Below are 227977 nucleotides of genomic sequence, written 5' to 3'. Positions count from 1 at the left end.
TGAAGCACCGCATCGGCATCGACAAGGACGAGAGCTACGGATTCGTGCGTGACTTCGTGGGCACGGTGGCCGATGCGGGATGCCGCGTGTTCATCGTTCACGCACGCAATGCCTGGCTCAAAGGCTTGTCTCCCAAGGAAAACCGCGAGATCCCGCCGCTGCGCTACGAGATCGTGGCCCGGCTCAAGCAGGATTTTCCGCAGCTGACCATTGCCATCAATGGCGGCATCAAGTCCGACGCCACCGTGCAGGAGCTGCTGCAGCAGGTCGATGGCGTGATGGTGGGGCGTGAGGCCTATCACAACCCCTGGTGGCTGGCCTCGTGGGATGCGCTGTACTACGGCGATGCTGGCGTGGAGCACACGCGCGAGTCCATCGAGGAGCAGATGGTGGCCTACATGGAGCGAGAGGCGCGCACGCACGGCACGCACTGGTATTCGATAGCCCGCCATATGTTGGGGTTGCGCAACGGGCTGGCAGGTGCGCGGCGCTGGCGCCAGGTGTGGAGCAACCACCAGTTCAAGCAATTGCCGCCTTCAGAGGTGATGCGGCTTGCGCGCACCAAACCGGCCGAAGCGGCGCTTGCCGCCTAGCGCGCCGCACTGCATTGCAGGAATGCCGGGGGCTGGGCGGCCGCCAGCTTACAACCATCAGTCAAGCTATCACTTAAGCGACAGCATTAGAGGGGTTTTACTACCAATTTTCTTAGCGTGCTGCTGATATATTGCACTGCAACAAATCCAAACAACCCCTTGTATCCATGCTCTATCAGCTCTACGAAATCCAGCGCGCCATGGTCGAGCCCTTTGCCGATTTCGCGCAGGCTGCAGCCAAGCTCTACAGCAACCCCCACTCGCTGCTGAGCCAGGGTCCGATGTCCCAGCGCATGGCCGCCGGGTTCGACCTGTTCTACCGCCTGGGCAAGGATTACGAAAAGCCCGAGTTCAACCTGCGCAGCGTCGATGTCGGCGGCGTGGACGTGACGATCCGCGAGCGGGTCGAAGTGGACAAGCCGTTTTGCGAGCTGCGCCGCTTCAAGCGCTTCTCCGACGACACCGAGACACTGCAGACCATGCTGAGCCAGCCCGTGGTGCTGATCGTGGCGCCGCTGTCGGGCCACTACGCCACGCTGCTGCGCGATACGGTGCAAAGCATGCTGGGCGACCACAAGGTCTACATCACCGACTGGAAGAACGCCCGCCTGGTGCCGCTGGCCGATGGCGAGTTCCACCTCGACGACTACGTGAACTATGTGCAGGAGTTCATCCGCTACCTGCAGGGCAAGTACGGCCAGTGCCATGTGGTCAGCGTCTGCCAGCCAACGGTGCCGGTGCTGGCGGCCGTGTCGCTGATGGCCAGCCGTGGCGAGACGCCTCCGCTGTCCATGACCATGATGGGCGGCCCCATCGATGCGCGCCGCTCGCCGACCTCGGTGAACAACCTGGCGCAGAACCGCAGCTTCGAGTGGTTCGAGAACAATGTGATCTACCGCGTGCCCGAAGGCTATCCGGGCGTGGGTCGCCGCGTCTACCCCGGCTTCCTGCAGTACTCGGGCTTCGTGGCCATGAACCCGGATCGCCACGCCAAGAGCCACTACGACTACTTCAAGGACCTGATCAAGGGTGACGACGCCAGCGCCGAGCACCACCGCAAGTTCTATGACGAGTACAACGCCGTGCTCGACATGGATGCCGACTACTACCTCGAGACCATCGCCACGGTGTTCCAGGACTACAAGCTGGTCCATGGCACCTGGGAGGTGCGTTCGCCCGAGGACAAGGTTGAACTGGTGCGCCCGCAGGACATCAAGGGCAGCGCCCTGCTGACCATCGAGGGCGAGCTGGACGACATCTCCGGTTCCGGCCAGACGCGGGCTGCGCACGATCTGTGCACGGGCATTGCCGCGGATCAGCGCAGGCACCTTGAAGTGCCGGGCGCGGGACACTACGGGATTTTCAGCGGCCGCCGCTGGCGAGAGATCGTCTATCCGCAGGTGCGCGAATTCATCAGCACTCACCAGCCCGAGAGCGCCACCGCCGCCAGCGCTGCAGGCCATGCCAGCAGCCTGAGCGATGACGCACCGACGGCCGCCGAGCAGCCACGCAAGCGTGGCGCCAAGGTGCAGGCAGGCTGATTACCGAGCAAGCCCGCCACGCCATGTCCTCCACCGCCATGCTCGCCCGCGACGATCTGGCAGCGCGCATAGACGCCGCGCTGCCGCAGACGCAGTGCACGCGTTGCGGCTACCCTGACTGCGCCAGCTACGCCCAGGCCGTGGCCTCGGGCGAGGCTGGCATCAACCAGTGCCCACCGGGCGGCGCTGCGGGCGTGGAGCGGCTGGCCGCATTGACGGGCCGGCCCGTTGTTGCGCTGAGCGCCGAGCACGGCATGGAAGCCCCGCGCACCGTGGCCGTGATCGACGAGGCCTGGTGCATCGGTTGCACCCTGTGCATCAAGGCCTGCCCCACGGATGCCATCCTGGGGGCCAACAAGTTCATGCACACGGTGATCGCAGCCCACTGCACGGGATGCGAACTGTGCATTCCCGTGTGTCCGGTCGATTGCATCGAACTGCACAATGCCAGCGGCCCGGCCACAGGCTGGTCTGCCTGGAGCCCCCAGCAGGCCGAGCATGCGCGCCAGCGCTATGTGCTGCGCCGAGAGCGTGAACAGGAGCGCGAGCGTTTGAGTGCAAGCCGGGCACCGACGCCTCGTGCGCAGGCAGAGCAGGCAGCCGACGACGACGCCAGCCCTCACGCACCCTGCCCCGCACCTCCCGTGGCCGAGAGCAAGCAGGCCACCATCGCCGCCATCCTGGCCCGCGCTCGTGCCCAGCGCGCGGGCGGCGGTTCATCGCCGAACGCGTGCCAGTGAAGCCCGCCAGGCGGCAGTCTGCCTTCCAGGCCAAGGCTATGCCGCCAGCGCCAGACTCTTGTAGACGCCGCATCCCCAGTACAGCCCGCCATGCTTGCAGACGAAGGACATCTTGGTCTGTACCTGTTGCGTGGCCGGGTTTCTGAAGTCGTACTCCACCCAGCCTGGGCCGCGCTCGGCCTGGGCAATGATGTCGGCCAGCAGCTGCTCACCCCGCACGCCTGGCAGCTCCTGCACGCGCACGCCCACACGCGCAGGGTTGCCGCCAAAGGCGCGGTAGCTGCCGTCGGCGGCCAGGGCGAAAACGTACATATCGCGGTCATGGAAGGGCTGGCCGGGGTCGTTCACGGCGGCCAGCAGTGCCTCGGTGGCCACTCCGCGCCGCGCCAGGCCCAGGGCCGACTCGACCAGGGCCACGGCCTCCTCCGCCGTGCCCTGCTGCAGCCGAAAGCGCGACACCGCCCCTGACAGCATCTGCGCGCGCTGCTGCAGCGCGCGTGCCTGGTCCAGCGCGTGGCCCACCATCTGCGCGTTGTGCTGGGTGATCTCGTCGATCTGGTGCACGGCGCGGCTGATCTCGGCCAGGCCCGTGCTCTGGCTGCCGGTGGACTGCGACAGCTCTCCCATGTGCTCGGCCACCTGCCGAATGCCTTCGGTCACGCGCTCCATGCCACGTCCGGCCGTGCGGATCAGTTCGGTGCTGTGCTCCACCTGGGCCAGCGCATCGCCGATCAGGTGGCGGATCTCGCGCGCCGCCTCAGCCGAGCGGCCGGCCAGGGAGCGCACCTCGCTGGCCACCACGGCAAAGCCGCGGCCCTGCTCGCCCGCACGCGCCGCCTCCACGGCAGCGTTCAGCGCCAGGATGTTGGTCTGAAACGCAATGCCGTCGATCACACCGATGATCTCGCGCATGCGGCCGGCGCTGCTTTCAATGGTCTCCACCGACTCCACGGCGCGGCCCATGGCCACCACGCCTTCATCGGCGGCGCCGCGCACGGCGCTGGCCTGGTGATGGACCACGCCCACCACGTCGGCGTTGTGCTGCACGGCGCTGCTGAGCTGCTCCACGCTGACCACGGTCTGGGCCAGGTTGGTGGCCTGCAGTTCGGTGCGATCGGACAGTGCCTGGTGCTCGTTCACCAGTTGTTGCCCGGCCTGCGCCACCAGGGCCGCATTGCTGCGCACATCGGCCACCATGCCCGACAGCGAGGTCACCATGCCGCCCAGCAAGGCCTTGGGCGTCTGGACGTCGCCTGCGCACTCCTGGGAGGCCGCAGCCTCCACGGCCACGCGCTGGCTCAGGTCTCCCTGGGCGATGCCCTGCATGGCCTGCTGCAGCAATTCGCGCTCGCCGATCACCCGCGACCAGAGCCTGTGCATGCCGCCCAGCAGCAACCCGGCCCACAGCAGCAAGGCTGCCCAAACCCAGGGCCCCAGGCCCAGCGAATCGGCCACCAACGCCAGCGCCGGTCCCGCCAATGCCCACACCGTGCATACGAGGAAGCCGGCACCTGGGCCGGATGTATGCTTACGATGCCTGCTTCCATCTTTTTCCATGCCAGCGCCTGCCTGCATAGCTGTCTGCCTCTCTTGTCATTGGTATCTGGAACTCACCGTTTGCGAGGCCCCGCCACACGAGTTGGCATGGCCCCAGTCGAGACCATGCCAGAATAGGTAACAGAATGCAAAAAAGCCAGCGTGCAGACCCGCAGTCCCCTGTGACAACGGCATGCCGAAAGCGCATCAATCCATAATGCGAGCCCATGAATCCCCTGCTCTCCCGACTCCAGCCCTACCCGTTTGAGCGTCTTCGCAAACTGTTCGCCGGGGTCCAGCCACCGGCGGGCGTGCGCCCCATCAGCCTTGGCATCGGAGAGCCCCGCCATGCCACGCCGTCCTTCATCGAACAGGCGCTGAGCGCCGACCTGGGCGGCCTGGCCAAGTACCCGGCCACCGCCGGCGAGCCCGCGCTGCGCGAAGCCTGCGCCCAGTGGGCGCGCCAGCGCTACGGCATTGCGCTGGACGCCGCCGCCCAGGTGCTGCCGGTCAACGGCTCGCGCGAGGCCCTGTTCTCCTTCACCCAGGTCGTGGTGGACGCCAGCCAGGACGGCGCGCGCGTGATCTGCCCCAACCCGTTCTATCAAATCTACGAAGGCGCCACCCTGCTGGCCGGCGCCCAGCCGTACTACGCCCCCAGCGATGCTGCGCGCAATTTCGCGGTGGACTGGGACAGCGTTCCCGCCGACGTGTGGGAAAAGACCCAGCTGATCTTCGTGTGCTCTCCCGGCAACCCCACAGGCGCGGTGATGCCGCTGGCCGAATGGGAAAAGCTGTTTGCGCTGTCCGACCGCCATGGCTTCGTGATTGCCAGCGACGAGTGCTATAGCGAGATCTACTTCGACGGCACGCCTCCGCTGGGCGGACTGGAAGCCGCGCAGCGCCTGGGCCGCACGGACTACAAGAACCTGCTGATGTTCACCAGCCTGTCCAAGCGCAGCAACGTGCCTGGCCTGCGCAGCGGTTTCGTGGCGGGCGATGCGGCCCTGATCAAGGCCTTTTTGCTGTACCGCACCTACCACGGCGGCGCCATGAGCCCCGTGGTGCAGACGGCCAGCATCGCGGCCTGGGCCGACGAGGCCCATGTCGAGGAGAACCGCCGCCTGTACCGCGAAAAGTTCAACCAGGTCACCCCCGTGCTGGCGCGCGTGATGGATGTGCGCCTGCCCGATGCCAGCTTCTACCTGTGGGCCGGCATTCCCGAATCGCTGGGCCTGGACGACGCCGACTTTGCACGCGAGCTGTATGCCGCCACCGGCGTGACCGTGCTGCCCGGCAGCTACCTGGCGCGCGAGGCCAATGGCCGCAACCCCGGCGCCGGGCGCGTGCGCATGGCCCTGGTGGCCGAGACCGCCGAATGCCTGGAGGCGGCCCAGCGCATTGCACAATTCATAGAATCACGCCAGCGCTGAGCCACGCCTGGCCACCCCTTTCCTCACAAACCCTTTGATCACCAAAGCCATATGACGCAACAGCTGCAATCCATCATCGACACCGCCTGGGACAACCGTGCCAGCCTCTCCCCCGCTGCCGCGCCCAAGGAAGTGACCGAGGCCGTGGACCACGTGATCGAAGCCCTGAACAACGGCCAGCTGCGCGTGGCCACGCGCGAAGGCGTGGGCCAGTGGACCGTGCACCAGTGGATCAAGAAGGCCGTGCTGATGTCCTTCCGCCTCAAGGACAACGTGCTGATGCAGTCCGGCGACCTGAACTTCTTCGACAAGGTGCCCACCAAGTTCGCCGGCATGACCGAAGCCGAGATCGCCGCCACCGGGGTGCGCGTCGTGCCTCCGGCCGTGGCCCGCCGTGGCAGCTTCGTGGCCAAGGGCGCGATCCTGATGCCTTCCTACGTGAACATCGGCGCCTATGTGGACGAAGGCACCATGGTTGACACCTGGGCCACCGTGGGCTCCTGCGCCCAGGTCGGCAAGAACGTGCACCTGTCCGGCGGCGTGGGCCTGGGCGGCGTGCTGGAGCCGCTGCAGGCCAACCCGACCATCATCGAGGACAACTGCTTCATCGGCGCGCGTTCCGAAATCGTCGAAGGCGTGATCGTGGAAGAGAACTCGGTGATCTCCATGGGCGTGTACATCGGCCAGTCCACCCCCATCTATGACCGTGCGACCGGCGAGACCAGCTACGGCCGCGTGCCCGCCGGCTCGGTGGTGGTGTCGGGGAACCTGCCCAAGGACAACGGCCGCTACAGCATGTACGCCGCCATCATCGTCAAGAAGGTCGATGCCAAGACACGCTCCACCACGAGCCTGAACGACCTGCTGCGCGATTGACCTGCATCCGGACCGCGCCAAAGGCGTGGTTGCGGCGCCAAAACATCCCCTGTTCAGGGGATGGACCAAGGCATACTCTCGAGGGCGTCCCCGGCCACCAGGCAGCGGACGCCCGTTTCACGTCAAAAGCGCGTGACAACGATCCAAGAACAGCGACAGCACACGAATTTGGGGGAACACATGGGCACGATGGAGAGGATTTTGCGCCTGATGGGCGAGAAGCAGGCGTCCGACGTCTACCTGGCGGTCAACGCGCCGGCGCTGATCAAGATCAACGGCGAATGCGTCCCCATCAACAACCAGCTGCTGCCGCCCGATGCGCCGCGCAGCCTGCTGGCCGAGATCGTGCCGGCCGAGCGCCTGCAGGAGCTGGACGAGACGGGCGAGCTCAACATGGGCGTGCCGCTGCGCGGCGTGGGGCGTTTCCGCGTCAGCGCCATGCACCAGCGCGGCAGCTGCGCCGTGGTGATCCGCTTCATCGCCCAGCACATCCCGCCCATGGACACGCTGAACCTGCCGCCCGTGCTGGGCGAGCTGATCATGCAAAAGCGCGGCCTGCTGCTGGTCGTGGGCTCCACGGGCTCGGGCAAGAGCACGACGCTGGCCTCGATGATCGACGCGCGCAATGAAAAGCTCACGGGCCACATCCTCACCATCGAGGACCCCATCGAATACCAGTTCCGCAACAAGCGCTCCATCGTCAACCAGCGCGAAGTGGGATCCGACACGGCATCGCTGCAGGTTGCGCTCAAGAATGCGCTGCGCCAGGCGCCCGACGTGATCCTGATCGGCGAGATCCGCGACCGCGAGACCATGTCCTCGGCCATGGGCTTTGCGCAGTCGGGCCATTTGTGCCTTGCCACGCTGCACGCCAACAACAGCTACCACGCGCTCAACCGCATCCTGTCCTTCTTCCCCGAGGAAATCCGGCCGACCATGCTGGGCGAGCTGTCGGCAGCGCTCAAGGGCGTGATCTCCCAGCGCCTGGTGCGCACCGTGGATGGCGGCCGCATGCCGGCCGTCGAGGTGATGCTCAACACCAAGCTGATCGCCGACCTCATCGAGCGCGGCAACTTCTCGGGCGTCAAGGAGGCCATGGAGAAATCCATGGCCGAAGGCTCGCAGACCTTTGAAGAGGCGCTGGCCCAGCTGATCCGCTCGGGCCGCATCGACCGCGCCGAGGGACTGGCCTTTGCCGACTCGCCCACCAACCTGATGTGGCGCCTGGAAAACGACGTGGTCAAGGCCGGCCATGCCGCGCCGTCCAGCCAGTTCGCCGAACTGGCCACGCCCGGCGAGGACGACATGCCCTCGTTCACCGAAATCATGCTGGAAGTCAAGCCGAACTGAACAGCCGGGCCTGCAGCGTTCACAATGTCGGAGCACGCTGGCGCCAGCCAGCCCTCCGACTTTTTTGTTTTTTGACCTTCCCACCATGTCCCGCACCTTGCAACTGACCGAGCAGCTGATCAGCCTGCCATCCGTGACCCCGGAAGACGCCGGCTGCCTTGAACTCCTGGCCGATGCCCTGCTGCCCATGGGCTTTGCCTGCGAGCGCATCGATAGCGGCCCAGACAGCTTTCGCGTGCGCAATCTCTGGGCCAGGCGCTCCGGCGCAGGCACCGACCGGCCCGTGCTGGTCTTTGCCGGCCATACCGACGTGGTGCCCACCGGCCCCCTGGAGCAGTGGAGCAGCCCGCCCTTCGTGCCCACGCACCGCGACGGCAAGCTGTACGGCCGCGGCGCCAGCGACATGAAGACCTCCATCGCCGCCTTTGTCGTGGCACTGGAGGAGTTCCTGGCCGAGACGCCAACTCCCTCCTTCGACATTGCCCTGCTGCTGACCAGCGACGAGGAAGGCCCTTCGGTGGACGGCACCAAGGTCGTGGTCGAGCTGCTGCGCGAGCGCGGCGAGCGCCTGGACTGGTGCATCGTGGGCGAGCCCACCTCCGTGGACCGCACGGGCGACATGATCAAGAACGGCCGCCGGGGCACCATGAGCGGACGCCTCACCGTCAAGGGCATCCAGGGCCACATCGCCTACCCGCAGCTGGCGCGCAACCCCATCCACCAGGCCCTGCCGGCCCTGGCCGAACTGGCCGCCACGCGATGGGACGAGGGCAACGCCTTCTTCCCGCCCACCAGCTGGCAGATCAGCAACATGCATGGCGGCACGGGCGCATCCAACGTCATCCCCGGCCATGTGACCATCGACTTCAACTTCCGCTTCTGCACCGAGTCCACGGCCGAATCGCTGCAGCAGCGCGTGCACGCCGTGCTGGACCGCCACGGGCTGGAGTACGAGCTGGCCTGGACCATTGGCGGCCAGCCCTTCCTGACCACGCCAGGCACGCTGGTGAACGCCGTGCAGGCGGCCATCCGCGCCGAGACCGGCCTGGAGACCGAGCTGTCCACCACGGGCGGCACCAGCGACGGCCGCTTCATCGCCCAGATCTGCAGCCAGGTCGTGGAAGTGGGCCCGCCCAACGCCAGCATCCACAAGATCGACGAGCACATCGTGGTGGCCGACATCGAGCCCCTCAAGAACATTTACCGCCGCACGCTCCAGGAGCTGCAGCGCCAGCAGGCCGCCTGAACGCGCGCCCAAGGAGCCGACGATGACATCCGCCCCCACCCCTGCCAATATTCCCGCCATCTCGGGCAGCACCATCGCCGACCTCGTGGCCTCGGGCGCCGCGGCGCTCACGGCGGCCGGCGTGGCCTTTGGCCACGGCACGGCCACGGCCGAAGACGAATCGGCGTGGCTCACGCTCTGGAAGCTGGGCCTGCCACTGGACAGCGAACTGGCGCCGGGCGCGCCCGAGTCCCTGGCCAGCCAGCCGGTGAGCGCCGAGCAGCAGGCCGAAGTGGCCGAGCTGTTCGCAGAGCGTATCCGCACACGCAAGCCCGCCGCCTACCTCACGCGCGAGGCCTGGCTGCAGGGCGTGCCCTTCTACGTGGACGAGCGCGCCATCGTGCCGCGCAGCTTCATTGCCGAACTGCTGGCCGACGGCAGCATCGACGGCTGGCTGTCCGACCGCACGCGCCGCGTGCTGGACCTGTGCACCGGCAACGGCAGCCTGGCCTGCCTGGCGGCCATGGCCTGGCCCGAGGTCGAGGTCACGGGCGCCGACATCTCGGCCGACGCGCTGGCCGTGGCCCGCATCAACGTGGACCGCCATGAGCTCGCCGAGCGCGTGCAACTGCTGGAGAGCGACGGCCTGGCCGCCCTGCCCGGCCCCTGGGACCTGGTGCTGTGCAACCCGCCCTATGTGAATGCCGACAGCATGTCGCGTCTGCCTGCCGAATACCAGGCCGAGCCCGAGCTGGCGCTGGCCGGTGGTGCCGACGGCATGGACTTCATCCGCCGCCTGCTGCAGGACCTGCCCTCGCGCCTGGCCAAGGAAGGCGTGGTCGTGCTGGAAATCGGCAATGAAAAGGACTTCTTCGAAGCCGCCTTCCCCGACCTGCCCGTGTTCTGGCTGGACACCAGCTCGGGCGACGAGCAGGTGCTGCTGATCACCCAGGAGGCACTGCGCGCCTGGACCGAAGGCGATATCGAGGCCCTGCGCCCCACCTACCGCCCCCTGGGCTGAGATGGACCTGCGGGCGCTGCGCTACTTCATCGCCGTGCTGGAGGCTGGTAGCCTCTCGCGCGCCGCGCACTCGCTGTACGTGGCCCAGCCCGCGCTCACGGCGCAGATCAAGAAGCTGGAAGGCGAGCTGGGTGCGCAACTGCTGGAGCGCAGCCACGCCGGCGTGACGCCCACCCCGGCCGGCGCGCAGCTGTACGAGGATGCCCGCCGCCTGCTGTCAGACGCCGATGCCATGCGCGAGCGCATACAGCGCCTGCCCCAGGGCCCCGAAGGCTCGGTCACCATCGCCCTGCCTTTTTTGCTGACCAGCCTGCTGGCAGGCCCCCTGATTGCCAGCCTGCGCCACAGCCACCCGCGCATACGCATCTTCGTGCTCGACGACCTCAGCCTTATGGTGCAAAAGGCCATGCTGGACCGGCGCGCCGACCTGGCCATTCTTGTGGACACGGCCAGCCTGCATGACCTGCAGGTGCAGCCCATGGCAGAGGAATCCATCTACGTCTGCGGCCAGGATGTCGATGGCAGCGTGGCCCCGCTGCTGCGCCCGGCGCCGGACGGCGGCCTGCCGCACATGGACTTTGCCCATGCCTGCCAGCTGCCGCTGGTGCTGCAATCGCGCCGCTTTTCCATCCGCCAGACCGTGGAGGCCGCCGCCGATGCGCGGGAGCTGCGGTTGAACATCGTCCACGAACACGATTCCGCGCGCGTCATCCGCTCGCTCTACCACTGCGGCGCGGGCTTCACCTTCACGCCCGCCTGCTCGCTGAGCGATGCGCCCGCCTGGCTGCGCGAGGGCGCCAAGGCGGCGCCCACGGGCCTCCAGCCCGGCTGGATCGTGGCCCGGGTCGCGGCGCCCGCGCTGCTGCGCCGCTACTTCCTGGCCGTGCAGGCCAACCGCGGCGGTGACCCGGCACTGCAGGTGGTCCGGCAGGCACTGCTGGACCAGGCCCGGCAACTGATCACGGCGGGCCTCTGGCAGGCGCGCTGGCAGCATCCGCAGCAGATGTGATGCAGCAGCCCAGCGTAGTGCAGCAGCCCGATGGTCATCAGCAAAAACGGCAAGGGTTGGTCTGGACATCAATTTTTCTGATGCAACTGAATCACTAATCGGTATTTCCCCGGCCCGGTCCTCTTCTGCAACAGTGCATGGCACGCCGCGCAAAACGCGCGGCTTCAGCCAAGGAATGCCATGCACGAGACATCCCGGCCCACCGCAGGCCACCCCCATTCCCTCCCCATACCCAATGTCGGCGAACTCGTCGCACGCAGCTGCAGGGCCCATGCCGCGCAGCCTGCGGTGACCAGCGCCGCGCGCAGCATCAGCTACGCAGAGCTTGAGCAGCGCTCCAACCGCCTGGCGAACGCCCTGCTTGCCCAGGGGCTGGCCCGCGGCGACCGCGTGGGCATCTACCTGCCCAATTGCGTGGAAATCGTGGAGATCGAGATCGCCTGCTACAAGGCCGGGCTCATCAAGGCGCCCTTCAACGCACGCCTGTCTCCACGCGAAGTAGGCGATATCGCGGCCAACAGCGATGCTTCCATCATCGTGACCACGGCCGCGCGCGCCGAGGCCTTCAAGCCGCACCTGCAGTCTGCCGACGTGCGCCTGCTGCTGCTGGACGGCCCTGCCGACAGCAACTACGAAGCGCTGCTCGCCCGCGCCAGCGACCGCTTCCAGCCCGTGGCCGTGCACGAGCACGAGGTGGCCGTGCTGCACTACACCTCGGGCTCGTCGGGCGTGCTCAAGGCCGCCATGCAGACCTTCGGCAACCGCTTGGCCCAGCTGCGCAAGTTCCTGATGCGCGGCGAGGGCATGCAGGCCGGCCATGTGCTGGGACTGGTGGGGCCGGTCACCCACGCCTCGGGCATGCAAATGGTGCCGGCGCTGTGCACGGGCGCCACCATCCACCTGTTCTCGGGCTTCGAGCCTGGCGCCTTCATGGCCGAGATGCAGGCGCGGCGCGTCACCCATACCTTCATGGTGCCCACCATGATCAACATGCTGCTGGCCGAGATCGGCGGCCGCTACCGCCCGCTGCCCGACCTGCAACGCCTGGGCTACGGCGCAGCGCCCATGGCGCCCGCGCGCATCCTGCAGGCCATGGACGTGTTCGGCCCCATCCTGTCCCAGGGCTACGGCGCGGGCGAGACCACCTCCGGCGTCTGCGGCCTGACGGTGCAGGACCACCTGCAGGCACGCGCGTCGCGGCCCGAGCGGCTGGCATCATGCGGCCGGCCCTTTCTGGAATCCCTGGTGGAGGTGGTGGACGACGAAGGCCGCCGCGTGCCCGAGGGCGAGATCGGCGAGATCGTGGTCAGCGGCGCCGATGTCTTCGCAGGCTACTGGCGCGCGCCCGAGCTGACGGCCGAGGTGCTCAGGAACGGCCGCTACCACACGGGCGACCTGGCCCGCATGGACGAGCAGGGCTTTGTCTACATCGTGGACCGCAAGAAGGACATGGTCATCAGCGGCGGCTTCAACGTCTATCCGTCCGAGGTGGAGTCCGTGCTCTACGAACATGCCTCGGTGGCCGATGCCTGCGTGTTCGCCATCCCCGACGACAAATGGGGCGAGGCCGTGGCCGCCCACATCGTGCTCAAGCCCGGCCTGGCCGGCGACAGTGCCGCGCTGGACAGCTTTTGCGCCGAGCGCCTGGGCGGCTTCAAGCGCCCGCGCCACATCGAATTCGTGCAGCAGCTGCCCAAGAACCCCAACGGCAAGGTCATGCGCCGCGCCGTGCAGGCGCCCTACTGGGCCAACCACGCCCGCAAGGTGAACTGAGATGAACGCCAAAGACACACTCCCCACCGCCAACGCTGCCCTGCTGGAAATGCCCTTTGAAGGCTCCGAGCGCGCAGCCGGCCTGATCGACGCGCTCAACGCCTTCATCCACGGCGAACTGGCCGACCTCGCCCGCGCGCATGGTGTGGACCATGAAAACAGCGCCTCCACCGATTTGCTGCGCCAGGTCTGGAAGCTGTCGCATGCGCGCGGCTTCTACGGCATGACCCTGCCCGAGGCCATGGGCGGCGCCGGCCTGTCCGTGCTCGACCAGGTGCTGGTCAAGGAGGCCATCTACGCCACGGGATCGCCCTTCGCGCCCCATGTGCTGGGCGAACTCAGCGGCCCGCCGCGCATAGGCGCGCTGATCCGCAAGGCCACGCCCTTGCAGATGGAGCAGTTCATCCTGCCCGTGGCACGCGCCGAAAAGTCCATCTGCTTTGCGCTGACCGAGGCGGCGGCCGGCTCGGACGCGGGCGCGCTGGAGACGCGCGCCGTGCTGGAAGGCGACCATTACGTGCTCCACGGCCGCAAGCGCTTCATCTCGGGCTCGCCGTTTGCCGACTTCGCCGTGCTCATGGCCTCGACCGCGCCCGAGGGCAGCCCGCAGCGCGAGATCAGCGCCTTCTTCGTGGACCTGCATGCACCGGGCGTGCAGGTGGTCAGCGGCTACAAGACCATGGCCGGTCAATCGAGCACGGGCGACATCGTGCTCGACGGCTGCCGCGTGCCCGCGGCCCAGTTGATCGGCGAGCCGGGCCGGGGCCTGGCCCTGGCGCTGGGCCGCATCACCGTCAACCGCCTGCTGCACTGCCCGGCCATGCTGGGGCTGGCGCAGGTGGCGCTGCGCGATGCGCGTGACTATGCGCTGGGGCGCCAGCAATTCGGCCGCAGCATTGCCCAGTTCCAGTCCATACAGCACATGCTGGCCGACATGGCCACCGAATGGATGGCCGCGCGCGCGCTGATGGTGCAGACGGCCCGCGCCATCGACGCCGGCATCGACGCGCGCGCCCAGGCCTCGATGAGCAAGCTGTTCTGCTCGGAGACGGCGTTCCGCATTGCCGACCGCGCCGTGCAGATCCATGGCGGCGAAGGCATCGTCCAGGGCAGGCGCGTGGAATTCCTGTTCCGCATGCTGCGCATGTACCGCGTGCTCACGGGCACCAGCGAGATACAGCGCAACACCATCGCCAAGGAGCTGCTGGAGCGGGCCGGCGCCTGAGGCTGGCCGGCAGCCCCAGCACTCCCCCAGCAAACAGAAAAGACAAAAGACCAGGAGACAAAGCCATGCCACACATCACCAGCAGCGGCCAGGACCGCCGCCAATTCCTGCGGGCTGCAGGCGCCGCATCGCTTGCGGCAGGCCTGCCCTGGGCCGCCACAGCCTCAGCGCACGACAGCGCCTGGCCCACGCGCCCCATCAAATGGGTGGTGCCCTACCTAGCCGGCACCAGCCCCGACACGGCCGCGCGCATCGTGGCCGAGGCGCTGTCGGCCCAGCTGGGCCAGCCCGTGGTGATAGACAACCGCGCCGGCGCGGGCGGCAACATCGGCGCCCGCCAGGTGGCCAAGGCGCCGGCGGACGGCTACACCCTGCTGTACTCGGGCTCGCCCATGGCCGCCGCCATGCGCATGTACAAAAGCCCGGGCTACGACGTGTTCAAGGACTTCCGCCATGTGCTGGGCATGTCGCGCTCGGACATCCTGGTCGTCGTGCATGCCGACTCGGGCATGCGCACGCTGGATGACCTGGCCGCCCGCGCCAAGGCCAGGCCGGGCGCGCTGGACTATGCCTCGGGCGGCGTGGGCACGCCATCGCACCTGGGCGTGGAGATGCTGGCCTCCAGCATGGGCCTGCAGGTCAACCATGTGCCCTACAAGGGCGCGTCCGAGCTGGTCAATGCCGTGCTGGGCCAGCAGGTGGCCTTCGGTGCCCCGCTGTTTTCCGTGGCCTATCCCCAGGTGCTGGCGGGCAGGCTGGTGCCGCTGGCCATTGCCGGCCCCCAGCGCAACGCCAAGCTGCCCCAGGTGCAGACCCTGGCCGAGCTGGGCGTGCCCGACGTCAACCTCACGTCCTGGGGCGGTGTGTCCGTGCCGGCCGCCACGCCCGAGGCCATCGTCCAGCGGCTGCGCACGGCGCTGGAGGAGGTACTCAGGCAGCCCAAGGTCATCGCCTTGCTGGAGCAGGAAGGCGGCAAGGTCGCCATCACCAGCGCCGAAGCCTATGCCAAGGGCTTCGAGCGCGAGATCCAGTTCACCCAGTCCATGATGCAGCGCGTGGGCATACAGCCGATCTAGGGCCTGGTACCAGGGCTTTGCACCGTGGCCGGGCACGGGCATGGCGGGCGGCAATCCTGCCCTGGCGCAATCGCTGGGATAATCCTGCCCATTCATGATCAGCCTTCGCAACATTACCCTGCGCCGCGGCACCCGCGTGCTGCTGGACAGCACCTCCGTCTCCATCAACCCCGGTGAAAAAGTCGGCCTTGTCGGACGCAATGGCGCCGGCAAGTCCAGCCTGTTCGCCCTGCTCAACGGCAGCCTGGCCGAGGACGGCGGAGAGTTCTCCATCCCCTCGCAATGGCGCCTGGGCCAGGTCGCGCAGAACATGCCCGAGACCTCGGAGACGGCCACCCAGTTCGTGCTGGACGGCGACACCCGCTTGAGCGAGCTCAACGCCCAGCTCGCGGCCGCCGAGGCCAGCGAGGACGGCATGGCCATTGCCCACGCCCACGTGGACCTGGCCGATGCCGGCGCGCACGACGCCGTGCCGCGCGCACAGGCCCTGATCCTGGGCCTGGGCTTCAAGGTCTCCGAGCTGGAGCACCCCGTCAACAGCTTCTCCGGCGGCTGGCGCATGCGCCTGCAGCTGGCGCGCGCGCTGATGTGCCCCTCCGACCTGCTGCTGCTGGACGAGCCCACCAACCACTTGGACCTGGACGCCCTGGTCTGGCTGGAAGCCTGGCTCAAGCGCTACCCCGGCACCCTGGTCGTGATCAGCCATGACCGCGAATTCCTGGACGCCATCACCAACACCACGCTGCACATCGAAAACGCGCAGGTCACGCGCTATGGCGGCAACTACAGCAAGTTCGAGGAACTGCGCGCCCAGCAGATGCTGCTGCAGCAGGCTTCGTTCGAGCGCCAGCAGGAAAAGATCGCCCACCTGCAAAAATTCATCGACCGCTTCAAGGCCAAGGCCTCCAAGGCCAAGCAGGCGCAAAGCCGCGTCAAGCAGATCGAGCGCATGGAAAAGGTCGCGCCCATGCTGGCCAGCGCCGATTTCACCTTCGAGTTCAAGCCGCCCGCCAACCTGCCCAACCCCATGCTGGCGATCACGGACGCCGCATTCGGCTACCTGGACGACGAAGGCCAGGCGACCACCATCCTGCGCGGCGTCAACCGCTCGGTGCTGGCGGGCCAGCGCATCGGCATCCTGGGCGCCAACGGCCAGGGCAAGTCCACCCTGGTCAAGACCATCGCGCGCGAGATGAAGGCCCTGGCCGGCACCGTGACCGAAGGCAAGGGCCTGAACATCGGCTACTTCGCCCAGCAGGAACTGGACGTGCTGCGCCCCGGCGAAAACCCGATGGAGCACATGATCCGCCTGGCACGGGACACCGGCGCCACCGGCCCGCAGGCGCGCGAGCAGGACCTGCGCAGCTACCTGGGTACGTTCAACTTCAGCGGCGACATGGTCAAGCAGGCCGTGGGCAGCATGAGCGGCGGCGAGAAGGCGCGCCTGGTGCTGGCCATGATCGTCTGGCAGCGCCCCAACCTGCTGCTGCTGGACGAGCCCACCAACCACCTGGACCTGGCCACGCGCGAGGCCCTGGCCATGGCCATCAACGACTTCGACGGCACCGTCATGCTGGTCAGCCACGACCGCGCCCTGCTGCGCTCGGTCTGCGAGGACTTCTGGCTGGTCGGCCGTGGCGTGGTCGGCCCCTTCGACGGCGACCTGGACGACTACCAGCGCTACCTGCTGGAAGAATCCCGCCGCCTGCGCGAGGAAGCCCGCAAGGCCGAACAGGCGGCTGCGGCCACCAGCAAGGCGGCAGCGCAGGTGGAGCCCGCAGCAGGTGCAGCAGCTGCAGCACCTGCAGTGCAGGCCCCCGTGGCTGCTGCGCTGGCCCCGGCCCCCGCTGCCCCATCCACGCCGCCGGCCGCCAGCGCCGGAGACCAGCGCGAGCAACGGCGCCTGGCCGCCCTGGCCCGCCAGCAGATGGCCGAGAAGACCCGGCCGTTCAAGAAGGAACTGGAACAGCTGGACAAGCGCCTGCCCCAGCTGCAGGCCGAACGCACGCGGCTGGAGGGCCTGCTGAGCCAGCCCATCTCGCCCGCCGAGATGGCCGAAGCAGGCCGCAGCCTCAAGGCCTGCAACGACGAGATCGACAGCCTGGAGGAACGCTGGCTGGAACTGAGCGAGCAGATCGAGCAGCTGTCGGCCGCGATGTCCGACTGATTCCAGTCGTTCTCGAAAACCAGGCGGTCCCATTGGCCCGCCTGCCACAAGCGTCGTCCCGCGTGAAGACGGCGCTCCACTTCGGCCCAGCCGAAGTGCGCCCCTGAGGCCCCTCCCTCTCCCAACGCCCCCGCACTCCCCCGCAGCCAGCGGAACGCATGGATCGTTCGGTTCAGGGTTTCCCCTGAATGAAAGATTTCATTCCTAAAAAATAATTGATGAAAGAGACCATTCAATTTCATTCATTCATGGAACTCCACCCCCACCCCGCCGTACAGGAACTGCTGCGCGCCAGCGTCGATGGCTCGCCCGCCGTCGCCCGGGTCGGCCGCTGGATGGCCGCGCATCCGGTCCTGGCCGTCACGCTGAGCGCCGAGGAAGTGGCCAATGCCTGTGGCGGCTCCCTGGCTGCCGTCAACCGCTTCGCCAAGCACGCCGGCTACGAAGGCTTTGCCGATCTGCGCCTGCACCTGGGCCGCCAGCTGCAACAGGCCCTGGAGCCCGTGAACAAGCTGCGCGCGGCGCACGAGCCTGCCGCAAGCGCCGTGGGAGCGCAGGCCTTCGAGCACACGCAGCGCAATCTGCAGGCGGCCGCACAGGCCTGCGACCCCGGCCTGCTCGATCAACTGGCCCAGCGCATCTGCCGCGCGCGCCGCGTCCTGTTCATGGGCTTTGGCAGCTCCCACCATGTGGCAGCCTTTGGCGCCGACGCGCTGCAGCCCTATCTGCCCCAGGTGCTGGAAGTGGCCTGCGCAGGCGGCACGGAGCAAGCCGTCCGGCGCATGACAGGGCTGACGGAGCAGGATGTGCTGATCGCGATCTCGCTGCCGCGCTACTCACGCGAAGCGGTGGAGCTGACGGCGCATGCGCGCCAGCGGGGCGCCCTGACCATCGCCATCACCGACGAGGCCACCAGCCCGCTGGCCGGCCGGGCCGACTACGTGCTGCTGGCCCCTGCCGCCCACCCTCTGCTCCCATCGTCGGTGCTGGCGGCCATGGCCATGGTCGAAGCGCTGGCCACCCAGGTCATCCGCGCCACGCCCCAGGCCGTGCGCAGCCTGGTCGAACTGTCCGAGTCGGTGCTTCCCTACCTGACACCGGACAGCAGCCCCGCTTCACCTGCGGCGAGCAAGCCGCAACCCCAGGCCCCCCATCCCGCCGCAAAGGACTCCGCATGAATGCCCCTGCCCGTTTCCGCTTTCTTTTCGCCTCGATGGCCGCCGCGGCCACGCTCGCTGCCGCGCCGGCCTACGCAGGCAAGACGCTGGATGGCATCAAGCAGCGCGGCGCCGTGGCCTGCGGTGTGCACACGGGGCGCGCAGGCTTTGCGCTGGCCGACGGCAGCGGCAACTGGTCCGGGCTGGACGTGGATTTCTGCCGCGCCGTGGCGGCCGCCACCCTGGGCGACGCCGGCAAGGTCAAGTTCATTCCCACCAGCGGCCAGACACGCATCACGGCGCTGCAGTCCGGCGAGATCGATCTGCTGGCACGCAACACCACCTGGACCTTCACGCGCGACAACGGCCTGGGCCTGATGTGGGCGGGCATCAATTTCCACGACGGCCAGGGCTTCATGGCCAGGAAGAAACCCGGCCTGAACAGCGTCAAGCAGCTCTCTGGCGCCACCATCTGCGTGATCAGCGGATCCACCACGGAAAAGACCCTGTCGGAGTACTTTCGCGCCCACAAGCTCAACTACAAGGCGGTGGTGTTCGACAACCCCGAAGCCGCCCTGCAGGCCTTCAGCAGCGGGCGCTGCCAGGCCTATACCGGCGACCTCGGCGCCCTGGCCGTGCTGCGCGGCAAGGAACTGGCCAACCCCGACGACTACGTGATCCTGCCCGAAGTCATCTCCAAGGAGCCGGCCGGCCCGGCCGTGCGCCGCGGTGACGACGAATGGTTCGCTGTCGTGCGCTGGACACTCAACGCCATGATCGAGGCCGAGGAACTGGGCATCACCCAGGCCAATGCCGACGAGCTCAAGACCCGCTCCGACAGCATCCAGGTCAAGCGTTTCCTGGGCCAGAGCGACGACCTGGGCAAGCAGCTGGGGCTGGACAAGGAATGGGCGCTGCGCATCGTCAAGGCCGTGGGCAACTATGGCGAGAGCTATGAGCGCAACCTGGGCGCCAGGTCGGGCCTGAACGTGCCGCGCGGCAAGAACGCGCTGTTCACCAAGGGCGGCCTGATGATGTCGCCGCCGATGAACTGACGCGCCGAGGGCACCCTGCCATGAATGCCGCGAACGCTGTAGATGCTGTGAAAGCCGTGAATGCCATCGACGCCGGGGCACGGAAGCCACCGGCCCCCACCCGGCCACGCTGGGGCCAGCTGGCCTTGCAGCTCGCCATCGGCTGGCTGCTGATATTGCTGCTGGGCTGGCTGGCGCACAACGCCAGCCGCAACATCGCCGCGCGCGGCATTGCCGGGGGCTTCGGCTTTCTGGAGCAGACGGCCGGCTTTTCCATCTCCGAAGGGCTGCTGCCCTACGAGCCCGGCGACAGCTACCTGCGTGCGGTCGCAGCCGGCGTAGCCAACACGGTTCGCGCCGCCGTGCCCGCGCTCGTGCTGGCCACCGTGCTGGGCCTGCTGCTGGGCGTGGCCGCAGTGGCAAGGCATCCGCTGCTGCGCGGCGCCGTGCGCCTCTATGTCGATGTGGCGCGCAACATCCCGCTGCTGGTGCAGGTGCTGCTGTGGTATTTCGCGCTGACTTCGCTGCTGCCCGATGTGGACCGCCCTCTGGCCATCGGCCCCCTGGGCTTTCTGAGCAAGGCGGGGCTGGCCCTGCCCGGCCCGGTGTACGACAGCGCGGCGGGCTGGCACTGGAGTTCCCCGCAACCGGGCATGTTCGGCATCGACGGAGGACTGGCGCTGACGCCTGAATTCCTGGCCCTGGTGGGCGCCCTGGGCCTGTATGCCGCCGCCTATTGCGCGGAGATCGTGCGCGCCGGTCTGCAGGCCGTGCCGCGCGGGCAATGGAATGCTGCCTCGGCCCTGGGCATGCGCCGCGGCCAGCAGCTGCGCCTGGTCGTGCTGCCGCAGGCCCTGCGGGTGATCATTCCCCCCTATACCAACCTGGCGCTCAGCACCATCAAGAACTCCTCGCTGGCCGTGGCCATCGGCTACCCCGACGTGGTGATGGTCGCCAACACCGCCATGAGCCAGACCGGCCAGGCCATCGAATGCGTGACCATCATCGCGGTGGTCTACCTGGCCATCAACCTGCTGACCTCGCTGGCATTGAATGCCTTCAACCAGCGCAGTGCCTTCATCACACGCTAGCCGGGAAAGACCTGCCCATGAGTGCCGTACTCCGCGCACCGGCCCTGCCGGTGGCCCCGCCCCGGGTTCCGCTGGCGCAGCGCCTGCGCGCCAGCCTGTTTCCGGATGCGCTCTCCGGGCTTATCACCGCCACGCTGCTGCTGGCCGCGCTGTGGGCAGGCTGGAAGCTGCTGGCCTGGGGCCTGCTCGACGCCGAAACCGCAGCCAACCCCGACACATGCCGCGCTGCGGCCGGCGCCTGCTGGGGCGTGGTGCGCGAGAAATACCGCCTGGTATTCCTGGGCCGCTATCCCGTGGCAGAGCAATGGCGCCCCGTCGCCGCCAGCCTTTGGCTGCTGGGCAGCGTGGGCGTGGCGGCGCTACCGCGCTTCTTCGGCCGCGCCGGCATGGCGATGCTGCTGGCCGGGTTGACCGGCTTCGGCGTGCTGATGGCCGGCGGTGTGGCCGGCCTGGCACCCGTGCCCAGCGATCTGTGGGGCGGCCTGCCGCTGACCCTGTTCCTTGCCGTGATCGCCTGCCTGGCCGGCGTTCCGCTGGGCATCCTGCTGGCGCTGGGCCGGCGCTCCAGCCTGCCCTTGATCCGCATCCTGTGCACGGGCTTCATCGAGGCCGTGCGCGGCGTGCCCCTGATCACACTGCTGTTCTTCGGGGCCTTCGTGCTGCCCATGCTGGTGCCCGCGCAATGGAGGGTAGACCCCATGGTCCGCATCGCCGTCTGCCTGGCGGCCTTCAGCGCGGCCTATCTTGCCGAGGTGTTTCGCGGCGGGCTGCAGGCCGTGCCCCAAGGCCAGGTCATGGCGGCCCAGGCCATGGGCTTCACCAGGGTGCAGGTGCTGCGCCACGTGGTCCTGCCGCAGGCGCTGCGCGTGACCATAGCGCCCACGGTGAGCAACTTCATCGGCGCGGTGAAGGACACCTCCCTGGTGGCGATCGTGAACATCTACGACATCACTGGCTCCCTGAAGATGGCCATGAGCGACCCCCACTGGATTGCGTACTTCGTGGAGATGTACATGGTGGTCTGTGCCGTCTACCTGCTCATCGGCCTGGGCATCGCCCGCTATGGCCGCTTCCTGGAATCGCGCTACGCACTCCAATGAACATGCCCCAGAACTCCCGAAAATTTTCCATTGCCGTGCACGGCGGCGCAGGCACCGTCATCCAGGGCCAGGCCGACGAGGCCCCTTACCACGCCGCGCTGGCCCAGGCGCTGGAGGCGGGCGCCGCCCTGCTGCGGCGCGGCGCCAGCGCGCTGGACGCCGTCCAGGCCGCGTGCCAGTCCCTGGAAGACTGCCCGCTGTTCAATGCCGGGCGCGGCTCCGTCTACACACGCGACGCGCGCCACGAGATGGACGCCGGCCTGATGGACGGCAGCAACCTGCGGGCCGGCGCAGTCGCTTCCGTCAGCCAGGTGCGCAATCCGATTGCGCTGGCACGGCATGTTCTTGACGATGGCCAGTGCGTGCTCCTGGTCGGCGAAGGGGCGCAGCGGTTTGCCGATGAGCGCGGGCTGGCGCGGATGGATGCAGGCTACTTCGAATCTGCCGAGCGCCTGGCACAGCTGCGCCGGGTGCAGGCGCAATCCGGCCAGACCGCGCTGCTGGACCACGACGCCAGCGGACTGGCGGCGCACCCTGCTCCGCTGAACGAGAACGGCAAGATGGGCACGGTCGGCGCCGTGGCGCGCGATGTGCATGGCAACCTGGCCGCGGCGGCATCCACCGGCGGGCTGACCAACAAGCGCCCCGGGCGCGTGGGCGACACGCCTGTGGTGGGCGCAGGTTTCTACGCCGACAGCACCACCTGCGCCGTGGCGGCCACCGGAACCGGCGAGCATTTCCTGCGCGCAGCCATCGCGCACGACATCCATGCGCGCATGCGCTACCTGGGGCAAAGCCTGGAACTCGCAGCCGACGCCGCAGTGCGGGGCACGCTGACACACATCGGTGGCCAGGGCGGCGTGGTGGCCGTGGACAGCGACGGACGCGTGCACTGCCCCTTCAACAGCGCCGGCATGTACCGCGGCTACATCGTGGACGACGCGCCTGCCGTGACCCTGATTTTTGCCTGATGGACGTTTTCACCCCGGGTTGACCTGTGCCCACGCATTGCGGGCAACGAGGCGTAACAGCATCGGCATTAGCCCGCCACGCCCGTAAGCCTCTGTCAGAAAACGGATTTTTTCTCACCGCGCCAGAAATCTGTCTTCAAACTGACAGATCACCACCTCCGGGCTTGCAATTGCTTGCGTCCTGGGGCAATCCCTGAGTCAACCTGCCGCCACTGCCCCGCGTTGAACACGCAAAGGAGTGACTGCAATGACCGACATCTTTTCCCACACCGCCCTGCAGACCCGCTTTGCAGCCGCTGCGCTGGCCCAAGCTGTCTGGCCATGGGATGACCGTGACCGCAAGCGCGGCCCCCGCAGCGCTTGAAAACCGGGTCACGAAAAAGTTTCGACTTCCTTCGAAAATTTTTTAAAAACCTGTCAACCAGCTGAATCCAGCCCGCGTTAAGAGAGCAATACAGGAGAAGTTTCCATGCAAACGAACGCCATCATGTCCATCTGGCCCGAAGACGAACGCGATCGCAAGCGCTGAGGCGCTGGCTGGCGCACTCGGTGCCCCAGTCTCTGACACCACCGGTCTGACGGCCTTCCGTGCAGACCCCCTCTTCCACAGAACCCGCTTCAGCGGGTTTTGTCATTTCTGGGCCATTTGCCGCGGGGCTGCCCTACAAAAAAGGAGCCCGGAGGCTCCTTTGCAGTGCGAACCCTTGCAGGTTCAATGCATGTGCAGGCCACCGTTGACCGAAAAATCGGCGCCGGTGGAATAGCCGCCTTCCTCCGAAGCCAGCCAAGCGATGATCGATGCGATCTCGCTGGGCTCGCCCAGGCGCTTGACGGGGATGGTGCCCACGATCTTCTCCAGCACGTCGGGACGGATGGCCTTGACCATGTCGGTGCCGATGTAGCCGGGGCTCACGGTGTTCACGGTCACGCCCTTGGTGGCCATCTCCTGCGCCAGCGCCATGGTGAAGCCGTGCATGCCCGCCTTGGCGGCCGAGTAATTGGTCTGCCCGGCCTGGCCCTTGGCGCCATTGACCGAGCTGATGTTGATGATGCGGCCCCAGCCCTTTTCCACCATGTCGCCCACGACCTGCTTGGTCACGTTGAACATGGAGTTGAGGTTGGTCTCGATGACGGCCTGCCAGTCTTCGGGCGTCATCTTGATGAACATGCGGTCACGCGTGATGCCGGCATTGTTGACCAGCACATCGATGCTGCCGTGCTCGGCCTTGGTCTTGCTGAAGGCTTCGACGGTGGAAGCCCAGTCGCCCACATTGCCCACCGATGCATGGAAGGTGAAACCCAGCGCCTTTTGCTCGTCAAGCCACTTCTGGAAGTCGCGCGACGGACCACAACCTGCGATGACCTTGAAGCCTTCCTTGTGCAGACGCTGGCAGATGGCCGTTCCGATGCCTCCCATTCCCCCTGTGACATACGCTACTTTTTGAGCCATTCTTCTCTCCTGTCAATCAATGGTTGCTTCAGATCAATCTATCCATGACAACCGGAACATTGACGCCGGTTATCGCCAAGGGTGCCTGAGCCTCTGGGCCCGGCCCCCTCGCATGGCTAGTATGCAGCGCGTGCGCTGCGCCCCTCTTCGGGCAGGCCCTAGTCAAGCCTAGGATCTACCCTGAAAGCTTGCTAACGTTTTCCCGGAGCCTTTCAGACGCGCTCCACGGTCATGGCCACGCCCATGCCGCCGCCGATGCACAGGCCGGCCAGACCCTTCCTGGCGCCGCTGCGCTGCATCTCGTGCAGCAGGGTCACCAGGATGCGGGCGCCCGATGCGCCGATGGGGTGGCCGATGGCAATGGCGCCGCCGTTGACGTTGACCTTGGCCGGGTCGATGCCCAGCTCCTGGTTCACCGCACAGGCCTGTGCCGCGAAGGCTTCGTTCAGCTCGAACAGGTCCACGTCCTGCGCAGACCAGCCGGCGCGCTGCAGCGCCTTGCGCGAGGCGAACACCGGGCCCAGGCCCATGGTGGCGGGGTCCAGACCGCTGGTGGCATAGGAGACGATGCGCGCCAGCGGCGTCAGGCCCAGGGCCTTGGCCTTGGAGGCGCTCATCACCACCACGGCGGCGGCGCCGTCGTTCAGGCCCGAAGCATTGCCGGCCGTCACCGAGCCGGCCTTGTCGAAGGCCGGACGCAGGCCTGCCAGCGCCTCGGCGTTGGTCTTGCGGTTGATGTACTCGTCGGCCGCAAAGACCACGGGATCGCCCTTGCGCTGGGGAATGCTGACGGGAACGATCTCATCCACGAACTTGCCGGCGTCCTGCGCGGCCGTGGCCTTTTGCTGGCTGGCCAGGGCCAGGGCGTCCTGCTGTTCGCGGCTGACGCTCTTTTCCTTGGCCACGTTCTCGGCCGTGATGCCCATGTGGTACTGGTTGTAGACGTCCCACAGGCCGTCCACGATCATGGTGTCGGCCATCTTCCACTCGCCCATGCGCTGGCCGTCGCGCGAGCCCGGCAGCACGTGGGGGGACAGGCTCATGTTCTCCTGGCCGCCGGCCACGACGATCTCGCTGTCGCCCGTGGCCACGGCCTGGGCCGCCAGCATCACGGCCTTCAGGCCCGAGCCGCAGACCGCATTGATGGTCAGGGCCGGGGTTTCCTTGGCGATGCCGGCCTTCATCATGGCCTGGCGTGCAGGGTTCTGGCCTGCGCCAGCGGCCAGCACCTGGCCCATGATGACTTCACCGACCTGGTCGGTGCCGACCTTGGCGCGGCTCAGAGCCTCGCGGATCACGATGGAGCCCAGTTCGGTGGCGGGGATCTTGGCAAGGGTGCCGCCGAACTTGCCAACGGCAGTGCGGACAGCGGAAACGATGACGATGTCTTCCATGATGACGGACCTTTCTTTGGACTCTTGAAGGGATGCCCGGGCGCGCACTGCCGAAGCTGCGGCAGCGGCACCCTGCATTCAAGCCGCAGCGTTATTGCGCTGCAGCATCGAAACGATTGTGCCTCAGGCCTTGACCAGCACGTAGCGGCCCGGGGCCGGCTCGATGGCCGTGTATTCCCTGCCCTTGCCGTACTGCTTTGGCGCCGCGACCAGCTTGCCGCCGTGCTCGGCCAGCCAGGGGCTCCAGTCGGCCCACCAGCTGCCCGGGTACTCGTCGGCGCCGGCCTGCCACTCCTTGAGCGTGGGCGGCAGCTGGCCGTCCTCGCGCAGCCAGTAGCTGCGCTTTTTCTTGGCCGGCGGATTGATCACGCCCGCGATGTGGCCGGATGCGCCCATGACGAAACGCTTGTCGCCACCCAGCACCTGGGTCGATGCATAGGAGCCGCCCACGGGCACGATGTGGTCCTCGCGCGAGCCGTAGATATAGGCCGGCAGGCGCAGCTGGTGCATGTCGATGCGCTCGCCGCAGACGGTCAGCGCACCGGGCTGGACCAGCTTGTTTTCCAGGTAGAGGTTGCGCAGGTACCAGGCGTAGTACGGGCCGGGCAGGTTGGTGCAGTCGCTGTTCCAGTACAGCAGGTCGAACGGCGGCGGTGTTTCGCCCTTGAGGTAGTTGCCCACCACGTAGTTCCAGACCAGATCGTTGGGACGCAGAAAGCTGAAGGTCGATGCCAGGTCCTGGCCCTTCATGAGGCCGCCCTCGCCCATCTGCATTTCGCGGAAGCGCACCACGGACTCATCGATGAAGACATCGAGGATGCCGGTGTCGCTGAAGTCGATGAAAGTGGTCAGCAGCGTGACGCTGGCCACGGGAAACGGCACGCCGGCCGGCGCCGTGGCGCGGGCTGTGGATGTGCGGGCGGCGCTGCGGCTGCCAGCCGCGCGCTTGGCCGCAGGCGCCTTGGCCGCCGGAGCAGCAGCTGCACCATGCTCGCGGTCGTGGCGTGCCTGCAGCACGGCCAGCGCGGTGGACAGCATGGTGCCGCCCACGCAAAAGCCCAGCACGTTGATCTGCTCGGCCCCCGCGATCTCGCGTGCCACGCGGATGCCGGTGAGCACGCCGTCTTCGATGTAGTTGTCCCAGGTCTTGTGCGCCAGGCTGTCGTCGGGATTGCGCCAGCTCATCACGAAGGTGCGGTGGCCCTGGCTGACGGCATAGCGGATCAGCGAGTTGTCGGGCTGCAGGTCCAGGATGTAGAACTTGTTGATGCACGGCGGCACCATGAGGAAGGGACGCTCGTGCACCTTGTCCGTCAGCGGCTTGTACTCGATGAGCTGGAACAGCTCGTTCTCGAACACCACGGCGCCTTCGGTGGTGGCAACGTTCTTGCCCACGGTGAACAGGCTCTCGTCGGTCATGGAGACATGGCCCTGGCGCATGTCGGCCAGCAGGTTGGCCACGCCCTGGGCCAGGCTCTCGCCCTGGGTTTCGATGGCCTTCTTCTGCGCCTCTGCATTGAGTGCCAGGAAGTTGCTGGGCGACATGGCCGCCAGCCACTGTTCGACAGCGAAGCGCACGCGGTTGCGGGTCTTCTCGTCGGCCTGCACGGCCTCGGCCAGGCCCATGAGCATGCGGCTGTTGAGCAGATAGGTGGCTGCGGTGGCCGCCGTCAGCGGGTTGTCGGCCCAGGATTGGGTGTTGAAGCGCTTGTCCTTGGCCAGCAGCGCCTGGGCGCCGCCCTGCTCGCACATGGCCTTGGCGCCGTCCAGGTACTGGCGCTGCAGCTCCAGCAGCTTTTCGGGGTCCAGCGACAGCGCGTTCTCGGGCAAGGCGCCGGGTTCGGGGACTGCAGCCTTCCAGGCCTGGGCCATGTCCGGCATGCCCGCGCCCTGTGCTCCCGGCATTCCCGGTGATCCCATCTGCTGCAGTATCTGCAGCGTCCGGCTCCATTGCTCGTTCCAGAATTGCTGGATGGGTTGGCCTGGCAGGCCTGCGAGTGGGTCAAAATTCATGCTGCATCCTTGTTCGCGGATGCCGTTCGCAATAGCCTGGGGCTTGCGGGGCATCCGTTTTGATTGTGACCCAGGCGAGCCCCCCGTTGCCCGGCACAGCCCTCCACAAAAACCCGTGCCCGGTGCGCCTTTTTCGAATCGACCATGTATCTCGTTGTTATCGCCTGGTTGTATGTCACGCTGATGATGGCCGTGGCCGAAGCCGCCAGCCCCACGGGCAGCATACTCGGCGCCCTGGTCACTTTCGCACTGTATGGACTGCTGCCGCTGTCCATCGTGATCTACATCATGGGTACGCCCGCGCGCAACCGAAAGCGCCATGCGCGCGAACTGGCCGAGCGCCAGGCCTGGCTGGCGCAGCAGCAGGCCTCGCAGGGCACGGCGGACGCACCGGACGCGCCCGCGCCCTCAGTCCTTCCAGATGCAGGCGGCGAATCGGCCGCTGCTGCCCAGGCGGGCAGCGTCGCGCCGGTGCGAAAAGAACCGTGAGTCGTTGAGCACCGTGCACCATGCGTCGCTGCCGTCATTGCCATGGATGGCCGTGATGCCCAGCGCCGCCAGGCGCTGTCGCGCAAGCCCGGCCAGGCTGGCCAGGTACTTGGGGGTGCCCTCGCCCGCCTGAGGTATGGCGGTGAAATGCGCGGCGGCGGCGGCGTCATGCGCGATGAAGGCAGCACGCACCTCGGCACCGACCTCAAAGGAACGCGGACCGATGCAAGGGCCCAGCCATGCCAGGGTCTGCGGCGCCACCTGCTCGGGCGCGGTCCGGAGCTGATCGGCAAAGCGCTTGAACAGAGACTCCAGCACACCGCCTGCCAACGGCTGACCCGCATGGCCAGGCGGCATTCCGGCCAGACCGCGCCAGCCCGCATGGGCCGCGCCCACCACGGCGCCGCTGCGATGGGCCAGCAACACGGGCAGGCAGTCGGCCACCATGATGGTGCAGACCACGCCCGAGGCGCTGGTCACGCAGGCATCGAAGGCCTGGCCCTGCGCGCTGCCTGCATCCAGTGCGATGACATCCACGCCATGCACCTGCTGCAGGAACACCGCGCAGGCATCCGGCGTATCCGCACGCACGATCTCCTGCAGGCGCTGGCGGTTGGCGCGCACGGCCTGCGGGTCGTCTCCCACATGGTCGCCCAGGTTCAGGCTGCCCCAGGGCGCCGTGCTGACGCCGCCTTCGCGCGAGGTGCACAGCGCGTGCACGCCGGGCGGCGCGGGCCAGTCGGGCACCAGCCAGGATACGGGGATGGTGCCGGGGATGGAGTCAGGCCGGGCCGCGCTCATTCCGCGTCGGGGCAGGCCGAGGGATGGGCCTTCTGGAAGGCCGGCAGCGCCTCGCAGCGATCGACGATGGCCGCCAGGCGCGGCAGGCCGTCCAGGCTCACGTTGAAGCGGCGGCCGTTGAAGATCTGCGGCACCAGGCAGCAATCGGCCAGCGTGGGCGTGTCGCCCCAGCAAAACAGCGAAGGCGGCAGGCCGGCCGCCTCGCGCTCGGCGGCCAGCAGGTCCAGCTGGCGCTCGAAGGCCTCCAGGCCCGATCGCACCCAATGCACGTACCAGCCGCTCTTGGCCTCGTCGGAGACACCCAGGTTGCGCACCAGGTACTTGAGCACGCGCAGGTTGTTGAGCGGATGGATCTCGCAGGCCACCATCTGGGCCAGTGCGCGCACATGGGCACGGCCCAGGGCGTCACGCGGCAGCAGCGGTATTTCGGCATGGGTCTCATCGAGATATTCGATGATGGCCATGGACTGGGTCAGCCAGTGGCCGTCCTCGGTCTCCAGCGCCGGCACCAGCGCATCGCCGACATGCTGGGCATAGGCCGGCGCCTTGTGGTCGCCGCGCAGCAGGTGCACGGGTACGGATTCATAGTCCAGGCCCTTGATCTGCAGCGCAATGCGCACGCGGTAGGAGGCCGACGAGCGGAAGTAGGTGTGGAGCTTCATAGACTGCAAAGCATACCGTGCAGCCGCGCCGATGCATGGCACACTTGCGGCGGCGCCCAAGAGACAAGGCGCCAGAGGAACACCGACATGAGCTACGTTTTCAACCCGCCCGCCGTGGCCAGCGTACCCGTCCTGGGCCGCCCCGAGCGCTTCCCCGTGCACCGCATCTACTGCGTGGGCCGCAACTACGAAGAACACGCCAAGGAGATGGGCTTCACCGGCCGCGAGCCGCCCTTCTTCTTCCTCAAGCCTGCCGACGCCATCGTGCCCGTCGAGGCCGGCACCACGGGCACCATGCCCTACCCCACGCTGACCTCCAACCTGCACCACGAGATCGAGCTCGTCGTGGCCATCGGCAAGGCGGGCAAGAACATCCTGGCAGCCGATGCGCTGGACTACATCTGGGGCTACGCCGTGGGCCTGGACATGACGCGCCGCGACCTGCAAAACGACATGAAGAAGCAGGGCCGACCCTGGTGCATCGGCAAGGCCTTCGAGCATGCCGCACCCATCGGCCCCATCACCCCGGCAGCCGAGGCCGGCGACATCGCCAAGGCCGCGATCTCGCTGCAGGTCAATGGCGCCGACCGCCAGCGCAGCGACATCGGCAAGCTGATCTGGAACATTGCCGAGACCATCGAGCACCTGTCGGCGGCCTGGGAACTGCAGCCCGGCGACCTGATCATGACGGGCACGCCCGAAGGCGTGGCCGCCGTGGTGCGCGGTGACCTGCTGGAAGGCCGCATCGACGGGCTGAGCCCCTTGAGCGTCAAGATCGCCTGAGTTTTCCCTGAGCCTGGCGACAGGCCGGCAAGGCAGCAGGGAGCACGCTCCCCGGCCTGCCGGCCTTTGTGTTTGAACCCACGGTCCGCCGCACGGAATGCCTTACTGCCTTCCGTCTGGCGGCGCTTTCACTTTCATGGTGTCGGCATGATTTTTCGCAGCCCCATCAAGTTCTGCCGAGCCTGCGGCACGGCGGTGGTCTACCGCCTTCCTGACGATGGCGACACGCGCGAGCGCGCCGTGTGCCCGCACTGCCACACCATCCACTACGAGAACCCGCTGAACGTGGTGGGCACCATCCCCGTGACCGACGACGGCCGCGTGCTGCTGTGCAAGCGCAACATCGAGCCACGCCGGGGCCTGTGGACCCTGCCCGCAGGCTTCATGGAACTGGCCGAGACCACGGCACGCGGCGCCCAGCGCGAGACCGACGAGGAAGCCGGCGCCGACATCGAGATGGGGCCGCTGTTTTCCATCGTGGACGTGCCCAAGGTCAGCCAGGTCCATCTGTTCTACCGCGCCCGTCTGCGCAGCGAGCAGTTCTACCCCGGCCCCGAGACCATGGAGGCCCGCCTGTTTGCGCAGGCCGATGTTCCCTGGGAAGAACTGGCCTTCCGCACCGTGCGCGTGACGCTGGAGCGCTACTTCGCCGACCGGGCTGCCGGCCTGCTGGACGCGCACCGGGTGCATTCCATCGACCTGAGCCTGTAGGCCTGCACGGCCGCCAGGCACCACAGTGCTGCACGGCGCCGGCGTACGCACTGCGGTGATGCCGGGCCATGCCCCGGTGTGGCACCGGACGGGCTGCGGGCGTGGACCAGGCGGCGGTCCGTCACCCCTATGTCACCTTGCAGACACATTTAGTCACAAACTGGCCTCCTTCTTGCTCTTTGCATAGGGCTTTTCCCTGAGCGGAAAAGTTGGTTTACCAAACCTGAACCTGACTGCGGAGCGCCCCATGGCCACATCCCTGCCCACCGACCTGATTCTTCCCCACCTGCGGGAACTCAACCGCAACGCCGCCGACCTGCGCGAGATCCGGCTCATGTGGCGTCTCATCGAGGCTTCGGCCCGCATGCAGGCCTCGCAGCAGGGACAGGCCCTGGTGTCCATGCTGACCGACACGCGCCAGGGGTTGGAGCAGCTGGAGCAAGGCCTGCTGCAGTCGCAGCTGGCCCAGTCCGCGCAGGAAGCCATGGCCCAGTTGGGCATGCAGTCCAGCCATGCCATCGACCTGCTGGTGCGCAGCCTCTACGAGCGCACGGCCGATGTCGGCTTCCTGGCCGCCGATTCCGTGCTGTGCGAGGCCATGGCCCAGCTCGGCGATGGCGACATCCTGCTGGACATGGCCGCGGGCGGCCTGCACGCCTGGCAGGCTCCGCTGCAGCTGCACCTGCAGGCCTACCGTGCCAAGTACACGGTCTACGACGACATCCTGCTGCTGGACACCCAGGGCCAGGTCTGCGCACGCGCCCAGGCAGGCGACAAGCCGCTGCCGCCCTGCGCCGAGGGCTGGTTCCAGCAGTGCCTGCAGCAGGCCGGCCATGTCAGCCATTTCGGCGCCAGCTGCGTGCTGCCCGGCGCAGACCGCCTGATCTACGCGCAGCGCCTGCTGCATCCACGCACCATGGCGGTGCTCGGCGTGCTGTGCCTGAGCTTCGACTTCGCGGCCGAGATGCAGGCCATCTTTGCCTCGGGCGGGCCGCGCGCCCAGGTGGGACTGCTGCTGGATGCGGCTGGAGTGGTCATTGCCAGCAGCGATGACCACTGGATCGCCCCCGGCAGCCGCGTGCCCATGCACCACGGCGATGCCGTGCAGCCGCTGATCCACGCCGGCCGCACCTATCTGGTGCGTACGGCCCGCGCCCTGCCCTACCAGGGCTATGCGGGCCCCGAGGGCTGGCAGACCCAGGTCATGGCGCCGCTGGACCTGGCCTTCGCTACCCAGCAAAGGCCGCAGGTCCTGCAGGCACTGGAGCCTGCCATCGCCGAAGGACTGATGGCCCAGTCCCGGGGCTTTTGCCCGCCCCTGCACGCCATGGCACGCGCGGCCGACGACATACGCCGCGTGGTCTGGAACGGCCAGGTGCTGGCTGCCAGCCAGGCACCGGAGTCCCCCGTGCAGGGCACGGCCCACCCGGACCCGCTGCAGGCCGTGCTGGAGCAGATGAGCGAGACCGGCGACCTGACCCATGCCGTGTTCACGCGCGCCATCCACGGCCTGCACGAAACGGCGCTGTCCACGCGGCTGCAGGAGCACACCACGCTGAACCGGCTGCTGATGGACCTGCTGGAGCGCAATCTCTACGAACGCGCCAACGATTGCCGCTGGTGGGCCCTGACGCCAGGCCTGCAGAAAGTGCTGCAAGACAACAGCGGCTGCCTGGCCCTGTCGGTACAGGCACACGACGCCGCGCAGCGTCTGCTGGAGCAGCTCAATGCGCTGTACACCGTCTATGCGCGCATTGCGCTGTATGACGCCCAGGGCCTGGTGCTGGCCTGCAGCCATGAGGACGAACCCGGTCTGCCGCTGTCACCCGGCGTGCGCGTGCAGGCCTCGGCACTGCAGGCCACCATGGCGCTGCGCGATGCCCAGGCCTATCACGTGCAGGAGCTGGACGATGGGGGCCTGCCCGTCCACGTCTACCACGCCGCATTGCGCGCCCCCTCAACCACCAATGGACATGGGCATGGGCAGGGCGCAGATCAGGGCCCCGCCATCGGCGGCATTGCCCTGCTGTTCCACACGCGCCGAGAACTGCAGGCCATGCTGCAGGCCGCTGCACCGGAGCAGTCCGAAGACGCCGGCCCCGAAGACCACGGCCTGCCCCGTTTGCCGATGGAGGCTTTCTACGTGGCACGCGACGGCCGCATCATCGCCGCCAGCCACGGCGGTCGGCCGCTGGGCAGTTGCATAGAAGGCGTGGCCGGGCTGGCAACGCTGGCCGATGGAGAGGTACGCAGCAGCATCGAGGAAATCGAAGGCCACTACTGCATCGTCGGCATGGCTACCGGGCGCGGCTACCGCGAGTTCCGGCTGGACCAGGGCGCGGCACGCGATGCAAAGGAAAGCGCAACGGAGGACACACTGGCCGGCCTCGTCAGCCTGAGCCTTCAGCGGCTGGGCCCTGTGCATGCCGATGCGCGCAACCGCGCCCTGCGCCTGGCGCCGGCCACGCGGCTGGATGGCTCGCGTCCTGTCGCGCGTGCGCTCGCCGCGCACGGCGGTGGCGATGCGCCGGTGGAACTGGCCAGCTTCTACGTGGGCGCCAGCCTGCTGGCCCTGCGCGCGGGCGATGTCTGCGAGGCCCTGCCCGCCAGCGCCATCTCGCCCGTGGCGGCAGGGCGGCTGCCGTTTTGCGTGGGTGCGCTGGCGCGGCGCAGCCAGGGCAGCGTCAGCGGCTATGTCTGGGTGTTCGACCTGGCCGCGCTGCTGCAGGGCCGGCCCGGCGTGGTCACCGAGCAGTCGCAGGTCATCGTGGTCCAGCACGGCGGCCTGCGCGTGGGGCTGCTGGTCAGCGCGCTGCAAGGCGTGCACCGGCTGCCGGCCAGCGCGCTGGTGGAATCGCCCATGCTCAGCGTGGCCTCCACGACGCCGGCCCTGGTGCGGGAGCTGGTGCATGCCGGCGCGGGCCTGCCGCTGATCCAGTGCCTGGATCCGGCCGCATTGATGCAACGGCTGCAGCCTTCGCGCGGCGCGGCGGCCAACGCAGACCGCAGCGCGGCAGCAGTGGAGCGCGATGCGGCCTGGGATGCCCAGGCGGCATAGGGCGCGTTCCCCCGGGGCCTCACAGACCCCAGTGGCGCAGGCCCGGAAGCGCGGCCTGCGCCGCCTCGTAGCCTTCGTCGATGGCCTCGCGGGCGCGGTGGAAGTCCAGCAGGCCCAGGTGGGACAGGCGCGGGGCGATCACCAGCTCGGGCGGGTCACCCGCCATGCGGCTGCGCGTGATGCGCATCTGCATGATGTTGACGCTGGTCATCACCACGTCCAGCAGCGAGGGCGGCCGGGGCGGGGGCTCGGTCTCGCGGCCTGCCTCGTCGCGGTGGTGGCCGGGCATCCACCCCATCACGCCGCGCTGCAGCCGGCGCATCCAGGCCGAGCCGGCCACGGCGCTGGCCTGGCCCGACAGGTCCTCGGGCGCCACGCCCTGCTCCACGGCGGGCGGGGCCTCCTCCAGCGACGGCGCAGCGGCCATGGCGGCAGCGGGCGCCAGCGGCCGCATGTGGCGCCGCATGATGTCGGCATTGAGATCGACCGCGATCACGATGTCCGCGCCCATGGCGCGCGCCAGCGAGGCGGGCACGGGGTTGACGATGCCGCCATCGACCAGCAGCCGCCCTTCGCGCTGCACGGGCGTGAACAGGCCGGGCAGCGCGATGGAGGCGCGCACGGCATCGGCGATGGAGCCCTTGCGCAGCCAGACCTCGGCACCCGAATGCAGGTCGGTGGCCACGGCGCCGAAGGGAATCTTCAGATCCTCGATGGCCGAGTCCACGAAATGCTCGCGCCAGAACGAGATCAGCTTCTCGCCCTTGAGCATGCCGCCCGCGATGTTGAAGTCCATGAAGCCGAAGACCTTGCGCATGCCCAGGCCCAGCACCCATTCCTCGAAGCGCTGCATTTCACCGGCCGCATAGGAGGCGCCCACCAGGGCGCCGATGGACGAGCCGCAGATGATGTCGGGCCGCAGGCCCGCATCCTCGAGCGCGCGCAGCACGCCGAAATGCGCCCAGCCGCGCGCCGACCCGCTGCCCAGCGCCAGGCCGACCACGGGTTTGCGCGGACTCAGCGCCATCAGCCCTGCTCCGCTGCGGCTGCAGCAGGGGGGTCACCCGCCAGCAGGGCCAGCATGCCGGCCTCGTCCAGCACGGGCACACCCAGTTCCTCGGCCTTGGCCAGCTTGCTGCCGGCCTCGGCGCCCGCGACCACGTAGCTGGTCTTTTTGCTGACCGATCCGGAGACCTTGGCGCCAGCGGCCTCCAGCATCTCCTTGGCCTGGTCGCGGCCCAGCGTGGGCAGCGTGCCGGTGAGCACCACGGTCATGCCGGCCAGGGGCTGGGCGGTCTGCTCGCGCGCCGCGCCCTCTTCCCAGTGCACGCCGCAGGCACGCAACTGCTCGACCACCTCGCGGTTGTGGGGCTGCGCGAAGAAGGTGTGGATGCTCTCGGCCACGATGGGCCCGACGTCGCGCACCTGCAGCAGTTGCTCGACGCTGGCGTCCATGATGGCGTCCAGCTGGCCGAAATGGCGGGCCAGGTCCTTGGCCGTGGACTCGCCGACCTGGCGGATGCCCAGGCCGAAGAGGAATCGCGACAGCGTGGTCTTCTTGGATTTCTCCAGCGCATCCAGCACGTTCTGGGCCGACTTCTCGGCCATGCGGTCCAGCGATGCCAGGGCCACCAGGCCCAGGCGGTAGAGGTCGGGCAGCGTGCGCACCACATGGCCGTCCACCAACTGGTCCACCAGCTTGTCGCCCAGGCCCTCGATGTCCATGGCGCGCCGCGCGGCGAAGTGCAGGATGGCCTCCTTGCGCTGCGCCGGGCAGAACAGGCCGCCCGTGCAGCGGTGGTTGGCCTCGCCCTTGGGGCGCGACACCGCGCTGCCGCAGATGGGGCATGCAGCGGGCATGCGGAAGTTGGGCACATAGGCCGGCCGGTCGCCGGGCACGCGGCCCACGACTTCGGGAATCACATCGCCGGCGCGGCGCACGACCACGGTGTCGCCGGTGCGCACGCGCTTCTTGCGGATCTCGAACAGGTTGTGCAGCGTGGCATTGGTGACGATGACGCCGCCCACGGCCACGGGCGCCAGGCGCGCCACGGGGGTGAGCTTGCCCGTGCGGCCGACCTGTATGTCGATGCCTTCCATGCGCGTGGGCATTTCCTCGGCCGGGTACTTGTGGGCCACGGCCCAGCGCGGCTCGCGCGAGACAAAGCCCAGCTGGCGCTGCTGGGACAGGCTGTTGACCTTGTAGACCACGCCGTCGATCTCGTAGGGCAGCGTGGCGCGCTCGGCGCCCATGCGCTGGTGGAAGGCCACCAGCTCGGCCGCGCCCTTGGCAATGCAGACCTGGGGCGCCACCGGGAAGCCCCAGTCGCGCAGCGTCTGCAGCATGGCGTAGTGGGTGCCGAAGTCGGGGCCGCCCTGCGCGGCCGGCGTGATCTCGCCCAGGCCATAGGCGAAGAAGGACAGCGGGCGCTGGGCCGCAATGCCCGAGTCCAGCTGGCGCACCGAGCCTGCCGCCGCATTGCGCGGATTGGCAAAGCTCTTGCCGCCGGCGGCCTGCTGGCGTTCGTTGAGCCGGACGAAGTCGGCGCGGCCCATGTAGACCTCGCCGCGCACCTCGACCACGGGCGGCACGCCCTTGCCTTCGGGCAGGGACAGCGGAATTTTGCGGATGGTGCGGATGTTGTGTGTGACGTCCTCGCCCACCTCGCCGTCGCCGCGCGTGGTGGCCTGCACCAGGCGGCCGTTCTCGTAGCGCAGGTTCATGGCCAGGCCATCGAACTTGGGCTCGGCCACGTATTCCACGGGCGGTGCGCCTTCGGCCAGTTCCAGCTCCTTGCGGATGCGTGCGTCGAAGGCCTCGGCACCCGTGGCCTCGTTGTCGGTCTCGGTGCGGATGCTGAGCATGGGCACGGCATGGCGCACAGGCATCAGGCCGTCGAGCACGGCGCCGATCACGCGCTGCGTGGGCGAGTCCGGGGTGACCAGTTCGGGGTAGGCACCTTCCAAGGCCTGCAATTGCTGGAAGACGCGGTCGTACTCGCCGTCGGGCACGGTGGGCGTGTCCAGCACGTAGTACTCATGTGCCCATTGGTTGAGCTGGGCGCGCAGCGCCTGCACCTTGGCCAGCACCTTGTCGGGGGCGGCCCCGGACTCCGGCGCCGCGGGGGCTGCGCCGGAGAAGAGATCCAGATTGTCGTTCATGGGGTTGAGGCCAGGAGCCTGTTGTGCACCAGGGGCACCGCGCCGCGTCAGCTGAACAGTCGCCGCGCCAGCATGGAGCCCGCCGACAGCTCGCGGCTGTCGAGCTTGTCATAGAGTTGTTCCAGGTCGTGCTGGATGGGGTCCAGCGCCATGGCCGGCAGCAGGTAGCCGTTCTGGTCGCAGAGCACTCCATCCATGGTCTGGCACAGGCGCTCGGCCACCTGGCGCAGCTGCACGAAGGCCTGCTCGCCGCGCGGCACCTGGGGCACGTCCAGGCTCAGCAGGAACTCGCGCACCACCGAGGTGTCCAGGTCGTCGGCCATGGCCGCCTGCGGGTCGTAGTTGAGCACCAGCACCGGCGGCATGCCGGGCGTGGGCGAAGGCAGGGCCATGCGCCCGGGCATGGAGCCCGGCAGAAAGCCCTGGCGCGATGCGTTCTGCTGCACATAGCCCGCGCTCCAGGAGGCCTGGCGTGCGCGCAGCATGAAGGTGAGCTGGGCATCGTGCTCGCTGGCGAACTGGTCGAGCTCGCGCGCACGCGCCACTTCCTGCAGCATGTCGGGCACGTCGGGCGTGGCGCCCAGCGCGTCGGCAAAGCGCTGCACCTTAGCAACGAACTCGGAGAACTCGATCTCGTTGAGCGCACCCGTGCGGTTGGCCAGCTGCACGCCGGCCTGGAAACCCAGGTAGCGCTGGCCGGGCTGCAGCGGCTCCCACTGGTGGGTGGACTGGTTCATGCCTTCGATGGCAAACGGCTTGTTGCCCGCGCGCCGCGTGGCCGGCTGGGCCTGCAGCGCCAGTTCGCCAGGCACGGCCTGGCCGACCTGCACGGGGGCAATGGCATCGATCAGCGCATCCAGGCCCGGCCGGCTGGCCGCAGCGCTGGTCAGGGCCGCGTCGTTGAGGGAAGGCTCGATGGACTGCGGTGCCAACGGGGATGGCGCAGGCACTGACGCAGATGCGGGTGCCGATGCGCTGGCGTCTTCAGCCGCCTGCAGGGCATGGGCAGCCTGCGCGGTCTGCACCGCCTGGGCTGCCTTGGCCGCCAAAGCGGCCTGGGCCTCGGCCTGGCGCTGCTGCTCTTCGAGCTGGACCAGATGGGCCAGTTCGGCATCGGTTTCGGCAAAGCGGTCCACGGCGGCAGGGCTCTGGCCCGGGGCTGCGGTGCCGAAGTCGCCCAGCACGGGCTCGCGCAGGCTGTGCGTCAGGTCTGGGCCGTGGCCCACGGTGTCCATGCCGGGTTCATGGCGCGAGGGATCGCGCTGCGCCTCTTCGACGGGGTCGGCGCGCTTGGGTGCGTTGCGGCGTGCGGACCAGCTGTTGTAGGCAATGATCAGGGCCAGCACCACAAAGCCCAGGACGGCCAGACTGATTTGCAGGTTACTCATGGAATGAAGGAATGAAACGTCGTTCCAGCAAATGGGTTCGGAAGGTTGCGGACATGCTCAGGATAGCTCAGCCATGGACAGCGCGGACTCCATGTCCACGGCCACGATGCGGGACACGCCCTGCTCCTGCATGGTCACGCCGATGAGCTGCTGCGCCATTTCCATGGCGATCTTGTTGTGGCTGATGAACAGGAACTGCGTGCCCTTGCTCATGCTGGCCACCAGCTTGGCATAGCGCTCGGTGTTGGCGTCGTCCAGCGGCGCGTCCACCTCATCCAGCAGACAGAACGGCGCCGGGTTGAGCTGGAAGATGGCGAAGACCAGGGCAATCGCCGTCAGCGCCTTCTCGCCACCGGACAGCAGGTGGATGGTCTGGTTCTTCTTGCCGGGCGGCTGCGCGATCACCTGCACGCCCGAGTCCAGGATTTCATCGCCGGTGATCACCAGCTTGGCCTGGCCACCGCCGAACAGCTCGGGGAACATGCGCCCGAAATGCCCGTTCACGGTCTCGAAGGTGCCCGACAGCAGCTCGCGCGTCTCGGCGTCGATCTTGCGGATGGCATCTTCCAGCGTGTTCATGGCCTGGGTCAGGTCCTCGGTCTGCGCGTCAAGGAAGGTCTTGCGCTCACGCGCCAGCTTCAGCTCGTCCAGCGCCGCCAGGTTGACGGCGCCCAGGGCGGCGATCTCGCGGTGCAGCCGGTCGATTTCGCCCTGCAGGCCGTGCATGCGCACATTGGCCTCGGCAATGGACTGGGAGACGGCGGCCAGGTCGGCACCGGCCTCCTCCAGCAGGGTGGAGTACTGCTCCAGGCCCAGGCGCGCGGCCTGCTCCTTGAGCTGGAATTCGGTGATGCGCTGGCGCAGCGGGTCCAGCGCCTTCTCCAGCTGCTGGCGGCGTTCGTCGCTGGCGCGCAGCTTGTTGGTCAGGTCGTCATATTCGCTGCGGCGCGCGGCCACGGCCTGCTCGCGCTGCATCTTCAGATCCAGCGCGTCCTGCAGGCCGCCCTGGGCGGCGGCATCGGTCAGGCGCGTGAGTTCGTCCTGCGCGCGCTGCTGCTCGTCGGCCAGCGAGCGGGCCTGCTGGCTGGCCGTCTCTATGGTGCGGCTGAGTTCGCCCCGGCGCGCCTCCAGGCTGCGCCGCGAGAAGGTGGCCTCCTGGGCCTGGCGCTCCAGCGTGCGCAGCTGCTCGCGCGATTCGTTCAGGCGCCGCTCGGACTCCAGCACCTTGTCGCCCAGCAGGGCATGGCGCTCCTGGCTGTCGGCCAGCTGCATGTCCAGTTCCTCGAAGCGGGCTTCGGCCGCCACGCGGCGCTCCTCGATGTCGGACAGCTGGGCCTCGACCTCGGCCAGGTCGGCGCTGATCTGGGCATTGCGCGCACGGGCCTGCTCGGCCAGCTGCGACAGGCGCAGGGTCTCGACCTGCAGCTCATGGGCGCGGCCTTGCGATTCGCTGGCCTCGCGCCGGGCGCTGACCAGGCGCTGCGAGGCCTCGGCATAGGCGCTTTCGGCACGCACCAGGGCCGTGCGCGATTCGTCGGAGATCAGCGCCTGGGCGCGCACTTCCTTTTCGAGGTGCTCGATTTCCTGGGCGCGTGCCAGCAGGCCGGATTGCTCCGAGTCCTGCGCATAGAAGCTCACGCTGTGGCTGCTGACGGCATGGCCCGTGGGCACATAGACCGTCTCGCCGGGCCGCAGCTCGCCGCGGCGCGACAGCGCCTCTTCCAGCGTGGGCGCCGTGTAGCAGTCCTGCAACCAGTCGCCGAGCACGGCGCGCAGGCCGGCATCGTTCACGCGCAGCAGATCGGACAGGTGCTGCCAGCGCCCCGGCGCGGGCGCGGGGGCGCCCTGCGGCGGGCTGAAGAAGGCCAGGCGCGCGGGGGGCGCATCGTGCCCGCCTGCGCCCAGGAAGCCGCGCACCATGTCGAGCCGGCCCACTTCCAGCGCGCCCAGGCGTTCGCGCAGCGCGGCCTCCAGCGCGTTTTCCCAGCCGGGCTCGATGGCAATGCGGCTCCACAGGCCCTGCATGCCGTCCAGGCCGTGCTTGGCCAGCCAGGGCTGGAGCTTGCCGTCGGTCTTGACCTTTTCCTGCAGGGCCTTGAGGGCTTCCAGCCGCGCCGACAGGTCGGCATGGCGCGCGGCCTCGGCATTGACGGCCTGCTGGCGCGTGCGACGGTCCTCATCGAGCTGGGGCACGGAGTCCTGCAGCTCGTTGAGCACGGCATCGGCCATTTCAGCCAGTTCGCGGGCCTCGTCCAGCTGGGACTGCAGATTGTGGAGGCGGGCCTCGTCGGGTGTCTCCAGCGCATTGCGGTCGGCGCGCAGTCGCTCGAAGCGGGTCTCGAACTGGCGGCGCTGCTCGTCCAGGCTGCGCTGCTCAGCGGCCAGCACCTGGATCTGCTGCTGCACCTGCACCACGCTGGCGCGCTGGTCGGCATCGGCCTTCTGGGCATTGCGCAGCGCCTCTTCCAGGTCGGGCAGGCGCATGCTCTGCTCCTCGACCTGGGCGGCCAGCATCTCGGCCTGTTCCTCGGCGTCCATACCGGCGCCGTCGAGATTTTCGATTTCGGCTTCGGCCTCCTCGCGGCGGCTGTTCCACAGCAGCACCTGCTCGGACAGCTGCTGCAGCCGCTGCTGCACGCGCTGGCGGCCTTCGAGCACGTAGCGGATCTCGGCCTCCAGCTTGCCGACCTCGGCCGTGGATTCGTAGAGCTTGGCCTGGGCCTGGTTGACCTGGTCGCTGGCGTCGTAGTGGGCCTGGCGCAGGGTTTCGAGTCCGCTTTCGTTGTTGCGGATGTCGGCCATGCGCTCTTCCAGCTCGTTGACGGCCTTCAGGCCCTCCACGCGCACGCGGTCCTGCTCGGCCTCGGCCTCGGCGCGCTTGAGAAACCACAGCTGCTGCTGCTTGAGCGTGACCTGGGACTGCAGCGCGTTGTACTGCGCCGCCACCTCGGCCTGCTTCTCCAGCCGGTCGAGGTTGTTGTTGAGCTCGCGCAGGATGTCCTCCACGCGCGTGAGGTTCTCGGTGGTGGCCGAGAGTCGGTTCTCGGTCTCGCGCCGGCGCTCCTTGTACTTGGACACGCCTGCGGCCTCTTCCAGGAACAGGCGCAGCTCCTCGGGGCGCGACTCGATGATGCGGCTGATCGTGCCCTGGCCGATGATGGCGTAGGCGCGCGGGCCCAGGCCCGTGCCCAGGAACACGTCCTGCACGTCACGGCGGCGCACGGCCTGGTTGTTGATGAAGTAGCTGCTGTTGCCCTCGCGCGTGAGCACGCGCTTGACGGCGATCTCACCGAACTGGCCCCACTGGCCGCCCGCACGGTGGTCGCTGTTGTCGAACACCAGCTCCACGCTGGAGCGGCTGGCCGGCTTGCGGTGCGTGGTGCCGTTGAAGATCACGTCCTGCATGGACTCGCCGCGCAGCTCGCTGGCCTTGCTCTCGCCCAGCACCCAGCGCACCGCATCCATGATGTTGGACTTGCCGCAGCCGTTGGGGCCCACCACGCCCACCAGTTGACCCGGCAGCATGAAGTTGGTGGGCTCGGCGAAGGACTTGAAGCCGGACAGCTTGATGGAATTCAGGCGCACGATGCAGGCACAAAGCGGTCCGCGGCGAACGGACAAACAAGGAGGTGGGGAAAGAACAAGGCAGCTCGGGATGATACCGCGCGCCACCCCCTCTCAAGAATGGAAAGCGGCCCGGGCGGGGCCGCTCCGAATGTCAAGAATGGTTTGAAGGGACCTCTGGCCCCGTGCTGGCGTCCGTGCATTCCACCACTTCGGGCCGGTGTTGCGCCGGCTGGGTCAGGCATGCGGGGCTCAAGGCCGGGGGGCGCTGCAAGGGGGCGGCCTCGCGCACCAGGGCCTCGAAGCTGCGCACGGGCACGGGCGGGCTGAGCAGGTAGCCCTGCCAGACGTGGCAGCTCTGGTCTTCGAGGAATTGGCGCTGCGCCTCGGTTTCCACGCCTTCGGCGATGACCTGCAGCCCCAGGCTGGTGCCCAGGGCGACGATGGTGCGCGCAATGGCCGCGTCGTTGGGGTCGCTGAGCACGTCGCGCACGAAGCTGCGGTCGATCTTGAGCTGGTCCAGCGGCAGTCGCTTGAGATAGGCCAGCGAGGAATAGCCTGTGCCGAAGTCATCCAGCGAGAAGCCGACACCGTGGGCCTTGAGCGTGGCCATCTTGGCGGCCGTGTCGTCCACGTCGGCCAGCAGCAGGCTTTCGGTCAGCTCCAGCTTGAGCAGGCGCGGGTTGGCGCCGTGCTCCTTGAGCGCCTGCAGCACCTGCTCCACGAAGCGCGCCTGGTGGAACTGGCGCGGGCTGACGTTGACGGCCAGCACCATGCAGGCCATTTCGGGGTCCGCCGCCCATTGCGCCAGCTGCCTGCAGGCCTCGCCCAGCACCCATTCGCCCAGTTGCTGGATCAGGCCGGTCTCCTCGGCCAGCGAGACGAAGAGCGAGGGCGGCACCAGCCCTTCGCGCGGGTGGTTCCAGCGCAGCAGGCCTTCGGCGCCCACGATGCGTCCGTGCGCCATCTGCGGCTGGTAGTACAGGACGAACTGGCTGCGCACCAGGCCCTCGCGCATTTCCTGCTCCATGGCCGTGCGCGAGCGCAGCACGGCCTGCAACTGCGGATCGAAGAATTGCAGCGTGTTGCGCCCCATGCCCTTGGCCTGGTACATGGCCATTTCGGCGCGGCGCAGCACCTCGTCGGCGCTCAGTTCCTGCTCGCCGAACAGGCTGGCGCCAATGCTCATCGTGATGTGGCAGGACTGGCCTGCCAACTGCAGCGGCTGCTGCAGCAGCGAACGCATGCGCTGGACCTCGCCTTCCAGTTGCGAGGCCGCATGCATGGAGTCCTTGCCCAGGTCCTCCAGCAGCACGACGAAGTCATCGCCGCTGTGGCGGGCCAGCGTGGCCTCGGGCCCCAGGGACTGCGCCAGGCGCTCGGCAATCATGCGCAGCAGCACATCGCCAAGCTCCAGCCCCAGGCTGTCGTTGAAGGCCTTGAAGTTGTCCACGTCCAGCAGCATGACGGCGCCGCAGCGCCCGCGCCGGCGGCTGGAGGCCAGCGCCTGCTGCAACCGGTCCACCAGCAGGCGGCGGTTGGGCAGGCCGGTGAGCGCGTCGTGGAAGGCCAGGCGGCGGATTTCCTCTTCGGCGGTCTTGCGCTGGCTCTGGTCCTGCAGGATCAGCAGGCAGCCTTCGTCCAGCAGCATGCCGCCTATCGATACGGAACGCGTGCGGCCATCGCTGCCCATGAGCTGGTATTCCTCGCAGTTGAGGGTGCCGCAGCTGTCGGACTCGCCGCTGTGCAGGCTCTGTGCCACGCGCGCCCTCGCCTGCGCGGCCTCGAAGCGGCGCTGCATGCGCAGGCGGCGGGCTTCATCGGGACACATGTTGCACCACCAGCCATCACCATCCATGCCGGCCGTGGCACCGTGGCCCGCCAGGCGCATGAATTCCTCGTTCCAGTAGGCGAAGCGGCCGTCGTCCTGAAGCATGGCCAGGCCCAGAGGCAGGCGCTGGATGACCATGCGCAGATGGCGCGATCCATCGCGCTGCATCTGCTGCAGGTGGCGCCGCGCGCTGATGTCCTGCACCAGCGCCATCAGCCGCCGGGACGGGCCATGGCCCAGCGCGGAGATATGCAGCTCCACCCAGACCAGGGTGCCGTCGCGGCGCCGCAGCTGCCGCTCGATCTGCAGGGCCCCGCGCTGGCCCGCCGTCAGTTCCTGCAGCAGCACCCGGTCGCCCTCCAGGGTTTCGGCCGCCAACAGGGCCAGCAGGGGCCGCTGGCACAGCTGCTGCGCCTCATGGCCGGTAATGTCGCAGTACCTGCGGTTCACATGCAGGACGTTGCCGCTGGCCGCATCGACCTGCACCACGCCCACGGCAGCCTGCTCGAACAGGGCCTGAAAGCGGGCATCGCTCTCACGCATGCTGCGGGAGGAGGCGCGCAGCTGGGCCCAGCTGGAAGGATGGCGCCGCCACCAGGCCGCCGCCAGCGACGCCAGCAGGGCCGACACGAGCATGCCCAGCGCGAAAAGAACCAGGGGCTGGACACGCTCGGTCCAGGACAGGGCCGTCCCCATGGGAATGAAGTTCAACCGCCACAGCCGGTCCTGGGCCTGCAGCGTCTGCTCCAGCACCACCTGGCCGGTGTCGCCCATGCCGGCCGCCTCCTGCCCGCGCTCCGGCCAGGCCGCGCCCAGGTACAGCGGCAGCGGCGATATGCCGGCCGGCGGCAGGGGCGAGGTCGGGCCTGCGTCATGCATGGCCAGCGCAAGCCGGCGCAGAAAGCCGCGTTCATGCAGGTCCTGCACCAGGTCGTGCACGCGCACGCTGACGTCGGCAGTCCCCAGAAACAGCGGCTGCGCGGCCTCCCCGTCCGGGGACTGGTGGTCCACAAGCGCAAAGACAGGCGCGCGCACCAGCACGGCGGTGGCATGCTCGCCGGGCTGCTTCAGCGCAAACGGTGCCGAGACCACGGCGGCCGCGCTGTCGCGGCTGCGCACCATGCTGGCCATGAGGCTGGGGCGGTCGTGCATGTCCAGGCCGGCAATGGACTCGTTGCCCTCCAGCGGCCAGAGATAGTCGATGAAGAAATAGTGGGGCCCGGGCCGGGCGGTGAAGGCCTGATCCTGGCCGGGCAGACCGCGCTGCGTTGCGGCCCGTGTAAAGGACAGCGCCTGCATGCCCGGCTGCGCCTGTATGCGCAGCGCCTGCGCCATGCGCGCGAAGGCCGATTGCCCCATCTCGGGAGAGGCGGCCAGCTGGTTGGCCACATGCTGGACCATGACCGCGTAGGCATCCAGGCGCATCTCCAGCGCCTGGCGGGCCGACTGGGCCTGCTGGGTATGGCGCTGCAGGTCGATACGCTCCAGCGCCCGCTGCTGCTGCAAGGCAAGCACAGCGCTCAGGCACATGCCCACCGCCATGACGGTTGCGGCTGGCCAGGCGGCCCGGATGGCTACAAGCGTGCGCTGGGCAAAAACTGACATGGAGCGGCTAAGGCGGAATAGGCGGTCACGGGAAATCGGTCCAGGAGCACGGAACCGCTCGTTGCCAGCCCCATGGCAGGTTCACCGGAAAGGGCAGTACAGGCCATGTGGAGCAGAGCGCGAGGATAAATGGATTTCGGCACGCGGCAGGCGAACCATGGATAAGACAAATCCTACAAACACCTTTCCTCTATCGTCTGCAAGCACACTTGCTGAAGGCTGGTCCGGGCAAACCCTAGAGATCTCCGCAGGCCGGCGTGGGACTGGGGGACCGAACCGTTGCACGCTCCCTCATCCATGAAATCAAAAGCAGCAATTTTGAAACGACAGTGAAACGAATGTTGCGGCGGCAGCCAGCACCGCAGTGCACACGCCCTGTGCTGGCGCGCTGCAAGGCTTGCACGGGTTTTCCCTTGATGCGGATGGCATGGCGCTTGCAACAAACCTGGCCTACTGCCATCGCCTGACACCGCAGGGGACACCGTCCATGGGCATCAACCGCCGCCAGAGGCTGCGCGCTCCGGCGATCGGCAGACCGCAAGAACAGACACAGATACGAACAACAGCACAGGAGGCCTGAGATGGGCGCGATCCCCGAAACCTTTCTTCCCCAGTTGCGCATCCCTGCCACCTACCTGCGCGGCGGCACCAGCAAGGGCGTGTTCTTTCGCCTGCAGGATCTGCCCGAGGCGGCCCAGCGCCCCGGACCCGTGCGCGACGCCATCCTGTTGCGCGCCCTGGGCAGCCCCGACCCGTACGGCAAGCAGATCGACGGCATGGGCAATGCATCGTCCAGCACCAGCAAGGCCGTGATCCTGGCTCCCAGTACGCGGGAAGGCCATGACGTGGACTATCTGTTTGGCCAGGTCGCCATCGACCAGCCGTTTGTGGACTGGAGCGGCAACTGCGGCAACCTCTCGGCCGCCGTGGGGCCCTGCGCCATCCACATGGGACTGATAGATCCCGCGCGCATTCCTCGCAACGGCACGGTCACCATTCGCATCTGGCAGGCCAACATCGCCAAGACCATCGTGGCCCATGTGCCCATCACGCAAGGCCAGGTCCAGGAGACCGGCTCCTTCGAGCTCGATGGCGTGACCTTCCCGGCCGCCGAAGTGGCGCTGGAGTTCCTGGATCCCGCCGATGAAGGAGACGATGGCGGAGCCATGTTCCCTACAGGCCACCTCGTGGACCGGCTGGACGTGCCCGGCGTGGGCAGCCTGGCGGCCACGCTGATCAATGCGGGCATTCCGACCATCTTCCTGAACGCCCAGGACCTGGGCTACACGGGCTGCGAGCTGCAGGACGCCGTCAACACGGACGACGAGGCCCTGGCCCGCTTCGAGGCCATACGCGCCCACGGCGCGCTGCAGATGGGGCTGATCAAGGACCTGGCCGAGGCCGCCAGACGGCAGCACACGCCAAAGATCGCCTTTGTGGCGCCACCGGCCGCCTACACGGCATCCAGCGGCAAGCGCATTGAATCGGGTGACGTGGACCTGCTGGTGCGCGCCCTGTCCATGGGCAAGCTGCACCACGCCATGATGGGCACGGCTGCCGTGGCCATCGGCACCGCAGCGGCCGTGCCGGGCACGCTGGTGAATCTGGCGGCAGGCGGCGGCGAGCGCAGCGCCGTGCGCTTTGGCCACCCCTCCGGAACGCTGCGCGTGGGCGCCGAGGCCCGTTTGGTGAACGGCCAGTGGCAGGTGACCAAGGCCCTGATGAGCCGCAGCGCACGCATCCTGATGGAAGGCTGGATCAGGGTCCCCGGCGAGGTGTTGAGCGCCGCATGAATGCGCGGGCCGGGACTTCAGGCCGCAGCCGTGCTCACGCCTCGGCTGCCAGCGCCGCCCCACGCCACGCCTGGAGCTGCTCCAGCGTGTTCGTCGTGCCGCCGCAGGCCACCACCAGCACGCGCTGGAAGCCTTGCAACGCAGGAGCGCGCCCGTAGGCCAGGGCCAGCGCGGCGCCACAGGCCGGCTCCACATGCAGGCGATGGTCGTCAATGAAGCGCAGGCAGGCCTGCAGCGCCTGCGCATCCGTCACCACGGCGCTGCGCACGGGGTGCACCTGCGCCAGATCGAAGGCCCGCTGGCAGACCTGGCGCGCGCCCAGCGAAGTAGCCACGCTGGTGATGCGGTCCAGCAGTACGCGGCGGCCCTGGGCCAGGGACTGCGCCAGGGAATCGGCGCCGGCCGTCTCCGCCGCGATCACGGGCACATCGGTCCAGCCATGGCGCTCCAGGCCCTGCACCACGCCGGCCAGCAGGCCGCCGCCGCCCACGGCCAGCACCACGGCGTCGGGCTTGAAGCCGGCAGTGGCCAGTTCGTCGACGAGGGTGGAATGCCCGGCCCACAGCAGCGGATCGTCAAACGGGTGGACAAAGGCATCGTCGGCACCCAGCAGGGACTGGGCCAGCGCATTGGCCTCGTCCCAGACGGAGCCATGCACGATCAGCTCGGCGCCCTGGGCGCGGATCAATGCCCGTGCATGCTCGGTCGTGGTCTGGGGAACGACCACGGTGACGGGCATCGACAGCTGCCGTCCCGCATAGGCCACGGCAATGCCGGCATTGCCGCCCGACGAGGCCACAAAGCGCTTCTTGCCCTGGCCCGCCAGGGTCTCGCAGGCATGGCCTATGCCGCGCAGCTTGAATGATCCGCAAGGCTGCAGCGCGTCCAGCTTGAGCCAGATGTTCTGGCCGCTGGCCTGGCCCAGGGCATTGGATTCGATGAGGGGAGTGGAGGTGTGCAAAGGCATGGAGCGGCAGTGTAGAACCGGGCTGCCATCGCGATAATCCCCCGGTATTCCAAATATTCTTTGCGCCATGAGCACAAATCAAGCCCTGCCCCTGTTCGGGGAAATGGCCATCTTCGTCAAGGTGGTGGACACGGGCAGCTTCTCCGAGGCCGCGCGCCAGTTGGGCAGCACGCCATCGGCCACCAGCCGGGGCGTGGCGCGGCTGGAAAAGGCGCTGGGCCTGCGCCTGCTGGAACGCACCACGCGCAAGCTGCGCCTGAGCGAGGCCGGCCGCGAAGTGCATGCGCGCTGCCTGGACATGGTGGGCGCCGCGCAGGCCGTCATGGCTGCATCCCTGCTTCAGGACGCGCAGCCGCGCGGCCTGGTGCGCATCAGCGTGCCCAAGGCCGTGGGCCGTACCGTGGTCCATCCCCACATGCCCGACTTCCTGGCCCTGTATCCCGAGGTCGACGTGCAAATGCGGCTGGAAGACCGCTACATGGACCTGATCGATGACCCCGTGGACCTGGCCATACGCATCACCAACCACCCGCCGCCAGGGCTCATGGGCCGCCACCTGATGGACATCGACCATCTGCTGTGCGCCTCGCCCCAGTACCTGGCCCGGCACGGCACGCCCGCGCATCCGCTGGACCTCAAGGCCCACAGCTGCATCTACCTGGGAGAGGAGCCCGGCGACGCGCACTGGAAGCTGCGCGGCCACGGCAAGACCGTCACCGTGGCCGTGCGCGGGCGCTATGCGGCCAACCACACCGGTGTGCGGCTGGACGCCGTGCTGCAGCACATCGGCATCGCCAGCCTGCCCCGCTTCACGGCACGGCAGGCCCTGGCGGACGGGCGCATCGTGCAGGTGCTGCCGGACTGGAGCTTCCTGCCCAACTACAGCGGCCAGCTGTGGATTCTTCACCCGCCCACCAGACATCTGCCACTGAAGCTGCGCGTGCTGATGGATTTCCTGGCCGAGCGGCTGGGTGGCCATGCACCCTGATCAGTCCGGCGCCCTGAGCCTGCGCCACAGCGTGGCCCGGCTGATGCCCAGGATCTCGCAGGCGCGGCGCTGGTCGCCCTGTACCTGCTCCAGCACTTCGCGCATGCGCTGGCGCTCGGCATCGCGCCGGGCCTCGCGCAGTTGCAGTTGCCGCTGCTGCGCTGGCAGGGCCTGAACGGTACCCTGCCCAGCCCCGTCGCATTCAGGAAACAGCTCCCGCAAGCGGCCCATGTCCACGCGGCCCGCGCTGTCGCGCAGGTCGTGGCGGCAGGCCAGCAGGCGTTCCACCCAGTTGTCCAGCTCTCGCGCATTGCCGGGCCAGCGGTGGCCGGATGCCAGCTCCAGCAAGGCCGCCAGCAAGGGCTCCAGCGATGGCCCTTCCGCCTGCAGCGACTGCGTGGGCAGGCGCCGCGCCAGCATGGCGCGGGCCAAGGCCTGGACATCGGCCGGGCCGCGTTCGTGCAGTCCGGGCATGGCCAGGCGCAGCACGGCCAGGCGGTAGAACAGGTCACGCCGGAATTCACCGCGCTCGACCAGGGCCGCCAGATCGGCGTGCGTGGCGGCGATGACGCGCAGGTCCACCGGCACGGGCGTGGTGGAGCCCACGCGCAGCACTTCGCGCTCCTGCAGCACGCGCAGCAGGCGGGACTGCAGGGCCAGCGGCATGTCGCCGATCTCGTCCAGGAACAAGGTGCCCGTATGGGCCGCCTCGATCAGCCCGGTCTTGCCGCCGCGCCGCGCGCCGGTGAAAGCGCCTTCGTCGTAGCCGAAGAGTTCGCTCTCCAGCAGGCTTTCCCCCAGGGCCGCGCAGTTCACCGCCAGAAAGGGCTGGGCGGCGCGCCGGCTGGCGCGGTGCATGCCCTGGGCCAGCAACTCCTTGCCCGTGCCGCTGTCGCCCTGGATGAGCACGGTGGCATCGCTGGCCGCGAACTGGCGCGCCAGGCGGCGCACGCGCTGGGCGGGCTCGCTGTCGCCCGCGTAGTCTTCGATGCGCCAGCGCACGCCCGCTCCGCGCAGGCTGCGGTTGGCGCGCAGGTGGCGGTCGGCGCGCTGGATGGTGGCGGGATCGCGGCAGACCAGCAAGGCGCCCGTGAGCTGGCCGTTTTCCACGATGGGCGCGCGCCGTACCACCAGGGTGCGCATGGCCAGCTGGACCACGTCTTCACTGCCTTCGGGCTCCAGGGACTGCGACTGCAGCGCCTGTGCCAGCGCCAGCGCGGGCGCCACCTCGTCCAGCAGCCGGCCATGCAGCGCCCTGGCGGGCGCTCCCAGCAGGGCTGCCATGGTGGGGTTCAGTGCCTGGATGCAGCCTTGCGTGTCCACGGCAACCACGCCGTCCTGCAACTGGCCGAGCACGGTTTCCAGCCGCTGGTGGCGGGCGCGCTCGGCATGGCGGTGGCGGGCCAGCAGCACGGCGTCGCGCAGGGCCTGCAGCACGGCACCGTCGGAGTACAGCAGCACGCTGGGAATGCCAGCCTGCTCGGCCAGGTCGGCCACCAGACCGGGCGCGACGACGGCGCCCACGCCGGCGGCCTGCAGCGCACGCACGCAGGCCTGGGCATCGTAGGGCCCGTGATAGCTGAACTGGGCAATGCCGGCGCCGAACAGCGCGTCGAACTGGGCCAGGTGCGGCGAGGGATGGTCGAACGACACCAGCCCGATGCGCGGCGTGCCGCCCGCCTGCGCCAATTCCCGCGCGCTGGCCAGCGCCTGCAGCAGATCGAAGCCGCGCACCTCGATCATGACCACGGGAATGTCGACATGCTCGCGCACCCAGGCACCACTGGCGCCGGCGGCCACCAGGGCGTCTATGGGCTCGACCGCCTGCAGCGCGCGCACGGCCTGCACAGCGTCGTCAAAGGCCGCGCTGACATGCTCCACACGCACCTGGTCGCCCACCGCCAGGGACATGCGCTCCAGCACGCGGCCGATGCGATGGCGGCCCACGGTGACGACGCGCGGCCAGGCTGCGCGGGGGCCGGCAGGGGTTGCATGCATGGAAGGCACAACTGATTCATTCATGCAACCGATTATTTCATTCATGCAACACCGCACCGGGCGAATCGGTGAATACCTGCAGAGCAGACTTTTCAAGAATCACAAAACCCATTCACATCAACAACTTGCGATATCAAGGGTTTACCCTTTGATCCGGTGGCATGCCACTTGCAAACAGGGCAGGCGTTTCAATCATTTCAAGCATTTCCAGGAGACCCCATGAACCAGCCATCCCGCCTGCCCCGCCGCACCGCCCTGGCCACCCTGCTTGCCGCCGCGCTGCCGCTGGCCGGCGTGACCTGCTCCGTCGCTGCACGGGCTGCCGGCGCCGCCGATGCCTGGCCCACCCGCCCCATTCGCCTGGTGGTGCCGTTCTCGGCAGGCGGCGCCAATGACCTGATGGCACGATCGGCTGCCGAAGGCGCGTCCAGGATCCTGGGCCAGCCCGTGGTGGTCGACAACCGCGCGGGTGCGGGAGGCACGGTGGGCGCCGACATCGTGGCCAAGGCCCAGCCCGACGGCTACACCCTGCTGGTGAGCGCGGCTGGCGTGATCTCCAACAGCATGATCAAGAAGACCATGCCGTTCAAGGACGATGCGCTGGTTCCGGTGGCCATGATCGGCCTGGCGCCGTCCGTGATCGTGGTTCCCAAGAACGCGCCCTACCAGAACCTGCGCGATTTCGTCGAGGCATCGAAGAAGGGCCAGGGCTTCAATTTCGCCACGGCCGGCACGGGCAGCACGCCGCATTTCGTGGCCGAGATGCTGAACGTGAAGTACGGCGCACAGCTGCAGCCCGTGCCCTACAAGAGCGGATCGGAAAGCACGACGGCCGTGCTGGGCGGGCAGGTGGAGGGCACGTCGGAGGCCAGCATCATCGCCCTGCCCCACATCCTCAACGAAGGCAAGTTCAAGGCCCTGGCCACGACCTGGACGCAGCGCATCTCGGCCTATCCGCAGCTGTCCACCGCCGTGGAGCAGGGCTTTGCCGAGCTGCAGATCGCGCACTGGGCCGGCATCCATGCGCCCAAGGGAACGCCGCCCGCCATCCTGGACAAGCTGGCCGCCGCCGTGGACAAGGCCATGAAGGAGCCGGCCACGGTGGAAAAGCTCAAGGGCCTGGGCATCGAGCCCATCGGTGGCACGCGCGCCGAGTTCGTGAAGTTCACAGACGCCGAACGCAAGCGCCTGGGCGAGATCGTCAAGGCCGCGAACATGCAGGAAAAGTGAACCGCTTGCGCCATCACCATCGATCCCAACCGAGACAAGACACCATGAATACCCGCCGCAACACCCTCCGCCTGGGCATGGGCCTGGCCCTCAGCGCCATCGCCACCGCTGCCGCCCTGCTCGCCGCCCCCACCACCGCCGTGGCCCAGGGCGCAGATGCCTGGCCCTCGCGCCCCATCAAGCTCATCGTGCCCTATGCGGCCGGCGGCTTTGCCGATACGCGGGCCCGCAAGATCGCCGACAAGATAGGCCAGAGCCTGGGCCAGCCCATCGTGATCGACAACCGCGGCGGCGCGGGCGGCGTGACGGGCACGGATGCCATCGCCAAGGCCACGGACGGCCATACCTTCGGTTTCGGCTCGCCGGGTCCGCTGGTGACCAATCCCATGCTGATGAAAAAGCTGCCCTACAACGCCGCACGCGACCTGCAGCCCATCATCCTGATCGAAGAGGCGCCGCTGATCCTGACCACGGCGCCCAACCAGCCGTTCAAGACCGTGGCCGAACTGGTCGCGGCAGCCAAGGCCAAGCCCGGCACGCTGACCTATGGATCGTCGGGCGTGGGCGGTGCCCACCACCTGTCGGGCGAGCTGCTGGCCTTCCAGACGCGCACGGAACTGGTCCATGTGCCCTACAAGGGCGGCGCGCTGGCGGCCACCGACCTGATGGGCGGCCACCTGGCCTTCATGTTCGAGATGGGCTATGCGGCCCTGCCCGCCATCCAGGGCGACAAGGTCAAGGCGCTGGCCGTGTCCAGCAAGCAGCGACTGAAGGTGCTGCCCGGCGTGCCCACGTTGGATGAGGCGGGCATCAAGGGCTTCGAGTCATACAACTGGCTGGGCATGATCGCGCCGGCCAGCACGCCGCCGGCCGTGATCGAGCGCCTGAACAAGGCCGTGAACGAGGCCCTCAAGGACGCGGAGGTGCGCGCCATGATCGAGAACACGGGCGGCATGGTCATGGGCGGCACGCCCCAGGCCTACGGAAAGTTCATCGAGGCCGAGCGCGCCAAGTGGGGCCCGGTGATCAAGAACGCCAACATCACGCTGGACTGAGCGCCCACCCGCGCAGCACTTTTCCTCATCCGACAGAACCCTCCATGAACACCAAGCAACAACTCAAGGCCCTGGCCGAAGCGCGCCGCGGCGTGCTCGTGCCCGGCGCATTCAACGCACTGTCCGCGCGCGTCGTGGCCGATCTCGGCTTCGAGGCCATCTATGTGACCGGCGCCGGCGTGACCAATATGTGGTTCGGCCTGCCCGACCAGGCCTTCATGGGCCTGACCGACATCGCCGACCACACGGCCCGCATCCGCGACGCCGTGGATCTGCCGCTGATCGTCGATGCCGACACCGGCTTCGGCAACGCGCTCAACACCTACCATGCGGTGCGCACGCTGGAGCGCGCGGGCGCCGACTGCATCCAGATCGAGGACCAGATCAGCCCCAAGCGCTGCGGCCATTTCAATGGCAAGGAAGTGATTTCCACCGAGGAAATGCTGGGCAAGATCAAGGCCGCCGTGGACGCGCGCCGCGACCAGGGCACGCTGATCATGGCGCGCACCGATGCCTGCGCCACGCAGGGCTTCGAGGCTGCCGTCGAGCGCGCCCAGCGCTTTGCCGAGGCGGGAGCCGACATCCTCTTCGTGGAGGCCGTGACCCAGGCCGAAGAAATCCGCGCCCTGCCCCAGCGCCTGTCCACGCCGCAGCTGATGAACATGGTGATCGGAGGCAAGACGCCCATCACCGACGCGGGCGAGCTGGCAGACCTGGGCTATGGCCTGGTGCTGTATGCCAATGCTGCGCTGCAAGGCGCCGTGGCCGGCATGCAAAAGGCGCTGGGCCAGCTGCGCAACGAGCGCAGGGTGGACGAGAACCCCGCTGTGGTCGCCCCCTTTGCCGAGCGCCAGCGCCTGGTCAACAAGCCGTTCTGGGACGCGCTGGAAAAGAAGTACGAGTGAAGCACGAGCGAGGGCGGGCTGGCGCAGCACCGCTCAGCCGCTCAGCCCCTCGCCGACGCCTTCCACCCCTTGAGCGTCAACTCCAGCGCCTGCAGCGCCTGCTGCAGGCGTTCGGGGGGTGCCCCTTCCTCGGCAATCCAGAATGCCGACTCCACCAGGCAGCCATTGAGCAGGCGCGACATGGCCAGCGGATTGGCACGCACGATCACGCCGCGCTCCATGAGCTGCTCCAGGTAGCCGGCCACGAAGGCGATGCAGGCACGGTGCTGCTCGCCCTGGTCCGTGCCCGTCAGCACGGCGCGCGCATCCTGCAGCACGATGCGGCGTATCTCGCCCTCCTGCGCCATGGCCAGGTAGGCACGGCAGTAGGCCAGGAACCCCTCCCATGGATCTGCATGGTCGGCCAGCACCTGCTCAAGGCGCGCGTCCATTTCGGCATCCATCTGCGCCACCACGGCGGCCAGCAGGCCCGGCTTGCCGCCGAAATGGTGGTACAGCGCGCCGCGCGTCAGGCCGGCCTTGGCCGTCAGTTCGTCCATGGAGGCCTGGGCATAGCCCTGGCTGCCAAAGGCCTCGCGCGCAGCCTCGATGAGCTTGGCGCGTGTCTCCTCGATCATGCTGGCCCGGCTTTTGCGCATGGCGCACTCCATTCACATACAAAACGTATGCCAATGATACGGCGCGTCACGGGCAGCCCGTAGAATCGCTGACATACGCCGCGTATGTGATTGCAGCGGCCTGTCCGTTTTTCCGAGGTTTCCATGCTCCACGCCTACCGCCAGCTGTTCACCCGGCCCGGCACGGCCGCCTTTGTGCTGGCCGGTCTCCTGGCCCGCCTGCCCCTTTCCATGACGGGCATCGGCCTGATCACCATGCTGTCCCAGCAGCGCGGCGCCTACACGCTGGCCGGCGCGGTCGCTGCCTGCTTTGCGCTGTCCATCGCGGTGCTGGCGCCCCGCATCTCGGCCCTGGTGGACCGCCATGGCCAGCGCAAGGTCCTGCCCTGGGCAGCGGCCGTGAGTGCTGCCGCCATGTTTGCGCTGCTGGCCTGCGCGCATTGGCAGGGACCGGAGTGGCTGCTGCTGGTGCTGGCAGCGCTGGTGGGTGCCCTGCCCAGCATGCCGGCCATGGTGCGTGCGCGCTGGACCGTGCTGCTGCGCGGCACGCCACAACTGCAGACGGCCTATGCGCTGGAGGCCGTGCTGGACGATGTCTGCTTCATCGTCGGCCCGCCCCTGTCGGTCGGCCTGAGCATGGTGCTCTTCCCCGAGGCCGGGCCGCTGGCCGCCTCCTTGCTGCTGCTGGTGGGCGTGGCGCTGTTCGTGGCCCAGCGCCGTACAGAGCCACCCGTGGACACATCGCAGCGGCGCACGCGCCAGCAATCGCTGGCCCGCCATCCCGTGGTGCGCACGCTGGCGCTGTTCATGCTGGCCCAGGGCATCATCGTGGGCACCATCGACGTGGCCAGCGTGGCCTTTGCCACGCAGCAGGGCCAGCCGGCGGCGGCCAGCATCGTGCTCTCGTTCTATGCGCTGGGCTCCTGCGTGATGGGACTGGTGTTCGGCACGCTGCGCCTGAAGGCGCCGCTGCACCGCCAGATCGCCTGGGTGGGCGCCTCGGTCTGCATCACGGCCGTGCCCCTGCTGCTGGCCACCAATGTGTTCACGCTGACCCTGGCCGTGCTGCTGGCCGGCATTACCTTCGGCCCGACCATCACCGTGGCCATGGGCCTGGTGGAGCAGCAGGTGCCGACCCAGCGCCTGACCGAAGGCATGACCTGGCTGCTGACCGGCATTGCCATGGGCGTGGCCCTGGGCGCGGCCGCCGCCGGCTGGGCCACCGACCTGTGGGGCGCGCGCATCTCCTTCGTGGTGGCGCTGCTGGCCGGTGCTGTCATGTGGACCCTGGGCGTGCTGGCCGCACGCCAGGCACGAGCGAAAGAGAGCCCGCCTGCCGAAGACGCAGCCGCTGCCTGCACCTGAACACGGCCCCAACGCCCGCGCCAGCCCAGACCGCTCAGGCCGTGGCCATCAAGGCCAGCAGCTCGGCCAGGCGCTGGCGCATCCACAGCGCTTCGACCCCGGGCGCCAGCCCTTCCAGCCAGAGCATGCGCACGGTCAGCGGCGGCAGCGCCAGCCCCTCGCAGGCGCGTTGCCGCAGATGCGGGCGCAGATCGCCGAACTCGGCAATATTGACTGGCAGGATGGCCCAGCCCAGGCCGTCGGCCACCATGTCGGCAATCACATAGAAGCTGTTGGAGCGCCAGACGGCGGGACTGAGCACGGTGTCCTCCACGCCCTCGATGTGCATCAGCAACTGGCGGTGCGCGGCCAGCTGCCTGCGCGTCAAGGGCTCTGCGCCATCGAGCACATGGCCCTTGGCCACGCAAATGGTCTGCGGCACGCTGCCGATATGGCGCTGGGCACAGGTGGCCGGCGCAGGCGCTCGGTCGAACTGGAAGGCGACCTGGGCGCGCTGCGCCGCCACATGCTCGGCCACTTCGGAGGCCGTGCCGTTCAGCACGGTCAGCTCCATGGCCGGAAAGCGTGCCGCCAGCTCCTTGAACAGCTGGGCCAGCGGCACATAGGGCAATGCCTCGTCCAGCGCAACGGCCAGGCGCGCCTGCCCGCCTGCGGCCAGGGCGCGTGCGCGGTGGTCCATGGCCTGGGCCTGGTGCAGCAGGGACCGGGCCTCCAGCAGCATGACCTCGCCTGCGGCCGTGAGCCGCACATGGCGTCCCACACGGTCGAACAGCTCCAGCCCCAGATCGGCCTCCAGCAGGCCGATGGCCGTGCTCACGGCCGATTGCGCACGGCCCAGGCGGCGCGCAGCCTCGGTCATGGTGCCGGCCTCGGCCACCGCCACGAAATGCCTCAGTCTGTCCAGTGTCCATTCCATCTATCAATTTTATGGATTGAATCAAACTTTGATAAAGCATTTTATTGATGGAAACTGCCGCTTTCATCCAAAGGAAGCTCCGGCCCACAAGGCCAGGGGCAAACAGGTGCTTTATGGCGTTCACGACGCAAACCCGGGTCCCCGCTGCGGGGCATCCCTCCAAATCTCTGGCGGCCGACCCGCGCCGCTGGCTGGTGCTGGCCATCGTCTCGGTGGCGCTGCTGCTCATCGTCATCGACATGACGGTGCTCTACACGGCACTGCCGCGCCTCACGCATGACCTGGCGGCCACGGCCTCCGCCAAGCTGTGGATCGTCAATATCTATGCCCTGGTGGTTTCCGGCCTGCTGCTGGGCATGGGCACGCTGGGCGACAGGCTCGGCCACAAGCGGCTGTTCATGGCCGGGCTGTGCGTGTTCGGCCTGGCATCGCTGTGCGCGGCCTTTGCGCCCTCGCCCGCCCTGCTGATTGCGGCGCGCGCGCTGCTGGGCGTGGGCGCGGCCATGATGATGCCGGCCACGCTGTCCCTGATCCGCCTGAGCTTTGCCGATGAGCGCGAGCGCGCGCTGGCCATCGGCATCTGGGCCTCGGTGGCATCGGGCGGTGCGGCCTTCGGCCCCGTGGTAGGCGGGCTGCTGCTGGAGTATTTCTGGTGGGGCTCGGTGTTCCTGATCAACGTGCCCATCGTGCTGCTGGCCCTGCCCCTGGCCTGGTGGCTGATTCCCGCAGGCGGCGCCACCTCGCAGCGGCCCTGGGACTTTGTGGGCTCGCTGCAGGTCATGGCAGGCCTGGTGGCAAGCACCTACGCGATCAAGGAGGCTGGCAAGCAATCGCCCGACTGGGCCCTGGCCGCCGTGGTCCTGGTGCTGGGCCTGGGCTTTCTTGCCCTGTTCGTGCGGCGCCAGCGGCGCAGCAGCGACCCGCTGCTGGACTTCGCCCTGTTCCGCAACCCGGCCTTTGCCACGGCCGTGGCCTCGGCCCTGGTGGCAGCGGCAGCGCTGATCGGCATGGAACTGGTCTTCAGCCAGCGCCTGCAACTGGTGCAGGGCCTGTCTCCGCTGCAGGCGGGCCTGGCCGTGCTGCCGCTGCCGCTGGCCGCCTTTGTTGCCGGCCCCGTCGCAGGCCACTGGCTGCCGCGAGTGGGTGGGGCCCGCATGCTGCCGGCCTCCCTGTTGCTGTCGGGCCTGGGCATGGGCGGCTACCTGCTGGTCCATGACATGGGCTGGTGGCCGCAGGCGGCAGCGCTGGCCCTGCTGGGCCTGGGCATAGGCGCGGCCATGACCACGGCGTCGAGCACCATCATGCAAAGCGCTCCCGCAGACCGTGCAGGCATGGCGGCTTCGGTCGAGGAGGTGTCATACGAGCTGGGCGGCGCCCTGGGCGTGACGCTGATGGGCAGCCTGCTGTCGGCCGTGTACGCAGGCTCTTTGCGCCTGCCTGAGGGGCTGGGCCTGGCCCTGCCCGATTCCGTGCGCGACAGCCTGGACGAAGCCCTGCTGGCCGCCGAACAGCTGAGGCCTCAGGCCGCGCACCAGTTGACCGAACTGGCACGCACGGCCTTCGGCCAGGGTTTCAGCGCCGTGATCGCCGGCGCCACGCTGCTGCTGGTGTGCACGGCGCTGTGGACGGGGTGGCGGCTGCGCGGTCAGCGCCGCTGAACGGCGGCACCCCGGCCTCAGCCAGAAAGCCAAAAAGCCCCTTTCGGGGCTTTTTGGGCGCTGCGTGCACGTTGCGCGTGCACATTGCTGGCAGCTGCTTCGATCAGGCGAAGTTCTGCTCGGCAAACTTCCAGTTCACCAGCTTGTCGAGGAAGGTCTCGACGAACTTGGGACGCAGGTTGCGGTAGTCGATGTAGTAGGCGTGTTCCCAGACGTCCACGGTCAGCAGGGCCTTGTCTTGCGTGGTCAGGGGCGTGCCGGCGGCGCCGGTGTTGACGATGTCCACCGAACCGTCGGCCTTCTTCACCAGCCAGGTCCAGCCGGAGCCGAAGTTGCCCACGGCCGACTTCACGAAGGCTTCCTTGAAGGCGGCATAGCTGCCCCACTTCTTGTTGATGGCGTCAGCCAGGGCGCCGGTGGGCTCGCCGCCACCGTTGGGGGCCATGCAGTTCCAGAAGAAGGTGTGGTTCCAGATCTGGGCTGCGTTGTTGTAGATGCCGCCGGAAGACTTCTTGACGATCTCTTCCAGGGTCATGCTTTCGAATTCGGTGCCCTTTTGCAGATTGTTCAGGTTCACCACATAGGCGTTGTGGTGCTTGCCATGGTGGTACTCCAGCGTTTCCTGGCTGTAGTGGGGCGCCAGCGCGTCAATCGCATAGGGCAGAGGGGGCAAGGTATGTTCCATGGTGTTTCCTTCGTGGTTGAAATCTTTTAGGACGGGCCAGCACCTGTTGCGCAGAGCGCATGCAGCGCCTGCCGTGACCGTCGCGCGGGGCCTGCATTGCGCGCATTGCTGCGAGCCCTGGCCCTCACGCACCCGAACGGGCATTGTAGGAACAAGTTCGTGACCCTGCGGCGAAAGCGCGCTCCAAATCGGCCATCTTGGCCCGCTGCCGCGAGGGTGGATGTGAATTGACCGCAATCCGGCCAATCGGCCTACACGGATACCGCCTGCCGCCCGCCACTCCCTGCACGCCGAACGCTGCACACAGCGGGCCGCAGTTCAGAGCAGGCGCGGCTGCGTCACCACCAGGTCCAGGCTGCCGTCCGCCAGTTGCGCCTGCAGCGCCGTGCCCGGTAGCGCACGGCGCGCCTCGGTCACGGGATGGCCCTCGGTATCGGTGAGCAGGGCATAGCCGCGCTGCAGCACCAGGCGCGGGTCCAGCAGTTGCAGGCGAAGCTCCATGCGCGCCAGGTGGTCCGCGCGCCTGTCCAGGCCGCGGCGCATGCCCGCAGGCAGCTGCGCCTGCAGGCCCTGCCCCGCGTGGTCCATGCGCTGCAGCCTCAACTGCATGGCATGGCGCAGGCGCTGCGCCTGGCGGCTGAGCTGCAGCCGGCTGCGCGCCAGCTGTTCGCTGGGCCGGCCCAGGCGCTGCGACGCCAGGTCAAGGCGCTGCTGCTGGCGGTCCAGCAGCCGTTGCACCCCGTCCTCCAGCCGGCCCTGCATGAGCTGCAGCGCACCCAGCCAGACTTCGCGCGGTTGGCTCACCAACTCTGCCGCCGCCGTGGGCGTGGGCGCGCGCAGGTCGGCGCAGAAGTCGGCAATGGTGAAGTCGGTCTCGTGCCCCACGCCGCTGATCAGCGGCACCGGGCTTTGCACGATGGTGCGGGCCAGGCGCTCGTCATTGAAGGCCCAGAGGTCTTCGATGGAGCCGCCGCCGCGCACCAGCAAGATGGTGTCGATGTGCGGCGCGCCGGCCACCGATCCCGCGCCTTCCTGCGCCAGCCCATAAAGCCTTTGCAGCGCGTCGATCAGCGAGGCCGGTGCCTGCGCGCCCTGCACCAGGGCCGGCACCAGCACCACGGGGATGTGGGGCACGCGGCGGCGCAGCGCGGTGATCACGTCGTGCAGCGCGGCAGCCCCCGGCGAAGTCACCACGCCAATGCCGCGCGGCAGCGGCGGCAGGCTGCGCTTGCGCGCCGCATCGAAGAGGCCTTCGGCCTCCAGCTGCGCCTTCAGCCGCAGGAACTGCTCGAACAGTGCGCCCTGGCCTGCACGCTGCATGCTTTCGACGACCAGTTGCAGATCACCGCGCTGCTCGTAGACACCCAGCCGGCCCCGCAACTCGACCAGCTCGCCATCGCGCGGCGAAAAGTCCATGAGCTGGGCCGCGCGCCGGAACATGGCGCAGCGGATCTGCCCGCCGGCGTCCTTGATGCTGAAGTAGCAATGGCCGCTGGCCGCGCGCGAGAAGCCGCTGATCTCGCCGCGCACCGCCACCGGATTGAAGCGCGCCTGCAAGGCATCGCTCACGGCGCGGCACAGCGCGCCGACTTCCCAGACCAGCGGCGCCGCTGCTGGATTCATTGCGCCAAATGCACCGCTCATGCGGGCTCCCGGTCAGCATGCAGTGCAACATTCTCCACAGGCCGGCAGATGCAGCCTTGAAGAGGCACTTTGGCGATGATTTGCACAAGCAATCTCAAGAATACCTCGCAAGCATTTGATTAATAAGAGATTTTTTACTGAAACAAAGAATTCACATTTGTCACAGTGGTCATTCGCCGTCGCCGCCGCATCTGCGCAGGCAGCTTGATAACAAAGTTATCCACAGAAAATTGTGCTATATGAGCAAGCCCGAGGCCAGAAACCGGGACACCGCCCGTTGCCTGGATGCTGCGCCCGGTCACAGTTTTAGGCCGATCGCGCAGCCGGGACGCCTGGACCGGCCACATGGCTGGGCCATAATCGTCGGCTGCAGTTAAACGCGGGGGGAAAACAACTTGCTGTCGATCATACAAGCCGCAGGCTGGCCGATCTGGCCACTGATTGCCTGCTCCATCCTGGCTCTGGCCCTGGTCTTTGAACGCTTCGTGGCGCTGAAAACAGCCCGTGTTGCGCCGCCTGCCCTGTTGGGCGAGGCGATTTCCGTGTCCTCGCGCGGCCTGCCCAGTCAGGAAGTCGTGCAGCAACTGGCACAGAACTCCACGCTGGGCGAGGTCCTGGCCAGCGGGCTGCGCGCACTGCAGGCCCATCCGGACAGCAGCGAGGAAGAGCTGCGCGCGTCCATGGAAGGCGCCGGCCGCGCCGCCGCCCACACGCTGGAAAAGCACCTGAGCGCGCTGGCCACCATCGCCTCTGCCGCCCCTTTGCTGGGCCTGCTGGGCACGGTGATCGGCATGATCGAGATCTTCGGCTCGCAAGGCGGCGCATCGGCCACCGGCGGCAGCAACCCCGCCCAGCTGGCGGCCGGCATCTCCATCGCCCTGTACAACACGGCCTTCGGCCTGATCGTCGCCATTCCGGCCCTGATCTTCTGGCGCTACTTCCGCGCCCGCGTCGACGGCTATCTGCTGGGCATGGAGCTGGCTTCCGAACAGTTCGTGCGCCACCTCACCCGCGTCGGCGGCAAGTGAACCAGCACGCGAGAGACCTGACATGAACTTCCGTCCCCGCCGCCGTGACGAGCCCGAGATCAACCTGATCCCGTTCATCGACGTGCTGCTGGTGGTGCTGATCTTTCTGATGCTGTCCACCACCTACAGCAAGTTCACCGAGCTGCAGCTGACCCTTCCGGTGGCCGACGTCGAGCAGCAGCGCGACCGGCCCCGCGAAATCATCGTCGCCATCGCAGCCGATGGCCGCTATGCCATCAACAAGACCGCCGTGGAAGACCGCAGCGTCACCGGCCTGACCCAGGCGCTGGCCGCAGCGGCCGTCGCCGGCAAGGACAGCGTGGTCATCATCAGCGCCGATGCCACTGCGCCGCACCAGTCCGTGGTATCGGTGATGGAAGCCTCGCGCCGCGCCGGACTGTCCCAGATCACCTTCGCCACGCAGACCTCGGCCAGCGCCGGGCGCTGAAGTCAAGGCCGCCATGCCCCGGACTGGTCCTGCGCCCTCAGCCCGGGGGCTTCGCGCGGCCTGGCGCCGCCGCGGTCCGCTGGCCTGCGCGCTCCTTCCCCTGTCCCTGCTGTACCGTGCCCTGCTGGGCCTGCATCGGCTGCCATATGCACTGGGCTTCAGGCGTGGGGGCCAGGCCGGCATTCCGGTCATCGTCGTCGGCAACGTGATTGCGGGCGGCGCCGGAAAGACCCCCGTCACGCTCGCCCTGGCCCGCCATCTGCGCGATGGCGGCTGGAGTCCCGGCATCGTCTCGCGCGGCTATGGTCGCAGCACGGACGACTGCCGCGAAGCCCGTCCTGACAGCGCCCCCGCCGACGTGGGTGACGAGCCCGCGCTGCTGGCGCGTGCCAGCGGCGTGCCGGTCTTCGTGGCCCGCAAGCGCATCGAGGCCGTCCAGGCCCTGCGCGCCCGCCACCCGCAGGTGGATGTGGTCATCAGCGACGACGGCCTGCAGCACCTGGCCCTGGCCCGCGACATCGAGCTGTGCGTCTTCAATGACGACGGCATCGGCAACGGCTGGCTGCTGCCGGCCGGCCCGCTGCGCGAGCCCTGGCCGCGCCCCGTCACCGCCGTGCTGCATGCAGGCGCAGCCCCCGACACCGATGCCCCCGCGTTTGCCATGCAGCGCCAGCTGTCCAGCGAAGCCGTCAATGCCCAAGGCGAGCGCATCGCACTGTCCGCCCTGCGTGCGCAGCCCGTGGAGGCCGTGGCGGCAGTGGCCCGGCCCGAAGGCTTTTTCTCCATGCTGACCCGCGAGCAAGGCCTGACGCTGGAGCATGTCCAGGCGCTGCCGGATCACTATAATTTTGAGAGCTTCCAGCGCCTGGGGCGCAACGAAGACCCGCTGGTCTGCACCGAAAAAGATGCCGTCAAGCTGTGGCGCACCCATCCCCAGGCCTGGGCGGTTGCGCTGCAATTGCAGCTGCCGGCGGATTTCTGGGCGCTGCTGGATGAGCGGCTGCAGGCACTGCGCCCCTGCCCCGCCTGACTATCATCTCCGTCTCGGCTGGCTGCCACGGCCCGCCCTTTCCCTTCAAAACACAGGATCCGCCATGGACGCCAAACTTCTCGAACTGCTGGTCTGCCCCGTCACCAAAGGCCCGCTGCGCTTTGACCGCGAGCACCAGGAACTGGTCTCGCGCAGCGCGCGCCTGGCCTACCCGGTGCGCGACGGCATTCCCGTGCTGCTGGAAACCGAGGCCCGCACGCTGGACGACGACGAGATCGAGGACTGATTTTTCCCATCACCTGCGCCGCCCCACGCCTTCGCCTCACTCCTGCACGCACCATGTCCTCCGCGCCCTTCACGGTTCTGATTCCCGCCCGCCTGTCTTCCAGCCGCCTGCCGGGCAAGCCCCTGGCCGACATTGCAGGGCTTCCCATGGTCGTGCGCGTGGCACAGCGCGCCAGCCGCAGCGGCGCCGCACGGTGCGTGGTCGCAGCCGATGACGAAAGCATCCTCGCCGCCTGTGCCGCGCATGGCGTGGCGGCCGTGCTCACGTGCAACGACCATGCCAGCGGCAGCGACCGACTGGCCGAGGCCTGCGCGCTGCTGGGTCTCGATGGCGATGACATCGTGGTCAATGTCCAGGGCGACGAGCCGCTGATCGCCCCCGAACTCATCGACGCCGTGGCCGCCCTGCTGCCCCGGCAACCTTCGGCCAGCATGGGAACAGCGGCGCATGCCATTGACAGCCTTGCCGACTTCGTCAACCCGAACGTGGTCAAGGTCGTCTGCGATGCCCAGGGCATGGCCCACTATTTCAGCCGTGCGCCCATTCCCTTCGCACGCGAGCATGCGGACCAGGCATGGTGGGAGACGGCATCGGCAGCGTTGGGCCACCCCGGCTTCGCACCGCTGCGCCACATCGGCATCTACAGCTATCGCGCCGGCTTCCTGCGCAGCTTCCCCCAGCTTTCCCAGGCACCCACCGAGGCACTGGAGGCCCTGGAGCAGTTGCGTGCGCTGTGGCACGGCCACCGCATCGCCGTCCATGTCACACCCCATGCACCCGGCCCTGGCGTGGACACGCGCGAGGATCTGGAGCGGGTGCGCGCCCAGCTGTCCAACCCGCCGGCCTGAATCGGCCGGCCGCTGAAAACGCACAAATGGCGATGCCGGGCATCGCCATTTGCAGCAACACCGCCCATGCGGTTTTGTCGGACAGCAAAACGCAGGTTTTGGCGATTGCACAGGCGACAGTTTTGCCCCGTGCGTGTAAGCCAGTGTTGGCCCTGTGCGTGCTATCCTTGCCCGCGACAAAAATATGACGCATGGACTGTCCGCCCCGGTGGGCCGATCCGGCAGACAAGAATTTCTACTCTCCTCAAGGACTTCCATGAAACTGATTTTGTTGGGCGCACCCGGCGCCGGCAAAGGCACGCAAGCCGCTTTCATCTGCCAGAAGTACGGCATTCCCCAGATCTCCACCGGTGACATGCTGCGTGCCGCCGTCAAGGCCGGCACGCCCCTGGGCCAGCAGGCCAAGGCCGTGATGGACGCCGGCCAACTGGTCAGCGACGACCTGATCATCAATCTGGTCAAGGAGCGCATTGCCCAGCCCGATTGCGCCAACGGCTTCCTGTTCGACGGATTTCCCCGCACCATTCCCCAGGCCGACGCCATGAAGGCCGCCGGCGTGAAGCTGGACTACGTGCTCGAGATCGATGTGCCCTTCGATGCCATCATCGAGCGCATGAGCGGCCGCCGCTCCCACCCCGCTTCGGGCCGCACCTACCACGTCACGTTCAACCCGCCCAAGGTCGAAGGCCTGGACGACGTGACCGGCGAGCCGCTGGTGCAGCGCGAGGACGACAAGGAAGAAACGGTCAAGAAGCGCCTGGACGTCTACAGCAGCCAGACCCGCCCACTGGTGGACTACTACCGCGCCTGGGCCGAGAAGGAAGCCGCAGCAGCCCCCAAGTACCGCGCCATCAGCGGCCTGGGCTCGGTGGAAGACATCACCCAGCGCGCCCTGGCAGCACTGGCTGAATGACGCAGGCCATGCGCCAGACCCCAGAAAAGCACCCGCCGGGTGCTTTTTTGTTGCCCGCCTGCATCTGAAGCGCCGGCGACGCCCGGAGGATCAGTCGCGCGGCTGCGCGGCCAGCGCCAGCATCATGGCAATCCGCGCCTTGGCCACGGGCAGTTGGACCAGATCGGCCTCTGCGGGGTCCGTGCCAAGCCCCGAGGCAACGGGCAGGCCTTCGGCGCAGCGCGTGCCCCGCCAGATCCAGACGCCTTTGTCGCGCGCACGCAGCAAGGCCGCTTCCATGCTTTCGTGAACGGTCGCATTGCCCGTGCCGGCCACCACGATGCCGCGCACGCCTGCGGCCACCAGCGCATCCACGCCGCAGGCTCGCGCCAGGGCACTGCTGAACACCACCTCGACCCAGGGCAGCTCATCCAGCGCCAGCAGGTCAGACAGCGCGGGAGCGGAAATCACCATCCGCGCAACGGGGGCGACCGGCGTGACCGGCGCATCAGGCACCAGCCAGCGCACGCGTCCTTCCTCCACCACGGCCTGCGGGCCACCTTCCATGGAGCGCATGGCCTGCAGTCGGTAAGGGTGGACTTTTTGCACCTGGGCCGCCGCATGCACTTCGCCGCCGGCCACCACCCACACACCGCTGCGCCCGCCGCTGGCGGCCACGGTCACGGCATCGCGCAGATTCTGCGGTCCGTCGGCCAGCAGGGCCGTGGCCGGGCGCATGGCGCAAGTGAGCACGATGGGCTTGGTGGCAGGCAGCAGGCTGTGCAGCAGCCAGGCCGTCTCTTCCAGCGTGTCCGTTCCATGCGTGATCACCACGGCGCGTGTGTCCGCATCCTCCAGCGCCTGCGTGCAGGCACGCAGCAACGCGCGCCACACGGGCCAGTCCATATCCTTGCTGTCCACCTGCGCGATCTGCTGCGTCTGCACAGGCCCCAGCGCCTGCTGCTCCAGATCCGGCACGGCATCGAGCAGCGACTGCACCGTGATCTGTCCGGCCTTGTATCCCACTGCCTGCGACTGCGAATCCGCCCGGCCGGCGATGGTGCCGCCCGTGCCAAGAATCACCAACTTTGACTGCCCCACTTGCACCTCTTGGAAAACTGGTTAAAAATACAGATACTGTATAAATCATCAGATGACTTCTCTGCCTGTCATCTGAATTCAAGGACCGGACGCACGCCATGCTCGACCATCCCAAGCTCACCGCCCGCCAGCAACAGATCCTGGACCTGATCCAGGCCGCCATCTCCCGCACGGGCGCGCCCCCCACCCGCGCGGAAATCGCCAACACGCTGGGCTTCAAGTCCGCCAACGCAGCAGAGGAACATCTGCAGGCCCTGGCCCGCAAAGGCGTGATCGAACTGGTCAGCGGCACCTCCCGCGGCATTCGCCTGCGTACCGACACCGTGCGCAACATCAATGCCGCACGCGGCACCAGCTTCGGGCTGCCGCTGTCGGCCCTGGCGCCGCTGATGCTGCCGCTGGTGGGCCGCGTTGCGGCGGGCTCGCCCATTCTCGCCCAGGAACATATCGACCAGACCTATTCCGTCGAACCCAGCCTGTTCCAGGTCCGCCCGGACTATCTGCTGCGCGTGCGCGGCATGTCCATGCGCGACGCGGGCATCATGGACGGCGATCTGCTGGCCGTGCAGTCCGCGCATGAAGCCCGCAACGGGCAGATCGTCGTGGCACGCCTGGGAGATGAAGTCACCGTCAAGCGCCTGCGCCGCACCACGCAGGGCGTGGAGCTCCTGCCGGAAAACCCCGATTACCCGGTGATCCGCGTCGCTCCCGAAGAGGCCTTTGCCATTGAAGGCCTGGCCGTGGGGCTGATCCGCAACAGCATGTCCATGTAAGCCGGACGGGCAGCCCTGCACGGGTTGCCACCCCCTATTTCATGCACCGCCCAGGTGGTAGGCGCGAAGCCTTGCAGCTTCGCCCTTGGCGGAGCTTTGCCCGCAAACCGCAATCCTGCCTGTGTCCATGCCTCTTTGAAATACGCCAACAGGAGTCGTCACATGGGATTCGCTCTGCCAACACTGTCTTCTCTGTCCTTCCTGCGCCTGGCACAGGGCATTCGCCTGCCCGCCGCCGCCATGGAGCCCGCCATGCGCACCATCCAGCCCGAATCGCCTGTGCAATCCGAGCAGGCGACCATCCTGTCCTTCAGCAAGGCACGCCGCCGCAGCCAGCAGCGGCGCAGCAAGTCAGCACGGCTGCCAGAACACAGGGATGCGCAGCTGCTGCTGCCCCTGCAACCCGAACTGCCCTCCCTTCCGGCAGATCAGGCCCTGCCTTCGGGTCTGCGCATCATCCAGCGCTCGCCGCAGGAGCAGCCCGAATGCCTGTTCATCTCGGGCCGCATGGCCGATGTCTGTGCCGCCCTGGAACGCATGGAAGCGCACGGCGCGCAGACACCGGCCTGAGGTCGCCCTGAGACCAACCCGTCCACCCGGTCTGCGAGAGCCCGGGCCTGTCTCTTGCCTTGCCCAGCGGCAGGGGCTGCGCATCAGGCCCTGACAGCCGCCGGTGCAGCACTTCCCTCGCTGCGCCGATTGCGCATGCACCACGCCTGCGCCGCGGCAACGCACAGAATGCACAGCACGACGCTCAACGAAAAACGCAGTCCGCGCGCATCGGACAGCATGCCGAACAACGGCGCCACCATGCCACCCATCGACATGGCCAGCCCCAGGGTCAGCCCGCTGGCCGTGGCCTGGTTGCGCGGCAGATAGTCCTGGGCCAGCGTGACCTGGGCGGCAAACGGAAGAAACATGCACACGCCCAGGGCCATGGTGCAGGCCAGCGCCATCCATGGCGTGGAGGCCAGGGCCAGGGCCGCCAGAGCAGGCAATGCCAGCAGGTAGCCGGCGCGGATGGCCTGCATGCGCCCCCGGCGATCTGCAAGCGTGCCCCCCAGCAAAGTACCCACCGCCGCAGCGGCTGTGAATGAGGTCAGCGTGGCCGCTCCCATGAAGTCCGAGCCGCCCAGCTCGCGCGTCACGAACATGGGCAGGGTGGACAGCACCGTCACATAGGGAATCGACCAGCAGACGATGACCCCGCACAGCAGGAAGAAGGCGCGCCAGTGGTTGGCGGGCAATTCGCCCTGCGCCACGGCCGGGCGCCGGGTGGCGCAATGGTCCTTGGCTCCATCCCGCCAAGTACAGGCATACCAGAGCACCAGCATGGCCGCTGCAGGCAGGGCCAGCATCCAGCTGCGGTGCAAGGCGCCTGCGCCCACCACGGCCGCAGCCAGCATGGGAGCGAACGATGCTCCCGCCGTTCCGCCCACCGAAAACACGCTCATCGCCTTCTGCGAGCTGCCGCCCGCCATGCGGGCCGCCACCGTTGCGGACGGATGGTAGGCCGCGATCCCCAGGCCGCACAGCACGGCAGCCAACCAGCTGACCCAGTAGTCCGGGCTCATGCCCACCAGGGCCAGGCCCAGGGCGGCCACCACAAAGCCGGCCGGCACCATCCAGGGCCGTGGCGACCGGTCGGCATACAGGCCGAACAGCGGCTGGACCATGCTCGACAGGCCCGTGGCCGCCAGCATCAGGCCGCTGGCTTCCGTATAGCTGTAGCCGCGCTCCAGCACCATGAAGGGCAACAGCGCAGGAACCAGTCCCTGGTAGAGGTCGTTGATGGCATGCGTGCCCGTAAGCAGCCCCAGACGTGCGCGGTTCATGCCCTGCCTCCTGTCACGTCCGTCATTCTCGAAAGGGAAATCATCTCCATACCTGCCACTTTCCTGCGGATTGAAAGTGGGTCATCGTAGGAAGTGCATGATCTGCATTCCTGCTACGAAGCAACAACAATCGTCGAGAAAATGACAACCCGGCAAAGTGGCCCACTTTCCCATGCCCGCACCCGCGCCTGCCTGGATGACGTGCCTGCGGCCGCTCCATTGCCCCCGCACGGCGAGCACACGGCCCGCCCGGTCGTGGCCTTTGCCACAGACATGGCGGCCGGCGCTGCCATCGCACCGCATGCCCACCGCCGCGGCCAGCTGCTGCATGCCACCGAGGGAGTGATGCTGATCCGCGCGGATTCGGGCAGTTGGGTCGTCCCCCCGGGATGCGCCGTCTGGGTTCCACCACAGGCCCTGCACGCCATCCACATGGCCGCCGGCCCCGTGGCCATGCGCACCGTGTTCGTGGAGCCGGGGCTGCGGCCCGGCCTGTGGCAAGACTGCCGAGTGATGCAGGTCACGCCCCTGCTGCGCGAACTCGTGCTGGAGGCCATCGAGCTGCCCATGGACTACCCGCTGGGCGGCAGGGAGGAGCGTGTCATGCAGTTGATCCTCGACGAAATGGAGCGCGCCCGCGCCCTGTCCTTGCACGTGCCCATGCCCCGGCATGGCGCCCTGGCCGCCTGCTGCCGCAGCTTTGTGGACGACCCATCGCAGGACGCCGGCCTGGCCAGTTGGGCACAGCGGCTGCACATGCATCCCCGCACGCTGGCACGCCTGTTCCTGCGCGAGACCGGCATGAACTTCGGCGCATGGTGCCGCCAGGCCCGTCTTCTGCTCAGCCTGCCCCGGCTGGCCGCTGGCGCCTCGGTCCTGGAAGTGGCGCTCTCCCATGGATACGACAGTCCCAGCGCCTTCACCGCCGTCTTCCGGCGCAGCTTTGGCGCTCCGCCCAGCGCCTACCAGCGCAATCGCCCGGCGCAGGGCCGGCGTGGAAGTTCCGCCAGCATCTCCCTGTAGCGCACATGCAACAGAAAGATACCCAGTCCTCAGGAGTAAAGCCTGCGTGAAAGATAATTGATAAGCATTCTTATTATCTTTTGCAACCGAGACCGCCACGTTGCCCATCTCGGCTTCTACGCCCGGCCTCCCCGCTTCTTTCGCACAAGCCCTCTCCGTGCACAGCCTCTACCAGAATCACCATCCCTGGCTGGAAAGCCTGCTGCGCAAGCGCCTGGGCAACCGTGACGATGCGGCCGACCTGGCCCAGGACACCTTCGTGCGCCTGCTGCGCTCGCCAGTGCCGCAGCAGGACATCCGCGAGCCCAGGCGCTACCTGGCCACCATCGCCCGCGGCCTGGTCACCGACCTGTTTCGCCGCCGCACGCTGGAGCAGTCCTATCTGAACTATCTTGCACAGCTGCCGCAGTCGCTGGCGCCTTCGCCCGAGGAGCAGGCCATCGTCCAGCAGACCCTGCTCGACGTGGACCGCATGCTCCAGGGCCTTGCACCCAAGGTGCGCGAAGCCTTCGTCCTGTCCCATTTCGAGGAACTGAGCTACCCCGAGATCGCCGAGCGCCTGGGCGTGTCGCTGCGCACCGTCAGCAACTACCTGACCCGGGCGATGGAGCATTGCTGCCTGGTCCTGGCATAGCCACATGGGCGAGGGATCTTTGGAAAGCAACGACCGACGGGCCTTGCATGAGGCCGCTGCCTGGCACGTGAAACTGCGCGGCACCGCGGTGACGCCAAGCCTGCAGCAGGCATGGACGGACTGGCACGAGGCCGACCCCGCCCACCAGCGCGCCTGGCTGCGCGTGCAATCCGTCACCGCACAGCTGTCGCATCTGCCCGCACCCTTGGCGCGCCAGGCGCTGGGCCGCCGCTCCGACCCCAATCGCCGTTCTGCGGTGCGTGCTGTGGCCCTTGGTCTGGGCAGTGGTGCCACGGCCTGGCTCGCCTGGAAAGGCGCGCCGCTCGAGCACTGGCAGGCAGCTCATCGCACCGCCACTGGCGAGCGCCGCGACCTGACGCTGCCCGACGGCTCCCTGGTGGCCCTGGATACAGCCACCTCCGTGGACGTGGCTTTCGACGACCGCCAGCGCCTGCTGCGCCTTTACCGCGGCCGCATCCTCGTCGCCACCGGGCCAGACGCACTGGGCCGCCCCTTCAGTGTGCAAACCCCGCAAGGCCATGTACTGGCCCTGGGAACGCGCTTCACGGTCCATGTCGCGGACGACGGCCTGTGCCATGTCAACGTGCAGGAAAAGACCGTGCGCCTGCAGCCCCTGGACAGCGAAGCCACCCCCACCGAGCTGCAGGCCGGGCAACACGCCGCCTTCTCGGCCAGCGCCGCCCAGCCACCCGCGTCTGCCGATCCCTTTGCCGCCAGCTGGCACGAAGGCGGACTGATCGCGCTGGACATGCCGCTGGGCCAGCTGATCGACGCCCTCGCCCGCTACCGGCCCGGCTACCTGGGCTGCACGCCCGAGGTGGCAGGCCTGCGTGTCTCGGGCGCCTTTCCCGTGGACGACACCGATCGCGCCCTGGCCGCGCTCGTCAGCCGCTTCCCCTTGCAGTTGAGCACCCGTACACGCTATTGGGTGCAAGTGCAGGCACGGTCTGGCGGGGATTGAGTAGGCGATCTAGGAGGCGTTCCAGTGGGCGAGCCGGCGGCCGCACGGCCTTTGCGGTCAGGCCCGCACATACGGGTGATGCACCACGTCGAAGCCCTCCTGTGCGCAAGGCGCGACAAAGTAGCTGGTGATCAGGTCGAACTGCTCATCGCTGGCCTGAAAGGGATGATCCCCCGCCGCATTGCGCGCACGCAGGCGCTGCTTGCAGACCTCATCGGGCACATCCAGGAAATGCAGGCGGTGGGAGGCACCCACCCTCTCGAACACGCTGCGCGCCCAACCTCTGCCTTCCAGCGTGTTGGCAGGAAAGTCCAGCACCACTGAAACGCCGGCATCCAGCAGCGCCTGCACATGCGCCCCCATCAATCCCTTGAGCCGCGCGCTGCAGCGCACATAGTCGGCCACCGACTGCATCTCGCCAGGATACAAACCGGCCAGCCAGGAATCCTCGCTGACCAGCACCGTGCCGGGCTGCGCCGCCAGTTGCCGTGCCAGCGTCGACTTGCCCGAGCCGATCTTGCCGCAGACCATGTGCAGCGTGGCCGGCCGCGCAGCGCGGGAATCGGCCTGGGCGTCGTCCGCATGGCGGGACGGTTCGAAAACCTGCATATCCATCTCCTGAAAGGCTTGTGAAAACCCTGGAGGCGGAATGAAAAAACCCGCCTCCTCTGGGCGGGTTGCATGGCGCCGAAGGCCGCTGGCTAACCCACCATCCAATGGATGGTGCGAATAATCTGCGTTGCGTTCAGGCGGGCCATGGCGCACAGCATAGCGCAATCAGGGCGCCTCAATGGGCCACCATCCGCACCAGCCCCAGCCCCGCAAACAGCGCGGCAACGCCCAGCACCAGCGAACCCAGCGCATACAGCACGGAAGCGAGCCAGTCGCCGCGCTCGTACAGCATGCCGATCTCCAGTGCGTAGGTCGAAAACGTGGTGAAGCCGCCCAGAATGCCCGTGGTGATGAACAGCCTCGCACTCTGCGGCAGCGAAGTCTTGAGCGCAAACCACTCCACCACCACCCCCATCACGAAAGCGCCCAGCACATTGATCGCCAAGGTGCCCAGCGGATAGGCACTGCCCACCAGCCGCAGTGCAAGCAGGTTCGAGCCATGCCGTAGCGCGGAGCCGAGGCCGCCGCCCACGAACACCAAAATGAAACCGTAGATACCCATGACCGTCCTTTCATCAAACAACCGGGACGGGCGCGCCGGGCAGGATCAAGACACGGCCCTACCACCGGCAGGACACGCCCCACCAAGGCAGGAGCCATCAGCCCCTTGCAGGGCGGTTTCGGGAAGCTCCATTCCCATCGTGCAGCCAGTGCTGCGGTGGTCGAGTTTACTCCGGGCAAGCGAACACAGGCAGCCATCCCCTGGCGGCAATACCGACCCTGCATCCCTTGCAGCGGCCTATTGGAATAACTTAACCTCAACCGATTCACCGTACCGGGATACCATCACTCCCATTCATTCACCGAGATGCATATGCGCCTATTGACTCTGACAATCGTTGCGACATTTCTGGCTTTACCTGCCGCCGCCCAGGTCTATCAATGCAAGGATGTTTCTGGAAAACTGATTTTTTCAGACAGCCCCTGCAGCAGCGACCAATCCGGCGCACTGATACAGCGCAAAAAATCGGACGATGAAATCTACCGCGAACGGGCCGAGGCCGCGGAGGCCAATGAGCGAAAGCAGCAGCGCCAGATGAACGAAATGCAGCAGCGCCAGATCGAGAGCCAGCAGCGCGTCATCGAACAGCAGGCCCGCAAGGCGAATGCTCCTGCGCCGGAGCAGCTCGGCGCATCCTCCCAGTGCAAGGAGGCGCGCAAGGAGCTGGAATTCGTATCCAGCATTCGCACCCTTTCCCTGGATGAAAAACGGATACGCACCAATGCAGCAATCACCAGCGTCAATGCTGCATGCGGCTCCAATACGCCGCTGATGCAGGAACCACCGAAGCCGGTTTTCACACCGCGGGCGGCCCAGCCTGTTCCTCTATCCAGTTGCAATGGTGCACTTTGCTACGACAGCAATGGCGGAATCTACAACCGCAACGGCCAATTCATCAGTGACAGTCAAGGGCGGAGCTGCCGAATACTGGGTGGAACCATGATTGAGTGCGACTGAGCGCGGTCCATCACACTCTCGGCCTTCACCGGCTTCGCCGGCAGGTGGCAACCCCCAAGTCCCGTCCGACCAGGGGTCCGCAAGGCGTTGCAGGGTGTAATTCGCTGATACAGCTGCGCGGGCGACAGAGCGTGCCAGTGAGCGGCTTCACCTGCCAGGGCTTGCTGGCATCTGCGCGGCTTGTGTAACCATGGCTGCGCGATCTGGCGCGGGCCGAAGCCTTCAGCCTCAAGCCCGGGGCTGCTTGAACGACAATGTGACCGTCGGGCCTCGGGGCCCTGGCTGCGCAAGCGTCACACAATAGTCAGGCAGGCCGGTTCAGGTAGGCGTTGATGATGCCCAGGGCAAAGCGCAAAAGCGGATCAGAACATTTGCCGACAACCTCTTGCGCGGCAACCCGGAGATAAATCAAAGGCTTATGAGAGATTCACAGGCAATGAACATCATCATTCTTGACGACTACCAGGACGCCGTACGCAAGTTGGACTGTGCGCGGCTGCTGGAGCCGTTCAACGCCAAGGTCTTCACCAATACCGTCAAGGGTGTGGGCCAGCTGTCGGTGCGGTTGCGCGATGCGGACATCATCGTGCTGATCCGCGAACGCACGCAGATCAGCCGGCAGTTGCTGGAAAAACTCCCGCGCCTGAAGCTGATCGCGCAGACCGGCAAGGCCGGCGCCCATATCGACGTGCAGGCCTGCACCGACCAGGGCGTTGCGATTGCCGAGGGCGTGGGCTCGCCCATCGCACCGGCCGAGCTGACCTGGTCGCTGATCATGGCGGCCACGCGGCGGCTGCCGCAGTACATCGCCAACCTCAAGCACGGCGCATGGCAGCAATCGGGGTTCAAGGCGGCATCCATGCCCGCCAATTTCGGGCTGGGCAGCGTGCTGCACGGGCGCACGCTGGGCATCTGGGGGTATGGCCGCATTGGCAGGCTGGTGGCCCACTATGGCCATGCCTTCGGCATGAAGGTTCTGGTCTGGGGCAGTGAGTCCTCGCGCCAGAAGGCCCAGGCCGACGGCTTTTCGGCCGCTGCTTCGCGCGAGGATTTCTTTGCCGAATCCGATGTGCTGTCCATGCATCTTCGCCTGCATGAGGCCACACGCGGCATCGTCACCGCCCAGGATCTGGCGCGCATGAGACCCACAGCCCTGTTCGTGAACACCTCGCGCGCCGAACTGGTGGAGGCCGATGCGCTGCTGGGCGCGCTCAACCGTGGCCGCCCCGGCCTGGCGGCCGTGGATGTCTTCGAGAGCGAGCCCATTCTCCAGGGCCACGCACTGCTGCGGCTGGAGAACTGCATCTGCACGCCGCACATCGGCTATGTGGAGCAAGACAGCTATGAGCTGTATTTCCGCGCCGCCTTCGACAATGTGGTGAACTTCGCTGCAGGCCAGCCCAGCAACATCCTCAATCCCGAGGTGTTCTCAGGCCCGGCACGCGCAGGCTGAAGGCCGGGTCAGGCGGGCACCTCTCACCCTTCACCCGCCTACCCGATCACGGATCAACGCCCCCCGCCCTGTACAGCATCGCCGCGTGCGGCACTCGCCCGGTGGGCCAGTTCGTCGGCCACGGCCTCGTAGACGGCTTGGCGCACCACCGACTCCACCTCTTCGCGCAGGCGCACGACGATGGATCGCGTCTGCTGCTGCACCACCGTGGCGATGGCATCGCGCAGGCGCTGGTCCAGCACCAGGTCCACGCGCTGCATGAGGCGATGGACCAGATACTCCTCGGTGACCTGCTGCGCGTGGCTGTCCCAGATGGACTCCATGGTGGGCAATGCACAGGCGGGTGATGCCCCAGGTGCTCCAGGTGCCGCAGATGCCGGATCCGGCTCGACCCCTTGCGTGGCAGCGTCGGCCTGCACCACCGGCGCGGCAGGAATAACGTCCTCGATCGGTGCGGCCGGGGCCACCTCTGGCACATCGGCCGGTTCGGCAACTTCGGCCACTTCGAGCAGACGGCTCTCCTGGGCCAGCTGCATTTCCACGGACGGCGCACTGGGCGGCAGATAGTCGGAATGCACGGGCTGCACTGCAGGCCGCGGGCCCTGTCCAGGCGGCGCAGGCTCGGCGACCATGGACCGCTGGGGTTGCAGATCCAGGGGCAGCGGCGGCAGGGACGCGGGCATGGAAACCAGGCCGCGGCGTGGCGCAAGCATGCCTTCGCTCGCCCAGGAATCGGTCTCGCCGCTGTGCGGCAGTTCGGAAGCAGCGACAGCGGGCGGTTCTGCCACCGGCGACTGCACTGCATCGACCGGCACGACATCGGTGAGCGTGGGAACAAAGCGTGGCGGGGTTTTGGAGGGAGCACTCATGGCTTACTCCTTGAGGACCAGGTCATGGCGCTTGATGGAAATCCCCTGCGCCACGTAATGCTTCCAGCGCTGCCGGGCCAGATGCCGGTCTTCCTCATCGGTGGCAGACACCACTTCAACGACACGCGCAAAGCGCTCGAATCCTTCTGGCACATCGCCGCCCAGATTCACCAGCATGTCGTGGTGCGGCGCGCTGTCCAGCCGCTCCAGCAGCACGATGGGCGAGAAGGCCACAATGCCGGCCCCATCGCCTTCGACGGCGTGGGCAAGAAAATCGGTGGGCGAGACACTCCAGAGCCTGGGCGACAAGGCCTTGAGCGACGCGGAAGATCCCAGCACCACCAGTTGCGTGCGATGCCGCAGTGCCTTGCGCGCAAGACGGCACACATAGGCCAGCTTGTCAGGCGCGTTGAAATGGAACGCCACTTCAGTCAAGCGACGCTCCTTTCGCGCAGGCCCGTGCGGATGGGGACGATGCCATCAGGCCTGCTCCGGCTGGACTGCAGCGGCTGCCTTGCGGCGGCTGGCAGAGCCGGCCTTGGGCGCCGCAACCGACTTGGGCGCGCCGGCCCTGGATGGCGCCTTGCCGGCATCGACGCAGGCCAGCAGGTAGTGCAGCAGCAGGCCCACGGGGCGGCCCGTGCCGCCCTTGGCGGCGCCGCTCTTCCAGGCCGTGCCGGCGATGTCCAGATGAGCCCAGGGAATGTCTCCCACGAAGCGCTGCAGGAACTTGGCCGCCGTGACCGCACCACCTGCGCGGCCTGCCACATTGCCCATGTCGGCGAAATTGCTCTTGAGGCCTTCGCCATACTCCTCGTCCAGCGGCATGCGCCAGCACGGGTCGAGCGCGGCATCGCCCGCCTGCTCCAGCGCACGGGCCAGCTCGTCGCTGGGCGAGAACATGCCGCTGCGCAGCCCGCCCAGGGCGATGACGCAGGCACCGGTCAGCGTGGCGATGTCCACCATGGCGCGGGGCTTGAAGCGGGCGGCGTAGGTCAGCGCATCGCAGAGCACGAGGCGGCCTTCGGCATCGGTGTTGAGGATTTCTATGGTCTGGCCACTCATGCTGGTGACCACGTCGCCCGGCTTGACGGCTGCGCCTCCGGGCATGTTCTCGGAGGCCGGAATGAGCCCGACCACGTTGATGGCCGGCTGCAGCTGGGCCAGCGCCTGGAACACGCCCAGCACGCTGGCGGCACCGCCCATGTCGAACTTCATCTCGTCCATTTCGGCGGCAGGCTTGAGCGAGATGCCGCCGGTATCGAAGGTAATGCCCTTGCCCACCAGCACCACGGGCGCGGCGCCCTTGGCGCCGCCGTTGTAGTGCAGCTCGATGAAGCGCAGCGGCTGCTCCGACCCCTGGGCCACGGCCATGAAGGCGCCCATGCCGAGCTTGGCGACTTCGGCGGGGCCGTGGATCTTGCAGCTGATGCCGGGCAGCTTGGCCAGGGCACGGGCTGCGTCGGCCAGCAGCATGGGAGTGGCGTGGTTGGCCGGGCGATTGGCCCATTCGCGCGCCAGGGCCATGCCTTCGGCCTGGGCCACGGCGATCTTGAAAGCGGCGGCGATGCCGCCCTTGTCCCCGCTCTTGTCGCCGGACTTGCCGGACGCGGCACTGGCGCCCGTCGCCGCGATCACCAGCTTCTTGAGCGCCACAGGCTTGGCCTGGGGCTTGGTGTGGGTATAGCTGTAGCAGGCATCGGCCGCTGCCACCACCGCTGCTGCAACAGCGCCACCCGTGGCCTCGAAGCCGAAGCACAGCACGGCCTTGCCAACGCCGCTTGCCTTGAGGGCCGAGCCTGCGCCTGCCACGGCCTGGCGCACGTCGCGGGCCGAGCCGCTGCCCGCGCCCAGCAGCACGACGCGGCGGGCGGCCACGGCCGGCAGGCCGTACAGTGCCAACTGCTTGCCGGCTGCCGTTTCGAAATCTCCGGCCTTGACCGCGTGAGCGACCAGGGTGGACAGCGCGTCGCTGCCCGTGGCCGTGGCTTCGGTCACCAGCACCAACAACAGGTCACACTTTTCACGTACTGCAGCGGCAGTCGTCAACGGCTTCAGTTCAAAGTTCATAATCGGCGTTTTCCTTTCAGCCAATGTTATTCGATTCATCCATACGCAAAGAGCTGGCCCGCAGCTTCGGTGCCACGGTCGTGGTGCTGATCACGGTCGTCATGACCATGATGCTGATCCGCACGCTGGGTCAGGCTTACAAGGGCAATGTCAGCCCTTCCGACGTTCTGCTGGTCATGGGGTATACGGTGCTTGGCCAGTTGCCCACCATCCTGGGCCTGGGACTTTTCGTGGCCGTGGTCGGTTCGCTGTCGCGCATGTACCGCGACAGCGAGATGGTGATCTGGTTCGCCGCAGGCCAGGGGCTGGCCAGCCTGCTGCGCCCGCTGCTGCGCTTTGCCTGGCCGGTGCTGGCCGTGATCGCCGTGCTGGGCCTGGGCATCCTGCCCTGGGCCAATCAGCAGATCGAGCAGATCAAGACCCAGTTCGAGCAGCGCAGCGACATCGACCGCATCGCTCCCGGTGAGTTCCAGGAGTCTGCCGGCGGCTCGCGCGTGTTCTTCATCGACAAGGACGTGCCCAGCGCCACCGCTGCCAACAATGTGTTCATCGTGGCCAATGAGCGCGGGCGCGAGTCCGTGACCTCGGCGCGCGGGGCGCGGCTGGAAGTGGTCAAGGGCGAACGCATGGCCGTGCTGACCGACGGCCAGCGCATGGAGACGCAGACCAGCGACGGCTCGGTGAAGATCAGCGAGTTCAAGGAATACGGCACGCAGCTCGGCAGCGGCAACAATCTGGCCGCCGCCGAGGAAATGGCCGCGCGCAGCACGTACACGCATGAGCTGCTGCCGCGCACCGAACCCATCTACCGCGCCGAACTGGGCTGGCGCATAGGCCTGCCTCTGGCGGCGCTGAACTTCGTGATCCTGGGCCTGGCCGTGGCCAGCGTGAACCCGCGTGCCGGTGGCAGCGGCAGCCTCATGCTCGCGCTGTTCGCCTTCATCGTGTACTACAACCTCATGACGCTGGGCGAGAACTGGGTGGCCTCGGGCAAGCTGAGCATGCCCGCCATGACGGCCCTGCTGCACGGCGGCACGTTGCTGCTGGCGCTGCTGGTGCTGCTGGTGCGGCACAGGCGCTGGTCGCCGCGCGATCTGTGGCGCAGGCCTTGCAAGCCGACTGCCCTGGACGACGCGAAGGCGGTGCCATGATGAGAGTTCTGAGAAACCTGCTGTACCGCGACATCATCGCGGCCGTCGGCTATGTGACGCTGGCCTTCCTGGCGCTGTTCTTCTTCTTCGATCTGGTCGATGAGCTGCGATGGGTCGGGCGCGGCGGCGACAACGGCTACAAGATCACGCACGCGCTGCTTTTCGTGGTGCTGCGCATTCCCAGCCACCTGTACGAGCTGATGCCCATCACCGTGCTGATCGGCACCATCTACGTGATGGCGCGCTTTGCCCAGAGTTCGGAATTCACCATCATGCGCACCAGCGGCATGGGCCCCTGGCTGGCGCTGCGCACGCTGATGGTGCTGGGCCTGGGCTTTGTGCTGGTCACCTTCGGCACCGGCGACTACCTGGCACCTGCGGCCGAGAACGCGGGCCAGAACATCCGCGCCATCCACCTGGCCCAGCTGTCACGCGGGGCCACGGGTGCCTGGCTCAAGGAGCGCCAGGGCGATCATTCCATTGCCATCAACGTGCGTGCCATTCGCGGGCCGGGCGATTTCTCGAATGTGCGCATCTTCGACTTTGACGGCCAGGGCCGCATCTCTGCCCAGATCCATGCGGAATCGGCGCAGGTGAGCGAGGACGGCGAATCCTGGATGCTCCAGGGCGTGCAGGCCAGCCGCCTGACGGCCAAGCCCGACGGCGGCATGGTGCTGCAGCGCGAGAAAGAAGACAGCATGAACTGGAAGACGGGCATCAGCGCCGAGATGGTCTCGGCCGCTTTGCTCAAGCCCGATCGGATGTCCACCATCTCGCTGTTCCAGTATGTGCGCCACCTGGAAGCCAACGGCCAGGCTGCGCAGAAGTACGAGATCGAGTTCTGGCGCAAGGTCTTCTACCCGATGAGCTGCCTGGTGATGGTGGTGCTGGCCCTGCCTTTCGCCTACCTGCATTTCCGCTCGGGCGGCATCGCGGCCTATGTGTTCGGCGGCGTCATGGCCGGCATCAGCTTCTTCCTGCTGAACAACGTGTTCGGCTACATCGGCACGCTGCAGACCTGGTCGCCCTGGCTGACCGCTGCGGCGCCGGGCCTGCTCTACAGCCTTCTTTCATTGACGGCCTTCACCTGGCTGGTGCTGCGCCGCTAGGACCGTTGCCATGCAAAACGAGACAACATCTGCCGGCAGGACTGGACTGATCCTGCTGGCACACGGCTCGCGCGACGCCTTGTGGCGCCAACCCATCGAGGCCGTGCTGAAGGCCGTTCAGCAGACGCATCCCCAATCCCTGGCCGCCTGCGCCTACCTGGAGGCCTGCGCGCCCGACCTGCCCACTGCCGCGCGCGGGCTGGTCGAGGCCGGCGCCACGCACATCACCGTGCTGCCCCTGTTCCTTGGCACGGGCAAGCATGCGCGCGAGGACATCCCGAAGCTGGTGCAGGAGATAAGCGATACCCATCCGCAGGTGGCCGTGGACCTGCAGCCGGCCGTGGGCGAGCATCCGCGTGTCACGGCCCTGCTGGCAGAACTGGCACTGGTGGCCACGGAGCCCCGTGGCGCACCGGCAAGCTGAAATAACGAATCGCTTCTTTATATAAATGCAGCATAATGGCGCGCAGCACCCTGCTGTCACCGCCATGAACCTGCACCAATTCCGATTCGTCCAAGAAGCGGCGCGCCGCAACCTCAACCTCACCGAGGCGGCCAAGGCCCTGCACACCTCGCAGCCCGGCGTCTCCAAGGCCATCATCGAGCTGGAGGAGGAGCTGGGCATCGACATCTTTGCGCGCCACGGCAAGCGCCTCAAGCGCATCACCGAACCCGGGCTGGAGGTGCTCAAGAGCATCGAGCTCATCATGCGCGAGATCGGAAATCTCAAGCGCATCGGCGAGCAGTACAGCGCCCAGGACAGCGGCACGCTGTCGATTGCCACCACCCACACACAGGCCCGTTACGTGCTTCCGCCTGCCGTGGCACGGCTGCGCGACCTGTATCCCAAGGTCACGATCAGCCTGCACCAGGCCACTCCGGCAGAGGTGGCGCGCATGGTCATCGACGAGGTGGCCGACATCGGCATGGCCACCGAATCCCTGGCCGACTACCCCGATCTCGTCACCCTGCCCTGCTACGAATGGCAGCACGTGCTGGTCATGCCCACAGGCCACCCGCTGGCGCAGAAAGAGCGCATCACGCTGGACGACATCGCCCACGAATCGCTGATCACCTACCACCCTTCGTTCACGGGTCGCGGCAAGATCGACCAGGCCTTTGCCACGCGCCGCCTGCGTCCGCGCATCGTGCTGGAGGCCATTGACTCCGACGTGATCAAGACCTATGTGCGCCTGGGCCTGGGCATCGGCATCGTGGCCGAAATGGCCATGCGCGACGACCCGGTCAATGACCTGGTCGTGCGCCCCATGGGCCACCTGTTCGGCCAGAGCGTGGCACGCGTGGCCATCAAGCGAGGTGCCTACCTGCGCAATTTCGTCTACCGATTCGCCGAACTGCTCAGCGACCGCCTGACGCGCGATCTCATCATGCGCGCCATGAACGGCCACGTGCACGACTACGAACTCTGATCCTCCGCCCCACCGGACCTGCAGTGCGGGTCCGCTCCCGCTGTCCGCTGTTTCCGCCATGACTTCTGCCACGCCCCGCACGCCCGCCTTCCCCAGCCGCCTGCCCCATGTGGGCACGACCATCTTCACCACCATGTCGGCCCTGGCCGCCGAGCACCAGGCGGTGAACCTGGGCCAGGGCTTTCCCGATTTCGGCTGCGACCCCAGGCTGGTCGATGCCGTCACGGCCGCCATGCAGGCCGGCCACAACCAGTACCCGCCCATGCCCGGCCTGCCCCAGCTGCGCCAGGCCATGGCCGACAAGATGCAGGCGCTGTACGGCCGCAGCTACGATGCGGGCACCGAGATCACGGTCACGGCCGGCGCCACGCAGGCCATCCTCACCGCCATCCTGGCCACCGTGCATGCTGGCGACGAGGTCATCGTGCTCGACCCCTGCTACGACAGCTACGTGCCCAACATCGAGCTGGCCGGCGGCGTGCCCGTGCGCGTACCGTTGACGCCGGGCAGCTTCAAGCCCGACTTCGCCAAAATTGCCGCCGCCATCACGCCGCGCACCCGGCTTTTGATCATCAACAGCCCGCACAACCCCAGCGCCACCATCTGGAGCGATGCCGAGATGCTGCAGCTGCAGGAGCTGCTGGCGCCCACCGACGTGCTGCTGATCAGCGACGAGGTCTACGAGCACATGGTCTACGACGGCCGCCAGCACCAGAGCGCCGCGCGCTTTGCCGGCCTGGCGGCGCGCGCCTTCATCGTCTCCAGCTTCGGCAAGACCTACCATGTCACGGGCTGGAAGGTGGGCACCGTCGCCGCGCCGGCCGCACTCACGGCCGAGTTCCGCAAGGTCCACCAGTTCAACGTCTTCACCGTCAACACGCCCATGCAGGCGGGCCTGGCCAGCTACATGGCCGACCCCGCGCCCTATCTTCAGCTGCCCGCCTTCTACCAGGCCAAGCGCGACCTGTTCCGCCAGGGCCTGGAAGGCTCGCGCCTGCGCCTGCTGCCCACGGCGGGAACCTACTTCGTCTGCGCCGACATCTCGGCCGTGTCGGACCTGGACGAAGCCGCGTTCTGCCAGTGGCTGGTCAAGGAACACGGCGTGGCCGCCATCCCGCTGTCGGCCTTCTATGGCGACGGCTTCGACCAGCGCGTGGTGCGCTTTTGCTTTGCCAAGCAGGACAGCACGCTGCGCGCGGCACTGGATCGGCTGCGCAAACTCTGAGGTTTGTGGGCGAGCGGGCCTGCAGCCCCGGATAATGAGAAGCATTCTCGAATCCAGCTGCGGGCCATTTGTTCCGCTCACCCATGCCCTCCTCCTCCCAGCGCTACACCACGGCGCAGCTCGACGCCATGCGCCAGCGCCACGGTTTCAGCGTGCGCTTTCTCTCTGCCGTCTCCGAAAACGATTGCATCTTCGAGGGACAGGTGCAGGAGCACCAGCTGCCCTCGGGCCTGCAAATGGTCAGCTCCGACATCCGCATCGACCACGGCTATGAATCCACATCCGAGCACCCGCGGCGCTTCACCGCCGTGGTCCTGCTGGACGGCCAGGCCGAGCTGCAGTTGCCGGGCGCCCGCCGTGCACTGAGCGTGACGCGCCATGCGGCGGCGGCATTCTCGTGCGGCGACACCGAGATTCTCAAGGCCACCCATGCCGCAGGCCAGACGGTGCGCGGCTTCAACCTGTCCATCGAGGCGCCCGAGGCCTGCGCCGATGCCGAACTGGCCGAGCTGCTGCACCAGGCCCTGCGGCAACCCGGCCCGCCGCTGCATGCCTGGTCGCTGCCCGAGCATCTGGCGGTGTCGCTGCGCCAGTTGCTCGATGGCGTCTGGAGCGGCAGCCTGGCCCGGCTGCACCGCGAAGGCATTGCGCTGCAGCTGCTGGCCTGCGCACTGCAGGCACATGCGCAACCGCGGCCTGCGCCCTTGCCGCGCATCCATCCCCGGGACAGGCGCGGCCTGGAGCGCGTGCGCGAGTGCATGGATGCAGCGCCGGGCCAGGCGTACAGCCTGGACGACCTGGCGCGCCTGGCCTGCATGAGCCCGACCACGCTGCGCGAGAAATTCCAGGCCGCCTACGGCCAGACCGTGTTCGGCTGGCTGCGCGAGCGCCGAATGCAGCTGGCGCGCGAGCGGCTGGCACAGGGCTGGAGCGTGCAGGAAGCGGCCGACTGCGTGGGCTTTCAGCACGCCAGCAATTTCGCCACGGCCTTTCGCCAGCGCTTCGGCCACGCGCCCAGCCAAGGCAGCCTGCGTCGCAAGCCATAGGACTGGCGTCGCCGGGAACAGGCGGCGGCGGCGCACATTTCCCACAATCCGGGCTCACGCCCAGGACCATGGAAATGATGAGCATTCGCATCCAAAACCCCGCCCCGCGACACCCACAAGGCGCGCGGCCCCCCCTGTCCCTGCTGATCTGTGCCCTGTGTGCCGCCCCTGCGTCAGCAGTCTGGGCCGCCGACGAGGACAGGCCCCCTGCCAGGAAAGGCGACACCGAACTGGGCACCGTCACCGTGCGCGCCGCCGCCGATGCCGGCACCACCGAAGGCACGGCCCGCTATACCAGCGGCTCCACAGGCACGGCCACGGGCCTGCAACTGTCGGCACGCGAAACTCCGCAGTCGGTCAGCGTGATCACGCGCCAGCTCATGGACGATGCAGGCCAGCTCACGGTCTCGCAGACGCTGGAGGCCTCCGCGCCCGGCCTGTCGGTCAGCCGCAGCGACAGCAACCGCTACCAGTTTTCCTCGCGCGGCTTCGGCGTCAGCAACTTCCAGTTCGACGGGCTGGCCTCGCCCATCAACAGCCTGTGGAACTTCGGCGCCACCGACATGGACACGGCCTTCTACGACCGCGTGGAAATCGTGCGCGGCGCCACGGGCCTGCTCAATGGCTCGGGCGATCCGTCGGCCACGGTGAACTTCGTGCGCAAGCAGCCGCGCGAGACGGCGGGCGGCCATGCATCGCTGACGCTGGGCCGCTGGAACCTGCGCCGCGCCGAGGCCGATCTGTCCCTGCCGCTGGACCGCGAAGGCCGCGTGCATGGCCGCGTCGTGGCCGTGCAATCGGACAGCGACAGCTACGTCAGCCACTTCGGCCAGCGCAGGCAGGGCCTGTACGCCGTGGTCAGCGCGGCCCTGACGCCCGCCACCCGGCTCGTCACCAGCCTCGAATACCAGAAGAACACCAGTCCCGGCATGGGCGCCGGCTTTCCGCTGTTCTATGCGGACGGCAGCCGCACGGCCTTCGACCGCTCGGTGTCCAACAACACGCGCTGGTCGCATTTCGGCACGGAGAACACCACGGCCACGCTGGACCTGACGCACCGGCTGGACAACCGCTGGCTGCTGCGCGCCGCCTACAGCCGCAACGACGGCAACTACGACATGCGCTACGTCTACCGGGGCGGCGCGCCGGACGCCAGCACCGGCCTGGGCATGGCCAACTCCTTCATCAAGTACCGGGGCGACCGCTCGCGCGACAGCCTGCACCTCACGGCCAGCGGCCCGGTCGCGCTGTTCGGGCGCCAGCACGAGATTGCCGTGGGCTGGAACCATGTGCGCGACGACATCGACATCCGCCGCTACGCACCGCTGGGCACGCCGCCTGCCACGGACAACTTCCTCGACTGGCGCAACGGCAGCCTGGCCGAGCCCGGCTGGTCCGACGTCTCCAACGGCGGCGACGACAGCCGCATGCGCCAAAGCGGCGGCTATGCCGTGGGGCGCCTGTCGCTGGCCGATGGCTGGACGGCCGTGGCCGGTGCCCGGCTGAGCCGCTGGTCCACGCGCCAGAACTACTTCGGCAGCCTGCGCGACTACCGCTACAGCAACGAAATCACGCCCTACGCCGGCCTGCTGTGGGACATCGATGCCCGGCACACGGCCTACCTGAGCTACACGGAAATCTTCACGCCCCAGAACTACCGCGACAAGCAAGGCAGCATCCTGGACCCCATCACCGGCCAGGCCTTCGAGCTGGGCCTCAAGGGCTCCTGGCTGCAGGACCGGCTGCAGGGTTCTGCCGCGCTGTTCCAGACCCGCCAGGACAACCTGGCGCAGGACACGGGCGAATTCATCGACGGCACCACGGACCAGAAGACCTACCGGGGAGTCAAGGGCGCGCAGGTGCGCGGCATCGACCTGGAACTCAGCGGCGAGCCGGCCCGAGGCTGGCGCCTGGGCGCCAGCTACACGCACTACACGGCGCGCAGCGCCAGCGGCGCCGCCTTCAACACAACGCACCCGCGCAGCCTGGTCAAGCTCACGGCCATGCGCAGCTTCGAGGGTGCGCTGCAAGGCCTGAGCCTGGGCGGCAACCTGCGCTGGCAAAGCCGCATCTGGCAGAACGTGACCAACCCGCTGCGCCAGAGCGTGCAGGTAGGCCAGGGCAGCTACCTGGTGGTCAACCTCTCGGCCCACTACCGCCTCGACCCCACCTGGTCGGCCAGCGTGCAGCTCAACAACCTGCTGGACCGCCAGTACTACAGCCAGATCGGCTTCTACAACCAGGGCTGGTGGGGCGAGCCGCGCAACATGACGGTGAGCCTGAGGGCGGATTTCTGAGCTGCATCGGCATTGGCGTCGGCATGGACATCGGCAATGCCCGCCCCAACCCCGGCGCCGTAACGGGCGCCGGCCCATGCCATGGGGCGCATCGTGCACGTCCACGCAGGCGCCGCAAAGCCGCATGTTCGCGGGCAGTTGCACGGCAGCGCCGGAGGCGGATTCAGCAGCGGTGCGGTCCTTGCCACAGGCGAGTCCAGGAGCCTTGCGCCGTGATGGCAGGCGCAATGACGGGCGCATGTCAACGCAATCCTTCTCATTTGCCGAGCAAGGCCGGACAGGTCATTCGCCCGCCGCATGACGTCCTGCCAAAACATTGATTGACGTCAAGACAGCCACCGCCCAGCATTGGCCCGCCTGAAAAATCCGCCGCTGGCCCCAGCCGCTGCGCCACCAGAACATCGACAAGGAGACATCCCCCATGCCCCGTACCCTTTCACGCAAGCAATTCCTGCGCGCTGCCGCGCTGCTTGGCGCCACTACGCTGCTGCCCCTGCCCCAGGCCTGGGCGGATGCCTACCCGGCCCGGCCCGTCAAGCTGGTCGTGCCCTTCGCCCCTGGCGGCAATACCGATGTGCTGGCGCGCATGGTGGCACAGGGCCTGTCCGAGTCGCTGGGCCAGCCCGTGATCGTGGAAAACATCTCCGGCGCCAACGGCTCCATCGGCGCCAGCCGCGTGGCTTCGGCGGCCAATGATGGCTACACGCTGCTGTTCGGCACGGCCGGCACCCAGGCCATCAACCAGAGCCTGTACAAGAACCTGAGCGAGAAGAACCTGGGCGATTTCGAATACGTGGCCCTGGTCACCACCATCCCCAACGTGCTGGTGGTCAACGAGGCGCGCACGCCCGCCAGGACGGTGAAGGACCTGGTGGCACGCGCCGCCGCGCAAAAGACCGGCATGAGCTACGGCTCGCCGGGCAGCGGCTCCACGGTCCACCTGTCGGGCGAGCTGTTCAAGAGCGCCACCCAGCTGGACATGGTGCATGTGCCCTACAAGGGTAGCGCGCCGGCCCTGACCGACCTGCTGGGCGGCCAGATCGATTTCATCTTCGAGAACGTGACGCCCGCCCTGCCCTTTGTGCAGTCGGGCAAGCTCAAGGCCCTGGCCGTGACCTCGGAGCAGCGCCTGCCCGCCCTGCCCGATGTGCCGACCATGAAGGAAAGCGGCTACCCCGCCTTCGTGACCGGCACCTGGAACGGCGTGCTGGCGCCCAAGGGCACGCCGGCAGCCATCGTCAAGCGGCTGGAGGATGCCACGCTCAAGGTGGCGGGCCATGCCGACTTCAAGTCCAAGGTGACGGCGCTGGGCGGCGAAGTGCGCCTGCTGGACTCCAAGGCCTTCCGCGAATTCACGCGGGCCGAGTACCAGCGCTGGAATGCCATCGTTCAGACGGCGAAGCTGGAGCGGCAATAACGCCGGCTCCGTTCCCCGCCTCCGGCGCCCGCTGGCGGCGGGCCCAGAACGTCTCGTTCGCCCAGCGCGGCTCCAGCGCATAGTAGTGCTCGTGATGGCTGCGGTACGCGGCGCGTATCGACCGGATCCACGCATCCCAGGCAGGCAACGCACCGGCGTCGCCCGCCAGGCTGCGGCGCACGGCCAGGGCGGCCTCGCTGCCGGTGACCAGGCTGTTGAGCAGGCCCTGCGATGCCAGCGGATCGAAGGACAGGCAGGCATCGCCCACGGCCAGCCAATCCGGCCCGCTGGCTGCATCCAGCCATTGCTCGTGGGCGGCGGCCACCCGCAACGGCTCCAGCACCTGGCTGCCCACGCTGCGCGCGCCCACCAGGGCCGTGCGATCGGCCATGTCCAGCAGATCCGCCGTGCTGCGCAGGCGGCGGGCTTCGGGCAGGTCGATATCGGTCTGCCAGGCAATCACGCAACTGCCATCAGGCAGATCGGCGCTGTACCACCAGCCTTCGGCATCCGACTCGATCATGGTGGTGCCTGCATGCTCATGCGATGGCGGCTCCACCCAGGCGTGAAAACAGACCAGGCGGCCGTCGCGGCGGACCTCGGCACCCGCCTGCCGGGCCACCCGGGCCGCGCGGCCCGTGGCATCGACCACGATGCGGCAGGACAGCTCCAACGGGCCGTGCGCCGGGTCGCCCTGCGCCCTATCGATCAGGCAGCGCCAGCGCATGGGCGCGCCCGGTGGCTGGCGCTGCAGGCTGCGCAGCGTGGCGGGCACCAGGCAGGGCACGCCACGGCTGCGCGCAGCCTCCAGCAGCATGGCGTCGAAGCGCTTGCGGTCCAGGTGCCAGCCCGCGCCATGCGGGTCGAACAGTGCGTCCTGAAAGATGACCTCGGAGCTTCCCCACAGTGACCGCCGCGACCAGGCAGGACGGTGGCCCTGTGCCGCGAACGCATCCCACACGCCCAGGTCGGACAGAATCACCCGGGCCGCAGCGGGCAGGGTTTCGCCAATGGCCCGCCCAGCCTGCACGGCGCGTCCTACCAGCGCCACGCGGCAATGCCCTGCCAGCTGCGCGGCAACGGCCGCGCCCGCCGGTCCCGCGCCCACGACGAGCACATCCAGTTCATCCGGCAGCGGCGCGGTGGCCATGGCATGCGCAGACATAGACATGGCCGCCATTCAGCGCGGCAGCACCGGGCCGCGCTGCGTCAGGGCGCGCAGCTGCTCTTCGTTGTCTGCGTCGAAGGGCTCGATGCGGGGAGGCGCTTCCTGCCCGGCCGGTTGCACGGCAGTCTTGAGCATGTGCGACGGCGCCGGGGCGATGCGGTTTTCCACCTGCATCACCGGCGGGAAGTCCTTGTCGCCACGCGGGCCCGGCCGATTCTCGATGACGCCCATGTCACCGAAGTGGCTGATCATGCGGTTGATCTCGCTCTCATAGCCTCCCTCGCCCAGGGTGCGGAACCACGACTCGCGCCGGTTGAAGGCGGCGACACGCTGCTCGCGCGGCAGTTCGGTATCGATGACCTTTTCATAGGCCTCCTGCGTCAGCACCTGGTTGGGCACGCGGGCCGGCCAGAACGTGGGCAGGTAGGGGTCGTAGCGCGGGCCGTAGCCGGCGTAGTAGCCGCTGCGGCAGCTGGCGGTGTCGGTCTGCCAGGGAACGGCCATCCAGCGCGTGAGGTCGCCGGCCACCTGCGCATACAGCGGCCCGCTCTCGGACAGCGCCGCGGCGGGGGTGAGCCGCGAGCCGTAGAGCTGCAGCTCGGGCGGGTTCTCGGCCGCCTCGCGGATGCGAAATGGCGCCCGGTACATGCTGGCGTGGCGCATGGGCCAGGTGATCTCGCAACCCGGGTGAAAGGCATCGGCCAGGCAGTCGTCCATGGCGGCATGGTCGAGCATGGTGGGCTGCTCCTGCAGCGGCACATCGGACAGCTGGGCCGGGTACTTCTGGCCGGGCGTCCAGTCGGAGAGAAAGTGGCCTGCGGCCCACAGGTCCAGCATCCTCAGCTGCGTGGCCGTCAGCGCCGCATGCTGGCGCGGCGTGTCGGCCGGCGGCACGGCCATGGCGTCGCCATACAGCCAGGGCCAGGGCTGGGGGGATGCGCCGTCCCGGTCAAAGCGCCGGAAGGCATTGGCCACCTGCTGGCGCAGCTCGGCCCAGGTCGTGCCCGGGCTGTTGAGCCTGGCGATCCACGCCTCGTCATCCGCACTGGCGGCGGCACCCCAGCCGAACTGGGCGGCAAAGCCCTTGTTCGCCCACTGCAGGCTGCTCTGGCGCTGGAGTATGGGCAGAATGTGCCGGCTGAAGGAGACCTGCAGCGGAAACACAGCCATGCCCGAGCGGATGAAAACATCCTCCATCAGGTCCTTCATGGTGCGCACCGACTTCATCTGCGGGCCGTAGTTGGGCGGCGCAACCGTGACCCATGCCGCATCCACCGGCACGGAAACGCCGTCCACGACGACCTTCGCGCGCACCGGGCCGTCGGCCACATCGTCATGCCAGCCCTCGTTGTTCGCGAACGTGGTGGCCTTGCTGCCATCCACGGAGGCAGAGACGCCACGGCCTCCCAGCACGAGAAGCTGGCCCGTCTTTTCAATGCGCAATTCGCCCAGATAAACCGGCTTGCCGCAGAAACTGCCGCTATCGAATACCACCGGGGCCGAGCCTTTGGCAATTCGGCGGGCTCCCGGTCGAATGGCCAGGCTTTTCCGGTCCTTCACCGTGACATTGCGCAAAATCGTGGGATCGGCCGTTGCGGCTTCAGGCACGTCCAGCGCCAATTGGAATTGATACCAGGCGGCTTTGGTATTGGCCAGTTCGACTTCCCATTCGATTTCGTCCTGGTCGGCCGTGAGTTCACGCACCACTTCGCCTGCGGCGTTGTAGCCGTAGATGCGAAAGCGCGCAGCCTGGCGCTTGAGCGCGCCCTGCGCATCACGCAGGCTGCCCGGCGCCATGGGCGGCACATGCATCAGCTCGGGGCCGACATAGTACTCATCCGGGCTATTGCCAATACGCGCCACACCAATTCCCGGGTGTATGGCAGCACGCACAATGGTTGAGTCGATTCCCATTTGTCGCCCTTTCAGTTGCTGAGGCACTGATTGCAACAAACGGTATCAAAAATGCCGAGACAAAGTTAATTATCGGGAATCGACAATCCATAGCAACGCGCAAATCGATTCATATGAATCCATTGGCGCGAAAGATGCCGAATCGCTATTGATAATGAATTGGCAAGATAAATACCGGTTCACAGCAGCACGATGTCGTACTGCTCCTGTGCCATGGCGGTCTCGGCCTGCAGCGAGATGGGTTTCTTGATGAAGTCGGACAGGCCGGCCAGGTGCTGGCTTTCCTCGTCCAGGAACATCTCGACCACCTTGGGCGAGGCCACGATGCGGAACTCGCGCGGGTTGAACTGGCGCGCCTCGCGCAGGATTTCTCGCAGCACCTCGTAGCAGACGCTGCGCACGGTCTTCACATGGCCCTTGCCCTGGCAGACCGGGCAGGATTCGCACAGCATGTGGGCCAGCGATTCGCGCGTGCGCTTGCGCGTCATCTCCACCAGGCCCAGCTGCGAGAAGCCACCTGCCATGGTCTTGACCCGGTCGCGCCCGAGCTGGCGCTTGAATTCGGACAGCACCTCGGCCTGGTGGTCGTCGCGCACCATGTCGATGAAATCCACGATGATGATGCCGCCCAGGTTGCGCAGGCGCAGCTGGCGCGCGATCTGGTGGGCGGCTTCCAGGTTGGTCTTGAAGATGGTGTCGTCGAAGTTGCGCGCGCCCACGTAGCCGCCGGTATTGACGTCCACCGTGGTCAGCGCCTCTGTCTGGTCCACGATCAGGTAGCCGCCCGACTTGAGGTCCACCCGCCGGCCCAGCGCGCGGGCGATTTCCTCGTCGATGGCGAACAGATCGAAGATGGGCCGCTCGCCGCGGTAATGCTGCAGCTTGGGCACGGCCGCCGGCATGTACTCCTGCCCGAAGGTCATGAGCAGGGCGAACTGCTCCTTGGAGTCGATGCGGATGCTCTGGGTGCCTTCGCCCACCAGATCGCGCAGCACGCGCTGCAGCAGGTTCAGGTCCTGGTGCAGCAGCGACATGGGCGGCAGGCGCACCGAGGCCTCCTTGATGCGGCTCCAGGTCTTGCGCAGGTAGCGGATGTCGTCGGCCAGCTCGGCGTCGCTGGAGTCCTCGCCATTGGTGCGCAGGATGAAGCCGCCGCCCCCGCCGGTTTCCTTGGTGCCGACCAGGCCCTGCAGCCGGGCGCGCAGGGCATCGCGCTCGCCCTGCGGGATTTTCTGCGAGATGCCGATGTGGTCGTCCTGCGGCAGCAGCACCAGCAGGCGTCCCGCAATGCTGATCTGCGTGGACAGGCGCGCGCCCTTGGTGCCGATCGGATCCTTGATGACCTGCACCATGATGGTCTGGCCCTCGAAAACCTGCTTTTCGATGGGCACGACAGGCATGTCCTTGCGCGCGAACATGGGGGCCTCGCCCCCTTCCTGCCGCTGCCAGACATCGGCCACGTGCAGGAAGGCCGCGCGCTCCAGGCCGATGTCGATGAAGGCCGACTGCATGCCCGGCAGCACACGCGAGACCTTGCCCAGGTACACGTTGCCGACCAGGCCGCGCTCCAGCGGGCGCTCCATGTGCAGTTCCTGGACGGCGCCGTTCTCGATGATGGCCACGCGCGTTTCCTGTGGCGACCAATTGATCAGAATGTCTTGCTGCATGCTGTGCCTGTGGTGTGCTTTGTCGTTTGTATTTCTCGGCCGGAGCGGCCCGGCAGACATCTTGCCGTGCCGCGCGCTGCCATCGGCCTTGCGCGCCTGCCTGCACGCCCCTCGGGGCCCAGGTCGGGGAGCTGGCCTACAGCGCCCAGCCCAGCTCGCGCAACAGCGCCGCCGTCTCGAACAGCGGCAGGCCCATGATGCCCGAGTAGCTGCCTTGCAGCCACTGCACATGGGCCGCCGCACGGCCCTGTATGCCATAGGCACCGGCCTTGCCCATGGGCTCGCCCGAGGCCACGTAGGCATCGATCTGCTGAGCGCTCATGGCCGCAAAGCGAACCCGGGAGACCGACAGCGCAGCCAGGCGCCGCGCGCCATGCTGTATGGCCACCGCCGTCAGCACCTCATGCTCTCGGCCGGCAAGCCCCGTCAGCATGCGGCGTGCATCGTCGGCATCGGCGGGCTTGCCCAGAATGCGGCCGTCGAGCGCCACCGTGGTGTCCGAGCAGAGCACGGGAGCGGCAGCCAGCGCACGGCGCGCGTGGCGGGCCACGGCAGCGTCGAGCTTGAGTGCGGTCACGCGCTGCACGTAGTCGCGCGCTGCCTCGCCGGCCAGCTCGGCTTCCATGGCCTCGGCATCTTCGGCGATGTCGCCATCCGCATTGGGCAGCAAAAGCTCATGGGCCACGCCCAGCTGCTCCAGCAGTTGGCGGCGGCGGGGGCTTTGGGAGGCTAGGTAGATGAAGGGCGGCATGATGAAAATGAGAAATGCCTTCAGCCCTTTGTATCAAAGCGCCGAAGGCTATCAAAATCATAGTATCACGAGATCTTCCAATCCGCATGACACCGCCGCTGCCGCTATTCCCGGTGGTAGGGATGGCCGGCGTTGACCGACCAGGCACGGTACAGCTGCTCGATAAGGAGCACCCGCACCATGGCATGCGGCAGGGTCAGGTCCGACAGGCGGATGCGCTCGTGTGCGGCCTGCCTGAAGGCGGGGTCCAGACCGTCCGGGCCTCCGATGATGAGGGCCACGTCATCGCCCTCCAGCTGCCAGCCCTGCAGGCGCTGGGCCAGGGCCTTGGTGGTCAGATTGGTGCCGCGCTCATCGAGCACCACGATGCGCGTGCCGCGCGGAATGGCGGCCTCGATGCGCTTGCGCTCGGCCGCGTACAGGGTCTCGACCGTCTTGGAGCCGCGTGGCTCCGTCTTGACGGCCTTGAGCTCCACCTTGAGTTCCGGAGGAAAACGCTTGGCGTAGTCGTCGTAGGCTGTCTGCGCCCAGTCGGGCACATGCTGGCCCACGGCCACGATCAACAGCTTCATGCAGCGTCAGCCCTGAACCGCTCAGGCCTTGGCGCGGGGAGCGCGCTTGGCTGCCGGCTTGGCGGCAGGCTTGGCAGCGGCGCCGGCCTTGGCCTTGGCCTTGGCGGGGGCGCGGTTGACCACCACAGTCTTGATGGCCTTGGGCGCCGCCGTCTTGCCGGCCGGCGACTTGGCTGCGGCCGACTTCACAGCAGCCGACTTTGCGGCGGCCGGCTTTGCCGCTGCGGAACGGGGTGCAGCGGCCTTGGCAGGGGCCGCCTTCTTGGCAGCGGGCTTCTTGGCGGCGGCGGAGGCTGCGCCAGAAGCGGCCTTCTTGGCTGCAGGCTTGGCAGCGGTTGCCGCCGCCTTCTTGGTTGCAGCCTTCTTGGCCTTTTCTTCCGCCTTGTCGGTGGCAGCCGAGCGCGTGGGCTTGGGAGCGCCCAGCTTCAGGCGCACAGGCGTCTCGCCCCAAATCTCTTCCAGGCGGTAGTACTGGCGGATGGCCGGCTGCATGACATGGACCACGGCCTGGCCGCAGTCCACGATGATCCACTCGCCGTTTTCTTCGCCTTCCTGGCGCGGCACGGGGAAACCGGCCTGCTTGACGGCGTCGCGCACGCTGGAGGCCAGCGCCTTGGTCTGGCGATTGGAGGTGCCCGCAGCCACGATCACGCGCTCGAACAGCGGCGAGAGCTTTTCGGTATTGAAGACCTGGATGTCTTGGGCCTTGACGTTTTCGAGGCCGTCAACAATGGCGCGTTGCAGCTTGGTCACGTCGCGCTTGGCTGCGGAATCCGATTTGGTGGAAGTGGTCATCAGGCGGTGATCAATGGAATAGGAATGGGATCAATATAGCGCGAGCGCCGTGCGGCCCGTAGAGGGCTGGGCTGTAGCGGCGCTCCAAAATGCATGGAGTTCGCCCACAGATCGCCGGAAGATTTCGCGCCGAAGAAAGTGGAGAACGCAGCCAACGCTGCGCCTCAAGCTATTGAAATTATAGTTTTGCCGCCTATTCCCTTGCACGCGCGGATTTCGCCACGCCGCTCGGGGGGGCGGCTCTCGGGCTCAAAGCCAGTCGCGGGGCACCAGGAATTGCTCCAGCAAAGCGCGCTCGGGGGTGCCGGGCGCGTCCTCGCGCTGGTAGCTCCAGCTCGCATGCGGTGGCATGGACAGCAAGATGGACTCCGTACGCCCGCCGGACTGCAGGCCGAAGTGCGTGCCCCGGTCCCAGACAAGGTTGAACTCCACATAGCGGCCGCGGCGGTAGCGCTGGAAATCGACCTGCTGCTGCCCGTAGTCCATGGCCTGGCGGCGCTCGACGATGGGAAGGTAGGACTCCAGAAAGGCATCGCCCACCGAGCGCAGCATGTCGAAACTGCGCGCCTGGCCCAGTTCCGAGAAGTCGTCGAAGAAGATGCCGCCGATGCCGCGCTGCTCGTTGCGGTGCTTTAGGCGGAAGTACTCGTCGCACCAGGTCTTGAAGCGCGGGTAGAGCGTGTCGCCAAAAGGCGCCAGCGCATCGCGGCAGACGCGGTGAAAGTGCTGTGCATCTTCCTCGAAGCCGTAGACCGGCGTCAGGTCCATGCCGCCGCCGAACCAGCAGGTGGGTTGGTTGCCCGGCTGCCCTGCCGCACCTGAGCCGGCCGCACCTGAGCCGGCTGCAATCATTCGCACATTCATGTGCACCGTAGGCACAAAAGGATTGCGCGGATGGAAGACCAGGGACACGCCCATGGCCTCGAACGGCGCACCGGCCAGCTCAGGCCGGTGCTGCGTGGCCGAGGGCGGCAGCTGCGGCCCGCGCACATGCGAGAAGCCACAGCCCGCGCGCTCGAACACGCGGCCGCCTTCCATGATGCGGGTGATGCCATCGCCCTGCAGGCGCTCGCCGGGGCCCTTGCTCCAGGCGTCGGACAGAAAGCGTGCACCGCCCTCGCCTTCCACCTGTTCCAGCGCCTGCGTGATGCGGGCCTGCAGGCCCGTCAGGTACTCGCGCACCTGGGCCACGGGCAGCGCCTGCCCGGTCGATTGCTCTGCCATGGACTCAGTTCTTCACGGCACGGAAGCCGATGTCGCGGCGGTACTGGGCACCATCGAAATGGATGCCACGCGCCACGTCATAGACCTTTTGCTGGGCCTGCTTGACGCTGTCGGCCAGCACGGTGACGCACAGTACGCGGCCACCGCTGGTGACGGGCACACCGTCCTTGAGCTGGGTGCCGGCATGGAAGACCATGGCATCGGCGGCGTCCTGCGGCAGCCCGCTGATGGCATCGCCCTTGCGCGGGTCCTCGGGGTAGCCTGCTGCGGCCATGACCACGCCCAGCGCCGTGCGGCGGTCCCATTGCAGCTCGACCTGGTCGAGCTTGGCATCGGTGGCCGCCAGCATGACGTCCACCAGATCGCTCTTGAGGCGCATCATGATGGGCTGGGTCTCGGGGTCGCCCATGCGGCAGTTGAACTCCAGCGTCTTGGGATGGCCGGATGCATCGATCATCAGGCCCGCATACAGGAAGCCGGTGTAGGGAATGCCGTCCTTTTCCATGCCGCGGATGGTCGGCAGGATGATCTCGCGCATGGCGCGGGCATGCACGTCGGCCGTGACCACGGGCGCGGGCGAGTAGGCGCCCATGCCGCCCGTGTTCGGGCCCTGGTCGCCGTCCTTCAGGCGCTTGTGGTCCTGGCTGGTCGCTAGGGCCAGGACGTTCTTGCCGTCGCACAGCACGATGAAGCTGGCTTCCTCGCCGGCGAGGAATTCCTCGATCACCACGCGGGCACCGCCGTCGTTGTGGGCCACGCCGTACTTGTTGTCCACGAGCATGAAGTCCACGGCGTCGTGGGCTTCCTGCAGCGTTGTCGCAACGACCACGCCCTTGCCTGCGGCCAGGCCATCGGCCTTGACCACGATAGGCGCACCCAGGCGATCCACATAGGCGTGGGCAGCAACCGGGTCGGTGAAAGTCTCGTAGAGCGCCGTGGGGATGCCGTGGCGCGCCATGAAGTCCTTGGAAAACGCCTTGGAGCTTTCCAGCTGGGCGGCCGCCTTGGAGGGGCCGAAGATGCGCAGGCCATGGGCACGGAACTCATCGACCACGCCGGCCGCCAAAGGCGCCTCGGGGCCGACGACGGTCAGCGCGACCTTCTCGGCCTGCGCCCACTCGCGCAGCGCCTGCGGGTCGGTGATGTTGAGGTTCTCCACCTTGCCGCCGGCCAGGCCCGTGCCACCGTTGCCGGGGGCCACATAGACCTTGGTCGATTTCGGCGATTCAGCCAGTTTCCACGCCAGGGCGTGCTCGCGGCCTCCGCCACCAATCACAAGAATTTTCATAGTTCAGCGTTGTGGTAGACGTCCTGTACGTCATCCAGGTCTTCGATCATGTCCAGCAGCTTTTGCATGCGGGCTGCGTCATCACCTTGCAGGACGATGGTGTTTTCCGGGCGCATGGTGACTTCAGCCACCTCCGGCGTCAGGCCCTTGGCCTGCAGCGCGTCGCGCACGGTTTCGAACTCGGCGGGTGCGGTCAGCACCTCGATGGCCCCCTCATCATCGGTGATCACGTCCTCGGCACCGGCCTCCAGCGCCACTTCCATGATCTGGTCCTCGTCGCTTCCGGGAGCGAAGATCAGTTGTCCGACATGCTTGAACTGGAAGGACACGGAACCCTCCGTGCCCATGTTGCCACCGTACTTGCTGAAGGCATGACGCACATCCGCCACAGTGCGCACGCGATTGTCGGTCATGGTGTCCACGATGATGGCCGCGCCGCCAATGCCGTAGCCTTCGTAGCGGATTTCCTCGTAGGTCACGCCTTCGAGATTGCCCGTGGCCTTGTCGATGTTGCGCTTGATGTTGTCGGCCGGCATGTTGGCCGCCTTGGCCTTTTCCACCGCCAGGCGCAGGCGCGGGTTGGCGCTGAGATCGCCCCCTCCCGTGCGTGCCGCCACCATGATTTCACGGATGATGCGAGTCCAGACCTTGCCGCGCTTTTCGTCCTGGCGGCCTTTGCGGTGCTGGATATTGGCCCATTTACTGTGTCCTGCCACAGGCTGTCCTTTGATATTGATTTAACCTTGCGGCTGGGATTTTACTTTTGACCGCATGCTCCCCCGAGGAAACCCGAAATGGCCGCTCCACTTCTGATCGCCCGCCACTCTGCCACAGAATGCCTGCTGCTGCCCGCACTGGCCAATCGACATGGCCTGATCACCGGCGCCACGGGCACCGGCAAGACCGTGACGCTGCAGAAAATGGCGGAAGGCTTCTCCGAAATCGGCGTGCCGGTGTTCATGGCCGACATCAAGGGCGACCTGTCGGGCATCAGCCAAAGCGGCAGCACCGGCGCCAAGATGGCGGCTTCGCTGCAGGAGCGCGGCATCGAGATTCCTCAGCCCCTGGCCTGCCCCACCACGCTGTGGGACGTGTTCGGCGAGCTGGGCCATCCGGTGCGCGCCACGGTTTCGGACATGGGGCCGCTGCTGATCGGGCGCATGCTGGCCCTGAACGACACGCAGATGGGCGTGCTCAACCTGGTCTTCAAGATTGCCGACGACAACGGACTGCTGCTGCTGGACCTCAAGGACCTGCGGTCCATGCTCCAGCACGTGGGCGACAACGCCAAGCAGTTCACCACCGAGTACGGCAACATCAGTGCCGCCAGCGTGGGGGCCATACAGCGCGGGCTGGTGGCCATCGAGTCGCAGGGCGGCGACAAATTCTTTGGCGAGCCCATGCTCGACATCAACGACCTGATGCAGACCGATGCGGGCGGCAAGGGCGTGGTCAACATCCTGGCGGCCGAGAAGCTGATGAATTCGCCGCGCCTGTACTCCACCTTCCTGCTGTGGATGCTGTCCGAGCTGTTCGAGCGCCTGCCCGAGATCGGCGACCCCGACAAGCCCAAGCTGGTCTTCTTCTTCGACGAGGCCCACCTGCTGTTCAACGATGCGCCCAAGGTGCTGCTCGAACGCATCGAGCTGGTGGTGCGCCTGGTGCGCTCCAAGGGCGTGGGCGTGTATTTCGTCACGCAAAACCCGATGGACGTGCCCGACACCGTGCTGGCCCAGCTGGGCAATCGCGTGCAGCATGCGCTGCGCGCATTCACGCCGCGCGACCAGAAGGCCGTCAAGGCCACGGCCACCACGATGCGGCCCAAGCCGGGGCTGGACATCGAGGCCGCCATCACGGAGCTGGCCGTGGGCGAGGCCCTGGTGAGCTTCCTCGATGAAAAGGGCCGCCCCGGCATCACCGAACGCGCCTATGTCATTCCACCGGGCAGCCAGATCGGTCCGATCAGCGAGGAGCAGCGCAAGGTCTTGCTGGCGCAATCGCTGGTGGCAGGTGTCTATGAAAAGGCGGTGGACCGCGAATCGGCCTACGAAGTGCTGCGCGGACGCACGGCAGCATCCGGCGACGGGGCCTCGCCGGCAGGCCCTGCCGGAGCCGCACCCGCCGCCAGCGAAGGCGGCGGCGCCATGATGGACGGGCTCAAGGACCTTCTGTTCGGCACCACAGGCCCGCGCGGAGGCAAGCACGACGGCCTGGTTCAGACCATGGCCAAGTCCACCATGCGCACCATGGGCAATTCGCTGGGCAAGGAAATCCTGCGCGGCGTGCTCGGCGGCATCCTGGGCAACAAGAAGCGCTGAAGCGCTGGCGCACCGGCACTGCGCCGCATCAAACACCATAGCACCCAGCCGTTGCCATGCAACGGCTGGCGCATTTCAGGGCGCTGAAAGCCTGCGCATGCGGCTATGATCGAAACCGCCTCCATCCACTTTGCGGAACCGCACGCCATGACGACGAACAGCCCTCCCTCGCTGCCCACCTATGACGACGTTGCCGCCGCAGCCGGCCGGCTGGAGGGCGTGGCCCACCGCACCCCCATACTGCGCAGCCGCACCGCCGACGAGCTGCTGGGCGCCCAGCTGTTCTTCAAGTGCGAGAACCTGCAGCGCACGGGTGCCTTCAAGATACGCGGCGCCTACAACGCGCTGTCGCAGTTCACCCCCGAGCAGCGCAAGCGCGGCGCCCTGGCCTTCTCTTCGGGCAACCATGCGCAGGCCGTGGCCCTGGCCGCGCAGATGCTGGACATGCCCGCGCTCATCGTCATGCCCGAGGATGCGCCCGCCTCCAAGATGGCGGCCACGCGTTCCTACGGCGCCCAGGTCGTGACCTATGACCGCTTCACCGAGGACCGCGAAGCCATCTCCCGGCGCCTGGCCGACGAGCGCGGCATGACGCTGATCCCGCCGTTCAACCACCGCGACGTGATTGCCGGCCAGGGCACGGCGGCCAAGGAATTGTTCGAGGAGGTGCCCGATCTGGACTACCTGTTCGTCTGCCTGGGCGGCGGCGGCCTGCTGTCGGGCAGCCTGCTGGCAGCCGGACAGCTCGCCCCGCGCTGCAAGGTCTACGGCGTCGAGCCCCAGGCCGGCGACGATGCCCGCCAGTCGCTGCGCGCAGGCCGGATCGTGCAGATCCCCACGCCCCACACCATTGCCGACGGCGCGCAGACCCAGTCCATCGGCGATATCACATTCGCCATCATCCGCGAGCATGTCGAAGATATCCTGGCCGTGGCGGACGAGCATCTGGTGCAGGCCATGCGCTTTTACGCGGAACGCAAGAAAATCGTGGTCGAACCCACGGGTGCGCTCTCGCTGGCGGGCGCCCTGCATGGCGGGGTTGCGCTGTCGGGCGCACGCGTGGGCATTCTCATCAGCGGCGGCAATGTGGACCTGGCGCGCTACGCGCGCTTTCTGCACGACTGAACCGACCCCTGGCGCCGGCCCCAAAATACCGGCGCCCTTTTTTCCAGAAGAAAACCATGAGTACTCTGCACCTGATCGACCACCCGCTGGTCCAACACAAGCTCACGCTGATGCGCCGCAAGGAAGCCAGCACCAACAGCTTCCGCCGCATGCTGGGCGAGCTGTCCACGCTGATGGCCTACGAGATCACGCGTGACATGCCGCTGCAGGACATCGAGATCGAGACCCCGCTGGAGACCATGACCGGCAAGGTCATCGACGGCAAGAAGCTGGTGCTGGTGTCCATCCTGCGCGCCGGCAACGGTTTCCTCGACGGCATGCTCAACGTCGTGCCCGGCGCGCGCATCGGCCACATCGGCCTGTACCGCGACCCCGAGACGCTGCAGCCCGTCGAGTACTACTTCAAGATGCCCTCCGAGATGGAAGAGCGCGACGTGCTGGTCGTCGATCCCATGCTGGCCACAGGCAACTCGGCCGCCGCCGCCGTGGCGCGCCTGAAGCAGCTGAACCCGAAGTCCATCAAGTTCATGTGCCTGCTGGCCGCGCCCGAAGGCGTGGCCACCATGCAGAAGGCCCATCCCGACGTGGACATCTACACGGCCGCCGTGGACCGCCAGCTGGACGCCCACGGCTACATCCTGCCGGGCCTGGGCGACGCGGGCGACCGAATCTTCGGCACCAAGTGAGCCGCCGGGCGCTGGGCGCCTGCACCCACAAAAAAGCCGCACGATGTGCGGCTTTTTTGCTTGGCAGCGGGGACAGCGTCATCAATCCACCAGGCCCGCGTAGACGTTCTGCACGTCATCGTCGTTCTCGATGCCGGCCAGGAAGTCCTGCACTTCCTCCTGCTGCTCAGCCGACAGGCTGGCCATGCTGACCGGCGTCTTGGCCTTGTAGCCCAGCTTGGCCGACAGCACCTTGAAGCCCTGGGCCGGCAGCGCCTTGCTCACGGTATCGAGGTCGGTGGGGTCGGTGATGAACAGCGTCGTGCCCTCTTCCTCGCCGGGCTCGAAATCCTGTGCACCGGCCTCGATGGCGGCCAGTTCGGCATCGGCGCCGCCTTCGGGCTCGCCTTCGATCATGCCCACATGGTCGAAGTCCCAGGCCACGGCCGTCATCTGGCCCTTGCGGAAACACACGCGCATGTTGGGCGCCGTGCGGTTCACGTTGTCGGTCAGGCACTCGATCATCACCGGCACGCGGTTGGGGCCGTAGCCTTCATAGACCACGCGCTCGTAGTTGACGGCATCGGCACCCACGCCCGAGCCCTTCTTGATGGCACGCTCGAGCGTGTCCTTGGGCATGGAGGCCTTGCGTGCGGCTTCCACCGCCATGCGCAGGCGCGAGTTGCCTGCCGGATCGGCGCCGGCGCGCGCCGCGACGATGATTTCCTTGACAAGCTTGCCAAACAGCTTTCCCTTGGCGTCGGCGACCAGCGCCTTGCCCTTTGCTTTCCATTGCGCGCCCATGGCTGCTTTTCCCTTGCGGATTCTCTGGTGGGTAGGAGGCGCCGCCGCCCGCCCCCGCAGGGACCCGGCCCGGCGCCGAAAGAGCGCTGTTTATACACCCGCGCAAGTGGCTGCGCGGGCTTTTTGCACAGTGGTTGACAGGTCGCCGCAGGCTCTGGTGGCGTCGTGCATGATGCTGGCTTGTGCGAAGCCCCCTGCCTGCGCTGCACCGCCGCCGACGTCAACGGCGGTGCATCCGGCTTCCCGTCTTGTCCCCTCATCACAGGAGCATCGGCATGCCGCCATCCCTATCCGCCGCCCTCGCCATCAGCACCCTGGGCCTGTCCGGCGCACTGTGGGCCGCCAGCCCCAACCTCTCCACAGAAATCGTCGCCGAAGGCCTGGAGCACCCCTGGGCCATGGCTTTCCTGCCGGATGGGCGCTACCTGGTGACCGAGCGGCCGGGCCGCATGCGCATCGTGCAGGGCGACGGAAGGCTGGGCGCTCCCCTGGCGGGCCTTCCGGCCGTGGAGGCCGCAGGCCAGGGCGGCCTGCTGGACGTGGTGCTGGACAGCGACTTCGCGCGCAACCGCCAGCTGTACTTCTGCTACTCCGAGCCCGGCAGCGGCGCCGACAGCGGCAAGAACAGCACGGCGCTGGCCAGCGCCCGGCTGTCCGACGATGCCAGCCGGCTGGAGCAGGTGAAAGTGCTGTTCTCGCAGCGCCCCAGGTACGCGAGCGCATTGCATTTCGGCTGCCGCATCGTGGAGCGCAGGGTGGAGGGCAAGAGCGATGGCACGCTGTTCCTGGCGCTGGGCGAGCGCTCGCGCTACAAGGAAGAGGCCCAGAACCTGCAAAGCCACCTGGGCAAGATCGTGCGCATTGCCAAGGACGGCAGCGTGCCCAGGGACAACCCCTTTGTTGGCCGCGCGGATGCCTGGCCCGAGATCTGGAGCTACGGCCACCGCAACGCCCAGGGCGCGGCGCTGGCGCCCGATGGCAGCCTGTGGATGCATGAGCACGGCCCGCAGGGCGGCGACGAGGTCAACCGGCCCGAGCCCGGCAAGAACTACGGCTGGCCCGTGATCACCTACGGCGAGAACTATGGCGGCGGCAAGATCGGCGCCGGCATCACGCGCAAGGAGGGCATGGAGCAGCCGCTGCACTACTGGGTGCCGTCGATCGCCCCCTCAGGCATGGCCTTTGTGACCAGTGACCGGTATGGGGCGCAATGGAAGGGATCGCTGGTCGTGGGCTCGCTCAAGTTCCAGCGGCTGGAGCGCCTGACGATCAGGTCCGGGAAGGTGACGGCCAGCGAGCAGGTGCTGCCGCGCCTGGGCCAGCGCGTGCGCGATGTGCGCCAGGGACCGGACGGCTGGCTTTACCTGCTGACGGACGCCCAGGGCGGGCAGTTGCTGCGCGTCACCGCCACGCCCTGAGTCCCGTCACGCGCGGCGGCTCACTGCACGGTGATGCCGTTGGCCTTGACCACGGCATCCCAGCGCTTGCGCTCGGCGGCCACGAAGCCCGTGAAGGCTGCGGAGGAGCTGCCCACGGGCGTCAGGCCCAGTTTCTCCAGGCTGGCGCGCGTGGCCGGCAGGGCCAGGGCCTTTTGCACCAGGTCCTGCAGCTTCTGCACGGTCTCGGGCGCGGTGCCTGCGGGCAGGAAGAAGCCGTTCCACTCCGTCACCTCGAAGCCCTTGATGCCGCTTTCCGCCACCGTGGGCACGTCGGGCAGGTCCGGCATGCGCTTGGCCGAGGACACGGCCAGCGCCTTGAGCTTGCCGCCCTTGACATAGTTGATGCTGGAGGCCGCGTTGGCAAAGTACACATCGACCTGGCCGCCCATGACATCGACGATGGCGGGCGCCCCGCCCTTGTAGGGAACGTGGACGGCATCGAACTTGGCGTCTGCCTTGAGCAGTTCCGTCGCCATCTGGGCCAGGCTGCCCGGGCCGTAGGAGGCATAGGTGAGCCTGCCGGGCTTTTGCCGCGCGGCATTCATGAAGTCGGCCAGGCTGTTGTAGGGCGAGGATGGCGCGGCCACGAGAATGTTGGGCACGCTGATGGCCTGGGACACGGCAATGAAGTCCTTGGCCGGGTCATAGGGCAGCTTGCGCAACGCGGGGTTGATGGCGAAGGACGATGCGTCATACAGCACCGTATAGCCATCGGCCTTGGCACGCGCCACGAGGGCTGCACCAATGGCGCCGCTGGCGCCGGCCTTGTTGTCCACCACCACGGTCTGACCCGAGACCTCGCCCAGCGCCTTGGCGATGATGCGCGCCGCATTGTCCGCACCGCCGCCGGCCGAGAACGGCACGACGACCGTGATGGCCTGCGCGGCCGGATAGTCGGCCGCATGCAGCGTGCCCTGGAAAAGTCCCAGTCCCAGGCCCAGCCCCAAGGCCAGCACCGTCATGGCGGGCCGCAATGTCTTGATCTTCTTCACGTTTCTGTCTCCTGTTGCTCCATGGTGAAAACCTGGGCTGCGAGGCTTGCGTGCCCCGCGCCCTCAATCGAATCCGTACAGCTCGGCGGCGTTGTCCACCAGCACGCGGGCGCGCAGCGCCGCATCGGAAATCCAGCGTGACAACAAGGCCAGCAGCATCGGGGTCTGCGGCGGATGGGCAGCTTCGGTGACATGGGGCCAGTCGCTGCCCCAGACCAGGCGCTGCGGGGCCTCGGCCACCCAGGCCTGCGCCAGCGCGTCGCAGTCGGCATAGCCTGCGGCCAGGCCCGCCCGGCTGTTCAGATACGGGCCCGAGAGCTTGACCCATGCCCTGCCCTGCTGCACCAGCCCACGGACCACGCCGAAGGCGGGCTCGTGCACGCCAGCGCCGTCAGCACTGTCAGCGAGCCGCGCCATGTGGTCGAACACCAGGGTGCATGGCAGCCGCTGCAGCAGCGCCGCATGGGCCTCGATCTGGCTGGCCAGCCAGTGCAGCTGCACATGCCAGCCCAGCGCGGCAATGCGCTCGGCCAACGGCTCCAGCATGTCCAGCCGCACGGCTGCATCGTGCTCGGTGTGCAGCGAAAAGCGGATGCCGCGAATGCCGCCGTCATGCAGCGCCCGCAACTGTGCGTCGGTGATATCGGGGTGCACCACGGCAATGCCGCGCGTGCTTGCTGCGCCCAGCGACTGGATGGCGTGCAGCGTGGCCCGGTTGTCCGTGCCATGCGCACGCGGCTGGACGATGACGGCCCGCTCAAGCCCCATGGCGCCGCGCAGCTGCGCATAGTCGGCAGCCGTGGCATGGGCGCGCATGGCCTGCGGAGCCTCGGCCCAAAAACGCGTATCAAAACGCGGATCGAAGACGTGCAGATGGGCGTCGCAGGCGCCTGCGGGCAGTGCCTGCATCAGCGGCTCTCTTGCGCGGCGGCCTTCAGGGCCTCGGTATGCTGGCCCAGCGTGGGCGCGGCAAAGGCCGGCGGGCCGGGCGTGCGGTCGAACTCCACGGCGCCGGCAAAGCCCCGGTAGCTGCCCAGGGTCGGGTGCTCGAAACGGGTGACCATGCCCTCGGCCTGCACCTGCGGGTCGTCGAACATGTCTTCCACCGTGCGGGCCGCCGCGCAGGGCACTTCCTCACCGAACAAGGCCTCCCATTCCAGCGCGCTGCGCCCTGCCAATGCCTGGCGCAGCAGGGGCACCAGCACGTCGCGGTGCTGGGCGCGCTTGCGCACGGAGTCGTAGCGCTCGTCACCGGCCAGCTCGGGCAGCCCCAGCTTGCGGCACAGCGCCTCCCAGAAATGCGCGGTATTGGCCGAGATGTAGAGATAACCTTCGCGCGTCGGGTGGATGCCCGTGATGCCGCCGGAGCGCATGTCGCGCCCCACCTCGCGCGGCTCGCCCTCGGCCCAGACCATGCGTGCGGACTGCATGGTCAGTGCCGCGCGCAGCAGCGACACGCCCACATGCTGGCCCAGCCCGCTTTTCTCGCGCTCGTACAGCGCCGACGACACGCCGCCCGCCACCAGGGCCGAGGCGTAGTAGTCCACCACGGAGCCGTAGAGAATCTCGGGCGGCCCGCCTGCCTTGCCCTGCATGGCGCACATGCCGGTCATGGTCTGCAGCACCTGGTCGTAGCCCGCCTTGGCCTTGAGCGGACCCCGGCTGCCGTAGCCGGTGACGCTGCAATAGACGAGGCGTGGGTTGATGGCGGCCAGTTGCGCAAAACCGATGCCCAGCCGCTCGGGCACGCCGGGCCGGAAGTTGTGGACCAGCACATCGGCCTCGCGCACCAGGCGCAGCAGCACGGCGTGGTCGGCCTCGTCCTTCAGGTCCAGCACCATGCCCCACTTGCTGCGGTTCACGCCCAGGAAGGCGCGGCTTTCAGCCTCCAGCGTGGACGGGTACTTGCGCAGGTTGTCGCCCACGGGCGGCTCGACCTTGATCACCTCGGCGCCCTGGTCCGCCAGCAGCGAGCAGCCATAAGGCCCCGCGATATAGGCGCTCAGGTCCAGCACGCGCACGCCGCTGAGCGGGCCTTTCGGCCCCTGGCGTTCACCGGGCACAAAACTCATTCGTTTCTCCTGATAGGGAAGCGGGAAGGCCTGGGGCACCTCCCGCCAAAGGCCGGGTTCAATCGGCCTGGATATTGCGGTCCTTGGCGAGCTGCTTCCAGCGCGCCACGTCGCTGCGGATCACCTGTGCGAACTGCTGCGGCGTCACGGGGTTGGCAATGGCGCCTTCGCGCAGGAAGCTGGCCTGGATGGTCGGCTTGGCCAGCACCTGGTTCACGGCCTGGTTGAGGCGGTCCACGATGTCGGCGGGCGTGCCCGCAGGCGCCAGCAGCCCCCACCACAGATCGAACTCGTAGCCCGGGATGGCTGTTGCCATGGGCGTCAGGTCCGGCGCAATGGGGCTGGGCTTGAGGCTGGTGATGCCGATGGCGCGCAGCTTGCCGTTGCGCACCATGGGCAGGATGGACGGGCCGCTGGAGACCAGCATCTGCACCTGGTTGCCGATCACGTCGGTCACGGCCGGGCCCTGGCCCTTGTAGGGCACATGCATGATGTCCATGCCCGGCACCATGGAGCGCATCATCTCGGTCGCGAAGTGGTTGATGCTGCCGGTGCCCGAGGTGGCGTAGTTGAACTGGCCCGGGCTGGCCTTGATGGCGCGCACCAGATCCTGCGGCGTCCTGGCCGGGAATTCGTTGTTCACGGCCACCACCAGCGGGCCCTTGGCAAACATGGCCACGGGCGCCAGGTCCTTGACGGGATCGAAGGGCATCTTGGCCTGTACCGCAGCATTCGTGGTCATGCTGGACGAGACCGCCACCAGCGTGTAGCCGTCTGCCGTCGCCTTGGCCACCGAGGCCGTGCCGGTGTTGCCGCTGGCGCCGGGCCGGTTGTCCACGATCACGGTCTGCTTGAGCAGATCGCCCATTTCCTTGGCCACCTGGCGTGCGAACACGTCGTTGGAGCCACCCGGCGGATAGGGAACCACCATGGTGATGGCCTTGGACGGGAATGCGCCCTGCGCCATCAATCCCGGCGAAGCCAGCCCGGCCAGCGTGGCCACCGTTGTGGTGGCCGCCAGCGCCACCAGCCTGCGCCGCGTGCGGCAATGCGAAATGCTCATGTCTTTGTCTCCTGTCCTGTTTCTTGTCGTTGTGGTGCCCGGCATGCAGGACGCCGGTACACCGGAATGCCAGAACCCTATTCAGGCCACCAGCAGCCCCTGTGCATGCGCCGCAGCCACGATGGCCTGGGCACGCAGCACAAAGGGCTTGTCCACCATCTTTCCGTCCACCACATAGGCGCCCAGCGCATTGGCGTCAGCCTCGCGGGCCGCCTGGACCACCTTCAGCGAGTGGGAAATCTCCTGCTCGGTCGGCTGGTAGACCGCATTGGCCAGCGCAACCTGGCTGGGGTGTATGCACGTCTTGCCCAGAAAGCCCAGGCCGCGCGACAGCCGCGCCTCGGCGCTGAAGCCGTCGCTGTCGCGGATGTCGGCAAAGGCGCCGTCATAGGCATAGATGCCTGCCTCGGCAGCGGCCATGCGCACGGCAAGCAGTACCTGGGCAATGGCGGCGGGCTCGCGCCGGTTCACGCCAAAGGGCTCGAACAGGTCGCCCAGCCCCATCTGCAGGCCGGCCACGCTGGCGTGGGCGCCGGCCAGTTCGGCAGCGCAGCGCAGGGCGCGGGGTGTTTCGATGTTGAGCAGCAGGCCAGGCGCCTGGGGCACGCCGTTGGCATCTGCCGCATCGGCAATGCGCTGTGCGGCCTCACACACCTGCTGCACGGTCTCGGGCTTGGGCAGGTTGATGAGGTGCACGCCGTCGCGCACCATCTCGGCGATGTCGGCTCCGAAATGCGGCGTGTCCATGGCGTTGACGCGCACGATCAGCGTCTTGCCGTGGCCCCGGCTTTCAGGGCTGAGCAGGAAGCTGCGCAGCAGGCCGCGCGCCTCGTCCTTGCGGGCTTCGGCCACCGCGTCCTCCAGGTCGAAGGACAGCGCGTCGGCCTCGCCGGCCAGTGCCTTGGCGAACAGCTCGGGACGCGATGCGGGAACAAACAGTTTGCTTCTCATGGCCCGCATTGTGGGCGGCAGAAAGCCAAGAGAAACACAGGTAATATTTGTTCAAACCACACAAATTCTTTGTTTATGGAAACCAGCTACCTGCACAGCTTCCTGCTTGTGGTGGAGACCGGCTCCATGGCCGAGGCCGCGCGGCGCCTGGACATCACGGCCGCCGCCGTGGCCCAGCAGATCCGCATCCTGGAGCGCGAGTTCGACGCCCCCCTGCTGGCCCGCGCAGGCCGCACCGTGCTGCCCACCCCGGCCGGCCACCGCCTGGCCCAATCCGCGCCGCAGTTGCTGCGCGAACTGGCCAATGCTAAGACCCATGTCAGCCAGGAAGGCACGGCCGGGGAACTGGTCATAGGCACCATCAACACGGCGCTGCACAGCCTGCTGCCCGACATCCTGGCCGGCTTCGTGAAGAAGTGCCCTGACGCCAAGGTGTTCCTGCGGTCGGCCACCACGCGCGAGCTGTACGAGGCCGTGCGGCAGGGCGAGCTGGATGCGGCGGTCTGCCTGCACCCCTCGTTCGCCCTGGCCAAGACCTTCGACTGGACACTGCTGCGCGAGGAGCCGCTGGTGCTGCTGGTGCCGCGCCAGCTGGCGCACCTGGACCCGCACACGCTGCTGCGCACCCAGCCGCTGATCCGCTATGACCGCAGCCTGGGCGGCGGCCAGATGGTGGAGCGCTACCTGCGCGCCGCGCAGATCGCTCCCCAGGAGCGCTTTGAACTGAGCTCGCTGGTGGCGATTGCCATGATGGTGGACAGGGGCCTGGGCGTCTCCCTGGTGCCCGACACAGCCCTGAACCTGCCCGATGGCCAGGGCGTGGTGCGGCTGGCCCTGCCCGAGGAATCGCAGTCGCGGCGCTTCGGTGTGATGTGGCTGCGCTCTTCGGCACGCCTGCCGCTGATCCACAAGCTGGTGGAATGCGCGCGCACCGTGGTCAGGCAGCGCGGCGGTCCTCGCGCTGCCGCACGCGCAGCAACCAGGTCACCATAGTCCGCACCTTCAGGACTCCGCCACGGCCGCCGTGGCAACCAGGTCCTGGAACCTGCGCAGCACCGCAGACGCATCGCCCACGCGCGTGGCCAGATGCAGCGGAGCGGCCAGCCCCGGGCATTGCGACAGCGTGCGGTAGGCAATGCCGTCGCTGCGCAGGCGCTGCATGGAGGCCGGCACGATGGACAGCCCCAGCCCTGCCGAGACCAGGCTCAGCGTCGCCGTCATGCGCGGCGCCTCCTGCACCACGCGCGGGCTGAAACCCGCCTCCAGGCAGGCCTTGAGAATGGCGTCGTACAGGCCCTGCCCCACCCTGCGCCGGTACAGCACGAAATCCTCCGAGGCGAGCTGCGGCAAAGGCACGGGCCGGCGCAATGGGCGTGCCAGCGCATGCCCTGCCGGCAGGGCCAGCAGCATGGGCTCCTCCAGAATCGGCACGGCCTGCAGCCCCTGGCTGCCATGCAGGGGCGAGCGCACAAAGGCCGCGTCCAGCCGCTCTTGCAGCAATGCATCCATGAGCTCGCCCGTGCCCGCCTCCTCCAGCGCCACCGCGACGCCGGGCACCTGCTGGCGGAACATGCGCAGCACGCCGGGCACGAAGGGATGCAGTGCGGCAGAGCTGGTGAAACCCACGGCCAGCCGGCCCGTATCGCCGCGGGCGGCACGGCCCACCACTTCGGCCAGCCCATCGGAGCGGGCCAGCAGCGCCCTGGCCTCTTCCAGCAGCGCCAGCCCCGCCGCCGTGGGCCGCACGCCGCGCGGCAGGCGCTGCACCAACTCCACGCCCAATTCGTGCTCAAGGCCCTGCAGCAATCGCGTCAGCGGCGGCTGCTGCATGCCCAGGCGCTCGGCCGCGCGGGTGATGTGGCCTTCCTCGGCGATGGCGACAAAGGCGCGCAGTTGGCGAAGCTCGGGCACATCAATACTTTCAAGGTATGGGAAGGCTTCGATTGTGGCATTTGCAATCATGAATGGACGGATTTACGCTCGCGCCCCACAAGCACACCTACCTGAAAGGCAACACGATGACCTGGTCCGCAAAGCAGTACACAACGTTCGAGCAGGAACGCACCCGCCCCGTGCGCGACCTGGTGGCCGCCATTCCCGATCTGCCTGGCCGCGCCGTGCGGCTGGCCGTGGACCTGGGCTGCGGCCCCGGCAACTCCACCGAGGTCCTGGCCCAGCGCTTCCCCGGGGCCACCATGACGGGACTGGACAATTCCGAGGACATGCTGGATGCCGCACGCAAGCGGCTGCCGGGCACGGCCTTCTGCCTGGCCGACATCGCCACCTGGCAGCCCGACCAGCCGCAGGACGTGATCCTGGCCAATGCCTCGCTGCAGTGGCTGCCCGACCACCAGCAGCTTTACCCGCGCCTTGTCAGCCACCTGGCCCCCGGTGGCAGCCTGGCCGTGCAGACGCCGGACAACCTGGAAGAACCGGCCCACCGGCTGGCGCGCGAAGTGGCCGCCAGCGGCCCATGGGCTGCCACGATTGGCGATGTGCGCCACCCCGCACGTCACAGCGCGGACTTCTACTACGCACTGCTTCGCCCGCACTGCAGCAACGTCGATGTCTGGCGCACCACCTACTTCCACCCGCTGGCGGGCGGCCATGCCGCGGTGGTTGAGTGGTTCAAGGGTTCGGCGCTGCGTCCCTTCGTCGCGCCGCTGGACGAGGAGCAAAAGGCCGGCTTCTACGCAGCGTATCTGCAGGCCATCTCCCAGGCCTACCCCGCGCTGGACGATGGCACGGTGCTGCTGCCCTTCCCCAGGCTGTTCATCGTGGCCAGCCGCTGAAGCAGCGCGCCTTCGGCCCTCAGCGCGCCGGATGCAACTCGATGAGATCCCACAGATTGCCGTAGAGGTCTTCGAACACGGCCACGGTGCCGTGGGGCTTGCGCTGGGGATCCTGCACAAAGCGCACGCCGCGCGAGCGGTAGGCTTCGAAGTCGCGCAGGCAGTCGTCGGTCTGCAGGAACAGGAACACGCGCCCGCCGGTCTGGTTACCCACGCGCGCGGCCTGTTCCTCATTCGTGGCACGAGCCAGCAGCAGGCGCACACCGCCGCCACCGGGGGCCACGGTAACCCAGCGCTTGCCCTCGGACAGGGCGGTGTCCTCGATCAGCACGAAGCCCAGCGCGCCCACATAAAAGCGCAGCGCCTCGTCATAGTCGCGCACGGCGACGCTCACCTGTCCTATCACCTGGGGCATGGAATCCTTTGCAGCAATGGTGCGGTCCTCGGACCACGGGGCCGCGAGGATAACGGAGCCCTGTCAATGCCCTGCCGCCCTGGCCCGTAAGCCCTGCGGCTGGCCCCACAATGGCGGCTTGCAATTGCCTCGTGAGGGACGGGAATCCATGCTGAATGCCTTGTGGCTGGGCTTTTTTCTGGTGGCGGCCGTGGCTGCGCTGGCGCAATGGCTGGTCGGCGGCCAGGCCGGGATTTTCTCGGCCATGGTGCAGGCGCTGTTTGCCATGGCCAGGCTGTCGGTCGAGGTCATGGTGCTGCTGTTCGGCACGCTGACGCTGTGGCTGGGCTTTCTGCGCATCGCAGAGAAGGCCGGCGTGGTGGAGTGGCTGGCGCGCGTGCTGGGCCCGTTGTTCGCCAGGCTCATGCCCGAGGTGCCGCGCGGCCATCCGGCCCTGGGCCTGATCACGCTGAACTTCGCGGCCAACGGGCTGGGACTGGACAACGCGGCCACGCCCATGGGCCTGAAGGCCATGCGCTCGCTGCAGGAGCTCAATCCCCGGCCCGACACCGCCACCAATGCGCAGATCCTGTTCCTGGTGCTCAATGCGTCGTCGCTGACCTTGCTGCCCGTGACCATCTTCATGTACCGCATGCAGCAGGGTGCGCCCGATCCCACCCTGGTCTTTCTACCGATCTTGCTGGCAACCTCGGCCTCGACCCTGGTCGGCCTGCTGGCCGTGGCCGTCGTGCAGAGGCTGCCGCTGTGGAGCCCCGTGGTGCTGGGCTACCTGCTGCCGCTGGGCCTGGCGCTGGCGAGCTTCATGGCCTTTCTGGCCACGCTGTCGGCGGCCGCGCTGGCGCAGCTGTCATCGCTGCTGGGCAACCTGACGCTGTTTGCCCTGATCGTGCTGTTCGTCACCCTGGGCGCCTGGCGCAAGGTCGCGGTCTACGACAGCTTCATCGAGGGCGCCAAGGAAGGCTTTGACGTGGCCAAGGGCCTGCTGCCCTATCTGGTGGCCATGCTCTGCGCCGTGGGCGTGTTCCGCGCATCGGGCGCGCTGGAGTATGCGCTGTCGGGCATACGCTGGGTGGTCGATGCCATGGGCATGGACGCCCGCTTCGTGGACGCCCTGCCCACGGCCCTGGTCAAACCCTTCTCGGGCAGCGCGGCGCGCGCCATGCTGATCGAGACCATGCAGACCCAGGGCGTGGACAGCTTCGCCGCCCTGGTGGCCGCCACCATCCAGGGCAGCACCGAAACCACTTTCTACGTCCTGGCCGTCTACTTCGGCGCCGTAGGCATACAGCGCGCCCGTCACGCCGTGCCCTGCGCCCTCATCGCCGAACTGGCCGGCGTGGTGGCGGCCATCGTGGTCTGCTACAAGTTCTTTGGCTGAAGGCACAAATGGGCGCTGCGCCTGAAGCCGACGCGGCCCAAGGCGAGGAACGCCGAGCAAGGGCCTACGCCACCCGCCCCGCCTCGCCCCGCCGCGAGAGTGTCGCACCTCTCGGGAGAAGCCGCGCAGCGGCTCAGGGGGAACTAAAGTTCCGGCATGATCGCCTCGGCATAGTCATACAGCGCCCCCAGGATCTCCTCGCCGCGCTCGTCGGCAGTTTCCGATAGCTGATCGACCATGGCAAACATCTGCTCGGCCGTGCGAGCGCCGCCCTTGCCTTCGATCAGGCAGGCCGCGCAGTGCTGCAGCCAGCGCTGGCGCTCGGCCGGGTTCAGGCTGGCGGGGAAGTTGCGGGCGCGGTAGCGGAACAGCAGCTCGGTCAGGCGTGCATCGTCGAAGCCCGTGCGGTCCAGCACCAGCTCCTGCGCGGACAGGCTGCGCAGGTGGTTCAGGCGGCGCCGGTCCTCATTGCCCACGAAACCGCCGTACAGGTCCTGGTCGGCATCCAGCCCTTCCTGCGCAGGGCGCTGGTGAACGGCACGCCACAGCGCGCTCATGTCGGGCAGGTCCCGTGCAATGGCCGCATGGCCCATGCACTGCTCCACATCGATGCCCCATTGCGCGGCCATGGCCGGGCTCAGCGTCTTGAGGCTGCCGACCACCATGGGCGACTTGTTGACGTGGATGCTCTTGATGGGCAGGCGCTGCATGCCTTCGGGCAGGTCGGCCGCGCGCGAGAACAGGCGCAGGCGCAGCGTGTCCACGTCGATGGAGGCCAGCTCGGACGGGTCCTGCGCCAGATCCCAGCAGATGATCTCGTTCTTGTTGGTGGGGTGCGTGGCCAGCGGCCACATGACGGCGATGCAGCCGCGCTCGGGCCGGATCATGCCGCTGACGTGCAGGAAGGGCCTGGCATGCGTCGGCTCGGCCGGCAGGCCCATTTCCTGCAGCACACGGTCCTTCTTGTGCAGCGAGAAGGCGAAGTCGAACAATCTGGGCTGGACCTTGCGGATCAGCCGGGCCAGCCCGATGGTGGCACGCACGTCGGACAGGGCATCGTGCGCCTTCTCGTGCAGCAGGCCGTTGGCGCGGGCCAGGTCCTCGAGCTTGAAGCTTGGAGATCCATCCTCCTTTTTCGGCCAGACAATGCCTTCGGGGCGCAGCGCATAGACCATGCGCACCACGTCGAGCAGGTCCCAGCGCCCGCAGCCGTTTTGCCATTCGCGCGCATAGGGGTCGATGAGGTTGCGCCAGAACATGAAGCGCGTGATCTCGTCGTCAAAACGGATGGTGTTGTAGCCCACGCCCACGGTGCCGGCCTGGGCCAGTTCCGCCTCGATGCGGGCGGCGAACTGGGCCTCGGGCATGCCCTGCTCCAGGCATTGCTGGGGCGTGATGCCGGTGATCAGGCAGGACTGCGGATCGGGCAGGTAGTCGCCTGCCGGCTGGCAATACCACATGACGGGCTCGCCGATTTCATTGAGTTCCGCATCCGTGCGGATGCCCGCGAATTGCGCGGGCCGGTCATAGCGCGGCTGGGCGCCGAAGGTCTCGTAGTCGTGCCAGAAGAAGGTATGGGCCATCGGGCGAGTATGCCTGCGAAAAAAGTGCGTCCGGACATCACAGCAAGGGTGAGCAAAGGCGCGCGCCGGAGTCGAACAGGCGCAGTGCGAAGCCCAGGTCGCGCTTGAAATGCACGCGCTGCGCCTGCTCCAGGTCCAGCTCGAACTGGCGCGCCAGGTCGCCATTGAGCTGGGGCCCGTAGGCGATGGCGCAGACTTCGTAGTTCAGGAAGAAGCTGCGGTAGTCGAAGTTGGCCGTGCCGATGATGGAGATGCTGCCGTCCACCACCAGCGTCTTGGAGTGCAGCATGCGCGCCTTGTATTCGTAGACGCGCACGCCGCAGCGGATCAGTTCGTCGTAGTAGGAGCGCGCGGCCGCCGTGACCAGGGCCGAATCGGAGCGGCGCGGCACCAGCAGCTGCACATCCACGCCGCGCAGCGAGGCATTGGTGAGCGCGGCCAGCGCGGCCTCCGTGGGAACGAAGTACGGCGTGGTCAGCCAGACACGCTCCTCGGCCGCATTGATGGCCGCAAGATGGGCGCGGTAGATGGCCTGCAGGCCGTTGTCGGGGCCGGAGGTGATGATCTGCACGGGCAGCGGGCCCTCGGGCGCGTCCGGCAGCAGCAGGTCGATGTCGGCGGGCTCGCTCTTGGGGTCCTTTTCGAGGGCGTAGGCCCAGTCCTCGAGGAACACGGTCTGCAGCCAGTTGACGATGGCGCCCTCCAGGCGCAGGTGCACGTCGTGGTAGGCATCGGGCATGACACGCGCGTTCTCTTCGTCGGTCACGTTGACGCCGCCCGTGAAGCCCACCTTGCCGTCGCACACCAGGATCTTGCGGTGGGTGCGGAAGTTGATGACCGGGCGCAGCCGCCGGCCGATCTTGGTGCCATGGAACAGCGCGACCTCGGCGCCCGCATCCTCCAGCGGCTGCAGAAAGCGCCGCCCCAGCTTCTTGGAGCCCAGGGCATCCACCAGCAGGCGCACCTGTATGCCTGCGCGGGCCCGCTGTATCAGCAGGTCGCGCAGGGCCGTGCCGGTCTGGTCGGGCTCGAAGATGTAGTACTCGAGGTGGATGTGGTGGCGCGCGGCATTCACCGCGTCGATGATGGCGTCGAAGGTGGCCGCGCCACCGACCAGCAGCCGCAGGTCGGTGGCCGTGCTCACCGGAAAGTCGCTGGTGGCGGCCACCAGTCGCGCGACCTGGTGCAGGCGCTCGGGACTGCCGGGCATGCGCTCGCGCAGCCGCTGCACGCCCGAGCGCACGCGCGATGTCTTGCGCGCGCGCAGCCGCTTGATGCGCTGGCGCTTGAGCCGTTGCGGGCCGAAGAAATAGTAGATGGCCAGCCCGCCCACGGGAATCGCCGCCATGGACAGCAGCCAGCTCAGTGTGGCCACGGGTGCGCTGCGCTGCAAAAGGATCCACACCGCGACGATCACCACATAGACCGACCAGGTCACCGACAGCAGCAGCAGCGCATTCTCATGGGTCAGGTACTGACGAAGCCACTCCACAAAGACTCCTTCGGGCGGATCAAAGAAAAAGCCGGCAGCCCGGGGGGCTGTCGGCTTGCGCGATGGGCATCAGGCGATGCACATCAGTCGGCGGTGGCCTCTTTGGGCTCGGCCGGCTCGGAAGCCGGGTCCTGCCTGGGCTGGGGCGTGATGTCGAGCCTGACCTCGCCCTTGTCGGCATCGTCGGCGTCGGCCACCCAGTCCACTTCCAGGCGGCCACCGTCGACCAGCTGCCCGAACAGCAGCTCGTCGGCCAGCGAGCGCCGGATGGTGTCCTGGATCAGGCGCTGCATGGGACGGGCGCCCATGAGCGGATCGAAGCCCTTCCTGGCCAGGTGCTTGCGCAGCGCGTCGGTAAAGGTGACCTCCACGCGCTTTTCGGCAAGCTGCTGCTCCAGTTGCAGCAGGAACTTGTCGACCACGCGCAGGATGACCTGCTCGTCCAGCGGCTTGAAGCTGACGATGGCGTCCAGACGGTTGCGGAACTCCGGCGTGAACAGGCGCTTGATGTCGCCCATTTCGTCGCCGGCCTGGCGCGGGTTGGTGAAGCCGATCGAGGCCTTGTTGATGGTCTCTGCACCCGCGTTCGTGGTCATGATGAGGATCACGTTGCGGAAGTCGGCCTTGCGCCCGTTGTTGTCCGTCAGCGTGCCGTGGTCCATGACCTGCAGCAGCACGTTGAAGATGTCCGGATGCGCCTTCTCGATTTCGTCGAGCAGCAGCACCGAATGCGGCTTCTTGGTCACGGCCTCGGTCAGCAGGCCGCCCTGGTCAAAGCCCACATAGCCCGGAGGCGCGCCGATCAGGCGGCTGACGGCATGGCGCTCCATGTACTCCGACATGTCGAAGCGGATCAGGTCCACGCCCAAAATGTAGGCCAGCTGCTTGGCCGCTTCCGTCTTGCCCACGCCGGTGGGGCCCGAGAACAGGAAGGAGCCGATCGGCTTGTCCGGCTTGCCCAGGCCCGAGCGCGCCATCTTGACCGAGGAGGCCAGCGCTTCAAGCGCCTTGTCCTGGCCGAAGACCACGCTCTTGAGGTCGCGCTCCAGCGTCTGCAGCTTGCTGCGGTCGTCGTTGGACACGTTGGCAGGCGGAATGCGCGCGATCTTGGCCACGATGGCCTCGATCTCGGCCTTGTCGATGGTCTGCTTGCGCTGCTCCACCGGAATGATGCGCTGCGCGGCGCCGGCCTCGTCGATCACGTCGATGGCCTTGTCGGGCAGGTGGCGGTCATTGATGTACTTGGCCGACAGCTCGGCCGCAGCCTGCAGGGCGGCGGCGGCGTACTGCACGCTGTGGTGCTCCTCGAAGCGCGACTTCAGGCCCTTGAGGATGTCAACGGTCTCGGCCACCGTGGGCTCGACCACATCCACCTTCTGGAAGCGCCGCGACAGGGCCGCGTCCTTCTCGAAGATGCCGCGGTACTCGGTGAACGTGGTGGCGCCGATGCACTTGAGCTGGCCGCTGGACAGCGCCGGCTTGAGCAGGTTGGACGCGTCCAGCGTGCCGCCCGAAGCGGCGCCCGCGCCGATCAGCGTGTGGATCTCGTCGATGAACAGGATGGCGTTGGGCTTGTCCTTCAGCGACTTGAGCACGCCCTTGAGGCGCTGCTCGAAATCGCCACGGTACTTGGTGCCTGCCAGCAGCGCGCCCATGTCCAGCGAATAGACCACGGCCTCGGTCAGCACCTCGGGCACCTTGCCTTCGGTGATGCGCCAGGCCAGGCCTTCGGCGATCGCGGTCTTGCCCACGCCGGCCTCGCCGACCAGCAGCGGGTTGTTCTTGCGGCGGCGGCACAGGATCTGGATGGTGCGCTCGACCTCGTAGTCGCGCCCGATCAGCGGATCGATCTTGCCGTCCTTGGCCGCCTGGTTGAGGTTCAGCGTGAACTGCTCCAGGGGCGAGGCCTTTTCGTTGCGTTCGCCACCGGCACCCTCTTCGGATTCCGCAGGGTTCTCCGCCTTCGCAGGCTCGGGCGGCTCGCCCTTCTTGATGCCGTGGGCGATGAAATTGACCACGTCCAGGCGCGTCACGCCCTGCTGGTGCAGGTAGTAGACGGCATGCGAGTCCTTTTCACCGAAGATGGCCACGAGCACGTTGGCGCCCGTGACTTCCTTCTTGCCGTTGCCGGTCGATTGCACATGCATGATGGCGCGCTGAATCACACGCTGGAAACCCAGCGTGGGCTGCGTGTCCACTTCGTCGGTGCCCGCGACCTGGGGCGTGTTGTCCTTGATGAAGTTGGACAGGGCCGAGCGCAGGTCATCGATGTTGGCTGAGCAGGCGCGCAGCACTTCCGCTGCACTGGGGTTGTCCAGCAGGGCCAGCAGCAGGTGTTCCACGGTGATGAACTCGTGGCGCTGCTGGCGTGCTTCGACAAAGGCCATGTGCAAGCTGACTTCCAGTTCCTGGGCGATCATTGATGACTCCTTTTCGCTTGCTGGGGATTATTGACTGCAACCATAAATCAGGGCGGCCCGGGTTTATTCAACAGGCTCGAACATGGCCTGCAACGGATGGCCCGCTTTCTGGGCGGCCTGCAGCACCTGCTCGACCTTGGTGGCCGCCACATCGCGCGAGTACACGCCGCAGACGCCGCGGCCGTCGAGATGGATCTTGAGCATGATCTGGGTGGCCGTTTCGCGGTCCTTGCCGAAGAGTTCCTGCAGGACGATGATGACGAATTCCATGGGCGTGAAGTCATCGTTGAGCATCACGACCTGGTACATCTGCGGCGGCTGCACGCGCTGGCGCCGCCGCTCCAGCACCACGGCGCCGTCGTCATCGGACACGGGCCGCACTGTGGGAATGGCAGGAGGGGTCGAAGGGGGTTGGGTTGCCATGAAAATCATTCTAGCCATCGGAGCCACTGTTTTCCGGAAGGGATATGCGAGGCGTGCCTGAAGAATTCAAGCGCGGCGCCTGCCCGGGCTGGCCAGCACGCACCAAAGCAGTGCCTGCTTGCCGCCACCGGGCGCTGCGCCACCTTGCGCGTCATTCGTAGACCACCTTGACCTGGGCGCTGCCCGCCTGGGCATACCAGGCGGCCAGGGCCGCGTCGCTGGGATAGAAGCGGCTGCCGTCGCCCAGGGCCAGCTCGCAGCTGGCCGAGCCGCGCTCGTCCTCGCAGACCAGTCCCAGGCGCACTTTCATGCCGCGCTGCAGCTCGCCATGCTCGCCCTGCTCCACCACGGCGGGAAACTGGCGCAGCAGGCCGACCACGTCGGGCATCTTCTCGCCCACGCTGACCTGCAGGTAGCGCGCGAAGCGGCAGCGCGCATCGGCCAGGTTGAACAGCTGCTGTGCCTTCATGCGCAGGCCACCGCTGAAGTGGTCCAGCTGCAGGCGCCCGGTGATGACGACGAATTCGTCGTCCTTGAGCAGATCGCGATAGGTATTGAGCGTGTTCTCGTCCACCGAGGCCTCGATCACGCCCGAGCCGTCATCGATCTTGAACAGGCCCAGCCGCCCGCGCTGGCCATTGATGGCGCGGAAGTCGCTGATGATGCCGGCCAGGGTCTGGGGCTCGCGGCTGTCGCGCAGCTCGGCCAGCGGCGTGCGCACGAAGCGGCGCACCTCCTTTTCGACCTCGTCGAACAGATGGCCCGACAGGTAAAAGCCCACGGCGGTCTTTTCCTGGGTCAGCCTCTCCTTCACGCCCCAGGGCAAGGCATCGGCCAGGGGCGGCTCCTGGGTGCTGGAGCCCACGGCGTCCTCGCCCATCATGTCGAACAGCCCGCCCTGGTTGGCATTGGCCAGCGTCTTGTTGGCGAACTCGAAGGCATGGTCGATGGAGGCCACCAGGGCCGCGCGGTTCAGTTCGATGGCATCGAAGGCACCGCCCTTGATCAGGGCTTCCAGCGTGCGCTTGTTCAGGCGCGTGCGGTCCACGCGCACGCAGAAGTCGGCCAGGCTCTTGAACGGCCCCTTGTCGGCGCCGCGCGGGCCCACGCCGCGGCCTTCACGGGCCGCGATGATGGCCTCGATGGCCTGCTGGCCCGTGCCCTTGATGGCACCCAGGCCATAGCGTATGACCTTGTCGGTGACGGGCTCGAAGCGGTACATGCCGCGGTTGACATCCGGCGGCTCGAAGCTGATGCCCATCTTGAGCGCGTCTTCGTACAGCACCTTGAGCTTGTCGGTGTTGTCCATTTCCACGGTCATGTTCCCGCAGTAGAACTCGGCCGTGTAGTGCACCTTCAGCCAGGCCGTGTGATAGGCCAGCAGCGAGTAGGCGGCGGCGTGCGACTTGTTGAAGCCGTAGCCCGCGAACTTCTCCATCAGGTCGAAGACCTCGTCGGCCTTTTCCTCGCTGATGCCCTGCTTGGCCGCGCCCTCGCGGAAGATCCCGCGGTGCATGACCATTTCCTCGACCTTCTTTTTGCCCATGGCACGGCGCAAGAGGTCGGCGCCGCCCAGCGAGTAGCCGCCCAGCACCTGGGCCGTCTGCATCACCTGCTCCTGGTAGACCATGATCCCGTAGGTTTCGGCCAGCACCTTTTCGACCAGCGGATGCGGATACTCCACCACTTCCTTGCCGTGCTTGCGCGCCACGAAGCTGGGAATCAGGTCCATGGGTCCCGGGCGGTACAGGGCGTTCAGGGCGATCAGGTCTTCCAGCCGGCTGGGCTTGGCGTCGCGCAACATGCCCTGCATGCCGCGCGATTCAAACTGGAACACGGCCTCGGTCTTGCCCTCGGAAAACAGCTGGTAGGTGCGCGCATCGTCCAGCGGGATGTTCTCGAATGCGAAGTTCTCCTGGCCCTTGTGGCGCTTGATGATGAACTCGCGCGCAATCTCCAGGATGGTCAGCGTGGCCAGGCCCAGAAAGTCGAACTTCACCAGGCCCACGGCCTCCACATCGTCCTTGTCGTACATGGCCACGGCCGAGTCGCTGCCCGGCTGCTGGTACAGCGGGCAGAAATCGGCCAGCTTGCCCGGGGCAATCACCACGCCGCCCGCGTGCATGCCAATGTTGCGTGTCATGCCTTCGAGCTTCTGGGCCATTTCAATCAGTGTCTTGACGTCTTCTTCTTTGTCGATGCGCTCGGCCAACATGGGCTCGGCCTCGATGGCGTAGGTGTACTTGTCGCCCTCCTTCTTGGGGTTGGGCGGGTACTTGAGCGTGACGTGCAGGCCAGGCTTGTTGGGAATGAGCTTGGAGATGCCATCGCAGAAGGTGTAGCTCATGTCCAGCACGCGGCCCACGTCGCGGATGGCCGCGCGCGCGGCCATGGTGCCGAAGGTGGCGATCTGGCTGACGGCGTCGCGGCCGTACAGCTGCTTCACATAGTCGATGACGCGGTCGCGGTTGGCCTGGCAGAAGTCCACGTCGAAGTCGGGCATGGACACACGCTCGGGATTGAGGAAACGCTCGAACAGCAGGTTGTATTCCAGCGGGTCCAGGTCCGTGATCTTGAGCACGTAGGCCACCAGCGAGCCGGCGCCCGATCCGCGGCCCGGACCCACGGGACAGCCGTTGAGCTTGGCCCACTTGATGAAGTCACCCACGATGAGGAAGTAGCCCGGAAAGCCCATCTTGAGGATGGTGCCGATCTCGAACTCCAGTCGCTCGACATAGCGTTCGCGCTGGGCCTCGCGCTTGGCGGGGTCGGGATAGAGATGGACCAGGCGCTCCTCCAGTCCCGCAAAGGACTCCTGGCGGAAGAACTCGTCCATGGTCATGCCTTCGGGCACGGGGAAGTTGGGCAGCTGCGGCTTGCCCAGCACCAGCGTCAGGCTGCAGCGACGCGCGATTTCCACGGTGTTGGCGATGGCGCTGGGAATGTCGGCGAACAGCGCCTGCATCTGCGCGACGGTCTTGAAATGCTGGTCGCGCGTGAAGCGGCGCACACGCTTGGGGTTGGCCAGGATCTCGCCCTCGGCGATGCACACGCGCGCCTCGTGCGCTTCGTAGTCGTCGGGGCCGAAGAACTGTATGGGGTGCGTGGCGACCACGGGCAGGTTCAGGCGATCGGCCAGTTGCACGGCGGCCAGCACATGGGCTTCGTCGTCAGGCCGGCCTGCGCGCTGCAGCTCGATGAAGAAGCGGTGCGGGAACATGCTCGCCAGCCGCTGGGCGACGGCTGCTGCGCCGGCCTCGTCACCGCGCATCAGTGCCTGGCCCACCGGGCCGGCCTGGGCGCCGGCCAGCACGATCAGACCTTCGCCCAGCTCCTGCAGCCAGGCCCATGTGTGCACGGCCTGGCCCTTGACCACATTGCGGGTCCAGCCCCGGGCCAGCAGCTCGGACAGGTTGTGGTAGCCCAGCGGGCTTTGCACCAGCACGATGATGCGCGAGATCGCGGCGCCGTTTTCGCCCTCGATCTGGATTTCCGCGCCCAGCACGGGCTTGACGCCCTTGGCCCGGCCTTCGCGATAGAACTTGACGCCGCCAAACAGGTTGTTGAAGTCTGTGACGGCCAGTGCGACCTGCCCATCCTCGGCGGCGGCCTTGACGATGGCGTTGATGCGGTTGGTTCCGTCCACGACGGAAAATTCGGTGTGCAGGCGCAAATGGACAAACATATGGGCGCCATTGTAGAAAGCTCCGCAATGCCGGGACCCGTTCGCGGCCATGCCTTTGCCGCCGCCCCCGCCTGCGGGGCGGGCATCGCAGGCCGTTACAATGCCTCGGCCCGGTTGCGGGAAAATCAGGCTTCATGCGGCCCCTCAGCGCGGCCCGCGTCCCTGCCCGCCAACCCTCTCACCGCCCTTCGATTGCCCGAGAAACGTCCACCATGCAGCGTATTCCCCTGTCCATCGTTCCCGCCGTGCTGGTCGCAGGCGTCCTGACAGCCTGCTCCAGTACGCAACAAGACCCTACTGCCAAGTGGACCCCGGACCGCATCTATACCGAGGCGCGCGACGAAGCCGCGTCCGGTGCGTTCGACAAGGCCGTTCCGCTGTTCGAGAAGCTCGAAGGCCGTGCCGCCGGCACGCCCCTGGCCCAGCAGGCCCAGCTCGACAAGGCCTATGCCCAGTACAAGAGCGGCGACAAGGTCCAGGCCACGGCCACGCTGGACCGCTTCCTGAAGCTGCACCCGGCCAGCCCCGCCACCGACTACGCCCTGTACCTCAAGGGCCTGGTCAACTTCAATGACAACCTGGGCATGTTCTCCTGGCTGTCGCGCCAGGATCTGTCCGAGCGCGACCAGAAGGCCGCCAAGGACTCCTTCGAGTCATTCCGCGAGCTGGTGACGCGCTTCCCCGAGTCGCGCTACGCCGAAGACTCGCGGCTGCGCATGCAGTACATCGTCAACTCGCTGGCGCAGTACGAAGTCCATGTGGCCCGCTACTACTACGGACGCGGCGCCTACGTGGCCGCCATCGCACGTGCGCAGACCGCCGTCAAGGACTACCAGGGCGTGCCCGCCGTGCGCGAGGCCATGCAGATCCTGGTGAACTCATACGATGCACTGGGCATGACCCAGCTGCGTGACGATGCGCAGCGCGTGCTGACCGCCTCGTACGGCCAGGACGCCGACAAGGACGTCACGGCAAAGCAGAAGTCGTGGTGGAAACTGTGGTGACCTGCGGCGCAGGCTGCGCCAGCGCCTGCAGGGCCTGAACAAAGGCCGCCTCGTCCTCCAGGGTCCGCATGGGCGGCAGCGCAGCGCGCAGCCGCCGCCCATAACCCTTGGCGGTCAATCTGGGATCGCAGACCACAAGCACGCCGCGATCCGTCTCGCGCCGGATGAGGCGCCCGGCGCCCTGCTTGAGCGCCATCGCGGCCTCGGGCAGCATGTAGTCGGCAAAGGCCTGCCGGCCCACGGATTCCAGACTGCGCGAACGCGCCTCGACCAGCGGATCGTCGGGCGGCGGAAACGGCAGCTTGTCGATGACCACCAGCTGCAGCGCATCGCCAGGCAGATCCACCCCTTCCCAGAAAGTGGCCGATGCCACGAGAATGCAGCCGCGCCCCGCGCTGGCGCCCTTGCCTTCGCCTGCCGCAACAAAGCGCTCGATCAAGGTCAGCTTGGGCGCCTGCCCCTGGACCAGCACATCGAGTTCACCGAACAGCCCCAGCGACTGCTGCAGCGTGTCGCCTATGGCGTGCAGGGCACGCAGCGTGGTGGTCAGCACCAGGGTGCGGCCGCCCAGGCGCTGGGCCGCATCCAGCGCCAGGCGTGCCACCTCGGCGCTGTGGGCCGGGCTTCCTGCCTCGGCAAAAGGCCGCGGCACATAAAGCGCCGCCTGCCGCGCATAGTCGAAGGGGCTGTCCACGCGCAGCACCTGGGCCTCTCGCAGTCCGCAGGGCTCGGTGAACCAGCTCAGCCGCTCGTCGTCGCCCAGCGTGGCAGAGGTGAAGATCCAGGCGGTGCCCGCTGGCGGCTCGTACGGGGCGGTGGGTGCGTTTTCCTGCGGCTCGGCGTCTTGCCCGCTTCCTTCCTGATGCTCTTGCTCTTGCTCTTGCTCTTGCTCTTGCGCTTGCGTCGGACCCAGCAGCCGCGTGCGCATGATGTGTGCAATGGTCAGCGGAGACTCCAGCATGCGCATCTGCTGGCTGCCCAATTCCAGCCAGCGCACCGTGTCTTGCACGGCCGCCGCCGCGAAGGTGGCCAGGCGCCGCAGCAGTTCGCTGCCGCGCTCGAGCAGCCTGCGCAGTTCGGGATCGCTGACCTGCAATTGCACCAGCGGCTCCACCAGCGCCCGCAGGCTGCGCCCCAGCGTGACCAGGGCCGTGCGCCAGCTCTGGGCGTCCAGTCCCTGCGGCGTCACGCCCTGCCAGGACAGACGTCCGCCCACAGGGGGCTTGCCTGCGGCCAGGCGCAGCTCGCGCAGTGCCTGCTCCACACGCGCCGAGAGCATCATCCAGTCGGCCATGCCGCGTGCCAGTTCCTGGCCGGCGCGCAGCACATCGCGGGCATAGCCCGTCAATTGCTGGCCCGACAGGCTCAGGCCAGCGAACTGCACGCCGGTGTCGTTGAGCTGGTGGGCCTCGTCCACCACCACCACGCCCGCGCTGGGCAGCAGTTGGGCCACACCCGAATCGCGCACGTCGAGGTCGGCAAACATCAGATGGTGGTTGATGACCACCACGTCGGCGTCCAGCGCGGTGCGGCGGGCCACGTTGACATGGCAGTCCTGCCAATGCGGGCAGTCCGAGCCCAGGCAGTTGTCGCGCGTGGAGGTGACCAGGGGCAGCGCGGGCGAGCGCTCGTCCAGCGCGGGCAGCTCGCCCAGGTCACCTGTGCGCGTGGTGCGCGCCCAGCGCTCGACCAGGGCCACGCTGCGCAGCACCTGCGGGTCCTGCGGCGCCGTGCGGCCCTGGCGCACGCGCTCCAGCCGCTCCAGGCACAGGTAGGCGCTGCGCCCCTTGAGGCGCGCCATGCGCAGCGGCATGCCCAGGGCGGCCACCAGACGCGGCAGATCCCGTGCGAACAATTGGTCCTGCAGCGCACGCGTGGCCGTGGACACCAGCACGCGCTGGCCGCTGAGCAGGGCCGGCACCAGATAGGCATAGGTCTTGCCCACGCCCGTGCCGGCCTCCACGACCAGGGTCTGGCGCTCTTCGATGGCCTGGGCCACGGCCAGGGCCATGCGGGTCTGGCCTTCACGCGGCAGGAACTGCGCCTCGGCGCGCGACAGCAGGCCTTGCGGGGCGAAGGCCGCCTGCACGGCGGCGGTCAGGGAATGCACAGGACAGGTCCGGTTGTTGAAAAAGACAGCGCCACGGGAGCCGGGCGAGCCGGCACCGGGGGCAGCGCTCCGATAATATGCGCCATGCCACTGGTGTGCCCATCCACCGCCCCAAGAGCCCACCAAACCAGAGACCATGCAGCCAGCGTACCGACTCCAAGCCGCCACAGGCATCCATCGCGGTGACAGGCAATACCAGCAAGACCAGGTGATGCTCATGGCCCACCCGTATGTCCACGGCTGCCTGCTGGGCGTTCTGGCCGACGGCATGGGCGGGCGCAGCGGCGGGCGCAAGGCCTCCGACCAGGTCATGCTCACGGCGCGCCAGCTGTTCGAGCGCTTCGAGCCGGGCAAGGAGGACTGCACAGCGCTGCTGGAGAGCATCGTGCGCGAGTCGCACACGGTGATCCGTCTGACCGCCATTTCGGCCGAGCAGGAGCCGCACAGCACCATCGCTGCCTTCGTCCTGCTGCCCCAGGGCCGCTGCCACTGGGTGCATTCGGGCGATTCGCGCATCTACCACTACCAGGACGCGACCATGGTCCACCGCACCAAGGACCATTCCTATGTGCAGTCGCTGGTGGACCGGGGAGAGCTCACCGAATTCGAGGCCCATGTGCACCCCAAGTCCAACATCCTGCTGGGCTGCCTGGGCACCGAGGCCGAACCGCCCATGAGCCACCACGTGATCGAGCGCGTGTATCCGGGCACCACCCTCATGGCCTGCAGCGATGGCGTCTGGCACTACTACACGGCCGAGGAACTGGGCACCGTGCTCAACGCGCTCACCCCGCGCGAGGCCACGGAGTTCCTCATCGACAAGGCCCGCGTGCGCGCCCAGGGCGGGGGCGACAACCTGTCCTTGGTGGTGCTCAAGCTCGAGGCGCTGGAGTCGGCCCAGACGGCTTGAACCGGGGTTGGAGCATCCAGGCCCTCACGCCAGCCCCCACCCGGTTGGCCTGTTGGCGCGTGGCAGAGAAAAAAAGGATCAGGGAGCAGGCGGCGCCGGCAGCGGCGCAGCCTGGGGACCGCGCTCGCGGGCCGCTTCGGCGGCACGGGCTTTGCGCTCGGCCGCTTCCTTCTGCTTGGCTTCGAACTGCGCACGCGATGCCGCGCGCCGCTCCTGCTCCTGGGCGGACTGGCGCTGCTCCATCTGGGCCTGCCGTTCGCGCTGGTGGCTGGCCTGCTGGGCGGCGCGCTGCTGCGCCTCCTGGGCGCGCTGCGCGCGCAGGGCCTGGGTATCGCGTTGCACGGCCGGCGGCCGTTCCTTGGCCTCCATGGTGGAGGCTGCCTTCTGCGCCTTCTTGGCCTCGATGTCTTCCAGGCGCTGGACGGCGCGCTCCTTGCGCTCCTCGTCGTTGATCTGAAGCTCGCGTTCGCGCAGCGGACGATCCTGCTCACGGGCCTCTTCGCGCGCCTGCTTGAGGCAGTCTTCCACGGCAAAGCGCTGGTAGCACTCGGACTCCAGGGCCGTGCGCCGGCGCTCGATGACGGCGCGCTGGGCTGCGATGTCGGCACGCGCGGCCTTGCGTTCGGCCTGGGCCTGCCTGGCCGCCTGGCCAGGCTCCCGCGCGGCATCGGCCGCCACGGCCGGGCCCGCCAAGGCCAGGCAGGCCAGCGCGGCGCCCAAAGGAACGGGCAGTTTCTTCACAAGGGCAAAAGCAGAGGTGGGCAGTTTCAGCATGTACAGGTCCGGCAAACGACGCCAGGCGCGGCCACCTGCCTCAGGTCAGGCTGGTATCCACCACGCGGCGCTCCAGCGCCAGGAATTCCTTGGACTGCATCTCGTTCAGGCGCGAGACGGTGCGGGGGAACTCATGGGCCAGCGGGCCCTCAGTGTAAAGCTGCTCGGGCGGCACGGCGGCCGAGATGACCAGCTTGACCCTGCGGTCGTACAGCACGTCCACCAGCCAGGTGAAGCGCCGCGCGGGCGACGCCATGTTGACCGGCATATAGGGCACGTCGGACAGCAGCACGGTGTGGAACTGGCTTGCGATCTCCAGGTAGTCGTTCTGCGAGCGCGGGCCGCCGCACAGCTCGCGGAAGTCGAACCAGACCACGCCACCGGCGCGGCGGCGCGCACGGATCTCGCGCGCCTCGATGTGCAGCACCGGGTCCTCGTCCTTGACCTCGGCCAGCTTGTCGAAGGTCTCGGTCATGGCCGCATCGGCCTCGGCGCCCAGCGGCGTGTGGTAGAGCCTGGCGTTTTCCAGCGTGCGGCGGCGGTAGTCCGTGCCGTTGTCCACGTTGACGACTTCCATGCGCTCGTTGAGCAGGTCGATGGCCGGCAGGATGCGGTCGCGGTGCAGGCCGCCCGGGTACAGCTCGTCGGGCTTGAAGTTGGAGGTGGTGACAAAGCCCACGCCGTTGGCGAACAGCGACACCAGCAGCCGGTGCAGGATCATCGCGTCCGTGATGTCGGCCACGTGGAATTCATCGAAGCAGATCAGCTTGTACTTCTTGGAGATGCGCGCACCCAGCACGTCCAGCGGGTTCTGGGTGCCCTGCAGCACGGCGAGTTCACGGTGGACCTCGCGCATGAATTCATGGAAATGCAGGCGCACCTTGCGCCTGAGCGGCACGGCATTGAAGAAGCAATCCATGAGAAAGCTCTTGCCGCGCCCCACCCCGCCGTACATGTAGACGCCACGGGGAATCTCGGGATGGTTGATGAGCTTCTTGAAGGCATTGGAGCGGCGCTGGCGGTAGACCGTCCAGTCGTCGGCACAGCGCTGCAGCGCCTCGACGGCGCGCAGTTGCGCAGGATCACTGTGAAAGCCCTTGGCTACCAGTTCGGCCTCGTAGGCCTCTCGCACTGAAACGCTCATGCAGCATCAACCATTTGCTATGTATTCAGAAGCTGAAAGCGCTTGCAGAGCAAGCGCTTTCAGGTCTCGGATTGGCTAGATGGCTAGCCTGGCACTCAGAAGTTCAGAGTACGCTTGTCGACTGCCAGGGCAGCCTCCTTGGTGGCTTCGGACAGCGAGGGGTGGGCATGGCAGATGCGGGCGATGTCTTCGCTCGATGCCTTGAACTCCATGGCAACCACGGCTTCGGAGATCAGCTCCGAGACCATGGGGCCGACCATGTGCACGCCCAGGATCTCGTCGGTTTCGGCATCGGCCAGGAACTTGACCATGCCGGTGGTGTCGCCCAGGGCGCGCGCACGGCCGTTGGCCAGGAAGGGGAAGCTGCCGGCCTTGTACTTGACGCCCTGCTCCTTCAGTTGCTGCTCGGTGCGGCCCACCCAGGCGATTTCGGGGCTGGTGTAGATCACCCAGGGGATGGTGCCGAAGTTCACATGGCCATGCTGGCCGGCGATGCGCTCGGCCACGGCCACGGCCTCTTCCTCGGCCTTGTGCGCCAGCATCGGGCCGCGCACCACGTCGCCCACGGCCCAGACGCCGGGCAGGCTGGTCTTGCAGTCGTCATCGACCACGATGCAGCCGCGCTCGTCCAGGGCCAGGCCCACCGCCTCGGCATTGAGGCCGGCGGTGTTGGCCGTACGGCCAATGGAGATGATGAGCTTGTCAGCCTCCAGCGCCTGGGCTTCACCCTTGGCGTTGGTGTAGGCGATGGACACGCCCTTCTTGCCGGACTTGACTTCGCCGATCTTCACGCCCAGCTCGATCTTCAGGCCCTGCTTGTCGAAGGCCTTCTTGGCTTCCTTGGCGATCTGCTCGTCCACGGCGGGCAGGAACTTGTCCATGCCTTCGAGCACGATGACTTCGGTGCCAAGACGGCGCCAGACCGAGCCCATTTCCAGGCCGATCACGCCGGCGCCGATCAGGGCCAGCTTCTTGGGGGCCTTGCCCAGGCGCAGGGCGCCGTCGTTGGACAGGATGTTCTCTTCATCGAAGGGCACGCCGGGCAGAGCGCGGGCGTTGGAGCCGGTGGCCACCACGATCTGCTTGCCCGTCAGCACTTCCTCTTCCTTGCCGGCGACCTTGATCTCGTAGCCGCCTTCGACGGCCTTGACGAAGGAACCACGGCCGTGGAAGAACGTGACCTTGTTCTTCTTGAACAGGTACAGGATGCCGTCGTTGTTCTGCTTCACGACCGCATCCTTGCGGGCGATCATCTTGGCCACGTCCATCTCGACCTTGCCGGTGGAGATGCCATGGTCGGCAAAGTGCAGGTTGGCATGCTCGAAGTGCTCGGACGACTGCAGCAGGGCCTTGGAGGGAATGCAGCCCACGTTGGTGCAGGTGCCGCCCGGAGCGGCGCCGCCGGCGGCGTTCTTCCACTCGTCGATACAGGCCACATTGAAGCCCAGTTGTGCGGCACGGATGGCGGCGATGTAGCCGCCAGGGCCCGCGCCGATGACGATGACGTCGAATTGCTTGCTCATTTCAGGAATCTCTTGTCTGTGATGCATGAAAAAACCCACCGCAGGGCGCGCGGCCAAGGGTGGGTTTTCGTCGTGTCGAACCCTGTGGAATTACAGGTCGAACAGCAGGCGCGAAGGATCTTCCAGCGCGTCCTTCATGGCCACCAGGCCCAGCACGGCTTCGCGGCCGTCGATGATGCGGTGGTCATAGGACATGGCCAGATAGTTCATCGGGCGCACCACGACCTGGCCGTTCTCGACCATGGCACGGTCCTTGGTGGCGTGCACGCCCAGGATGGCCGACTGGGGCGGGTTGATGATGGGGGTGGACATCATCGAGCCGAAGGTGCCGCCATTGGAGATGGAGAAGGTGCCGCCGGTCATTTCTTCAATGCCCAGCTTGCCTTCGGCAGCCTTCTTGCCGAATTCGGCAATCTTCTTTTCGATGTCGGCGAAGCTCATCTGGTCTGCATTGCGCAGGATGGGCACCACCAGGCCACGGGGCGAACCCACGGCGATACCGATGTCGAAGTAGCCGTGGTAGACGATGTCGTTGCCGTCCACGGATGCGTTGAGCACCGGGTACTTCTTCAGGGCGTGCACGGCCGCCTTGACGAAGAAGGACATGAAGCCCAGCTTGGTGCCGTGTTCCTTGGTGAAGGCGTCCTGGAACTTCTTGCGCAGATCCATCACCGGGGCCATGTTCACTTCATTGAACGTGGTCAGGATGGCGTTGGTGGACTGCGACTGCAGCAGACGCTCGGCCACGCGGGCACGCAGGCGGCTCATGGGCACGCGCTGCTCGGGACGGCCGCTGAGGTCTTCCTTGGCGGACGGAGCCGACACCTGGGGCAGCGCCTTGGTGGGCACGCCGGTGGGAATGACGGCAGCGGTGGACTGCACGCCGCCCTTAATGGCGGCCAGCGCGTCACCCTTGGTCACGCGGCCATCCTTGCCGGAGCCAGCCACGCCGGCGGCCGACAGGTTGTTTTCGGCCAGCAGCTTGGCAGCGGCGGGCATGGCGACATCACCCTTGCTGCCACCGGTGGCGGCCGCGGCTGCGGGCGCTGCAGCGGGAGCGGCTGCAGCGGCGGGGGCGGCTGCAGGAGCGGCAGCGGCCACACCGGCCACGCCTTCGGTGTCGATCTTGGCGATCAGTTGCTCGGCCACCACGGTGGCGCCGTCACCTTGCACGATCTCGGCCAGCACGCCAGCGGCGGGCGCGGGCACTTCGAGCACGACCTTGTCGGTTTCGATCTCGATGAGGATCTCATCGACTGCAACCGCCTCGCCGGCCTTCTTCTTCCAGGTCAGCATGGTGGCCTCAGCGATGGACTCGGACAGCTGGGGAACTTTGACTTCAACGATAGCCATTTGTGATTCTTTCCAAAAGTGTTCTGTACTGATACGTAGCGGGTGGGGGCTGCCTTACTTGTTCAGGACAAAACCCTTGAGCTTGGAGAACGCGCCTTCCACCAGGGCCTTTTGCTGCTCCTGGTGCAGGTGGGCGTAACCCACGGCGGGCGATGCCGAGGCAGCGCGGCCGGAGTAGCCCAGCTTCTGGCCATCGAGCATGTTCTCGTGGATGTAGTGCTGCACGAAGAACCAGGCGCCCTGGTTCTGCGGCTCGTCCTGGCACCAGACGATGTCGGTGGCGTTGCCGAACTTCTTCAGTTCAGCGGCGAAAGCCTTGTGCGGGAAGGGGTACAGCTGCTCGACGCGGATGATGGCGACGTCCTTGCTTTCCTTCTCGGTGCGCTTCTTGACCAGGTCGTAGTACACCTTGCCGGAGCATGCGATCACGCGCTTGACCTTGGCCGCGTTCTTCACGACGGCTTCGTCCTGCTCGGGGATCACGGTCTGGAAACCGCCGCTGGTGAACTCGGACAGCGGCGAGGTGGCGTCCTTGTTGCGCAGCAGCGACTTGGGGGTCATGATGACCAGCGGCTTGCGCAGCGGGCGCACCATCTGGCGGCGCAGCACGTGGAAGATCTGGCTGGCCGTGGTCGGCTGCACGATCTGCATGTTGGCGTCGGCGGCCAGTTGCATGAAGCGCTCCAGGCGGGCCGAGCTGTGCTCGGGGCCCTGGCCTTCGTAGCCGTGCGGCAGCATCAGCGTCAGGCCGTTGATGCGGCCCCACTTGACTTCACCGGAGGCGATGAACTGGTCGATCACGACCTGGGCGCCGTTGGCGAAATCGCCGAACTGGGCTTCCCAGATCACCAGGGTGTTGGGGTCGTTCGACGCATAGCCGTACTCGAAGCCCAGCACGGCTTCTTCGGACAGGATGGAGTCGATGACGGTGAACGGAGCCTGGCTGTCGGCCACGTTCTGCAGCGGGATGTAGGTGCCTTCGCTCCACTTCTCGCGCTTTTGGTCATGGATGACCGAGTGGCGGTGCGTGAAGGTGCCGCGGCCGCAGTCCTCGCCCGACAGGCGCACGGGGTAGCCCGATGCGACCAGCGATGCGAAGGCCATGTGCTCGCCCATGCCCCAGTCCACGTTGACTTCGCCGCGGCCCATGGCTGCGCGGTCGTCATAGACCTTCTTGACCAGCGCGTGCGGCGTCACGGTCTCGGGGATGGTGGTGATGCGTTCGGCCAGGCGCTTCCATTCCGTCAGCGGGATGGCGGTGTCGCCGGCGTCCGTCCAGGTCTTGCCCAGGAACGGGCTCCAGTCCACGGCGTACTTGCTCTTGAAGTTGGTCAGCACCGGGTCCACGGTGTGGCGGCCTTCGTCCATGGCGGCGCGGTAGGCCTTGGCCATGTCGTCGCCCAGCGATTCGCCCAGGCCCTGTGCGGCCAGCTTGTCGGCGTACAGCTTGCGCGTGCCAGGGTGGGCGCCGATCTTCTTGTACATCAGCGGCTGGGTCAGCGCGGGGGTGTCCTGCTCGTTGTGGCCCAGCTTGCGGAAGCAGACGATGTCCACGACCACGTCCTTGGAGAATTCCATGCGGAACTCCAGGGCCAGCTGCACGGCCAGCGCCACGGCTTCCGGATCATCGCCGTTGACGTGCAGCACGGGCGACTCGATCATCTTGACGATGTCGGTGCAGTACAGCGTGGAGCGGGTGTCGCGCGGATCGGAGGTGGTGAAGCCGATCTGGTTGTTGATGATGATGTGCACCGTGCCGCCCGTGGTGTAGCCACGGGTCTGGGCCAGCGCCAGGGTTTCCTGGTTCACGCCCTGGCCGGCGAAGGCTGCATCGCCGTGCACCAGCACGGGCAGCACCTGCTTGCCGTGCGGGTCGTCGCGGCGGTCCATGCGCGAGCGCACCGAACCTTCGACCACGGGGTTGACGATTTCCAGGTGCGAGGGGTTGAAGGCCAGCGACAGGTGGACGGGGCCGCCTGCGGTGGAGACGTCGGAGCTGAAGCCCTGGTGGTACTTCACGTCACCGGCGGGCAGGTCCTCGGGGGCGGTGTGGTCGAACTCGGCGAACAGGTCCTTGGGCATCTTGCCCAGGGTGTTGACCAGCACGTTCAGGCGGCCGCGGTGGGCCATGCCGATCACGACTTCCTGCACGCCCTTCTGGCCGGCAGCGTTGATCAGCTCGTCCATGGCGACGATGAAGCTCTCGCCACCTTCCAGCGAGAAGCGCTTTTGGCCGACGTACTTGGTGTGCAGGTAGCGTTCCAGGCCTTCGGCAGCCGTCAGGCGGTCGAGGATGCGCTTTTTCCGGCTGGCATCAAAGCTGGGCTTGGTACGGCTGGTTTCCAGCTTTTGCTGCCACCAGCGCTTTTGCGTCTGGTCCGTGGCATACATGTACTCGGAGCCGATGGTGCCGCAGTAGGTTTCGCGCAGAGCGTTCATCAGCTCGCGCAGGGACATGCTTTCCTTGCCGAAGAAGGTGTTGCTCGTGTTGAACACCGTTTCCTGGTCGGCATCGGTGAAGCCGTAGAACGACGGCTCCAGCTCGGGAATTTCGGGGCGCTCGGTGCGCTTGAGGGGGTCCAGATCGGCCCAGCGTGCGCCGACATTGCGGTAGGCGGCGATCAGTTGCTGGACGGCGGTGCGCTTGCGGCCCAGCTCGGAGTCGGCGCCGGAAGCCACGACCACCTTGGTGCCGCCTTGCTTGGCGCGCTCGGCGAAAGCGTTGATGACGGGCTGGTGCGGAACGTCCTTGGCGTCGGTGCCATCGACTGCGGGCACATGTTGCAGTGCATCAAAGTACTCGCGCCAGGAATCCGGCACGCTACCGGGATTGGCCAGGTAGTTTTCGTACATTTCTTCGACGTAGGGGGCATTGCCGCCGAAGAGGTAGGTATTGCCTTGGTAGGCTTGGTAGACCGACGTCTGATCGCTCATATTGCGCTGACCTCAGCCTCCCTGAGGGAGGCATTAGCTGGTTTGTGGAACCTTCCGCGACACGGCTGTACCGATTGGCGGATGCGACTGTGGCTGGGGAAGGGCCTGGTTGCGACCGCCATTGTGCCACCGTTCAAACATCGCAGCAGGGCAGTTACCAAGTGATTACCTGAACTCTCCGGGAGTTCCCGCAGTCGCGTACATTGGCGCATCTTCCGAACGGACCGCCAGATGAACCTGCTGCCCCTACACAAACGCACTTTCATGCTGCTGCTGATTGCGGCAACCATAGGCTTCGGTGCCGTGCTCTGGGAGTTCATGGGGGCCATCTTCTGGGGCGTCGCCCTCGCCATCCTGTTTTCGCCGCTGCACCGGCGCCTGCTGGCGCGCATGCCACGGCGCACCAATCTCGCCGCCCTGTCCACCCTGCTGCTGTGCCTGGTGGTGGCCATCCTGCCGCTGGCGCTGATCGGCGCCTCGCTGGTGCGCGAGGCCTCGTTGATCTATGAGCGCGTCAACAGCGGCAACCTGGATGCAGGCACCTATGTGCAACAGATCATGGACGCCCTGCCCTCCTGGGTCACACCCTGGCTGGAGCGGTTGCACCTGGGTTCGCTGGCCGAGCTGCAGGACAAGCTGTCCAGCATCGCCATGCAGGCCTCCAAGCTGGCCGCCACCAAGGCGCTGGGCATAGGCCAGAACACCTTCGGGTTTCTGGTCGGCTTCTGCGTGATGCTGTACCTGCTGTTCTTCCTGCTGCGTGACGGCCGCGACCTGACACAGCGCATCCGCATGGCCATCCCGCTGCAGTCCGACCACAAGGCCGAGCTGTCGAGCAAGTTCACCACCGTGATCCGCGCCACCGTCAAAGGCAACCTGGCCGTGGCGGCCGCCCAGGGCGCGCTGGGCGGGCTGATCTTCTGGATTCTGGGCATCCAGGGACCCGTGCTGTGGGGCGTGGTGATGGCCTTCCTGTCGCTGCTGCCCGCTGTGGGCGCCGGCCTGATCTGGGCGCCGGTGGCCATCTACTTCCTGGCCACCGGTGACATGGGCAAGGGCCTGATCCTGATCGCCTACGGCGTGCTGGTGATCGGACTGGTGGACAACGTGCTGCGCCCGCTGCTGGTGGGCAAGGACACCAAGATGCCCGACTACATCGTGCTGATCTCGACACTGGGCGGCATGGCTCTCTTCGGACTGACGGGTTTTGTGATAGGACCCGTGATCGCGGCGCTGTTCATGGCAATCTGGGACATGTTCACGCGCATGCAGCTGCAGGATGAGGAAAGGCGCCGCCAAATGGCCCAAACGGTGAACCCATCGGTGAACAAGACGGGTTTGGCGCATGCTGAATATCAGACGTCGGATGATCTGGGCCTCAAGCATGCCCCGCGCGATCCAGGCCCGCCGGCACGCTGATCCACCCCGGCCTCCGCTCCCGGGGGAGGCCAAAAACCCCATTCGGCAATTCAATCGACGCAAATGGTTCGCATTCACCCAATAGACTGGATTGATCGACGCCATTCAGCCAGCCAATGAATACCGGATTGATATAAAACAAAATATCCGAAGCCTTCAAACCAGATAATCAATTCAACTGATGAATCAGCCGGACACCGGGCCGGCAAGCCCCGCGCAGCAAGGCGCAGCGGGGAGGCCGCGCATGAATGCCGCACAGGCCGACTCGGGATTAAGGGTTATTTCCCGGATTGTTTTCGGGGTGCACTCGTAGAATTTGCTTACAAGCGTCAATTTCTATTAGAAGGTACCCCACATGGTCCAATTCTCCAGACGCCAGTTCATGAAAGTGACTGGTTCGACTCTGGCCGGATCCAGCCTGGCGTTGATGGGCTTCTCGCCCACGGCCGCCCTGGCTGAAGTGCGCCAGTTCAAGCTGGCCGCCACCACGGTCACCCGCCAGACCTGCACCTACTGTTCGGTAGGCTGCGGTATCCTGATGTATTCGCTGAGCGATGGCGTCAAGAACGCCAAGCTGTCGGTGATCCACGTCGAGGGAGATCCCGACCACCCCGTCAACCGCGGAACGCTGTGCCCCAAGGGCGCATCGCTGCTGGACTTCGTCCACAGCCCGCACCGCCTGAAGTATCCCGAGTACCGCGCGCCCGGCTCCACCGAGTGGAAGCGCATGTCCTGGGATGAGGCGCTGACCCGCATCACCAAGCTGCTCAAGGACGACCGCGACGCGAACTTCGTCGAGCAAAACGACAAGGGCCAGACGGTGAACCGCTGGCTGACCACCGGCATGCTGGCCGCCTCGGCCTCCAGCAACGAAGCCGGCTACGTCACACACAAGGTGGCCCGCTCCTGGGGCCTGCTCGCACTCGATAACCAAGCACGTGTCTGACACGGCCCGACGGTGGCAGGTCTTGCCCCGACGTTTGGCCGTGGAGCGATGACGAACCATTGGGTCGACATCAAGAACGCGGACGTTATCCTGATCATGGGCGGCAATGCCGCTGAAGCACATCCCTGCGGTTTCAAGTGGGTGACCGAAGCGAAGGAGCACAACGGTGCGCACTTCATGGTGGTCGATCCGCGCTTCAACCGCTCCGCCTCCGTGGCCGATTTCTACGCCCCCATCCGGTCGGGCTCGGACATCGTGTTCCTGGGTGGCGTGATCAACTATCTGCTGACGAATGACAAGATCCATCACGAGTACGTGAGGAACTACACCGACTTCTCGTACATCGTGAAGGAGGAGTTTGCGTTCGACGAGGGCATCTTCTCGGGCTACGACCCGCAGACCCGCAAGTACGACAAGTCCAGCTGGGACTATGAACTCGACGCCGATGGCTACGTGAAGGTGGACGCCAGCCTGCAGCATCCGCGCTGCGTGTACCAATGGCTCAAGCGCCACTACGCCAGCTATACGCCCGAGAAGGTGGAGAGCGCCTGCGGCACGCCCAAGGAAAAATTCCTGCATGTGTGCGAGAAGCTGGCTTCGACGGCAGTGCCGGGCCGTGCCGCAACCATCCTGTACGCACTGGGCTGGACACAGCACACCACGGGTGCGCAGATCCTGCGCACGGGCGCCATGGTGCAGCTGCTGCTGGGCAACATCGGCGTGGCCGGCGGCGGCATGAATGCGCTGCGCGGGCACTCCAACATCCAGGGCCTGACGGACCTGGGGATTCTGTCGGCTTCGCTGCCAGGCTATCTGACGCTGCCCAACGAAGGCGAGCAGGACTACCAGAAGTACATCGACGCGCGCACGCCCAAGGCCATGCGCCCGGGCCAGATGAACTACTGGTCGAACACGCCCAAGTTCCACGTGAGCCTGATGAAGGCCTGGTGGGGACCGGCGGCCACGGCCGAGAACAACTGGGCCTTCAACTACCTGCCCAAGCTGGACAAGCAGTACGACATGCTGCAGGTGTTCGACCTGATGGCGCAGGGCAAGATCAACGGCTACATCGCCCAGGGCTTCAACCCGCTGGCGGCTCTTGCGAACAGCAACAATGTGCGCGAAGGCCTCAAGAAGCTGAAGTTCCTGGTGATCATGGACCCGCTGGTCACCGAAACGTCGGAGTTCTGGAAGAACCACGGCGAGTTCAACGACGTGGATTCGGCATCCATCCAGACCGAGGTGTTCCGCCTGCCCACGACCTGCTTTGCCGAGGAAGACGGCGCCGTCGTCAGTTCCTCTCGCGTGCTGCAGTGGCACTGGAAGGCGGCCGAGCCCCCGGGCGAAGCCAAGACCGACATCGCCATCATGTCGGCCCTGCACCTGCGCCTGAAGCAGGCCTACGAGAAGGACGGCGGCAAGTTCCCCGAGCCGATCACCAAGCTGTGGTGGCCGTATGCCCATGCCGATCATCCGACTTCGGAAGAGATCGCCAAGGAGTACAACGGCCGCGCGCTGGTGGACCTGTTCGACCCCAAGGACCCGACCAAGCTCATCCGCAAGGCCGGCGAGCAGCTCGCCGGCTTCGGCGAGATGCGCGACGACGGCACGACGATGGGCGGCTGCTGGATCTGGGCTGGCTGCTGGACCTCGTCCGGCAACCAGATGGCCCGACGCGACAACAGCGACCCTACGGGCATAGGCAATACGCTGAACTGGGCCTGGGCCTGGCCGGCCAACCGCCGCGTGCTCTACAACCGTGCCTCGTGCGACCGCAACGGCCAGCCGTTCAATCCCCAGCGCACGCTGATCCGCTGGAACGGCAAGACCTGGGGCGGCGCCGACGTGCCCGACATGGGTCCGACCATGCCGCCGGAGACCACCGATCCGTTCATCATGAACCCCGAGGGCGTGGCGCGCTTCTTCGCCCGCAAGGGCATGAACGAGGGACCGTTCCCCACCCACTACGAGGCCTTCGACAACCCGCTGGGATACAACCCCATGTATCCCGACAACAAGCTGGCTGTCATCAACCCGGCCGCCCGCATCTTCGACTCCGCCAAGGATTCGGCAGGCTCGCCCAGCGAGTTCCCGCATGTGGGCACGACGTACCGCCTGACCGAGCACTTCCACTATTGGACCAAGCACGTTCAGTTGAACAACATCGTTCAGCCCGAGCAGTTCGTGGAAATCGGCGAGGCGCTGGCCAAGGAACTGGGCATCGAGACGGGCCAGCATGTGAAGGTCAGCTCCAAGCGCGGCTTCGTCAAGGCCGCCGCCGTGGTGACCAAGCGCATCAAGCCCATGAAGATCGATGGCAAGACCATCCACCACGTGGGCGTGCCCATTCACTGGGGCTTCTCGTCGACGGGCCGCAAGGGCTACATGGCCAACAACCTGACGGCATCGGTGGGCGATGGCAACAGCCTTACCCCGGAATCCAAGACCTTCCTCGTGAAGGTGGAAAAGGTTTAAGGAGCAGCTGATGTCATCAACCATGTCTCTCGATATCAAGCGTCGCTCGGCGACGACGACGCCTGCTCCCAGTGCGCGCGAAACGCACAGCGGTGAGGTGGCCAAGCTCATCGATGTCTCCAAGTGCATCGGGTGCAAGGCCTGCCAGACCGCCTGCATGGAGTGGAACGACCTGCGCGACGAAATCGGAACCTGTGCGGCCGGCGTCTATGACAACCCGACCGATCTGACCGATCAGTCGTGGACCGTCATGCGCTTTACCGAGTACGAGAACGAAGCGACCGGCAACCTGGAGTGGCTGATCCGCAAGGACGGCTGCATGCACTGCGAGGACCCGGGCTGCCTGAAGGCCTGCCCCTCGCCGGGCGCCATCGTGCAGTACAGCAACGGCATCGTGGACTTCCAGCAGGACCAGTGCGTGGGCTGCGGCTACTGCGTCACGGGCTGCCCGTTCAACATCCCGCGCATCTCCAAGAAGGACCACAAGGCCTACAAGTGCACGCTGTGCTCGGACCGCGTGGCCGTCGGCCGGGAGCCTGCCTGTGTCAAGACCTGCCCCACGGGCGCCATCATGTTCGGCACCAAGGAGGCGATGAAGGACCAGGCCGAGCACCGCATCGGCGACCTCAAGCGGCGCGGCTATGCCGAGGCGGGCCTGTATGACCCGCAGGGCGTGGGCGGCACCCATGTGATGTACGTGCTGCATCACGCGGACAAGCCTTCGCTGTACAAGGGCCTGCCCGACGACCCGAAGATCAGCCCCATGGTGTCCCTGTGGAAGGGCGTGGCCAAGCCGCTGGCCATGGCCGCGCTGGGCGCAGCTGCCGTCGGCAGCCTGTTCCACTACATCACCAAGGGCCCGAACGACGTGTCCAAGGAACTGGAAGACGAAATGGACCGCAAGGACCAGGAAGCCGCTGAAAAGGAGGCCCGCCGATGAAACGCAACCCACGTGACCTGGTGCGCTACAACGCATCGGAGCGTGCCAACCACTGGGTGGTCGGCATCTGCTTCATCCTGCTGGCGCTGTCGGGCCTGGCGTTCTTCCACCCGGCCTTCTTCCCGCTCACGCAGCTGTTCGGCGGCGGGCCGTGGACACGCATCCTGCACCCCTACATCGGGGTGGTGATGGCGCTGTTCTTCATCATCATGGCGCTGCGCTTCTGGCGCCTGAACGTGGTCGAGCCGCGCGACATCGAGTGGCTCAAGAACGTCAACAAGATGATCGACGGCGACGACCACGACATGCCCGAGCAGGGCAAGTACAACGGCGGCCAGAAGCTGCTGTTCTGGGGCCTGGTCATCGGCATGCTGGCGATCACCGTGACCGGCGCGCTCATGTGGCGCGCCTGGTGGACGCTGCCCGTCAACGTGGTGCGCGCCGCCTCGGTGGTGCACGCCATCGCGGGCGTGTGGATGATCGGCCTGATCATCATGCACGTGTACGCGGCCATCTGGACCCGGGGCACCATCCGCGCCATGCTGTACGGCACGGTGACACGGGCCTGGGCCAAGCAGCACCACCGGGGGTGGTATCGCAAGATGACCGGAGACAACGACTGAGCCCCCTGAGCGGCTGCGCCGCTTCCCCCTCTCGCTTCGCGGGGGGGACGGCACCCTCGGTGCGGGGCGGCCCTTCCTCGGTGCCCCTGATCTGGGGCACGCCGGTTTCATAGGCAAAGGACAATGCGCAACCCCGTGTTAGCCTTTCGCCTGAAGCCACCAGCCGCCCGGCGTCCCTGGACGCTGGGCGATTGTCTTTTTGGAACATTCCAATGCAACGCATTCTTCAACCCGGCGATATCGAGTCGCTGGACCACACCAGTTTTCCGCGCGTGCTGCTGCCGCAGTTGCCGGGGCTGTTCGTCGAGCGGGCGGCGCGGCTGCGGCAGCTGGCCGAGGGCAATCCGATTGCCGACTACCTGCGGTTTGTGGCGCAGATCGTGGACGCGCAGGCCAAGGCGGCCGGGCAGCTGACGCTGGCCGAGCCCGATGCGGCGCTGATCGCGCGGGCGCAGGAGCATTCCATGCCGCTGCTGCCTGCCGCCGACCATATCGATGCCGCCTGGCATGGCGTGCTGGACCGCATGCTCGATGCCCTGTCGGGCGCCGACGGCCTGCCAGCGCCGCTGCAGCCGCTGCTGCAGGAGCTGCGCGCGCTGGACACGGCCGGGCGTGACGAGATCGCGCAGCGGCTGCTGCAAAAGGAAGTGGCGGCCCGCCACGTGGGCATGGCGCCCTTTGTGATGGCTGCGCTGCAGGTGGTGTTTGCCACGCGCGCCAGCGGCCTGAACGCACGCGACGTGCCCTATACCGATCCCGCCTCGATCTGTCCCGTCTGCGCCAGCGAGCCCGTGGCCAGCGTGTTGCGCATTGGCGGCAAGGCCGCAGGCCATCGCTACCTGCACTGCGGCACCTGCTGCACGGAGTGGCACATGGTGCGCGTCAAGTGCTCCCACTGCGAGTCGACCAAGGGCGTCGAGTACCAGGGCATCGATGGCGCAGGCGATACCGTGCTGGCCGAGACCTGCGAGGAATGCGGCAGCTACCGCAAGGTGGTCAACCAGGAAAAGGACCCCATGGCCGAGCCCCTGGCCGACGACCTGGCCTCGCTGATGCTGGACCTGCTGATGGGCGAGGAGACGCGCTTTCAGCGCGCCAGCGCCAATCCCCTGCTCTACGTGGCCTTTGCCGAGGAGCAGGACGAGGCCGGCGACGCGCTGATCGACCCCGCCACGCCTGCTGCCTGACCCTTTCGCACACCATGACCGATACCGCCGCCACCTCTGCCGCTTCCTCCACCCCGCCCGCGCTGCGCCTGCCTGCCGTGGACAAGGTGCTGCTGAGCGCCGACATGCTCGCGCTGCGCGAGCGCCACGGCCTTGATGCCTGCACCCAGGCCGTGCGCGAGACACTGGCACAGATGCGGGCCGATGCGCAGGAGCGGCTGCGGTCCGGCGAGCCCGATGCAGGCGCGCCCGGCATCACTGAGGTGATCCAGGCGGCCGGCCTGCGCCTGGCGCGGCGCTTTGCACCCCGCCTGCGCACGGTCTTCAACCTCACGGGCACGGTGCTGCACACCAACCTGGGCCGCGCCCTGCTGCCGCAGGAGGCCGTGGACGCCGTGGTGGCCGCCATGACGGCGCCGGCCAACCTGGAGTACGACCTGGAGGACGGCGGCCGTGGCGACCGCGACGACCTGATCGAATCCCTGGTCTGCGAACTCACGGGCGCCGAGGCCTGCACCGTGGTCAACAACAATGCCGCCGCCGTGCTGCTGACCCTGGCCACGCTGGCGGCCGGGCGCGAGGTCATCGTCTCGCGCGGCGAGCTGGTGGAGATCGGCGGGGCCTTCCGCATCCCCGACGTGATGACGCGCGCGGGCGCCACCCTGGTCGAGGTGGGCACCACCAACCGTACCCATGCGCGCGACTACGAAGGCGCTGTCGGCGAACACACCGGCCTGCTCATGAAGGTGCATTGCAGCAACTACGCCATCACCGGCTTCACCAAGGCCGTGAGCGACGCGGAGGTGGCATCCATTGCCCATGCGCACGGCCTGCAGATGGTGGTGGACCTGGGCAGCGGCACCCTGGTCGACCTGCGCGAATGGGGCCTGCCCTACGAGGTCACGGTGCGCGAGACCATCGAGTCGGGCGCCGACATCGTCACCTTCAGTGGCGACAAGCTGCTGGGCGGTCCGCAGGCCGGCCTGATCGTGGGCCGCAAGGACCTGATCGCCCGCATCAAGAAACACCCGCTCAAGCGCGCGCTGCGCGTGAGCAAGCTCACCCTGGCCGCGCTGGAGCCCACGCTGCGCCTGTACCTGCACCCCGAAAAGCTGGCCGAGCGCCTGACCACGCTGCGCCTGTTCACGCGCCCCCAGGCCGACATGCAGGCCCGCGCGCAGGCGCTGCAGCCGCTGGTGCAGCAGGCGCTGGGCAGCCGCTATGTGGTGGAAACCGCCGAGATGAACAGTCAGATCGGCAGCGGCGCCCTGCCCGTGGAGAACCTGCCCAGCTGGGGCCTGCGCCTGCATCCGGCCGACGGTCGCCAGGCCGGCCGCCAGCTCACCCGGCTTGAAGCGGGCCTGCGCGGCCTGCCCCGCCCCGTCATCGGCCGGCTGCATGACGACGCGCTGTGGCTGGACCTGCGCTGCCTGGAGGCAGCCGACGAGCCGGCCTTCACCGAACAGCTGCCGCTGCTGCACATCGCCTGAGGACGAACGCATGATCATCGGCACCGCCGGCCACATCGACCACGGCAAGACCACCCTGGTGCGCGCGCTCACGGGCGTGGACACCGACCGCCTCAAGGAAGAGAAGGCGCGCGGCATCTCCATCGAGCTGGGCTATGCCTACACGCCGCTGCCCAATGGCGAGGTACTGGGCATCATCGACGTGCCCGGCCACGAAAAATTCGTGCACACCATGGCCGCAGGCGCCGTGGGCATAGACCACGCCCTGCTGGTGGTGGCGGCCGACGACGGCGTCATGCCGCAGACGCGCGAGCACCTGGACATCCTGCAGCTGCTGGGCGTGCGCGAAGCCACCGTGGCCCTGACCAAGGCCGACCGCGCCACGCCCGAGCGCCTGCAGCAGGTGCGTGCCGAGATCGAGTCCCTGCTGGCGCCCACGGCGCTGGCCGGCGCCCCGGTCTTTCCCACCGCCGCCGCCCAGCCCGGTGACGCGGGCGTGGCGCAGCTGCGCGAGCACCTCATGGCGCGTGCCCAGTCCATTCCCGCGCGGGCCAGCGACGGACTGTTCCGCCTGGCCGTGGACCGCAGCTTCACGCTGCCGGGCCAGGGCACCGTGGTCACAGGCACCGTGTTCGGCGGGCAGGTGAAAGTCGGCGACACGCTGGTGCACTCGGCCTCGGGCACCGAGGTGCGCGTGCGCAGCCTGCATGCCCAGAACCAGGCCAGCGAACAGGGCCTGGCCGGACAGCGCTGCGCGCTCAACCTGTCGGGCATTGCCAAGGAAGCCATCACGCGCGGCGACTGGATCGCCGACGCACGGCTGCTGCAGGCCAGCGACCGGATCGACGTGCGCCTGCAACTGCTGGCCGATGCGCCATCACTGGCCCAATGGACGCCTGTGCATGTGCACATCGGTACGGCGCGCTGCACGGCCCACGTGGCCCTGCTGCAGGACCAGCCGCTGGGTCCCGGCGAGCAGGCCATCGTCCAACTGGTGCTGGACATGCCCGTACATGTCCAACCCGGCGACCGGCTCATCGTGCGCAATGCCCAGGCCAACCGTACGATTGCGGGCGGCAGCGTCATCGACCCCTTTGCTCCCGCACGCAAGCGCCGCAGCCCCGAGCGCACGGCCTATCTGCAGGCGCTGGAATCGCTGATTGCCACCGGGGACGCCAGCGCGCTGGTGCAAGGCGCGGCGCACGGCATTGCCACGTCGCAGCTCATGCGCCTGACAGGCCGCGCATCCGTGACCACGGACAACGGCGGGCACCGGCTGCACCGACTTCCACTGGCCGAGGGCGACACGCTGTTGCTGGGTGACGCACGCTGGACGCAGCTGCGCGGCCAGGTGCTGGACAGCATGGCGCGCTTTCACGAAAAAAACCCCGACGAGCCCGGCGTGAACGCGGCACGCCTGCGCCGCATGGCACTGTCCGGCCTGGTCCATGCAGGACATGACGCGCTGTGGAAAGGCCTGCTGCAAACGCTGCTGCAGGATGGCAGCCTGGCCTCCAGCGGCGCCTGGCTGCACCTGCCCGGCCACAGCGTGCAGCTGTCGGACAGCGAAACACAGATCGCCCAGAAACTGCTGCCGGCCATCGAAGCCGGCCGCTACGACCCGCCCTGGGTGCGCGACCTGGCACGCGACAACGCCATCGGCGAGGAAACCGTGCGCCAGCTGCTGCGCAAACTCGCGCGCCAGGGACTGCTGTTTCAGGTGACCAAGGACCTGTTCTACTCCGCCGCCCGCACGGACGAACTCGCCGCCCTGGTGCGCGAACTGGCCGCCGCCACCCCCAACGGCGAAATCCAGGCCCACGCCTTTCGCGATGCCACAGGCCTGGGCCGCAAGCGCGCCATCCAGATCCTCGAATTCTTCGACCGCATCGGCTACACCCGCCGCCTGCGCGACGCCCACCTGCTGCGCCCCGATGTGCAGTGGACCACTGGCGCCACAGCAAGAATTTGAGGCAAGGGGCCGCTACAATGGCCAGCTTTGCTTCGCCACGGCGCCAGCAACCGGCGCGGCCCAGGGCGAGAGACACCGAGCAAGGGCCGCCCCGCAGCAAGGGTGTCGTCCCCCTCCCCCGCGAAGCGGGTAGAGAGGGGGAAGCGGCGTAAGCCGCTCAGGGGGAGCTTCAATCCAGAAGGAAAGCATACGCACCCGGTGGTGCGCCCGGGCTTCAAACCCGGTCAGGGGCGTCAGCCGCTCCTGGGTAGGTTCGACTCCTGCTGCTTTCCGCCAATCCCCCGACTCTGATCCCAGCCAGGTTCCGGCTATTGCAAGGGCACGACGATGGCCACGCGGCGGTTCTCCGCCGCATCGCTGGGCACCACGGGCATGGCGCGGCCCAGGCCCTTGACCTCGATATCCTGGCGCGCCAGGCCGGCTTCGGCCAGCACATCGGCCACGGCTTCGGCGCGGCGCAGCGACAGGCGCATGTTGTAGGCATCGCTGCCGCGATCGTCCGTATGGCCTTCCACGCGCAGCCGCTCTATGCCCACGCCCTTGAGCGCCCGCCCCAGTTCCAGCACCTTGGTGCGCGCCTGGGCGCCGACTTCAGCCGAGTCAAAGCCGAACAGCAGCTTGCCCGACATCTGCAGCTCCCAGCCCTGCTCCGCCTGTGCAAAGCCCTGGCTGCGCAGCACTTGCTGCTGCTGCTCGGTCAGGCCCTGCGGCGTGGGCGGCGCCTCGGGCGCCGCCTTGCAGCCCGCCAGCGCAAGGGCCAGCACAGCGGCCGCACCTGCGCCGCACATCCGGGTCCAGCTCCGTCGTTTCAACATGTCATCCTCCTGTGACTCGTTCGGCCTGGCGCATGGCCTTGGCCTGGTACATGGCCTGGTCGGCATGGCGCATCAGCGTCTCCATGCTCTGGCCATGCTTGGGAAAAAGGGCCACGCCCGCACTGACCGAAGGCTGCAGCACCACGCCTTCGCTGACCACCAAAGGCTCATGCATGGCGGCCTCTATCTTGTCCCGCACCATCTGCGCATCGCCGCCCCCGCCCACGGGATAGAGCAGGATGGCGAACTCATCGCCGCCCAGCCGCGCGACCAGATCGCTCTCGCGCACCTGCGAGCGCAGTCTTGCGCCTACGGCCTTGAGCAGCACATCGCCCACAGCATGGCCGTACGCGTCGTTGACCTGCTTGAAGCGGTCGTTGTCCAGAAACAGCACAGCCAGCTTCTGCCCGGTTTCGGCCGCATTGTCCAGCGCCTGCTGCAGGCGCTGCTCGAAATGCAGGCGGTTGGCCAGCCCCGTGAGGCTGTCTCGCGAAGCCTGGCGCTCCAGGGCCGAGTTTTGCTGCTGCAGCCGCTCGTGGCGTGTCTGCAGCTCGGCCAGCAGGGCATTGAAGTTGTCTCCCAACTCGCGCAGTTCGGCAATGCGCGCCAGCGGCACGCGCTGGTCCATGGACCGGTCATGGCGCACGGCGTGCGCCACGCGCGCCAACTGCTGCAGCGGTTCGGCAATGTCGCGCAGCATGCGGCGCGATTGGCGCAGCCCCACATAGCCGCTCACGCCCACGCACAGCACCAGCACGATGAAGCCTGCGCCCAGAAAGCGGACCAGGCCCACGCCATCGCTGGACAGCTGCACGCTCCCGACCAGGCGGCCATCCTGGCGCACATCGGCCTCGGCGCGCGGCAGGCCTATGCCTATGGCCAGCAGCTCACCCACGCTGGACAGCGCCGAGCCGCCATGGCCCGACCACTGCACGAACGGGCGCTGCTCGGCATCGAAAACCTCGGCATGGGCCACGCCTTCGCCGCGCAGCAATTGGTCCAGCACGCGGGCAGCCTCGTCACGGTCACCGAAGACCAGCGATGCCTCGACCGTATAGGCCAGCGAACGTGCCACCAGATGCAGGTTGTTGGACAGGTAAAGACGCAGGGTGGCCACGCCGACGATGAGCAGCAGCGCGCCCGCAAGCGCAATGGCCACCGCCGCCATGCGCATGTGCGCGCGGCGGATCACGTTGCGCAGGGAGGCGCTGCCGGACAGGAACAACTTCATGGCAACGTCCTGTGGCGCGCAAGCTGCAGCACCTTGGGATTGACGCGCAGGCCGCTGCGTGCCACGGAGTCGAGGCTGACCTCGAAGCCCGCGCCCTCGCCACGGCGGCGCAGGCAGAACATGGCGCCGATGCGGCACAGCTCGCCCCGCTCGCTGATGGTCAGCAGCGGCCGTCCGGCCAGTTGCTCCATGAGCTTGCGCCAGGCCGCTTCATCGAGCTGGCCGGCATAGATGCCTTCGCATTCGGCCAGGATGCGCGCATCGGAAAGCACGACGCGCCGGACTTCCAGCCGCTGGCTGCCCACGGTCTGCGGGGCACCATTGAGCAGATCATCGGCATATTCGGTGGAGCCCACCACGCACAGCCGCAGCACCGCGCTTTCCGTGGGCCAGCGCGTGTAGCCCAGGATGCCTAAGACTGTGCGTGTCACGCCCAGCTCATGCTCGTCGGCCGATGGTTCGGCATGCGCCTGCCCCACCAGCCCCACCCAACCCGTTTGCAGCGCCAGCAGGCACACGGCCACCCAGGCCCAGGCGGGCGGCAGGCCCTTGATCCTGCCACCCATGCACCACCTGCGGGATGGGAGAAGTGAGCGCTGCGAGCGCTGTGAGCGATTTATGCGAACAGCCAACCAAGGCTCCTTGAACGGGAAATCCATGCATTGCACCACGACGGCGCATCGAAGCATTTTTTCACATATCGCCCGCCTCGGAGCACCCGGAGTGTCGCGCTGGGTCATCATCCTTTCTTAGTCGCTGCGGCACATCAAGGCGCCACGGCAGGCAGGCGGTAGTGATAGGCGTAGAGCGGATGAAAGCCCAGGCTTTCATACAGCCCGCGCGCCACCCGGTTGGGAGCCCGCACCTGCAGCTCGGCCCATTGCGCCCCCTGCGTCCGTCCCCAGTGCAGCAGGCCGCACACCAGCGCACGGCCCAGCCCCCGCCCGCGCATTGCAGGTGCGATGACGATGTCATACAGGCCCACGCAGCCGCGCTCCAGCACGGCCAGGCCGAACCCGGCCACCTCGCCCCCGACGCGCAGCGTGGCAAAGGCGGCGGGCCAGGCAATGGACTGCAGCATGTGGTGATGCGCCTGCCTGTGCCGGGGCGGCACGGCGCCGGCCTCGGCAAAGCCTTGCAGCCAGGCCGCACCGGGCCGGGCATCCATGGCGAGGGTCCAGCCTTTTCCGTCCGCCGGCTGCGCCATGTCCGCCAAGGCTGCGCGCATCACGAGCGAAGGATCAGCCAGCAGGTAGCCGGCCTGCGCCAGCTGTGCATCGGCCTCGGGGCTGGCCAGGGGCGAGAGGCGGAAGACGGGCGGCAGGCCCTGGCGTTGGTAGAAGGCTTCGATCTGCGCCAGCAAGGCGCCAAGGCGGGCGCCGGGCTGATGGGCATTGGCCGAGTTGGCCCGCTTGGTATGGCCCTGCGCGGCGCGCAGCAGCCAGTCCCCGCAGAGCACGGTGCGCTGGGCTGGCCAGGCGTTGAAGCCGCGCTGCTCCACGCCGACCACCGTCTCGGGATCGCAGTCCACGGATGCGCGGTCATGAGCGAAAGACTTGGACATGCCCGCTTGTACCATGGCCGCACGCCGTGCCCGCCCATAATATGGCGCACCGCCGCGCTGGCGGCAGGCACTCTTTTCCACTACTGCGATCGCCCCCGTTCGCCGGATTGCTCCATGACCACAGACACCTCCCAAGCTCCCCGACTCACCTCGCTGTCCCATGGCGGCGGCTGCGGCTGCAAGATCGCGCCGGGCCTGCTGGCGGAGCTGATCGGCAAGAGCGCGCTGCCCAAGCAGTTCTTCCCGGACCTGCTGGTGGGCACGGAGACCGCTGACGACGCCGCCGTCTACCGCATCAACGACGAGCAGGCCATCGTGGCGACCACGGATTTCTTCATGCCCATCGTGGACGATCCGTATGACTTCGGCCGCATCGCCGCAACGAATGCGCTGTCCGACATCTACGCCATGGGCGGCCAGCCGCTGATGGCCCTGGCCATCGTGGGCATGCCCATCAATGTGCTGCCGCACGACACCATTGCCAAGATCCTGGAAGGCGGCGAGTCGGTCTGCCGCGATGCCGGCATTCCGCTGGCCGGCGGCCACTCCATCGACTCGGTCGAGCCCATCTACGGCCTGGTGGGCATCGGCATCGTCAACCCGCGCCAGATGAAACGCAACGCCGACGCCAAGGCCGGCGATGTGCTGATCCTGGGCAAGCCGCTGGGCGTGGGCATTCTGTCGGCCGCGCTCAAGAAGAACCTGCTGGACGAAGCCGGCTACCGCGCCATGGTGGAGGCAACCACCTTGCTCAACCGCCCCGGCACGGCGCTGGGCAAGATGGACGGCGTGCACGCGCTGACCGATGTGACGGGCTTCGGCCTGCTGGGCCACGGCCTGGAACTGGCACGCGGCGCGGGCCTGACGGCGCGCATCGACAGCCGCAGCCTGCCCGTGCTGCCCACGGTGCAGGGCTTTGCCGAGCAGGGCGTCATTACGGGCGCCTCGGGCCGCAACTGGGCCTCATATGGCACGCAGGTGGTGCTGGGCGCCGGCATCACCGATGCCCAGCGCGCGCTGCTGACCGATCCGCAGACCTCGGGCGGCCTGCTCGTATCGTGCACGCCCGATGTGGCGGACCAGGTGCTTGCGCTGTTTGCCGAACAGGGCTTTGGCGATGCAGCCATCGTCGGCCGCATGGAAGCGGGCCAGGCCCGCGTCGTGGTGGATTGAGCCAGGCAACCAGTCAAGCGAAACGGGGGCCTGGGCCCCCGTTTGCATTGCATGCCAGATGCAGCCCCTTCAGGCGGGCACTGCATCACGCCGGACAGCGGATGTCACTCGCTCACGGTCTGCGTCTTGTAGGCCGGGCTGGCCTGGATGGCGCTGTCGGTGAACGGCAGCTTGAGCCACTGGCGCGCACCGTAGGCCTTGGTGTAGTCCGCATAGTGGGCCGAGGCAGGATCGTCCGACAGCGAGAAGGTCAGGAAGGTATGGGCCTCCACTCCGGCCGCCGGGAAGCTCACCACCTGCATGTAGCTGTTGCCGTGCGGCTGCCCGTCCATGCTGTAGCCGCCCTGCTCTATCTTGTTTTCCGAGCAGGTGATGGTGAAGTAGCCCACCTCGCCGCATCCGCCATACAGCGCCGTCTTCTCTCCGCCACGCTGCGAGAACAGCACGGTGCCACGCACCGCATCCATGGCAAAGCCGCTGGCCTGCACGGCCTTCACTGCTTCGGCGAACGCCTTTTGCAGCGCCGCCTTGGCCGTGGGCTTGATGCCGCGCGGCGTGTTGACGGGGTCGGCCGCATCGAAGGGCACGGCATACAGGTCGGCCGATTTGATCTGGCTGGCCACGCGCTTCCAGAACTCGTCCCAGACATGGGAGCCCCTGGATGCCGCCGTGCCCGTGCCGTCCCAGGCCTGCAGCGCCGTGCAGGCAGCCGATACGTCCACCGTTTCACCCGCCGAGGACACGGGGCCTGGACAGACCTGGGCCAATGCCTCGTCCTTGAAACGCGCGCTGTACACACGGCTGTCCAGCACCATCTGGCGAACGATGTCGCTGGTGGCCAGCTTGCCCGGATAGCCGTCCGTGCCCGCCAGCCGCTGCAGCGCCATGGTGTGGCCCAGGCGCGTGCGCAGGCTCTGGGCAGAAGAGGTGGAGCCGAAGATGGCCGGATAGCCGGTCAGCGGTGCCGAGGCATTGGACAGCCAGTAGCTGTCGTTCATGTTGCCCACGTAGTCGCCACGCAGCAGGCTGGGCATGCGTGCCGGGCCGATGGCGCCGGCCTGCACCGAATCCGCATCCGAGCCCCAGTCGCACTGGCTGCTGCCGCCGGCCAGCACCGGCACCTGGGGCAGCGCCGCGTTGATGGCTGCCGAGGCCGGCGTGGCGCAGGCCTGCAGCTGCGCGGGCGGCACGTTGGGCACGGCGCCTATGTCGGCATACCAGACCTGGGCGTTGCCGCGTCCCGCAGCGACGGTGTTGACCCAGGGAATGGCCGACTCCTCCTTCTGGATGCGGATGAACTCGTCCAGCGACTTGGCCTGGTTCCAGCGCAGCCAGTTGCGGAAAGTGCGGTAGTTGTAGGCGTTGATGTCGCGGATGGCGAACACGCTCTGCGTGGTCCAGCCCAGCGCCGGGTCCATGGCGCCCAGGTTGACCACGGGGCCGTGCACGGTCTTGTACAGCGTGCGCGTGACCTGGTCCTGCCCGCCGGAGGCATTGCGCACGCTCACGGTGATCCTGCTGGCCTGCATGGCCTCGGTCTTGCCGTCGCGCACATAGCGGGTCGGATCATTGGGCGCCAGCTGGTACATGAACAGGCCGAAGCGCCGCGCCGTGGACACGGTGTGGCTCCAGGCCACGTCGTTGTTGAAGCCGATCAGCACCATCGGGATACCCAGGAAGCTGGCGCCACTGACGTCGATCTCGCCCGGAATCGTGAGCTGCGATTGGTAGAAGCGGTCCGGCCCCTTCCAGTACCAGTGCGGATTGCCGAACAGCACGCTGCTGCCGCCCGTGGCCTGCTGGCCGAAGCCGTACATGTTGCTGCCTATGCCCGTGGTGCCGCCCACCTGCAATGATGGCGCCACCACCTGGCCCGGCTTGAGCGCGGCCAGCTGCGTCGCGGCCGACCGGCCCTTCGCCGGCTTGGCCGAGGCCGTTGCCGCCGCAGCTGCTGCAGGCGGCACGGCATTGGCGATCTGGGCCACGAAATTGCTGTAGCCGCCGGCAAGATTGGCCGTATACATGCGCCGCCAGATGTCCTGGGCCGTGATGGCCTGCACCCAAGGCTGGCCCGCGCAGGCCGCATTGGTCTTGGCCCCGGCCGGGGTCTCGCGCACCACGCGGTTGTAGCCGGCCACGAAGCCATCGACCAGTTGCTTGAGCTTGTCGGGCTGGGCCTGGATCATGGCGGCCACGGCGTCATCGGAGACGACATGGCGGAAGAAGAAGTCCGAATCGATGTTGCGCGGCCGGTCGATGGTGCTGTCATAGACGGCCTGGGCATCGCCGCCGAAGTGGCGCGAACGCTCCCCGCGGTAGGTCAGGAAGGAGTCGGCCATGGTGCACAGGTTGTCCTGCGCCTGGGCATAGCCCGCACCATAGCCCAGGCCCGTCCAGTCCTTGGCCTTGATGTGCGGAATGCCCATCTCCGTGCGGCGGATCTCCGCGCTGTACTTGCTGCCGGAGCCGTCTCCCGAACCGCCGCAGGCCGCCAAGGCGGCCAGGGCTATCAATGACAAGGGTTTCCATCCACTGCGAAGCGCTGGGTGCATGCTTTGTCTCCTGGTGTTATGCGTACACAAAGGCCCCGGTCTGCCACGGGGCCCGCATCAGCATAGGAGCGAGGCAAGGCACTGCCTACCCGGCAGTTTCACTAGGAAATGTCTGATGCCCGACAGTCGATGCGGACAGCCACCCGGCTCTCCATCGGCCGGCACGGGCAGAAGACTCAGGCGGCAGATTCAGCCAGCTGGCTCAGCGCCGCCGTCATGCGCCGGTCGATCTTGCGGCTGAGCACCACCGAGGTATAGGTCTGCTGTATGCCGTCGATCAGGCCTATGCGGTCCAGCAGCGCGTCGAGCTTTTCGTTGCTCTCGCAGCGCACGAACACCATGTAGTCGTACTGGCCGCTGACGGCGGAGACCTCCTCGACCTCGGTGAAACGGTTGAGTGCCTGCATTACTGAAGTGGCCGTCTTGGGCTGCACGCGAATGCCGCAGTACGCGCGCACCGCAGACTGCTCCACGCGCGCACCCAGGCGAACGCCGTATCCGGCGATCACGCCTTCCTGCTCCAGCCGGGCAATGCGGGCCACCACCGTCGTGCGCGCCAGATTCATCTGCCGGGCCAGATGCGCGGTGGAAGCCCGCGCATTGGTCTGCAGCAGGCGCAGCAGTTGGCGGTCGGTTTCATCAAGACGGTATTCCATGCAGCTCCCTGGACGTCAACGGCAAGAGCCTATGGCGGCGGCTCGGACGTGTTCAACATTTCGGCAGATATATCCACCAATCCGGCAATTCTATGCGCTGCAAATCGTCGCTTTCATCAACAAGATCCTCGTTTCATCCGAAACCGCCGCATCTGGAGTGCATCCCCATCCCGCATCGCCCAGCAGCGACGGCACATGGGCACCACCAGGCAAGAGTAATGGCTATCAGAAACAAAAGTAACTAATTACAAATCCCCCGACACACCCCGATGCTCCGCCGCTGCATGTCACCCGGCTGGGACCTCGCATAAATACTTAGCATGCATCCCATCCTTCCTTTGGCGACGCTGCTCCGCGGGTAGGGCTGCCGCCTGCGGCCGTACTGGCCGGGCTCGACGGAACACGGCAAACCGCTTGGGAAGGCGCAGCACGCATGATGGATCAGTACTTGCAAATACATGCATTTCCGCTAGATTGGCCCCGCAGGCGTAAATTTTGTGAACTCAAGTTACCCCGCATCCGTCGGCTTCCGACGCATGGCCTGCCCGCAGTTACGCGGCTTGCCGCAGCACGCCAAAGGAGGGTTTTCCGATTTCCCGCTGCCCGCCGGACCGCTCGTTCCCCATGACAAGGGCATGCCCGGCATGCCCGACGAACGCGCGCAGTGTCCGGTGCCTCCATTCAGTCTCCACAGGGGAGACATATGTCATATCGCGCCGTATCTGGAGATCCGTGGATTTCACAAGCTGCAACGCCCTGGCGGGACAGCTTTGTGCTGGGCGGGGTGCTGTTTCTGTGCTCGGCCGTGGCGCTGGGCCTGCGCTCTCCGGGGCATCTGTCATCTCTGTGGCTGTCCAACGCCCTGCTCCTGGGCTGGATGCTGCGCAGCCCCGCCTACAGCCATAGACACTGCTGGACGGCGGCCGCCGTGGCCATGGCGTTGGCCGAATGGTTGTCGGGCAGCCCGCTTGACCAGACCCTGTGGCTGACTTTCGCCGATCTGGCAGCCGTGGCCTGCGGCTGGGTGATGATGCGGCGCCTGCCGCTGCGGGTGCGGCAGATGCGCTCCCCCTCATCGGTGCTGCACCTGGTGATGTGCAGCCTGCTTGTGAGCGTGGTCGGCGCCGTGCTGGGCTCGGTGGGCATGCACCAGCTGATGCATTGGCCCTGGCAGCCCATGATGGCCATGTGGTTCAGCAGCGAGCTGATGCACATGACCCTGTTGCTGCCCGTTCTGTTGAGCTTTCCCGCAAGCCTGGAGCCGCTGTCCTGGCGTGGCCAGCCGTTCAGGCAGATCGTGCAGGCCCTGCTGCCGCTGTTGGCCCTGGTGATCTCCGAGGCCATTGCCATCTACCTGGGCGGGCCGGGCGCGCTGTCCCTGAGCATGCCGGCCATGCTGCTGTGTGCCATGCGCTACCGGCTGTTCGTGGTCGCCCTGCTCAACCTCGCCAGCTGTGCCATCAAGCTGGCCACATTTTCAGATGTACTGCTCACCTCGCCCAGTTCCGAACTGGAGACCACGTTCTCGTTCCGCCTGGGCCTGGCCATGCTGTCCATAGGCCCGCTGGCCGTGGCCTGCACGCTCATGGCCTTCAAGGACATGCTCAGCAAACTGCGCCATGCAGTGAACCACGATGCGCTGACCGGCCTGCTGGCACGCACCAGCTTTCTGGAGCGCGCTCAGCGCACGCTGGAGCGCCTGCAGCGCGAGCACCAGTCGGGCGCCATGCTGATGCTGGACCTGGATCACTTCAAGCACACCAACGACCGCCACGGCCATGCCGCTGGCGACCGGGTGCTGCAGGAAGTCTCGGCCCGCCTGTCGCAGGCGCTGCGCCCGCATGAACTCATAGGCCGCCTGGGCGGCGAGGAATTCGCCGTGCTGCTGCCTGGCGCCGACTGCGCCACGGCCAGCGCCGTGGCCCAGCGGCTGTGCGAAGCCACGCGCGAAATCCACATCGAGACAAGCGATGGCGCAACCATCTGCCCCACGCTGAGCATTGGCATCGCCTGCACGAACATGGCCCAGCCTCCGCTGGGTTTGAGCGCCTTGCTGCGCACGGCCGACACGGCGCTGTACCAGGCCAAGGCCAGCGGCCGGGACCGGTATTTCGTGGCTGGCGAGCGGCCGGACGAGGCCGGTACACCGGCCTTTGCCTGCGAGCATTCCGGGGGCGCCAAGGCGGCCTGACACCAGGCGCCGCCTCGGCGTTTTGCCCGCGCTCAGCGCAGGCGGCGGGCGCCGTTTCCTTCGTCGAGCTTGAAGCCCGCCACGGCCTGGGCCAGCTGCACGGCCTGTTGCTGCAGCGATTGCGCAGCCGCCGTGACCTCTTCCACCAGGGCGGCGTTCTGCTGCGTGACCTGGTCCATCTGTCCAATGGCGCTACCCACCTCGGCAATGCCACGGCTTTGCTCCTGGCTGGCGTTGCTGATCTCGGCCACCAGCGTGCTGAGCTTGCGCACGCCGTCCACGGCCTGGTCGATGGTGGTGCCCGCATTGCGCACCAGCCGGCTGCCCGTGTCGATCTGGCCCACGGAATCGTCGATCAGCGCCTTGATCTCCCGCGCCGCCGTGGCGCTGCGCTGGGCCAGCGTGCGCACCTCGCTGGCGACCACCGCAAAGCCACGGCCCTGCTCGCCGGCACGGGCCGCTTCGACGGCAGCATTGAGCGCGAGGATGTTGGTCTGGAAGGCGATGGAGTCGATCACGCCGATGATGCTTTCGATCTTGCGTGCCGACGCCTCGATGCCACCCATGGTCTGCACCACCTGGCCCACGGCCTCACCGCCCTGCGTGGCGATCTGCGAGGCGCTGGTGGCCAGCTCGCTGGCCTGGCGGGCATTGGCCGCGTTTTGCTGCACGGTTGCCGTGATCTGCTCCATGGCGGCTGCCGTCTGCTCCAGCGAGCTGGCCTGCTGCTCGGTGCGTGACGACAGGTCCTGGTTGCCGCCCGCGATCTCGGCCGACGCCATGCGCACCGATTCCGACGATTCGCGAATGCGCAGCAGCACCGTGGCGATCTTGTCCACGAACTGATTGAAGGACTGGCCGATCTGCGCCAGTTCGTCCCGGCCTGCCGCCGTGAGGCGGCGGGTCAGATCGCCCTCGCCGGAAGCAATGTCCTGTAAGGCATCGCGCGCCACGGCCAGGCGCATGAGCATCCGGCGCAGCACCACGGTCAACAGCACGGCCGTACCCAGCACGGAAAGCGCGGTGATGAAGGCGGCCACCTGCAGCAGCGCGCTTACGGAATGCGTGGCCTGTGCGCGGTCGATCACCACGGCCAGCGTCCAGGGCGTGCCCTCCACCTTGGCGGCATAGACCATCTGCCGCTCTCCATCGAGCACCAGGTCGGCACGTCCGCCCTGCTCGGCCAGGCGCTTGATCAGGGCCGCATCGAGCTCCGGTGCAATCGCCGAAGCGGGCTTGAGCGCCAGCTCGGGCCTGGCGTAGGCCAGCAGACGGCCTTCGCCGTCCATCAGAAAGGCGAAGCTCTTTTCCTGGGGGCGTATGGCCGCCACTTTCCTGGACATGGCCGCCAGCCGCACATCGGTGCCGACGACGGCCGTGATCGCGCCCGAGGCCCCGACCGGATCGACAAAGCTGATCGTCAGCTCACCCGTGCTGGCGTCCACGTAGGCCGGCGTGACGCCCGGACGGCCTTCCCGCACGGCCTGCTTGAACCAGTCGCGCTGGGTGCCGTCGTAGTTCTCCGGCATGGGATGGGTGAACACGGCACGCTTGTCCGCATGCACGAAGTAGGCGTCATCGAAGCCGCCGGCCTGCTGGCCTGCCAGCAGGAAAGGAATCGGGTCAGGCTGTTGCACCGCCGTTTTCAGCGAGCCGGTGATGCGCTGCTTGTCCTGGACCCAGTCGGTCAATGCGACTGCATGGGCCTGCGTGAGCTGGCCGATGTTTTCGTCGATGCCGGACAGCGTGCTGCCGCGCGCCGTCCAGAAGGTGGCCATGGACAGCGCGAACAGCGCGGCCACTGTGATTGCCACGCAGATGAGGATCAGGCGGGCACGAAGTGTTTGAAACATGATGCGTAGTAAAGGCAAAAACGAGGGCTGTGGATGCCCACCGAGCCTATCCGAGACACACCGGCCGCCAGAGCTCAAAGAGTGCGTACTTGCCCTTGCAATTGCACGCTTCCTGGCTGCAGGTGATCCGCTGCCCCCTTCGAGCAAGCAGCGCTTTGCTCGCAACGCCACCGGGGCCTGAGTCGTCAGGTTTTTGCAAGTTATCGTCACATCCTGGACGGATGCATGCTATAGTGTCAATTTGTAACACAGACATTTCCCGCCCTGCAGGCGGGATCTTTTTGTCGCAAACGCCAGGGCCTTGCACCAGGGTCCTGCCGTTTGCGCCGCGCACCCTGTGTTTTTCCCTCCCTCATATTTTTGGGGTGCACCATGCGGCCTTTTCTTGCCCTTCCTGGACTGCCATGGATCCATGAAGGCCCCTGACCAGGATCGGCAGGGAGCAGGATACAAAATGTTTCATCTTGATGCAAAGATGCCGATAAGCAGGCAGACCTGTCATTCAAGGGGAGAGAAACATGAAGCGATGCATCATCAAAGTGGCCGGCGCCTGCTACACGGCCCTGTTTCCCAGCACCTGCGCAGCGGTGGCAGATGCGATGACCCGGTTTCCATACGCCACAAAAATCAGCGTCAGACTCGCCTAGACTCAGGCAACATGGGAACCTGTTCTCAAACAGGCTCTCTGACAATACGCCTGTCGTCATCCGGGTGTTGCGCGGCAGTGTAGGCTCACTTTGCCAAAAGCTCTCCCGGATTCCTTTATATTGGCAGATCAACATTCATTGATATACATGACCACAGACTACAAGACACTGCTGCAGCAGAAAGCCCAGCTCGAAGCCCAGATCGCCGAAGTGCTCAAGACCGAAAAGTCCGGAGCCATTGCCCAGGTGCGCACCATCATCGACCAATACGGATTGACCGAGGCCGATGTCTTTCCCTCGTCCAAAGCCAAGACTGGCGCTGGTTTCCGCGTGGTCGGCGTTCCCAAGTACCGCGATCCCGCCACCGGTGCGACCTGGACCGGCCGCGGCAAGCAGCCCCGCTGGATTGAAGGCAAGGACCGCACTCCCTTCGCCATATGAGATGCGGCCTGCCACGCCCTCCGGCAGCCACGAAGTTGCGACAGAGCCCGCCAAGTGCGGGCTTTTTGTTGCCAGAAGCAAGGGGTTAACCCTATTGCCCAGAAGTTACAAATTCTTCAATGTAGTGCTGATGTGTGAGCCGAGAGGTGCCTGCATGTTTCGGTACCCAAGCAATCACAACAAGGGAAACAGCAGGTATCGCACAGGGAACTGTCCTACACCTGCACTCTCCAAAATCATGATGCCCACTTCATTGCAGCACCCGCAAGCCATGGGCATCCCGTCACGCAACGGCAAGGCACCAACGGCCACTGGAGCAATCCGCCACCACCACGAACCATTTTCCAGCCGAGCCAGGGAGACTATCTCCTCCCTCCCCTCTCACTGACTTACCCTGGCAGGCCCGCAAGGGCCACGGCTTTTCTCTGCAACAGGACCGCCCCCGGCGGTCCTTTTTTTCTGCACGCGCTATCGCAGGGCTGGCACAGCGTTGCCAACCTTGAACACGGCCACCATGCCCGACAGGCGCTGCGCCTGGTCGCTCAGTGCGGCCGCTGCCGCTGCGGACTCCTCCACCAAGGCCGCGTTTTGCTGCGTCATCTGGTCCAGATGGCTGACGGCCTGGTTGACCTGGCCAATACCGTCGCGCTGCTCGGTGGAAGACGCCGTGATCTCGCCAATCATGTCCGAGACCTTGCGCACGCTGCCCACGATGTCATCCATCACCTGGCCGGCCTGGGCGACCTGGGCAGAGCCTTCCTGCGCGGCATCGACCGAGGTGCTGATCAGCCCCTTGATCTCCTTGGCAGCCTCTGCGCTGCGATGGGCCAGGGCCCGCACTTCGCCAGCCACGACAGCGAAGCCACGGCCCTGCTCACCCGCGCGGGCCGCTTCCACGGCGGCATTGAGCGCGAGGATGTTGGTCTGGAAAGCAATGGAGTCGATCACGCCGATGATGTCTGAGATGCGGCGTGCGCTGTCGCTGATGCGGTCCATGCTGGCCACCACATGGCCCACCACGGCGCCCCCGCGCTCGGCCGCCTGGGCGGCGCTGCCGGCCAGGTGATTGGCCTGGCGAGCGGTGTCGGCGGCCTGGCCCACGGTCGCGGTCAGTTGCTCCATGCTGGCGGCCGTTTCCTCCAGGTTCGACGCCGTCTGCTCGGTGCGCGAAGACAGGTTGTGATTCCCGGCGGCAATCTCGGTGGATGCAGTGGAGATCGAGTGCACGCTGTCACGCACCTCCGTCACCAGGCCACGCAGCCGTGCCGCCATGCCCGAGACCGAGCGCAGCAGATGACCGAATTCGTCCTTGCGGCTGTCCTCGGCCGACACGGTAAGGTCGCCCTGCGCAATGGCATCGGTCAGTTGCACGGCTCGCTCCAGCGGACGCGTGATGGCACGCGTCAGCACGAAGGCCAGCGCCAGTCCGGCCAGGAGCACCACGCCCTGGACAATCCAGGCCAGCACACTGGCCTGTTGGCGCGCGGCCTGGGCCTGCTCCATGGCCGCATCGCGCTGGCTGCGCTGCAGCTGCACGAAGACTTCCAGCGAGTCCACATAGCGGCCGATGGCACCCAGGTACTGTTGCTGGACGAACTCGCGGAACGCCGCGGCATCGCCCGTCAACTTGATCTCGCGGGCCCGCTTGTTCAGCGCCAGCACCTCGGCACGGATGCTGGCGATGCGCTCCAGCGCAGCCTTGTCGGCCTCGCTGGCACCCTTGACGATCTCGGCCTGCAGCTTGGTGATCAGGCCAGAGCCTTCCTTGACCCGGCCGTCGAGCAGGCGCGTCAATTCCTCATCGGTGGAGGCATTGCTGGCCAGCACCCGCTCGCCCGTGGTTTCCGTTGCGCCCTTCCATTGAATGGCCAGACCGATGCGGTTCTCATATTCGGACAGCGTCTGCATGCCCTGGTCCATGGCGCGGGCCGCCGCAAACTGTGCCCACAGCGATACCGCAAGCATCATCGCCAACAAGCCGCCCAGCGTGCCCCAAAGCTTGGCGGACACGCTCCATTGATCAAATTTCATTCGTAGAACTCTCGTCGGAAAAACTGAACAGAGGAAAGGTGAAACAACAGGCCACGCGCACTAGCGCCGGCCGTCTTCCGGTGAAAAGCCCCGCCATATCGACATGGCCCATCAATCCGGAAAAGATGACTTGCTTTTTCGTCAGAAATACCGGGAACTTGAGGCTGCGCGCGGGCAGACCCGATATCACCCGCTGTGCACAACGCGGAACAGTGCATATGCAGTGGCAAGCGCCGGTGACATCGGATGCAAAATGCAATGACGCTTGCGGCTGCCGCGCCATTGAATGCCTGGGCTTGGAAGCTGCCAGCCGCCGTCTTTCGCACCTGCAAGTGCATAACACGCTGTGGATGTGTCACTCGATACCGATCGCCTCTATGTACTGATTGCGCCGCTGAGCATTTTGCTGCTCAGTTGCACGCTGGCCGTGTGCTGGCTGGTGCAGCGTCGCCAGCGCTATCTGCTGTGGATTGCCGGCGGCTATGCCCTGGTTTCCCTGGCGCTTGCATGGCAGAGCATTGCCCCCCCCGAACAACTCCACCATTGGGCCGTGTACACAGGCGCCATGTACCTGTTTGGCACCTGGTGCTTTGCGCGCTGCATGGCGGGGCGTTACGGGGTCTCGGCCCATCCCGTGCTGGGTTTGCTCATAGGTGCGGTGGTTCTGGCCGCGCTGTACTACTACAGCCGGATCCAGGTCGATCTGTGGGTACGCGTGCATTGGCTCAACACAGGCCTGGGCCTGCTGCAGTTGCTGCCGGCGCCCGCCATGCTGCGGCGCCGGCCACCGCAGGATTGGCTGGAGAGAATGCTCTACTGGTCCTACGTGGTGTTTGCCGGCTACACCGCCGCCCGGCCGCTGCTGGTGCTGGCCCTGCGCAGCACCGACCTCAATGAGATTGCTCGCTCCACCTACTGGCTGGTGACTCTGGTCAGCACGCTGTCGTTTGCTCTGCTGTTCACCCTGATGCTGCTGGCCTGCACGGTGCGCGATGTCTTCACCGCTCTGCGCCAGGAGCGCAACCACGACTCGCTGACCAACCTGCTCAACCGTCGCGCCTTCCAGGAGGCCGCCGAGCTGCGCCTGGCCGATTCGCACATGGCGCCGGTTTCCGTGCTGATCGGCGACATAGACCACTTCAAGCGCATCAACGACAGCTGGGGCCATGACTGTGGCGACCGCGTTCTGCAGGCCGTGGCCAGGACCTTGCAGCAGCATGTGCGCAGCGACGATCTGGTCTCACGCTTTGGCGGCGAGGAATTCGTGCTGCTGCTGATGCGCACCACGCCCGAGGAGGCCGAGCGCGTGGCCGAGCGCATACGCGCTCAGCTCAGCGCGGACGGCTATGTGCTGGCAGCCGGCCAGCGGATCACCATCAGCTTCGGCATCGCCCCCGTGGCCGCCAACACCGCCCTGACCGATGCGCTGACGCGCGCCGACGCCCTGCTCTACTCCGCCAAGCAGGCAGGCCGTGACCGTGTGCACGTGGCCGCGGACCCCGGCCGCAAGCTGCCCCAGACCGCCTGATAAAGGAAGCAAGGAACGCCTTGCTCGGGCTTGCGCCCGTCAAAACTCGCTGAAAAGAAAAGCCCGCCAGGGAGTGGCGGGCTTGTTCGTCATCAAGGCAGCGTGGGCGCCTTACTTTTTCGCATCCTTCAGGGCTTCCTTCACATCGCCCAGCTTTTTCTGAGCCGTGCCTTCGACCTGCTTGGCAATGCCCTTGGCCTGCTGTTCGGGGCTGTCGATCAACTCGCCAGCCTTTTGCTGCACCTTGCCTGCGGCATCCTTGAGCGTGCCCTTGATCTGATCCGTGTTCATAGCTGCGTCCTTTGCTGCAAGAGCTTCTAAAAAAGGGATGGATCCTTGCAGACCCGACGCAACGATAAGCGCGCCCCGCAAGGACAGGCGCCAGCGCTCGGCAACGATGAGCGTGGTCTCAGGCCTACAGCCTCATCTCTTCCCCGGAGCGCGGCCTGCCGCCATGCCTGTTTCGGAGCGCAGGCGTTTCAGCGCCTCGTCCACCACCGCTTCCTTGTGCGCCTCGAACAGGCCTGCCGCAGCGTCCTTGTGCTCTTGCAGCAACTGGCACAGGCGCGAAATTTCCTCTCTCAATCCCGCCGCACCCTGCTCGACCCCGGCCTGGTCGGCATCGCCGGCTTCGTCCAATTCGAAGCTGCGCCGTATGCGCGCAACGATTTCTGCATTCATGGAACGGTGGCCGGCCTTTGCCGCTTCCGAGATGCGATCACGCATGCCATCCGGAAAACGGACGATGAAGCGCTCCTGGGTTTCGCTGGGAAAGGGTTTGCGTTGCATTGCGCGATGGTACCTGCCGGATGCAAATTCAGATTCATGCCTAGTTGACATGATTCCAAGTTGGCATAAAACTCGAAACGACCCGCCCGGGGCTGTGCAAGCCCACATCCACGCCCTCGAACCACCAGCCCTGAATCCAGGACACATTGCGCAAGGACAGAACCATGCCGGACACAGACATGCCAGCCTCCGTGCATCCTGCGCAGGCCGTCGCCAGCCCGCCCGACCCGGAGACCCTGGCAACAGACGCGCTATGCCACATCAGCGCAGCGCTGAGCGTGCTGGAAATGCATGTGGAAAGATCCAGCCGCGCCATGGTGATCGGTGTCCGCGACCTGCTGCGCGGCTATCACCTCAAGGCGGACCGCGCCGCTGCCGAGCAGCCGGTGGAGGCCCTGGCCAGCAGCGTGCTGCCACAAATGTCCGCCGATCTTCAGGGCCTGCTGGAAATCATTGACCGCGTGAACGACGACGAGACGGACGACCCCATCCTCTATGCCGTGAGCTACCTGCTCAGGGCGGCCAAGAGATTCTCGGATGCGGCGGCGCAGGCCTAGCAGCCTGCGCATCGCCGCTTTCCATCACTCCTCGTTGGTCCACTCCACCCGAGCGCCCAGACTGCGCAGGTTCTCCACGAAGTGCGGATGCGCCCGGCGGATCGGCGTGGCGTTGCGGATCTCCGAGCGGCCCTCGATGCTGCTGGCAACCATGAACAGCGCAATCGCCACGCGGATGATGTAGGGGCTCTCCACCACGGCCGGCGTCAGCGGATTGCCGCCGAAGGTGACCACACGATGCGGGTCCGAAGAAAACACATGGGCGCCGAACTTGGACAGCTCGCCCGTCCAGCCCAGCGCGCCGTCGTAGATCTTGTTCCAGAACAGCGCATTGCCCTGCGCATGCACGCCCAGCGCAATGAAGATGGGCAGCAGATCCACCGGAAAGTACGGCCACGGCGCAGCCTCGACCTTGGTGAGCACATTGCTGGTGAACGGCGTCTGCACCTTCAGCGGCCCCGAGCGCAGCGCGCGTGACCAGCCGTTCTTGTGCTCCACCTGCACGCCAAACTTGGCGAAGGTGCGGTCGATCAGCGGAAAGTTGTCCGGCGTGCTGTTGCGCACCTCCACATCGCCGCCCGTGATCGCGCCCAGCGCGAGAAAGGTGGTGATCTCGTGGAAGTCTTCCTCGAAGGTGAACTCGCCGCCGCTCAGCGGTGCGCCGCCACGCACCGTCAGCCGCGAGGTGCCGATGCCGTCGATGTCGGCGCCCATCATCACCATGAAGCGGCAGAACTCCTGCACATGCGGCTCGCAGGCCGCATTGGTCAGCATGGACTCGCCCTGCGCGGCCACGGCGCACAGCACGAAATTCTCTGTCGCCGTGACGGAGGCGTAGTCCAGCCAGTGGCGCACGGCCTTGAGCGGCTGTGCGCTGTGGATCAGCAGCGAGCCGCTGGCGCGCTCCACCTCACCTCCGAAGGAGCGGAAGATGTCCACGTGCGGATCGATCTCACGCACGCCCAGCGTGCAGCCCTTGACGTTGTCCTCCAGCCGCGCCACGCCAAAGCGCGCCAGCAGCGGCGGCACCAGCATGATGGAAGAGCGCATCTCCTCCGGCAGGCGATGCGACGATGCATCAAAGCGCGTATCGCGATGATGCAACTGCAGCGTGCGTGTGGTTTCGTCCAGCTGCACCTCGCTGCCCAGCGTGCGGAAGATGTCCAGGATCTTGCGCACATCGGTGATGTCCGGCACGCCATGCAGCCGCAGCGGCTGATCGGTCAATAGCGTGGCGCACAGGATCGGCAACACGGCATTCTTGTTGGCGGAAGGAACGACGCGGCCGCGCAAGGGCGTGCCGCCGTGGACGATGAGATTGGACATGGGGGTGCAGCGCAAGCAGCGAAAGGACAACGCGTGATTCTAGGGTTGCCAAGCCCCCCCGGCGGACCTGCATCGGCTGCGCGCACCCGCTGTTTCAACAGGTTTCTTCTCTGGATCGCCAACCCGACAACAAAGCGTCAGGCTCTGCCCTGGAGTTCGTGCCCGTAGACGATGAAGCCACGATGCTCGGCCACCTGGTCATACAGCGCACGGCCCGCTTCGTTGGAAGACTGCGTCTGCCAGTAGACACGGCGCGCTCCCGCCAGGGATGCCTGCTCGTAGACCGCGCGGATGAGCGACTTGCCTATGCCCTGCTTGCGCCGGCCTGCATCGGCAAACAGATCCTGCAAATAGCACACGGGCTCCAGCCGCGTCGTGCTGCGGTGGAACAGGTAGTGCGCCAGGCCCACCAGCTCACCCTCGCTCTCTGCCACCAGCGCAAACACCGGCTCCAGCGGATTGAGAAAGCGCTCCCAGGTCGCCTGCGTGATGTCCTCGGGCAGCGCCGTCTCGCCAGCGCGCCCGTAAAAGGCGTTGTAGCCCTGCCAAAGAGGAAGCCATTGCTGATGGTCCGCCTGTGCAACGGGCCGGATCTGAAGCGTGGGAACGGAGGACATGGAACTCCTGGCAAATGAGATGGGGATCCCGAATTCTAGGGACTGCCAGCCGCCGCAAAGCCGTTGCAGACGCGCTGCTCACACCTGTGAAGACCTGCGGACAGGCCGCACAGCGCGTGCGCAAAACACATACGCAGCGTACAGACCCGGCCTACATGCGGCCACAAACTTGACCCGCACGGAAACGCCGCGAAACCAATTGAAATAGATCCCGTCAGAGGCCGCGCTCCCCAAAGGCTTCCGAAATCACATGACGGAGATACAAGATGCATCGAGTCGTTCCCACAGAAAGCTTCAACCCGGACCCGGATGCCCGCTACCACCGCAGCCTGCTGGAAGCCTTTCCCGTGCGCGGCGGCCAGCAGCTGTTGCTGCTGCGCATGGAGCCACGGCCTCTGCTGCAACGCCTTTCAATGCTTGGGCTGCGCATTCTGAACCGCATCCGCAATTGAACTGGCAAGAACCACCAAACACTCCCGAGAGCTGCACGATGCGCCACCTCTTCCTCGTATTCCTGTGGTCTGCAATCTGCGCCATCTCCTTTGCGGTGGCGATGCTGGCCAGCCCCATGTTCAGCCACGCCATCTGACAGCGGTGCCCTCTGCACCCGCATGCGCGCAGGCCCATGCGCGGCATCTCCAATGACCGCCAGTTTGCCGGCCCGCCTTTTCACAAGGCGGCCATTTCTGACCTGGGTACGAATGACGCACTACACTGCGCCAGTCCAAATGCCTGCAAAGGAGTTGCCATGAAGAAACGCAGACTGCAGATTCACCCCGTAGTGGGCGCATTGCCGATGGGAATTGCCGGCCTTACGGCCCTGCCCAGCACCTGGGCCTGCACCCGCCTTGTCTTTCTTGGTGCGAATGGCCAGGTCGTCACCGCGCGCTCCATGGATTGGAAAAGCGACATCGTCAGCAATCTCTGGGTGCTCCCGCGTGGAATGGAGCGCTCAGGCAAGGCAGGCCCCAACTCGTTGCGCTGGACGTCCAAATACGGAAGCGTCATCACCTCGGGCTATGACGTCTCCACCACCGATGGAGTCAATGAAGCCGGCCTCAACGCCAACCTGCTCTGGCTGGTGGAGTCCCAATACCCGGCCTTCGGTGCGGGCAGCAAGCCTGGCCTGACCATTGCAGCCTGGGCGCAATACGTGCTGGACAACTTCGCCACCGTCCAGGAAGCCGTTGCGGCGCTGGAGAAAGAACCTTTCACCATCGTCTCCGACAACGTTCCCGGAGAGAACCGGCTGACGACGCTGCATCTCTCGATGTCCGACGCCAGCGGCGACAGCGCCATCGTCGAGTACATCAATGGCCGGCAGGTGATACATCACGGCCGGCAATACCAGGTCATGACCAATTCACCGACGTTTGATCAGCAGTTGGCTCTCAACACCTATTGGCAGCAAGTGGGCGGCACCACCATGCTGCCCGGCACCAATCGCGCCGCCGATCGATTTGCCCGCGCATCCTTCTACGTCAACGCCATCCCCAAAAGTCAGGACCCCAACAAGGCGCTGGCCAGCGTCTTCAGCGTGATCCGCAACGCCTCGGTGCCCTACGGCCTGAATACGCCGGAGGAGCCCAATATCTCGTCAACCCGCTGGAGAACCGTTTTCGACCACCAGCGCAAGCTCTACTTCTTCGAATCAGCGTTGACGCCAAATACCTTCTGGATAGACCTCAAGGCACTCGACTTCAGCCAGAAAACCGGCAAGGTTCTCAAGCTGGATCTGGGCCCAGACCAGAACCACACCTTCTCGGGCGATGCCACGCGGCAGTTTCAGGAATCATTACCGTTTCAATTTCTAGGCATCTAGGGAAAAAAAGCGAGCAGAAACACCAAATCAACAACGGCCGCTGGCGGCCCCCAACTTTGCACGGTGCCTGCAGGCATCACAACCATGACCGTTGCCGTCATCGGCGGGGGCGGCGCGATGGAAGGGCCCGTCATGGCAGGCCTCGGCACTGATCGGAGTTCTTCCTGCAAACCGCGCCCGTCGGGTGCGCCCAAGCGGAAAATCATCTGGTAGCCTGCATGCAAGCGAGGCGATCAGTGCCTCTTAGAAAGGATCAGCATGCTTTCCAGAATTTGCACAGCTGCATTTTTCGCTGCCATCACGCTTGTACAAATGCCGGCAATCGCCCAGGCGGACGTTCCGTCCACTGCGGTGACCTTCAAGAAAGGCACGTCGGGCGCGACTGTCCAAGGCAAGCTCCAAGGCAACAAGGAGCAGGCGCACGACTACATAGTGCGTGCGGTTGCCGGGCAGAAGATGACCGTGCACATGGAGACGAAATCCACCTCCACCTACTTCAACGTGCTGCCGCCCGGCAGCGAGGAAGCGCTGTACCGGGGCGAGGTGGCAGACGGCCCCACATGGACCGGTGCATTGCCCGCCAGCGGTGACTACCGTGTGCGTGTCTTCCTCAACCGCGCAGCCGCCCGCCAGGGCAAGTCTTCGGCGTACGCGCTCAAGATTTCCGTAGTGGATTGACGTAGCGCGGTGTCCAGACGGTCCACAACCTGCTCGTCCCGCAGACACGCGCAACACATGCTCGGCTTGTTTGAATCCTGCTCGGCCAGCTCAACGAAGCCGGCAGCCCCTGACCAAGAACATGCTCCGCGACCGCTTCGACGCCGCTCGGGATGCCGCCGGCATTCCCAAGGCGCAGTTCCAGCCTCGGGGCCTGCGCGCCACGGCCGCCAACACGTTGGATGACGACGGCGGGATACGGCTGGAGCACACGACGGAGCGCATGACCGCCCAGTACATCCGCCACAAGGTGGGCAAGAAGGTGAAGCCCGTTCGGTGAATTGCGGAACACGCCCAGAGTTGCGGAACGCGGCCTGGAAATTTCGGCCCCATCTTGCTACTTCTTCGATAGCGAAGAAAAAAGGCCTCGTATTGCTACGAGGCCTTGTGTTCTTTGGTGGGTCCTGCGAGATTCGAACTCGCGACCAACGGATTAAAAGTCCGCTGCTCTACCGACTGAGCTAAAGACCCGAACCACGCTTTGCATGCATCAGATGCTGCTCAGCGAAGACATAGATTCTAGCACCAAATTTTACGCCTCAATTCTTGATGCGGCTCAGTTGATCGATGATCCAGCCTGCGGCGCATTGGCCGAAGGTGGCGGTGACGGTTACCACCGAGCCGTAGCCGTGGCAGTTGAGCGTGCCGTCGCCTTCGATGGCGCAAGAGGCATCGGGCGGGGCGACGGCCTCGCGGCTGAAGACGCAGGCGATGCCGATGCGCTTGCCTTCCTTGGGTGCGCCATGCTCGCGGCGCAGGCGGTAGCGCAGTTGGGCCAGCAAAGGGTCGTGCGTGGTGGCGCTGAGGTCTTCGATGTCCACCTTGTGCGCCAGGCGCTTGCCGCCGGCCGCTCCGACCGAAATGAAGCACTGGCGCGTGGCGCGCGCATGGGCGGCCATGGCAGTCTTGGCCTTGACCTGGTCACAGGCGTCGATGACGGCGTCCGCGTTCTGGGGCAGCAGGCGCAGCCAGTTGTCCGGATCCACGAAGTCGTCGATGCAGTGCACGCGGCAGGCCGGGTTGATCTGGGCAATGCGCTCGCGCATGGCTTCGATCTTGGCCTGGCCCACGGTGGTGGAGAGCGCGTGAATCTGGCGGTTGATGTTGGACTCGGCGACATGGTCCATGTCGATGAGTGTGAGCTCGCCCACACCGCTGCGCGCCAGCGCCTCGGCAGTCCAGGAGCCCACGCCGCCGATGCCCACCACGACGACGTGCGCGGCGCGGATGCGCGCGGCGCCCGGCACGCCATACAGGCGCTCCAGGCCGCCGAAGCGGCGCTGCAGGTCGGCATCAGAAAAAACAGCGCCTGCTTCAGGCGCTGTCTTGTCTTCTCCCGCAGGGGATGAAGAGACCGTATCGCTCATCACTTGAGGCTGGCAAGACGGTTCTTGGCCGCGGCTGTGGCTTCGGCGTTGGGATAGGCCTTGATCAGGTCTTCCAGCGTCTTGCGCGCGCCCTTGGTGTCCTTCATCTCGATCTGGCAGTTGGCGATGGACAGCGCCGCCTCCGGCGCCCGGCCATGCATGGGGGCTGCCGCCAGCAGCGCGCGGAAGTTGGAGATCGCGTCCTTGTAGTTGCGATTGGCGTACTGCGCGTTGCCCAGCCAGAAGCGTGCCGAGGGCACGTAGCCGCTCTTGGGCCACTGGTTCAGGAAGGACGAGAATGCCGTGCCGGCTTCGGCAAAGCTGCCGGCACGGAACTGCGCCAGCGCGGCTTCGAAGTCGCGCTTCTCGGCCGGGTCGGCCGCGAATTCCTGGCCGTCCACCGTCACCGTGACCGGCTCGAACTGGCGCAGGCGCTCGTCCACGCCCTTGGCGATGTCGCGCTGGCCGCGCTGCAGCTCGGCCACATCGCGCAGCAGCTGCTCGTTCTGGCCGCGCAGCTTGGCTTGCTCGGACTTGAGCTGCTCGATCTGCGACTGCAGTTCGAGCAGGCCACGGCGCGTTTGCGCGCTTTCCTCGGTCATGCGCTGCTGCGACTGCTGCATGCTGTCGACACGCTGGCGCATTTCCAGGATGGCGCGGCGCGCCTCGTCATCGCCGAACAGCGCGGCATGGCCGCTGGCGGCGTAGCCGGCCATCAGGCCGGCAGCCAGCAGCGTGCGCAGCGCGGTGCGATGCAGGATCGGGGAGCGCTGCATGTTCATCAACGGTAGGACAGTTCAGCGCGGCGGTTTTGCGCGTAGGCGTCTTCGGAATGGCCTTCGGAGGCAGGCTTTTCCTTGCCGTAGCTCACGGCTTCCATCTGCGCGTCGCTCACGCCCAGCAGGCCCAGCGAGCGGCGCACGGCTTCGGCGCGCTTTTGGCCCAGGGCCAGGTTGTATTCGCGGCCGCCGCGCTCGTCGGTATGGCCTTCGATCTGGACCTTGCGTGCAGAAGACGCCTTCAGGAAGCGTGCATGGGCTTCGATCTGGGGCTGGGCATCGGCCTTGACGACGTAGCTGTCGAAGTCGAAGTAGACGATGCGGCTGACGCCCTGGGGACCTGCCTTGTCGGCAGCCGAGCCGGTCAGGTCCACGCCCGAGATGCCGCTTTGCGAGGTGCTGCCGGTGCCGGCACCGCTGCCCTGGCCCGTGCTGGAGGCGCCCGCGTCGGTGACCGGGGTTTCGTCGAGCTTGACGCCCGAGCTGCAACCTGCCATGAGTGCGGTGACTGCAAGTGCCAGGGAAAGTCGTTTGATGGTGATCATGAAAAATCTCCGTATGTCCGGATGGACTTCGTGCTGAGTTGACTTGTTGACTGAAAAGAAATCGAGGAAGCCGGGCTATCACTGGCGCTGGAACGGACCCCAGTCGGGCTCGCGGATGTCTCCGCCCTGCCCTGCCAGCCGCGCCTTGATCTTGCCGTCCAGCGTGGTGGTCATCAGGGACTCGCGGCCCTGCTGCAGCGTGGCGTAGACGATCAGGCGGCTGTTGGGAGCGAAGCTGGGGCTTTCGTCCGCCGTGGTGTCGGTGATGGCATTCACGGTGCCGGTGCCCAGGTCCATGACGTGGAGCTTGAAGCCGCCGCCCACGCGCGAGATGTACGCAAGCCACTTTCCATCGGGGCTGACACTGGGCGAGATGTTGTAGTTGCCGGTGAAGGTGACGCGCTCCGCGCTGCCGCCGGAAGCCGGCACCTTGTAGATCTGCGGGGCGCCGCCACGGTCGCTGACGAAGTAGATGGAGCGGCCATCGCTGGAGAAGTTCGGCTCGGTGTCGATGCCGCTGCTTTGCATCAGGCGGCGGGGCTCGCCGCCCTGGGCGCTGATCAGGTACAGCTGCGAACCACCATCACGGCTGAGCGTGACGGCCAGCGAGTTGCCATCGGGAGCCCAGGCCGGCGCGCTGTTGGAGCCCCGGAAGTTGGCGACCAGGCGACGGCGGCCGCTGGCCACATCGTGCACATAGACCACGGGCTTGCGCGACTCGAAGGAAACATAGGCCAGCTGGGTGCCGGTGGGCGACCAGGCGGGCGAGATGATGGGTTCCGGGCTGGACAGGGCGGACTGCGCGTTCTCGCCATCGGCATCGGCCACCCACAGGCGGTAGTTGCTTCCTGCCTTGGTCACGTAGGCGATGCGTGTGGAGAACACGCCTTTCTCGCCCGTGAGTTTCTCGTAGATGTAGTCGGAGATGCGGTGGGCCACCAGGCGCAGGTCGCCGGTGGTGACGGCAAAGCCCTGGCCGCCCAGGTCCTGGCCTTTGACCACGTCCCAAAGGCGAAAGCGCACGTCGTAGCGGCCATCGGCCAGGCGCGTGATGCTGCCCACGGCCAGGGAATCTGCGCTTTTCTGGCGCCACATGGCGACATCGGGGCGCGAGGTTTCATCGAGTTGCACGCCGGCCGTGTCCACGGCGCGGAACTGACCGCTGCGCTCCAGGTCGGCCTGGATGATGGCCGAGATCTTCTGGGGCGCCTGCCCTTCTCCCTTGAATGCTGCAATGGCGATGGGCAACTGGGTCAGGCCCACGCCCGTCACTTCGACGCGGAACTGGGCCAGCGCGGGAATTGCGGGAGTGGAGGCAAGAGCGGCCAGCAGGGTTCGGCGCGAAGGGCGCGGCACGGCCGCCAGGGAGGAAGGAGAAAGGAGTCGGTCAATAGTCATTGGCATTCATCAATATCTACGGGAAGACCCCGGTACTTGCACAGGTGCGAATGTTACACACACTGGATGCGTCACGATGTAAGAACGTGCACTGTAGGGTCTGTCGGCCCAGGCTTTGTCGATCCCCGCCAGCCGCATCGGTTCCCCATGGGGCAGCCCCAGGCAAGCCCGCCGTAAAATCCGCGCTTCATGCACGCACCATCCTCACCGCCGCCGGCCCCTGCGCCGTCCGCCGCACCGGCGGCCCATGATCTCGCCAGCACCCTGACCCTGTCGCAGCGCCTGAAGCGCCTGTCCCCCTATTTTGGTGGTCAGCGCCTGGCCTGGACGATGGCCGTGGCCGCCACGCTGGTGGGTGCGGTCACCGAGCCGTTGATACCGGCATTGCTGCAGCCGCTGCTGGACAGCGGCTTCACCGACGGCACGCTGCCCCTGTGGTCGGTGCCGCTGGCCATCATCGGCGTGTTCCTGGTGCGGGGCCTGTCGCAGTTCGTGGGCCAGTACGCGCTGGCGCGCATTGCCAACGAGGGCATGCTGGCGCTGCGCAGGCGCCTGTTCGAGCGGCTGCTGGCGGCCGACATGGCCTTGTTCTCGCGCCAGTCGGCCTCATCGCTGTCCAACACCGTGGTCTATGAGGTGCAGACCGGCTCCACCCTGCTGGTGCAGGCCATGCTGGGCATCTCGCGCGATGGCTTCACCCTGGTGGCGCTGCTGGGCTACCTGCTGTATCTGAACTGGCAGCTGACGCTGGTGGTGGCCGCCGTGGTGCCGGGCGTGGCCTGGATCATGAAGACGCTGTCGCGCCGCCTGTACCGCATCACCAAGATCAGCCAGGAGGCCACGGACTCCCTGGCCTATGTGGTGGAGGAGAACGTGCTGGCCCACCGCATGGTGCGCCTGCATGGCGCGCAGCAGGGCCAGCAAAAGCGCTTTGGCGGCCTGAGCGGGCAACTGCGCAAGCTGGCCATCAAGGCCACCATCGCCTCTGCCGCGATGACACCGCTGACCCAACTGCTGGCCGCTGCTGCCCTGTCGGCCGTGATCTGCATCGCACTGTGGCAAAGCCGGGGCACGGGCGCCGCCGCGGCCAATGTGCAGGATGTGACGGTGGGCAGCTTCGCGGCCTTCATCACGGCCATGCTGATGCTGATTGCCCCCATTCGCCGCCTGGCCGATGTGGCCAACCCCATCACGCGCGGCGTGGCGGCGCTGGAGCGCGGCCTGCATCTGCTGGAGGGCTCGGGCGACGAGACCGGCGGCACCCAGGTGCCCGGCAAGGCGCGTGGCGAGATCGAGCTGCGCGACGTGTCCGTGCAGTTTGGCGAGGACAAGGCGCCCGCCCTGAGCCATGTGGATCTGCGCGTGCGACCCGGCGAGGTGGTGGCCCTGGTGGGGCCGTCCGGCGCCGGCAAGACCACGCTGGTGAACCTGCTGCCGCGCTTTCTGCAGCCCACGGATGGGCAGTTGCTGCTGGACGGCACCCCCCTGCCCGAATGGGATCTGGCCGCCCTGCGCCAGCAGTTCGCCATGGTCAGCCAGGATGTGGTGATGTTCAACGACACCATTGCCGCCAATGTGGCGCTGGGTGGCGTGGAAGACGAGGCACTGCTGTGGGCGGCGCTGGACGCCGCCAACCTGGGCTCGCACGTGCGCGGCCTGCCCCAGGGCCTGCAGACGGTGGTGGGCCACAACGCCAGCCAGCTGTCCGGCGGCCAGCGCCAGCGGCTGGCGATTGCGCGGGCGCTGTACAAGGATGCGCCGGTCCTGATTCTGGACGAGGCCACCTCGGCACTGGACAACGAATCCGAGCGCCTGGTGCAGGAGGCGCTGACACGGCTGATGCAGGGCCGCACGACCCTGGTCATCGCCCACCGGCTGTCCACCATCGAGCATGCCGACCGTGTGGTGGTGATGGAGCGCGGCCGCATCGCCGAGCAAGGCACGCATGCCGAACTGCTGGCGCGCGACGGGCTGTATGCCAGGTTGAGCAGGAACCACGCCACCTGAGCGGACAGGAGTGGGGGCGGCCATGCCGCTTTCGCTTGCGGCTTGCAGCTGGCGGCTACCAGCTCCCGCGCGAGGGCTGGGTCTTGCGTTCGGCCTTGATGGCCTTGGTGAGTTTGTCGACCATGTATTGGCGGTCCACCTGCCTGGCGAAGTCGGCGGCGGTGAAGCCGCGCTGGTTGCGCAGGATGACGTCGGCGCCTTCGGCGATGAGCAGGTCCACCACGGCTTCGCTGCTGTACTGGGCAGCCAGCATCAACGGCGTGGTGCCGTTGGGCGATTCGGCGTCGATGTAGGCGCTTTTGTCCAGCAGCAGCTTGATGATGTCCAGCGTTTGGGGCAGGTCGGCCGAGGTGGCGTAGTGCAGCGGTGTCCAGCCGGGGCGGTTGACATCGGCGCCCCGGCGTATGAGTTCCTTGGCCAGGTCCAGGTGGCCCTTGATGCAGGCCATCATCAGCGGCGTTTCGCCCTGCTGCGAGGCTTCGTTGACCTTGATGCCTGGGGACTTGAGCAGCACGTCGAAGACGCCCAGGGAGCCCTGGTGCAGGGCCGCAACCAGGCCCGGGCGGCCGCGCGTGTCGCGCGTGTTGGGATCGAAGCCGCGAAAGATCAGGTTGACCATGGCGCGCTCGTTGTCGCTGACGATGGCACGCACGTAGTCGTCGTACTGGCTGGCGTGCGCCAGCCCGGCACCGGCTGCAGCCACGGCCGTCAGGGCGCGGCCGGCCCGGGCCAGCCAGCGGCGACGGTCCACGCGGCCGACGGCCGCAGCATTCAGTCTCATGCGACAACCCCCTTGAAAAGCTGATCGAAGTTGGCACTGGTCAGGGCCGCCACCTCCTCGACCGGAATGCCGCGCACCTGTGCAATCTGCTGGGCCACGTACGGCACATACGACGGATTGTTGGTCTTGCCGCGATAGGGAACGGGCGCCAGATAAGGGCTGTCGGTCTCGATCAGCAGGCGGTCGGCCGGCACGAAGGCGGCCACGTCGCGCAGGTGCTGGGCGTTCTTGAAGGTGACGATGCCCGACATCGAGATGTAGTAGCCCAGGTCCAGCGCCGCGCGCGCGACCTCCATGGTCTCGGTGAAGCAGTGGAAGACACCGCCGGCCTGGCCTGCCGAGCCGTCCTCGCCTTCTTCGCGCAGGATGGCCAGCGTGTCGTCCGAGGCACTGCGGGTGTGGATGACCAGGGGCTTTTGCGTCTGGCGCGCCGCGCGGATGTGCACGCGAAAGCGCTCGCGCTGCCATTCCAGGTCGGCAATGGTGCGGCCGCCCTTGCGGTCTTCCATGCCGTAGTAGTCCAGGCCCGTCTCGCCGATGGCGACCACGCGCGCCAGCGCGGCGCGCTCCACCAGGTCGCCCACGCTGGGCTCGGTCATGTGTTCGGTATCGGGGTGCACGCCCACGGTGGCCCAGAAGTTGTCGTGGTCCAGCGCCAGTTGGTGCACATCGCCGAACTCCTCCATCGTGGTGCAGATGCACAGCGCGCGGGTGACACGCGCGGCCGCCATGGCCTCGCGGATCTCGGGCAGGCGGCTTTGCAGCTCGGGGAAGTTCAGATGGCAATGGGAATCGGTAAACATGGAATCTCGTGGTTCAGAAACAGCCATGCCGACCCGGGAGCTGTCCTCCCTGTCGGCATGCATGGCAGGCAGGTGCACCTGAAACAGGTGCAGCCATCAGACCGTCTGCGTGGCCTTGTCCGAGCTCAGCGCCGCGCCCAGGATGTTCTCGATCTTGGCCTTGAGCTCGGCGGATTTCTCGTCCTTGGGAAACTGTATGCCTATGCCCTGCGTGCGGTTGCCCGAGGCGCGTGCGGGCGTGATCCACGCCACGCGACCGGCCACGGGATAGCGCTGGGGCTCGTCGGGCAGGGTCAGCAGCACGTAGACATCATCGCCAAGACGGTACTCACGCTGCGTGGGCACGAAAACGCCCCCTTCGGCGAACATGGGAATGTAGGCGGCGTACAGCGCGGCCTTTTCCTTGATCGCCAGTTGCATCACGCTGGGACGGGGTGTGGAGGGTGCGGTGCTCATGGATGGTTTGCAGACATTGGTTCGGTGAGCGGCCGGCGCAATCGGCACCGGGCCCAGGGCCGTAGGTTAACAGGCCGGGCTTTCATGTGGCGAAAAGCGCCTGGCCATGTTCTCCCGTGCCCCGCCCTTCATGCCCGGCGCTGGCGGGCAGGCTGGCCGGACATGAGCACGCGCCGCGCCTCTGCGGCCAGGGCTTCTGCCATGAGGCCTGCGTTGAAGGGATGGTCGGCCGTGCGCGCGGCCTGGGCCAGGGTTCGCGACCATTCGGCCAGCAGGCCCATGTCCAGCGGCCGCGAAGGCAGGTCGGCTGGCGTGAAGTAGCGCGGCGCGGCGCCTGCGGCCAGTGCCATCAGGTCGTGGCAGATCTTTTGCAAGGCCTCCACGGCATGGGGCGGCGCGTAGGCGGCCAGGGCCGCCACATCGCCCTTGGCCAGCGCACGCGGCAGCTGTGACCACGACGCCATGTCGCTGCCGCCACCGCTTTGCGCCAATGCCAGTGCATCGCCGGGCCGCCCGCCTGCTGCGCGCAGCGCCACGGCGGCCGCTTCAGGGGGCACGCCCTGCGTGTCCAGCCAGGAAAGGGCCTCTTGCTGATCCGGCCAGGCCATGGTGTGAATCAGGCAGCGGCTGCGAATGGTGGGCAGCAGCTGGTGCGATGCCTCGCTGGCGAGCACGAAACGCGCATCGCCTGGCGGCTCCTCCAGCGTCTTGAGCAGCGCATTGGCCGTGATGGCATTCATCTGCTCGGCCGGATAGACCAGCACGGCCTTGCCGCGCCCGCGCGCACTGGTGCGCTGGCAGAACTCCACGGCGTCGCGCATGGCCTCGACACGGATTTCCTTGCTGGGCTTGCGCTTCTTGTCGTCGATGTCGGCCTGGGCCTTCTCGGGCAGGGGCCAGCCCAGCGCCATCATCTGCACCTCGGGCATGAGCACGCACAGGTCGGCATGGGCGCGCACGTCGATGGCATGGCAGCTGCCGCAGTGGCCGCAGGCGCCCTGCGGCGACGGCGACTCGCAGAGCCAGGCACGCACCAGTGACAGCGACAGCGCGTACTGCCCCAGGCCCGAAGGCCCCTGCAGCAGCCAGGCATGGCCGCGCTGTGCGAGCAGGCGTGTGCGCTGTTCGGCAATCCAGGAGGTGTCGGTCTCGGCCGGCTGTGGCAGGGCTTCGTTCATGCCGCACCTCCCTGGCCGCCGACCATGATGGCCAGCCAGCCCCGGCGCACCATGACCTGCGTGATCTGCTGCCAGACCGCATGCCGGCTGGCGTTGGAGTCGATGCGGGCAAAGCGCTGGGGCGCTGCTGCAGCGCGCGACGCATAGCCCTGGGCCACGCGGGCGAAGAAGCTGCCGGGTTCGGACTCAAAGCGGTCCGGCACGCGGGCCGAGGCCAGGCGCTCGGCGGCCACCTCGGCGGGCAGGTCGAACCAGAGCGTCAGGTGGGGCTCGCGCAGCAGATCGGGCTGGGGGGCGGTGCCCGTCTGCACCATGCGCTCCAGCGTGGCCAGCGGCTGCAGGTCGAAGCCACGGCCTGCGCCCTGGTAGGCAAAGGTGGCATCAGTGAAGCGGTCGCAGAGCACGACCTCGCCGCGCGCCAACGCGGGCTCGATTACCTGCACCAGGTGGTCGCGTCGCGCGGCAAAGGCGATCAGCGCCTCGGTCAGCGGGTCCATGGCGTCGTGCAGCATCAGCGCGCGCAGCTTTTCGGCCAGCGGCGTGCCGCCGGGCTCGCGCGTGAGCGTCACCGTGCGGCCCTGGTCACGGAAAGCCTGGGCCAGCGACGCGATGTGCGAGGACTTGCCGGCGCCATCGATGCCTTCGAAGCTGATGAACAGGCCGGCGGGGGTTGCATTGGTCATATGGAAAGAGAGGATACGCAAGCGCCGCGGGAACCGCAGCAGCCCTGGGGAATATCTCAGGGCTTTTGCTCAGGGCTTTTGCTGGCCGCGCTGGTAGCGGTTGACGGCGCGGTTGTGCTCGTCCAGCGAGGCACTGAAATGGCTGGTGCCGTCTCCGCGCGCCACGAAATACAGCGCCTTGGTCTGGCTGGGCTGCACGGCGGCCATGAGGGCGGCCTTGCCGGGCATGGCGATGGGCGTGGGCGGCAGGCCCGCGCGGGTGTAGGTGTTCCAGGGCGTGTCGGTCTGCAGGTCGCGGCGGCGCAGGTTGCCGTCGAATTTCTCGCCCAGGCCGTAGATCACGGTGGGATCGGTCTGCAGCAGCATGCCGATGCGCAGGCGGTTGGTGAACACGCCTGCGATCTGGGCACGGTCGGCCGCACGGCCGGTTTCCTTCTCGACGATGCTGGCCAGGGTCAGGGCCTCGTCGGGGCTCTTGAGTGGCGTGTCGGCCGAGCGCAGCGCCCAGACATCGGCCAGGCGCCGGTCCATGGCATGCAGGGCCCGGCGCAGCACGGCCAGGTCGGAGCTGCCCTTGGCATAGGTATAGGTATCGGGGAAGAACCGGCCCTCCGGCGCCACCCCGGGACGGCCCAGGGCCTGCATCAGGGCCGCATCGTCCATGCCCGCGCTTTCCTGGCGCAGGAATTCCTCGCGGGCCAGGGCTGCGCGCACCTGGCGCCAGTTCCAGCCCTCGACCAGGGTCAGCGCCTTGAGCGATTCCTCGCCACGTGCGAGCTTTTGCAGCAGAACATAGGGGGTCAGGCCCGTGGTCAGTTCATAGTTGCCGGCCTTGATCTGCCGGTCCTGGCCCGAGACGCGGAACCAGGCGTACAGCAGCCGCGCATCGGTCTGCACTCCGGCCTTGACCACTTCGCGGGCGACGCCGCGCGGCGTGGTGCCGGGTTCGACCTCCAGCTCCAGCGTGGGCTGGGACAGCGGCAGGGGCTGGTTCAGCCACCACCAGCCGGCACCGGCCAGCACGGCTGCCAGCACCAGCAGCATCATCAAAGCGCGAAAGATAAAGCGCACAACCTCGGTCCAAGCAAGCAATAGAGCGGCTGATCATAATTCAGCCATGACCCAGCCTTTACTGAACGGCATCGCCCCCGTTTCCCATCTCGGCGTGATACGCGCCCTCGGCGAAGACGCCGCCCCATTCCTGCATGGCCAGCTGACCAACGATTTCGCGCTGCTGGATCTGCAGCATGCGCGTCTGGCGGCGTTCTGCACGGCCAAGGGCCGCATGCTGGCCAGCTTCATCGGCTTCAAGCGCAGCAAGGACGAGATCCTGCTGCTGTGCGACCGCAGCCTGCTGGCACCCACGCTCAAGCGCCTGTCCATGTTCGTGCTGCGCGCCAAGTGCAAGCTCAGCGACGCCACGGCCGAATTCACGCTCCACGGGCTGGCTGGCGATGCCGCCGTACAGGCCCTGGGCCCGGCAGCCGTGCCCTGGACCAAGACCGATGACGGCGACGCCAGCCTGATCGCCCTGTACCCGGCCGCCAGCCAGCCGCGCGCCCTGCGCGTGGCCCCTGTCGGTGCGCCCCTGCCCGAAGGCCCCGCACTCAGTGAGGCCGATTGGCTCTGGAGCGAAGTCGCCAGCGGCATCGCCACGCTGTCGGCACCCGTGGTCGATGCCTTCGTGCCGCAGATGCTCAACTACGAATCGGTGGAAGGCGTGAATTTCAAGAAGGGCTGCTACCCGGGCCAGGAGGTGGTGGCCCGCAGCCAGTTCCGGGGCACGCTCAAGCGCCGCGCCTACATCGCCCATGCCCAGCAGCCGCTGGCAGCCGGCATGGAAGTCTTCACGCCCGAGGATCTGGAGCAGGCCACCGGCACCGTGGTCCAGGCCGCCCCGGCGCCCGGCGGGGGCTGGGACGCCATTGTCTCCATGCAGATCAGCTCGGCTGAGCAGCGCCTGCTGGCCCACGCCGCCCTGGGCGAGGGCCAGCGCGCCGATGCCGCGCAGGCCGTGGCGCTGCAGCTCAAGCCCCTGCCCTACGCGCTGCGCGAGGACATTTGAGATTTGGGCCTTGCACCGCCTGAGCTGCCTGCAGCTCAGGCGGTGAGCACTTTCCTCATGGTGATGTGGGGAATGCCGGCCTCTTCATAGGACTCGCCCTCGGGCGTGAAGCCCGCGCGCAGGTAGAACGACTCGGCATGGCGCTGCGCGTGCAGCACGACTTCGCGGTCGCCGCGCTGGCGGGAGGCCTCCACCAGGCTGTCCAGCACGATGCGGCCCCAGCGGCCGCCGCGCACGCTGCGGTCCACGGCCATGCGGCCGATCCTGCCCGCGCCGGGGCTGTCGCTGACCAGGCGGCCGGTGGCAATGGGCTGGCCCAGGCCGTTGTAGACCACGGCGTGGCGGGCCACGGGGTCGAACTCGTCGATCTCGATCTCGCGCGGCACGCCCTGCTCGTGCACGAACACGGCCAGGCGCAGGCGCTCGGCGTCGCGGCCCAGGTCGTTCCAGCTGCCCGATGCCACGCGCACCACGCTCTGGCCTGCCTCATAGGCGGTGAGCACGTCGCGCAGCTGCTGCGGCACGGGCAGCGGCTGGCGCGTGGTGGCATCGGCGAACACATAGACCAGTTCCACGGTGTTGAGCAGTTCCATGCCCCGGAAGATGCCGGCCTCGAACAACAGCGAGGTATTGCCCTGCCTGGCACAGCGTATGCCCACATGCAGCACGTCGCCCAGCGTGGCCGATGCGTGGTAGGTGGTGGTGGCCTTCTTGACGAACAGCTCGCCGCCCAGGGCCGCGAAGGATGACTCATAGGGCATGCCCAACTGGCGCCAGTAGTCGGTGACGGCCACGTCGGCGTACATCAGGTAGTGGGCGTTGAAGACGATCTTCTGGGCGTCCACTTCGGACCAGCGCACTTCGATGCGTTGCAGCGTGCGGAAATCTTGGCGTTGCATGGGTTTTTCTCTCCTGTTGTCTTGGGTGTCTTGGATGCCCTGGCTCTCAGGCCGCGAAGGCGTCGGCCAAGGCGCGCGCCATGTCGGCATGTGCACGGCGCGCTTCGGCAATGGCGCGGCCCATCTTGACGAATTCATGGGTCACGCCCCGGTAGATCTCCAGATCCACGGGCACGCCCGACATGCGCAGCTTGTCGGCGTATTCCACGCCCTCGTCCACCAGCGGGTCGCATTCGGCCAGGCCTATCCAGGCCGGGGCCACGCCGTCCACGTCAGGCGCCAGCAGCGGGGCGAAGCGCCAGTCCTCGCTGTCGGCAGGGCTGTTGAGGTACTGGGCAAAGAACCAGGTGATGGCCGGCTCGTCAATGACCAGCCCGTGGGCGAAACGGCGGTGCGAGTCAGTGTCCTGGTGGGCCGTCGTGCCCGGGTAGATCAGCAGTTGCAGGGCCAGCTTCAGGCCTGCATCGCGCGCATGGATGGCGCAGGCTGCGGCCAACGTGCCGCCCGCGCTGTCGCCGCCCACGGCCAGGCGTGCAGGGTCGGCGCCCAGCAAGGCGCCCTGCGAAGCCAGCCATTGCAGCGCATCCCAGGCGTCGTTGTGGGCCGTGGGGAATTTGTGCTCGGGCGCGCGCCGGTATTCCAGCGAGATCACCATGGCGCCCGAGAGGTGGGCCAACTGGCGGCACAGCACGTCGTGCGTGGCCACGCTGCCCACGGTGAAGCCGCCGCCATGCAGGTACAGCAGCACGGGCAGGCCAGAGGCCGGTGCCTGGGCACGCTCCTCAGGCGCATAGAGCCGAGCGGGCAGCAAGGCGCCATCGCGCGCGGGAATCTGCAGGTCCTCGACACGCGGCAGGACGGGCTTGGGAATTTCGAGCACGCCGGCGCCCGCCTCATAGGCGGCGCGCGCACCCTCGGCGCCCAGCTGGTGCATGGGCGTGCGTGCGGCGCGCTCCATACGGCGCAGCACATCGCGCATCTGGTGGGTCAGGGACGCCGGCAGCGGCGTGGCGTGGGGGCGGGATTCGGGCTGGGGCACGTTCAGGAGCAAGTTCAGGGACAGGTTCGATCGGAGCCATCTGGCAAGGCAATGCGGCGCGGCCGGCAAGGCACGGCAGGCGCCGCTCAGCAGGCATTGTGCCGCGAGCACAAGGCCCTGGCAGCCATGCGATGGCAGTGCACGCCCGTGCTGTCGCCCTCGTGACCGCGCAGGCGCCCTCTCAGGGTTTGCTTTGTTTGCAGTGCAGCACGCGCGGTCTAGATTCGGCGCACTCCCCCTGATCCCCACCACGGGCCGCAGCGGCCCGCAACGAGTCACCGACCATGGCTTTCATCAACTACGTCACCCAGATCCAGTTTGACTTCGGCGCCGTGCGCCTGTTGCGCCAGGAGTGCGAGCGCGTGGGCATCACGCGGCCGCTGATCGTCACCGACCAGGGCGTCAAGGCGGCCGGCGTGCTGCAAAAGGCGCTGGATGGGCTGGGCGACATGCCGCACGCAGTGTTCGACCAGACGCCCTCCAATCCCACCGAGGCCGCCGTGCGTGCAGCCGCTGCAATCTACCAGGAGCAGCGCTGCGACGGCCTGATCGCCGTGGGCGGCGGCAGCGCCATCGACTGCGCCAAGGGCGTGGCGATTGCGGCCACGCACGAAGGGCCGCTGTCGCACTACGCCACCATCGAGGGCGGCTCGCCGCGCATCACCGAGCGCGTGGCACCGCTGATTGCCGTGCCCACCACCAGCGGCACGGGCAGCGAGGTGGCGCGCGGCGCCATCATCATCGTGGACGACCACCGCAAGCTGGGCTTTCACAGCTGGCACCTGGTGCCGCGCGCCGCCATCTGCGATCCGGAACTGACCTACGGCCTGCCCGCCATGCTGACGGCCGCCACGGGCATGGACGCCATCGCCCACTGCATGGAAACCTTCATGGCAGCCGCCTTCAATCCGCCTGCCGACGGCATTGCGCTGGACGGCCTCACGCGCGGCTGGGCGCACATAGAACGCGCCACCCGCAATGGCCAGGACGCCGAGGCACGCCGCCAGCTGATGAGCGCCAGCATGCAGGGCGCCATGGCCTTCCAGAAGGGTCTGGGCTGCGTGCACAGCCTCAGCCACAGCCTGGGCGGCGTGAACCCGCGCCTGCACCACGGCACGCTCAACGCCATGTTCCTGCCCGCCGTGGTGCGCTTCAATGCCGAGGCCGAGAGCGTGCGCGCCGAACAGCGCCTGCAGCGAATGGCCCACGCCATGGGTCTGGCCTCGGGCAGCGACATTCCCGAAGCCATACGCGACATGAACGCCCGCCTGGGCCTGCCCACGGGCCTGGCCGCCATGGGCGTGGAGCGCGCCCAGTTCGCGGCCGTGATCGGCGGGGCGCTCAAGGACCATTGCCACGGCACCAACCCGCGCCTGGCCAGCGCCGACGACTACGAGCAGATGCTGGCCACCTCGCTGTGAGCCGCCGTAGCCGCTGTGAGCGGGCTCAGTGGCCGGGCGGTGACTGGGCCGGTGGCGGCGCCGGTACAGACGCGGGAGCGGGAGCGGGAGCCGGCGCCGGCACTGCGCCGCTTTCCATCATGCGGCGCACTTCCACGGTCTGCATCAGCTGCTCGGCCATGACGGCCAGCAGCTCCAGATCTGCCGGCGAGACCTCGCGCGGTGCGTCGTCCATGATGCAGAAGCTGCCCAGCACCGCGCCGTGGCGGTTCCTGAGCGGCACGCCTGCGTAAAAGCGCAGCCGCATGGCCTGCAGTGCGGGGTTGCCGGCAAACCGGGGGTCGCGCGCTGCGTCGTGCACCACCAGGGGCTCGCCGCCGTGCACCACATACGAGCAGATGGACTGCCCGCGCGGCATCCCGGCCGATGCGGGGTCGCCCTGGTCCGCCACCAGCAGGCTGCCGGGCGTGTGCACGCGGTCGGCATCGACCCATGAGACCTGGGCCCATTTCACGTCGAAGGCATTGGCGGCCTGCTGGGCTGCCTCGTGGTACAGCGGCGGCAGGCCGGGCCCGAGCACGCCGCTGTCGCGCAGCTGGCGCACGCGCTGCTCATCGTCATCGGGAATGGGCGCGGCCAGGCCCTGGCCTGCCGCGTCGGGCAGGCGCAAGGCGTCCACCCACAACTGCAGCTCGCGCAGGCTGGACACGCAGGCGGCGGCGCCGCAGCGGCGCGCGAACTCGGGGTCGGACACCACGGCCGGCGCATTCCACAGCGCCAGCACCACGCGCAGATGCGGCCAGTGGCGGCGCACCCGCCGCATGATCTGGCGCGCCACGGTCTGGGGCTGGGCGCTGAAGACCGAGAGCACCAGCAATTGCGCCTCGGCAAGGGCCTGTGCGCCTGCATGGCCCTGGGGCAGGCCGCCGCCCTCGCCCTGCCCCAGCTGGCGCCATTGCGGATCGGCCGCCAGCGCCCAGTCCGAGCAGCTGACCACGTGGCCGCGCAGCGCCTCGCTGTGCGCCACCATGGCCGCTGCCAGGGCATCGACCTCCCAGCGCGCGCCCACGCAATGGATGCGCAGGGCCCGCGAGGACAGGTCTGCGGGCGCGGGATGGCTTTCCCGCAGCTCCTCGACCAAGGCATCCATGCCGCTGGACAGGCGCAGCCGGTGCTCGGCCGTGGCCGACTCCAGGTGCTGCTGGGTGGCCAGGCGCAGCGCGGGGATCGCCACCTCGTCATAGAAGCCGGCCACTGCGGCCGAGCGTTCGTCCGCCGAGGCCCGCGCCGGCAGCCTTGCGTCCACCAGTTCATGCGCCAGCGTGACCGCATCTTCCACATCGTCGGCCAGCAGGCGCTGGTACAGCCGCTGGGCCGGACCCAGCACGGGGGAGCTGCCCAGCAGCACCTCCATGAACTGCAGCGCCGGTATGTAGCGGCCCAGCACCAGCAGGCAGACCGTGAGCGGCGTGGACAGGATCAGCCCTATCGGCCCCCACAGCGCCGTCCAGAAGGTCGCGGCCGCAATGATGGACAGCGTGGACAGGCCCGTGCTGCTGCCATACAGCCAGGGCTCGATGAGGTTGTTGCTGATCAGCTCCAGCGCCATGATCAGCCCCAGCGTCATCAGCAGCATCTGCCAGCCCGGATCCACCGCAAAGGCCAGCGCCAGCGGGAAGGCGGCAGAGATCATGGCGCCCACATAGGGAACGAACCGCATGATGGCCGCCAGCACCCCCCAGAGAATGGCGCCCGGCACGCCGATGAACCACAGCCCCGCCGCCATGGGCAGTCCATAGGTGATGTTGACCACGAACTGCATGCGCAGGTACTTGCCTATGCGCTGCGAGGCCTCGTCCAGCGCGTCGGTGGCCACATGCAGGTTGCCGCCCATCAGGCGCAGCAGCCGGTCGCGCAGGTCATCGCGGTCCAGCAGGATGAGGATCACGAACAGCAGCACGATGCCGGCCGTGGTCACGGGCTCAGCCACTCGGCCCAGCCACTGCAGCATGCGCGCCGTGGGCTTTTGCTCGGGCGACTGGATCTCCACCTTCTGCACGCGGGGCGTGGTGGCGCCGCGGGAGATCTCACGCTCCACCGTGTCATAGGTGCGCAGGGCGCCGTCCCAGGCGCTGGGCATGTTGGCATTCCTGCGCAGGCTGCGCAGCTTGTCGCGGATGGTGCTCTGGTAGGTGGGCAGGTCGGCGCTGAGCTGCTGCACCTGGCTGCCCAGATAGGTACCCATTCCGGCCAGCGTTGCCAGCGCCATGACCACCACCAGCAGCGTCGCCGCCATGCGCGGCAGGCCCCAGCGCCTGAGCCGGGAGACCGCAGGATCGAGCAAAAAGCCGAACAGCAGCGCCAGGGCCAGCGGAATCAGCAGTCCCTGCCCGAAATACAGGCCCGCGATGATGATGCTGGCCACCAGCAGGCCGGTGAGCAGGCGCAGCGCAGGCACCATGTCGGCCAGCTGTGCCAGGCCCGGCAGGGCCGAACGCACGCTGCGTGCGAAAGCCGCGTCGGCAGCGGCCGCGTTGCCGGCCGCATCGGCTGCGGCGTTCTCAGCGCCTGGTTTTCTGGAAGGCGCTGGTGTGAGGTCGGGATGTGGATTCATGGGGGGACAGGCATCAGGGCTTGGATACGTGCGTGGATGCTGCCGCACTTGCGCCCATCGTGGGATTGCACAGCGCGCTGCGGGCCGGCCCTGTCAGCGGGCACCGCAATCGCTGGAACTCCGCCGCCGCCGCTGCCACAGCGCGCCAGCTCACCAGCTCACCAGCGCACACGCACCACCGTGCCGCCGCCAGCACGCGGCGCCAGTTCCAGCGTAGCCCCTATGGCGTGGGCACGGCGGTGCATGCCTGCCAGGCCCATGCCCTGCGCCTCATCGGGTGTACGGGGCGGCAGGCCGCGGCCGTCGTCTTCCACGCGCAACTCCCAGCGCAGCTCGCGGCGCGCGCCGGGATGGGCGCCGTTCGCCCGCGCAATACCCGGCTCCAGGGGCTGCAGCACCAGCCACAGCGTGCTGGCCTGTGCGTGCTGCAGCACATTGCTCACGGCCTCCTGGGTGATGGCAAGCAGGTGCTGGGACGACTGGCCTCGAGGAAGATCGGGCAGATCGGGCAGGCCCGGCTCGGACTGCGGATCGGCCACGCTCCAGCGGATCTGCATGCCACGGCGGTCCAGCACGGGCTGCAGCCGGTGGCGCAGGCGCGCCAGGCGCACGGGCAAGGCGTCCTCCACGGCGTCCATGGCGTCCACCAGCAGGCGCAGGTCCAGCAAGGCCTGCTCCAGCAACTCCTGCGCCTGGCGCTGCCGGGTTTCGCTCGGCTCCAGCAAGGCCATGGCATTCACCAGAAGGCCGCCCACGCCGTCGTGCAGATCGGCGGCAATGCGCCGGCGCTCGGCCTGCACCTCGCGCGAAGGCCGGGGGCTGCGCCTGCGCCGCCACAGCAGCAGCCTGCGCAGGCGCGAGGCACCCATCGCACACAGCAAGGCCGTCAAGACCAGCAGGGCCAGGCTGCACAGGCGAAGCCACAGCGGAGCCTGGTCGCCCTGCTGCCAAAGCCAGGCGCAAAGCGCCAGCATCTGCAGCAGGCCCAGTGCCAGGCAGACTGCCAATGCGCGAAGGGAGTCCTTCATGGCCATGCGGTGGGAAGCGGCGGCGGGGCGGGCCGCACAGGCCCCTGCGCCGCCAGCCAATCAGAACAGGCCGCGCAGCGATGCAAAGCGCACCGCCTGGGCGCGTGTGCGCACCTGCAGCTTGCGGTAGATGTTCTTGATGTGCGTGTTGACCGTCATGGCGCTGATCATCAGGCGCGAGCCGATCTCGGCGCTGGTGTAGCCGCTGGCGACCATGCGCAGCACCTCGCGCTCGCGGGTGGACAGGCGGTCCGCCTCGTCGGGCGAGCGGCGCTTGGGCTCGGCGCCCTGGGTCTTGTCGAAGCGCTGCAGCAACCTGCGCGCCAGGCTGGGAGTGACGGATGCGCCGCCATTGGCCACCTGCAGCACGGCCTGCGGGTAGTTGCCGAACCAGGAGTTCTTGACGAGGTAGCCCGTGGCACCCAGCTCGAAGGCGCGCAGCACCTGCTCGTCGTTTTCCATCACGGAGATGATGACGGCCTCGGCCGTGGGCCGCACGGTCTTCATCATGTCCAGCAGTTCGAAGCCCTCGCCGTCGCCCAGGTTCAGGTCGACCAGCATCACGTCGAACTCGTGCTGGCGAATGGCCTTGCGACCCTCTCGGACACTTCCGGCCTGGGCCACGACCAGGGTGCGCGGGTCGTTCATGATTTCCTGGGCAATGACCATGCGGATGTGGGCATCGTCATCGACCAGCAGCACGCGCACGGGCTTGTCGGGCTGGCCGGCCAGATAGTCTGGCCACATGGCGGAACTCAGACCCGTGCCCAGCATGGCCTGGGCGCGCGAGGAATCGGCGATCAGGGGACGGGCATCGGCGGGAACGTCGGATGGATTCATGCTGTTCTCCTCAAATGTCACGTCATGTATATGACGCAACCGATCACATACGCGCCTTTCACATTAAGAGAAATCGCCACCGATATCCACAATCTTTGACGAAGTTTGTGAAAGATTGCGTAGCTTGCAAATTAACACATTTGTGTGAGAAGCCGGGTCCGTACTTTCTTGATCACCTGACCGGCAGGCCTGTCGGGCCTGGCAGGCCATGCCCTTCCCGATGCCCGCCATCCTCCCCTTGATCCAGCCTCATGACAGCCCCCGGTTCAACGCCTTCCTCCTGCGCCTGCACCGAGCGTATGCAATTCGATACACCGGGTTGTCTGGATGGCCCCATGCCCGCCGGATCAACGGCCTGAAGCGAAGCTGCAACTGCAAATTTTCTGTCGTTACACCTTGAAACTACCCAACTCCATTCACCTCCCAATGCCGCTGCTTTAACGCGATGCAGCCCGCCAGCCAAAGGTTTGCACGGGTAAGTACCCGCCACGTGGATCAGCGCTCACGGCTACCCCGTACAAGAGATGGAACGGCAGGGGCACCCCAAGCACATTGGAGTCCAGACAACGAGCTGGGGTCCAGGGAGACAAGGCCGGAAACCTCCGCAAAGTGTCTGAAAAACGGGTGCTTACACACCTTTTCCTGGTAGTCCGATTCCTTATCAAGGAGCCATCATGAAATCGCTTGCAATTCTTTCCCTGAGCCTGATCGCAACAGCAGCCATGGCTGGCCCCATGGGCGGTGGCGGTGGCGGTGGCGGTGGTGGCGGCGGCGGCGGCGGCAGCAGCAGTTCCCAGATCGAAATCAACGGCCCCAGCGTTCAGGTCACCCTGCTGAACAGGAGCGGCGTGCTCAACGTAGCAACGGGCGGTGGCAAGGCCTCCCAGAACCTGGCCAGCAATGCAGGCAACGTCACCATCGACCGCAGTGGCAGCTCTCTGCAGGTCGTCGCTGCCACCGGCAGCGGCATCTTGAACAAGGCCGATGGCTACGCAGCAGTGGCCGTCAACAACCTGGCCTCCAACTATGGCGAAGTGGAAGTCAAGAACACTTCGATCCAGGTGGTGGCTGCCAAGAACTCGGGCATCGTCAACTATGCCGGTAACGGTTCCATGGCAGTACAGAACATCTCCAGCAACAACGGCTGCGTGACCTGCTACAACAACCACTGAGCCTGACTGCCGGACGAAGGACACTGCCGGACGGCCCCAGGCCTTCCGGCAGCACCTTCCCGGCGAATAGCCAGCTCACCGCACCAGGAGAGCCCACCATGCACACCGCCGCCCATCTCTGTTCGGCTGCCCTACTGGCCTGGCTCGCACTCGGAGCGCCCGCCCTTCATGCAGCAGCCCCCGGCGAAGATCCAGTGGTGCTCAGCAAGCCTGTCGACTATCTGAGACTGCCCACGGCCAAGCAGCAGACATCGTCTGGGCTGGACACCGTCACTGACATCCCCATCAACGTCAAGGCCAAGATCGCGCGCTACGAAGCCATGTCCATGACCAATGCTCCCGGCATCTCCACCGAGGCGAACGTGGTGACCACGACTACGACGAGCAGCACGGGCATGCAGCGCACCTGCACCCAGGACCTGGCCAGCAACACCAACGCCAGCGCGTTCAACCGCTACGGGCCACAGACCAAGGACCAGATCGTGGTCCTCAAGGGCGACCTGATCAACGTCTGCCGCTAGTGCGGCCAGGCGGCCCGCGACCCGGCCGCCTTTCATTTCCAAAACCCATTTCCGGTGCCGGTGCCCCTGGGCGCCAGTGCCCTGGCTCGCCGTTTTCCAGCAGAGGTCCATCATGCGCAACCGCCTTCCAACGCCAGGACTTCCCCGCCCCGATGCCGCGCTGCAGCCGGCATTCGGCGGACATGCGGACAACCGAGGGACTTTCCGCCAGCGATGGGCTGGCAGACAGGGCTGTATGCGGGTGGTGGCCTGCGCGGTATCGGCATCCATCGTGCTGCTGTCGGGTTGCGCGCCGCTGGATGCGCGCAAGGATTCCAAATACCTGGAAAAAGTCTATGCGGCCGACCGCCCGGTGGTGCGGCCGGTGCGCTCCATATCGAGCTTCTCCGATTCGCTGATGTGCATGGACAGGATGTTCCGCAACAGCCACATGCCCACGGTGCTGATCACCAGCAAGCAGTTGCCCGACTATTCGGGCCGCGTGGCCGTGGCCGCCAAGGAGATGGTGGTCACCGCCCTGTCCCAGATGTCGCGCGTCAGCAGCGCCTTCCGCTACGTGGACTATGAGGTGGACATCGCCCGCCAGGACACGGTGCAGAACCTCACCACCATCTTGCTCAACAACAACCAGATCCAGCTGCAGCGCCCGGCCCTGTATGTGTCGGGCGCCGTGTCCTTCATGGACCAGAACGTGCTGCGCAACAACGTGGACATAGGCACCAGCGCCTCGCGCCTGGAAACCGGCTACAGCGCCAACCGCAGCGGCGCCGTGCTGGGCATGGAGCTGCACCTGGGCGACTTCCGCACGCGCACCATCATTCCGGGCCTGGATTCGGCCAACGAAGTCGTCATCGGCAACGGCAGCCAGGGCCTTGACCTGTCGGGCCGTATCGGCAACTACGGCGTGCAGTTCAGCGTGGGCCGCGACTATGCCCAGGGCTCGGGCCCGGCCGTGCGCACCCTGGTCGAGCTGGGCATGATCGAGCTGCTGGGCAAATGGTCACGCCTGCCCTACTGGCAGTGCCTGACGCTGGACCAGACCCATCCCGACTTCCAGCGTCAGCTGCGCGACTGGTATGAGGAAGGCGAAGCCGGCATCCACCAGGAGCTGGTGCGCCAGTCGCTGATCAGCAAGGGCTATCTGCCGCCCGACGCACCGGCCTTCACCGCAGGCAACCCGCAGTGGCGCGAGGCCATAGGGCGCTTCCAGGCCGACAGCGGCATGGTGGTCAATGGCGTGGTGGACTTCAGCACCTACGAGCGCGCACTGCGAGACTTCGTGGCCGTCAGCGCCGATGGACACATGACGCGCATCGGCTGGAACACCAAGAGTGCGGCACCGGTCACCACCGCCTCCGAGAACGTGGCCGTGGCCACGGGTGACTACCGCTACGGCGCCCCCGCGCCCGACCGCAAGCTGGACCTGTGGGTGGAGAACATCACGCCCACGCGCACCTCTTTCGAGACGGGTGAGCAGCTGTTCCTGTCCACCACCGTGTCGCGCGCCTCCTACCTGTCGTGCTTCATGGCCGGTGCCGATGGAGAGGTCACCCGGCTGGTGCCCAACGATGTGAACCGCTCGGGCTGGATCACCGCCGCCCAATCCGTTCGCCTGCCAGACTGGATGAGTCCCAACCCCGGCTACGTCATCAACGCCGGGCCTCCCGGCAAGGAAGGCGTGGCCTGCTTCGCCACCGAGCAGAACATGACCGACAAGCTACCCACGCTGCTCCAGGGCAAGGCCTTCATCGCCATCCCGGGCATGCGCTCCCTGGAGGATGTCAACCAGTACATGGCCAACTCTCTGGGCGCCGACCAGTACACCGGCTCGGCCCGCTTCTGGCAGGTGGTTCCGGCCCAGGCCAAACGCTGATGAGCGGTGCACGTCACAAGCCAAACAGAGGCAATTGCCATGCCCTCCAGCGCTCATGAATCCCCGCCACGGCGGCGCATCGGGCTGCGCCTGACCGCAAGGCTTGTGCTGCCCGGACTGCTGGTGGTGCTGCCAGGTCTGGCTCCCGCCGTACTGCCGCATGTGCAGGCGGCGGCCCGCTTCACGCCGGTCATGCCCATTCGGGTGGCGACGGCCAGCGTGTACGGTTCCCAGCCGGGCACCAGCAACATCACCTCGACCTCGGACACCGCCCAGCAACGGGCCCTGTCCCAGCTACGCAGCCGCGCCGAAGGCAAGGGCGTGAGCCTGGCCACGCAGCGCGAGGCGCAATGGGTGATGGGCCTGCTGGCACTGCATGGCATTGCCATGGCGCAGGACGGGCCGCAGGCCAGGCAATGGTTCGAGCGCGCGCAGCGCGCCGGCCATCCGCTGGCCAGCGCGGGACTGGCCTGGTGCGCCATGGACGGCTGCGGCCAGCCCCCCGATCCACCGGCTGCAAGGCCCTGGATCGCCCAGCTGGCCAAGACCGACCCGGCCCGCGCCCAGTACCTGGAATGGCTGCTGGCCCGGCGCCTGGCGCCGCTGTCCACGGCCGAGCCCGTGGGCGAGGCCTTGGCCGTGGCAGGCACGCCCGACCAGGAACTGCTGCAGCGCGCGGCACGTTCGGGCAGCCCTGGCGCCCAGCTGGAATGGGGCCTGGCCCTGCTCGCGCAGGACGAGCCCGAGGCAGCGCTGCGCCAGTTCCGCGCGGCAGCGGCGCGCTCATCCAGCGCCGCGACCAATGCACAGATGCTGGGCGAGCGCCTGCGGCCCGCAGGCCAGCTGGTGTCGGCGCAGGGCAGCTCCACGCCTGCAGCGCAGGGGCCGCAGGCCATGCAGCGCACGCCGCAGCTGAGTGGAGCGCCCAGCGAGCAGGACATCCAGGTGCGCCAGCCCGTCACGGCCCAGCAGCAATGGGAGCAGGCGCAGCGCTACCACCGCGGCGACGGCGTGCCGGCCAACTACACCGAGGCGCTGCGCCTGTACCAGCAGGCCGCTTCCCACGGCCATGTGGCATCGCGTCGCATGCTGGAGCTGATCTACTCGCGCCCCGCACCGGGCGGCGGCGTGGACATCGGATGGATGCAGCAGCTGGCGCGCATAGACCCCATGACCATGCAGCCCATGGCGCCCGTCAGCCCCGCGCCCTACCGGCGCGATCCCACGCCGCTGTTCGACATGGTGCCGGCGCCCTGGCACAGGCACTGAGGCAGGAGCGAGGCGCTACAGCACCACGTCCAGGCCGGTGTCGGCCATCCAGTCCACCGGGTCCTGGCGCAGGACCATGTCGATGTCCAGGCCCAGGGCCACGCCCACTTCGCCGGGAAAGCTCACGGCCAGGGCACGCTCGTCCCACTGCGCCTCGCGCGAGCGGGCGCGCCAGGCAGCGATGTGCAGCACGCAGGCCAGCGGATCGAAGCCCGGCTGGGCCAGCGGCGCGTACAGGTGCTGCAGCGCATCGGCCAGCAGCGGCGGAAGGTTCCAGCGGCGGGCCAGGCCCGCACTGACATGGCTGTATGTGTAGCCGCAAAGCCGCATTTCCAGCTCGGCGCGACGCGGGTCCAGCGGGCCGACCAGTTCGGTGATGGTGGCGGCGCGGCCGGGGTCGATCATGTGCATGGCCAGCTCCCCCAGGCCATGCATCAGCCCTGCGGCATAGGCCGCCGTGGGGCTGGCCTGCACGGTGCCGGCCAGCGCTCGCGCCACGCGGGCGGCTTCCACGCTGTAGCGCCAGAAGGCCGGCATGGCCATGCCCGGCACGGCATGGGCGCCCACGCCCAGCGGTATGCCCCGCACGATCTGGCGCAGCTGCGCGGGCGCCAGCAGGGCCAGCGCCTCGGGAATGCCGGTGACACGTCCCGCCATGCCGAACACCGGGCCGTTGGCCTGGGCCAGCAGCCCGGCGGCCAGCGCAGGATCGGCTGCGAAGAGCTGGCTCAGCCGGCGCAGGCTGGGCTGCTCGGGCACCAGCTCGCGCAGCAGCAAGGCCACGATGCGCGGCTGCGCCGGCAGGGCCAGCGCCTGTGCCAACAGCGTCTGCAGGTCCAGTGCATGCGCAGCCATCGCGTTTCCTGCCTTGCCGTGCGCGGGACTACTTGCGGGTCTGCAGCTTGGCGAAGGCCGAGGCCATGGCCGATTGCTGCACCGGCTCGGGCGCACGGCGCTGCCCGCCCTGGCTGCCGCGGCCTGCGCTCTCGAAGCGGTTGTCACGGGGGCCGTCGCGCCGCGCCGGTGCCGCATCCAGCTTCATGGTCAGGCTGATGCGCTTGCGCGCCACATCGACCTCCAGCACCTTGACCTTGACGATCTGGCCGGTCTTGACCACCTCGCGCGCGTCCTCGACGAACTTGTGGCTCATCTGGCTGACGTGGACCAGGCCGTCCTGGTGCACGCCCAGGTCCACGAAGGCGCCGAACTGGGCCACGTTGCTGACCGTGCCCTCCAGCGTCATGCCTTCCTTGAGGTCCTTGATGTCCTCCACGCCGTCATTGAAACGGGCCACGACGAAGTCCGGACGCGGATCGCGGCCGGGCTTTTCCAGCTCGCCCAGGATGTCCTTGACGGTGATGGCACCGAACTGCTCGCTCACGAACTGCTCGGCCTTCAGGCCCTTGAGCACTTCGGAGCGGCCCATGAGCTGGTCCACGCTCTTGCCCGTGGTGGCAATGATGCGTTCGACCACCGGGTAGGTTTCCGGGTGCACGCCCGTCATGTCCAGCGGATTGTCGCCGCCGCGGATGCGCAGAAAACCCGCCGCCTGCTCGAAGGTCTTGGCGCCCAGGCCGGCCACGTCCATCAGCTGCTTGCGGCTCCTGAAGGAGCCGTTGGCATCGCGCCAGCGCACCACCGACTTGGCCACGCTGCCCGACAGGCCCGAGACGCGCGACAGCAGCGGCGCCGAGGCCGTGTTCAGGTCCACGCCCACGGAGTTCACGCAGTCCTCGACCACGGCGTCGAGCTGGCGCGCCAGCTCGCTCTGGTTCACGTCGTGCTGGTACTGGCCCACGCCAATGCTCTTGGGGTCGATCTTGACCAGCTCGGCCAGCGGGTCCTGCAGGCGGCGCGCAATGCTGGCGGCCCCGCGCAGGCTCACGTCCACGTCGGGCATTTCCTGCGAGGCGAACTCGCTGGCGGAATACACAGAAGCGCCGGCCTCGCTGACCACGACCTTCTCGATCTGGCGGTCGGCCTTGCTGGCGATCTTGATCAGGTCGGCGGCCAGCTTGTCGGTCTCGCGGCTGGCCGTGCCGTTGCCGATGGCGATCAGGTTGACCTGGTGCTTTTCGACCAGGCGGGCCAGCACGGCCAGGGAGCCGTCCCAGTCGCGGCGCGGCTCGTGCGGGTAGATGGTGGTGGTGTCCACCAGCTTGCCCGTGCTGTCCACCACGGCCACCTTGACGCCCGTGCGGATGCCCGGGTCCAGGCCGATCACGGCGCGCTGCCCCGCAGGGGCGGCCAGCAGCAGGTCGCGCAGGTTGTCGCCAAAGACCTTGATGGCCACCTTCTCGGCGTCTTCGCGCAGGCGCGAGAACAGGTCGCGCTCGGTGGACAGGCTGAGCTTGACGCGCCAGGTCCAGGCCACGCACTTGCGGATCAGGTCGTCGCTGGCGCGCTTGGCGTGGCTCCAGCCCAGGTGCAGGGCAATCTTGCCTTCGGCCAGGCTGGGCTGGCCGGGCTCGGGCTCCACGGGCTGGACCAGCTTGGCCTCGAGGATTTCCAGCGCGCGGCCGCGGAACACCGCCAGCGCGCGGTGCGAAGGCACGCGGCCGATGGGCTCGTCGTATTCGAAATAGTCGCGGAACTTGGCGACCTCGGGGTCGTTCTCGTTCTTGGATTCGACCTTCTTGGAGCGCAGCAGGCCGTCTTCCCACAGCCATTCGCGCAGCTTCTGCACCAGGGCCGGGTCTTCGGCCCAGCGCTCCGACAGGATGTCGCGCACACCATCGAGCACGGCCAACGTGGTCGAGAAATCGGGGCCCGGCTTGCCGTCGTCCAGGGTGGTGGCCGGCTTGCAGAAGGCCTCGGCCTCCTTGTGCGGGTCCAGCGTGGGGTCGGCAAACAGCTTGTCGGCCAGCGGCTCGATGCCGAATTCCTTGGCGATCTGTCCCTTGGTGCGGCGCTTTTGCTTGAAGGGCAGGTAGATGTCCTCCAGCTCCTGCTTGGTGGGCGCATTGGCAATGGCCAGGCGCAGCGCGTCGGTCAGCTTGCCCTGCTCGTCGATGGCCTTGAGCACCGCGCCCCGGCGGTCCTCCAGCTCGCGCAGGTAGCCCAGGCGTTCGTCGAGCTGGCGCAGCTGCGCGTCGTCCAGTCCGCCCGTGACTTCCTTGCGGTAGCGCGCGACGAACGGAACCGTGGCTCCGCCATCAAGCAATTCGACCGCGGCACCCACCTGCTGCGGCTTGACATTCAGTTCTGCGGCGATTTGGGCAATGATTTTTTGCATTCGAGAGGCGCCCCGTGGCGTGGAATCCGGAAAAGCGGCCAAGTGTGCCACACGCGATTCGGGCCGGGCCGCTAGCGGCCGACCCGCAAATGCAAGCATTTCTTGCAGGCCAATGAATTCAAGGGCTTGCAAAATCAATCCACTGCCTGCTTTTGCCGGGGCCCTGCGGCAGGCAGGCACCCTCTGCCACAATCACCAGCTTCGAATGCAAGACGATCTGTTCGGTTCTCCCCCACCATCGGCCCCTGCCCCGCCGCCCGCGCCTGCCGGCCGCACACCGGCACCGCGCAAGGCCGCCGGCGCCGTGCAGCTGGCGCCCCAGGCCCTGCAATGGCAGGCGCTGGCGGACCAGCTTGCGCAGGGCCTGCGCATGGGAGTCTCCACCTGGTCCTACCCGGGCTGGGAAGGTTTGATCTGGGATGGCGCCTATGACAAAAGCGTGCTGGCCAAGAAGGGACTGGAGGCCTATGGCCGGCATCCGTTGATGCGAACGGTCTGCGTGGACCGCAGCTTCTGGAGGCCGTTGACGGCCAGCCAGTACCTGGCCTTCGCGGGCCAGGTGCCGGCTGATTTCCGCTTCGTGGTCAAGTGCCCATCCGTGGTTACCGACGCGCAGGTGCGTGACGAGGACGGCAAGGGCATGTCGCTGAACCCGGTGTTCCTTCAACCCGATCTGGCCGTCACCAGCTTCGTCGAGCCCACGCTCGAAGGGCTTGGCGAGCGGCTGGGCGTGCTGGTGTTCCAGCTCAGCCCGATGACCTGGGGCCTGCTCAGCCGCCCCACCGAACTGCTGGCGCGGCTTCAGGCCATGCTGGAGGCGGTGCGCGCGGCGCTGGCCGCCCATCCGCTGGGCGCGCAGATCATCGTGGCGGTGGAGGTGCGCGACCCGGAGCTGCTGACGCCGCAGTTGGCCGACACCCTGCGCGCCAGTGGCGCCACCTTCTGCCTGGGACTGCACGGCAAGATGCCCCCCATCGAGGAGCAACTGGTTTTTCTGCGCGGGCTGTGGCCCACCCCGCTGGTCTGCCGCTGGAACCTGAACCGCGAGTTCGGTGCCTACGGCTATCCCGATGCGCAAAAGAAGCACGACCCCTTCGACGAGATCCGCACGCCCGATGCGCACACGCGCGCCATCCTCGCCAAGACCATCGATGGCATCACCAGCCGCGGGCTGCCCGCCTTCGTGACGGTGAGCAACGATGCAGAGGGCTGCGCGCCGCGCTCCATCGCGCTGCTGGCCGAGGCCGTGGTCCAGGCGGAGGCGGCCCGGGTTCAGCGCTTGCCGTAGGCGCGCTCCACGCGGGCCACGCGCAATTCATAGTGCTCGTACCAGGCGTCCTTGCCCAGTTGCTGGGCGACCAGGTGCTCGGCATCCTGCTTCCAGCGCGCGATGGATTCGGCCGTGGACCAGTAGGACACGGTGATGCCGAAACCGTCCTCGCCGCGCGTGCTTTCCGCACCCAGGAAACCCTGCTGCTGCGCGGCCAGGTCCACCATGCGCTGGGCCATGAGGCCGTAGCCATCATCGTCGTCCGGCGTTCTGCGCGACGAGAAGATGACGGCGTAGTAAGGCGGCTCGGGGGTGTTGGCAAAGGGGCTCATCGTGGTCGGGCGGCAAGTTCTGCGGGCCCGCAGAATACACCGCCCGCGCTCAGGAATTCGCCGGCTCAGAGGCGGACGGCGCCTGCACCTGCTCGCCGCCCAGCACCTTCCACAGCGTGACGCGGTTGAGCTGCTCGGACAGGCGCAGGCCGATCAGGGTCTGCTGGGCCGTGTAGAGGCTGCGCTGCGCATCCAGCACGGTGAGGTAGTTGTCCACGCCGGCCTTGAAGCGTGCCTCCGACAGGTCGAAGGCCTTTTGCGTGGCCGCGACCATGCTGGTCTGGGCGGCCAGGCGCTCGTCCCACTGCGCGCGGTCGGCCAGCACGTCGGCGGTCTCGCGGAAGGCCGTCTGCACGGCCTTCTCGTACTGGGCGATGGCGATGCGCTGGTTGGCCTCGGCCACCTGCACGCCCGCACGGTTGCGGCCACCGTCGAAGATGGGCAGGCGCACCAGGGGGATGAAGCTCCAGGTGCTGCTGCTGCCGCCAAAGAGGCCATCGAGCTCGCGGCTGCCCGATCCCACGCTGGCCGTGAGGCTGATGGTGGGGAACATGGCTGCGCGGGCGGCGCCGATGTTGGCCTCCATGGCGCGCAGGTTGTTCTCGGCGGCCTGGATATCGGGGCGCACCAGCAGCACGCTGGAGGGCAGCGGTGCAGGCACGGGCTGCAGCGCCGCCGCAGGCTGGGCGCCGGCGCGCAGCGTGGCGGCGCCGGGCAGCAGGCTGTCGGGCAGCGGACCGCCCACCAGCAACTGCAGGGCGTTGCGGTCACGCTCCACCTGGGAGGTGAAGCTGGCCACGTCGCCGCGCGCCGTGTCCACCGTGGTCTGGTTCTGGGCCAGCACCAGGCCCGAGGTCGAACCTATCTCATGCATGCGCCGCGTCAGCTCGTAGGCCTTCTCGCGGCTGGCCAGGGTGTCGCGTGCCAGCTGCAGGCGGGCCTGGTCGGCGGCCAGCGTGAGCCAGGCGTTGGCCACGTCGGCCACCAGGCCGATCTGCACATTGCGCCGGTTCTGCTCGCTTTGCAGGAACTGCTGCAGCGCGGCCTCGCTGAGGTTGCGCACGCGGCCCCAGAGGTCGATCTCGTAGCTGGCAAAGCCCAGCTGGGCCGTGTACTGGGTGCTGACCGATGCCGATTGCGTGGCGCTGGTCATGCCGGCGGCCGTGCGCGCACGGCTGGCCTGGGCCTGGGCGTTGACGCTGGGCAGCAGGTCGGCGCGCGTGATGCCGTACTGGGCACGCGCGCGCTCGATGTTCTCCACGGCCACGCGCAGGTCGCGGTTGTTGGCCAGGGCCAGGGCAATGACCTCGCGCAGCTGCCGGGACTGCACCCAGTCCAGCGCGGCGGCCGCCTGCAGGCTGGCCTCGTCGGCCTGTGCCGGATTGGCTGCGGTGCTGCCCACCGTGTCGGGCACGGGCATGTCCGGCGTGCGGTGCTGCGGCGCAAGATTGCAGCCGGACAGCAGGGCCGCCAGCGCGGCCGCAGCGGCGAGGGTGGAACGGTGCATTCGGCGCCTCATGCTGCGCTCTCCTTGGTGGTATGGGGTGAGTCGGTTGCCTGCTGCGGGCTTTCTTCATCCGTGCGCGAGTGGCTCTTGAACCAGCTGCGGATCAGCAGGAAGAACACCGGCACCAGGAAGATGCCCAGCACCGTGGAAGCCAGCATGCCGCCGAGCACGGCCGTGCCGATGGCATTGCGCCCGCCCGCGCCGGCACCCGTGCCGATGGCCAGCGGAATGACGCCGAAGCCGAAGGCCAGCGAGGTCATCAAAATGGGCCGCAGGCGCAGGCGCACGGCCGAGACCACGGCGTCGAAGATGCTCTTGCCCTGCTCCTGCAGCTGCACGGCAAATTCCACGATCAGGATGGCGTTCTTGGATGCCAGGCCCACCGTGGTCAGCAGGCCCACCTGGAAGTACACGTCATTGGTCAGCCCGCGCGTATAGGTGGCGGCCAGCGCGCCCACCACGCCCAGCGGCACGGCCAGCATCACGGACAGCGGCACGGTCCAGCTCTCGTACAGCGCCGCCAGGCACAGGAACACGAAGAGGATGGAGATGGCGTACAGCAGCGGCGCCTGCGCGCCCGACTGGCGCTCCTGCAGCGAGGCCCCCGTCCACTCGTAGCCTATGCCGGCCGGCAGCGTGCGCAGGATGTCCTCGACGATCTGCATGGCCGTGCCCGAGCTGACGCCCGGCGCGGCGCGGCCTTCCATTTCGTAGGCCGGGTTGCCGTTGTAGCGCATGAGCTGGGGCGAACCGTAGGCCCAGTAGCTGCTGGAGAAGGCGCTGAACGGCACCATCTCGCCCTTGCCGTTGCGCACCGTCCATTTGGCGATGTCCTGGGGCAGCATGCGGTGCGGCGCATCGCCCTGGATGTAGACGCGCTTGACGCGCTCGTTGTTCAGGAAGTCGTTGACATAGGTGCCGCCCATGGCGCTGGACAGCACGCTGTTGATGTCGGTGTACGACAGGCCGAGCGCAGCGGCCTTGCGGTCGTCGATGTCCAGGCGCAGCTCGCTGGCGTCCTCCAGGTTGGTCATGCGCAGATTGGTGAGCTCGGGGCGCTTGCGGGCCTCGGTCAGGAATTTTTCCTTGGCCTGCAGCAGCGCCTGGTGGCCCAGGCCGTTCATGTCCTTGATCATGAAGTTGAAGCCCGAGCTGGAGCCCAGGCCGCGCACGGCCGGCGGCAGCATGACCAGCACGCGCGCATCGCGGATGGAGGCCAGCTCCCGGGTCGCCCGGTGCGCGATCTCGGAGGCCGACTGGCCCGGCAGCGGGCGCTCCTCCCAGGTCTTCAGCCGCACGAAGGCGCGTGCCGAGGCCTGGTCGCCGTTCAGGCCAGAGACCTGGTAGAAGCTCAGCACGTCGGGCTGCCTGGCAAAGTAGTCGCGCACCTCGTCGAGCACGCCCTGCAGCCGCGTGTCGGCCGCGCCCGAGGGCAGGTTGATGTTGACGAAGACAAAGCCCTGGTCCTCGTCGGGCAGGAAGGACGTGGGCAGGCGCGCCATCAGCAGCCAGACCACGCCGCAGACGGCCAGGAAGATCAGCATCATGCGCTTGGCGCGGCGCAGCGAGTACGCCACCGTGCCCTGGTAGCGCGCGGCCGTGGCGTCGAAATGGTGGTTGAACCAGCGGAAGAACCGGTCGTTCACCCCCAGGATGCCGCTGCGGATCGGGCGGTCATGCCCTGCCCCGCCCGCTGCGGGCGGCTTGAGCAGCGTGGCGCACAGCGCCGGCGTGAGCGTCAGCGCCACGAACACCGACAGCGCCATGGCCGCGACGATGGTGATGGAGAACTGCCGGTAGATCACGCCCGTGGAGCCGCCGAAGAAGGCCATGGGCACGAACACGGCCGACAGCGTCACGCCGATGCCCACCAGGGCCGGCGTGATCTCGCGCATGGACTGGCGCGTGGCCTGCTTGGGCGACATGCCCGTCTCGTGCATCACGCGCTCGACGTTCTCCACCACGACGATGGCATCGTCCACCAGCAGGCCGATGGCCAGCACCATGGCGAACATGGTCAGCGTATTGATCGAGTACCCGGCCAGCGACAGCACGCCGAAGGTGCCCAGCAGCACCACGGGCACGGCGATGGCGGGGATCATCGTGGCGCGGAAGTTCTGCAGGAAGATGAACATCACGATGACCACGAGGATCATGGCCTCGCCCAGCGCGCTGACCACTTCCTTGATGGAGGCGCGCACGAAGGGCGTGGAGTCCGAGCTGACGAAGTAGTCGATCTCGTTGGGAAAGAAGGGCTTGAGCTCGGCCAGCTTGGCGGCGATGGTGTCGGCCACGTTCATGGCGTTGGCGCCATCGGCCAGCACGATGCCCATGCCCGCGCCCGGCAGGCCGTTGAGCTTGGCCTTGATGGTCAGGTTGTCGGCGCCCAGCTCCACGCGGGCCACGTCCTTCATGAGCACCACCGAGCCGTCCACGGACGACTTCAGGACGATGTCCTCGAACTGCTCCACCGTCTTGAGCTTGGTGCGCGCCGTGATGGTGGCGTTCAGCTGCTGGTCCGCGACGGCGGGCAGCGCGCCCAGCTGGCCGGCCGAGACCTGGGCGTTCTGCGAGTTCAGCGCATTGACCAGGTCCGACGGCATCAGCGCGTACTTCTCCATCTTGGCCGGGTCCATCCAGATGCGCATCGCATAGTTGGTGCCGAAGACGTTGACATCGCCCACGCCGTCCAGCCGGCCGATCACGTCGACCAGGTTGCTGGTGAGGTAGTCGCCGATATCGACCGCGGTCATGGCCGGGTCCTTGGAGAAGAAGCTGTAGGTGACCAGGAAGTCCTGGCCGCCCTTGTTCACGAACACGCCCCGGCTCTTGACGGCGTCGGGCAGGCGGTTCACGGCGGACTGCAGCTTGTTTTGCACCTGCACCTGGGCCACGTCGATGTTGGTGCCCGGCGCAAAGGTCAGCGTGGTGCGCGCGCGGCCCGAGGCGTCGGACGTGGAGCTCATGTAGAGCATGTTGTCGATGCCCTTGAGCTGCTGCTCGATGATCTGGGTCACCGAGTTCTCGACCGTCTCGGCCGAGGCGCCCGTGTACTGCGCGCCGATGGTCACGCGCGGCGGCGCGATGTCGGGGTATTGCTCCAGCGGCAGCGTGAAGATGGACAGCGCGCCGCCCAGCATGATGACGATGGCGATGACCCACGCGAAGATGGGCCGGTTGATGAAGAACTGAGCCATGTGACGGGTTCCTGCGGCTTACCGGGCCGCAGGGGCCGGAGCCGCTGCGGGTGCAGGAGCAGGTTCAGCGGCCGCGGAAGCCTGGTCGGCAGCGCCAGGCGCGGCCGCCGCTGCCGGGCCATCAGCGGGCTTGCCCTTGCGGGCCTGGGCCTTGGCGCGCAGGTCCACCTCCACGGCGCGCACCTTGTCGCCGGGCTTGATGCGCTGGAAGCCATCGACCACCACGCGCTCGCCGGCCGACAGGCCGTCCTGCAGCAGCCACATATTGCCCACGGCGCGGTCGATGTTCACGGGCCTGCGCTCGATCACGTCGTCGGCCTTGGCCACCAGCACGCTGGCCTTGCCGGTCAGGTCGCGCGTCACCGACTGCTGGGGCACCAGCAGCGCCTCGGGCGCCAGGCCCGTGGGCAGCAGCGCCTGCACATACATGCCGGGCATGAGCAGGCCCTGCGGGTTGGGCACCACGGCGCGCAGCGTGACGCTGCCCGTGGTGGCATTGACGATCACGCCTGCAAACTGCAGCTTGCCCTGGTGGCCGTATTCCGTGCCATCGTCCAGGCGGATACGCACGGCGACCTTGTCGCCCTCCACCTTCTGGAAGCGCCCGGCATCCCAGTCGCGCTTGAGCTGCAGCAGCTCGCTGGTGGACTGGGTGAAATCCACATACATGGGGTCCAGCTGCACGATGGAGGTCAGCGCCTCCGTCTGGTTGGCCGTCACCAGCGCGCCCGGCGTCACCGTGGACAGGCTGATGCGCCCGCTGATGGGCGCCTCGATGCGGCTGTACTTGAGGTTGATGCGCGCGGTCTCCAGGTTGGCCTTGGCCACGGCCACGTCCGAGCGCGACTGGGCTGCGGCGGCCTGGCTTTCTTCAAACGCCTGCTGGCTGATGGCATCGATCTTGACCAGCTCGGCATTGCGCCGCGACGTGGCCTCCAGCGTGCGGGCGCTGGCCTCGGCCTTGGCCAGGGCCGCCTGGGCGCTGGCCTCGGTGGCGCGCAGCGAGGCCGCGTCGATCTGGTAGAGCTGCTGGCCCTGGCGCACCAGGGCGCCTTCGGTGAACAGGCGCTTTTGCACGATGCCCGAGACCTGGGGCCTCACCTCGGCGGTCAGCGAGGCGCGTGTGCGGCCCGGCAGCGTGGCCTCCAGCTGCTGGCTCTGCTTTTGCAGCGTGACCACGCCCACCTCGGGCGCAGCCTTGGCTGCGGCGGCGGGCGCTGCATCCTGCCTGGAGCAGGCGGCCAGGCTGGCGGCCAGTGCCAGCGCGCACAGCACGGCAGCACCGGGGCGCTTGCTGCGTGCAAGCGAGGCAGAAGGTTGTGCGTGCCCTGCGCCGGGCTGGGAATCGAAAGGCGCCGCAAGGCGCGTACTCGGCGAAAGAGGCACGTCAAAATTCATAGGAACAGCGAAGTCGTTGGGGGCATCGCACGATTGTGCAGTGCCCATATTTCTTGTTTGTAAAGTGGATGGCATGCCACCGCAGTCTCGTGGCAAGACCATCCAGGATGATGCAGGTGTCGGAGCGCGCCGACACATGCAAGTTCAATGCCATTTGCCGGTCTGTTCAGTGCCTGGCGGCGGGCGCCGTGCGCACGCGCAGCATGCTGAACACGCCCGCCATGGCCGCAAAACAGCCCGCCACGGCCAGGGCCACGATTTCGGCATGGCCACCATGCCCGCCCGAGACGGTGAAGATGGTGGCCAGCACCACGGCCCCCAGCGTCTGTCCCGTGAGCCGCGCCGAGCTCAGCATGCCGCCGGCCGCGCCGCTGCGCGCCAGCGGCGCCGAGGTCACGATGGTGTGGTTGTTGGGCGACTGGTACAGCGCAAAGCCGCTGCCCGCCAGCAGCATGCGCCAGACCATGTCCAGGGTCGAGGGCGCATCGGGCATGGCCGCCAGCGCCCACAGGCCGCAGGCGAACATGGCCATGCCGATGCCGCCCAGCAGCCCGTCCGCATAGCGGCCGATGAGCCGGCCCGCAATGGGAGCCGTCATCACCGTGGCCAGCGGCCAGGCCGTGATCAGCAGCCCGGCCTCGATGGGCGACATGCCGTGCGACTCCAGCAGCAGGAAAGGCAGGGCCAGGTAGGCCAGCATCTGCGCGCAAAAGGCGCTCACCGATCCGCACATGGACAGCGCGAACACCGGAATGCGCAGCAGGTCCACCGGCAGCAGCGGCGCAGGCAGGCGCCACTGGCGGCGCACATACCACAGCCCCACCAGCAGGCCCGCGCCCAGCAGCCACCAGCCCGAAGGCAGGGACGACTGGGCACCGCCGGCGCGCATGCCCAGCTGCTCGCCGCCCAGGAAGATCAGGCTGAACATGAGGATGTTGAGCAGCACATCCAGCGGCGACAGCCGCGCGCCCGCGTGTGCCGGCACCGCATTGGCCGGCAGCGCCCGGCGTCCCAGCCACAGCGTGAACAGGCCCAGCGGCAGGTTGGCCGCAAACAGCCAGGGCCAGCTGGCCACCGACAAAATGGCCGCCGCCACCGAAGGCCCGGCCATGGATGCCGTGGCCACCACCAGCGAATTGACGGCCATGCCCCGGCCCAGCAAGGCACGCGGATAGATCAGCCGCACCAGAGCGGCGTTGACGCTCATCACGCCCGCAGCGCCCAGGCCCTGCAGCGCCCGCGCAGCCACCAGCGTGGGCAGCGATGTGGCCAGGATGGCTGCCAGCGAGGCCAGGGAGAACACCAGCATGCCCACCAGATACACGCGGCGGTAGCCCAGGCGTTCGCCCAGGGCCGCCAGCGGCAGCAGCAGCACCAGGCTGGCAAGCTGGTAGGAATTGACCACCCACAGCGTATGGGCCGAGCTGGCCTGCAGCTCGCGCGCCATGGCTGGCAGTGCCAGATTGACCAGGGTGCTGTCCAGCACCGACAGCGTCAGCCCCAGGATGATGACCAGCATGGCCTGGCCGCGGGGGCCGGACGCAAGTCCGTCGGGTACAGGCCCACCAGCCTCTGCTGCGGGAGCCACGCTCATGAATGGCCCTTTGCACCCACGCGGTGGGCACGTGCGCCGCCCAGCGTGATCCAGGCCAGCGCCACGCCGATCAGCGCGCCCGTGGCCATGCCCACCACCATGGGCAGGGGCTTGCCCGTGGAGAACAGGCCCACGATCTGCATGGCCGCCGCACCCGACAGCATCTGCAGCGTGCCCAGCAGCGCCGAGGCCGTGCCGGCGATGGCGCCGTGCTCCTCCAGCGCCAGCACCGAGGTCGTCGGAATCACCAGCCCCATCAGCGCGCTGGCCACGAAGTACAGGCCGATCAGCACGGCCAGCCGCTCACCGCCCAGCAGGTAGTACGACAGCAGCGACAGCATCACCAGGCCCGAGCCGGTGGCCGCCACCTTGACCACGCGCACCAGGCCGAAACGCTGGCCCAGCCAGCCCGTGAACTGCGCCGCGCCGATGAAGGCGATGGCGTTGAGCCCGAAGGCCAGGCTGTACTGGGTGGAGCTCAGTCCGTAGTAGTTGATCAGCACAAAGGGAGAGCCAGCCAGGTAGACGAAAAAGCCCGCCATGGCGCAGCCGCCGATGAAGACCAGGCCCAGGTAATGCCAGTCGCGCAGCAGCACGCCGTAGGCGCGCAGTGCGCCGGCCACGCTGCTGTCCAGCCGTGCGGCGGCCCCGCGCGTTTCCTTCAGGCCCATGAACACGGCCGCCAGGCCGATCACGGCCGCCACGGCCACGGCCCAGAACACGCCGCGCCAGCTGCTCACGGCGATCACGCCGCTGCCGGCCAGCGGCGCCAGGATGGGAGAGACGCTGAACACCAGCATCAGCAGCGACATCATGCGGGCCGCCGCATGGCCGGTGTGCAGGTCGCGCACCACGGCGCGCGGCACGGCCATGCCGGCGGCCGCGCCCAGGCCCTGGATGAAGCGCAGCACCACCAGCGTCTCGATGCTGGTGGCCATGGCGCAGCCCACGCTGGCCAGCGCGAACACGGCCAGGCCGAAGTACAGCGGCGGCTTGCGCCCCACCATGTCCGAGACCGGCCCGTACAGCAGCTGGCCCACGCCCAGCGAAAGAAAGAAGGCCGTCAGGCTGGCCTGCACCGCGCCCACCTGGGCACCCAGGCTGCTGCCGATCTGGGGCAGCGCGGGCAGGTACATGTCGATGGCAAACGGACCGATGGCCGAGAGCAGGCCCAGGATCAGCACCAGGCGCAGCGTGTGGGAATCAGGGGAAGCGGGAGACGAAGAGGGAGAAGGCATAGACGCAGACATAGACGCGCCATTGTGGCGGCAAGCGCTGTGGGCTGCAGGGCGGTGCTCACATTTCCTGGGCAGGCAGGCCGGCGCGTGCGGCGCTGGCGGCTTGCCGTGGCACAAGTTTGCGGGGCCGCAACCCTGTTACGCTCGGATACGAGATTGCCAACACAGCAGCATAGACACCCCATGCACTCAACCACGCCCCTCTTCCTGCCGACCCTCAACGCATTGCCAAGGCCCCTGCTCGCCGCCCTGCTGCTGGGCGCGTGCATGCAGGGCCCCGCCCATGCGGCGCCGCCGCAGGCCCGCGGTGACGCCAAGGCCGGCGCCACTGCCATGCTGGAAGTGTCCGAAGACGGCCGCGACGTGATCGACCGCCGCGCCCGCCTGCTGTGGCCGCGCTGCGTGGAAGGCATGCACTGGAATGGCAAGACCTGCGCGGGCCTGCCGGAGCTGTTCACGCACAAGCAGGCGCAGGCCCTGGCCGCCGAGCGGGCCAAGCAGGACGGCGTGCGCTGGCGCCTGCCGCGCGTCAACGAGATGCGCCGGCTGATCTCGCGCGATATACGGCCGCAAGGCCTGTCGCCCGAGCTGTTCCCGGGCGCGCCGCGCGGCTGGCACTGGACGGGCACGGCAGCGTTGAACGCACGGCCCCTCAATCCCTACAACTACAGCAACATCTCGGGCAGCGCCGGTACGCAGCTGTCGGCCCAGCAGGCCTGGGCGATTGACCTCGACAGCCTGGAGACGCGGCCCGACATGGGGCGCGGCAACCAGCTCATGGTGCGGCTGGTGCGGCCCCTGCCCTCCGCGCCGCCCGATGAAAAGGCCGAGGCTCCCGCCAGGCCAGCCCCCCACCGGCCGGACCCGGACGAAGAGGACTGACGCTCAGGCCGCGCGCAGCGAGGCCTTGAGGCTGGCGCCCAGTTCGGGCTTGTGCGCGAACGGGTCGGTGGGGTTGCGGCCCTGCACCACATCCTCCATGCGGGTCTGGACCGAACCCAGGGCCTGCGGATGGCTGTAGATGTAGAACTGGTTGGCCGCAATGGCGTCGAACACCTTCTGCGCCACATCGGGGGCCGTGACCTTGCCCGAGCCCACGGCCTTCTCGCTCATGGCCTGGCCGATCTTCTGGCTGGCCGTCAGCGGCTGGGCGGCCAGATGGCTGGGCCGGTTGCGCTCGCTGTGGCTGATGCCCGTAGGCACGAAGAAGGGGCACAGCACGCTGGCGCTGATCTGGTCGGAGACCAGGGCCAGGTCCTGGTACAGCGTCTCGGTCAGGCTGACCACGGCATGCTTGCTGACGTTGTAGATGCCCATGTTGGGAGGCGCCAGCAGCCCGGCCATGCTGGCCGTGTTGACGATGTGGCCCTCGAAGGACGGATCGGCCTTGGCCGCCTCCAGCATCATGGGCGTGAACAGCCGCACGCCGTGGATCACGCCCCAGAGGTTGACGCCCAGCACCCACTGCCAATCTTCCAGCGTGTTCTCCCAGACCAGCCCGCCCGCGCCCACGCCTGCGTTGTTGAACACGAAGTGCGGCGCGCCGAACTGCTGGCGCACCTCGTCGGCCAGGGCCTGCATCTGGGCTGCGTCGGACACATCCACGCGCCGCGCCAGCACGCGCACGCCCTGCCCTTCGAACTCGGCGGCAGCCTTGTCCAGCGCCTCCTGCTGCACATCGACCAGCACCAGGTTCATGCCCAGCTTCGCGCCAATGCGCGCGCACTCCAGGCCGAAACCCGAGCCCGCGCCCGTCAGCACGGCCGTCTTGCCCTTGAAGTTCTTGATCATTCCCTTGTCTCCTGGTTTTTTGTGGTGGTTCAGATCAATTTGACGAGTTGCTTTCCGAAGTTCTTGCCCTTGAGCAAGCCCAGGAAGGCCGAGGGTGCGGAGGCAATGCCTTCGGCAATGCTCTCGCGCGGGCGCAGCTTGCCGGTGCCCACCAGGCGGCCCAGTTCCTGCAGCGCCTCGGGCCAGACTTCCATGTGCTCGCTGACGATGAAGCCTTCGATGCGGATGCGGTTGACGAGGATGAGCGCGGGATTGGTCATGGGCAGCGGCGTGCCGTCGTAGCCCGCGATCATTCCGCACAGCGCGATCCGCGCAAAGGCGTTGGTGCGCAGCAGCACGGCGTCGAGGATGTAGCCGCCCACGTTCTCGAAGTAGCCGTCGATGCCCTGCGGGCAGGCGTCCTTGAGCGCCTTGGCCATGGTCTTGGTGTCGGGGTGCTCGCGGTAGTCGATGCAGGCGTCGAAGCCCAGCTCCTCGGTGGCGTAGCGGCACTTCTCGGGGCCGCCCGCAATGCCCACCACGCGGCAGCCGCGCGCCTTGGCCAGGGCCGCGAACGCGCTGCCCACGGCGCCCGTGGCGGCGCTGACCACCACGGTCTCGCCGGCCTTGGGGGCGATGATCTTGACCAGGCCGTACCAGGCCGTCACGCCGGGCATGCCCACGGCGCCCAGGTAGTGCGACAGCGGCACATGGGTGGTGTCCACCTTGCGCAGCATGCCGGGCGCATCGCCATCGACCACGCTGTATTCCTGCCAGCCGCCCATGCCCACGACCTTGTCGCCAACGGCAAACTTGGGATGGCGGCTTTCCACCACCTCGCCCACGGTGCCGCCGATCATGACCTCGCCCAGCGGCTGGGGCTGGGCATAGCTCTTGCTGTCATTCATGCGGCCGCGCATGTAGGGGTCCAGGCTCAGGTAGTGGTGGCGCACCAGCACCTGGCCTTCGGCCAGCGCCGGGGTCTCGGTACTGACAAGGCGGAAATTGCTTTCCACGGCTTCGCCCTCGGGGCGGTTGTCGAGCAGGATCTGCTGGTTCACGGGCATGGGAAAACCTCCGGTGGCATCACAAACAATGGAACCAGTTCCCGGTGCTGCCGGGGCTGGCGTGTGGCATTGGGTATCTGGCAAATTCGCCGTGCGGATCAGTCCGTGGCGAGGGTTGTCTCGGCGGCGGCCGGCTTGGCCACGCGCGGCATGTACTTGAACGTTCCGGTCGCATGGCTGCACAGCCGGCCCGAGGCATCGAACACGCGCGCCTCGGTATAGGCCATGGAACGCGTGCGGTGCAGCACCACGCCCTTGGCCACCAGGGGGCCGCGTGCGGGCTGCATGAAGCTGGTCTTCATCTCGATGGTCACGCAGCCCATGTCGCGCTGCAGGCTGCGCGCGGCCACGGCCATGGTCACGTCCAGCAGGGTCATGGTGGCGCCGCCGTGGGTCACGTCAAAGGTGTTCAGGTGCTCGGGACGCGCCTCGAAGCGCAGTTCGGACTCCCCGTCCTCCATGCGGTGCAGGGTGAAACCCAGGTGGTCGACGAAGGGGATGGGGTGGCCAAAATCCAGCACGAAATTCTCCAGTTCAGATCGCAATGCAGGCGAGCATAAGGGCGCCCGAAGGCACCATGGCGCGCGGCGGCACGATCTGCGGGAAAAACTGTCACCTCGGCAGCAGCGCCGCCGCGTTCAGCCGCCCACCAGGGCGCTGACGCCGCCGTCCACGGCCATCCACTGGCCCGTGATGTGCTTGCCCGCGTCGCTGGCGTACAGCAGGGTCAGGCCCTTGAGGTCCTCGTCGTCGCCCAGGCGGCGCAGCGGGGCGTGGGATTTCATCTCGTCCTCGCCCAGGGTCTCGATCAGCACGCTGGCCATCTTGGTCTTGAAAAAGCCCGGGCAGATGGCGTTGACGTTGATGCCGTGCACGCCCCACTCGCCGGCCAGCGCGCGCGTGAAGTTGATGACGGCTCCCTTGGAGGTGTTGTAGGCAATGGTCTTCATGCCCAGCGGGTTGCCGCCCAGGCCTGCGATGGAGGCCAGGTTGATGATGCGCCCGGTCTTGCGCGGGATCATGCTGCGCCGCGCGATCTGCTGGCTCAGCAGGAAGTAGCCGCGCACGTTGAGGTTCATCACCTTGTCCCAGGCGGCCACGGGGTGCTCCTCGGCCGGCGCGCCCCAGCTGGCGCCCGCGTTGTTGATGAGGATGTCCACCTGGCCCAGGCGCTCCAGCGTCTCGGCGGCCAGGCGCTCGATATCGGCCTCGTTGGCGCAGTCGGCGGCGATCCAGCGGGCGTCGATGCCGGCGGCCTGCAGCTCGGCGGCGGCTTCCTCCAGGTCGGCGGCCTTGCGCGAACTCAGCATGATCCTGGCGCCCGCCTCGCCCAACGCATGGGCCATCTGCAGGCCCAGGCCGCGCGAGCCGCCGGTCACCAGGGCGGTCTTGCCGGTGAGGTCGAAAAGTTGCTGCACATTGCGAGTCATTCGTCTGTCTCCTGGTCCGGGTCTTGTGTGCCGGTCATGGGTGGAATGGAGGGCGGCCCTCCCCTGCCGGGACGGCCTGCAGCGGCGATTGTGCAAGCCGCCCCGCCGTGCCGCATGTCACATGCGTGTCCGGCCCGTCAATCCCCGAACAGCGAGCGCGTGCCGCCCCAGGCCGCACCCTCGATCTCCAGCATGCGCAGCTTGGTCAGCGCACCTGCGCCGCCCGAAAAACCGCCCGGCTGGGCGCCGGCGGCCAGCACGCGGTGGCAGGGAATCACGGGCGCGAAGGGGTTGAGGCCCAGCGCCTGTCCCACGGCGCGCGACAGGCCCACCTCGCCCAACTCGCGCGCGATCTCGCCATAGGTGCGCGTATGGCCGGGAGCGATGGCACGCGTCAGCTCGTAGACGCGGCGGTGAAATTCCGACACGCCGTGCCAGTCCAGCGCCAGCTCGGCCAGATCCGGCAATGCCTGGCCTGCGGGCAGCATGCGCCGTGCCCGCAGATCGGGCAGCACCGGGCCGTCACGCAACTGCTGCGCGCTGGGCGCGGAAGGCTCCACGGTCCATTCGCCATGGCCCGCCATGAGCACCTGCACGCCGGCGATGGCCTGTGCCACGCTGGCCGGCAGGTCCTCGGCGCGCACCGCTGCCGCATAGCTGCCGGGCCTGCGCGATTGCACGCCGCGCAGCATGCGCGTGCGCGTGGCAACCGGGCCGTCCACCTCGGGCAACTGAAAGGCCGCAAGGCCGCATTCGCCCCAGGCCACGCCGCAGGGCCCCAAGCGCGTGGCAAACAGCGCATGGCCCGTGGCTTCGGGGTCCCAGGCCGGGCTGCCCGTGGTCGATTCGTTCGTCATGGCGGTGGTTTTCTCCTTGCAGGCGATTGTGGCCGCATGGCTGCCGCCGCTGCCCGCAGCGACCCCACCGGCACGACACTGTAAAAAAACACTGGATAAGTACTGGATGTGCAGCCAGTTATTACTGTATATTTCGCCAGTCATCATCCTCATCTCATGAACCATGGACATGCAAGAAGCCGCCTTCACCGTCACCTTGTGTGACTACCCCAACCTGCCCGAGCAGGAACGCAACAAGGCCGAGGCACGCTATGCCCGCGTGCTGGAACGCCAGCTCGGCAGTGCCGAGCAGGTCAGCGAAACCCTGTCGCTCGTACAGGGGCTGGAGGACATGCCTCCAGAGGAAATCAGCGAAGACGCCAAGCTCGCCTTCACCCGCTGGATGAAAGCCGCCCGCGCCGCCACCGAGGCCGGCATGCAGGGCCTGGGCGACGGCGAGTGCAGCTTCTTCGAGGTGCGCCGCGGCTGGCGGCATTGAGCCTGCCCGCAGCACCGCTGAATGGGGCCTGAGCCCGGGTTTGCCTGGGCTGGGCCCCAAACTGCATACACTGGCAGACCTTTTCGTCGGCCCCTGCCTGGTTCCAAGCGGTTCCACCGGGCATGCCCGGCGCCCCTGCCAGACCCAGCCTTTCCCATGCAAGCCCTGCTCGACGCCATCGCCCGGATGGCCCTGCCCTCCGACGCCCAACGCATCTTCCACGGCCGTGGCGGCCTGTACCCGGGCTGCGAGCATCTGGTGCTCGATGCCTTTCCGCCCGTGCTGGTGCTCACCAGCTTCCAGCCGCTGGACGAAGACGCCCTGGCCGCCATCGGCACGGCGCTGTCACTGCGCTGGAGCGAACTGGCACCGGGCCAGCCCCTGAACTGGGTCTACCAGCTGCGCCAGCCCGCCGCGCCCGCCGAAACCCGGCTCATGGCCGGCGAAGTGCCAGACCCGCACATCGTCACCGAGGCCGGCACGCGCTACCGCGTGCAGGTGCTGCGCGGCCAGAACCACGGCCTGTTCCTGGACATGGCCGAAGGCCGGCGCTGGGTGCACGCGCATGTGGCCAACCATCCCGAGCACCGCCATGGCATCAAGGTGCTCAACCTGTTCGCCTACACCTGCGCCTTTTCGGTGGTGGCCCTGCAGGCCGGGGCGCGCCATGTGATGAACATGGACATGGCCCAGGGCGCGCTGGCCACGGGCCAGCAGAACCACCGGCTCAACGATCTGTCGGGCGCCAGCTTCCTGGCCCACGACATCTTCAGCAGCTGGGGCAAGATCACGCGCGGCGGGCCGTACCACCTGATCGTGGTGGACCCGCCCAGCTACCAGAAGGGCAGCTTCGTCGCCACCAAGGACTATGCCCGCCTGATGCGCCGCCTGCCCGACCTGCTGCGCCCCGGCGGCCATGTGCTGCTGTGCCTGAACGCGCCCGAGATGGGCACGCAGTTCCTGACATCGCAGATGCAGGAAGTGGCGCCCGAGCTGGAGTTCGTCGAGCGCCTGGCCAACCCGGCCACCTTCGCCGACATCGACGCCGAGCGCAGCCTCAAGGTGCTGGTCTACAGGGCGCCCGCAACCCCCGCAACCCCCGCAACACCCGCAGCGGCCGACACGGCTTCCTGACCCGCCCGGCCCTTGAGCGCACGGCGCCCCGCATAGACGGCGGCCGGGCCCAGTTCGCGCTCGATGCGCAGCAGCCGGTTGTACTTGGCCGTGCGGTCGGCGCGCGACAGCGAGCCGGTCTTGATCATGGCGCACTGGGCCGCCACGGCCAGGTCGGCAATGCTGGTGTCCTCGGTCTCGCCCGAGCGGTGCGACATCACCACGCCGTAGCCGGCGCCATGCGCCAGGCGCAGCACGTCCCAGGTTTCGGTCAGCGTGCCGATCTGGTTGATCTTGACCAGGATGGCATTGCCCACGCCCCGGGCAATGCCGCTCTCGAACAGGCCGGGGTTCGTGCAGAACACATCGTCGCCCACCAGCTGGCAGCGTCCGCCCAGGCGCCGGCCCAGGGCCTGCCAGCCCTCGATATCGTCCTCGGCCATGCCGTCCTCGATGGAGACGATGGGGTAGTGCTCCACCAGTTGCGCCAGGTAGTCCACCTGCTGCTGGCGGCTGCGCACCAGGCCCTCGCCCGCGTAGCGGTAGCCGTCCTCGCCATGGAATTCACTGGCCGCAGGGTCCAGGGCCAGGGCGATGTCCCTGCCGGGGCGCAGGCCGGCGCGCTCGATGGCGGCCATCAGGTGGTCCAGCGCCTCGGGCGCGCTGCGCAGGGCGGGCGCAAAGCCGCCCTCGTCGCCCACGTTGACGCTGTGGCCTGCGGCCTTGAGCGCATGGCGCAGCGTGTGGAAGACCTCGGCGCCCATGCGCAGCGCCTCACCGAAGCTGTCCGCCCCCACCGGCAGCAGCATGAACTCCTGGAAGTCCAGCGGATTGTCGGCATGGGCGCCACCGTTGATGACATTGATCATGGGCACGGGCAGCACGCGCGCCTGGGCACCGCCCATGTGCCGCCACAGCGGCATGCGCTGGCTGGCCGCCGCCGCGCGCGCCACGGCCAGCGACACGCCCAGCAGCGCGTTGGCGCCCAGCCGGCTTTTGCCGGGCGTGCCGTCCAGCGCCATCATGGCCGTGTCGATCCGGCCCTGGGCGTCGGCCTGCATGCCGCGCAGCAGATCGCGCAGCTCGGTGTTGACGGCCTGCACCGCCCCCAGCACGCCCTTGCCCAGATGGCGCGAGGCATCGCCGTCGCGCCGCTCCAGCGCCTCATGCCGCCCCGTGGAGGCGCCCGAGGGCACCAGGGCCAGGCCGCGCGCGCCGTCCTCCAGTTCGACCTCGACCTCCACGGTGGGGTGACCCCGGCTGTCCAGCGCCTCATGGGCCGCGATATCGGTGATCTGCATGGAAACTCCTTTTCGTCAATAAATTGAACTGTGCAAAGGAGCTGGCAAGCCTGCAAAACTCCAATACACAGGCACCCATGCTAGAAATCACGGCGATGCGGGACAATGCAGTTTTTCTGCCCATGCGTCAGCTTTTCTGACGAATTGATTGCCATGAGACAACTGCCACCGCTGGCCGCCCTGCGCGCCTTCGAGGCCATTGCCCGCACCGGCTCGGTGACCCGCGCGGCCGAGGAACTGTGCCGCAGCCACGGTGCCATCAGCCGCCACCTGCGCCTGCTGCAGGAGCACGCGGGCGCGGCGCTGTTCGAGAAAGAAGGCACGGGCCTGCGCCTGACCGAGGCCGGCGCCGCCTTCCATGCCTCGGTGCGCACGGCCTTCGACCAGCTGGAGACCGCCTATGCCCAGCTGGCGCGCGACGCCCAGGCACCGGGGCTGCATGTAGCCTGCAGCGCCACCTTTGCCATGCGCTGGCTGGTGCCGCAGCTGGCGGTGTTCTACCGCTGCCACCCGCATATCCGCATCCGCCTGTCAATGACCTCGGCGCGCGAGATGCGCAATGAAGGCGCCGACCTGATCATTGCCTGGGACCTGTCCACCTACGGCGAGGCAGACCGCCGCCGCGCCATCGAACTGGCGCCCGTGCACTTCGGCGCAGTCTGCACGCCGGCCTATGCCCGGCGCCGGCCCGCCAACCGCGCGCGCATTGCACATGAGTACACGGCCAGCGCCTGGAACCAATGGGAAGCCCTGACGGGCCAGCCCGTGGCCCTGGGCGAGACGCTGGCGTTCCCGCACACCCACCTGTGCATAGAGGCAGCACTGTCGGGCCTGGGCGTTGCCCTCGTGGAGCAGCGGCTGATCGCACGCGAGCTCCAGGAGGGGCTGCTGGTGGCGCCCCATGGCTTCGTGCCCTTCGAGGGCGGCCTGCGCGCCGTGCCCGCCGCAGGGCGTGCGCTGCCCGCCCAGGCAAGGGTCTTCATCGAATGGATGCGCAGCGCGCTGGCCAGCTAGAGCCGCCCCCACTCCCGCAGGCGCCGGTACAGCAGCCCGCGGGAGACGCCCAGCATGCGGGCGGCCTGCGAGATATTGCCCTGGCAGCGGGCCAGGGCCTGCTCGATCAGCTCGCGGCTGGCCTCGCCCAGGGAGGACGGTGCCTCGGACGGCGCCTCGGCGGGCGGCGGCAGGGCCTCGATGGCCAGCAGCCCCTCTTCGACCTGGGAAGATGCCTCATCCAGCCTCGCCTCCATCCACAGCGTCAGTCCCGTGGGCAGCATCTGCGGGCGCGCCTGGCCGTGGTGGGCCAGCTCCAGCAACTGGTTCAGGCCCAGGCCGAAGACTTCCTCTGCCGCCATCCCCTCGGCGGGCCGGCGCGGGCTATCGAACAGTTGGGCACCCACGCCGTTGAACCAGCGCACCATGCCGTCGCCATCCACGGCGGCCAGCCCTTCCAGCGGCGTGCCGAACATGCTGCGGCTGGACTGGAAGCGCAGCAGCAGGTGCATGCGGGCGGCGCCCACCAGCAGCCGGTTCTCGATGCAGGTGGCGTACATGTGGGCCATGGCGCCCGCATCGAAGCGAAAGGGGCCCGCCTCGCTGCTCAGGTCCAGCATGGCCACGGTGCGCCCGCTGGCGTCGCGCACGGGCGCGGCCGCGCAGTGCAGCGAGGCCAGGCAGCGAAAGAAATGCTCGCCGCCACGCACATGGCAGACCTCGCCCGTGCGCACGGCCACGCCGGGTGCGCCCGTGCCCACGGCATCCTCGGCAATGTTCACGCCCACGCGCGCGGCCGTCAGCAGCAGCGGGCCGTCGCCCGGCGTGGGGCGCGAGGCGATCAGCACCACGCCCTCGCTGCAGGTGAGCATGGCGCGCGCCTGGCTGCCCGCGATCACGGTTTCGAGTTCGGCGATGGGGTCGCGCGCCGCCTCGATCAGCGCGCGGTTGTGGGTCAGCAAGGTGGCCGTGCGGATCTTGCTGACCGGGTCGAAGCTGATCTTCTCGTCGGGGCTGCGGCTGGCGCCCAGGCAGCGCGTCCAGGACTGCAGCACGGGCTCGGACACCAGGCCCGATGGGCGCTCGCCGCGCTCGAAATAGCGCTCGCGCGCCAGCGCCACCCGGTCCTGGCGCGAGGCATAGAAGGGATTGGAGGGCAGTGGGGCGGGAGGCGGCTGTTGCATGACGGACATCAAAACTGCCGCGATTGTTGTTCCGCCACGGCACAGGACAGCACTAGGGAAATCACCCGTGTTGGAACGGCTTGCCGGGCTCGGTAACCTCGGGCATCGCCACAGGCCCGCCCGCAATGACACGCTCCCCACACAGCACAAGACACCCCCGGCCCGCCCTGCCCACCCTGGGCGCCGCACTGGCCTGTACGCTGCACGCCCTGCCCGCCCACGCGGCGGACGCAGCGCAGGACTCCAGCGAGGCCCTGCTCGCCCCCGTGGTCATCACGGCCAGCCAGCCCGGCGCCGGCCCCGACCTGTGGCGTGCCACGGCCGCCATCGACAGCGTGGAAGGCGCCGTGCTGCGAGACGGGCAGATGCAGATCAACCTGTCCGAGAGCCTGGCGCGCGTGCCGGGCCTGGTGGTGCTGAACCGCCAGAACTTCGCACAGGACCTGCAGATCTCGGTGCGCGGCTTCGGTGCGCGCTCCACCTTTGGCGTGCGCGGCCTGCGCCTTTACGTGGATGGCATTCCGGCAGGCGCGCCCGACGGCCAGGGCCAGGCCGCCAACTTCACGCTGGGCAACGCCGCGCGCCTGGACGTGGTGCGCGGCCCGGCCGCCGTGCTCTATGGCAACAGCGCAGGCGGCGCACTGCTGCTGTACACCGAAGACGGCGAGGAACCGGGCCTGTGGCGCAGCGGCATGGCCGTGGGGCCGGACGGGCTGTGGCGCCTGTCCACCCAGCTGCGCGGCACGATCGGGGGCGGAAAGCCGGACCAGGCGGATGGCGGCTCCGCCCCATGGCGCTATGCCATCCACATCGAGCGCTTCGCCACCGACGGCATGCGCCCCCAATCGGCCGCCGACCGCAGCACGGCCCACATGAAGCTGTCACGCAAACAGGGCGACGATCAGTGGCTGCTGCAGTACCAGGAGCAGCGCGCCAGCGCCCAGGACCCGCTGGGCCTGACGCGCGCCGAGTTCGAGGCCGACCCCGGCCAGACCACGGCCAGCGCGCTGCGCTTCAATACGCGCAAAAGCGTGCGCCAGCGCCAGCTGGGCGCCGCCTGGCAGCACCAGTTCGGCGCGGGCCAGCGCCTGGAACTCATGGCCTATGCGGGCACGCGCTCCGTGCTGCAGTACCAGTCCATTCCCGTGGCCACGCAGGCGCCGCCCTCGCATTCAGGCGGCGTGATCGACCTGGACCGCGACTACGCGGGCATGAACCTGCGCTGGCGCAGCACCCATGAGGACGTGGCCGGCGGCCGGCTGGACTGGTCGGCGGGCCTGGCCTACGACTGGCAGGGCGAGACCCGGCGCGGCTACGAGAACTTCATCGGCAGCCAGCTCGGCGTGCAGGGCCGGCTGCGCCGCGACGAACGCAACCAGGCGCGCTCCGCCGACCCCTATCTGCAGGCCGAGTGGAGCACGCAGAGCCTGGCCCTGAGCGCCGGCCTGCGCCAGGCGCGCGTGCGCTACCGCTCCGAGGACCACTACATCACAGCCGGCAATGGCGACGACAGCGGCAGCATGGCCTGGCGCGGCTGGCTGCCCTCGCTGGGCCTGCGCGTGAACCTGCTGCCGGACCTGGTGGCGCACGCATCGGTGGGCCGGGGCATGGAGACGCCCACGCTCAACGAAGTGGCCTACCGGCCCGGCGGCCAAAATGGGATGAACAGCGGCCTGAACACCGGCCTGGCCGCCAGCGCCCACAACACCGTCGAGGTCGGCCTGCGCGGGCGCCACGGCAACGCGGGCTGGAACCTCACGCTGTTCGAGACCCATACCCAGCGCGAACTCACCGTACTGTCCAACACGGGTGGGCGCGCCACCTACCAGAACGCAGGCCGCACGTTGCGCCGGGGGCTGGAATTCTCGGGCAACGCGCAATGGGGGCCGCTCACGGCCAGCACCGCCCTGACCTTGCTGCAAGCCCGCTACCGCGACAGCTTCCTGACCTGCGAGGCCACGCCCTGCACCACGCCCACCGCCCCGGTGGATGCCGGCGCGCGCCTGGCCGGCACCGCGCCGCGCCGCCTGTGGAGCGAGCTGGCCTGGCAGCTGTCGCCGCAATGGACCTGGACCGTGGACATGCTGCACAGCGGCCCCGTGGCCGTGAACGACCGCAACACCGACCGCGCGGCCGGCTACACCGTCTGGGGCTCCAGCCTGCGCTGGTCACGGCAATGGCAGCAGTGGAGCGCCCAGACCTTTGTGCGGCTGGACAACCTGTTCGACCGGCGCTTTGCAGGGTCGGTCATCGTCAACGAGGGCAACCAGCGGTACTTCGAGCCGGGTGCCGGACGCGGGCTGTCGGCCGGGGTGACGGTCAGCCGGACGTTCTGAGCTGTTCCACGGCGGTACACATCCGCCCCCGGGAAAGTCCGAATGTTGTGACCGAAGGCCGCTTTTTTTATCGTCTCCCCCATGGTGCCCTTGCCCCCAGCGCCATGCACGCAAAAACAAACCACACAGGAGACGAGACAACATGAAGACCCACGTGCTTTCCTCCACGCTGCTGGCCGCCGGCCTGGTGCTGGCCCTGCCGGGCGCCACGCTGGCACAGGCCGGCCTGCCAAGCAAAGGCTCGCCCGAGCACATACGCGCCGTCACCTCGCGCATCGACTCGCAGAGCATCCGCGACAACGCGCGCAGTTCCAAGGACTGGCCCAGCTACGGCATGGACTACAGCGAGACGCGCTTTTCCAAACTCAGGCAGCTGGACACGGCCAATGTGAAGCGGCTGGGCCTGGTCTGGTCGTATGACCTGGAATCCACGCGCGGCGTGGAGTCCACGCCCGTGGTGGTCGATGGAATCATGTACGTCACGGCCAGCTGGAGCGTGGTGCATGCGGTGGACGTGCGCACCGGCAAGCGCCTGTGGAGCTACGACCCCGGCGTGGACCGTGCCAACGGCTTCAAGGGCTGCTGCGACGTGGTCAACCGCGGCGTGGCGGTCTACAAGGGCAAGGTGTATGTGGGCGCCTTCGATGGCCGCCTGGTGGCGCTGGACGCGGCCACGGGCCAGAAGGTCTGGGAGCAGGACACCATCATCGACCGCGCCTTCTCGTACACCATCACGGGCGCACCGCGCGTCATCAAGGGCAAGGTGCTGATCGGCAACGGCGGCGCCGAGTACGGCGTGCGCGGCTATGTCACGGCCTATGACGCCGAGACCGGTGCCCAGCAATGGCGCTGGTTCACCGTGCCCGGCGACCCGTCCAAGCCCTTCGAGAACGAGGCCATGGCCCGCGCCGCCAAGACCTGGGACCCGGCCGGCAAGTGGTGGGAGGCCGGCGGCGGCGGCACGGCCTGGGACACCATGGCCTATGACCCCGAGCTCAACCTCATGTACATCGGCACGGGCAACGGCTCGCCCTGGGCGCAAGCCAAGCGCAGCCCGGCCGGTGGCGACAACCTGTACCTGGCCAGCATCGTGGCGCTGAACCCCGATACGGGCGAGTACGTCTGGCACTACCAGGAGACGCCGGGCGACAGCTGGGACTTCACCTCCACCCAGCCCATGGTGCTGGCCGACATCAAGGTGGGCGGCAAGCCGCGCAAGGTCATCCTGCATGCGCCCAAGAACGGCTTCTTCTTCGTCATCGACCGCACCAACGGCCAGTTCATCTCGGCCAAGAACTTCGTCGACGTGAACTGGGCCAGCGGCTACGACGCCAAGGGCCGCCCCATCGAGACACCGATTGCGCGCAGCGGCGACCGCGCCCGAGACGTGATCCCCAGCCCCTTCGGCGCGCACAACTGGCATTCCATGTCCTACAGCCCCGACACGGGCCTGGCCTACCTGCCGGCCCAGCATGTGCCGCTGACCCTGCAGGACAACAAGAACTGGAAGTTCAACGGCGGCTCCCTGCCCGAGCCGCACAGCAATATCGGCTGGAACACGGCCACACTGGTCAACATGGAGCCGCCCAAGAGCACGCCCTTCGGCCGCCTGATCGCCTGGGACCCGGTGGCACAGAAGGAGCGCTGGCGCGTGGAGCATGCCTCGCCCTGGAACGGCGGCACGCTGGCCACGGCGGGCAACCTGGTGTTCCAGGGCACGGCCGACGGCCGCTTCGTGGCCTATGACGCGCGCAACGGCAAGAAGCTCTGGGAAAAGCCCACGGGCACGGGCGTGGTGGCCGCACCCATCACCTATGAGGTCGATGGCCGGCAGTACGTCTCCATCGCCGTGGGCTGGGGCGGCGTCTACGGCCTGGCCGCGCGCCACACCGAGCGCAAGGGCCCGGGCACGGTCTACACCTTCGCGCTGGACGGCAAGGCCGAGGCGCCTGCCTTCGTCGCCTACCAGCAGGGCAAGCTGCTGCAGGGCGTGCCCTACGACAAGAGCCTGGTGGCCGAAGGCACGGCCCTGTATGTCAGCAACTGCGCCTTCTGCCACGGCGTGCCCGGCGTGGACCGGGGCGGCAACCTGCCCAACCTGGGCTACCTGGACCCGGCCTATATCGAGCACCTGGACAAGTTCATCTTCAAGGGCCCGGCCATGTCGCGCGGCATGCCCGACTTCACGGGCAAGCTGAGCATGGACGACGTGGAAAAGATCAAGGCCTTCATCCAGGGCACGGCCGACGCAGTGCGGCCCAAGTAGCCAGCGCGAGCCGCCCTCCCCCTCCCCCAACCTCCCATTCCCCTCCCCGGCCCTGCTGTCCTGCAGCAGGCCTGGGCAGGGCTTTGCCTGAAAACACCGGACCGGACTCTTCGCCATGCCATCCAAGCCCTTCACCCGCGCATCCCTGGCCCTGGCAGCCATGGCCGCATGCGCCACCTTCAATGCCCACGCCGTCGATATCGACGCGGGCGACTACACCGCCCTGCCGCCCGGCACCACGCTGGGCATGGTCTATTACCAGCACGCCACGCGGGACAGCCTCTATGCCAATGGCGACCAGGCGCCCATACGGCCGAGGCTGACCTCGGACATCGGCATAGCGCGCGGCGTGCACTTCATGAAGCTGGGCGACTACGTGATCGACCCGCAGTTCCTGCTGCCCTTCGGGCGCCTGTCGGCATCGCGCGATATCGCGGCCATGGGCAGCAACACCGGCGTGGGCGACCTGATGCTGGCCGCCACCCTGTGGCTGACCAAGCCCGGCGACAAGGAGCACTTCGGCATCACCCCCTTTGTCTGGCTGCCCACGGGCCAGTACAGCCGCAACGATCCGCTGAGCCTGGGCGAGAACCGCTGGAAGGCCGCCCTGCAGGCCGGCTGGATCAAGCCGCTGGGCAAGCGCGTGACCATGGACCTGGCGGCCGATGTCACCGTCTTCGGCAAGAACGACGACTTCGGCGCCCACAGTGCCACGCTCAAGCAAAAGGCGCAGTTCCAGTTCCAGGGCCTGCTGCGCTACCACCTGTCGGACACATCGGACCTGCGCCTGGGCCTGTCGCACCTGACGGGCGGCGAAACCCAGGTCAACGGCGTGTCGCAAGGCGACCGCCAATCCACCACCAAGGTCTCATTCGGCGGCGCGGTCTTTGTCGCGCCCAAGACGCAGCTGCTGGCCACCGTGGGCCGCGATCTGCATGTGCGCCAGGGCTTCAAGGAGAACGCCCGCATCAACCTGCGCCTGCTGCAGGTTTTCTGATCCCACACCCCCCTTTCTCCCGTTCACCCCCAAGGAGCACACCATGAACCTCAGCGACATCCAGCACCAGATCACCGAGCGCGCCAGCGCCTTCCTCAACCGGGGCACGCATGACCTCTTCATCGACGGCCAATGGGTGGCGGCCCAGACCGGCCAGCGCCTGTCCACCGTCAACCCGGCCACCGAAGCCGTGATCGCCGAAGTCGCCAGCGCCGGCCCGGCGGACGTGGACCTGGCCGTGCGCGCCGCGCACCGCGCGCTGCACCTGGGCCCCTGGGGCCGCATGCGCCCCGTGGAGCGCGAGCGCCTGATGCTGCGCCTGGCCGACCTCATGGAGACCCATACCCAGGCCCTGGCCGAGGTCGAATCGCTGGACAACGGCAAGTCCGCCGCCATTGCGCGCGCCGTGGACATCGCCATGGCCATAGACTCCATCCGCTACATGGCCGGCTGGGCCACCAAGATCGAGGGCATGACGCACGAGCACTCCGTGCCCTTCGCGCCCGAGGCCCAGATGTTCACCTACACCCGGCGCGAGCCCGTGGGCGTGGTCGCCGCCGTCGTGCCCTGGAACTTCCCCCTGCTCATGGCCAGCTGGAAGCTGGCGCCAGCGCTGGCCGCAGGCTGCACCCTGGTGCTCAAGCCCGCCGAGCAGACGCCGCTGACCGCGCTGATGCTGGCCGAGCTGATCCAGGAAGCGGGCTTTCCGCCCGGCGTGTTCAACGTGGTCACGGGCGACGGCCCCGGCACGGGTGCGCCCCTGGTCTCGCACCCGCTGGTCAACAAGGTCAGTTTCACGGGCTCTACCGAGGTGGGCAAGCTCATCGGCCATGCCTGCATGGACAACATGACGCGCATCACGCTGGAGCTGGGCGGCAAGTCCCCCGTCATCGTGCTCGACGACTGCGACCCCGCCACGGCTGCGGCGGGTGCGGCCAATGCCATCTTCTTCAACCACGGCCAGGTCTGCTGCGCGGGCTCGCGCCTGTACGTGCACAAGAGCATGTTCGACCGCGTGGTGGCCGACGTGGCCGACCAGGCCGCCCGGCTCACCCTGGGCCATGGCCTGGACCCCCGCGCACAGATGGGCCCGCTGGTCTCGCAGGAGCAGATGGAGCGTGTCTGCAGCTACATCGACATAGGCCGCAGCCAGGGCGCCGAGGTGGTGACGGGCGGCGCCCGCGCAGGCCAGCGCGGCTACTTCGTGCAGCCCACGGTGATGACCGGCGTGCAGCACGACCACCGCGTGGCACGCGAGGAAATCTTCGGCCCCGTGCTCGTGGCCATGCCCTATGACGACCTCGACGAAGTCGCCGCCTGGGCCAACGACACGCCCTACGGCCTGGGCGCCAGCATCTGGTCCAACAACCTGTCCAAGGTCCACCGGCTGATCCCCAAGATCCAGTCCGGCACGGTCTGGGTCAACTGCCACAGCACCCTGGACCCGGGCATGCCCTTCGGCGGCTACAAGCAGTCCGGCATGGGCCGCGACATGGGCCGCACCGCGCTGGATGCCTATCTGGAGACCAAGTCGGTGTTCATCAATCTGTGAGGGGGTGCGGCGGGCTGCCCCCGGGCCCGCCTGCTCCTGCTCTACGGCGTTTCCGAATACCCCTTGGGCCATCCCCCCGGCCGGTCGCAACACTCCTCCCAGCCCAGCTTGCGCGAGGTGTGGCCTATTCCGGGGTTGAAGGTGTTGGTGGGGTCCAGCTCACGGTAGAAGCCTGCCAGCGCGGGCTTGGCCACGTACAAGTGGCCCACGTTGTGCTCGGCCGGGTACTCGGCGCGGCGCGCGTCCAGCAGTTCCCACATGCGGTGCTCCATGGCCAGCGGGTCCACGCCCTTCTTGACGATGTAGTCCTGGTGGAAGACATGGCAGAAGAAGTGGCCGTAGTAGAGCTTGTGGACCATGTCGCGCTCGACCTCGGCGGGCAGCTGCTCCACCCATTCGCGGTCGTTGCGGCGCAGGGCCACGTCCAGGGCCACGATGTCCTCGACCTGGGCGCGGTGCACCTCGCGGTAGCGGATGGCCGCGCCCGCGATGGCGAAGCGGTGCAGGAAGGCCTTGCGCCCCTCGTCGGCATCGCACTCGAACCAGCCGCCCGTGGTGCTGCCGCTGAAGTGCCGCGTGAGGAATTCACGCGTGGCCTCGGCCGTGTCGTTGGACACGCGCACCAGCAGGTGGTGCTCATAGCGGTCGCGCCACTGGCGCATGCGCGCGGGCAGGTGGCTGGGCAGCAGGTTGGTCAGCGCCTGAATCACGCGGTCGGTGACGCCGCGCAGCCCGAAACGCTCGAAGAAGCCGTCCATGCGGCTCTTGAGGGCGAAGGCGGCCGGCACCCTGGCCGTGCCGAAGCGGTCGATCAGCAGGAAGGTGTCCTTGCCGTATTTCTCGCCGATGTCGTAGGCCGTGCGGTGGATGTACTCGCCGGCAATCGGCAGGCGCGGCAGCGCGGTCAGCAGCTCGCGGCGCACGGCCGTGAGGTCGTCGGGCGCATTGCTGCCTATATAGAAGACGGTGCTGGGCTCCTTGGGGAAGGTGTCCAGCCGCACGGCGAACAGGCACAGCTTGCCGGCCGAGCCCGAGGCCTCGAACAGGCGCGAGGGGTCGGCGTTGAAGCGCGCGGGCGTGTCCTCGTCCACGGCGCGCACGGCATCGGCATAGCGCGGGTCGGAGGCGGCGCGCTGCGCATCGTGAGCGATGTCGGACTCGGTGTAGTCGCCGTTTTGCAGCCGCGTGAGGATTTCCTCGGGCGTGCGGCCCAGGGCGATGCCCAGGTGGTTGACGAGTTCCAGCGAGCCGTCGTCGCAGACGCGCGCGTACAGCGCCAGCTCGGTGTAGGCCGGGCCGCGCCGCACCAGGGCGCCGCCCGAGTTGTTGCAGATGCCGCCCAGCACCGAGGCGCCGATGCACGACGAGCCGATCACCGAATGCGGCTCGCGCCCCAGCGGCGCCAGCGCCTGCTCCAGCCGGTCCAGCGTGGCGCCGGGCAGGCACACCACCTGGGCGCCGCCGCCAATGACCTGCACGCCGGTGATGCGCAAGGTGTTGATGAGCACGATCTCGCGGTCGTAGTCCGCGCCGTCGGGCGTGGAGCCGCCCGTCAGGCCCGTGTTGGCGGCCTGCATGATGACGATGCGCCCGGCCGCCACGGCGGCCTGCACCACCTTCCACTGCTCCAGCAGCGTCGCGGGCCGCACCACGGCCAGCACCGGGCCCTCGCCCGTGCGGTGGCCTTTGCGGAAGCGGCGCGTGGCCTGGTCGTCGGTGAGCACATGGGCCGCGCCCACGGCCTGGCGCAGCTGCTGCAGCAGGGTTTCGCGGGACACCTGGGGCATGGCGGAGATGGACGGCGCGCTCATGCTTCGCGCACCAGCAGGTCACCGGTGATGTCTGCCACCTTGCTGACGCTGGTCAGCGTCATGGCCACGCGCATCTCCTTTTCCAGCAGCTCCAGCAGGTGCTTGACGCCGGCCTCGCCGGCAGCGGCCAGCGCGTAGATGAAAGCGCGGCCGATCATGGCGCAGTCGGCGCCCAGGGCGATGGCGCGCACCACGTCCAGGCCGTTGCGGATGCCGGAGTCGGCCAGGATCTTGATCTGGCCCTTGACCGCATCGGCAATGGCCGGCAGCGCGCGGGCCGAGGACAGCACGCCGTCGAGCTGGCGGCCGCCATGGTTGGAGACGATGATGCCGTCGGCGCCAAAGCGCACGGCGTCCTTGGCGTCCTCGGGGTCCAGGATGCCCTTGATGACCATGGGGCCCTTCCAGAAGGCGCGTATCCATTCGAGGTCCTTCCAGGAAATGGAGGGATCGAAGTTGGCGCCCAGCCAGCCGATGTAGTCGGCCAGGCCCGTGGGGCTGCCCCGGTAGGCCGAGATGTTGCCCAGGTCATGCGGGCGGCCCAGCAGGCCCACGTCCATGGACCAGGCCGGATGCGTGACCGACTGCCAGTAGCGGCGCATGGCGGCATTCGGGCCGCTCATGCCCGAATGCGCATCGCGGTAGCGCGCGCCGGGCACGGGCATGTCCACGGTGAAGACCAGGGTGGAGCAGCCGGCCGCCTGGGCACGCTCCAGCGCGTTCTGCATGAAGCCCCGGTCCTTGAGCACATAGAGCTGGAACCACATGGGGCGCTTGATCTTGGGCGCCACCTCTTCGATGGGGCAGACCGAGACCGTGGACATGGTGAACGGAATGCCATGGGCGTCGGCCGCGCGCGCGGCCTGCACTTCGCCGCGGCGGCGGTACATGCCCGTCAGGCCCACGGGCGACAGCGCCACGGGGATGGACAGTTTCTCGCCGAACAGCTCGATGCTGGTGTCCAGCCGGCTCATGTCCTTGAGCACGCGCTGGCGCAGCGCCACGGCGGCCATGTCCTCGACATTGCGGCGCAGCGTCTGCTCGGCATAGGCGCCGCCGTCGATGTAATGGAACAGGAAAGGCGGCAGGCGCTTTTGCGCCGCCGCACGGTAGTCGGAGGTAGAGGAGATGATCATGATGGGTGTCTCATGTCTTTCGTATCAGGTCTGAAGTGGGCAGCAGCGCAGGCGCGGCGTCCAGCGGCAGCCGCATGGAGCGCTCGCGCCGCGCGCGGTCCTCGTCCAGGCGCTGGATGGTGGTGCGCACATGCTCCAGGTGCTCGCCGATGCATTCGCGGGCGCGCTGCGGGTCGCCGTCCAGGATGGACTGCATGAGGCTCTGGTGCTGCACGGTCAGCTCCTGCAGGGTCTGGGGCGC

At 67.5% G+C, this 227977-nt stretch carries 188 protein-coding genes, 2 tRNA genes and 1 riboswitch (2 of these 191 running past the window's edge); of the genes, 92 read left to right on the top strand and 98 right to left on the bottom strand.

Going from position 1 to position 227977, the window contains the following annotated elements; genetic code table 11:
* The 3 genes from dusA to rsxB all read left to right on the top strand — a co-directional run.
* Positions 1-593, top strand: the 3' portion of a protein-coding gene (dusA, locus tag ACF8O7_RS21215) for a tRNA dihydrouridine(20/20a) synthase DusA (protein ID WP_034363914.1). The gene continues 385 nt to the left of window position 1, outside the view; only the last 593 of its 978 coding nucleotides appear in the window; the start codon falls outside the window, past its left edge; the stop codon is at positions 591-593.
* A gap of 167 nt (positions 594-760) precedes the next feature.
* Complete coding sequence (locus ACF8O7_RS21210; RefSeq protein WP_016445947.1) at positions 761-2134, top strand: polyhydroxyalkanoate depolymerase; 1374 nt, start codon at positions 761-763, stop codon at positions 2132-2134.
* Between the two features lie 23 nt (positions 2135-2157).
* Positions 2158-2874 (top strand): electron transport complex subunit RsxB, encoded by a 717-nt coding sequence (gene rsxB / locus ACF8O7_RS21205; RefSeq protein WP_392444184.1) that lies wholly within the window; start codon positions 2158-2160, stop codon positions 2872-2874.
* A 36-nt stretch (positions 2875-2910) separates the two neighbouring features.
* On the opposite strand, the gene ACF8O7_RS21200 is transcribed toward rsxB, so the two are convergent.
* The gene (locus ACF8O7_RS21200; RefSeq protein ID WP_016453484.1) at positions 2911-4449 is read right to left on the bottom strand and encodes a methyl-accepting chemotaxis protein; all 1539 of its coding nucleotides are present in this window, start codon (positions 4447-4449) and stop codon (positions 2911-2913) included.
* A 188-nt stretch (positions 4450-4637) separates the two neighbouring features.
* On the opposite strand from ACF8O7_RS21200, the gene dapC reads away from it, so the two are divergent.
* The 15 genes from dapC (at position 4638) to ACF8O7_RS21125 (ending at position 22918) form a co-directional block, all read left to right on the top strand.
* A complete protein-coding gene (gene dapC, locus ACF8O7_RS21195; RefSeq protein WP_016453485.1) occupies positions 4638-5843 on the top strand; it encodes a succinyldiaminopimelate transaminase in 1206 nt (401 codons plus the stop codon).
* 51 nt (positions 5844-5894) lie between these two features.
* Positions 5895-6719 carry a 2,3,4,5-tetrahydropyridine-2,6-dicarboxylate N-succinyltransferase gene (gene dapD / locus ACF8O7_RS21190; RefSeq protein ID WP_392444182.1) on the top strand — a complete coding sequence of 275 codons (825 nt, stop codon included), beginning with the start codon at positions 5895-5897 and terminating at the stop codon, positions 6717-6719.
* Between the two features lie 180 nt (positions 6720-6899).
* Positions 6900-8069 (top strand): PilT/PilU family type 4a pilus ATPase, encoded by a 1170-nt coding sequence (locus ACF8O7_RS21185; RefSeq protein WP_016445943.1) that lies wholly within the window; start codon positions 6900-6902, stop codon positions 8067-8069.
* Positions 8070-8154: 85 nt separating this feature from the next.
* Entirely contained in the window at positions 8155-9315 is a 1161-nt protein-coding gene (gene dapE, locus ACF8O7_RS21180; protein ID WP_016445942.1) for a succinyl-diaminopimelate desuccinylase, read from the top strand.
* 22 nt (positions 9316-9337) lie between these two features.
* A complete protein-coding gene (prmB, locus tag ACF8O7_RS21175; RefSeq protein WP_016453486.1) occupies positions 9338-10315 on the top strand; it encodes a 50S ribosomal protein L3 N(5)-glutamine methyltransferase in 978 nt (325 codons plus the stop codon).
* Position 10316: 1 nt separating this feature from the next.
* A complete protein-coding gene (locus ACF8O7_RS21170) occupies positions 10317-11324 on the top strand; it encodes a LysR family transcriptional regulator (protein WP_126312842.1) in 1008 nt (335 codons plus the stop codon).
* 180 nt (positions 11325-11504) lie between these two features.
* Entirely contained in the window at positions 11505-13097 is a 1593-nt protein-coding gene (locus ACF8O7_RS21165; RefSeq protein ID WP_280048114.1) for a class I adenylate-forming enzyme family protein, read from the top strand.
* Between the two features lies 1 nt (position 13098).
* Complete coding sequence (locus ACF8O7_RS21160; RefSeq protein ID WP_016453489.1) at positions 13099-14322, top strand: acyl-CoA dehydrogenase family protein; 1224 nt, start codon at positions 13099-13101, stop codon at positions 14320-14322.
* Positions 14323-14387: 65 nt separating this feature from the next.
* Positions 14388-15398, top strand: a complete 1011-nt coding sequence (locus ACF8O7_RS21155; RefSeq protein ID WP_126312840.1) for a tripartite tricarboxylate transporter substrate binding protein — start codon at positions 14388-14390, stop codon at positions 15396-15398.
* Positions 15399-15492: 94 nt separating this feature from the next.
* On the top strand, positions 15493-17565 hold the full coding sequence (locus tag ACF8O7_RS21150) for an ABC-F family ATP-binding cassette domain-containing protein (RefSeq protein ID WP_160852510.1): 2073 nt from the start codon (positions 15493-15495) through the stop codon (positions 17563-17565).
* Positions 17566-17813: 248 nt separating this feature from the next.
* Entirely contained in the window at positions 17814-18743 is a 930-nt protein-coding gene (locus tag ACF8O7_RS21145; protein ID WP_392444179.1) for a MurR/RpiR family transcriptional regulator, read from the top strand.
* Positions 18740-19777: an amino acid ABC transporter substrate-binding protein gene (locus ACF8O7_RS21140; RefSeq protein ID WP_392444177.1), complete on the top strand. Its 1038-nt coding sequence runs from the start codon at positions 18740-18742 to the stop codon at positions 19775-19777. The genes ACF8O7_RS21145 and ACF8O7_RS21140 overlap by 4 nt, the downstream gene beginning before the upstream one ends.
* A 56-nt stretch (positions 19778-19833) precedes the next feature.
* Positions 19834-20847: an ABC transporter permease subunit gene (locus tag ACF8O7_RS21135; protein WP_392444176.1), complete on the top strand. Its 1014-nt coding sequence runs from the start codon at positions 19834-19836 to the stop codon at positions 20845-20847.
* Positions 20848-20864: 17 nt separating this feature from the next.
* Entirely contained in the window at positions 20865-21947 is a 1083-nt protein-coding gene (locus tag ACF8O7_RS21130) for an amino acid ABC transporter permease (protein WP_046238316.1), read from the top strand.
* Positions 21944-22918, top strand: coding sequence for an isoaspartyl peptidase/L-asparaginase family protein (locus ACF8O7_RS21125; protein WP_046982572.1), 975 nt, complete (start codon positions 21944-21946; stop codon positions 22916-22918). The genes ACF8O7_RS21130 and ACF8O7_RS21125 overlap by 4 nt, the downstream gene beginning before the upstream one ends.
* Positions 22919-23630: 712 nt before the next feature.
* On the opposite strand, the gene phbB is transcribed toward ACF8O7_RS21125, so the two are convergent.
* The 3 genes from phbB to ACF8O7_RS21110 form a co-directional block, all read right to left on the bottom strand.
* On the bottom strand, positions 23631-24368 hold the full coding sequence (gene phbB / locus ACF8O7_RS21120) for an acetoacetyl-CoA reductase (RefSeq protein ID WP_016445929.1): 738 nt from the start codon (positions 24366-24368) through the stop codon (positions 23631-23633).
* A 212-nt stretch (positions 24369-24580) separates the two neighbouring features.
* Positions 24581-25762, bottom strand: coding sequence for an acetyl-CoA C-acetyltransferase (locus ACF8O7_RS21115; protein ID WP_016445928.1), 1182 nt, complete (start codon positions 25760-25762; stop codon positions 24581-24583).
* A 123-nt stretch (positions 25763-25885) separates the two neighbouring features.
* Positions 25886-27775 carry a PHA/PHB synthase family protein gene (locus ACF8O7_RS21110; protein ID WP_392444173.1) on the bottom strand — a complete coding sequence of 630 codons (1890 nt, stop codon included), beginning with the start codon at positions 27773-27775 and terminating at the stop codon, positions 25886-25888.
* A gap of 144 nt (positions 27776-27919) precedes the next feature.
* On the opposite strand from ACF8O7_RS21110, the gene ACF8O7_RS21105 reads away from it, so the two are divergent.
* Positions 27920-28264, top strand: a complete 345-nt coding sequence (locus tag ACF8O7_RS21105; protein ID WP_016445926.1) for a hypothetical protein — start codon at positions 27920-27922, stop codon at positions 28262-28264.
* Here ACF8O7_RS21105 and ACF8O7_RS21100 read toward each other — a convergent pair.
* A complete protein-coding gene (locus ACF8O7_RS21100; RefSeq protein ID WP_052151630.1) occupies positions 28184-29065 on the bottom strand; it encodes a polyphenol oxidase family protein in 882 nt (293 codons plus the stop codon). The two genes, ACF8O7_RS21105 and ACF8O7_RS21100, sit on opposite strands and share 81 nt — an antisense overlap.
* Positions 29062-29727: a maleylacetoacetate isomerase gene (gene maiA, locus ACF8O7_RS21095; RefSeq protein ID WP_016445924.1), complete on the bottom strand. Its 666-nt coding sequence runs from the start codon at positions 29725-29727 to the stop codon at positions 29062-29064. The genes ACF8O7_RS21100 and maiA overlap by 4 nt, the downstream gene beginning before the upstream one ends.
* Before the next feature lie 87 nt (positions 29728-29814).
* On the opposite strand from maiA, the gene ACF8O7_RS21090 reads away from it, so the two are divergent.
* From ACF8O7_RS21090 to ACF8O7_RS21080, 3 genes are all read left to right on the top strand, one after another.
* Positions 29815-30510: a fumarylacetoacetate hydrolase family protein gene (locus ACF8O7_RS21090; protein ID WP_016445923.1), complete on the top strand. Its 696-nt coding sequence runs from the start codon at positions 29815-29817 to the stop codon at positions 30508-30510.
* 147 nt (positions 30511-30657) lie between these two features.
* Positions 30658-31221 (top strand): NUDIX hydrolase, encoded by a 564-nt coding sequence (locus ACF8O7_RS21085; RefSeq protein WP_016453500.1) that lies wholly within the window; start codon positions 30658-30660, stop codon positions 31219-31221.
* Between the two features lie 247 nt (positions 31222-31468).
* Positions 31469-34279, top strand: coding sequence for a chemotaxis protein CheW (locus tag ACF8O7_RS21080; RefSeq protein WP_392444171.1), 2811 nt, complete (start codon positions 31469-31471; stop codon positions 34277-34279).
* A 19-nt stretch (positions 34280-34298) separates the two neighbouring features.
* On the opposite strand, the gene ACF8O7_RS21075 is transcribed toward ACF8O7_RS21080, so the two are convergent.
* The 5 genes from ACF8O7_RS21075 to ACF8O7_RS21055 all read right to left on the bottom strand — a co-directional run bounded on the left by ACF8O7_RS21075 (position 34299) and on the right by ACF8O7_RS21055 (position 45829).
* Positions 34299-35306: a patatin-like phospholipase family protein gene (locus ACF8O7_RS21075; RefSeq protein ID WP_244451687.1), complete on the bottom strand. Its 1008-nt coding sequence runs from the start codon at positions 35304-35306 to the stop codon at positions 34299-34301.
* Entirely contained in the window at positions 35306-37441 is a 2136-nt protein-coding gene (gene ligA, locus ACF8O7_RS21070) for an NAD-dependent DNA ligase LigA (protein WP_016445919.1), read from the bottom strand. The genes ACF8O7_RS21075 and ligA overlap by 1 nt, the downstream gene beginning before the upstream one ends.
* 47 nt (positions 37442-37488) lie before the next feature.
* Positions 37489-38829 carry a cell division protein ZipA C-terminal FtsZ-binding domain-containing protein gene (locus tag ACF8O7_RS21065; RefSeq protein ID WP_016445918.1) on the bottom strand — a complete coding sequence of 447 codons (1341 nt, stop codon included), beginning with the start codon at positions 38827-38829 and terminating at the stop codon, positions 37489-37491.
* 57 nt (positions 38830-38886) lie between these two features.
* Complete coding sequence (smc, locus tag ACF8O7_RS21060) at positions 38887-42414, bottom strand: chromosome segregation protein SMC (protein WP_392444168.1); 3528 nt, start codon at positions 42412-42414, stop codon at positions 38887-38889.
* A 133-nt stretch (positions 42415-42547) separates the two neighbouring features.
* A complete protein-coding gene (locus ACF8O7_RS21055; protein WP_046238712.1) occupies positions 42548-45829 on the bottom strand; it encodes an EAL domain-containing protein in 3282 nt (1093 codons plus the stop codon).
* A 581-nt stretch (positions 45830-46410) separates the two neighbouring features.
* Between ACF8O7_RS21055 and prpF the strand changes: the two genes are divergently transcribed.
* Entirely contained in the window at positions 46411-47622 is a 1212-nt protein-coding gene (gene prpF / locus ACF8O7_RS21050; protein ID WP_392444166.1) for a 2-methylaconitate cis-trans isomerase PrpF, read from the top strand.
* Between the two features lie 34 nt (positions 47623-47656).
* On the opposite strand, the gene ACF8O7_RS21045 is transcribed toward prpF, so the two are convergent.
* Positions 47657-48589 carry a pyridoxal-phosphate dependent enzyme gene (locus ACF8O7_RS21045; RefSeq protein WP_392444164.1) on the bottom strand — a complete coding sequence of 311 codons (933 nt, stop codon included), beginning with the start codon at positions 48587-48589 and terminating at the stop codon, positions 47657-47659.
* 67 nt (positions 48590-48656) lie between these two features.
* Between ACF8O7_RS21045 and ACF8O7_RS21040 the strand changes: the two genes are divergently transcribed.
* Positions 48657-49577, top strand: a complete 921-nt coding sequence (locus tag ACF8O7_RS21040; RefSeq protein ID WP_126312829.1) for a LysR family transcriptional regulator — start codon at positions 48657-48659, stop codon at positions 49575-49577.
* Here the strand turns inward: ACF8O7_RS21040 and prpR are convergent, their stop codons facing one another.
* Complete coding sequence (gene prpR, locus ACF8O7_RS21035; RefSeq protein WP_392444162.1) at positions 49578-51575, bottom strand: propionate catabolism operon regulatory protein PrpR; 1998 nt, start codon at positions 51573-51575, stop codon at positions 49578-49580.
* 219 nt (positions 51576-51794) lie between these two features.
* On the opposite strand from prpR, the gene ACF8O7_RS21030 reads away from it, so the two are divergent.
* Genes ACF8O7_RS21030 through ACF8O7_RS21020 form a run of 3 tightly spaced genes read left to right on the top strand, consistent with a single transcriptional unit; the run spans position 51795 to position 54765 of the window.
* Complete coding sequence (locus ACF8O7_RS21030) at positions 51795-52805, top strand: tripartite tricarboxylate transporter substrate binding protein (RefSeq protein WP_017405022.1); 1011 nt, start codon at positions 51795-51797, stop codon at positions 52803-52805.
* 44 nt (positions 52806-52849) lie between these two features.
* Positions 52850-53860, top strand: a complete 1011-nt coding sequence (locus ACF8O7_RS21025) for a Bug family tripartite tricarboxylate transporter substrate binding protein (protein ID WP_392444160.1) — start codon at positions 52850-52852, stop codon at positions 53858-53860.
* A 44-nt stretch (positions 53861-53904) separates the two neighbouring features.
* Entirely contained in the window at positions 53905-54765 is an 861-nt protein-coding gene (locus tag ACF8O7_RS21020; protein WP_016445909.1) for an oxaloacetate decarboxylase, read from the top strand.
* Between the two features lie 41 nt (positions 54766-54806).
* Here ACF8O7_RS21020 and ACF8O7_RS21015 read toward each other — a convergent pair whose 3' ends face one another.
* Positions 54807-55403: a TetR/AcrR family transcriptional regulator gene (locus ACF8O7_RS21015; protein WP_392444158.1), complete on the bottom strand. Its 597-nt coding sequence runs from the start codon at positions 55401-55403 to the stop codon at positions 54807-54809.
* A gap of 123 nt (positions 55404-55526) precedes the next feature.
* Here ACF8O7_RS21015 and ACF8O7_RS21010 point away from each other — a divergent pair, with 123 nt between their 5' ends.
* On the top strand, positions 55527-56747 hold the full coding sequence (locus tag ACF8O7_RS21010; RefSeq protein ID WP_392444156.1) for an MFS transporter: 1221 nt from the start codon (positions 55527-55529) through the stop codon (positions 56745-56747).
* Positions 56748-56781: 34 nt separating this feature from the next.
* Here the strand turns inward: ACF8O7_RS21010 and ACF8O7_RS21005 are convergent, their stop codons facing one another.
* Entirely contained in the window at positions 56782-57663 is an 882-nt protein-coding gene (locus ACF8O7_RS21005) for a LysR family transcriptional regulator (RefSeq protein WP_016445906.1), read from the bottom strand.
* A gap of 113 nt (positions 57664-57776) precedes the next feature.
* Here ACF8O7_RS21005 and ACF8O7_RS21000 point away from each other — a divergent pair, with 113 nt between their 5' ends.
* Complete coding sequence (locus tag ACF8O7_RS21000; protein WP_154834401.1) at positions 57777-59321, top strand: MFS transporter; 1545 nt, start codon at positions 57777-57779, stop codon at positions 59319-59321.
* 103 nt (positions 59322-59424) lie between these two features.
* Here ACF8O7_RS21000 and ACF8O7_RS20995 read toward each other — a convergent pair whose 3' ends face one another.
* Complete coding sequence (locus ACF8O7_RS20995) at positions 59425-60006, bottom strand: superoxide dismutase (RefSeq protein WP_016445904.1); 582 nt, start codon at positions 60004-60006, stop codon at positions 59425-59427.
* Positions 60007-60324: 318 nt separating this feature from the next.
* On the bottom strand, positions 60325-61650 hold the full coding sequence (gene xseA / locus ACF8O7_RS20990) for an exodeoxyribonuclease VII large subunit (RefSeq protein ID WP_392444154.1): 1326 nt from the start codon (positions 61648-61650) through the stop codon (positions 60325-60327).
* A gap of 395 nt (positions 61651-62045) precedes the next feature.
* On the opposite strand from xseA, the gene ACF8O7_RS20985 reads away from it, so the two are divergent.
* From ACF8O7_RS20985 to adk, 6 genes are all read left to right on the top strand, one after another.
* On the top strand, positions 62046-62678 hold the full coding sequence (locus ACF8O7_RS20985; RefSeq protein ID WP_016445902.1) for a MotA/TolQ/ExbB proton channel family protein: 633 nt from the start codon (positions 62046-62048) through the stop codon (positions 62676-62678).
* 22 nt (positions 62679-62700) lie between these two features.
* Entirely contained in the window at positions 62701-63126 is a 426-nt protein-coding gene (locus ACF8O7_RS20980; RefSeq protein WP_012205405.1) for a biopolymer transporter ExbD, read from the top strand.
* 13 nt (positions 63127-63139) lie between these two features.
* Positions 63140-64156, top strand: a complete 1017-nt coding sequence (gene lpxK / locus ACF8O7_RS20975) for a tetraacyldisaccharide 4'-kinase (RefSeq protein ID WP_392444152.1) — start codon at positions 63140-63142, stop codon at positions 64154-64156.
* Positions 64157-64220: 64 nt separating this feature from the next.
* On the top strand, positions 64221-64403 hold the full coding sequence (locus tag ACF8O7_RS20970; protein WP_016445900.1) for a Trm112 family protein: 183 nt from the start codon (positions 64221-64223) through the stop codon (positions 64401-64403).
* Positions 64404-64456: 53 nt separating this feature from the next.
* The gene (gene kdsB / locus ACF8O7_RS20965) at positions 64457-65251 is read left to right on the top strand and encodes a 3-deoxy-manno-octulosonate cytidylyltransferase (RefSeq protein WP_392444150.1); all 795 of its coding nucleotides are present in this window, start codon (positions 64457-64459) and stop codon (positions 65249-65251) included.
* 256 nt (positions 65252-65507) lie between these two features.
* A complete protein-coding gene (gene adk / locus ACF8O7_RS20960; RefSeq protein WP_016445898.1) occupies positions 65508-66164 on the top strand; it encodes an adenylate kinase in 657 nt (218 codons plus the stop codon).
* Positions 66165-66254: 90 nt separating this feature from the next.
* Here adk and ACF8O7_RS20955 read toward each other — a convergent pair whose 3' ends face one another.
* On the bottom strand, positions 66255-67244 hold the full coding sequence (locus tag ACF8O7_RS20955; protein WP_392444149.1) for an asparaginase: 990 nt from the start codon (positions 67242-67244) through the stop codon (positions 66255-66257).
* A gap of 98 nt (positions 67245-67342) precedes the next feature.
* On the opposite strand from ACF8O7_RS20955, the gene lexA reads away from it, so the two are divergent.
* Both lexA and ACF8O7_RS20945 read left to right on the top strand, forming a co-directional pair.
* Positions 67343-68017 (top strand): transcriptional repressor LexA, encoded by a 675-nt coding sequence (gene lexA, locus ACF8O7_RS20950; protein ID WP_016445896.1) that lies wholly within the window; start codon positions 67343-67345, stop codon positions 68015-68017.
* Positions 68018-68179: 162 nt separating this feature from the next.
* The gene (locus ACF8O7_RS20945) at positions 68180-68587 is read left to right on the top strand and encodes a hypothetical protein (RefSeq protein WP_016445895.1); all 408 of its coding nucleotides are present in this window, start codon (positions 68180-68182) and stop codon (positions 68585-68587) included.
* A gap of 83 nt (positions 68588-68670) precedes the next feature.
* Here the strand turns inward: ACF8O7_RS20945 and ACF8O7_RS20940 are convergent, their stop codons facing one another.
* The gene (locus ACF8O7_RS20940; RefSeq protein ID WP_016445894.1) at positions 68671-69852 is read right to left on the bottom strand and encodes an MFS transporter; all 1182 of its coding nucleotides are present in this window, start codon (positions 69850-69852) and stop codon (positions 68671-68673) included.
* Between the two features lie 141 nt (positions 69853-69993).
* Between ACF8O7_RS20940 and ACF8O7_RS20935 the strand changes: the two genes are divergently transcribed.
* The 3 genes from ACF8O7_RS20935 (at position 69994) to ACF8O7_RS20925 (ending at position 72491) form a co-directional block, all read left to right on the top strand.
* Positions 69994-70875 carry a helix-turn-helix transcriptional regulator gene (locus ACF8O7_RS20935; RefSeq protein ID WP_047472432.1) on the top strand — a complete coding sequence of 294 codons (882 nt, stop codon included), beginning with the start codon at positions 69994-69996 and terminating at the stop codon, positions 70873-70875.
* A 157-nt stretch (positions 70876-71032) separates the two neighbouring features.
* Positions 71033-71509: a sigma-70 family RNA polymerase sigma factor gene (locus ACF8O7_RS20930; protein WP_392444147.1), complete on the top strand. Its 477-nt coding sequence runs from the start codon at positions 71033-71035 to the stop codon at positions 71507-71509.
* Positions 71510-71513: 4 nt separating this feature from the next.
* A complete protein-coding gene (locus ACF8O7_RS20925; RefSeq protein ID WP_034363887.1) occupies positions 71514-72491 on the top strand; it encodes a FecR domain-containing protein in 978 nt (325 codons plus the stop codon).
* A 57-nt stretch (positions 72492-72548) separates the two neighbouring features.
* Here the strand turns inward: ACF8O7_RS20925 and ACF8O7_RS20920 are convergent, their stop codons facing one another.
* Together ACF8O7_RS20920 and crcB are read right to left on the bottom strand one after the other, a co-directional pair.
* On the bottom strand, positions 72549-73100 hold the full coding sequence (locus tag ACF8O7_RS20920) for an ATP-binding protein (RefSeq protein ID WP_046239633.1): 552 nt from the start codon (positions 73098-73100) through the stop codon (positions 72549-72551).
* Positions 73101-73278: 178 nt separating this feature from the next.
* A complete protein-coding gene (gene crcB, locus ACF8O7_RS20915; protein WP_016445889.1) occupies positions 73279-73665 on the bottom strand; it encodes a fluoride efflux transporter CrcB in 387 nt (128 codons plus the stop codon).
* A gap of 81 nt (positions 73666-73746) precedes the next feature.
* Positions 73747-73810, bottom strand: a riboswitch (Fluoride riboswitch).
* A gap of 167 nt (positions 73811-73977) precedes the next feature.
* Between crcB and ACF8O7_RS20910 the strand changes: the two genes are divergently transcribed.
* Both ACF8O7_RS20910 and ACF8O7_RS20905 read left to right on the top strand, forming a co-directional pair.
* Complete coding sequence (locus ACF8O7_RS20910; RefSeq protein WP_016453526.1) at positions 73978-74622, top strand: DUF4124 domain-containing protein; 645 nt, start codon at positions 73978-73980, stop codon at positions 74620-74622.
* 436 nt (positions 74623-75058) lie between these two features.
* Entirely contained in the window at positions 75059-76075 is a 1017-nt protein-coding gene (locus ACF8O7_RS20905) for a D-2-hydroxyacid dehydrogenase family protein (RefSeq protein ID WP_016445887.1), read from the top strand.
* 53 nt (positions 76076-76128) lie between these two features.
* Here the strand turns inward: ACF8O7_RS20905 and ACF8O7_RS20900 are convergent, their stop codons facing one another.
* From ACF8O7_RS20900 to ACF8O7_RS20890, 3 genes are read right to left on the bottom strand one after another with little or no spacing between them, the layout of a single operon-like run.
* Complete coding sequence (locus tag ACF8O7_RS20900; RefSeq protein WP_017406251.1) at positions 76129-76944, bottom strand: hypothetical protein; 816 nt, start codon at positions 76942-76944, stop codon at positions 76129-76131.
* 3 nt (positions 76945-76947) lie between these two features.
* Positions 76948-77379 (bottom strand): DNA polymerase III subunit chi, encoded by a 432-nt coding sequence (locus ACF8O7_RS20895; protein WP_016445885.1) that lies wholly within the window; start codon positions 77377-77379, stop codon positions 76948-76950.
* 45 nt (positions 77380-77424) lie between these two features.
* Positions 77425-79014 (bottom strand): leucyl aminopeptidase, encoded by a 1590-nt coding sequence (locus tag ACF8O7_RS20890; RefSeq protein ID WP_392444144.1) that lies wholly within the window; start codon positions 79012-79014, stop codon positions 77425-77427.
* Positions 79015-79037: 23 nt separating this feature from the next.
* On the opposite strand from ACF8O7_RS20890, the gene lptF reads away from it, so the two are divergent.
* The 8 genes from lptF (at position 79038) to ACF8O7_RS20850 (ending at position 88689) form a co-directional block, all read left to right on the top strand.
* Positions 79038-80165 carry an LPS export ABC transporter permease LptF gene (gene lptF / locus ACF8O7_RS20885; RefSeq protein WP_016445883.1) on the top strand — a complete coding sequence of 376 codons (1128 nt, stop codon included), beginning with the start codon at positions 79038-79040 and terminating at the stop codon, positions 80163-80165.
* The gene (gene lptG / locus ACF8O7_RS20880) at positions 80165-81274 is read left to right on the top strand and encodes an LPS export ABC transporter permease LptG (protein ID WP_017407657.1); all 1110 of its coding nucleotides are present in this window, start codon (positions 80165-80167) and stop codon (positions 81272-81274) included. Before lptF ends, lptG begins: the two co-directional genes overlap by 1 nt.
* Before the next feature lie 10 nt (positions 81275-81284).
* Positions 81285-81698, top strand: coding sequence for a sirohydrochlorin chelatase (locus ACF8O7_RS20875; protein WP_392444142.1), 414 nt, complete (start codon positions 81285-81287; stop codon positions 81696-81698).
* 64 nt (positions 81699-81762) lie between these two features.
* On the top strand, positions 81763-82704 hold the full coding sequence (locus ACF8O7_RS20870) for a CysB family HTH-type transcriptional regulator (protein WP_016445880.1): 942 nt from the start codon (positions 81763-81765) through the stop codon (positions 82702-82704).
* A 58-nt stretch (positions 82705-82762) separates the two neighbouring features.
* Positions 82763-83929: a pyridoxal phosphate-dependent aminotransferase gene (locus tag ACF8O7_RS20865; protein ID WP_016453527.1), complete on the top strand. Its 1167-nt coding sequence runs from the start codon at positions 82763-82765 to the stop codon at positions 83927-83929.
* Between the two features lie 83 nt (positions 83930-84012).
* Complete coding sequence (locus ACF8O7_RS20860) at positions 84013-84975, top strand: helix-turn-helix transcriptional regulator (protein WP_267178303.1); 963 nt, start codon at positions 84013-84015, stop codon at positions 84973-84975.
* 77 nt (positions 84976-85052) lie between these two features.
* On the top strand, positions 85053-87272 hold the full coding sequence (locus tag ACF8O7_RS20855; RefSeq protein WP_392444140.1) for a TonB-dependent siderophore receptor: 2220 nt from the start codon (positions 85053-85055) through the stop codon (positions 87270-87272).
* Between the two features lie 421 nt (positions 87273-87693).
* Entirely contained in the window at positions 87694-88689 is a 996-nt protein-coding gene (locus tag ACF8O7_RS20850) for a Bug family tripartite tricarboxylate transporter substrate binding protein (protein ID WP_392444138.1), read from the top strand.
* Here the strand turns inward: ACF8O7_RS20850 and ACF8O7_RS20845 are convergent.
* From ACF8O7_RS20845 to ACF8O7_RS20805, 9 genes are all read right to left on the bottom strand, one after another.
* Complete coding sequence (locus ACF8O7_RS20845; protein ID WP_312839820.1) at positions 88625-89860, bottom strand: FAD-dependent monooxygenase; 1236 nt, start codon at positions 89858-89860, stop codon at positions 88625-88627. The two genes, ACF8O7_RS20850 and ACF8O7_RS20845, sit on opposite strands and share 65 nt — an antisense overlap.
* Before the next feature lie 9 nt (positions 89861-89869).
* On the bottom strand, positions 89870-91771 hold the full coding sequence (locus ACF8O7_RS20840; RefSeq protein WP_392444136.1) for a LodA/GoxA family CTQ-dependent oxidase: 1902 nt from the start codon (positions 91769-91771) through the stop codon (positions 89870-89872).
* Between the two features lie 179 nt (positions 91772-91950).
* Positions 91951-93438: a ribonuclease G gene (gene rng, locus ACF8O7_RS20835; protein ID WP_016453532.1), complete on the bottom strand. Its 1488-nt coding sequence runs from the start codon at positions 93436-93438 to the stop codon at positions 91951-91953.
* A gap of 136 nt (positions 93439-93574) precedes the next feature.
* Positions 93575-94189: a nucleoside triphosphate pyrophosphatase gene (locus ACF8O7_RS20830; protein WP_047218151.1), complete on the bottom strand. Its 615-nt coding sequence runs from the start codon at positions 94187-94189 to the stop codon at positions 93575-93577.
* A gap of 104 nt (positions 94190-94293) precedes the next feature.
* A complete protein-coding gene (gene rlmH / locus ACF8O7_RS20825) occupies positions 94294-94761 on the bottom strand; it encodes a 23S rRNA (pseudouridine(1915)-N(3))-methyltransferase RlmH (protein WP_012205361.1) in 468 nt (155 codons plus the stop codon).
* A gap of 21 nt (positions 94762-94782) precedes the next feature.
* The gene (gene rsfS / locus ACF8O7_RS20820) at positions 94783-95556 is read right to left on the bottom strand and encodes a ribosome silencing factor (RefSeq protein WP_392444133.1); all 774 of its coding nucleotides are present in this window, start codon (positions 95554-95556) and stop codon (positions 94783-94785) included.
* A gap of 249 nt (positions 95557-95805) precedes the next feature.
* Entirely contained in the window at positions 95806-96780 is a 975-nt protein-coding gene (gene hemF / locus ACF8O7_RS20815; protein WP_046239340.1) for an oxygen-dependent coproporphyrinogen oxidase, read from the bottom strand.
* 4 nt (positions 96781-96784) lie between these two features.
* Positions 96785-98068, bottom strand: a complete 1284-nt coding sequence (purD, locus tag ACF8O7_RS20810; protein ID WP_012205358.1) for a phosphoribosylamine--glycine ligase — start codon at positions 98066-98068, stop codon at positions 96785-96787.
* Positions 98065-98784, bottom strand: a complete 720-nt coding sequence (locus ACF8O7_RS20805) for a YebC/PmpR family DNA-binding transcriptional regulator (protein WP_392444131.1) — start codon at positions 98782-98784, stop codon at positions 98065-98067. The genes purD and ACF8O7_RS20805 overlap by 4 nt, the downstream gene beginning before the upstream one ends.
* 78 nt (positions 98785-98862) lie before the next feature.
* Here ACF8O7_RS20805 and ACF8O7_RS20800 point away from each other — a divergent pair, with 78 nt between their 5' ends.
* The 3 genes from ACF8O7_RS20800 to upp all read left to right on the top strand — a co-directional run bounded on the left by ACF8O7_RS20800 (position 98863) and on the right by upp (position 102197).
* Positions 98863-100386, top strand: a complete 1524-nt coding sequence (locus tag ACF8O7_RS20800) for a helicase HerA-like domain-containing protein (protein ID WP_016446883.1) — start codon at positions 98863-98865, stop codon at positions 100384-100386.
* Positions 100387-100533: 147 nt separating this feature from the next.
* Positions 100534-101511, top strand: a complete 978-nt coding sequence (locus ACF8O7_RS20795; protein ID WP_034347889.1) for a threo-3-hydroxy-L-aspartate ammonia-lyase — start codon at positions 100534-100536, stop codon at positions 101509-101511.
* A gap of 56 nt (positions 101512-101567) precedes the next feature.
* On the top strand, positions 101568-102197 hold the full coding sequence (upp, locus tag ACF8O7_RS20790) for a uracil phosphoribosyltransferase (RefSeq protein WP_012205354.1): 630 nt from the start codon (positions 101568-101570) through the stop codon (positions 102195-102197).
* A gap of 81 nt (positions 102198-102278) precedes the next feature.
* Here upp and ACF8O7_RS20785 read toward each other — a convergent pair whose 3' ends face one another.
* Complete coding sequence (locus ACF8O7_RS20785) at positions 102279-102980, bottom strand: YebC/PmpR family DNA-binding transcriptional regulator (protein ID WP_016446881.1); 702 nt, start codon at positions 102978-102980, stop codon at positions 102279-102281.
* 275 nt (positions 102981-103255) lie between these two features.
* Between ACF8O7_RS20785 and ACF8O7_RS20780 the strand changes: the two genes are divergently transcribed.
* A complete protein-coding gene (locus ACF8O7_RS20780; RefSeq protein ID WP_392444129.1) occupies positions 103256-104398 on the top strand; it encodes a PQQ-dependent sugar dehydrogenase in 1143 nt (380 codons plus the stop codon).
* A gap of 20 nt (positions 104399-104418) precedes the next feature.
* Here the strand turns inward: ACF8O7_RS20780 and ACF8O7_RS20775 are convergent, their stop codons facing one another.
* The 5 genes from ACF8O7_RS20775 to ACF8O7_RS20755 form a co-directional block, all read right to left on the bottom strand.
* Entirely contained in the window at positions 104419-105411 is a 993-nt protein-coding gene (locus tag ACF8O7_RS20775) for a tripartite tricarboxylate transporter substrate binding protein (RefSeq protein WP_016446879.1), read from the bottom strand.
* A gap of 63 nt (positions 105412-105474) precedes the next feature.
* Positions 105475-106320 (bottom strand): amidohydrolase family protein, encoded by an 846-nt coding sequence (locus ACF8O7_RS20770; RefSeq protein WP_392444127.1) that lies wholly within the window; start codon positions 106318-106320, stop codon positions 105475-105477.
* Positions 106320-107483 carry a CoA transferase gene (locus ACF8O7_RS20765; protein ID WP_126312732.1) on the bottom strand — a complete coding sequence of 388 codons (1164 nt, stop codon included), beginning with the start codon at positions 107481-107483 and terminating at the stop codon, positions 106320-106322. Before ACF8O7_RS20765 ends, ACF8O7_RS20770 begins: the two co-directional genes overlap by 1 nt.
* Before the next feature lie 58 nt (positions 107484-107541).
* Positions 107542-108546, bottom strand: coding sequence for a tripartite tricarboxylate transporter substrate binding protein (locus tag ACF8O7_RS20760; protein ID WP_126312733.1), 1005 nt, complete (start codon positions 108544-108546; stop codon positions 107542-107544).
* Between the two features lie 81 nt (positions 108547-108627).
* A complete protein-coding gene (locus ACF8O7_RS20755; protein ID WP_126312734.1) occupies positions 108628-109497 on the bottom strand; it encodes a CoA ester lyase in 870 nt (289 codons plus the stop codon).
* A 75-nt stretch (positions 109498-109572) separates the two neighbouring features.
* Between ACF8O7_RS20755 and ACF8O7_RS20750 the strand changes: the two genes are divergently transcribed.
* Positions 109573-110490, top strand: coding sequence for a LysR family transcriptional regulator (locus ACF8O7_RS20750; protein ID WP_016446874.1), 918 nt, complete (start codon positions 109573-109575; stop codon positions 110488-110490).
* 9 nt (positions 110491-110499) lie between these two features.
* Here ACF8O7_RS20750 and ACF8O7_RS20745 read toward each other — a convergent pair whose 3' ends face one another.
* The gene (locus tag ACF8O7_RS20745) at positions 110500-111408 is read right to left on the bottom strand and encodes a LysR family transcriptional regulator (RefSeq protein ID WP_193616004.1); all 909 of its coding nucleotides are present in this window, start codon (positions 111406-111408) and stop codon (positions 110500-110502) included.
* A gap of 107 nt (positions 111409-111515) precedes the next feature.
* On the opposite strand from ACF8O7_RS20745, the gene tam reads away from it, so the two are divergent.
* On the top strand, positions 111516-112289 hold the full coding sequence (gene tam / locus ACF8O7_RS20740) for a trans-aconitate 2-methyltransferase (protein ID WP_193616005.1): 774 nt from the start codon (positions 111516-111518) through the stop codon (positions 112287-112289).
* Positions 112290-112308: 19 nt separating this feature from the next.
* Here tam and ACF8O7_RS20735 read toward each other — a convergent pair whose 3' ends face one another.
* On the bottom strand, positions 112309-112704 hold the full coding sequence (locus ACF8O7_RS20735; protein WP_016454836.1) for a VOC family protein: 396 nt from the start codon (positions 112702-112704) through the stop codon (positions 112309-112311).
* 148 nt (positions 112705-112852) lie between these two features.
* Between ACF8O7_RS20735 and ACF8O7_RS20730 the strand changes: the two genes are divergently transcribed.
* The gene (locus ACF8O7_RS20730; protein ID WP_047327730.1) at positions 112853-114082 is read left to right on the top strand and encodes a nucleoside recognition domain-containing protein; all 1230 of its coding nucleotides are present in this window, start codon (positions 112853-112855) and stop codon (positions 114080-114082) included.
* Between the two features lie 143 nt (positions 114083-114225).
* Here the strand turns inward: ACF8O7_RS20730 and sbcB are convergent, their stop codons facing one another.
* The 5 genes from sbcB to dnaE form a co-directional block, all read right to left on the bottom strand.
* A complete protein-coding gene (gene sbcB / locus ACF8O7_RS20725) occupies positions 114226-115665 on the bottom strand; it encodes an exodeoxyribonuclease I (protein ID WP_126312736.1) in 1440 nt (479 codons plus the stop codon).
* Between the two features lie 37 nt (positions 115666-115702).
* Complete coding sequence (cls, locus tag ACF8O7_RS20720; RefSeq protein ID WP_126312737.1) at positions 115703-117157, bottom strand: cardiolipin synthase; 1455 nt, start codon at positions 117155-117157, stop codon at positions 115703-115705.
* A gap of 83 nt (positions 117158-117240) precedes the next feature.
* Complete coding sequence (clpA, locus tag ACF8O7_RS20715; protein WP_126312738.1) at positions 117241-119577, bottom strand: ATP-dependent Clp protease ATP-binding subunit ClpA; 2337 nt, start codon at positions 119575-119577, stop codon at positions 117241-117243.
* A gap of 63 nt (positions 119578-119640) precedes the next feature.
* Positions 119641-120018 carry an ATP-dependent Clp protease adapter ClpS gene (gene clpS / locus ACF8O7_RS20710; RefSeq protein ID WP_016454840.1) on the bottom strand — a complete coding sequence of 126 codons (378 nt, stop codon included), beginning with the start codon at positions 120016-120018 and terminating at the stop codon, positions 119641-119643.
* A gap of 133 nt (positions 120019-120151) precedes the next feature.
* Positions 120152-123685 carry a DNA polymerase III subunit alpha gene (gene dnaE, locus ACF8O7_RS20705; protein WP_017404787.1) on the bottom strand — a complete coding sequence of 1178 codons (3534 nt, stop codon included), beginning with the start codon at positions 123683-123685 and terminating at the stop codon, positions 120152-120154.
* A gap of 212 nt (positions 123686-123897) precedes the next feature.
* Between dnaE and ACF8O7_RS20700 the strand changes: the two genes are divergently transcribed.
* Complete coding sequence (locus ACF8O7_RS20700; protein WP_016446863.1) at positions 123898-124689, top strand: outer membrane protein assembly factor BamD; 792 nt, start codon at positions 123898-123900, stop codon at positions 124687-124689.
* Here ACF8O7_RS20700 and ACF8O7_RS20695 read toward each other — a convergent pair.
* Positions 124652-126799 carry an ATP-dependent DNA helicase gene (locus ACF8O7_RS20695; RefSeq protein ID WP_280047899.1) on the bottom strand — a complete coding sequence of 716 codons (2148 nt, stop codon included), beginning with the start codon at positions 126797-126799 and terminating at the stop codon, positions 124652-124654. The two genes, ACF8O7_RS20700 and ACF8O7_RS20695, sit on opposite strands and share 38 nt — an antisense overlap.
* A gap of 136 nt (positions 126800-126935) precedes the next feature.
* On the opposite strand from ACF8O7_RS20695, the gene ACF8O7_RS20690 reads away from it, so the two are divergent.
* Entirely contained in the window at positions 126936-127709 is a 774-nt protein-coding gene (locus ACF8O7_RS20690; RefSeq protein WP_026062214.1) for a PP2C family serine/threonine-protein phosphatase, read from the top strand.
* Between the two features lie 78 nt (positions 127710-127787).
* Here ACF8O7_RS20690 and ACF8O7_RS20685 read toward each other — a convergent pair whose 3' ends face one another.
* The 5 genes from ACF8O7_RS20685 to ACF8O7_RS20665 all read right to left on the bottom strand — a co-directional run bounded on the left by ACF8O7_RS20685 (position 127788) and on the right by ACF8O7_RS20665 (position 135437).
* Positions 127788-128483, bottom strand: a complete 696-nt coding sequence (locus tag ACF8O7_RS20685) for a hypothetical protein (RefSeq protein WP_016454844.1) — start codon at positions 128481-128483, stop codon at positions 127788-127790.
* A gap of 40 nt (positions 128484-128523) precedes the next feature.
* A complete protein-coding gene (gene zapE / locus ACF8O7_RS20680; RefSeq protein ID WP_016446859.1) occupies positions 128524-129627 on the bottom strand; it encodes a cell division protein ZapE in 1104 nt (367 codons plus the stop codon).
* A gap of 95 nt (positions 129628-129722) precedes the next feature.
* Positions 129723-131150 (bottom strand): dihydrolipoyl dehydrogenase, encoded by a 1428-nt coding sequence (gene lpdA / locus ACF8O7_RS20675; RefSeq protein WP_017404783.1) that lies wholly within the window; start codon positions 131148-131150, stop codon positions 129723-129725.
* A 90-nt stretch (positions 131151-131240) separates the two neighbouring features.
* Positions 131241-132503 (bottom strand): 2-oxoglutarate dehydrogenase complex dihydrolipoyllysine-residue succinyltransferase, encoded by a 1263-nt coding sequence (gene odhB / locus ACF8O7_RS20670; RefSeq protein ID WP_016454845.1) that lies wholly within the window; start codon positions 132501-132503, stop codon positions 131241-131243.
* Between the two features lie 54 nt (positions 132504-132557).
* Entirely contained in the window at positions 132558-135437 is a 2880-nt protein-coding gene (locus tag ACF8O7_RS20665) for a 2-oxoglutarate dehydrogenase E1 component (protein ID WP_016446856.1), read from the bottom strand.
* Between the two features lie 231 nt (positions 135438-135668).
* Between ACF8O7_RS20665 and ACF8O7_RS20660 the strand changes: the two genes are divergently transcribed.
* From ACF8O7_RS20660 to ACF8O7_RS20625, 8 genes are all read left to right on the top strand, one after another.
* Positions 135669-136856, top strand: coding sequence for an AI-2E family transporter (locus ACF8O7_RS20660; protein ID WP_016446855.1), 1188 nt, complete (start codon positions 135669-135671; stop codon positions 136854-136856).
* 355 nt (positions 136857-137211) lie between these two features.
* On the top strand, positions 137212-140277 hold the full coding sequence (gene fdnG / locus ACF8O7_RS20655; protein ID WP_155525080.1) for a formate dehydrogenase-N subunit alpha: 3066 nt from the start codon (positions 137212-137214) through the stop codon (positions 140275-140277).
* Between the two features lie 10 nt (positions 140278-140287).
* Positions 140288-141217, top strand: a complete 930-nt coding sequence (gene fdxH, locus ACF8O7_RS20650; RefSeq protein ID WP_012205325.1) for a formate dehydrogenase subunit beta — start codon at positions 140288-140290, stop codon at positions 141215-141217.
* On the top strand, positions 141214-141840 hold the full coding sequence (locus ACF8O7_RS20645) for a formate dehydrogenase subunit gamma (RefSeq protein ID WP_012205324.1): 627 nt from the start codon (positions 141214-141216) through the stop codon (positions 141838-141840). Before fdxH ends, ACF8O7_RS20645 begins: the two co-directional genes overlap by 4 nt.
* A gap of 212 nt (positions 141841-142052) precedes the next feature.
* The gene (gene fdhE, locus ACF8O7_RS20640; protein ID WP_016446852.1) at positions 142053-143027 is read left to right on the top strand and encodes a formate dehydrogenase accessory protein FdhE; all 975 of its coding nucleotides are present in this window, start codon (positions 142053-142055) and stop codon (positions 143025-143027) included.
* Positions 143028-143041: 14 nt separating this feature from the next.
* Entirely contained in the window at positions 143042-144496 is a 1455-nt protein-coding gene (gene selA / locus ACF8O7_RS20635) for an L-seryl-tRNA(Sec) selenium transferase (protein WP_126312742.1), read from the top strand.
* A gap of 10 nt (positions 144497-144506) precedes the next feature.
* On the top strand, positions 144507-146447 hold the full coding sequence (selB, locus tag ACF8O7_RS20630) for a selenocysteine-specific translation elongation factor (protein WP_126312743.1): 1941 nt from the start codon (positions 144507-144509) through the stop codon (positions 146445-146447).
* 180 nt (positions 146448-146627) lie between these two features.
* A tRNA-Sec gene (locus ACF8O7_RS20625) sits at positions 146628-146723 on the top strand.
* Between the two features lie 32 nt (positions 146724-146755).
* Here ACF8O7_RS20625 and ACF8O7_RS20620 read toward each other — a convergent pair.
* The 4 genes from ACF8O7_RS20620 to ACF8O7_RS20605 form a co-directional block, all read right to left on the bottom strand.
* A complete protein-coding gene (locus tag ACF8O7_RS20620) occupies positions 146756-147262 on the bottom strand; it encodes an OmpA family protein (protein ID WP_016446849.1) in 507 nt (168 codons plus the stop codon).
* Between the two features lies 1 nt (position 147263).
* On the bottom strand, positions 147264-148493 hold the full coding sequence (locus ACF8O7_RS20615) for a diguanylate cyclase domain-containing protein (protein ID WP_016446848.1): 1230 nt from the start codon (positions 148491-148493) through the stop codon (positions 147264-147266).
* Positions 148490-149059 (bottom strand): YfiR family protein, encoded by a 570-nt coding sequence (locus tag ACF8O7_RS20610; protein ID WP_016446847.1) that lies wholly within the window; start codon positions 149057-149059, stop codon positions 148490-148492. The genes ACF8O7_RS20615 and ACF8O7_RS20610 overlap by 4 nt, the downstream gene beginning before the upstream one ends.
* Positions 149060-149259: 200 nt before the next feature.
* Positions 149260-150072, bottom strand: a complete 813-nt coding sequence (locus ACF8O7_RS20605) for an N-acetyltransferase (RefSeq protein WP_126312744.1) — start codon at positions 150070-150072, stop codon at positions 149260-149262.
* Between the two features lie 99 nt (positions 150073-150171).
* Between ACF8O7_RS20605 and selD the strand changes: the two genes are divergently transcribed.
* Positions 150172-151230 carry a selenide, water dikinase SelD gene (gene selD / locus ACF8O7_RS20600; RefSeq protein WP_016446845.1) on the top strand — a complete coding sequence of 353 codons (1059 nt, stop codon included), beginning with the start codon at positions 150172-150174 and terminating at the stop codon, positions 151228-151230.
* Between the two features lie 104 nt (positions 151231-151334).
* Here selD and ACF8O7_RS20595 read toward each other — a convergent pair whose 3' ends face one another.
* Positions 151335-153782 carry a penicillin acylase family protein gene (locus ACF8O7_RS20595; protein WP_043790556.1) on the bottom strand — a complete coding sequence of 816 codons (2448 nt, stop codon included), beginning with the start codon at positions 153780-153782 and terminating at the stop codon, positions 151335-151337.
* A gap of 176 nt (positions 153783-153958) precedes the next feature.
* A complete protein-coding gene (locus tag ACF8O7_RS20590) occupies positions 153959-154438 on the bottom strand; it encodes an Lrp/AsnC family transcriptional regulator (protein WP_016446843.1) in 480 nt (159 codons plus the stop codon).
* A 703-nt stretch (positions 154439-155141) separates the two neighbouring features.
* Between ACF8O7_RS20590 and ACF8O7_RS20585 the strand changes: the two genes are divergently transcribed.
* Positions 155142-156629 carry a diguanylate cyclase gene (locus tag ACF8O7_RS20585; protein WP_275823784.1) on the top strand — a complete coding sequence of 496 codons (1488 nt, stop codon included), beginning with the start codon at positions 155142-155144 and terminating at the stop codon, positions 156627-156629.
* A gap of 32 nt (positions 156630-156661) precedes the next feature.
* On the opposite strand, the gene ACF8O7_RS20580 is transcribed toward ACF8O7_RS20585, so the two are convergent.
* The gene (locus tag ACF8O7_RS20580) at positions 156662-158482 is read right to left on the bottom strand and encodes a methyl-accepting chemotaxis protein (protein WP_126312746.1); all 1821 of its coding nucleotides are present in this window, start codon (positions 158480-158482) and stop codon (positions 156662-156664) included.
* 794 nt (positions 158483-159276) lie between these two features.
* Here ACF8O7_RS20580 and ACF8O7_RS20575 point away from each other — a divergent pair.
* Positions 159277-159570 carry an H-NS family nucleoid-associated regulatory protein gene (locus tag ACF8O7_RS20575; RefSeq protein WP_016446839.1) on the top strand — a complete coding sequence of 98 codons (294 nt, stop codon included), beginning with the start codon at positions 159277-159279 and terminating at the stop codon, positions 159568-159570.
* A gap of 468 nt (positions 159571-160038) precedes the next feature.
* Here the strand turns inward: ACF8O7_RS20575 and ACF8O7_RS20570 are convergent, their stop codons facing one another.
* Positions 160039-161601, bottom strand: a complete 1563-nt coding sequence (locus ACF8O7_RS20570) for a methyl-accepting chemotaxis protein (RefSeq protein ID WP_016446838.1) — start codon at positions 161599-161601, stop codon at positions 160039-160041.
* 352 nt (positions 161602-161953) lie between these two features.
* Here ACF8O7_RS20570 and ACF8O7_RS20565 point away from each other — a divergent pair, with 352 nt between their 5' ends.
* Complete coding sequence (locus tag ACF8O7_RS20565) at positions 161954-163129, top strand: GGDEF domain-containing protein (RefSeq protein WP_322735611.1); 1176 nt, start codon at positions 161954-161956, stop codon at positions 163127-163129.
* A 111-nt stretch (positions 163130-163240) separates the two neighbouring features.
* On the opposite strand, the gene ACF8O7_RS20560 is transcribed toward ACF8O7_RS20565, so the two are convergent.
* Both ACF8O7_RS20560 and ACF8O7_RS20555 read right to left on the bottom strand, forming a co-directional pair.
* Positions 163241-163420, bottom strand: a complete 180-nt coding sequence (locus tag ACF8O7_RS20560; RefSeq protein WP_016446836.1) for a CsbD family protein — start codon at positions 163418-163420, stop codon at positions 163241-163243.
* Between the two features lie 132 nt (positions 163421-163552).
* Complete coding sequence (locus tag ACF8O7_RS20555; protein WP_016446835.1) at positions 163553-163918, bottom strand: Arc family DNA-binding protein; 366 nt, start codon at positions 163916-163918, stop codon at positions 163553-163555.
* 164 nt (positions 163919-164082) lie between these two features.
* Here ACF8O7_RS20555 and ACF8O7_RS20550 point away from each other — a divergent pair, with 164 nt between their 5' ends.
* Complete coding sequence (locus ACF8O7_RS20550; RefSeq protein ID WP_061287565.1) at positions 164083-164475, top strand: hypothetical protein; 393 nt, start codon at positions 164083-164085, stop codon at positions 164473-164475.
* A gap of 24 nt (positions 164476-164499) precedes the next feature.
* Here ACF8O7_RS20550 and ACF8O7_RS20545 read toward each other — a convergent pair whose 3' ends face one another.
* Together ACF8O7_RS20545 and ACF8O7_RS20540 are read right to left on the bottom strand one after the other, a co-directional pair.
* A complete protein-coding gene (locus tag ACF8O7_RS20545; protein WP_016454857.1) occupies positions 164500-165801 on the bottom strand; it encodes a UDP-N-acetylglucosamine 1-carboxyvinyltransferase in 1302 nt (433 codons plus the stop codon).
* 137 nt (positions 165802-165938) lie between these two features.
* Positions 165939-166418: a GNAT family N-acetyltransferase gene (locus ACF8O7_RS20540; RefSeq protein ID WP_074923362.1), complete on the bottom strand. Its 480-nt coding sequence runs from the start codon at positions 166416-166418 to the stop codon at positions 165939-165941.
* A gap of 266 nt (positions 166419-166684) precedes the next feature.
* Here ACF8O7_RS20540 and ACF8O7_RS20535 point away from each other — a divergent pair, with 266 nt between their 5' ends.
* The 4 genes from ACF8O7_RS20535 to ACF8O7_RS20520 all read left to right on the top strand — a co-directional run bounded on the left by ACF8O7_RS20535 (position 166685) and on the right by ACF8O7_RS20520 (position 169237).
* Positions 166685-166870 (top strand): hypothetical protein, encoded by a 186-nt coding sequence (locus tag ACF8O7_RS20535; RefSeq protein WP_016446831.1) that lies wholly within the window; start codon positions 166685-166687, stop codon positions 166868-166870.
* A gap of 344 nt (positions 166871-167214) precedes the next feature.
* A complete protein-coding gene (locus tag ACF8O7_RS20530) occupies positions 167215-168240 on the top strand; it encodes a linear amide C-N hydrolase (RefSeq protein WP_392444503.1) in 1026 nt (341 codons plus the stop codon).
* 258 nt (positions 168241-168498) lie between these two features.
* The gene (locus ACF8O7_RS20525; protein WP_016454859.1) at positions 168499-168918 is read left to right on the top strand and encodes a hypothetical protein; all 420 of its coding nucleotides are present in this window, start codon (positions 168499-168501) and stop codon (positions 168916-168918) included.
* A gap of 121 nt (positions 168919-169039) precedes the next feature.
* On the top strand, positions 169040-169237 hold the full coding sequence (locus tag ACF8O7_RS20520; RefSeq protein ID WP_016454860.1) for a hypothetical protein: 198 nt from the start codon (positions 169040-169042) through the stop codon (positions 169235-169237).
* A 115-nt stretch (positions 169238-169352) separates the two neighbouring features.
* Here ACF8O7_RS20520 and ACF8O7_RS20515 read toward each other — a convergent pair.
* The 5 genes from ACF8O7_RS20515 to tolB all read right to left on the bottom strand — a co-directional run bounded on the left by ACF8O7_RS20515 (position 169353) and on the right by tolB (position 173046).
* A tRNA-Lys gene (locus ACF8O7_RS20515) sits at positions 169353-169428 on the bottom strand.
* A 68-nt stretch (positions 169429-169496) separates the two neighbouring features.
* Positions 169497-170324, bottom strand: coding sequence for a ThiF family adenylyltransferase (locus ACF8O7_RS20510; RefSeq protein WP_244386077.1), 828 nt, complete (start codon positions 170322-170324; stop codon positions 169497-169499).
* On the bottom strand, positions 170324-171106 hold the full coding sequence (ybgF, locus tag ACF8O7_RS20505; RefSeq protein ID WP_034363943.1) for a tol-pal system protein YbgF: 783 nt from the start codon (positions 171104-171106) through the stop codon (positions 170324-170326). The genes ACF8O7_RS20510 and ybgF overlap by 1 nt, the downstream gene beginning before the upstream one ends.
* Complete coding sequence (gene pal / locus ACF8O7_RS20500) at positions 171106-171648, bottom strand: peptidoglycan-associated lipoprotein Pal (RefSeq protein ID WP_016446824.1); 543 nt, start codon at positions 171646-171648, stop codon at positions 171106-171108. Before pal ends, ybgF begins: the two co-directional genes overlap by 1 nt.
* Before the next feature lie 78 nt (positions 171649-171726).
* Positions 171727-173046 (bottom strand): Tol-Pal system beta propeller repeat protein TolB, encoded by a 1320-nt coding sequence (tolB, locus tag ACF8O7_RS20495; protein ID WP_016446823.1) that lies wholly within the window; start codon positions 173044-173046, stop codon positions 171727-171729.
* A gap of 189 nt (positions 173047-173235) precedes the next feature.
* Here tolB and msbA point away from each other — a divergent pair, with 189 nt between their 5' ends.
* Positions 173236-175053, top strand: a complete 1818-nt coding sequence (gene msbA / locus ACF8O7_RS20490; protein ID WP_016452860.1) for a lipid A export permease/ATP-binding protein MsbA — start codon at positions 173236-173238, stop codon at positions 175051-175053.
* A 55-nt stretch (positions 175054-175108) separates the two neighbouring features.
* Here msbA and ACF8O7_RS20485 read toward each other — a convergent pair whose 3' ends face one another.
* From ACF8O7_RS20485 to mltG, 6 genes are all read right to left on the bottom strand, one after another.
* On the bottom strand, positions 175109-175834 hold the full coding sequence (locus tag ACF8O7_RS20485; RefSeq protein WP_016446821.1) for an ankyrin repeat domain-containing protein: 726 nt from the start codon (positions 175832-175834) through the stop codon (positions 175109-175111).
* A complete protein-coding gene (locus ACF8O7_RS20480) occupies positions 175831-176637 on the bottom strand; it encodes a TatD family hydrolase (RefSeq protein WP_016446820.1) in 807 nt (268 codons plus the stop codon). Before ACF8O7_RS20480 ends, ACF8O7_RS20485 begins: the two co-directional genes overlap by 4 nt.
* A gap of 96 nt (positions 176638-176733) precedes the next feature.
* Positions 176734-177093 (bottom strand): PilZ domain-containing protein, encoded by a 360-nt coding sequence (locus ACF8O7_RS20475; protein WP_016446819.1) that lies wholly within the window; start codon positions 177091-177093, stop codon positions 176734-176736.
* Positions 177094-177221: 128 nt separating this feature from the next.
* Positions 177222-178271, bottom strand: coding sequence for a DNA polymerase III subunit delta' (locus ACF8O7_RS20470; protein ID WP_016446818.1), 1050 nt, complete (start codon positions 178269-178271; stop codon positions 177222-177224).
* A complete protein-coding gene (gene tmk, locus ACF8O7_RS20465) occupies positions 178268-178954 on the bottom strand; it encodes a dTMP kinase (protein ID WP_016446817.1) in 687 nt (228 codons plus the stop codon). The genes ACF8O7_RS20470 and tmk overlap by 4 nt, the downstream gene beginning before the upstream one ends.
* Positions 178955-179023: 69 nt before the next feature.
* On the bottom strand, positions 179024-180025 hold the full coding sequence (mltG, locus tag ACF8O7_RS20460; protein WP_016446816.1) for an endolytic transglycosylase MltG: 1002 nt from the start codon (positions 180023-180025) through the stop codon (positions 179024-179026).
* A gap of 46 nt (positions 180026-180071) precedes the next feature.
* Here mltG and ACF8O7_RS20455 point away from each other — a divergent pair, with 46 nt between their 5' ends.
* On the top strand, positions 180072-181019 hold the full coding sequence (locus ACF8O7_RS20455) for a folate-binding protein YgfZ (RefSeq protein WP_288896151.1): 948 nt from the start codon (positions 180072-180074) through the stop codon (positions 181017-181019).
* A gap of 35 nt (positions 181020-181054) precedes the next feature.
* Here ACF8O7_RS20455 and ACF8O7_RS20450 read toward each other — a convergent pair whose 3' ends face one another.
* Both ACF8O7_RS20450 and ACF8O7_RS20445 read right to left on the bottom strand, forming a co-directional pair.
* Positions 181055-181918, bottom strand: coding sequence for a YbgC/FadM family acyl-CoA thioesterase (locus ACF8O7_RS20450; RefSeq protein WP_392444120.1), 864 nt, complete (start codon positions 181916-181918; stop codon positions 181055-181057).
* Positions 181919-181964: 46 nt separating this feature from the next.
* Positions 181965-182969, bottom strand: a complete 1005-nt coding sequence (locus ACF8O7_RS20445; RefSeq protein ID WP_392444118.1) for an alpha/beta hydrolase — start codon at positions 182967-182969, stop codon at positions 181965-181967.
* A gap of 272 nt (positions 182970-183241) precedes the next feature.
* Here ACF8O7_RS20445 and ACF8O7_RS20440 point away from each other — a divergent pair, with 272 nt between their 5' ends.
* Positions 183242-184378, top strand: a complete 1137-nt coding sequence (locus ACF8O7_RS20440; protein WP_016446813.1) for an iron-containing alcohol dehydrogenase — start codon at positions 183242-183244, stop codon at positions 184376-184378.
* Between the two features lie 25 nt (positions 184379-184403).
* Here the strand turns inward: ACF8O7_RS20440 and ACF8O7_RS20435 are convergent, their stop codons facing one another.
* The 3 genes from ACF8O7_RS20435 to ACF8O7_RS20425 form a co-directional block, all read right to left on the bottom strand.
* On the bottom strand, positions 184404-186971 hold the full coding sequence (locus ACF8O7_RS20435) for an AI-2E family transporter (RefSeq protein WP_392444117.1): 2568 nt from the start codon (positions 186969-186971) through the stop codon (positions 184404-184406).
* A 158-nt stretch (positions 186972-187129) separates the two neighbouring features.
* Positions 187130-187999 (bottom strand): sensor histidine kinase, encoded by an 870-nt coding sequence (locus tag ACF8O7_RS20430; RefSeq protein WP_392444115.1) that lies wholly within the window; start codon positions 187997-187999, stop codon positions 187130-187132.
* A gap of 60 nt (positions 188000-188059) precedes the next feature.
* Positions 188060-188839, bottom strand: coding sequence for a response regulator transcription factor (locus ACF8O7_RS20425; protein WP_016446810.1), 780 nt, complete (start codon positions 188837-188839; stop codon positions 188060-188062).
* 674 nt (positions 188840-189513) lie between these two features.
* Here ACF8O7_RS20425 and ACF8O7_RS20420 point away from each other — a divergent pair.
* The 4 genes from ACF8O7_RS20420 (at position 189514) to ACF8O7_RS20405 (ending at position 193674) form a co-directional block, all read left to right on the top strand.
* The gene (locus tag ACF8O7_RS20420) at positions 189514-190011 is read left to right on the top strand and encodes a hypothetical protein (RefSeq protein ID WP_047475133.1); all 498 of its coding nucleotides are present in this window, start codon (positions 189514-189516) and stop codon (positions 190009-190011) included.
* Positions 190012-190208: 197 nt separating this feature from the next.
* Positions 190209-190532, top strand: a complete 324-nt coding sequence (locus ACF8O7_RS20415) for a hypothetical protein (RefSeq protein ID WP_227472563.1) — start codon at positions 190209-190211, stop codon at positions 190530-190532.
* Between the two features lie 235 nt (positions 190533-190767).
* Entirely contained in the window at positions 190768-192405 is a 1638-nt protein-coding gene (locus ACF8O7_RS20410) for a DUF4384 domain-containing protein (RefSeq protein ID WP_043790348.1), read from the top strand.
* A gap of 39 nt (positions 192406-192444) precedes the next feature.
* Complete coding sequence (locus ACF8O7_RS20405; protein WP_043790349.1) at positions 192445-193674, top strand: SEL1-like repeat protein; 1230 nt, start codon at positions 192445-192447, stop codon at positions 193672-193674.
* A gap of 15 nt (positions 193675-193689) precedes the next feature.
* On the opposite strand, the gene ACF8O7_RS20400 is transcribed toward ACF8O7_RS20405, so the two are convergent.
* Together ACF8O7_RS20400 and ACF8O7_RS20395 are read right to left on the bottom strand one after the other, a co-directional pair.
* Positions 193690-194529 (bottom strand): HDOD domain-containing protein, encoded by an 840-nt coding sequence (locus ACF8O7_RS20400; protein WP_016446805.1) that lies wholly within the window; start codon positions 194527-194529, stop codon positions 193690-193692.
* A 28-nt stretch (positions 194530-194557) separates the two neighbouring features.
* On the bottom strand, positions 194558-196909 hold the full coding sequence (locus ACF8O7_RS20395) for a Tex family protein (protein WP_047218270.1): 2352 nt from the start codon (positions 196907-196909) through the stop codon (positions 194558-194560).
* Positions 196910-197114: 205 nt separating this feature from the next.
* Between ACF8O7_RS20395 and ACF8O7_RS20390 the strand changes: the two genes are divergently transcribed.
* Positions 197115-198197, top strand: coding sequence for a DUF72 domain-containing protein (locus ACF8O7_RS20390; protein WP_016452869.1), 1083 nt, complete (start codon positions 197115-197117; stop codon positions 198195-198197).
* Here the strand turns inward: ACF8O7_RS20390 and ACF8O7_RS20385 are convergent.
* The 6 genes from ACF8O7_RS20385 to ACF8O7_RS20360 form a co-directional block, all read right to left on the bottom strand.
* The gene (locus ACF8O7_RS20385) at positions 198182-198511 is read right to left on the bottom strand and encodes an antibiotic biosynthesis monooxygenase (RefSeq protein WP_016446802.1); all 330 of its coding nucleotides are present in this window, start codon (positions 198509-198511) and stop codon (positions 198182-198184) included. The genes ACF8O7_RS20390 and ACF8O7_RS20385 overlap by 16 nt on opposite strands.
* Positions 198512-198560: 49 nt before the next feature.
* Positions 198561-200018 carry an efflux transporter outer membrane subunit gene (locus ACF8O7_RS20380; RefSeq protein ID WP_392413012.1) on the bottom strand — a complete coding sequence of 486 codons (1458 nt, stop codon included), beginning with the start codon at positions 200016-200018 and terminating at the stop codon, positions 198561-198563.
* 8 nt (positions 200019-200026) lie between these two features.
* A complete protein-coding gene (locus ACF8O7_RS20375; RefSeq protein WP_017407320.1) occupies positions 200027-203215 on the bottom strand; it encodes an efflux RND transporter permease subunit in 3189 nt (1062 codons plus the stop codon).
* 18 nt (positions 203216-203233) lie between these two features.
* Positions 203234-204613 carry an efflux RND transporter periplasmic adaptor subunit gene (locus tag ACF8O7_RS20370; protein WP_392444113.1) on the bottom strand — a complete coding sequence of 460 codons (1380 nt, stop codon included), beginning with the start codon at positions 204611-204613 and terminating at the stop codon, positions 203234-203236.
* A 166-nt stretch (positions 204614-204779) separates the two neighbouring features.
* On the bottom strand, positions 204780-206207 hold the full coding sequence (locus ACF8O7_RS20365) for an MFS transporter (RefSeq protein WP_203399480.1): 1428 nt from the start codon (positions 206205-206207) through the stop codon (positions 204780-204782).
* Positions 206204-207445: a multidrug effflux MFS transporter gene (locus ACF8O7_RS20360; RefSeq protein WP_034363958.1), complete on the bottom strand. Its 1242-nt coding sequence runs from the start codon at positions 207443-207445 to the stop codon at positions 206204-206206. Before ACF8O7_RS20360 ends, ACF8O7_RS20365 begins: the two co-directional genes overlap by 4 nt.
* A gap of 183 nt (positions 207446-207628) precedes the next feature.
* On the opposite strand from ACF8O7_RS20360, the gene ACF8O7_RS20355 reads away from it, so the two are divergent.
* The gene (locus tag ACF8O7_RS20355) at positions 207629-208327 is read left to right on the top strand and encodes a DUF1566 domain-containing protein (RefSeq protein ID WP_203399481.1); all 699 of its coding nucleotides are present in this window, start codon (positions 207629-207631) and stop codon (positions 208325-208327) included.
* A 3-nt stretch (positions 208328-208330) separates the two neighbouring features.
* Here ACF8O7_RS20355 and ACF8O7_RS20350 read toward each other — a convergent pair whose 3' ends face one another.
* From ACF8O7_RS20350 to ACF8O7_RS20330, 5 genes are all read right to left on the bottom strand, one after another.
* Positions 208331-209236: an SDR family oxidoreductase gene (locus ACF8O7_RS20350; RefSeq protein ID WP_017407325.1), complete on the bottom strand. Its 906-nt coding sequence runs from the start codon at positions 209234-209236 to the stop codon at positions 208331-208333.
* A gap of 29 nt (positions 209237-209265) precedes the next feature.
* Positions 209266-210282 carry an NADP-dependent oxidoreductase gene (locus ACF8O7_RS20345; RefSeq protein WP_047218263.1) on the bottom strand — a complete coding sequence of 339 codons (1017 nt, stop codon included), beginning with the start codon at positions 210280-210282 and terminating at the stop codon, positions 209266-209268.
* Between the two features lie 98 nt (positions 210283-210380).
* A complete protein-coding gene (locus ACF8O7_RS20340) occupies positions 210381-210803 on the bottom strand; it encodes a PaaI family thioesterase (protein ID WP_016446794.1) in 423 nt (140 codons plus the stop codon).
* Positions 210804-210920: 117 nt separating this feature from the next.
* The gene (locus ACF8O7_RS20335) at positions 210921-211712 is read right to left on the bottom strand and encodes an SDR family oxidoreductase (RefSeq protein ID WP_034392775.1); all 792 of its coding nucleotides are present in this window, start codon (positions 211710-211712) and stop codon (positions 210921-210923) included.
* A 137-nt stretch (positions 211713-211849) separates the two neighbouring features.
* Entirely contained in the window at positions 211850-212569 is a 720-nt protein-coding gene (locus ACF8O7_RS20330; protein ID WP_203399482.1) for a methylated-DNA--[protein]-cysteine S-methyltransferase, read from the bottom strand.
* Between the two features lie 163 nt (positions 212570-212732).
* Between ACF8O7_RS20330 and ACF8O7_RS20325 the strand changes: the two genes are divergently transcribed.
* A complete protein-coding gene (locus ACF8O7_RS20325; protein WP_016446792.1) occupies positions 212733-213047 on the top strand; it encodes a hypothetical protein in 315 nt (104 codons plus the stop codon).
* Positions 213048-213203: 156 nt separating this feature from the next.
* On the top strand, positions 213204-214181 hold the full coding sequence (locus ACF8O7_RS20320) for a class I SAM-dependent methyltransferase (RefSeq protein WP_203399483.1): 978 nt from the start codon (positions 213204-213206) through the stop codon (positions 214179-214181).
* Here ACF8O7_RS20320 and eno read toward each other — a convergent pair.
* A complete protein-coding gene (gene eno, locus ACF8O7_RS20315) occupies positions 214118-215461 on the bottom strand; it encodes a phosphopyruvate hydratase (RefSeq protein ID WP_203399484.1) in 1344 nt (447 codons plus the stop codon). The two genes, ACF8O7_RS20320 and eno, sit on opposite strands and share 64 nt — an antisense overlap.
* Before the next feature lie 105 nt (positions 215462-215566).
* Between eno and ACF8O7_RS20310 the strand changes: the two genes are divergently transcribed.
* Entirely contained in the window at positions 215567-216475 is a 909-nt protein-coding gene (locus tag ACF8O7_RS20310) for a LysR substrate-binding domain-containing protein (RefSeq protein ID WP_203399485.1), read from the top strand.
* Here the strand turns inward: ACF8O7_RS20310 and ACF8O7_RS20305 are convergent.
* Positions 216472-217638 (bottom strand): helix-turn-helix domain-containing protein, encoded by a 1167-nt coding sequence (locus tag ACF8O7_RS20305; RefSeq protein WP_239009393.1) that lies wholly within the window; start codon positions 217636-217638, stop codon positions 216472-216474. The genes ACF8O7_RS20310 and ACF8O7_RS20305 overlap by 4 nt on opposite strands.
* Positions 217639-217763: 125 nt before the next feature.
* On the opposite strand from ACF8O7_RS20305, the gene ACF8O7_RS20300 reads away from it, so the two are divergent.
* From ACF8O7_RS20300 to ACF8O7_RS20285, 4 genes are all read left to right on the top strand, one after another.
* Positions 217764-219974, top strand: coding sequence for a TonB-dependent receptor domain-containing protein (locus ACF8O7_RS20300; RefSeq protein ID WP_203399487.1), 2211 nt, complete (start codon positions 217764-217766; stop codon positions 219972-219974).
* A 142-nt stretch (positions 219975-220116) separates the two neighbouring features.
* The gene (locus ACF8O7_RS20295) at positions 220117-222240 is read left to right on the top strand and encodes a PQQ-dependent dehydrogenase, methanol/ethanol family (protein WP_203399488.1); all 2124 of its coding nucleotides are present in this window, start codon (positions 220117-220119) and stop codon (positions 222238-222240) included.
* Positions 222241-222355: 115 nt separating this feature from the next.
* Complete coding sequence (locus ACF8O7_RS20290) at positions 222356-223237, top strand: transporter (protein ID WP_151019967.1); 882 nt, start codon at positions 222356-222358, stop codon at positions 223235-223237.
* 43 nt (positions 223238-223280) lie between these two features.
* A complete protein-coding gene (locus tag ACF8O7_RS20285; RefSeq protein WP_392444109.1) occupies positions 223281-224789 on the top strand; it encodes an aldehyde dehydrogenase family protein in 1509 nt (502 codons plus the stop codon).
* A gap of 41 nt (positions 224790-224830) precedes the next feature.
* On the opposite strand, the gene dld is transcribed toward ACF8O7_RS20285, so the two are convergent.
* The 3 genes in view from dld to lldR are tightly spaced (at most 10 nt apart) and all read right to left on the bottom strand, a layout consistent with a single transcriptional unit that may run on beyond the window.
* Positions 224831-226600, bottom strand: coding sequence for a D-lactate dehydrogenase (gene dld / locus ACF8O7_RS20280; RefSeq protein ID WP_193615979.1), 1770 nt, complete (start codon positions 226598-226600; stop codon positions 224831-224833).
* Entirely contained in the window at positions 226597-227736 is a 1140-nt protein-coding gene (lldD, locus tag ACF8O7_RS20275) for an FMN-dependent L-lactate dehydrogenase LldD (RefSeq protein WP_016452885.1), read from the bottom strand. The genes dld and lldD overlap by 4 nt, the downstream gene beginning before the upstream one ends.
* A 10-nt stretch (positions 227737-227746) precedes the next feature.
* A protein-coding gene (gene lldR, locus ACF8O7_RS20270) for a transcriptional regulator LldR (RefSeq protein WP_126312187.1) crosses the window boundary here: on the bottom strand, positions 227747-227977 show its 3' end. 576 nt of this gene lie beyond the right edge of the window; 231 of the gene's 807 nt are visible here — the last part of the coding sequence; its start codon lies off the right edge, out of view; its stop codon occupies positions 227747-227749.

The sequence above is a fragment of the Delftia sp. WSY_16 genome, from assembly GCF_043104415.1.
Lineage (GTDB): Bacteria > Pseudomonadota > Gammaproteobacteria > Burkholderiales > Burkholderiaceae_C > Comamonas > Comamonas tsuruhatensis.
The sequence above is the reverse complement of the archived record's forward strand: the minus strand, read 5'-3'. Positions and strand labels throughout refer to the sequence as shown.

What these genes read in the sequence shown, in the direction of transcription:
- ACF8O7_RS20730 (WP_047327730.1), top strand. Translation starts at nt 112,853, where the DNA reads ATGCTGAATGCCTTGTGGCTGGGCTTTTTTCTGGTGGCGGCCGTGGCT.
- ACF8O7_RS20690 (WP_026062214.1), top strand. Translation starts at nt 126,936, where the DNA reads ATGCAGCCAGCGTACCGACTCCAAGCCGCCACAGGCATCCATCGCGGT.
- ACF8O7_RS20620 (WP_016446849.1), bottom strand. Translation starts at nt 147,262, where the DNA reads ATGTTGAAACGACGGAGCTGGACCCGGATGTGCGGCGCAGGTGCGGCC.
- ACF8O7_RS20840 (WP_392444136.1), bottom strand. Translation starts at nt 91,771, where the DNA reads ATGGGAATCGACTCAACCATTGTGCGTGCTGCCATACACCCGGGAATT.
- ACF8O7_RS20550 (WP_061287565.1), top strand. Translation starts at nt 164,083, where the DNA reads ATGCCGGACACAGACATGCCAGCCTCCGTGCATCCTGCGCAGGCCGTC.
- rsxB (WP_392444184.1), top strand. Translation starts at nt 2,158, where the DNA reads ATGTCCTCCACCGCCATGCTCGCCCGCGACGATCTGGCAGCGCGCATA.
- maiA (WP_016445924.1), bottom strand. Translation starts at nt 29,727, where the DNA reads ATGAAGCTCCACACCTACTTCCGCTCGTCGGCCTCCTACCGCGTGCGC.
- ACF8O7_RS20970 (WP_016445900.1), top strand. Translation starts at nt 64,221, where the DNA reads ATGGACGCCAAACTTCTCGAACTGCTGGTCTGCCCCGTCACCAAAGGC.
- ACF8O7_RS20570 (WP_016446838.1), bottom strand. Translation starts at nt 161,601, where the DNA reads ATGAAATTTGATCAATGGAGCGTGTCCGCCAAGCTTTGGGGCACGCTG.
- ACF8O7_RS20735 (WP_016454836.1), bottom strand. Translation starts at nt 112,704, where the DNA reads ATGCCCCAGGTGATAGGACAGGTGAGCGTCGCCGTGCGCGACTATGAC.
- ACF8O7_RS20665 (WP_016446856.1), bottom strand. Translation starts at nt 135,437, where the DNA reads ATGAGCGATCAGACGTCGGTCTACCAAGCCTACCAAGGCAATACCTAC.
- ACF8O7_RS20870 (WP_016445880.1), top strand. Translation starts at nt 81,763, where the DNA reads ATGAACCTGCACCAATTCCGATTCGTCCAAGAAGCGGCGCGCCGCAAC.
- ACF8O7_RS21115 (WP_016445928.1), bottom strand. Translation starts at nt 25,762, where the DNA reads ATGGAAGACATCGTCATCGTTTCCGCTGTCCGCACTGCCGTTGGCAAG.
- ACF8O7_RS20850 (WP_392444138.1), top strand. Translation starts at nt 87,694, where the DNA reads ATGCCCCGTACCCTTTCACGCAAGCAATTCCTGCGCGCTGCCGCGCTG.
- ACF8O7_RS21065 (WP_016445918.1), bottom strand. Translation starts at nt 38,829, where the DNA reads ATGAGTAACCTGCAAATCAGTCTGGCCGTCCTGGGCTTTGTGGTGCTG.
- ACF8O7_RS21140 (WP_392444177.1), top strand. Translation starts at nt 18,740, where the DNA reads ATGAATGCCCCTGCCCGTTTCCGCTTTCTTTTCGCCTCGATGGCCGCC.
- ACF8O7_RS20530 (WP_392444503.1), top strand. Translation starts at nt 167,215, where the DNA reads ATGGGAATTGCCGGCCTTACGGCCCTGCCCAGCACCTGGGCCTGCACC.
- ACF8O7_RS20760 (WP_126312733.1), bottom strand. Translation starts at nt 108,546, where the DNA reads ATGAGCATTTCGCATTGCCGCACGCGGCGCAGGCTGGTGGCGCTGGCG.
- ACF8O7_RS20290 (WP_151019967.1), top strand. Translation starts at nt 222,356, where the DNA reads ATGCCATCCAAGCCCTTCACCCGCGCATCCCTGGCCCTGGCAGCCATG.
- ACF8O7_RS21210 (WP_016445947.1), top strand. Translation starts at nt 761, where the DNA reads ATGCTCTATCAGCTCTACGAAATCCAGCGCGCCATGGTCGAGCCCTTT.
- ACF8O7_RS20355 (WP_203399481.1), top strand. Translation starts at nt 207,629, where the DNA reads ATGCACTCAACCACGCCCCTCTTCCTGCCGACCCTCAACGCATTGCCA.
- ACF8O7_RS20700 (WP_016446863.1), top strand. Translation starts at nt 123,898, where the DNA reads ATGCAGCGTATTCCCCTGTCCATCGTTCCCGCCGTGCTGGTCGCAGGC.
- clpS (WP_016454840.1), bottom strand. Translation starts at nt 120,018, where the DNA reads ATGGCTAGAATGATTTTCATGGCAACCCAACCCCCTTCGACCCCTCCT.
- ACF8O7_RS21030 (WP_017405022.1), top strand. Translation starts at nt 51,795, where the DNA reads ATGAACCAGCCATCCCGCCTGCCCCGCCGCACCGCCCTGGCCACCCTG.
- tolB (WP_016446823.1), bottom strand. Translation starts at nt 173,046, where the DNA reads ATGACTATTGACCGACTCCTTTCTCCTTCCTCCCTGGCGGCCGTGCCG.
- lptF (WP_016445883.1), top strand. Translation starts at nt 79,038, where the DNA reads ATGTTATTCGATTCATCCATACGCAAAGAGCTGGCCCGCAGCTTCGGT.
- dapC (WP_016453485.1), top strand. Translation starts at nt 4,638, where the DNA reads ATGAATCCCCTGCTCTCCCGACTCCAGCCCTACCCGTTTGAGCGTCTT.
- ACF8O7_RS21100 (WP_052151630.1), bottom strand. Translation starts at nt 29,065, where the DNA reads ATGAGCGCGGCCCGGCCTGACTCCATCCCCGGCACCATCCCCGTATCC.
- ligA (WP_016445919.1), bottom strand. Translation starts at nt 37,441, where the DNA reads ATGAACGACAATCTGGATCTCTTCTCCGGCGCAGCCCCCGCGGCGCCG.
- dapE (WP_016445942.1), top strand. Translation starts at nt 8,155, where the DNA reads ATGTCCCGCACCTTGCAACTGACCGAGCAGCTGATCAGCCTGCCATCC.
- ACF8O7_RS20470 (WP_016446818.1), bottom strand. Translation starts at nt 178,271, where the DNA reads ATGAACGAAGCCCTGCCACAGCCGGCCGAGACCGACACCTCCTGGATT.
- ACF8O7_RS21085 (WP_016453500.1), top strand. Translation starts at nt 30,658, where the DNA reads ATGATTTTTCGCAGCCCCATCAAGTTCTGCCGAGCCTGCGGCACGGCG.
- ACF8O7_RS21015 (WP_392444158.1), bottom strand. Translation starts at nt 55,403, where the DNA reads ATGCGCAAAAGCCGGGCCAGCATGATCGAGGAGACACGCGCCAAGCTC.
- ACF8O7_RS20590 (WP_016446843.1), bottom strand. Translation starts at nt 154,438, where the DNA reads ATGGAATACCGTCTTGATGAAACCGACCGCCAACTGCTGCGCCTGCTG.
- ACF8O7_RS21000 (WP_154834401.1), top strand. Translation starts at nt 57,777, where the DNA reads ATGGCGTTCACGACGCAAACCCGGGTCCCCGCTGCGGGGCATCCCTCC.
- ACF8O7_RS20540 (WP_074923362.1), bottom strand. Translation starts at nt 166,418, where the DNA reads ATGTCCTCCGTTCCCACGCTTCAGATCCGGCCCGTTGCACAGGCGGAC.
- ACF8O7_RS20605 (WP_126312744.1), bottom strand. Translation starts at nt 150,072, where the DNA reads ATGGTACAAGCGGGCATGTCCAAGTCTTTCGCTCATGACCGCGCATCC.
- ACF8O7_RS21200 (WP_016453484.1), bottom strand. Translation starts at nt 4,449, where the DNA reads ATGCAGGCAGGCGCTGGCATGGAAAAAGATGGAAGCAGGCATCGTAAG.
- ACF8O7_RS20405 (WP_043790349.1), top strand. Translation starts at nt 192,445, where the DNA reads ATGCCCTCCAGCGCTCATGAATCCCCGCCACGGCGGCGCATCGGGCTG.
- prpR (WP_392444162.1), bottom strand. Translation starts at nt 51,575, where the DNA reads ATGCATGCAACCCCTGCCGGCCCCCGCGCAGCCTGGCCGCGCGTCGTC.
- hemF (WP_046239340.1), bottom strand. Translation starts at nt 96,780, where the DNA reads ATGGCAGAGCAATCGACCGGGCAGGCGCTGCCCGTGGCCCAGGTGCGC.
- tmk (WP_016446817.1), bottom strand. Translation starts at nt 178,954, where the DNA reads ATGACCAATGCAACCCCCGCCGGCCTGTTCATCAGCTTCGAAGGCATC.
- ACF8O7_RS20585 (WP_275823784.1), top strand. Translation starts at nt 155,142, where the DNA reads ATGTCATATCGCGCCGTATCTGGAGATCCGTGGATTTCACAAGCTGCA.
- ACF8O7_RS21185 (WP_016445943.1), top strand. Translation starts at nt 6,900, where the DNA reads ATGGGCACGATGGAGAGGATTTTGCGCCTGATGGGCGAGAAGCAGGCG.
- ACF8O7_RS20525 (WP_016454859.1), top strand. Translation starts at nt 168,499, where the DNA reads ATGCTTTCCAGAATTTGCACAGCTGCATTTTTCGCTGCCATCACGCTT.
- ACF8O7_RS20520 (WP_016454860.1), top strand. Translation starts at nt 169,040, where the DNA reads ATGCTCCGCGACCGCTTCGACGCCGCTCGGGATGCCGCCGGCATTCCC.
- ACF8O7_RS20925 (WP_034363887.1), top strand. Translation starts at nt 71,514, where the DNA reads ATGGGCGAGGGATCTTTGGAAAGCAACGACCGACGGGCCTTGCATGAG.
- ACF8O7_RS20645 (WP_012205324.1), top strand. Translation starts at nt 141,214, where the DNA reads ATGAAACGCAACCCACGTGACCTGGTGCGCTACAACGCATCGGAGCGT.
- ybgF (WP_034363943.1), bottom strand. Translation starts at nt 171,106, where the DNA reads ATGAACATGCAGCGCTCCCCGATCCTGCATCGCACCGCGCTGCGCACG.
- phbB (WP_016445929.1), bottom strand. Translation starts at nt 24,368, where the DNA reads ATGGCTCAAAAAGTAGCGTATGTCACAGGGGGAATGGGAGGCATCGGA.
- ACF8O7_RS20780 (WP_392444129.1), top strand. Translation starts at nt 103,256, where the DNA reads ATGCCGCCATCCCTATCCGCCGCCCTCGCCATCAGCACCCTGGGCCTG.
- ACF8O7_RS21020 (WP_016445909.1), top strand. Translation starts at nt 53,905, where the DNA reads ATGAACACCAAGCAACAACTCAAGGCCCTGGCCGAAGCGCGCCGCGGC.
- ACF8O7_RS20830 (WP_047218151.1), bottom strand. Translation starts at nt 94,189, where the DNA reads ATGCCGCCCTTCATCTACCTAGCCTCCCAAAGCCCCCGCCGCCGCCAA.
- zapE (WP_016446859.1), bottom strand. Translation starts at nt 129,627, where the DNA reads ATGAGCGTTTCAGTGCGAGAGGCCTACGAGGCCGAACTGGTAGCCAAG.
- ACF8O7_RS20980 (WP_012205405.1), top strand. Translation starts at nt 62,701, where the DNA reads ATGAACTTCCGTCCCCGCCGCCGTGACGAGCCCGAGATCAACCTGATC.
- dapD (WP_392444182.1), top strand. Translation starts at nt 5,895, where the DNA reads ATGACGCAACAGCTGCAATCCATCATCGACACCGCCTGGGACAACCGT.
- rng (WP_016453532.1), bottom strand. Translation starts at nt 93,438, where the DNA reads ATGCAGCAAGACATTCTGATCAATTGGTCGCCACAGGAAACGCGCGTG.
- ACF8O7_RS20610 (WP_016446847.1), bottom strand. Translation starts at nt 149,059, where the DNA reads ATGGGTGGCAGGATCAAGGGCCTGCCGCCCGCCTGGGCCTGGGTGGCC.
- ACF8O7_RS20845 (WP_312839820.1), bottom strand. Translation starts at nt 89,860, where the DNA reads ATGTCTATGTCTGCGCATGCCATGGCCACCGCGCCGCTGCCGGATGAA.
- lpxK (WP_392444152.1), top strand. Translation starts at nt 63,140, where the DNA reads ATGCCCCGGACTGGTCCTGCGCCCTCAGCCCGGGGGCTTCGCGCGGCC.
- msbA (WP_016452860.1), top strand. Translation starts at nt 173,236, where the DNA reads ATGCACGCACCATCCTCACCGCCGCCGGCCCCTGCGCCGTCCGCCGCA.
- ACF8O7_RS20580 (WP_126312746.1), bottom strand. Translation starts at nt 158,482, where the DNA reads ATGTTTCAAACACTTCGTGCCCGCCTGATCCTCATCTGCGTGGCAATC.
- rlmH (WP_012205361.1), bottom strand. Translation starts at nt 94,761, where the DNA reads ATGAAGCTGTTGATCGTGGCCGTGGGCCAGCATGTGCCCGACTGGGCG.
- ACF8O7_RS20485 (WP_016446821.1), bottom strand. Translation starts at nt 175,834, where the DNA reads ATGAGACTGAATGCTGCGGCCGTCGGCCGCGTGGACCGTCGCCGCTGG.
- ACF8O7_RS21055 (WP_046238712.1), bottom strand. Translation starts at nt 45,829, where the DNA reads ATGTCAGTTTTTGCCCAGCGCACGCTTGTAGCCATCCGGGCCGCCTGG.
- lptG (WP_017407657.1), top strand. Translation starts at nt 80,165, where the DNA reads ATGAGAGTTCTGAGAAACCTGCTGTACCGCGACATCATCGCGGCCGTC.
- ACF8O7_RS20935 (WP_047472432.1), top strand. Translation starts at nt 69,994, where the DNA reads ATGACAACCCGGCAAAGTGGCCCACTTTCCCATGCCCGCACCCGCGCC.
- ACF8O7_RS21045 (WP_392444164.1), bottom strand. Translation starts at nt 48,589, where the DNA reads ATGCCTTTGCACACCTCCACTCCCCTCATCGAATCCAATGCCCTGGGC.
- ACF8O7_RS20375 (WP_017407320.1), bottom strand. Translation starts at nt 203,215, where the DNA reads ATGGCTCAGTTCTTCATCAACCGGCCCATCTTCGCGTGGGTCATCGCC.
- ACF8O7_RS20320 (WP_203399483.1), top strand. Translation starts at nt 213,204, where the DNA reads ATGCAAGCCCTGCTCGACGCCATCGCCCGGATGGCCCTGCCCTCCGAC.
- ACF8O7_RS20285 (WP_392444109.1), top strand. Translation starts at nt 223,281, where the DNA reads ATGAACCTCAGCGACATCCAGCACCAGATCACCGAGCGCGCCAGCGCC.
- ACF8O7_RS20800 (WP_016446883.1), top strand. Translation starts at nt 98,863, where the DNA reads ATGGCCGCTCCACTTCTGATCGCCCGCCACTCTGCCACAGAATGCCTG.
- ACF8O7_RS20480 (WP_016446820.1), bottom strand. Translation starts at nt 176,637, where the DNA reads ATGTTTACCGATTCCCATTGCCATCTGAACTTCCCCGAGCTGCAAAGC.
- rsfS (WP_392444133.1), bottom strand. Translation starts at nt 95,556, where the DNA reads ATGACCACTTCCACCAAATCGGATTCCGCAGCCAAGCGCGACGTGACC.
- sbcB (WP_126312736.1), bottom strand. Translation starts at nt 115,665, where the DNA reads ATGGCCCATACCTTCTTCTGGCACGACTACGAGACCTTCGGCGCCCAG.
- fdhE (WP_016446852.1), top strand. Translation starts at nt 142,053, where the DNA reads ATGCAACGCATTCTTCAACCCGGCGATATCGAGTCGCTGGACCACACC.
- selA (WP_126312742.1), top strand. Translation starts at nt 143,042, where the DNA reads ATGACCGATACCGCCGCCACCTCTGCCGCTTCCTCCACCCCGCCCGCG.
- ACF8O7_RS20890 (WP_392444144.1), bottom strand. Translation starts at nt 79,014, where the DNA reads ATGAACTTTGAACTGAAGCCGTTGACGACTGCCGCTGCAGTACGTGAA.
- fdxH (WP_012205325.1), top strand. Translation starts at nt 140,288, where the DNA reads ATGTCATCAACCATGTCTCTCGATATCAAGCGTCGCTCGGCGACGACG.
- clpA (WP_126312738.1), bottom strand. Translation starts at nt 119,577, where the DNA reads ATGATCGCCCAGGAACTGGAAGTCAGCTTGCACATGGCCTTTGTCGAA.
- ACF8O7_RS20785 (WP_016446881.1), bottom strand. Translation starts at nt 102,980, where the DNA reads ATGGGCGCGCAATGGAAAGCAAAGGGCAAGGCGCTGGTCGCCGACGCC.
- ACF8O7_RS20755 (WP_126312734.1), bottom strand. Translation starts at nt 109,497, where the DNA reads ATGAGAAGCAAACTGTTTGTTCCCGCATCGCGTCCCGAGCTGTTCGCC.
- ACF8O7_RS20860 (WP_267178303.1), top strand. Translation starts at nt 84,013, where the DNA reads ATGCCCTCCTCCTCCCAGCGCTACACCACGGCGCAGCTCGACGCCATG.
- ACF8O7_RS20410 (WP_043790348.1), top strand. Translation starts at nt 190,768, where the DNA reads ATGCGGGTGGTGGCCTGCGCGGTATCGGCATCCATCGTGCTGCTGTCG.
- ACF8O7_RS21165 (WP_280048114.1), top strand. Translation starts at nt 11,505, where the DNA reads ATGCACGAGACATCCCGGCCCACCGCAGGCCACCCCCATTCCCTCCCC.
- ACF8O7_RS20440 (WP_016446813.1), top strand. Translation starts at nt 183,242, where the DNA reads ATGGCTTTCATCAACTACGTCACCCAGATCCAGTTTGACTTCGGCGCC.
- ACF8O7_RS20475 (WP_016446819.1), bottom strand. Translation starts at nt 177,093, where the DNA reads ATGAGCACCGCACCCTCCACACCCCGTCCCAGCGTGATGCAACTGGCG.
- odhB (WP_016454845.1), bottom strand. Translation starts at nt 132,503, where the DNA reads ATGGCTATCGTTGAAGTCAAAGTTCCCCAGCTGTCCGAGTCCATCGCT.
- ACF8O7_RS20450 (WP_392444120.1), bottom strand. Translation starts at nt 181,918, where the DNA reads ATGCAACGCCAAGATTTCCGCACGCTGCAACGCATCGAAGTGCGCTGG.
- ACF8O7_RS20435 (WP_392444117.1), bottom strand. Translation starts at nt 186,971, where the DNA reads ATGAATCCACATCCCGACCTCACACCAGCGCCTTCCAGAAAACCAGGC.
- ACF8O7_RS20910 (WP_016453526.1), top strand. Translation starts at nt 73,978, where the DNA reads ATGCGCCTATTGACTCTGACAATCGTTGCGACATTTCTGGCTTTACCT.
- ACF8O7_RS20900 (WP_017406251.1), bottom strand. Translation starts at nt 76,944, where the DNA reads ATGAGTGCTCCCTCCAAAACCCCGCCACGCTTTGTTCCCACGCTCACC.
- ACF8O7_RS21110 (WP_392444173.1), bottom strand. Translation starts at nt 27,775, where the DNA reads ATGAATTTTGACCCACTCGCAGGCCTGCCAGGCCAACCCATCCAGCAA.
- ACF8O7_RS20305 (WP_239009393.1), bottom strand. Translation starts at nt 217,638, where the DNA reads ATGCAACAGCCGCCTCCCGCCCCACTGCCCTCCAATCCCTTCTATGCC.
- ACF8O7_RS20685 (WP_016454844.1), bottom strand. Translation starts at nt 128,483, where the DNA reads ATGCTGAAACTGCCCACCTCTGCTTTTGCCCTTGTGAAGAAACTGCCC.
- ACF8O7_RS20795 (WP_034347889.1), top strand. Translation starts at nt 100,534, where the DNA reads ATGACGACGAACAGCCCTCCCTCGCTGCCCACCTATGACGACGTTGCC.
- ACF8O7_RS20535 (WP_016446831.1), top strand. Translation starts at nt 166,685, where the DNA reads ATGCATCGAGTCGTTCCCACAGAAAGCTTCAACCCGGACCCGGATGCC.
- lpdA (WP_017404783.1), bottom strand. Translation starts at nt 131,150, where the DNA reads ATGAGCAAGCAATTCGACGTCATCGTCATCGGCGCGGGCCCTGGCGGC.
- ACF8O7_RS20560 (WP_016446836.1), bottom strand. Translation starts at nt 163,420, where the DNA reads ATGAACACGGATCAGATCAAGGGCACGCTCAAGGATGCCGCAGGCAAG.
- ACF8O7_RS20770 (WP_392444127.1), bottom strand. Translation starts at nt 106,320, where the DNA reads ATGCAGGCACTGCCCGCAGGCGCCTGCGACGCCCATCTGCACGTCTTC.
- ACF8O7_RS20660 (WP_016446855.1), top strand. Translation starts at nt 135,669, where the DNA reads ATGAACCTGCTGCCCCTACACAAACGCACTTTCATGCTGCTGCTGATT.
- ACF8O7_RS20360 (WP_034363958.1), bottom strand. Translation starts at nt 207,445, where the DNA reads ATGCCTTCTCCCTCTTCGTCTCCCGCTTCCCCTGATTCCCACACGCTG.
- ACF8O7_RS20295 (WP_203399488.1), top strand. Translation starts at nt 220,117, where the DNA reads ATGAAGACCCACGTGCTTTCCTCCACGCTGCTGGCCGCCGGCCTGGTG.
- ACF8O7_RS20750 (WP_016446874.1), top strand. Translation starts at nt 109,573, where the DNA reads ATGGAAACCAGCTACCTGCACAGCTTCCTGCTTGTGGTGGAGACCGGC.
- dnaE (WP_017404787.1), bottom strand. Translation starts at nt 123,685, where the DNA reads ATGTTTGTCCATTTGCGCCTGCACACCGAATTTTCCGTCGTGGACGGA.
- ACF8O7_RS20905 (WP_016445887.1), top strand. Translation starts at nt 75,059, where the DNA reads ATGAACATCATCATTCTTGACGACTACCAGGACGCCGTACGCAAGTTG.
- ACF8O7_RS20855 (WP_392444140.1), top strand. Translation starts at nt 85,053, where the DNA reads ATGAGCATTCGCATCCAAAACCCCGCCCCGCGACACCCACAAGGCGCG.
- ACF8O7_RS21170 (WP_126312842.1), top strand. Translation starts at nt 10,317, where the DNA reads ATGGACCTGCGGGCGCTGCGCTACTTCATCGCCGTGCTGGAGGCTGGT.
- ACF8O7_RS20865 (WP_016453527.1), top strand. Translation starts at nt 82,763, where the DNA reads ATGACTTCTGCCACGCCCCGCACGCCCGCCTTCCCCAGCCGCCTGCCC.
- ACF8O7_RS21025 (WP_392444160.1), top strand. Translation starts at nt 52,850, where the DNA reads ATGAATACCCGCCGCAACACCCTCCGCCTGGGCATGGGCCTGGCCCTC.
- crcB (WP_016445889.1), bottom strand. Translation starts at nt 73,665, where the DNA reads ATGGGTATCTACGGTTTCATTTTGGTGTTCGTGGGCGGCGGCCTCGGC.
- ACF8O7_RS20940 (WP_016445894.1), bottom strand. Translation starts at nt 69,852, where the DNA reads ATGAACCGCGCACGTCTGGGGCTGCTTACGGGCACGCATGCCATCAAC.
- ACF8O7_RS21150 (WP_160852510.1), top strand. Translation starts at nt 15,493, where the DNA reads ATGATCAGCCTTCGCAACATTACCCTGCGCCGCGGCACCCGCGTGCTG.
- adk (WP_016445898.1), top strand. Translation starts at nt 65,508, where the DNA reads ATGAAACTGATTTTGTTGGGCGCACCCGGCGCCGGCAAAGGCACGCAA.
- ACF8O7_RS20765 (WP_126312732.1), bottom strand. Translation starts at nt 107,483, where the DNA reads ATGAGTTTTGTGCCCGGTGAACGCCAGGGGCCGAAAGGCCCGCTCAGC.
- ACF8O7_RS20345 (WP_047218263.1), bottom strand. Translation starts at nt 210,282, where the DNA reads ATGCCCGTGAACCAGCAGATCCTGCTCGACAACCGCCCCGAGGGCGAA.
- prpF (WP_392444166.1), top strand. Translation starts at nt 46,411, where the DNA reads ATGGGCGCGATCCCCGAAACCTTTCTTCCCCAGTTGCGCATCCCTGCC.
- ACF8O7_RS20875 (WP_392444142.1), top strand. Translation starts at nt 81,285, where the DNA reads ATGCAAAACGAGACAACATCTGCCGGCAGGACTGGACTGATCCTGCTG.
- eno (WP_203399484.1), bottom strand. Translation starts at nt 215,461, where the DNA reads ATGCAGATCACCGATATCGCGGCCCATGAGGCGCTGGACAGCCGGGGT.
- ACF8O7_RS21145 (WP_392444179.1), top strand. Translation starts at nt 17,814, where the DNA reads ATGGAACTCCACCCCCACCCCGCCGTACAGGAACTGCTGCGCGCCAGC.
- ACF8O7_RS20330 (WP_203399482.1), bottom strand. Translation starts at nt 212,569, where the DNA reads ATGACGAACGAATCGACCACGGGCAGCCCGGCCTGGGACCCCGAAGCC.
- lldD (WP_016452885.1), bottom strand. Translation starts at nt 227,736, where the DNA reads ATGATCATCTCCTCTACCTCCGACTACCGTGCGGCGGCGCAAAAGCGC.
- ACF8O7_RS20385 (WP_016446802.1), bottom strand. Translation starts at nt 198,511, where the DNA reads ATGAGCCCCTTTGCCAACACCCCCGAGCCGCCTTACTACGCCGTCATC.
- dld (WP_193615979.1), bottom strand. Translation starts at nt 226,600, where the DNA reads ATGAGCGCGCCGTCCATCTCCGCCATGCCCCAGGTGTCCCGCGAAACC.
- ACF8O7_RS20335 (WP_034392775.1), bottom strand. Translation starts at nt 211,712, where the DNA reads ATGACTCGCAATGTGCAGCAACTTTTCGACCTCACCGGCAAGACCGCC.
- ACF8O7_RS21130 (WP_046238316.1), top strand. Translation starts at nt 20,865, where the DNA reads ATGAGTGCCGTACTCCGCGCACCGGCCCTGCCGGTGGCCCCGCCCCGG.
- ACF8O7_RS20325 (WP_016446792.1), top strand. Translation starts at nt 212,733, where the DNA reads ATGGACATGCAAGAAGCCGCCTTCACCGTCACCTTGTGTGACTACCCC.
- ACF8O7_RS20510 (WP_244386077.1), bottom strand. Translation starts at nt 170,324, where the DNA reads ATGAGCGATACGGTCTCTTCATCCCCTGCGGGAGAAGACAAGACAGCG.
- upp (WP_012205354.1), top strand. Translation starts at nt 101,568, where the DNA reads ATGAGTACTCTGCACCTGATCGACCACCCGCTGGTCCAACACAAGCTC.
- ACF8O7_RS20945 (WP_016445895.1), top strand. Translation starts at nt 68,180, where the DNA reads ATGGGATTCGCTCTGCCAACACTGTCTTCTCTGTCCTTCCTGCGCCTG.
- ACF8O7_RS20615 (WP_016446848.1), bottom strand. Translation starts at nt 148,493, where the DNA reads ATGAAGTTGTTCCTGTCCGGCAGCGCCTCCCTGCGCAACGTGATCCGC.
- prmB (WP_016453486.1), top strand. Translation starts at nt 9,338, where the DNA reads ATGACATCCGCCCCCACCCCTGCCAATATTCCCGCCATCTCGGGCAGC.
- ACF8O7_RS20420 (WP_047475133.1), top strand. Translation starts at nt 189,514, where the DNA reads ATGAAATCGCTTGCAATTCTTTCCCTGAGCCTGATCGCAACAGCAGCC.
- ACF8O7_RS21090 (WP_016445923.1), top strand. Translation starts at nt 29,815, where the DNA reads ATGAGCTACGTTTTCAACCCGCCCGCCGTGGCCAGCGTACCCGTCCTG.
- kdsB (WP_392444150.1), top strand. Translation starts at nt 64,457, where the DNA reads ATGTCCTCCGCGCCCTTCACGGTTCTGATTCCCGCCCGCCTGTCTTCC.
- xseA (WP_392444154.1), bottom strand. Translation starts at nt 61,650, where the DNA reads ATGAGCGGTGCATTTGGCGCAATGAATCCAGCAGCGGCGCCGCTGGTC.
- ACF8O7_RS21160 (WP_016453489.1), top strand. Translation starts at nt 13,099, where the DNA reads ATGAACGCCAAAGACACACTCCCCACCGCCAACGCTGCCCTGCTGGAA.
- ACF8O7_RS20350 (WP_017407325.1), bottom strand. Translation starts at nt 209,236, where the DNA reads ATGATCAAGAACTTCAAGGGCAAGACGGCCGTGCTGACGGGCGCGGGC.
- lexA (WP_016445896.1), top strand. Translation starts at nt 67,343, where the DNA reads ATGCTCGACCATCCCAAGCTCACCGCCCGCCAGCAACAGATCCTGGAC.
- ACF8O7_RS20370 (WP_392444113.1), bottom strand. Translation starts at nt 204,613, where the DNA reads ATGAATTTTGACGTGCCTCTTTCGCCGAGTACGCGCCTTGCGGCGCCT.
- ACF8O7_RS21040 (WP_126312829.1), top strand. Translation starts at nt 48,657, where the DNA reads ATGAGCACAAATCAAGCCCTGCCCCTGTTCGGGGAAATGGCCATCTTC.
- ACF8O7_RS21105 (WP_016445926.1), top strand. Translation starts at nt 27,920, where the DNA reads ATGTATCTCGTTGTTATCGCCTGGTTGTATGTCACGCTGATGATGGCC.
- ACF8O7_RS20390 (WP_016452869.1), top strand. Translation starts at nt 197,115, where the DNA reads ATGCAAGACGATCTGTTCGGTTCTCCCCCACCATCGGCCCCTGCCCCG.
- ACF8O7_RS20380 (WP_392413012.1), bottom strand. Translation starts at nt 200,018, where the DNA reads ATGCACCGTTCCACCCTCGCCGCTGCGGCCGCGCTGGCGGCCCTGCTG.
- ACF8O7_RS20430 (WP_392444115.1), bottom strand. Translation starts at nt 187,999, where the DNA reads ATGAAGGACTCCCTTCGCGCATTGGCAGTCTGCCTGGCACTGGGCCTG.
- ACF8O7_RS20310 (WP_203399485.1), top strand. Translation starts at nt 215,567, where the DNA reads ATGCAGTTTTTCTGCCCATGCGTCAGCTTTTCTGACGAATTGATTGCC.
- ACF8O7_RS20575 (WP_016446839.1), top strand. Translation starts at nt 159,277, where the DNA reads ATGACCACAGACTACAAGACACTGCTGCAGCAGAAAGCCCAGCTCGAA.
- ACF8O7_RS20595 (WP_043790556.1), bottom strand. Translation starts at nt 153,782, where the DNA reads ATGCACCCAGCGCTTCGCAGTGGATGGAAACCCTTGTCATTGATAGCC.
- purD (WP_012205358.1), bottom strand. Translation starts at nt 98,068, where the DNA reads ATGAAAATTCTTGTGATTGGTGGCGGAGGCCGCGAGCACGCCCTGGCG.
- ACF8O7_RS20555 (WP_016446835.1), bottom strand. Translation starts at nt 163,918, where the DNA reads ATGCAACGCAAACCCTTTCCCAGCGAAACCCAGGAGCGCTTCATCGTC.
- selB (WP_126312743.1), top strand. Translation starts at nt 144,507, where the DNA reads ATGATCATCGGCACCGCCGGCCACATCGACCACGGCAAGACCACCCTG.
- ACF8O7_RS20365 (WP_203399480.1), bottom strand. Translation starts at nt 206,207, where the DNA reads ATGAGCGTGGCTCCCGCAGCAGAGGCTGGTGGGCCTGTACCCGACGGA.
- ACF8O7_RS21125 (WP_046982572.1), top strand. Translation starts at nt 21,944, where the DNA reads ATGAACATGCCCCAGAACTCCCGAAAATTTTCCATTGCCGTGCACGGC.
- ACF8O7_RS21080 (WP_392444171.1), top strand. Translation starts at nt 31,469, where the DNA reads ATGGCCACATCCCTGCCCACCGACCTGATTCTTCCCCACCTGCGGGAA.
- ACF8O7_RS20400 (WP_016446805.1), bottom strand. Translation starts at nt 194,529, where the DNA reads ATGGCTGCGCATGCACTGGACCTGCAGACGCTGTTGGCACAGGCGCTG.
- ACF8O7_RS20920 (WP_046239633.1), bottom strand. Translation starts at nt 73,100, where the DNA reads ATGCAGGTTTTCGAACCGTCCCGCCATGCGGACGACGCCCAGGCCGAT.
- tam (WP_193616005.1), top strand. Translation starts at nt 111,516, where the DNA reads ATGACCTGGTCCGCAAAGCAGTACACAACGTTCGAGCAGGAACGCACC.
- ACF8O7_RS21005 (WP_016445906.1), bottom strand. Translation starts at nt 57,663, where the DNA reads ATGGAATGGACACTGGACAGACTGAGGCATTTCGTGGCGGTGGCCGAG.
- ACF8O7_RS20455 (WP_288896151.1), top strand. Translation starts at nt 180,072, where the DNA reads ATGACCCAGCCTTTACTGAACGGCATCGCCCCCGTTTCCCATCTCGGC.
- ACF8O7_RS20995 (WP_016445904.1), bottom strand. Translation starts at nt 60,006, where the DNA reads ATGGAACATACCTTGCCCCCTCTGCCCTATGCGATTGACGCGCTGGCG.
- ACF8O7_RS20395 (WP_047218270.1), bottom strand. Translation starts at nt 196,909, where the DNA reads ATGCAAAAAATCATTGCCCAAATCGCCGCAGAACTGAATGTCAAGCCG.
- ACF8O7_RS20425 (WP_016446810.1), bottom strand. Translation starts at nt 188,839, where the DNA reads ATGAATCCATCCGACGTTCCCGCCGATGCCCGTCCCCTGATCGCCGAT.
- selD (WP_016446845.1), top strand. Translation starts at nt 150,172, where the DNA reads ATGACCACAGACACCTCCCAAGCTCCCCGACTCACCTCGCTGTCCCAT.
- ACF8O7_RS21010 (WP_392444156.1), top strand. Translation starts at nt 55,527, where the DNA reads ATGCTCCACGCCTACCGCCAGCTGTTCACCCGGCCCGGCACGGCCGCC.
- pal (WP_016446824.1), bottom strand. Translation starts at nt 171,648, where the DNA reads ATGATCACCATCAAACGACTTTCCCTGGCACTTGCAGTCACCGCACTC.
- ACF8O7_RS20300 (WP_203399487.1), top strand. Translation starts at nt 217,764, where the DNA reads ATGACACGCTCCCCACACAGCACAAGACACCCCCGGCCCGCCCTGCCC.
- ACF8O7_RS21075 (WP_244451687.1), bottom strand. Translation starts at nt 35,306, where the DNA reads ATGGCGCTGAGTCCGCGCAAACCCGTGGTCGGCCTGGCGCTGGGCAGC.
- ACF8O7_RS20545 (WP_016454857.1), bottom strand. Translation starts at nt 165,801, where the DNA reads ATGTCCAATCTCATCGTCCACGGCGGCACGCCCTTGCGCGGCCGCGTC.
- ACF8O7_RS21155 (WP_126312840.1), top strand. Translation starts at nt 14,388, where the DNA reads ATGCCACACATCACCAGCAGCGGCCAGGACCGCCGCCAATTCCTGCGG.